At 36.1% G+C, this 198,532-nt stretch carries 160 protein-coding genes, 3 tRNA genes and 1 pseudogene; 95 read left to right on the top strand and 69 right to left on the bottom strand.

What is annotated here, in order from left to right; genetic code table 11:
- The first annotated feature begins 474 nt into the window (after nucleotides 1-474).
- Together GV828_RS07605 and GV828_RS07600 are read left to right on the top strand one after the other, a co-directional pair.
- Nucleotides 475-2,622: a TonB-dependent receptor plug domain-containing protein gene (locus tag GV828_RS07605; RefSeq protein WP_166536885.1), complete on the top strand. Its 2,148-nt coding sequence runs from the start codon at nucleotides 475-477 to the stop codon at nucleotides 2,620-2,622.
- Between the two features lie 11 nt (nucleotides 2,623-2,633).
- On the top strand, nucleotides 2,634-4,043 hold the full coding sequence (locus tag GV828_RS07600; protein ID WP_235935430.1) for an HmuY family protein: 1,410 nt from the start codon (nucleotides 2,634-2,636) through the stop codon (nucleotides 4,041-4,043).
- A gap of 312 nt (nucleotides 4,044-4,355) precedes the next feature.
- Here the strand turns inward: GV828_RS07600 and GV828_RS07595 are convergent, their stop codons facing one another.
- From GV828_RS07595 to GV828_RS07575, 5 genes are all read right to left on the bottom strand, one after another.
- A complete protein-coding gene (locus GV828_RS07595; protein WP_166536884.1) occupies nucleotides 4,356-5,393 on the bottom strand; it encodes a hemin-degrading factor in 1,038 nt (345 codons plus the stop codon).
- A gap of 9 nt (nucleotides 5,394-5,402) precedes the next feature.
- Nucleotides 5,403-6,179 carry a heme ABC transporter ATP-binding protein gene (locus tag GV828_RS07590; protein WP_166536883.1) on the bottom strand — a complete coding sequence of 259 codons (777 nt, stop codon included), beginning with the start codon at nucleotides 6,177-6,179 and terminating at the stop codon, nucleotides 5,403-5,405.
- 1 nt (nucleotide 6,180) lies between these two features.
- Nucleotides 6,181-7,215: a FecCD family ABC transporter permease gene (locus GV828_RS07585; RefSeq protein WP_166536882.1), complete on the bottom strand. Its 1,035-nt coding sequence runs from the start codon at nucleotides 7,213-7,215 to the stop codon at nucleotides 6,181-6,183.
- 121 nt (nucleotides 7,216-7,336) lie between these two features.
- On the bottom strand, nucleotides 7,337-8,215 hold the full coding sequence (locus tag GV828_RS07580) for a heme/hemin ABC transporter substrate-binding protein (RefSeq protein ID WP_166536881.1): 879 nt from the start codon (nucleotides 8,213-8,215) through the stop codon (nucleotides 7,337-7,339).
- 155 nt (nucleotides 8,216-8,370) lie between these two features.
- On the bottom strand, nucleotides 8,371-10,635 hold the full coding sequence (locus tag GV828_RS07575; RefSeq protein WP_166536880.1) for a glycoside hydrolase family 3 C-terminal domain-containing protein: 2,265 nt from the start codon (nucleotides 10,633-10,635) through the stop codon (nucleotides 8,371-8,373).
- A gap of 165 nt (nucleotides 10,636-10,800) precedes the next feature.
- On the opposite strand from GV828_RS07575, the gene GV828_RS07570 reads away from it, so the two are divergent.
- The 6 genes from GV828_RS07570 (at nucleotide 10,801) to GV828_RS07545 (ending at nucleotide 14,884) form a co-directional block, all read left to right on the top strand.
- Nucleotides 10,801-12,021, top strand: a complete 1,221-nt coding sequence (locus GV828_RS07570) for an aminotransferase class V-fold PLP-dependent enzyme (protein WP_166536879.1) — start codon at nucleotides 10,801-10,803, stop codon at nucleotides 12,019-12,021.
- 29 nt (nucleotides 12,022-12,050) lie between these two features.
- Nucleotides 12,051-12,500 (top strand): hypothetical protein, encoded by a 450-nt coding sequence (locus tag GV828_RS07565; protein WP_166536878.1) that lies wholly within the window; start codon nucleotides 12,051-12,053, stop codon nucleotides 12,498-12,500.
- Entirely contained in the window at nucleotides 12,490-12,915 is a 426-nt protein-coding gene (locus GV828_RS07560; protein ID WP_166536877.1) for a SufE family protein, read from the top strand. The genes GV828_RS07565 and GV828_RS07560 overlap by 11 nt, the downstream gene beginning before the upstream one ends.
- Before the next feature lie 86 nt (nucleotides 12,916-13,001).
- Nucleotides 13,002-13,325, top strand: a complete 324-nt coding sequence (locus tag GV828_RS07555) for an iron-sulfur cluster assembly protein (protein ID WP_166536876.1) — start codon at nucleotides 13,002-13,004, stop codon at nucleotides 13,323-13,325.
- Nucleotides 13,326-13,456: 131 nt separating this feature from the next.
- A complete protein-coding gene (locus tag GV828_RS07550) occupies nucleotides 13,457-13,969 on the top strand; it encodes a DUF2480 family protein (RefSeq protein ID WP_166536875.1) in 513 nt (170 codons plus the stop codon).
- Nucleotides 13,970-13,999: 30 nt separating this feature from the next.
- Nucleotides 14,000-14,884, top strand: coding sequence for a DUF3078 domain-containing protein (locus tag GV828_RS07545; RefSeq protein ID WP_166536874.1), 885 nt, complete (start codon nucleotides 14,000-14,002; stop codon nucleotides 14,882-14,884).
- A 206-nt stretch (nucleotides 14,885-15,090) separates the two neighbouring features.
- Here the strand turns inward: GV828_RS07545 and hflX are convergent, their stop codons facing one another.
- The gene (gene hflX / locus GV828_RS07540) at nucleotides 15,091-16,317 is read right to left on the bottom strand and encodes a GTPase HflX (protein ID WP_166536873.1); all 1,227 of its coding nucleotides are present in this window, start codon (nucleotides 16,315-16,317) and stop codon (nucleotides 15,091-15,093) included.
- Between the two features lie 188 nt (nucleotides 16,318-16,505).
- Here hflX and GV828_RS07535 point away from each other — a divergent pair, with 188 nt between their 5' ends.
- Genes GV828_RS07535 through GV828_RS07525 form a run of 3 tightly spaced genes read left to right on the top strand, consistent with a single transcriptional unit; the run spans nucleotide 16,506 to nucleotide 26,646 of the window.
- Nucleotides 16,506-23,765: a fibronectin type III domain-containing protein gene (locus GV828_RS07535; protein ID WP_166536872.1), complete on the top strand. Its 7,260-nt coding sequence runs from the start codon at nucleotides 16,506-16,508 to the stop codon at nucleotides 23,763-23,765.
- Between the two features lie 59 nt (nucleotides 23,766-23,824).
- Nucleotides 23,825-24,757 carry a PorP/SprF family type IX secretion system membrane protein gene (locus GV828_RS07530; protein WP_166536871.1) on the top strand — a complete coding sequence of 311 codons (933 nt, stop codon included), beginning with the start codon at nucleotides 23,825-23,827 and terminating at the stop codon, nucleotides 24,755-24,757.
- Between the two features lie 20 nt (nucleotides 24,758-24,777).
- A complete protein-coding gene (locus GV828_RS07525) occupies nucleotides 24,778-26,646 on the top strand; it encodes an OmpA family protein (RefSeq protein WP_166536870.1) in 1,869 nt (622 codons plus the stop codon).
- 188 nt (nucleotides 26,647-26,834) lie between these two features.
- Here the strand turns inward: GV828_RS07525 and GV828_RS07520 are convergent, their stop codons facing one another.
- Nucleotides 26,835-27,266, bottom strand: coding sequence for a DUF1573 domain-containing protein (locus GV828_RS07520; RefSeq protein ID WP_166536869.1), 432 nt, complete (start codon nucleotides 27,264-27,266; stop codon nucleotides 26,835-26,837).
- A gap of 170 nt (nucleotides 27,267-27,436) precedes the next feature.
- Here GV828_RS07520 and GV828_RS07515 point away from each other — a divergent pair, with 170 nt between their 5' ends.
- The 5 genes from GV828_RS07515 (at nucleotide 27,437) to GV828_RS07495 (ending at nucleotide 31,845) form a co-directional block, all read left to right on the top strand.
- Nucleotides 27,437-28,696 carry a sensor histidine kinase gene (locus GV828_RS07515; protein WP_166536868.1) on the top strand — a complete coding sequence of 420 codons (1,260 nt, stop codon included), beginning with the start codon at nucleotides 27,437-27,439 and terminating at the stop codon, nucleotides 28,694-28,696.
- Nucleotides 28,697-28,701: 5 nt separating this feature from the next.
- On the top strand, nucleotides 28,702-29,385 hold the full coding sequence (locus GV828_RS07510; RefSeq protein ID WP_166536867.1) for a response regulator transcription factor: 684 nt from the start codon (nucleotides 28,702-28,704) through the stop codon (nucleotides 29,383-29,385).
- 69 nt (nucleotides 29,386-29,454) lie between these two features.
- Nucleotides 29,455-29,925 carry a methylated-DNA--[protein]-cysteine S-methyltransferase gene (locus GV828_RS07505; RefSeq protein WP_166536866.1) on the top strand — a complete coding sequence of 157 codons (471 nt, stop codon included), beginning with the start codon at nucleotides 29,455-29,457 and terminating at the stop codon, nucleotides 29,923-29,925.
- Nucleotides 29,926-29,946: 21 nt separating this feature from the next.
- Nucleotides 29,947-31,101 (top strand): serine hydrolase domain-containing protein, encoded by a 1,155-nt coding sequence (locus GV828_RS07500; RefSeq protein ID WP_166536865.1) that lies wholly within the window; start codon nucleotides 29,947-29,949, stop codon nucleotides 31,099-31,101.
- A 30-nt stretch (nucleotides 31,102-31,131) separates the two neighbouring features.
- Nucleotides 31,132-31,845, top strand: a complete 714-nt coding sequence (locus tag GV828_RS07495; protein ID WP_166536864.1) for a 3'-5' exonuclease — start codon at nucleotides 31,132-31,134, stop codon at nucleotides 31,843-31,845.
- 33 nt (nucleotides 31,846-31,878) lie between these two features.
- Here the strand turns inward: GV828_RS07495 and GV828_RS07490 are convergent, their stop codons facing one another.
- Both GV828_RS07490 and GV828_RS07485 read right to left on the bottom strand, forming a co-directional pair.
- Nucleotides 31,879-32,433, bottom strand: a complete 555-nt coding sequence (locus tag GV828_RS07490) for a hypothetical protein (RefSeq protein ID WP_166536863.1) — start codon at nucleotides 32,431-32,433, stop codon at nucleotides 31,879-31,881.
- A gap of 148 nt (nucleotides 32,434-32,581) precedes the next feature.
- Nucleotides 32,582-35,521 carry a S8 family serine peptidase gene (locus GV828_RS07485; RefSeq protein ID WP_166536862.1) on the bottom strand — a complete coding sequence of 980 codons (2,940 nt, stop codon included), beginning with the start codon at nucleotides 35,519-35,521 and terminating at the stop codon, nucleotides 32,582-32,584.
- A gap of 143 nt (nucleotides 35,522-35,664) precedes the next feature.
- Here GV828_RS07485 and GV828_RS07480 point away from each other — a divergent pair, with 143 nt between their 5' ends.
- Entirely contained in the window at nucleotides 35,665-37,350 is a 1,686-nt protein-coding gene (locus GV828_RS07480) for an ABC transporter ATP-binding protein (protein ID WP_166536861.1), read from the top strand.
- Between the two features lies 1 nt (nucleotide 37,351).
- Nucleotides 37,352-37,744, top strand: a complete 393-nt coding sequence (locus GV828_RS07475; RefSeq protein ID WP_166536860.1) for a hypothetical protein — start codon at nucleotides 37,352-37,354, stop codon at nucleotides 37,742-37,744.
- 194 nt (nucleotides 37,745-37,938) lie between these two features.
- On the opposite strand, the gene GV828_RS07470 is transcribed toward GV828_RS07475, so the two are convergent.
- From GV828_RS07470 to GV828_RS07425, 10 genes are all read right to left on the bottom strand, one after another.
- Entirely contained in the window at nucleotides 37,939-38,598 is a 660-nt protein-coding gene (locus tag GV828_RS07470) for a CoA transferase subunit B (RefSeq protein WP_166536859.1), read from the bottom strand.
- 1 nt (nucleotide 38,599) lies between these two features.
- On the bottom strand, nucleotides 38,600-39,301 hold the full coding sequence (locus GV828_RS07465) for a CoA transferase subunit A (protein ID WP_166536858.1): 702 nt from the start codon (nucleotides 39,299-39,301) through the stop codon (nucleotides 38,600-38,602).
- Between the two features lie 62 nt (nucleotides 39,302-39,363).
- On the bottom strand, nucleotides 39,364-41,676 hold the full coding sequence (locus GV828_RS07460; protein ID WP_166536857.1) for a penicillin-binding protein 1A: 2,313 nt from the start codon (nucleotides 41,674-41,676) through the stop codon (nucleotides 39,364-39,366).
- 6 nt (nucleotides 41,677-41,682) lie between these two features.
- Nucleotides 41,683-42,168, bottom strand: coding sequence for a gliding motility lipoprotein GldH (locus GV828_RS07455; RefSeq protein ID WP_166536856.1), 486 nt, complete (start codon nucleotides 42,166-42,168; stop codon nucleotides 41,683-41,685).
- Nucleotides 42,152-43,588, bottom strand: a complete 1,437-nt coding sequence (locus tag GV828_RS07450) for a PSP1 domain-containing protein (protein ID WP_166536855.1) — start codon at nucleotides 43,586-43,588, stop codon at nucleotides 42,152-42,154. The genes GV828_RS07455 and GV828_RS07450 overlap by 17 nt, the downstream gene beginning before the upstream one ends.
- Nucleotides 43,589-43,778: 190 nt before the next feature.
- Nucleotides 43,779-45,146, bottom strand: a complete 1,368-nt coding sequence (gene trhO / locus GV828_RS07445) for an oxygen-dependent tRNA uridine(34) hydroxylase TrhO (RefSeq protein WP_166536854.1) — start codon at nucleotides 45,144-45,146, stop codon at nucleotides 43,779-43,781.
- Between the two features lie 361 nt (nucleotides 45,147-45,507).
- A complete protein-coding gene (locus GV828_RS07440; protein ID WP_166536853.1) occupies nucleotides 45,508-45,918 on the bottom strand; it encodes a BrxA/BrxB family bacilliredoxin in 411 nt (136 codons plus the stop codon).
- 83 nt (nucleotides 45,919-46,001) lie between these two features.
- Nucleotides 46,002-47,147, bottom strand: a complete 1,146-nt coding sequence (locus GV828_RS07435; protein ID WP_166536852.1) for a lycopene cyclase family protein — start codon at nucleotides 47,145-47,147, stop codon at nucleotides 46,002-46,004.
- A 23-nt stretch (nucleotides 47,148-47,170) separates the two neighbouring features.
- Nucleotides 47,171-47,641, bottom strand: a complete 471-nt coding sequence (locus GV828_RS07430) for a thioredoxin family protein (RefSeq protein ID WP_235935429.1) — start codon at nucleotides 47,639-47,641, stop codon at nucleotides 47,171-47,173.
- Between the two features lie 99 nt (nucleotides 47,642-47,740).
- Nucleotides 47,741-49,993: a TonB-dependent receptor gene (locus tag GV828_RS07425; protein WP_166536851.1), complete on the bottom strand. Its 2,253-nt coding sequence runs from the start codon at nucleotides 49,991-49,993 to the stop codon at nucleotides 47,741-47,743.
- 85 nt (nucleotides 49,994-50,078) lie between these two features.
- Between GV828_RS07425 and GV828_RS07420 the strand changes: the two genes are divergently transcribed.
- Together GV828_RS07420 and GV828_RS07415 are read left to right on the top strand one after the other, a co-directional pair.
- Nucleotides 50,079-50,732 carry a metal-dependent transcriptional regulator gene (locus GV828_RS07420; protein WP_166536850.1) on the top strand — a complete coding sequence of 218 codons (654 nt, stop codon included), beginning with the start codon at nucleotides 50,079-50,081 and terminating at the stop codon, nucleotides 50,730-50,732.
- A 2-nt stretch (nucleotides 50,733-50,734) separates the two neighbouring features.
- Entirely contained in the window at nucleotides 50,735-51,553 is an 819-nt protein-coding gene (locus tag GV828_RS07415) for a ZIP family metal transporter (RefSeq protein WP_166536849.1), read from the top strand.
- A gap of 161 nt (nucleotides 51,554-51,714) precedes the next feature.
- Here the strand turns inward: GV828_RS07415 and feoB are convergent, their stop codons facing one another.
- Both feoB and GV828_RS07405 read right to left on the bottom strand, forming a co-directional pair.
- Nucleotides 51,715-53,826: a ferrous iron transport protein B gene (gene feoB, locus GV828_RS07410; RefSeq protein ID WP_166536848.1), complete on the bottom strand. Its 2,112-nt coding sequence runs from the start codon at nucleotides 53,824-53,826 to the stop codon at nucleotides 51,715-51,717.
- Nucleotides 53,827-53,835: 9 nt separating this feature from the next.
- On the bottom strand, nucleotides 53,836-54,060 hold the full coding sequence (locus GV828_RS07405; protein WP_235935428.1) for a FeoA family protein: 225 nt from the start codon (nucleotides 54,058-54,060) through the stop codon (nucleotides 53,836-53,838).
- A 127-nt stretch (nucleotides 54,061-54,187) separates the two neighbouring features.
- Here GV828_RS07405 and GV828_RS07400 point away from each other — a divergent pair, with 127 nt between their 5' ends.
- Nucleotides 54,188-54,628 (top strand): YMGG-like glycine zipper-containing protein, encoded by a 441-nt coding sequence (locus tag GV828_RS07400; protein WP_166536846.1) that lies wholly within the window; start codon nucleotides 54,188-54,190, stop codon nucleotides 54,626-54,628.
- Between the two features lie 97 nt (nucleotides 54,629-54,725).
- Complete coding sequence (locus GV828_RS07395) at nucleotides 54,726-55,325, top strand: sugar O-acetyltransferase (RefSeq protein WP_166536845.1); 600 nt, start codon at nucleotides 54,726-54,728, stop codon at nucleotides 55,323-55,325.
- Nucleotides 55,326-55,341: 16 nt separating this feature from the next.
- Here GV828_RS07395 and GV828_RS07390 read toward each other — a convergent pair whose 3' ends face one another.
- Entirely contained in the window at nucleotides 55,342-55,845 is a 504-nt protein-coding gene (locus GV828_RS07390) for a GNAT family N-acetyltransferase (protein WP_166536844.1), read from the bottom strand.
- Between the two features lie 156 nt (nucleotides 55,846-56,001).
- Nucleotides 56,002-56,670: an SCO family protein gene (locus GV828_RS07385; protein WP_166536843.1), complete on the bottom strand. Its 669-nt coding sequence runs from the start codon at nucleotides 56,668-56,670 to the stop codon at nucleotides 56,002-56,004.
- Nucleotides 56,671-56,847: 177 nt separating this feature from the next.
- On the opposite strand from GV828_RS07385, the gene GV828_RS07380 reads away from it, so the two are divergent.
- Nucleotides 56,848-58,848 carry a M13 family metallopeptidase gene (locus tag GV828_RS07380; RefSeq protein WP_235935431.1) on the top strand — a complete coding sequence of 667 codons (2,001 nt, stop codon included), beginning with the start codon at nucleotides 56,848-56,850 and terminating at the stop codon, nucleotides 58,846-58,848.
- 114 nt (nucleotides 58,849-58,962) lie between these two features.
- Here the strand turns inward: GV828_RS07380 and GV828_RS07375 are convergent, their stop codons facing one another.
- From GV828_RS07375 to GV828_RS07360, 4 genes are all read right to left on the bottom strand, one after another.
- Nucleotides 58,963-59,766 (bottom strand): NAD-dependent epimerase/dehydratase family protein, encoded by an 804-nt coding sequence (locus tag GV828_RS07375; protein ID WP_166536841.1) that lies wholly within the window; start codon nucleotides 59,764-59,766, stop codon nucleotides 58,963-58,965.
- A complete protein-coding gene (locus tag GV828_RS07370; protein WP_166536840.1) occupies nucleotides 59,753-62,137 on the bottom strand; it encodes a M28 family peptidase in 2,385 nt (794 codons plus the stop codon). The genes GV828_RS07375 and GV828_RS07370 overlap by 14 nt, the downstream gene beginning before the upstream one ends.
- Before the next feature lie 22 nt (nucleotides 62,138-62,159).
- Nucleotides 62,160-62,510 carry a hypothetical protein gene (locus tag GV828_RS07365; RefSeq protein ID WP_166536839.1) on the bottom strand — a complete coding sequence of 117 codons (351 nt, stop codon included), beginning with the start codon at nucleotides 62,508-62,510 and terminating at the stop codon, nucleotides 62,160-62,162.
- 205 nt (nucleotides 62,511-62,715) lie between these two features.
- Complete coding sequence (locus GV828_RS07360; protein ID WP_166536838.1) at nucleotides 62,716-64,242, bottom strand: bifunctional GNAT family N-acetyltransferase/carbon-nitrogen hydrolase family protein; 1,527 nt, start codon at nucleotides 64,240-64,242, stop codon at nucleotides 62,716-62,718.
- A gap of 208 nt (nucleotides 64,243-64,450) precedes the next feature.
- Between GV828_RS07360 and GV828_RS07355 the strand changes: the two genes are divergently transcribed.
- Nucleotides 64,451-64,786 carry a single-stranded DNA-binding protein gene (locus tag GV828_RS07355; RefSeq protein WP_166536837.1) on the top strand — a complete coding sequence of 112 codons (336 nt, stop codon included), beginning with the start codon at nucleotides 64,451-64,453 and terminating at the stop codon, nucleotides 64,784-64,786.
- A gap of 81 nt (nucleotides 64,787-64,867) precedes the next feature.
- On the opposite strand, the gene GV828_RS07350 is transcribed toward GV828_RS07355, so the two are convergent.
- From GV828_RS07350 to metG, 7 genes are all read right to left on the bottom strand, one after another.
- Nucleotides 64,868-65,089, bottom strand: a complete 222-nt coding sequence (locus GV828_RS07350; protein WP_166536836.1) for a helix-turn-helix domain-containing protein — start codon at nucleotides 65,087-65,089, stop codon at nucleotides 64,868-64,870.
- A 3-nt stretch (nucleotides 65,090-65,092) separates the two neighbouring features.
- Complete coding sequence (locus tag GV828_RS07345; RefSeq protein WP_208103155.1) at nucleotides 65,093-65,563, bottom strand: DUF2975 domain-containing protein; 471 nt, start codon at nucleotides 65,561-65,563, stop codon at nucleotides 65,093-65,095.
- A 107-nt stretch (nucleotides 65,564-65,670) separates the two neighbouring features.
- Complete coding sequence (locus GV828_RS07340; RefSeq protein WP_166536834.1) at nucleotides 65,671-67,077, bottom strand: hypothetical protein; 1,407 nt, start codon at nucleotides 67,075-67,077, stop codon at nucleotides 65,671-65,673.
- 43 nt (nucleotides 67,078-67,120) lie between these two features.
- Complete coding sequence (locus GV828_RS07335) at nucleotides 67,121-67,750, bottom strand: chloramphenicol acetyltransferase (protein WP_166536891.1); 630 nt, start codon at nucleotides 67,748-67,750, stop codon at nucleotides 67,121-67,123.
- 50 nt (nucleotides 67,751-67,800) lie between these two features.
- A complete protein-coding gene (locus GV828_RS07330) occupies nucleotides 67,801-68,487 on the bottom strand; it encodes an HAD family hydrolase (protein ID WP_166536833.1) in 687 nt (228 codons plus the stop codon).
- A 77-nt stretch (nucleotides 68,488-68,564) separates the two neighbouring features.
- Nucleotides 68,565-70,010, bottom strand: a complete 1,446-nt coding sequence (locus GV828_RS07325) for a hypothetical protein (RefSeq protein ID WP_166536832.1) — start codon at nucleotides 70,008-70,010, stop codon at nucleotides 68,565-68,567.
- Nucleotides 70,011-70,078: 68 nt separating this feature from the next.
- Entirely contained in the window at nucleotides 70,079-72,145 is a 2,067-nt protein-coding gene (metG, locus tag GV828_RS07320; protein WP_166536831.1) for a methionine--tRNA ligase, read from the bottom strand.
- Nucleotides 72,146-72,250: 105 nt separating this feature from the next.
- On the opposite strand from metG, the gene GV828_RS07315 reads away from it, so the two are divergent.
- The 4 genes from GV828_RS07315 (at nucleotide 72,251) to GV828_RS07300 (ending at nucleotide 75,210) form a co-directional block, all read left to right on the top strand.
- The gene (locus GV828_RS07315; RefSeq protein WP_166536830.1) at nucleotides 72,251-72,880 is read left to right on the top strand and encodes a hypothetical protein; all 630 of its coding nucleotides are present in this window, start codon (nucleotides 72,251-72,253) and stop codon (nucleotides 72,878-72,880) included.
- A gap of 206 nt (nucleotides 72,881-73,086) precedes the next feature.
- A complete protein-coding gene (locus GV828_RS07310; RefSeq protein WP_235935427.1) occupies nucleotides 73,087-74,076 on the top strand; it encodes a S66 peptidase family protein in 990 nt (329 codons plus the stop codon).
- A gap of 50 nt (nucleotides 74,077-74,126) precedes the next feature.
- Nucleotides 74,127-74,486: a YraN family protein gene (locus GV828_RS07305; RefSeq protein ID WP_166536829.1), complete on the top strand. Its 360-nt coding sequence runs from the start codon at nucleotides 74,127-74,129 to the stop codon at nucleotides 74,484-74,486.
- Nucleotides 74,487-74,550: 64 nt separating this feature from the next.
- Nucleotides 74,551-75,210, top strand: a complete 660-nt coding sequence (locus tag GV828_RS07300) for an aspartate kinase (RefSeq protein ID WP_166536828.1) — start codon at nucleotides 74,551-74,553, stop codon at nucleotides 75,208-75,210.
- Between the two features lie 47 nt (nucleotides 75,211-75,257).
- On the opposite strand, the gene mfd is transcribed toward GV828_RS07300, so the two are convergent.
- A complete protein-coding gene (gene mfd / locus GV828_RS07295) occupies nucleotides 75,258-78,560 on the bottom strand; it encodes a transcription-repair coupling factor (RefSeq protein ID WP_394350650.1) in 3,303 nt (1,100 codons plus the stop codon).
- Nucleotides 78,561-78,623: 63 nt separating this feature from the next.
- Complete coding sequence (locus GV828_RS07290) at nucleotides 78,624-79,286, bottom strand: hypothetical protein (protein ID WP_166536826.1); 663 nt, start codon at nucleotides 79,284-79,286, stop codon at nucleotides 78,624-78,626.
- Nucleotides 79,287-79,526: 240 nt separating this feature from the next.
- On the opposite strand from GV828_RS07290, the gene GV828_RS07285 reads away from it, so the two are divergent.
- Nucleotides 79,527-80,468 carry an L-threonine 3-dehydrogenase gene (locus tag GV828_RS07285; RefSeq protein WP_166536825.1) on the top strand — a complete coding sequence of 314 codons (942 nt, stop codon included), beginning with the start codon at nucleotides 79,527-79,529 and terminating at the stop codon, nucleotides 80,466-80,468.
- A gap of 128 nt (nucleotides 80,469-80,596) precedes the next feature.
- On the opposite strand, the gene GV828_RS07280 is transcribed toward GV828_RS07285, so the two are convergent.
- Nucleotides 80,597-81,103, bottom strand: a complete 507-nt coding sequence (locus tag GV828_RS07280) for a nuclear transport factor 2 family protein (protein ID WP_166536824.1) — start codon at nucleotides 81,101-81,103, stop codon at nucleotides 80,597-80,599.
- A gap of 218 nt (nucleotides 81,104-81,321) precedes the next feature.
- On the opposite strand from GV828_RS07280, the gene GV828_RS07275 reads away from it, so the two are divergent.
- A complete protein-coding gene (locus GV828_RS07275; protein ID WP_208103154.1) occupies nucleotides 81,322-82,302 on the top strand; it encodes a glycosyltransferase family 9 protein in 981 nt (326 codons plus the stop codon).
- Nucleotides 82,303-82,326: 24 nt separating this feature from the next.
- On the opposite strand, the gene GV828_RS07270 is transcribed toward GV828_RS07275, so the two are convergent.
- From GV828_RS07270 to GV828_RS07255, 4 genes are all read right to left on the bottom strand, one after another.
- Nucleotides 82,327-82,983, bottom strand: a complete 657-nt coding sequence (locus GV828_RS07270; RefSeq protein ID WP_166536822.1) for a response regulator transcription factor — start codon at nucleotides 82,981-82,983, stop codon at nucleotides 82,327-82,329.
- The gene (locus GV828_RS07265; protein ID WP_235935426.1) at nucleotides 82,967-83,632 is read right to left on the bottom strand and encodes a sensor histidine kinase; all 666 of its coding nucleotides are present in this window, start codon (nucleotides 83,630-83,632) and stop codon (nucleotides 82,967-82,969) included. The genes GV828_RS07270 and GV828_RS07265 overlap by 17 nt, the downstream gene beginning before the upstream one ends.
- Nucleotides 83,633-83,730: 98 nt before the next feature.
- Entirely contained in the window at nucleotides 83,731-84,375 is a 645-nt protein-coding gene (locus GV828_RS07260; protein ID WP_166536820.1) for a hypothetical protein, read from the bottom strand.
- Between the two features lie 12 nt (nucleotides 84,376-84,387).
- Nucleotides 84,388-84,738 carry a hypothetical protein gene (locus tag GV828_RS07255; protein WP_166536819.1) on the bottom strand — a complete coding sequence of 117 codons (351 nt, stop codon included), beginning with the start codon at nucleotides 84,736-84,738 and terminating at the stop codon, nucleotides 84,388-84,390.
- A gap of 258 nt (nucleotides 84,739-84,996) precedes the next feature.
- Between GV828_RS07255 and GV828_RS07250 the strand changes: the two genes are divergently transcribed.
- From GV828_RS07250 to GV828_RS07240, 3 genes are all read left to right on the top strand, one after another.
- Entirely contained in the window at nucleotides 84,997-87,018 is a 2,022-nt protein-coding gene (locus GV828_RS07250; RefSeq protein ID WP_166536818.1) for a hypothetical protein, read from the top strand.
- 75 nt (nucleotides 87,019-87,093) lie between these two features.
- A complete protein-coding gene (locus GV828_RS07245) occupies nucleotides 87,094-89,217 on the top strand; it encodes a hypothetical protein (protein ID WP_166536817.1) in 2,124 nt (707 codons plus the stop codon).
- Nucleotides 89,218-89,253: 36 nt separating this feature from the next.
- Complete coding sequence (locus GV828_RS07240; RefSeq protein ID WP_166536816.1) at nucleotides 89,254-89,979, top strand: chitosanase; 726 nt, start codon at nucleotides 89,254-89,256, stop codon at nucleotides 89,977-89,979.
- A gap of 67 nt (nucleotides 89,980-90,046) precedes the next feature.
- Here the strand turns inward: GV828_RS07240 and GV828_RS07235 are convergent.
- A tRNA-Asn gene (locus tag GV828_RS07235) sits at nucleotides 90,047-90,120 on the bottom strand.
- Nucleotides 90,121-90,206: 86 nt separating this feature from the next.
- Complete coding sequence (rseP, locus tag GV828_RS07230) at nucleotides 90,207-91,550, bottom strand: RIP metalloprotease RseP (RefSeq protein WP_166536815.1); 1,344 nt, start codon at nucleotides 91,548-91,550, stop codon at nucleotides 90,207-90,209.
- 228 nt (nucleotides 91,551-91,778) lie between these two features.
- On the opposite strand from rseP, the gene GV828_RS07225 reads away from it, so the two are divergent.
- From GV828_RS07225 to GV828_RS07205, 5 genes are all read left to right on the top strand, one after another.
- The gene (locus GV828_RS07225; RefSeq protein ID WP_166536814.1) at nucleotides 91,779-92,846 is read left to right on the top strand and encodes an NADH:flavin oxidoreductase/NADH oxidase; all 1,068 of its coding nucleotides are present in this window, start codon (nucleotides 91,779-91,781) and stop codon (nucleotides 92,844-92,846) included.
- A gap of 8 nt (nucleotides 92,847-92,854) precedes the next feature.
- Nucleotides 92,855-93,895: a Gfo/Idh/MocA family oxidoreductase gene (locus GV828_RS07220; protein WP_166536813.1), complete on the top strand. Its 1,041-nt coding sequence runs from the start codon at nucleotides 92,855-92,857 to the stop codon at nucleotides 93,893-93,895.
- 59 nt (nucleotides 93,896-93,954) lie between these two features.
- Nucleotides 93,955-94,905, top strand: a complete 951-nt coding sequence (locus tag GV828_RS07215; protein WP_166536812.1) for an aldo/keto reductase — start codon at nucleotides 93,955-93,957, stop codon at nucleotides 94,903-94,905.
- A 63-nt stretch (nucleotides 94,906-94,968) separates the two neighbouring features.
- Nucleotides 94,969-95,481 (top strand): cupin domain-containing protein, encoded by a 513-nt coding sequence (locus tag GV828_RS07210; protein ID WP_166536811.1) that lies wholly within the window; start codon nucleotides 94,969-94,971, stop codon nucleotides 95,479-95,481.
- A 46-nt stretch (nucleotides 95,482-95,527) separates the two neighbouring features.
- Entirely contained in the window at nucleotides 95,528-96,739 is a 1,212-nt protein-coding gene (locus tag GV828_RS07205) for an MFS transporter (protein WP_166536889.1), read from the top strand.
- A 1-nt stretch (nucleotide 96,740) separates the two neighbouring features.
- Here the strand turns inward: GV828_RS07205 and GV828_RS07200 are convergent, their stop codons facing one another.
- The gene (locus tag GV828_RS07200; RefSeq protein ID WP_166536810.1) at nucleotides 96,741-98,660 is read right to left on the bottom strand and encodes a M1 family aminopeptidase; all 1,920 of its coding nucleotides are present in this window, start codon (nucleotides 98,658-98,660) and stop codon (nucleotides 96,741-96,743) included.
- A gap of 42 nt (nucleotides 98,661-98,702) precedes the next feature.
- On the bottom strand, nucleotides 98,703-99,410 hold the full coding sequence (locus GV828_RS07195; RefSeq protein ID WP_166536809.1) for a peptidase associated/transthyretin-like domain-containing protein: 708 nt from the start codon (nucleotides 99,408-99,410) through the stop codon (nucleotides 98,703-98,705).
- A 176-nt stretch (nucleotides 99,411-99,586) separates the two neighbouring features.
- Here GV828_RS07195 and serS point away from each other — a divergent pair, with 176 nt between their 5' ends.
- The 8 genes and pseudogenes from serS to GV828_RS07155 all read left to right on the top strand — a co-directional run bounded on the left by serS (nucleotide 99,587) and on the right by GV828_RS07155 (nucleotide 108,140).
- Entirely contained in the window at nucleotides 99,587-100,858 is a 1,272-nt protein-coding gene (serS, locus tag GV828_RS07190) for a serine--tRNA ligase (protein ID WP_166536808.1), read from the top strand.
- Nucleotides 100,859-100,952: 94 nt separating this feature from the next.
- The gene (locus GV828_RS07185; RefSeq protein WP_166536807.1) at nucleotides 100,953-102,731 is read left to right on the top strand and encodes a tetratricopeptide repeat protein; all 1,779 of its coding nucleotides are present in this window, start codon (nucleotides 100,953-100,955) and stop codon (nucleotides 102,729-102,731) included.
- Between the two features lie 90 nt (nucleotides 102,732-102,821).
- On the top strand, nucleotides 102,822-103,142 hold the full coding sequence (locus GV828_RS07180) for a DUF4286 family protein (RefSeq protein ID WP_166536806.1): 321 nt from the start codon (nucleotides 102,822-102,824) through the stop codon (nucleotides 103,140-103,142).
- An 85-nt stretch (nucleotides 103,143-103,227) separates the two neighbouring features.
- The gene (gene rsmA / locus GV828_RS07175; protein ID WP_166536805.1) at nucleotides 103,228-104,007 is read left to right on the top strand and encodes a 16S rRNA (adenine(1518)-N(6)/adenine(1519)-N(6))-dimethyltransferase RsmA; all 780 of its coding nucleotides are present in this window, start codon (nucleotides 103,228-103,230) and stop codon (nucleotides 104,005-104,007) included.
- Nucleotides 103,997-105,349 (top strand): magnesium transporter, encoded by a 1,353-nt coding sequence (mgtE, locus tag GV828_RS07170; protein ID WP_166536804.1) that lies wholly within the window; start codon nucleotides 103,997-103,999, stop codon nucleotides 105,347-105,349. The genes rsmA and mgtE overlap by 11 nt, the downstream gene beginning before the upstream one ends.
- A 553-nt stretch (nucleotides 105,350-105,902) precedes the next feature.
- Nucleotides 105,903-106,883, top strand: a pseudogene (locus GV828_RS07165) (2-hydroxyacid dehydrogenase); the annotation flags it as partial.
- Nucleotides 106,884-107,329: 446 nt separating this feature from the next.
- Nucleotides 107,330-107,704 carry a DUF4234 domain-containing protein gene (locus GV828_RS07160; RefSeq protein ID WP_166536802.1) on the top strand — a complete coding sequence of 125 codons (375 nt, stop codon included), beginning with the start codon at nucleotides 107,330-107,332 and terminating at the stop codon, nucleotides 107,702-107,704.
- Nucleotides 107,676-108,140, top strand: a complete 465-nt coding sequence (locus tag GV828_RS07155) for a DUF2752 domain-containing protein (RefSeq protein ID WP_317163814.1) — start codon at nucleotides 107,676-107,678, stop codon at nucleotides 108,138-108,140. The genes GV828_RS07160 and GV828_RS07155 overlap by 29 nt, the downstream gene beginning before the upstream one ends.
- A gap of 47 nt (nucleotides 108,141-108,187) precedes the next feature.
- Here GV828_RS07155 and GV828_RS07150 read toward each other — a convergent pair whose 3' ends face one another.
- Entirely contained in the window at nucleotides 108,188-109,993 is a 1,806-nt protein-coding gene (locus tag GV828_RS07150; RefSeq protein WP_166536801.1) for a GNAT family N-acyltransferase, read from the bottom strand.
- A gap of 150 nt (nucleotides 109,994-110,143) precedes the next feature.
- Between GV828_RS07150 and GV828_RS07145 the strand changes: the two genes are divergently transcribed.
- Together GV828_RS07145 and GV828_RS07140 are read left to right on the top strand one after the other, a co-directional pair.
- The gene (locus GV828_RS07145) at nucleotides 110,144-110,905 is read left to right on the top strand and encodes an exodeoxyribonuclease III (RefSeq protein WP_166536800.1); all 762 of its coding nucleotides are present in this window, start codon (nucleotides 110,144-110,146) and stop codon (nucleotides 110,903-110,905) included.
- 186 nt (nucleotides 110,906-111,091) lie between these two features.
- Nucleotides 111,092-112,051 (top strand): OmpA/MotB family protein, encoded by a 960-nt coding sequence (locus GV828_RS07140; protein WP_166536799.1) that lies wholly within the window; start codon nucleotides 111,092-111,094, stop codon nucleotides 112,049-112,051.
- 276 nt (nucleotides 112,052-112,327) lie between these two features.
- Here GV828_RS07140 and GV828_RS07135 read toward each other — a convergent pair whose 3' ends face one another.
- Both GV828_RS07135 and GV828_RS07130 read right to left on the bottom strand, forming a co-directional pair.
- Nucleotides 112,328-113,434, bottom strand: coding sequence for an AI-2E family transporter (locus GV828_RS07135; protein ID WP_166536798.1), 1,107 nt, complete (start codon nucleotides 113,432-113,434; stop codon nucleotides 112,328-112,330).
- A gap of 192 nt (nucleotides 113,435-113,626) precedes the next feature.
- Nucleotides 113,627-116,767: a T9SS sorting signal type C domain-containing protein gene (locus tag GV828_RS07130; RefSeq protein ID WP_166536797.1), complete on the bottom strand. Its 3,141-nt coding sequence runs from the start codon at nucleotides 116,765-116,767 to the stop codon at nucleotides 113,627-113,629.
- Nucleotides 116,768-117,047: 280 nt separating this feature from the next.
- On the opposite strand from GV828_RS07130, the gene GV828_RS07125 reads away from it, so the two are divergent.
- Entirely contained in the window at nucleotides 117,048-117,482 is a 435-nt protein-coding gene (locus tag GV828_RS07125) for a DUF4440 domain-containing protein (RefSeq protein ID WP_166536796.1), read from the top strand.
- On the opposite strand, the gene GV828_RS07120 is transcribed toward GV828_RS07125, so the two are convergent.
- The 3 genes from GV828_RS07120 to panC are packed head-to-tail and all read right to left on the bottom strand — an operon-like array spanning nucleotide 117,483 to nucleotide 119,678.
- Entirely contained in the window at nucleotides 117,483-118,445 is a 963-nt protein-coding gene (locus GV828_RS07120) for a lysylphosphatidylglycerol synthase transmembrane domain-containing protein (RefSeq protein ID WP_166536795.1), read from the bottom strand.
- A gap of 13 nt (nucleotides 118,446-118,458) precedes the next feature.
- Nucleotides 118,459-118,809, bottom strand: a complete 351-nt coding sequence (gene panD / locus GV828_RS07115; protein WP_166536794.1) for an aspartate 1-decarboxylase — start codon at nucleotides 118,807-118,809, stop codon at nucleotides 118,459-118,461.
- A gap of 20 nt (nucleotides 118,810-118,829) precedes the next feature.
- Nucleotides 118,830-119,678, bottom strand: a complete 849-nt coding sequence (gene panC / locus GV828_RS07110) for a pantoate--beta-alanine ligase (protein WP_166536793.1) — start codon at nucleotides 119,676-119,678, stop codon at nucleotides 118,830-118,832.
- A 108-nt stretch (nucleotides 119,679-119,786) separates the two neighbouring features.
- On the opposite strand from panC, the gene GV828_RS07105 reads away from it, so the two are divergent.
- From GV828_RS07105 to GV828_RS07080, 6 genes are all read left to right on the top strand, one after another.
- Entirely contained in the window at nucleotides 119,787-120,593 is an 807-nt protein-coding gene (locus GV828_RS07105; RefSeq protein ID WP_166536792.1) for a glycogen/starch synthase, read from the top strand.
- 45 nt (nucleotides 120,594-120,638) lie between these two features.
- Nucleotides 120,639-122,219 carry a DUF4270 domain-containing protein gene (locus tag GV828_RS07100; protein WP_208103153.1) on the top strand — a complete coding sequence of 527 codons (1,581 nt, stop codon included), beginning with the start codon at nucleotides 120,639-120,641 and terminating at the stop codon, nucleotides 122,217-122,219.
- Between the two features lie 15 nt (nucleotides 122,220-122,234).
- Entirely contained in the window at nucleotides 122,235-124,079 is a 1,845-nt protein-coding gene (gene glmS, locus GV828_RS07095; protein ID WP_166536790.1) for a glutamine--fructose-6-phosphate transaminase (isomerizing), read from the top strand.
- A 200-nt stretch (nucleotides 124,080-124,279) separates the two neighbouring features.
- Nucleotides 124,280-127,096, top strand: a complete 2,817-nt coding sequence (locus GV828_RS07090; RefSeq protein ID WP_166536789.1) for a TonB-dependent receptor — start codon at nucleotides 124,280-124,282, stop codon at nucleotides 127,094-127,096.
- Nucleotides 127,097-127,320: 224 nt separating this feature from the next.
- A complete protein-coding gene (atpD, locus tag GV828_RS07085) occupies nucleotides 127,321-128,832 on the top strand; it encodes a F0F1 ATP synthase subunit beta (RefSeq protein WP_166536788.1) in 1,512 nt (503 codons plus the stop codon).
- A 46-nt stretch (nucleotides 128,833-128,878) separates the two neighbouring features.
- On the top strand, nucleotides 128,879-129,160 hold the full coding sequence (locus tag GV828_RS07080) for a F0F1 ATP synthase subunit epsilon (RefSeq protein WP_166536787.1): 282 nt from the start codon (nucleotides 128,879-128,881) through the stop codon (nucleotides 129,158-129,160).
- A 133-nt stretch (nucleotides 129,161-129,293) separates the two neighbouring features.
- On the opposite strand, the gene GV828_RS07075 is transcribed toward GV828_RS07080, so the two are convergent.
- Nucleotides 129,294-129,902, bottom strand: coding sequence for a superoxide dismutase (locus GV828_RS07075; protein WP_166536786.1), 609 nt, complete (start codon nucleotides 129,900-129,902; stop codon nucleotides 129,294-129,296).
- Between the two features lie 275 nt (nucleotides 129,903-130,177).
- Between GV828_RS07075 and GV828_RS07070 the strand changes: the two genes are divergently transcribed.
- From GV828_RS07070 to GV828_RS07055, 4 genes are all read left to right on the top strand, one after another.
- Nucleotides 130,178-133,330: a UvrD-helicase domain-containing protein gene (locus GV828_RS07070; protein ID WP_166536785.1), complete on the top strand. Its 3,153-nt coding sequence runs from the start codon at nucleotides 130,178-130,180 to the stop codon at nucleotides 133,328-133,330.
- Between the two features lie 133 nt (nucleotides 133,331-133,463).
- Nucleotides 133,464-134,660, top strand: a complete 1,197-nt coding sequence (gene kbl / locus GV828_RS07065; RefSeq protein WP_166536784.1) for a glycine C-acetyltransferase — start codon at nucleotides 133,464-133,466, stop codon at nucleotides 134,658-134,660.
- A gap of 107 nt (nucleotides 134,661-134,767) precedes the next feature.
- Nucleotides 134,768-136,177, top strand: a complete 1,410-nt coding sequence (locus GV828_RS07060; protein ID WP_166536783.1) for an OmpA family protein — start codon at nucleotides 134,768-134,770, stop codon at nucleotides 136,175-136,177.
- Between the two features lie 64 nt (nucleotides 136,178-136,241).
- Nucleotides 136,242-138,995: a PD-(D/E)XK nuclease family protein gene (locus GV828_RS07055; protein ID WP_166536782.1), complete on the top strand. Its 2,754-nt coding sequence runs from the start codon at nucleotides 136,242-136,244 to the stop codon at nucleotides 138,993-138,995.
- 3 nt (nucleotides 138,996-138,998) lie between these two features.
- Here the strand turns inward: GV828_RS07055 and GV828_RS07050 are convergent, their stop codons facing one another.
- Nucleotides 138,999-139,784, bottom strand: a complete 786-nt coding sequence (locus GV828_RS07050) for an alpha/beta fold hydrolase (protein WP_166536781.1) — start codon at nucleotides 139,782-139,784, stop codon at nucleotides 138,999-139,001.
- A gap of 302 nt (nucleotides 139,785-140,086) precedes the next feature.
- Nucleotides 140,087-141,379, bottom strand: a complete 1,293-nt coding sequence (locus GV828_RS07045) for an aminopeptidase P family protein (RefSeq protein ID WP_166536780.1) — start codon at nucleotides 141,377-141,379, stop codon at nucleotides 140,087-140,089.
- Nucleotides 141,380-141,508: 129 nt separating this feature from the next.
- Between GV828_RS07045 and GV828_RS07040 the strand changes: the two genes are divergently transcribed.
- The 9 genes from GV828_RS07040 to GV828_RS07000 all read left to right on the top strand — a co-directional run bounded on the left by GV828_RS07040 (nucleotide 141,509) and on the right by GV828_RS07000 (nucleotide 154,012).
- Nucleotides 141,509-142,360 (top strand): ChaN family lipoprotein, encoded by an 852-nt coding sequence (locus GV828_RS07040; protein WP_166536779.1) that lies wholly within the window; start codon nucleotides 141,509-141,511, stop codon nucleotides 142,358-142,360.
- A 208-nt stretch (nucleotides 142,361-142,568) separates the two neighbouring features.
- A complete protein-coding gene (locus GV828_RS07035) occupies nucleotides 142,569-143,399 on the top strand; it encodes a succinate dehydrogenase cytochrome b subunit (RefSeq protein WP_166536778.1) in 831 nt (276 codons plus the stop codon).
- Between the two features lie 14 nt (nucleotides 143,400-143,413).
- On the top strand, nucleotides 143,414-145,423 hold the full coding sequence (locus tag GV828_RS07030) for a fumarate reductase/succinate dehydrogenase flavoprotein subunit (RefSeq protein ID WP_166536777.1): 2,010 nt from the start codon (nucleotides 143,414-143,416) through the stop codon (nucleotides 145,421-145,423).
- An 8-nt stretch (nucleotides 145,424-145,431) separates the two neighbouring features.
- Nucleotides 145,432-146,193 (top strand): succinate dehydrogenase/fumarate reductase iron-sulfur subunit, encoded by a 762-nt coding sequence (locus GV828_RS07025; RefSeq protein WP_166536776.1) that lies wholly within the window; start codon nucleotides 145,432-145,434, stop codon nucleotides 146,191-146,193.
- Nucleotides 146,193-147,056 (top strand): PKD domain-containing protein, encoded by an 864-nt coding sequence (locus GV828_RS07020; RefSeq protein WP_166536775.1) that lies wholly within the window; start codon nucleotides 146,193-146,195, stop codon nucleotides 147,054-147,056. Before GV828_RS07025 ends, GV828_RS07020 begins: the two co-directional genes overlap by 1 nt.
- A 499-nt stretch (nucleotides 147,057-147,555) precedes the next feature.
- On the top strand, nucleotides 147,556-150,351 hold the full coding sequence (locus tag GV828_RS07015) for a GH92 family glycosyl hydrolase (RefSeq protein WP_166536774.1): 2,796 nt from the start codon (nucleotides 147,556-147,558) through the stop codon (nucleotides 150,349-150,351).
- A gap of 204 nt (nucleotides 150,352-150,555) precedes the next feature.
- Nucleotides 150,556-151,971, top strand: a complete 1,416-nt coding sequence (locus GV828_RS07010) for a glycogen synthase (RefSeq protein ID WP_166536773.1) — start codon at nucleotides 150,556-150,558, stop codon at nucleotides 151,969-151,971.
- Nucleotides 151,972-151,973: 2 nt separating this feature from the next.
- Nucleotides 151,974-153,248, top strand: a complete 1,275-nt coding sequence (locus tag GV828_RS07005) for a glucose-1-phosphate adenylyltransferase (protein WP_166536772.1) — start codon at nucleotides 151,974-151,976, stop codon at nucleotides 153,246-153,248.
- On the top strand, nucleotides 153,248-154,012 hold the full coding sequence (locus tag GV828_RS07000; protein ID WP_166536771.1) for an amidohydrolase: 765 nt from the start codon (nucleotides 153,248-153,250) through the stop codon (nucleotides 154,010-154,012). The genes GV828_RS07005 and GV828_RS07000 overlap by 1 nt, the downstream gene beginning before the upstream one ends.
- Nucleotides 154,013-154,015: 3 nt before the next feature.
- Here the strand turns inward: GV828_RS07000 and GV828_RS06995 are convergent, their stop codons facing one another.
- Entirely contained in the window at nucleotides 154,016-155,617 is a 1,602-nt protein-coding gene (locus GV828_RS06995; protein WP_166536770.1) for an Ig-like domain-containing protein, read from the bottom strand.
- A 195-nt stretch (nucleotides 155,618-155,812) separates the two neighbouring features.
- Nucleotides 155,813-156,493, bottom strand: coding sequence for a ComF family protein (locus tag GV828_RS06990; RefSeq protein ID WP_166536769.1), 681 nt, complete (start codon nucleotides 156,491-156,493; stop codon nucleotides 155,813-155,815).
- Between the two features lie 326 nt (nucleotides 156,494-156,819).
- Between GV828_RS06990 and GV828_RS06985 the strand changes: the two genes are divergently transcribed.
- The 6 genes from GV828_RS06985 to GV828_RS06960 all read left to right on the top strand — a co-directional run bounded on the left by GV828_RS06985 (nucleotide 156,820) and on the right by GV828_RS06960 (nucleotide 163,798).
- The gene (locus tag GV828_RS06985) at nucleotides 156,820-158,361 is read left to right on the top strand and encodes a glycine--tRNA ligase (RefSeq protein WP_166536887.1); all 1,542 of its coding nucleotides are present in this window, start codon (nucleotides 156,820-156,822) and stop codon (nucleotides 158,359-158,361) included.
- Nucleotides 158,362-158,500: 139 nt separating this feature from the next.
- Nucleotides 158,501-159,229: a hypothetical protein gene (locus tag GV828_RS06980; protein ID WP_166536768.1), complete on the top strand. Its 729-nt coding sequence runs from the start codon at nucleotides 158,501-158,503 to the stop codon at nucleotides 159,227-159,229.
- Nucleotides 159,230-159,543: 314 nt separating this feature from the next.
- A complete protein-coding gene (locus GV828_RS06975) occupies nucleotides 159,544-160,335 on the top strand; it encodes a LytR/AlgR family response regulator transcription factor (RefSeq protein WP_166536767.1) in 792 nt (263 codons plus the stop codon).
- A gap of 181 nt (nucleotides 160,336-160,516) precedes the next feature.
- On the top strand, nucleotides 160,517-160,981 hold the full coding sequence (locus GV828_RS06970; protein ID WP_166536766.1) for a hypothetical protein: 465 nt from the start codon (nucleotides 160,517-160,519) through the stop codon (nucleotides 160,979-160,981).
- A gap of 191 nt (nucleotides 160,982-161,172) precedes the next feature.
- Complete coding sequence (locus tag GV828_RS06965; RefSeq protein ID WP_166536765.1) at nucleotides 161,173-163,146, top strand: tetratricopeptide repeat-containing sensor histidine kinase; 1,974 nt, start codon at nucleotides 161,173-161,175, stop codon at nucleotides 163,144-163,146.
- Entirely contained in the window at nucleotides 163,130-163,798 is a 669-nt protein-coding gene (locus GV828_RS06960; RefSeq protein WP_166536764.1) for a response regulator, read from the top strand. Before GV828_RS06965 ends, GV828_RS06960 begins: the two co-directional genes overlap by 17 nt.
- A 419-nt stretch (nucleotides 163,799-164,217) precedes the next feature.
- Here the strand turns inward: GV828_RS06960 and thiL are convergent, their stop codons facing one another.
- On the bottom strand, nucleotides 164,218-165,264 hold the full coding sequence (gene thiL / locus GV828_RS06955; RefSeq protein WP_166536763.1) for a thiamine-phosphate kinase: 1,047 nt from the start codon (nucleotides 165,262-165,264) through the stop codon (nucleotides 164,218-164,220).
- 148 nt (nucleotides 165,265-165,412) lie between these two features.
- Here thiL and GV828_RS06950 point away from each other — a divergent pair, with 148 nt between their 5' ends.
- Together GV828_RS06950 and GV828_RS06945 are read left to right on the top strand one after the other, a co-directional pair.
- Nucleotides 165,413-166,291 (top strand): ABC transporter ATP-binding protein, encoded by an 879-nt coding sequence (locus GV828_RS06950; RefSeq protein WP_166536762.1) that lies wholly within the window; start codon nucleotides 165,413-165,415, stop codon nucleotides 166,289-166,291.
- Nucleotides 166,291-169,929 (top strand): ABC transporter permease/M1 family aminopeptidase, encoded by a 3,639-nt coding sequence (locus tag GV828_RS06945; RefSeq protein ID WP_166536761.1) that lies wholly within the window; start codon nucleotides 166,291-166,293, stop codon nucleotides 169,927-169,929. The genes GV828_RS06950 and GV828_RS06945 overlap by 1 nt, the downstream gene beginning before the upstream one ends.
- Nucleotides 169,930-170,203: 274 nt before the next feature.
- Here the strand turns inward: GV828_RS06945 and lepA are convergent, their stop codons facing one another.
- Nucleotides 170,204-172,000, bottom strand: coding sequence for a translation elongation factor 4 (gene lepA / locus GV828_RS06940; protein WP_166536760.1), 1,797 nt, complete (start codon nucleotides 171,998-172,000; stop codon nucleotides 170,204-170,206).
- A gap of 381 nt (nucleotides 172,001-172,381) precedes the next feature.
- Here lepA and GV828_RS06935 point away from each other — a divergent pair, with 381 nt between their 5' ends.
- The 3 genes from GV828_RS06935 to dusB all read left to right on the top strand — a co-directional run bounded on the left by GV828_RS06935 (nucleotide 172,382) and on the right by dusB (nucleotide 175,541).
- Nucleotides 172,382-173,950: a L,D-transpeptidase family protein gene (locus GV828_RS06935; protein ID WP_166536759.1), complete on the top strand. Its 1,569-nt coding sequence runs from the start codon at nucleotides 172,382-172,384 to the stop codon at nucleotides 173,948-173,950.
- A 103-nt stretch (nucleotides 173,951-174,053) separates the two neighbouring features.
- Nucleotides 174,054-174,503: a response regulator gene (locus GV828_RS06930; RefSeq protein WP_166536758.1), complete on the top strand. Its 450-nt coding sequence runs from the start codon at nucleotides 174,054-174,056 to the stop codon at nucleotides 174,501-174,503.
- Between the two features lie 45 nt (nucleotides 174,504-174,548).
- On the top strand, nucleotides 174,549-175,541 hold the full coding sequence (gene dusB, locus GV828_RS06925) for a tRNA dihydrouridine synthase DusB (protein WP_166536757.1): 993 nt from the start codon (nucleotides 174,549-174,551) through the stop codon (nucleotides 175,539-175,541).
- 276 nt (nucleotides 175,542-175,817) lie between these two features.
- Here dusB and GV828_RS06920 read toward each other — a convergent pair whose 3' ends face one another.
- The 3 genes from GV828_RS06920 to rbfA all read right to left on the bottom strand — a co-directional run bounded on the left by GV828_RS06920 (nucleotide 175,818) and on the right by rbfA (nucleotide 178,916).
- Entirely contained in the window at nucleotides 175,818-177,242 is a 1,425-nt protein-coding gene (locus tag GV828_RS06920) for an MATE family efflux transporter (RefSeq protein ID WP_166536756.1), read from the bottom strand.
- Between the two features lie 77 nt (nucleotides 177,243-177,319).
- Nucleotides 177,320-178,522 carry an ABC transporter permease gene (locus GV828_RS06915; RefSeq protein WP_166536755.1) on the bottom strand — a complete coding sequence of 401 codons (1,203 nt, stop codon included), beginning with the start codon at nucleotides 178,520-178,522 and terminating at the stop codon, nucleotides 177,320-177,322.
- Nucleotide 178,523: 1 nt separating this feature from the next.
- The gene (rbfA, locus tag GV828_RS06910; protein ID WP_166536754.1) at nucleotides 178,524-178,916 is read right to left on the bottom strand and encodes a 30S ribosome-binding factor RbfA; all 393 of its coding nucleotides are present in this window, start codon (nucleotides 178,914-178,916) and stop codon (nucleotides 178,524-178,526) included.
- A gap of 262 nt (nucleotides 178,917-179,178) precedes the next feature.
- Here rbfA and mce point away from each other — a divergent pair, with 262 nt between their 5' ends.
- Together mce and GV828_RS06900 are read left to right on the top strand one after the other, a co-directional pair.
- On the top strand, nucleotides 179,179-179,580 hold the full coding sequence (gene mce / locus GV828_RS06905) for a methylmalonyl-CoA epimerase (RefSeq protein ID WP_166536753.1): 402 nt from the start codon (nucleotides 179,179-179,181) through the stop codon (nucleotides 179,578-179,580).
- An 81-nt stretch (nucleotides 179,581-179,661) separates the two neighbouring features.
- Nucleotides 179,662-179,735, top strand: a tRNA-Ile gene (locus GV828_RS06900).
- 98 nt (nucleotides 179,736-179,833) lie between these two features.
- Here GV828_RS06900 and GV828_RS06895 read toward each other — a convergent pair.
- A complete protein-coding gene (locus tag GV828_RS06895; RefSeq protein ID WP_166536752.1) occupies nucleotides 179,834-180,793 on the bottom strand; it encodes a bestrophin family protein in 960 nt (319 codons plus the stop codon).
- A 290-nt stretch (nucleotides 180,794-181,083) separates the two neighbouring features.
- Between GV828_RS06895 and GV828_RS06890 the strand changes: the two genes are divergently transcribed.
- From GV828_RS06890 to GV828_RS06880, 3 genes are all read left to right on the top strand, one after another.
- The gene (locus GV828_RS06890) at nucleotides 181,084-182,556 is read left to right on the top strand and encodes a tetratricopeptide repeat protein (protein WP_166536751.1); all 1,473 of its coding nucleotides are present in this window, start codon (nucleotides 181,084-181,086) and stop codon (nucleotides 182,554-182,556) included.
- 214 nt (nucleotides 182,557-182,770) lie between these two features.
- Nucleotides 182,771-183,463, top strand: coding sequence for an aquaporin Z (gene aqpZ, locus GV828_RS06885; protein ID WP_166536886.1), 693 nt, complete (start codon nucleotides 182,771-182,773; stop codon nucleotides 183,461-183,463).
- A 92-nt stretch (nucleotides 183,464-183,555) separates the two neighbouring features.
- Nucleotides 183,556-183,759 carry a hypothetical protein gene (locus GV828_RS06880; RefSeq protein WP_166536750.1) on the top strand — a complete coding sequence of 68 codons (204 nt, stop codon included), beginning with the start codon at nucleotides 183,556-183,558 and terminating at the stop codon, nucleotides 183,757-183,759.
- 7 nt (nucleotides 183,760-183,766) lie between these two features.
- Here the strand turns inward: GV828_RS06880 and GV828_RS06875 are convergent, their stop codons facing one another.
- Nucleotides 183,767-184,357, bottom strand: a complete 591-nt coding sequence (locus tag GV828_RS06875) for a riboflavin synthase (RefSeq protein ID WP_166536749.1) — start codon at nucleotides 184,355-184,357, stop codon at nucleotides 183,767-183,769.
- A 60-nt stretch (nucleotides 184,358-184,417) separates the two neighbouring features.
- On the opposite strand from GV828_RS06875, the gene pdxA reads away from it, so the two are divergent.
- The 8 genes from pdxA (at nucleotide 184,418) to GV828_RS06835 (ending at nucleotide 191,881) form a co-directional block, all read left to right on the top strand.
- Complete coding sequence (pdxA, locus tag GV828_RS06870; RefSeq protein ID WP_166536748.1) at nucleotides 184,418-185,464, top strand: 4-hydroxythreonine-4-phosphate dehydrogenase PdxA; 1,047 nt, start codon at nucleotides 184,418-184,420, stop codon at nucleotides 185,462-185,464.
- A gap of 95 nt (nucleotides 185,465-185,559) precedes the next feature.
- Entirely contained in the window at nucleotides 185,560-186,099 is a 540-nt protein-coding gene (locus GV828_RS06865; RefSeq protein WP_166536747.1) for a YceD family protein, read from the top strand.
- 9 nt (nucleotides 186,100-186,108) lie between these two features.
- A complete protein-coding gene (gene rpmF / locus GV828_RS06860) occupies nucleotides 186,109-186,303 on the top strand; it encodes a 50S ribosomal protein L32 (RefSeq protein ID WP_166536746.1) in 195 nt (64 codons plus the stop codon).
- Between the two features lie 167 nt (nucleotides 186,304-186,470).
- Complete coding sequence (locus GV828_RS06855; RefSeq protein WP_166536745.1) at nucleotides 186,471-187,469, top strand: beta-ketoacyl-ACP synthase III; 999 nt, start codon at nucleotides 186,471-186,473, stop codon at nucleotides 187,467-187,469.
- A gap of 22 nt (nucleotides 187,470-187,491) precedes the next feature.
- On the top strand, nucleotides 187,492-187,983 hold the full coding sequence (accB, locus tag GV828_RS06850; protein WP_166536744.1) for an acetyl-CoA carboxylase biotin carboxyl carrier protein: 492 nt from the start codon (nucleotides 187,492-187,494) through the stop codon (nucleotides 187,981-187,983).
- Nucleotides 187,984-188,077: 94 nt separating this feature from the next.
- Nucleotides 188,078-189,427, top strand: a complete 1,350-nt coding sequence (accC, locus tag GV828_RS06845) for an acetyl-CoA carboxylase biotin carboxylase subunit (protein ID WP_166536743.1) — start codon at nucleotides 188,078-188,080, stop codon at nucleotides 189,425-189,427.
- Nucleotides 189,428-189,701: 274 nt separating this feature from the next.
- Nucleotides 189,702-191,165 (top strand): RNA polymerase factor sigma-54, encoded by a 1,464-nt coding sequence (gene rpoN / locus GV828_RS06840; protein ID WP_166536742.1) that lies wholly within the window; start codon nucleotides 189,702-189,704, stop codon nucleotides 191,163-191,165.
- A gap of 110 nt (nucleotides 191,166-191,275) precedes the next feature.
- Complete coding sequence (locus tag GV828_RS06835; protein ID WP_166536741.1) at nucleotides 191,276-191,881, top strand: hypothetical protein; 606 nt, start codon at nucleotides 191,276-191,278, stop codon at nucleotides 191,879-191,881.
- Here GV828_RS06835 and GV828_RS06830 read toward each other — a convergent pair.
- The 5 genes from GV828_RS06830 to GV828_RS06810 form a co-directional block, all read right to left on the bottom strand.
- Nucleotides 191,878-192,699, bottom strand: coding sequence for a porin family protein (locus tag GV828_RS06830; protein ID WP_166536740.1), 822 nt, complete (start codon nucleotides 192,697-192,699; stop codon nucleotides 191,878-191,880). The two genes, GV828_RS06835 and GV828_RS06830, sit on opposite strands and share 4 nt — an antisense overlap.
- A 334-nt stretch (nucleotides 192,700-193,033) precedes the next feature.
- A tRNA-Ser gene (locus GV828_RS06825) sits at nucleotides 193,034-193,120 on the bottom strand.
- 61 nt (nucleotides 193,121-193,181) lie between these two features.
- Nucleotides 193,182-194,213: an asparaginase gene (locus tag GV828_RS06820; protein WP_166536739.1), complete on the bottom strand. Its 1,032-nt coding sequence runs from the start codon at nucleotides 194,211-194,213 to the stop codon at nucleotides 193,182-193,184.
- Nucleotides 194,197-195,333, bottom strand: coding sequence for a 1-acyl-sn-glycerol-3-phosphate acyltransferase (locus tag GV828_RS06815; RefSeq protein ID WP_166536738.1), 1,137 nt, complete (start codon nucleotides 195,331-195,333; stop codon nucleotides 194,197-194,199). Before GV828_RS06815 ends, GV828_RS06820 begins: the two co-directional genes overlap by 17 nt.
- Nucleotides 195,334-195,398: 65 nt before the next feature.
- Complete coding sequence (locus GV828_RS06810; protein WP_166536737.1) at nucleotides 195,399-196,166, bottom strand: TatD family hydrolase; 768 nt, start codon at nucleotides 196,164-196,166, stop codon at nucleotides 195,399-195,401.
- A 124-nt stretch (nucleotides 196,167-196,290) separates the two neighbouring features.
- Between GV828_RS06810 and GV828_RS06805 the strand changes: the two genes are divergently transcribed.
- From GV828_RS06805 to GV828_RS06795, 3 genes are all read left to right on the top strand, one after another.
- Nucleotides 196,291-197,262, top strand: a complete 972-nt coding sequence (locus GV828_RS06805) for a hypothetical protein (protein WP_166536736.1) — start codon at nucleotides 196,291-196,293, stop codon at nucleotides 197,260-197,262.
- A 182-nt stretch (nucleotides 197,263-197,444) separates the two neighbouring features.
- The gene (locus GV828_RS06800; protein WP_235935425.1) at nucleotides 197,445-197,831 is read left to right on the top strand and encodes a retropepsin-like aspartic protease; all 387 of its coding nucleotides are present in this window, start codon (nucleotides 197,445-197,447) and stop codon (nucleotides 197,829-197,831) included.
- A gap of 75 nt (nucleotides 197,832-197,906) precedes the next feature.
- A complete protein-coding gene (locus GV828_RS06795; RefSeq protein WP_166536734.1) occupies nucleotides 197,907-198,368 on the top strand; it encodes a hypothetical protein in 462 nt (153 codons plus the stop codon).
- A gap of 72 nt (nucleotides 198,369-198,440) precedes the next feature.
- Here the strand turns inward: GV828_RS06795 and GV828_RS13305 are convergent, their stop codons facing one another.
- Nucleotides 198,441-198,527, bottom strand: coding sequence for an IS3 family transposase (locus tag GV828_RS13305; RefSeq protein ID WP_394350645.1), 87 nt, complete (start codon nucleotides 198,525-198,527; stop codon nucleotides 198,441-198,443).
- Nucleotides 198,528-198,532 lie beyond the last annotated feature (5 nt).

The raw sequence follows: 198,532 nt of genomic DNA, 5'->3' as shown, positions 1-198,532 counted from the left end.
TACAAAACAGAATAATGTTTCTCTAAAACTAACTTAACACATTCTAATTTAAATGCGTAATCATACTTAACTTTTCTTTCCATAAAAAATGCCCCAAATAGTGTCTAACTTTTTGGGGCATGTTCAACCCGGAAGGCATTTTTATTTTCACGACAATCGGGGCTATTAGAAAAACTTGGAGCATTCTGGAATCGCAGGATAAAAAGAAGAATATTTCCAAATTCAAGCTTCATTTTTCAATTTATTTTTAAAAATCAAAAAAAAATTATCAACCCACATTTTCTTAAAATTTAAGACGAGAGCAATTTTTTCATCCCAAAAATTTTCAGATTGTCAATTTTACCAACAATTTTTTACCTACATCAAAATTTAAAGCCTAATCTTTCGTTTATTTAGAATTAATAAAAATAATTTGCATAAACCAAAAACGCATTCTATTTTTGCAATTTAGAATTAATCTAAAGTCAAATAGTAATGCGAATTTTCCAAAAGGCGGTTTTCCCCCTTTCTTTATTTTTTACTTTAAACCTTCTTGCGCAGGAAACTTTTATAGATTCAACCAAGATTACACAAATCGATGAAGTAGTAGTTACTGGTCAATTTGAACCTCAATCACTTAAAAAATCGGTGCATAATGTTAGGGTAATTTCTAAAGAAGAAATTAAGAGTTTGGCAGCTAATAATTTAGGCGATGTTTTAAATCAATACCTCAATATTTCCATCAGAACAAGTGGAAGTGATGGGAGATCTTCAGTTTCAATGTTCGGTCTTGACTCTCAATATTTTAAAATTTTAGTCGATAATATTCCGCTGGTTTCAGATACCGGTTTGGGAACCAATATTGATTTGACTCAAGTAAATCTCGATGATATTGAACAAATAGAAATCATAGAAGGTTCAATGGGGGTAACGCATGGCGCCAACGCTGTGAGTGGTATATTGAATATCATTACCAAAAAAAATTCACGAAATAAATGGGAAATCGTTGCTACTGTTCAAGAAGAAACGGTATCCGATGAGTTTGCGTTTTTCGACCAAGGAAGACACATCCAAGCCTTCAAAATTTCGCATCAAATTAACGACGATTGGTTTGCTTCTCTTGGTGCAAACCGCAATGATTTTGCAGGATTTTTTGATGATATGGAAGGAAAAGAATATGCGGTTAGCAACGGAAAACGAGGCTACAGACAACTTCCAAAAGAACAAATTAACGGCAATGCCATCATTGGTTACAACAAAAACGATTTTAGAATTTTCTACAAATTTGATTATTTTGATGAAAATGTTGACTATTACAATCCGGTAGTCATCCCAATTGATAATTATCCTTTTCCAAATACTAATTATGCACAAGATAGAAGATACATCACGAATCGGTATTTTCATCATTTGAATTCCTATGGAAAAATTTTCAAGTTAAATTATAACGTCTCACTTTCACATCAAAAACAAGCGCGAGACATTGAGAAATTCAATTATTCCTTTGAAAATGACTCGGAAAGCGCAAATAATCGTGAAACATATCAATCGAAAGAAGTTTTATATTCCATCGGAACTGTAAATAATTTTTTCACTTCTAAATGGTTAGACCTTCAACTGGGTTACGAATTTGTCAATGAAAGCGGATTTTATGACGAAACCGCCGGGACATTTTTAAATGATTCGCAACAAGCACAAGATATCCGCAAACGTTTAGAAAACTACGATGTTTTTGCAGTAGCAGAAATTAATGCAACGAGTCGTTTCTCTATTCGTCCGGGATTTAGGTATTCTTTTCAATCGGTTTTTGAAAACCAATATTCTTCCTCTTTAGGTTTAAAATATTTGTTTGATAACGGATATGAACTTCGTGGTGCTGTTGGAAGATCTTTCAGGACGCCTAATTTTGAAGAATTATATACCTACTTCGTCGATTCTAATCACAATTTACAAGGAAACGAAAATTTAGTTCCCGAAACCAGCATGTCCTACGAAGTAAGTGCGAAAAAGAAATCACGTTTTGATTCTGGTGTAGAACTCGCCAGCAATGCAGCCATAACCTACATGACAGTTGATGACAGAATTAGCATGGTGCTGACGCAAGTAACCCCAATGTTGGCTTATCGATACGAAAATATCGATCAATACAAAATGTGGAATTTTGCTACCAATCACCAATTTGCCTATAAAAATTGGAATGCGAAAGTAGGATTGTCTTATGTGGGAATTTCGCAAAAGATAGATTTAGCAGCGCAAAATGCTTCGTCAGATGATAACTATCTATACTCACTTCAAATGAATTCCAGCGTTTCTTACAACGTTCCAAAATGGAATACTTTATTTTCTATTTTCTATAAATATAATGGCAAACAACAGCAGTATGTAGCCACTACAAATGCTTCCGGAGATGCACAATTTTCGCTTGCAGAATTAGAATCTTACGGCTGGATGGACGCTTCAGTTAGAAAATCTTTTTTTAACAATAAATTTGAAATAACCGCAGGAGCCAGAAACATTTTAGACATCACCACAGTTCAGCAAACCACCGGTGCAAACGGCGTTCATAGTGTCGATGGGACTTTGCTTTTAGGGTATGGACGTTCTTATTTTTTAAAACTTACGTATAACCTCAATTTTAATTAATATACATAATCATGAAAAAAAACTTAGTTTTTATTATGGCTTTTGTTCTGGCTGCATTTACAGCTTGTAACAATGACGACAATAGCGGAAACAATCAATTTAGCACATCAGTTGCTTTTGGCGTTCCTTCTTTAAACCTTACCGAATCTACAACCCCTATTCAAATTGTTTTTTCAGAACCAACAACAGCAGCAGGATTTGTAAATCTTACTTTTACGACTACAGCAGTTTCTTACGGTACAGATTTTACTACAAATCCAGCAGCAGAAGGAGCATCACTTTCTATACCATATGCGGCCAATGTAACCAGCGTTTCTTTTGATTTTAATAAATTAACCAATGCAGCTCCAACCGACGTTAAAAATGTAAAATTTGTAATTACTGATGCTACAAATGCTTCGGTTTCTACTAACAATAACATTCAACTCAATTTTAATGAAGAAGCGTCTTTAGGACAAGCTTTAGCAGCAGCAGTTGGTGGTGCAAATCAACCAAACCAAGTTTACATCGATTTAAGCAACGGAGGCAATGCAACATCGCCAAGAACTTCATGGGATTTAGGATTCTATGGAGGTTCGGCATTTAGAGTGGCCATCAATGGATCACTTAAAATGGCTGCCAAACAACTCGAAACCACAAATATTGATGAGATTCAAGTAGCAGATGAAACCATGATTATTGCACAAGGGCAAGGATCAGCAACACAAATTGATCATCCACAAGGTCTTATCACAGGAACCGCTATTGCCGAAATTTCAGCTAACGATGCTGATAACAAAGTTTACCTAATCAATATGGGTGCCAATCCGTCAGAAACCGCTCCAACAATTGGTGCAGAAGGTTCCGCATCTGGCTCGTTGAGAGGTTGGAAAAAAGTACGAATTTTAAGAAGCGGAAACGACTACAAAATTCAATATGCAGACATTGATGCTACCACCCATCAAGAGAAAATTATTTCTAAAAATTCAGCATATAATTTTACGTTTTTCAGCCTAACATCAAATAACGTCGTAAACGTGGAACCACAAAAAAACCAATGGGATATTAACTTCACCACTTTTACTAATATAGTAGGACCAACCACACCCTATTTTTATCCAGATTTTGTGGTAACCAATCTTAAAGGTGGCGCAAGATCTTATATGGTAATGAACACAGAAACAGTAAACTACGACAACTTCACTTTGGCTCAAGTAACCCAAGCAAATTTTACGGAAGACCAAAGAAATATTGGATCTAACTGGAGAAGCACAAGTATTACCGGACCAGGCGGATTCCCAGTTTCACAATTTGTTTTAAGAACAGATCGTTTCTTCGTAATCAAAGATCCAGCAGGAAACATTTACAAATTAAAATTTACAGGTGGTGCTAACGCCGCTGGCGAAAGAGGATACCCAACTTTCCAGTATGCTAAATTATAATCCCAAATAAATTTTTCATAACCATCACTAAACCGGACATCAATGTTCGGTTTTTTTTATTTTCTACTTTTTTAAGAAGCGAATCGCCCGTTCCTTTTCAGCAATCCTTATTCCTGCTTTTCGCTACAATCTGTTTTTTTGGGCTTTACAAGACCCAAAAAAACAGGATTTTCGCTACAATCAGGGCTATCAAAAAATCATTCGGCATCCTTGGAGACTTTCGGCAAAAAAATTCTTATAAAAAAACCCGCAGCAATACGCCACGGGTTTTTTCTATTCGATTGCTAATCTATCAATCATTCAATCATAAATCTACAATCCCGCAACAAGCTTTCTCCATTCTTCTAGTTCAGGAATTCCAGGTTTTCTCTTACCAAAAAACTGCACGATAATTTCGCCCATTTCGTTGAAAACTTCAATTGCAGTAACCATTCCATCTTCGGTTGGTTTTCTTACGATCCAAGTTTGGGCAATTTTGCTCATGTCTAAATGCAAATTAAAGTCAGGATCCATTACATTAAACCAGTTTCCATGCCACATTGTTTTTCTTACCATTCCGGTATGAATTTGTATATTTCCTCTGTTACCCACAAAAACCATTATTGGTAATTTTTCAGCAGCAGCACCTTCGAGCATTTTTACAATCACTTCTTTGTCCACTTTTTTAGCAAAATTTTCGTTTGGAGCCAAACGTAACGCTTGTGTTCTCGTTACCCCAAATTTGCGTAACATACCAAAAAAAGCGTGGGTATCAGTCAGGTTTTCCCAAGCATTTCGGAATCCCGCCACATCAATTTCAGCATCTGGTTTTTCGTCAATGTTCAATGGAACTTCAGTAGTAGTTTCGTTTGTAGTTTGGTCTTCACTTATAAATTTTGCAATTAATTCCTCAAAAGCTTCGTCATTACTATCTTTTGTCAAATAAATTTTGTGAATCGCCAAACCATCTTTTCCAAAAAATTGCAAACTTTTTCGATCGCCATGTTCCGATTTTTCGGCTACGGCAAAAGCGCTTGCCCAATGGCTTAAGAAAATTCTCAGGTCAATATCTTCGCCTACAAACAATCCTGCGTGAGGAGAAGAAAAATCGGGGTTGAGGTAAATTCCTTTTCGTTCATGAACGCATTCTTCATTTCGCGTAAGCGCCATAACCTTTCCTAGTTTTTCAATTTCGGTAAGGATTTTGGCAAACTCTGGCCGTAATCTCGTTACAGTTTCGCCTATTTGTGTGGCTAACAATTCAGCTTCGCTTACGCCTAATTTTTCGGCTGCGTTTCTAATTCTTAAGTTTGGATTTTCCGCTTTAAGCGCGTTCCATCTTGTTTTTAAATCTTGTGTTATTGTTGTCATAATACGAAATTAGGTTCCAAATATGATTAATGGATTTTGATTTATTGGGTTTAAGCAAATTGTACAGGGAAAATTATACACTTTGCTGATGATTTCTTTGGTAAAAACTATTTCGGGTTTGCCGTGGTTCATGACTTTTCCGTTTTTGAGCAGTAATACTTTGTCTGCAAATTGAGCCGCTAAGTTTAGATCGTGTAATACTAAAATTGCCGTGTTGCCTCGTTCTGTAAAATTTTTTACAGTGTGTAAAATGCGGTGTTGATGTAAAACATCGAGGTTGTTTAGGGGCTCGTCCATAAAAAGTAGTTTTTCGGATAACTCGTTTTCTAATTGTGCTAAAACACGCGCCAAATGAACGCGTTGTCTTTCACCTCCAGAAAGCGTATTGTAATCTCTGTTTTTTAGGTGAAGCACATCCGTTTCTGCCATTGATTTTTCAATCGCTTCGGTATCTTGTGAACGTGGTATGGCGTTAAAATAAGGGTATCGCCCCATCATTACCACATCGTTTACGGTAAGGGGAATATCGCTACTATTTTGTTGAGAAAATTTAGCTTTGTGTAATGGTAATTCTTTTAAATCCCAATGCTCAAAAGTTTTTTTCTTAAAAAAAATTTGATTGTCGTCATCTGCCATTTCATGTGCTAGCAAACTTAATAAGGTTGATTTTCCTGCACCATTTGGCCCTACAATTACAAGCAGTTCCCCTTCTTTAACTTGAAAGTCGATTCGCTCCAAAATCGTAACTTTTTTGTGACGATAAGATATGTTTTCGGCTGCTAACATATTACATTGATTTTTTACTTTTGATCAAAATGATAATAAAAATAGGAGCACCCATAAAAGCGGTCAAGATTCCGATTGGAATTTCTGATGGTTCGGCAATGGTTCGGCTAATCGTGTCAGCGGATAAAAGCAAAATACTGCCAAAAATTGCCGACATTGGCAAAATGAGATGATAATTCGATTTAAAAATTAACCTCAAGATATAGGGTACAATCAAGCCCACAAAGCCGATTGTTCCGGCAAATGCTACAGAAGTTCCTACTAAAAGTGCTGTGAGTACTACAATTTTCTTCTTGATATTTTCTACTGGAATTCCTAAATGTCCCGCATCACGTTCGCCAAGCATCATGGCGTTAAGAGCTTTTCCTTTGGTAATTAAAAACGAATAGGCAATTAGAACAACAACGGCCAGAATTAAATTTTTAGTCCAACTTGCACCACCCAAACTTCCTAAATTCCAAAATGTCAAATCTCGAAGTTGCTCTTCTTTTGAAAGATAAATTAAAAATCCAGTAGTAGCTCCAGCCATTGCCGTAATTGCCACGCCCGAAAGTAGCATCACAATCACGTTGGTTTTTCCGTTAGTGGTAGAAATTTTATAGACAATGGTCATGGTAATTAAAGCGCCTAAAAACGCAGCAATACTTAGTATCGAAAAATGAAAAACTTCGGGAATATAGGGTTTGATGTAGCTTCCTAAAACAATGGTTAAGGCGGCAAAAAGCGAAGCTCCCATGGTTATACCTATTAAATCTGGTGATGCCAATGGATTTTTAAACATCCCTTGAAGGCAAGTTCCGGAAACCGCCAAAGCACTTCCAATTAAAATAGCCATTACAATTCGCGGCAAGCGCAAATCCATTAATACAAATTTATCGGATGCCGATATGCTGTTGTCATTGTTGATTATGGCAGAAAAAATTTCGGAGAACGAATGTTTTTCAAACTCGTAAACACCCATGTATAGCGAAATGACCGAAAGTAAAATCAGTAAAATCAGGCTAAGGAAAATGTATAACGGTAACTTGTTCTGCATTTTTTATAATTCCCAAACAAGGTTCAGGGCTTAGTAAGTTTAAACAAGACTAAGAGGTCTTGTAATCATTAAAAATAAACCTGCAAGATTTGTAAAACCTTGCAGATTAGTATTGGAGAAATTATTTAGTTTCTTTGATTAATGCAGCGTTTAATTCGGCTGCGGCTTCACCCACACGAGGTCCAAAACCAGAAAGTAGAGCACCATCCATGGCAATTATTTTTTTATTTTTTCCGGCGTTAGTTTGCGCAATTCCTTGAATTTTTAGCAAACCATCAACGCCTCCAACGCTTTCCAAGCCAGAAGTGAACATTAAAATGACATCCGGATTTCCTTTAATTAATGATTCAGGTGTTAGCGGTTTAAAATCTTCAAATTCAGTAATTGCATTTTGACCTCCAGCGATAGCTATTGCTTTTTCAACCGGCGTATTTTTGCCGGCAACCATTAGTGTTCCAGCTCCACGAGCGTAAATAAATAATATTTTTGGTGCTTTTTCAATTGGCTGTATTTTCTGTAAATCGGCATCAATTTTTTCAGTGATTGATTTAAAATTTTCGTGTTTCAAAACTCCTGCAACTTCTGCTACCAATTTTTTTGTGCCTTCAACCGAGAAATCTTGTTTAAATATAGATGATTGTATTCCCGCATTTTTGATTTTTTCTGCTAATTCAGGGCTTAAATCTTTTTCTGTAGCCAAAATCATTGTGGGTTGAAGTGCCACAATATTTTCAATCGAAAGACTTCTAACGTGACCTAAATCTTTGGCAGTATTTTTTACTGATTCTGGAAAAGTTGAGGTAACATCAACTCCTACAATTTCTTTTTCGTGACCTAATGCTGCAACAATTTCTGTAACGGCACCGTTTAAAGACACGATTTTTTGAGTTTCAGTGGTTTGCTGGCTTTCAATTTCAATTGTTTCTACTTTTTTTTCTTCTTTGCAAGAAAATAAAACGGCAGAAGATACGACTACCAATACAAGGGCTATTTTTTTCATTTTTGCGGGACAGTTATTTTAATTAAATCTAAATAACGGCAAAAATAAAACTTATTTAGATTAATCAAAAATAAAAAGAGGTTAATATTTTTGACAAATTTGAAAAAGACGGCAAAAAAAAAAACTCCGAAGTATTCTCCAGAGTTTTTCAATTTCTATTTTAAAGTAAATTTTATTTTGGTTTTTATCGCATCAGAACCATTTCCAATTAGGGCTTCAAATTCGCCGGGTTCGGCAATCCAATCGTGTTTTTTCTCGTCAAAATAACTCAATGCGGTTTTATCGATTGTGAGGGAAACATCCTTTTGTTCTCCCGGATTCAGTTCCACTTTTTCAAAACCTTTTAACTCTTTTGCTGGTCTTTCCACCGAAGATTTTAAATCGCTGATATACAATTGAATAACTTCTGAACCTTTTCTTTTTCCGGTATTTTTAACCGAAATTGTGAAGGTAATTTTGTCATTTTCACTAATGGTTTTTTTGTCTGCTTTTACATTTCCAATTTCAAAAGTAGTGTAACTCAATCCGTGCCCAAAACTAAACAACGGTTTTATTTTTTTGGTATCATGCCAACGGTATCCTACAAAAATTCCTTCATTGTATTGAATGTTGATGACATTTTTAGCGTCTTTGCCTTTTCCAGCGGCTAATTCTGCTTTATTTCCGGGATATTCTCCTAATTGATGAGCCGAATTATCTTCTAATTTTACAGGAAAAGTAAATGGCAATTTTCCGGAAGGATTGGCTTCACCCGAAAGCACTGATGCCAAAGAATTTCCTGCTTCAGAACCTAAATACCAAGCCTGAACTATCGATGGTACTTCTTTAATCCACGGCATGGCAACTGCATTTCCGGATACTAAAACTACAGTAAAATTTTTGTTCGCTTTCGCCAAAGCGCTAATTATTTGGTCTTGGTTGTAAGGCAAACCATAACTTTTGCGGTCGTTTCCTTCAGCATCCTGAAAATCGCTTTTGTTCAATCCGCCCACAAAAATCACATGGTCGGAATTTTTTGCCAAAGCAACAGCTTCTTTTAAAAGTTCGTCAGCGCTTCTTTTTTCTTCTAAATTTTGTCCAGATTTTACACCGTTATATTCACCAGTTGGATCACCTACATAACCTCTCGCAAAAACCACTTCGGTATTTGTTCCAAATTTATTTTTGATACCGTCCAAAGGCAAGGTTTCATATTTGGCTTTTAACGAAGAAGAACCGCCACCAACAGTCATCATTTTAATGGCATTTTCGCCAATAACCGCAATTTTTTTCGTTTTAGAAATATCAATCGGAAGGATTTGGCCATCATTTTTAAGCAACACAATTCCTTCTTCGCCAATTTTTTTTGCCATCGCTCGATGTTCTTCAGAACCAACATTTCCGTAAGGTTTATTTTGGTTCATAGAAGTAAGAAATGCCAAACGAAGCAATCTTTTTACTTTGTCGTCTAATTCTTCAGTGGAATATTTTCCTTCCTGAATACCTTTTAGATAAGGTTGTGCCAAAAAATAATTATCGTAAGCATTTTTGCTTCCGCCGGAAAGTCCATCTGTCCAGGTTCCGAATTCTAAATCAAGACCATGTTTTACAGCATGATCAGTATTATTTACAGCACCCCAATCAGAAATTACCACACCTTTATAATTCCATTCACCTTTTAAAATATCGTTTAACAAATATTTATTTTGGCTTGCCCATTGATTTTTATACAAATCGTAAGCTCCCATAATTGTCCAAGAATCACCTTCGGTTACAGCAGCTTTAAATGGAGGCAAATAAATTTCGTACAATGCACGATCGCTCACAATCACGTTACTCGTGTGACGAAACATTTCCTGATTATTTAAAGCAAAATGTTTTACAGAAGTCGCCACGCCATTTGATTGTACACCTTTAATATATGGCACGACCATTTTTGAAGTTAAAAACGGATCTTCACCCATATATTCAAAATTTCTTCCGTTTAAAGGTGTTCGATAAATGTTTACTCCAGGTCCTAATAAAATATCTTTTTCGCGATAACGGGCTTCTTCGCCTAAAGCTTTACCATAATTCCACGACATTTCTTTATTCCAGGTTGATGCTAAAGCCGTCAATGCCGGAAACGCAATAATGGAATCATTTGTCCAGCCGGCTTGATCCCATTCGTCCCATTTTACTTCTGCGCGAACGCCATGAGGTCCATCAGTTGTCCAAAATTCCGGGATTCCCAATCGTGGAACTCCGGGAGAACTAAACTTAGATTGTGCATGAAGCATGGCAATTTTTTCCTGCAAAGTCATTCGCGAAAGCGCATCATCCACCCGTTGCTCGATAGGTTTTGAAGTGTCTAGATAAACAGGGGATTGTTTTTTTTCTTGTGCCAAAACAGCAATTGAGAAGAAAAAAAGACAGCTTCCCGTGGCAATTTTTTTGAACATAGTTTGGTAGTATTGGTAATGAAACAAACTTACGAAAAAATTTCGGAGGCTATTTTTTTTAATTTTCAAAAAAGAATATCAAATACAGCATAACCAAATCTATTCTTAAATCTTATTCGATTAAAAAAATACGGCGTAAATTTGCACTTTGAAAAGAAAATTAAAATGCTGGATATAAATAAAGTTCGATCACAATTTCCCATCTTAACGCAAAAAGTCAATGGCAAACCTTTGGTTTATTTTGATAACGCGGCCACTTCCCAAAAACCCAAAGTGGTGATTGATGCCATTGCTAATTATTATGAGGAAATTAATGCTAACATTCACAGGGGTGTTCATAAATTAAGTCAATTGGCTACAGATGCTTACGAACAATCACGGTTAAAAATCCAGCAACACCTGAATGCAAAGCACAATTTTGAAATTATTTTTACTGCTGGAACAACCGCCGGAATTAATTTGGTGGCAAATGGTTTTGGTTCGCTTTTAAAAAACGATGATGAAGTAATAATTTCTGCCTTGGAACATCACAGTAATATTGTGCCTTGGCAAATGCTTTGCGAAAAAACCGGAGCCAAGTTGAAGGTAATTCCGATGGATGAAAATGCCGAATTACTTTTAGAAGAATATGAAAAATTACTTTCGGAAAAAACCAAGATTGTAGCGGTAAATTACATCTCAAATGCCATTGGAACCATTAATCCTATCGAAAAAATAATTGAAAAAGCGCATCAAGTTGGCGCGGCAGTTTTAATTGATGCGGCACAATCTGCACCACATATTAAAGTTGACGTTCAAAAATTAGATTGCGATTTTTATATTTTTTCAGGACATAAAATATGCGGACCAACGGGGACCGGGATTTTGTATGGCAAAGAAAAATGGCTGAACCAGTTGCCGCCGTATCAAGGTGGTGGCGAAATGATTAAAGAAGTGACTTTTGAAAAAACAACTTATGCCGAAATTCCGCATAAATTTGAAGCGGGAACGCCCAATATTTCTGGAGGAATTGTTTTAGGCAAAGCCATTGATTTTTTAAACGAAATTGGTTTTGAAAACATTCAGCAATATGAACACGAATTGTTACAATATGCTACGGCAAAGTTACTCGAGATTGACGGTTTAAAAATTTATGGTCCGAAAATGTTAGACAAAAAAACTTCTGTAATTTCGTTTAACATCGAAGGTTTGCACCCGTATGATGTGGGTTCCATTGTTGATAATATGGGTATTGCCGTAAGAACCGGACATCATTGTGCTCAACCCGTGATGCAATTTTTTGATATTCCGGGAACCATTCGGGCGTCATTTTCTTTTTACAATACCAAAGAAGAAATTGACGCATTGATTGTGGCTTTGCATAAAGCAAAATCCATGTTGGCTTAAAATTTGTATCTTCGATAATAAAAAAGCACATGAAAATTATTACTGCAATTTTCTTAGTATTGATGATGACAAAAGGCTGTAACTCTTCGGAACTACAAAAGGAAAGTGAAAATATTTCGTTTGAATACGAGGCTTCTACCAGAGGAAATTATTTTAAAACTTTGGTCAAGCAAGACACGGTTTTTAATATTAAAGGAAGAAATCAGGTTGCCGAACTCAAAGATTTGCCTAAAAAAAATTGGAATTCGGTTTTGAAAAAATTGTCAGATGTTAATGTCGCAAAGCTCAACAACCTGAAAGCACCTTCAGAAAAACGTTTTTATGATGGTGCCATGATGGCAACTTTTAAAGTAATCTATAAAAACGAAACGTACCAAGTGCCTGTTTTTGATCATGGAAATCCTCCCAAGGAAATTGAAAAACTGGTAAATGAGGTATTGAAAGTTTCGCAAATTCAAAATAAAAATAATGACGATTAAAGAAATTCAAAACGAAATAGTGGACGAGTTTGGCATGTTTGACCCCGAAAGTTGGGACGAAAGGTATCAATATGTGATTGATTTAGGCAAAACACTTCCGCTTATTGACGAAAAATTTAAAACGGAAGAAAATATTATAAAAGGCTGTCAATCTAAAGTGTGGCTTCATGGAGAAGAACAAAATGATAAAATTATTTTTACCGCCGATAGTGATGCAATTTTGACCAAAGGCATCATTGCCATTTTAATCAGGGCGTTTTCAAACCAAACGGCAGAAGCCATTCTAGAAGCCGATACGGAATTTATTGACGAAATTGGACTGAAAGACCATCTTTCACCTACGCGAGCCAATGGTTTGGTTTCGATGATTAAACAAATTAAGATGTATGCTTTGGCGTATCAGGCGAAGAGGTAATTATTGATTTAGCTTATCCTCAAATAATCTTATATGCCTTATATGGTAAAATTCCCTTGGTATTTAAAATTTTGAAAAAATAAATCATGCAACAAGAAATAGACACTAACCTATTAGGAGAAGAAATCGTAAAAGTACTTAAAACCATTTACGATCCGGAAATTCCGGTTGACATTTACGAACTCGGATTAATTTACGATGTGATGGTGAATACGGATTACGAAGTTAAAATACTGATGACTTTAACCTCGCCAAATTGCCCCGTAGCCGAAAGTTTGCCGCTGGAAGTGGAAGAAAAAATCAATAAAATTGACAACGTAAAAGCCACCGAAGTAGAGATTACTTTCGATCCGCCCTGGACCAAAGACCTCATGAGCGAAGAAGCAAAACTCGAACTTGGAATGCTTTAAGCGTTGGGAGTTTTGGAGGAAGAAGTTTGGAGAGAGAAGTAAAACCCTTGCGAACCTTGCGAAGACTTTGCCTCTTTGCGGTTTAAAAAATTACAAATCATATATCTTAAATCCTAAATCACAAATCCGATATGGAAGACGAAATTATCAACAAAGTGGCCAATAGTTCACTTGAAATTTTTGATTTGGAGGATTATTACCCAAAAGGTTTTCGCATGGAAGTGGATATTGCCCAATGGCTTTTCGAAGGATTTTTACTCCGGGAAAAAGATTTTCGCGAAGCCTTAAAAAACCACGATTGGCAACAATACCAAGACGCTTACGTTTCGGTTTTTTGCAGTACCGATGCAATCATTCCCGCTTGGGCATCGATGTTGGTGACCATCTATTTAACTCCAGTTTCAAAAAAAATTGTAATAGGTAGAAAAGACGACATTAATGTTTCTTTATATGAAGAAATTTTGGCGAACCTTGATTACGAAACCTATCGTGATAAACCAGTGATTATCAAAGGTTGTTCTAAAAAACCTGTTCCCGAAGCCGCTTACGTTTTAGCCGCTCAAAAGTTGCAACCCATTGCTAAAAGTATTATGTTTGGCGAAGCATGTTCCGCAGTTCCATTATTTAAAAAGCCAAAAAAATAAATATAAACCTCCCAAAAGCGTAAATTAAATATGAAAAAAATTATCCTTACAATACTCACTTTTTTCGCCATCATTTCGGCACAAGCACAAGACAACACAACTGCAAACGACACCATCAGTCCTTGGAAGAAAGGCGGCAACATCTCGTTTCTTTTCAACCAATCTACCTTTGACAATTGGCTTCCCGGAGGAGAAAACAATATTTCGGGAACCCTTGGCGTTAACTATGATTTTAACTACAAAAAAAACGATCTCACTTGGGACAATAAAGTCATCGCATCCTACGGACTCGTGAAAACCAGAACGAGTTCTTTTGCCAAAAAAACGGACGACAGACTCGAACTCAACTCTTTGCTTGGGCAAAAATTTAAACCTGAGAGCCGCTGGTATTACTCAGCATTTTTAAATTTTAGGACACAATTTACCAAAGGATACAATTACGCAAAAGATGAAAATGGCGCCGAAATCCGAGACGAATATACCAATTTTCTTTCGCCAGCTTATTTATCATTTGGACCCGGAATTTTGTACAAACGCGATGATAATTTTAAAGTAAATATCGCACCCGCAACCTCTAAAATCACGTTTGTTGACAAAAATTTCACATTGCCAAATGAAGCGTATTTTGGCGTAAAAGAAGGTCAAAGCATTCGATACGAGCTTGGTTTCAACACCTCAGCCTACTATAAATTTGACGCCATGGCCAACGTAACTTTCGAAAATATCCTCAATCTTTACAGCAATTACCTCGAAGATCTACAAAACGTAGATCTAGATTACCAGCTTAACATCGTGCTAAAAATCAACAAATACTTAACTACAAACCTTTCTTTTCAAGCAGTTTACGACGATAACGCTTTCCGAGGATTTCAAATCAGGCAAGTATTTGGAGTTGGCGCCAACTACGGATTCTAAAACAACAAAACCTTTCAAATCAATGAAAGGTTTTTTTATTTTTTTGGCGAACAGCCGGGCTTTCCGCTACAAGTTTTTAATTTTTTTCCAGCAATCGCTACCGCTACGGGAGCTTCCGCTGGTCGCTTCCTCGCTGGTGCGCTTGTAAGGAAAAAAATTAAAAAGCTTTCCGCTGCAATCCCTGTCGCAAGTTCTACTAAAAAGCACTATTCCATTTCCTCCGGAGCATCCTTATAATCCGGATACAAAAATTTGTTATACGGAAAACGCGTCACATGAATCTCCCTAACTGCATCATAAACCTTTTCCCTAAATTCCTCAAAATTTTCCTTATTTGTCGCCGAAATAAATAACGCTTTGTCTTCTCCGTGTTTCGACATCCAAGTGGCTTTCCATTCTTCTAAAGTGTAATGTTTACGGGTTTTTTCGGTAATAAGATCATCTTCATCAATCGTCAAATGTTTGTAAGCATCAATTTTGTTAAAAACCATAATAATAGGTTTGTCCGCACTTTTAATATCAGCTAAAATTTGATTCACAGACTCGATGTGATCTTCAAAATCCGGATGCGAAATATCCACTACGTGTAATAATAAATCTGCTTCTCTAACTTCGTCAAGCGTACTTTTAAAAGATTCCACCAACTGCGTGGGTAATTTTCTAATAAATCCCACTGTATCCGAAAGTAAAAAAGGTAAATTTTTAATCACCACTTTTCTAACGGTAGTGTCAAGTGTTGCAAATAACTTATTTTCTACAAAAACCTCACTTTTAGAAATTACATTCATCAAAGTAGATTTCCCCACATTAGTATATCCCACAAGCGCCACCCGAACCATCGCACCCCGATTGCTTCGTTGTTGCGCCATTTGTTTGTCAATCGTTCTGATTTTTTCTTTGAGCAAAGAAATTCGGTCACGAACAATTCGACGGTCGGTTTCAATTTCTGTTTCACCGGGACCACGTAATCCAATACCTCCTTTTTGTCTTTCAAGGTGTGTCCACATACCGGAAAGTCTCGGTAATAAATATTGGCATTGCGCTAATTCCACCTGTGTTCTGGCGTAAGAAGTTTCGGCTCTTTGTGCAAAAATGTCTAAAATAAGATTGGTCCTGTCGAGGACTTTGCAATCTAACAATTTTGAAATATTTTTTTGTTGAGAAGGAGACAGTTCATCATCAAAAATAACAGTACTGATTCCATTTTCTTTTACAAATGTGTGAATTTCATCCATTTTGCCAGTTCCTAAAAAAGTTTTAGGATTAGGTTTGTCTAATTTTTGTGAAAAACGTTTTATTACCTCACCACCAGCAGTAAAAGTCAAAAATTCAAGCTCATCAAGGTATTCAGTAAGTTTATTTTCATCTTGTTGTTGAGTTATAATTCCCACAACAACAGTCTTTTCAAAGTTTATATTTTCTTTTTCTAGCATAATTCATATTTATTTACAAAGCTAACGAAAACTTGCGAAGAGTGAAATGCTAGAATGAATTCTAACATAAAATCACAAAACAATTTAGTTAAATATTATTTTTTTGTTACGACTTTCTTAAAAATAGTTAAATTTGAAGTTCTTAAATTCTTATCAATTTATTATAAACAACCTAAACTTTTCATTTTATGAAAAAAATTACCTTATTACTTTTAACCTTTTTCATGAGCTTTGTGGGCTTTAGTCAGCTCACAGAGAACTTTGACGGAGGGACAAGTTTGCCAACAGGCTGGGTAGCTTTCAATAATGGTCAGGGGACGGCACCAAGGTTATGGAGGATTTTACCCAATGCGGCTCTTTCATTTTCCACGCCAAATTCTGCGTTTTCTGAACGTTACCAAATTGGGCAGGGAAATACTTCCCAAGACTGGTTGGCTACTTCGGCAGTCACTTTGCCAGCAAATGCTCAACTGCAATTTGTAACCCGCCAAAGAACCGACGGGGATCAAGGAACAATTTATCGCCTTATGGTGGCAAGAGTTTCTGCGGGAGCACAAAATAATCCAGCTATTTATCAACAAGCGGCTCAATGGGATGAACTTTCTTTAAATCCTGAAGGGCCATTTAATGGAGATGGATCTCCAAAGTGGGACGAACATACTGTTGATCTCCGAGCTTTGGGCTATAACCAAAATGAGCAAGTTTATATCGCGTTTGTAAGGGTATATACTCAGCCAGGAATAGGAAGTGATGCTGACGTAGGTTGGCTTATTGATGATGTGAGAGTGTCTCAAAAATGTGAGATGCCAACAGGACTTGCAGCACCTGTAATTAATATGACTTCTGCTCAACTAACATGGGTAACTCCTGCCGGAGGGGCGACTAGTTGGGAAATTGTTATCGTACCTGAAACTTTAACTTTGGAGCAAGGTATTGCAGCTGGAAATTTATATACTTATTCAGGGGCAATGCCATTTGATACATCGCTCTATAGTCCAGCAATTACACTCAATCCTGATACGAACTATAAGTATTATGTACGAGCAGTTTGTTCAGAAACTAATAAAAGTGATTGGACGCTTCCATACTTTTTTACAACTGCATCACTGGGTGAAACGTGTACTGAGCCTATTGTAATTCCACAATTGCCGTATCAAGCTACAGATAATACTTCAAACTCAAATGATAGAACTGATGTGTCTCAAGGAACTTCTTGTGGAGCTACACCTGCAGGCACCAATTATATGGCTGGTAACGAAGTTTTTTACACATTTACCGCTCCTGAGACAGGAGAGGTAAGAATAAGAATGACACCAACCGCTCCAAATTCTTCGTTATTTGTTTATAATAGTTGTGCGAATGTTGGTGTAAGTTGCATTGCTGGAGTTGCAAATACGGGTGCGACTGTAAGAACGATTCCCGCATTGGCAGTGACGGCTGGCGAAACATATATTGTGGTAATTTCTTCTGCGGCAGCTAATCAAACCGTAGGCTACACCTTAAACATACAATATGTAACTTGTGATGAGCCCACTAATTTGGCTGCAACGGCTACCATGACATCTGCAACTTTAAGCTGGAGCAATCCAGCGGGAAGTACCGCTACAAGTTGGGAAATTGCAGTACAACCTGCAGGCGCCATGATTCCTTCAGGAGCTGGAACTCCTGTTACATCTAATAATAATTTGGTGGTAACGAACACCATCGACGGTACACCATTGATGGCTGCTACTGCTTATCAGTATTGGGTAAGAGTACCTTGTACCGATGGAGGAACCACATTTTCACCTTGGGCGGGTCCATTTTTATTTAACACGCCAGTCTGTGATCCAGTCGAGCAATGTAACTATACTTTTAGATTAACTCGTCCTTCTGGTAATGGTGGATATAGTGGTGCAATAATGCATGTTCGCCAGAATGGTGTTACAGTTGCGATATTAGGTCCAGGATTTACAAGTGGAAATGCTTCTGCGGTACAAGTGCCGTTGTGTAATGGAATCCCTTTTGAAGTTTTTTGGATTGAAGGAGGAACCGCTTCTGCGAATATAGGTTTAACAATCCAAAATAGTTTTAATCAACTATTGTTTACCAAGCCTGTAGGAACTGGAAGTCCAAATGTTAATACACCACTATATTCAAGAATGGTGGACTGTCTCGTACCTTTGTGTCCGCCTCCAATAAATTTAGGAGCAACTGCAATTACTGCAAACACTGCTAATTTAACTTGGACTCCAGGATCGCTTCCTCCACCGACAGGAGCCACTACTCAATGGCAAATTTATATTGAAAGAGAAGCTGTGGCGGTTGCACCATTAAATGATGCACCAACTACTGCCTATGATATCACCACTACACGACCTTATCCTGCAACAGGATTATTAAGTGATACTTTTTACGTCTACTACATTCGTACTTATTGTGGGCCCGATTGGGCAAGTGACTGGGTTGGTCCTTTTAGATTTAAAACAGCTGTTTCATGTGGAGCTCCAACAAATTTAGGAGCTTCAGGACAAACGACCACAACCGCTAATTTATTTTGGACACAACCTGCTTTAGGTGGTGCTACGAACTGGGATGTAGTGGTTCAAGCACCAGGAACAGGAGTTCCAGGATTAAACCCTACCAACGCTCAAGATTTAGCTAACGGCGGAACCGTTTCGGGATTGGTAGCTGCAACGCAATACGAATTCTACGTGAGAGCAAATTGTTCAGATACAGACAATAGTAGTTGGTCTGGACCATTTTTGTTTTATACAGCTTGTAACCCTGTAAATGTACCTTACACAGAAGGATTTAATACGACTTCAGTTTTCGAACCTTGTTGGTCAACAGTAAGTGTTTTAGGTAGCAATTCTTGGGATATGAACTACAACTTAACACCTGCAGAAGGTGATCAAGTGGCCTCAATCAATCCTAATTCTGGTGTCAATAACGATGATTGGTTAATTACACCTGCACTTCGCTTGTTGTCAAATTACCGATTGAGATTTAAATATAAAGTTTTAGCAACAGGAAATAATAACAATAATATTGAAATAAAACTTTCCACAGCTGGAAGTGACCCTGTAAGTTTTACTGAAACTTTGATGCCTTTAACTACTTGGTCAAATACAACTTATCAGGAAAAAGTTATTAACCTAAACAACTTTGGAAATGATGACGGTTCAGTACTAGTTCACATTGGTTGGCACTTGCCACAAGGAGTAACTAATTCTACCAGAATTTTTATAGATGAGGTAATTTTCGAACCAATTCCACCTTGTCCTAATCCAGTAGATTTGATTGTTGAGAACGTAACCTCCACTTCAGCTGACTTGTCATGGACACCTGGATATTTAGAAACTCAATGGCAAGTTTATGTACAACCAGCAGGAGGACCTGTTCCACCAGTTGATTATGCGGGAACTCTAATTACTACAAATACAGATCTTACTGTAAATACAGATTTTAATGGTCAACCGCTTCAACCCGGAACTAATTATGTATATTATGTAAGAGCTCATTGTAATGATACCCAGCAAAGTCAATGGGTTGGACCAATTCCTTTCAAAACATTATTATGTGAAGAAGCAGACAAATGTAACTATACTTTCATTCTTCAAGATACTGGAAACAATGCTTGGGGAAGTACAATGAACGTAATCCAAAATGGTGAGATTGTTGCAGTTTTAAATAAAACCGGAAACGGCGCTTCAATAAACCAAACAGTGGCATTGTGTCCAGGAGTACAATTTCAAGTTTTTTGGAATGTTGCTGGAACTGCTGCACAAGCTGCACAAGTAGGTTTGACAATTCAAAATTCGTTTAACGAAACTATTTTTACAAAAGCAGCAGGACAGGGAGTTCAAAATACAACATTGTACAACAGTATGCCTGTATATTGTACGCCGTTAACTTGTCCTTTCCCAACAAACCTAAGTGCACAACAATCTTCTCCGTCCACTGCCGTTTTAGTTTGGACTCCAGGAGGAGCCGAAACTCAATGGCAGTACATTATTCAGCCAGCAGGAGGAACTTACCCTGGTAACATTAACGGAACCGTTGTAAATACAAACCCAACAGCTAACGTTTCTGGATTGGTTTCAGCACAACCTTACGAATTTTATGTGAGAGCAATTTGCGGGCCAGACAACGTAAGTTATTGGTCAGGACCTTATAGTTTTACACTTTACAATTCCCCTGGATGTATTGGCGTTGATATTGAAGGTGTAGATGTAAACGTTGGAGCTGAAGTTACGGTTTGTCCAAATGACAATTGTGTGGATTTATCTGCTTCATACTTACAAATTAATCAAACCAATACCTACGCGGTAGAAAGCATCCCTTACATGCCACCATTTCCATTTACTGGTGGAACGCCAATCCAAATTGGAGCTGATGATGATTGGACGGATACCGTTACACTGCCATTTAATTTCTGTTTCTTTGGTGAAACATATAATAAATTATTAATTACCGATAATGGTGCTGTTTCATTTAGTATCGCAGGTGTTGTTCCTGGAGGACAATATACACCACTTGGACCAGCAGGTTATAGCTATACACAACCAATACCATTCAATCCTAATGCTGTTAGACCTCCATATGTTAATGCCATTATGGGTGTAATGCAAGATTTATATCCTGGAGGAAGTACGGGAGATTGGTCAATTAACTACCAAGTTTTAGGTACAGCTCCGTGTCGCGCATTTGTTGTAAATTTCTACAACGTGGCAAGATTTAGCTGTACTAGTATTAGAGAGAACAGTCAAATTGTTCTATATGAAGGAAGTAACATTATTGATGTTTATATCGGTAATCACGCAACTTGTGCTTGGGGACCAGCTACGGTTGGTATTCAAAATGCAAATGGAACAGTAGGGTTTGCTCCTCCGGGCCGTAACACCGGAAACTGGTCAACAACCAATGAAGCTTGGCGTTTTAACCCAGCTGGAGACCCTCTAGATATTGTTTTCGAATGGAGAAAAAACGGCGAATTTTATAGTAGCGACTTAGATATCAATGTTTGTGCAGAAGACGTTACATTGATGGAAGCCGTAGCAACGTATCCACAATGTGGAGCTCCGGCAATTGTGAGAAAATCAGAAATTACGATTAATATCGAAGAATTCGATACTCAAGAGCCTGAAGATTTAACAGCATGTGTTGGAAATTCAACATTTGATCTTACAGAAAACAATGCTAATATCCTAGATGGTACTGTAACTCCCGCAGATTATGTTATTGAATATTATTTAACGGAAGCAGAAGCTATTGATGGAACAAGTGGCGCAATTACAAGCCATACGACCTCGGTTACCACGCCAATATTCGTTAGAATCGAAAAGGTAGGGACAGATTGTTACATCACTGATACATTTGATTTGCTACTTTCCGCTCAAGCACCTGAATTCACTTTAGACGGGAATACTACTATTTGTGAAGGTGATGCTACTACTATTACGGTAATGCCAACAAACGGATTCGATGTGTCAACCACCACATTCACTTGGACATTACCTGATGGTACTGTGTCAACACAGACAGGAGCAGTATTTAACATCGATGCTGCGGATGCTCAAGCCGGAACTTATACTGTTTTAGCAGACAATGGTTGTCAAGAAACACTAACCTTTACGTTAACAATTAACGAAATTGAATTAGGGTTTACGTATCCAACGCCAAATTGTCCTTCTGGAATAATCGAGCCAATTCCAACTGAAGGTTTCACTACAGGAGGTTCTTATTCAGTATCACCAACATTAACAATCGATGCTACAACAGGTGCGATTGAATTAGATGGAGCAGCTGCTGGACTTTACACCGTAACTTATTTATTACCAAATACAGTTTCAGGTTGTACAGATGATAAAACCAATACTTTTGAATTTGAAGTCTTACCAGCAATTATACCTGTTACAGGATTCGCTTACGAAAATCCTCAATATTGTATAACAGATCCAAGCCCAATTTCAATTATTCCAAATGCTGGTTTCTTATCAGGAGGACAATTTACTGCAACTCCAGAAACCGGACTAGGTTTAGATTCAAATACGGGAAGTATTGATTTTGCAACCAGTATTCCAGGAACTTACACGGTTTATTATACAATTCAGTCTGACGATACAACTTGTACGGCATACTCACAAAGCGCAACACAAATTGTGATTAACGCTTCTGGAGTGCCTACAACAGGATTTAGCTATACGTCACCAGTTTGTATCTCTTCAACCAACCCAATGCCAATTCCGGTAACCGGATTTGTAACTGGCGGAAGTTATACAGTAGTTTCTGGATCGGGAATTGCCCTTGATGGAGCAACTGGAGAAATTGATTTGGCTAACACAGCTCCAGGAACGTACATCATCCGTTACGAAATTCCAGCTTCTGGATGTGGACAATTAGGTCAAACAGATGCACAAATTGTAATCAATGATTTAACGCCAGCAGTTGTAGGATTTACATACAACACAGTTTGTGAAAATGCTACCAATCCGACTCCAATTAAAACTGCCGGATTTACCGAAGGAGGAACTTGGAGTTCAGCTGATTCAGGTATTGTTATAGATGCTGCAACAGGAACAATCAATTTAGCACAATCAACACCTGGAACTTATACAATCGAGTACAATTTGAACCAAAATGATACCGAATGTAGAGCTGGTGGAAATAGTTCTGCAACTGTAACTATTACAGCGGGAATCGATCCGGTAACACAATTTAGTTTTGAGGATGATACCTATTGTTCAGGTGCCAATTCAATTTTCCCACAAGGAACATTTGAACCAGGCGGAAACTTCTCTGCTCCAGCAGGATTGGTAATCAACGGTACAACCGGAGAAATTAATATTGCCGGAAGCACTCCAGGAACTTATCAAATTGTATATGCAATCCAAGAAGATTTAACTCTTTGTCGTAACAGAAGCGAAAGCAACTTCACCATCACCATCCAAGATGGAATAGAAGTTACTGTCGAAGATTTATGTGAAAATAACAACTACATCTTAACTGCATCTCCACAAGGAGGAAACTATAATTATATCTGGAGAAATGCACAAGGTGATCAAGTTGGGACCGACTCTAGATTTAATGTTTCAGAATACGTTGCTAATTTGTCTGGACAACCAGTTTATCCAATGAATTTCACTGTAACAGTTGATGATAATGGTTGTTTAAGCAACCAATCATTCACGGTGACGGGAACATTTTGTACTATTCAAAAAGGAATTTCTCCAAATAATGATGGTAAAAATGATTCATTTGACCTAACTGGTTTCAATGTTAGAAAGTTAACAATATATAACCGTTACGGTACAGAAGTTTACAGTTTCAACAATTATACTAATGAGTGGAAAGGTCAGTCAAATAATGGAAATGAATTGCCAGACGGAACTTACTACTACATAATTGAAAGAGATGGAGTAGAAGGAAGAACTGGATGGATTCAAATCAACAGACAAAGAAACTAAATGATATATTGAACGCTGCTTGTTTCGGCAAGCAGCGATTCATATAAAAAAAGTAAACAATGAAGAAAATATTTTTCACAGCACTGATAACACTTTCGGCTCTTGCAGATGCAACTGCACAACAAGACCCGCATTATACACAATACATGTATAATATGAACGTGATTAACCCTGCTTATGCTGGTTCTAAAGAAAATTTATCTTTCGGGCTATTATACAGACAGCAATGGGATGGTATCGAAGATGCACCAAGAACTTTTACTTTCTCAGGACACTCTCCGGCAGGTAAAAACGTAGGTTTAGGTCTTTCAGTTATCGCCGACGAAATTGGTCCAGTTAAAGAACAAAATGTTTATGGAGATTTCTCTTATACACTTAATTTAGGAGGAGAACACCGTTTAGCATTAGGAATTAAAGCTGGGGCGACTTTCCAAAGAATCGGACTTTTTAGTGATATTAATGGATCATTACCAGATCAAACAGACGAGGCATTCTCGCAAGACTCTAACAATACTTACCTTAATATTGGAGCAGGATTTTTCTATTATACCAATAACTATTACATCGCACTTTCGGTGCCTAATATGCTTAATTCAAAGCACCTTAATGTTAGGCAAAATGGCGAAGAAATTTATTATGGTGAAGAAACCCAGCACTTCTTCTTAACTGGAGGATATGTATTTGACCTAAGCCCTAACATCAAATTTAAGCCATTCGCTATGGTAAAATCAGCTTTTGAAGCGCCTGTATCTTTAGACGTTTCTACCAATTTCCTTTTCAATGAAAAGTTCGAAATTGGAGCAACATACCGCTTAGATGATTCATTTGGTGGAATGGTTAACTACGCCATTTCTCCCAACTTAAGAATTGGTTATGCATACGATCATATCACTTCAGATATTAAAATCGCAGCTCCGGCATCTCACGAGGTAATTTTACTTTTCGATTTGAATTTCCCGAAAAAAGTTTCACGTTCACCTCGTTATTTCTAACATAAAAGCGACCTAAGACAATGAAAAAAATATATGTAACATTAAGTTTTGTGATCGCGAGTATGACTCTTTCGGCCCAAAACACCGATACAGAAAAAGCCGACAAACTCTTTGATCGATTTGAATATGTTGACGCTTCCGCAGAATATTTAAAACTAGTAGAAAAAGGAAAAGCAGACGGCTACGTTTATAAACAATTAGCCGAAAGCTATTACAATGTTTTCAATACAAAAGAAGCTGCAAAATGGTATGCAAAAGCGGTAGAAACTCAGCAAGATGCCGAATCTTATTACCGTTATGCTCAAATGCTAAAAGCCGAAGGTAAATATGAGGAGGCAAACAAACAAATGCAAAAATTTGCCAGTTTAGCACCATCTGACTCTCGTGCTGTAGAATTCAATAAGGATCCTAATTATTTGCCTAAACTTCGCAGTCAGGCAAAATTATTTGATGAAAAAGCCGTTGAAATCAATAGTGATCAGTCAGATTTTGGAGCAGTTTTGGCAAACGATAACACACTTTATTTTGCATCAGCAAGAAACAAAGCCAGAAAAACCTATGGCTGGAATGAAGAACCGTTTTTAGATTTGTACAAATCAACTTATAACGCTAACGGAACTTTGAGCGAAGCCACTCCAGTTGCGGAAATTAATACCAAGCACCATGATGGTCCTGCCACAATTTCTGCCGATGGTAACACCATGTTTTTTGCCAGCGAAAGTTTCAAAGAAGGAGATTTTGAAAAAGACAAATCGAAGAAATTGAAATTCGGTCAAGTTTACCTTTTTAAAGCCACTAAAAACGGTGATAAATGGGCAAATGTTCAAGCTTTACCATTCAATAGCAAAGACTATTCGGTTAGTAACCCAAGTTTAAGCAAAGACGGAAAAACTTTATATTTTTCTTCTAATATGCCAGGAGGTCTTGGTGGAAATGATATTTGGAAAGTTTCGGTAAATGGCGACAGCTTCGGCAAACCTGAAAATTTAGGTTCTAAAGTAAATACAGCAGGAAACGAAAGCTTCCCCTTCATTACTGATGACAACAAATTATATTTCTCATCAGACGGCAGAAAAGGCTTTGGAGCATTAGATGTATTCATGATTGATTTAGCTAAAAATGGAGAAGCTACTAACGTTGGAGCTCCCGTAAATACTTCTAAAGACGATTTTGCCTTTACATTCAACACTACTAAAAACATTGGGTTCTTCTCAAGTAACCGCTCGGGTGTAGATAATATTTACATGGCAACTCCGGTTTGTGGAGTAGAAGTGGTAACGGTTGTTAAAAATGCAAAAACCGGTGCCATCCTTGCAGATGCTCGTGTTGCTATTTTAGATGAAAAGAAAAACGTAATTGAAACCAGAACTTCAGGAGCTGATGGAACCGTAGTTTACAACGTAGATTGTAACAAAGCATATTCCCTTCAAGTGGCAAAAGACGGATTTGAAAGCAATACTTTTCCGGTGGCAAAAACAAACGGTGGTATCGTAAATATTTCTGCAGATCTTCAACCAATTGATGTAATTGTTACTGAAAAAGAAATTATTTTAAAAGAAATTTTCTTCGAATTTAACAAAAGTAATATCACTCAAGAAGGTGCTTTCGAGCTTGACAAGTTAGTTCAAGTGATGAAAAACAACAACAATCTTGAGATTATGGTAAAAGCACATACGGATAATAGAGGAAGCGATTCTTACAACATGAACCTATCAGACAGACGTGCCAAAGCAACAGTGCAATATGTACTTTCAAAAGGAATTGCTTCAAGCAGAATTACTGGTAAAGGTTATGGCGAAAGCGAACCTAAAGTAGATTGTAAAGAAAATTGTACTGAAGAAGAACACGCTCAAAACCGTAGAAGTGGGTTCTTAATTGTGAAAAAATAATTGCAATAATGATTCCTACCAAAAACGCCTCTCAAAAAGAGGCGTTTTTTATTTACAAAGTAATAACTGATTTTCGACTGAATAATTAATTAAGATAACAAACGAATGATTAATAACATTACTTCAAAACCATTAAACGAAAAAAAGCTGCCTTTTCAGACAGCTTCTTCTAAATTCAAAAACTAAAATTACGATTGCGGCTCAACCACTTTCCCTTTGATAGAAAGGATTTTAGGTGTTTCAGAATCGTTAGTAGTTACCGTAACAGTTTTATTAAAATTCCCTGGAGCGGCTGCATTATAAGTAGCAGTAACACTTGCCATTTCTCCTGGTTTAATTGGAGTTTTTGTATAATTTGTAGCAGTACAACCACAAGAAGCTTTTACATTTGTAATTAAAATAGTTTGCTTTGTAGTATTTTTAAAAGTAAAATCGTGAGAAACTGGTTTGCTTTTCGCAATCTCACCAAAGTCATAACTTTCCTCTGTCCAAGTTACTTGCGACGGTTTTGCCGATGCAGTTGTAGCTGTTGCAGCTGGAGTTTTTTGTGCAAAAGTTGGAGCTGCTGTTAAAAATAAAGCTCCTGCCAAAGCCAATAATGTAGTTTTTGCTGTTTTCATAAATTCATATTTTTAATTTTAATTAAATTCAGATGATTCTGCATTACAAAAGTAAAAACAAATCATCACTACAATGTTAACCAAATTGCAACTCTTGTTAATGACATGTTAATAGGTTGTTTTGCCTTAATTTTTAACCTAATATCGTACCGTAAATAATCATTTTAAAGTTGAAATTCAATAAATTAAATCTCATCATTTTTATTGGCGTGGTCGCAATTGCCGGCGTTTTGGTCATGCAATTGCTAACATTATCCCAGGCTTATCAATTTGAAAAAAAAGAATTTGGTGAGAAAATAAATTACGCCTTGCAGGATGTTGTGGTAAAAATTCACCGTGACAACAAGTCCGAAACACCACTGGAAAATCCTATCCGTAAAATTACCGACGATTATTATATTGTCAATGTCAACGATGTCTTCGACGCCACGGTTTTAGAATATTACCTCAAAACCGAATTCAAAAAAGTGCGTCTCAACACTGATTTTGAATTTGCAATTTACGATTGTGGTTCTGACGAAATGTTGTACGGAGATTACGTTTCAAACGACGAAGAACAACCGCGAAAATGTGAAAAATGTTTCACCAAAAAAGACGGTTTGGTCTATTATTTTGCCGTACGATTCCCCGAATTGCAAAACAGTTATATGGGTTCGCTGAAAGAATATTGGGTTTACAGCGGTATTCTGCTGCTCGTTTTAATCATTTATGTATATTCGGTAGTGCTTTTGCTAAAGCAAAAAAAATACTCCGAACTCCAATCGGATTTCATTAATAACATGACACATGAGTTTAAAACGCCCATTTCCTCCATTTTAATTGCTTCGAATTTTACCGCTACACAACCCGAAATTCTCCAGAACCCGAAGTTGTCAAAATACACGCAAATTATTATCGCACAAAGCAATAAACTCAACCAGCACATCGAAAAAATCCTCAATATTGCCAAAAGCGATTCGCAATTAATGACCTTGCAAAAGTCACATATAAACGTGGTTGACGTTTTAAATCTGGCGAAAGAAACGGCTTTGCTCAAATACGAAAACCTTAAAATTGATTTGAAAATTCCTCATTATAATTTCCAAATTTACGCCGATGAATTTCACTTCTCGAACGTAATTTTCAATATTATCGACAATTCTGTAAAATATAACGATGGAAATCCCGAAATTGAAATTAAGGTGTCTGACGATAATACTGCTACAAAAATAGATTTCAAAGACAACGGAATTGGCATTGAACCTTCAGAAATAAATGCTATTTTTGATAAATTCTATCGCGTTTCAAGTGCAAAAAGAAATGAAGTAGGCGGTTTTGGACTGGGTTTATTTTACGTCAAAAAAATTATCGATTTGCATCGCTGGAAAATTAGCATTAAAAACAATCAATCTTCCGGAATCACAGTTTCAATCATCATTCCGAAAAAATAAAATTTATGGACAAATGCAAGATTTTTTATGTGGAAGACGATGCCACACTCGCTTTTTTAACCATGGATTATTTAGAACAATTTTACCAAATTGCGCATTTTTCTGATGGCGAAGAAGCCGTTAAACAATTTCACAAAAATGAATTTGATCTATGCATTTTAGATGTCATGTTGCCCAAAAAAGACGGTTTTGAAATAGCCAAAGAAATTCGTACCGTAAATGCCGAAATTCCCATTTTATTCCTTTCGGCGAAAGCCTTAAAAGAAGATAGAATCAAAGGATTAAAATTAGGTGCCGACGACTATTTAGTAAAACCATTCAGTTTAGAAGAATTAAATTTAAAGATAGAAGTATTTCTCAAAAGAAGCCATAAAATTCCTACTAATAACGCAAAACTGTACCAAATTGGAGGATTTAAATTTTTTCCCGAAAATTATTCGGTTGAAAAAAATGAACAAAAAATCAACCTCACCGAACGCGAATCGGCATTACTAAAATTATTTATCGACCACAAAAACGAAGTCTTAAAACGCGAAACAATTCTCAAGTCACTTTGGGGTGAAGACGACTATTTTATGGGCAGAAGTTTAGACGTTTTTATTTCCCGCTTACGCAAAATTTTTAAAGATGAAACCAATGTTCGCATCGAAAACATTCCGCGAATAGGGTTCAAATTAGTACTCGATTAAATTTTTTTTCTCAGAAAAAACTTTACATTTTTACTTTTTTGCTATTTTTATTGCATAATCCCCCCGAAAATGCAAAATGTTTATTTCGAAACACCATTGGGTACGGCTCTCTTAACTGGAGACGAAACGGGCATTTTTTCTTTTTCGCTTTTAGACGAAAAATTTCCAACTTCAACCGATATTCCTGATTATCTGGAAAAAGCAGTTATTCAAATCGGCGAATATTTTTCGGGAAACCGCAAAAATTTTGACCTAAATTTAAATCCTAACGGCACTGATTTCCAAAAAAAAGTCTGGCAATTGCTTGGCGAAATTCCTTTTGGCGAAACGATTTCTTATCAGCAACTTTCCAAAAATTTTGGTGACCCAAAAGCCATTAGAGCTATCGCTTCCGCCAATGGCAAAAACCCGTTATGGATTTTAGTTCCATGCCATCGTGTGATAGGTTCTAACGGAAGCTTAGTGGGTTATGCCGGCGGAATTTGGCGTAAAAAATATTTGCTCGAACTCGAAAATCCTAACCAACAAAAATTATTTTAAACCCAAAAATCCTCAAATCTTATGCGCTTTTTATTAAAATTTATTCTTTGGCTTCTCACAATTTTCGTTTTGCTTATTGTGGCGTTGTATGTTTTTGACGTGGATTATCTCATTAAAGGTGTGAGAATCACCTATCTAAACGGCGAAAAAACAGCTTATTTAAGTGATTACACCGAATTTGACAACCGAACCATCGAAAAAGGAGTAGGACAACCTTGGAAAATTTCCGAACAATATAATTCCGTTGAAGCCACAGATTCGTTAACAAACTTGCATAAAAAGTTTGGAACGGTTGCTTTTATGATTATCAAAAATGATAGCATTTGGCACGAAAGTTATTTTGACGGTTATGGCAAAAATTCCAAATCCAATTCGTTTTCTATGGCAAAAAGTATGGTGACTTCTGCTGTGGGAAAAGCGATAATGGACGGAAAAATTAAAAGTTTAGATCAAAAAGTAACTGATTTTTTTCCGGAATATAAAGGCGAATTTGGGAGTTTGGTAACCGTTGGTGATTTAGCGTCAATGGCTTCAGGATTAGATTGGGACGAAAGTTATTACAGTCCGTTTTCCATCACGACCAGAGCTTATTTTGACGAAAATTTAAATGATATGATGCTCAATTTAAAATTTGTTTCGCCACCAGGAAAAGAATTTCATTACGTGAGTGGTAATACACAACTTTTGGCAATGATTTTAGAAAAAGCTACTGGACAAAAACTGTCTGATTATGTATCGGAAAATTTTTGGAAACCAATTGGTGCTGAAAATGAAGCTTTGTGGCAGTTAGACCATCAAGATGGTATTGAAAAAGCATATTGTTGTGTAGCGGCAAGTGCTCGAGATTTTGCGCGTTTTGGGAAATTATATTTACAAAATGGCGTTTGGAACGGCGAGCAAATTCTTGATTCGACATTTGTGAAAAAATCGACTACACCTCGATTTGCAGATTCCCCAATGTATGGTTACGGCTGGTGGTTAAGTGATCATTTGGACAAAAAGATTTATTACATGCAAGGACATTTGGGGCAATACGTAATTGTGATTCCAGAAGATGAGTTGATTATTGTTCGGCTAGGGCATAACCGTGATGAGAGAGCTGATGGCAAAATGCACCGTCAGGATTTTTTCACTTACATTGACGAAACTTACAAAATGCTAAATGCCAAGAAATAATTTTTTTAATTTTGATAAAAGCCAAACAACATGATTGAAAAAATTAAACTCGAAAATATTTTGTTTTTGGACATTGAAACAGTTCCTGAAGCGGCAGTTTTCAATGATTTGGATCCAGACAAGCAAGAACTTTTTAGCCTAAAAACCCAATACCAACGCAAGGAATTATTTACCGCTGAAGAATTTTACGAACGTGCGGGAATTTGGGCAGAATTTGGAAAAATCATTTGTATTTCTGTAGGATATTTCACGTTTAAAAGTGATATCCGCCATTTTCGGGTGACGACTTTTTTTGGGGAAGAAGCCAAAATTTTACGTGATTTTTCAAATTTGATTAACAACCATTTTTCGCAGCCACAACACGTCCTTTGTGGTCATAATGCCAAAGAATTTGATTTTCCATTTATCGCCAGAAGGATGGTGGTTCATCAAATTGCCATTCCTTCAAAATTAAATTTATTCGGGAAAAAACCATGGGAAGTGCCGCATCTTGATACGATGGAGATGTGGAAATTTGGCGATTTTAAACATTATACATCGCTTAAATTATTAACCAACGTTTTGGCAATTCCGTCTCCAAAAGATGATATTTCTGGTAGTGAAGTGGCAAAAGTTTTTTATGAAGAAAACAATCTTGACAGGATTATTACTTATTGTGAAAAAGATGTGGTAGCGGTTGCGCAAATTTTACTCCGGATGAGGCGAGAAGACCTCTTGGTTGAAAACGAAATTGTGTACATTTAAAAAGCAAGAAGCCCCGAATTTTCGGGGCTTCTTTTATCTTCTGGTATTGCTTTGGCTTCTGTAATAATAGTTGGTTCCACTAGAAGGACCATAATAATAGTTACTGTTACTATAATTGTTTCCATAACCTTTTACGTTTCCTCGAAAATCAATAATTCGACCAAATCTATCATACACAATTTCTAAATTACCTACTCTTGAAAGTGCAAATCTATTATAAGTCATGTAAACGGTTCCCACTCTTTTTACTCTATTTTGAGTGTCATAATTTACGAAAACGTTACCTACTCTTCTCACACGACCCTCGCGATCGTGTTCAATTTTTATACCTTCAAAATTTATCGTTTCCGGAGCTCCATAAGTTGAATTGATTTTTCTAGATGCATTCTTGTAATAAGTTCCGCCACTTGATGCTACTGTATTAAAATCAAATTCTCCATTTGGGAAAATGTAAAATTCAATTCCTCTTTCATTAAAATAAATCGGCTCGGCACTTTCTACTGTCATCGGAAAATTACCGCTAAAAGCATTTGCAATTGCTACATTTCCAAAAAGAAAAGTTAAAGCAAGAAGTGTAATTTTTTTCATGATTTCTAAAATTTAGATTTTTTACCTACTCTAGTCGATTTTCGGTTACTTCGCAAATCAAAAAACTGATCTTACTTGTCAGAAATTCAATTTGCGTGCCAAAAATTTTAAAAGTTGGTATTAGCTTTAGAAAATCATTAAGAATAAATTACTTTTTTACGATTAATTTTTTCGAAGATTTACTGCTTTTGTTTTGAATTTCAACCAAATACATTCCGTCAGCAAAGCCATTTACACTAATAGTTTGATTAGAAACTACATTAGTTGTAGTGAAAATTTTTCTACCGCTTAAATCATAAACTGTAACTGTAACTGGATCGTTTGATGGTAAAGAAACAGCAAAACTATCGTTGGCAGGATTTGGATACAATTGAAAATTAGCGCTTTCGAACGAATCCGTTTTCAAAGTATTCACTGAAATTCCGCAAATATTTAAACTAAATGTATTAATAGAACCGCCGTCACCATTGTATTGATCATAAACATACAAGGTCCAAATTCCGTCGGCAAGTTGATTGTTTAAAGAATATAAAGGGTCTATTGGTGCAAAATTTCCGGAGATTCCTGGATTTCCCGGATTACAAATCAACGCCGTTCCGGCATCACTAAATGTTGCCGAAATATCATCTTGTGATCCACATGGGTTTTCAACCAATCGAAATAGTGGATAGTCTAACTCTTCTGGTCCTTCGAGATATACTACAATATCTTCGATATAGGTATGAGATACATTGATATTTGCCGCAATTGAACCAATTGTAATTCCGCCAGATACTGTAATTGGCACACTTGCTAAACTTCCGGCTACAGTTTCAATCACGCTATCAGTAAAATCATTGGCGTAAAAGATATTGTCACAATTTAAAACACCTGTGCCAAAACTATGAATAGCAGGGTTTAACGCAGTTCCACATCGGTTGGAGCCAATTATACGCCAAAAATATTTAGTGTTTTGTTCTAAATTGGCTCTAAAGCTCGTATCAGTAGTAGTAACCGAAGTCACAATGTTAGCGAAATTTACATCTGTGGCAATTTCAACCAAATAACTTTCGGCATTGTCATCTGCAACCCAATTTAAAGTTGTGGCAGGTGGCACCATATTATCATTTTGTAGCGGATAAATTGGTGTGGAAGATGTAAAATTTGCATTATAAATGGTTACCGGAATATATTGAATTTCTTCATCTAAACCTCTAACGCCTTTTAAACCCACATTATAAATTCCTGGCGTTGCGTTTTGTAAATTTGCTAATGTAATCGTTACATCTTGAGAACCCGCCGCTTGATTTACATTCAATGTGGCTGAACTACCTTCAGGAGCTCCTACGACTGAAAAAATTGTATTTTGTGAAGCGTTAGTTGCACCATGATTATAACGTAAAATTGAAGTTTGGTTAGAACATAAAACTTGCGCCTCTGACAAACTTGTTAATTTAAAATCCGACTGAACACCTGTGGCTATCAGAGAAAAATCTTGACTTGGGGTTTGTAAATTTCCTTTATGTGTAACGGTAACAGTATAAACACCTGAAGCAGCCGGGATTGTAACCCGTTCAAAATTATCTACATTATTGTCGCTATTATTAGTTGCATATATATAAAAACTGTCTAGAGTCAGTTTCCAAGGATAATAAGTTTGTCCATTTTTGGTCACTCTAATATCCAAGTCGTGAATAAGAGCAGCATCAGTACTATTAAGGTCACTATTAATTATCCCAGGTAAATCTGTCCATGATATTGAAACTTCAAGAGGATTAACACCATCAGAAACAAAGGTTTTTGTGAATGTTTCGCCTTGCGAAAGATTTTCTTCAGATATCCAGCTCGAATAACTATCATTTGTAATGGTTTCCGCAGCTTTTTTAGCATTTAAAAGACCCCAACCAAAAATAGGATCAGGGCCTATTTCGCCAGCATCATCTGAAGTATGACACGCTAAACCTTTTAGCGTGGCGGCTTTCATAAATTGAAAGTTTAAATTATTATAATGTTGCTGAAGCAAGAGCAAAGTTCCCGTAACATTTGGTGCCGCCATAGAAGTTCCTGTCGAGGTTCCGTATGCCGAATTACTTGACTCTCCGGTAGAAAATACTGAAGTTCCATTTCCGGTAATGTCTGGTTTAATTCTAAAATCATCTGCAGGTCCTTGACTACTACCAGAATTAATGTTTACATTAAGTACATTTCCGTTAGAAGCTATACTAGCATCCATAGCATTGGCAACTACTAAATTATTTTTAGAAACTTTATTTCCTGTTAATTTATCGTAACCAAAAGCAATAGGTTGCAGGTTATTATCTTGACCATTATTTCCCGCAGAAGCGACCATCAAATAGTAAGGAGCATTGTAGGCCAGTTCATCCCAGTTTCTCGACTGTTGAACATAAGTACCGATGTAGGAAGGATCAATTGAGTTTCCAGAATTGTTAATAATAGGAGTTCCGTATGAATGGTTAGAAACAAGCATGCCATCCATTGCTTCAGAAGTTGCTTCAGAAAGATCATTTGTCCAGTTAAATGTTCTAACGTTAGCTGATGGTGCCATTCCTTTAGCATTTGCCACAACGCCCGAAGCACCAATGGTCCCGGTAACATGGGTTGCATGGTAACTATTTCCCGATGGTCCTGCGGTAGCATCTTCAACCGTTATTCGGCCTCCAAATTCCTGATGCGAAGCACGTGCCATTCCACCGTCCCAAACGCGAGCAATCATATTTTGCCCGTTTAAATTTAATCCTAAACCACCTCCAGAGTTTAAAAAATTCGTTCTCGTAGATCTTGCAGCACCCGTATTGTCAACCGAGAAATAAATGGGGTCTCCATTTGGTGTTACATCCATTAGCTCGTCAACAGCACCATCAGCTTTTTTTATAAATTCTGGCCAACCCTTTAGCATTGCTAATTGTAAAGCTTTTTGCTTTTGAGCTGCTTGTTGTTTTAAAAATTTTTCCTGAAGTGCGGTTAGTTTGCCTATATCATAGTTGCTAACTATTTCTTGGACTTCTTTTGTAGTTTGTGCTGAAGATTCTACCGAAAAAGATAGTATGGTACACAATATACTACCAATTGCAAAGGTAAATTTTGTCATTTTAGGGGAATTAAAGTTGCCAAATATAATCAATATCTCAAAAAAAAGTCTTGATTGTTTGATATTTACGATAAAATCTAAAAAAAGTTTCATTGTCACACAAAATTATTTCGATTTTCAATGAGTTTCCTTACATTTAGCGTATGCAAAACTCACTTTTACAAGTCAATCAACTCGAAATTTCTTTTAAAAGAGACGAAAAATGGTTCCCCGTAATCCACAGAATAACTTATCAACTTCGAGAAGGAGAAATTTTAGGAATTGTAGGAGAATCAGGTTCTGGAAAATCCGTTTCATCATTAGCATTAATGGGTTTGCTTCCGCAAAATATTTCCAAAATCACCAATGGCGAAATTTTTTTTGATAGCAAAAATATAATTTCGCTTACGCAAAAAAAACTCAGGCACATTCGCGGAAGCGAGATTTCCATGATTTTTCAGGAGCCGATGTCATCGCTCAACCCATCGTTAAAATGTGGTTTTCAAGTAGCGGAAATTTTGCAACAACATACCAATCTTTCTCCAAAAGAAATTAAAACCGAAGTTTTATCGCTTTTTGAAAAAGTAAAATTGCCCAATCCCGAAAAAATTTTCGACCGGTATCCACACGAAATTTCCGGCGGACAAAAACAACGTATAATGATTGCCATGGCAATTGCTTGCAAACCCAAAATTCTCATTGCAGATGAACCCACCACGGCTTTGGATGTAACGGTGCAAAAAGAAATTATTGCGTTGCTCAAAGAAATCCAGCAAGAAACTGGCATGAGCATTATTTTTATTTCACACGATTTGGCATTGGTTTCCGAAATTGCACATCGCGTGTTAGTGATGTACAAAGGCGAAATTGTAGAACAAGGCAAAGTGGAAACTGTTTTTCACAATCCGCAACACAACTATACTAAAGCCTTGATTAACTCGAGACCAAATTTAAACGAGCGTCTCAAGAGGTTGCCAACCATCAAAGATTTTCTTGAAAATACGGTTAGCAACGCCATTATTTCTAAATCAGAAAGACAAAAAAATCAAGAACAATTATACCGTCAAGCGCCAATTTTAGAGGTAAAAAATGTGGAAAAAGAATATTTTTCTAACGCCGGAATTTTTGGCAAAAAAGTAGGATTTAAAGCGGTGAACGACGTCAGTTTTAAAATTTATGAAGGCGAAACCTTAGGTTTAGTTGGCGAATCGGGTTGCGGAAAATCGACTTTGGGAAATGCGATTTTGCAATTAGACAAAGCTACAGCTGGACAAATTTTTTACAAAGGAATTGACATCACCAAACTTTCCGGGAAAGAAATTAGAAACTTAAGAAAGGAAATCCAGATTATTTTTCAAGATCCTTATTCGTCATTAAACCCTAGAATTCCTGTAGGAAAAGCGATTATGGAACCAATGAAAGTTCACGGTTTGTACAAAAATGAAGTAGAAAGGATGGCCAAAACCATCGAAATTTTGGAAAGAGTAGGGCTAGGCGAAACTTTTTTTAACCGTTATCCACACGAATTTTCTGGGGGACAAAGACAAAGAATTGGGATTGCGAGAACTATTGCTTTGCAGCCCAAATTAATTGTTTGCGACGAGTCGGTTTCGGCATTGGATATTTCGGTTCAAGCGCAAGTTTTAAATTTGCTGAATGAGCTAAAGGAAAATTTTGGCTTTACTTATATTTTTATTTCGCACGATTTGGCGGTAGTAAAATACATGTCTGACCAAGTTTTGGTGATGAACAAAGGAAAAATTGAGGAAATGGCTGATGCCGACGATTTGTACGAAAATCCTCAAAAAGAATACACAAAAAAATTAATTGATGCAATCCCAAAAGGATAATATGATACAGTTTACGAGTACTTTTACCGAGTTTTACGAAACGTTTAAAACCAGTCTTGCGGATGGCACTTTTGCCAAAATGACTTTTGCCAAAACAATCGGAAAAGCCGAATTGCAAAACATTTTCATCCGTCCGATTTTAGAAAATAAAACATTGCAACTGGAATTAAAATTTAGATTTCAGAAAGAAGAAATTTTTGAAATTCATACAATTGAAGGCGCTTTTGAAAGGTTGTTGTCGTTTATCAATAATCCGTTTTTGTCAGTTATATTATTCACTACTGAATTTGATTTGACTTATAAATTGAATAAAAAACGTGTGGTTAGTGTAACGGATCAACCGCCAACTTTTGCAAACGCGAGTGAAACGTTGTTGGAATATTTGGGGAGATAATACCAGAAAATTTTCTTTTTGGCAGGGTTTGCACAAGGGATTACTTCGTCAGTTCGCTTCGCTCGTGTGAGGCGGCATCCTTTTTTAGCGGAGCTTGCGGAGCTGAAAAAGATAAAGCCGAAAGCCCGGCCGATAAAAAAAGCATTTCCAAGGGAAAGGAAATGCTTTTTTTGTGGGATGTGCCCCCATTATTTTTAATTAATGACCATTTCTGGAATTTGTCCTTCGATGATTAAATTTCCTTCGGTGGCTTTTTTAATGTCTTCAACGGTGACTCCTGGAGCTCGTTCGAGCAGCTTGAAGCCTTCGGGAACGATTTCTAAAACCGCCAATTCTGTAACGATTTTTTTCACGCAACCCACGCCAGTCAAGGGCAAAGTGCAACGCTTGAGGAGCTTGGATTCTCCGGCTTTGTTAACGTGCATCATGGCTACGATGATATTTTCGGCGGATGCTACAAGGTCCATTGCGCCACCCATTCCTTTGACCATTTTTCCGGGAATTTTCCAGTTGGCGATGTCGCCGTTTTCGGCCACTTCCATAGCACCAAGAATGGTGAGATCCACTTTTTGGCTTCGGATCATGCCGAAACTAAAGGCAGAATCGAAAAAACTGGCTCCGGGAAGCGTGGTGATAGTTTGTTTTCCGGCGTTGATAATGTCGGCATCTTCTTCGCCTTCAAAGGGAAATGGTCCCATTCCGAGAACGCCGTTTTCGCTTTGGAATTCTACCGAAATATCTTCTCGAACATAGTTGGCAACCAAGGTTGGAATGCCGATTCCGAGGTTTACGTAGTAATTGTCTTTTACTTCTTGAGCGATTCTTTTGGCAATTTGGTTTTTATCTAAAGCCATTCTATTCTTTTTTTCTGGTTGTACGTTGTTCAATTCTCTTCTCAAATTTTTCGCCTTGGAAAATTCTTTGAACCATGATTCCCGGAATATGAATTTGGTTAGGATCCAACGTTCCGGCGGGAACTAACTCTTCCACTTCTGCGATGGTAATTTTTGCGGCTCCAGCCATGCAAGCGTTGAAGTTTCGGGCGGTTCCTTTGAAGATGAGGTTTCCGGCTTCGTCACCTTTCCAGGCTTTAACAATCGAGAAATCGGCTTTGAAAGCTTCTTCCAAGATGTGCATTTTTCCGTTATATTCTCGGGCTTCTTTGCCTTCAGCGATTTCAGTTCCGTAACCTGCGGGTGTATAAAAAGCTGGAATTCCGGCTTGTGCGGCTCGGCATTTTTCGGCTAATGTTCCTTGTGGTGTGAGTTCAACTTCTAATTCTCCGGAAAGCATTTGTCGCTCAAATTCGGCATTTTCGCCTACATAGGAAGAAATCATTTTTTTGATTTGACGCTTTTGCAAAAGCAATCCGAGTCCGAAATCGTCAACACCAGCATTGTTGGAGATGCAGGTTAAGTCGGAGATGTTTTTTTTAACTAATTCTGCAATTGAATTTTCGGGAATTCCACACAAGCCAAAACCGCCCAACATGATGGTTTGTCCGTTTTGAACATCGTGCAGTGCTTCTTGAACCGAAGTTACTTTTTTATTAATCATATAATAAATGTTTAATTTGGTGTATAAATATATAAAAAAACGCCTTAAAAAAGGCGTTTTAATTAGAAATCAAATTCATCTGTATTTTGCTCTTCAATTTCTTCAATAGCTGTTGTGTCTTTTACTGGAGGTCTCCAACAATCTACTTTTATGGAAAGATTTGATGGTCTTTCAAAAGGTTCTTTTGATACGGAAAGTTCTTTGTCATTATAACATTTTTTCATAAACATTCCCCAAATTGGCAATGCCATTGTTGCTCCTTGACCGTAAGTTAAACTTTTGAAATGTGCAGAACGGTCTTCGTTCCCAACCCAAACTCCGGTAGCTAAATTGGGTACCATTCCCACAAACCAACCATCTGACTGGTTTTGTGTAGTACCTGTTTTTCCGGCGATAGGATTTTTCAACACATAAGGATAACCAGTTACTCGATTATATCCATGACCGCCACCGTCAGTTCTTAAACGCAATCCCGAACCAGATTCGGTTACACCTTCTAATAATTTGATTACGGCATAGGCAATATCGCGGTTTAGTACATCATGTTGCTCCGGATTTGGTTCGTATAAAACTACGCCATTTTTGTCTTCAATTCTTAAAATAACTTGTGGTTTTACGTAAACACCTTGGTTGGCAAACGTACTGTAAGCTGCTACTAATTGTTCTACGGTGATTTCAACTGCTCCTAAAGCAATTGAAGGTTGCGAAGGAATTTTGGTAGTAACACCTAATTTTTTCATTAAATCGATTACAGCATCCGGACCGGTTTTGTCAATTAATTTTGCCGAAACGGTGTTGATGGAATGTGCCAAAGCCGATTTCAAAGTAGTCATGCCGCGGTAACTTCCGTTAGAATTTCTTGGAGTCCAAGATTCGGTCACGTTATGGCGACCTTTCGGGATTGTATAAGGCGAATCGATAATGGAATCGCATGGCGAATAGCCTAATTGTTCGATTGCGGTTGCGTAAACGAATGGTTTAAATGTTGACCCTACTTGTCTTGCTCCTTGACCAACATGATCGTACTGAAAATGTTTATAGTTGATTCCTCCAACCCACGCTTTTACGTGACCTGATTGCGGTTCCATTGCCATCATTCCGCTTTGTAGAAAATGTTTGTAATAACGGATGGAATCATTTGGTGTCATGGTGGTGTCGCGTTCTCCTTTCCAGGTGAAAACCGTCATCCTGGTTTTTTTCTTAAATGAAGCAATTATTTCGTCTTCGCTTTTGCCTTGAGCATCTAACTGTCGCCAACGTTCAGAATTTCGTCTGGCGCGATCCATTAATTTTTCAGTCTCGGTATCGCTTAATTTGATGAAAGGGGCATTTTTGTTGGTTTTGGCTTCATGCCAAAATTCTTGTTGCAAATTTGCCAAGTGATCTTGAACAGATTCTTCGGCGTAAGTTTGCATGCGTGAATCAATCGTCGTGTAAATTTTTAATCCATCGCGGTAAATGTCGTATTCGGTTCCGTCTTCTTTTGGGTTGTTTTTTGCCCAAGTTTTCATGTAATCCCGAAGGTACTCTCTAAAATAAGTGGCAATTCCTTCTTTATGTGTTTGAAGTTGGAATTTCAATTTAATAGGTCGTAGGCTAAAATTTTTCTTTTGTGCTTCGGTAATGATGTTGGCTTTATGCATTTGTGCCAACACCACATTTCTGCGGTTTTTAACACCTTGTTCGTTTCTAACAGGGTTGTAGAGGGAAGAATTTTTGAACATTCCTACCAACATTGCCGATTCGTCTATGGTTAAATCTTTGGGTTCTTTTGAAAAATAAGTTTTAGAAGCCGAACGAATTCCGATGGCATAATTGTTAAAATCATACACGTTGAAATACATCGCAATAATTTCACTTTTAGTGTATTGGCGTTCCAATCGTGTGGCAATAATCCATTCTTTTGCTTTTTGGACCAATCGAAACAAAATAAATTTTGATCCTTCACCATGAAACAATTGTTTGGCTAACTGTTGGGTAATGGTACTTGCTCCACCACTTGTACCTAAACTAGTTGCGGCTCTAAGTGTTCCTCTGGCATCAATCCCGGAATGTTCGTAAAATCGTTCGTCTTCGGTGGCAACCAAGGCATCAACTAAATGTTTGGGTAAATCCGAATATTTAATTGCGGTTCTATTTTCATTGTAAAACTTTCCAATTGTTTCTCCGTCAGACGATATGATTTCAGTTGCCAAGTTTGATTCCGGATTTTCTAGTTCTTCAAATGAAGGCATTGAGCCGAAAACTCCCCATGATGCCAATAAGAAAAATAAAAAAACGCTTCCTAAACCTATTAAAAATATTTTCCAGAATTTTCTATTATAATAACCCACATCTTTTACTTGGGTTTTGGTATTATTTTTTTTCACAGCCATAAAAAATTAATCTCTTTTTTCAATTCTAAAACCTATTTCGGTGATGCCTTCTAATTCATTTTCACCTTCGAGTTTGCCTGTTTTTCGCATGGCTTGACTTACAGAAATTTGGTGATCGCCAATAGCCGAAAACTTGTAATTTTCTTTAAAAAATAATTTGCTTTCTTTCACATCTGTAAAACCTTCTCCCAAAAGCGTGCCATCTGGGTTGGTCATTTTGTATTGCAAAGTATCCACTTTAGTCAAACCTTTTGGCGCTTCGATTTTTACAATTAAAAAAATATTGTTGAAAGCATAATCGTCATTAGAACGCAAATTCACGAACAAATCGTATGTTTTTAAAGTGTCAGGATTGTTAAAAACAAAATGAGCCACGCTATCTTTTGGCCAAGTGTCACCATACGAAACGTATTGATCAAACACCCGTTTTTTGTCGCATGACACCATCATCAACAAAGCGAAAAGTAGAACAAAACTAATTTTTAGGTTCATTTTTATTTTGATTTGAAGGTTGGTTCGGTTGGTCCCCATTTGGTTTTGGTCGGTTTTTTTGTTTGTTCCGATTGTTATTATTTCTGTTTTTATTTTTGAAATTTTTCTCGCCAGTTGGTTGATTTTCCTTCACCGATGCGTCATCCACTTCTTTATTTCTTGGCGGTCGTGGCTGATTTTGATTCCGGTTTTGATTGTCACGTGGTGCCGATTTTTGTTCCGGATTGGGTTGTCTTCGGGTATTGTCCATCGGTTTTTTTGAGGGATTTGCCACGCGATTTTCTACCGTTTCCGCCGGTTTTTTCTTTTTATTCGGGCGTTTCTTTTTCTTAGGTTGGTCAAATCGAGTTAAACTTTCCTGACCAACCGTGTTGCTGAATTCTTTTTTAGCTTCTACCTCAGGTTCTTCTGCATAATCTTCTAACGACGAAACTTTGTTTTTCTGTTTATTTTCGGCAATAATTTCTTTTACTTGCTCAATTTTCAAAACGTGCCATTGTGCATAATTATCAGTGTAAGCAAACCACATCAGGCCTTTAAAAATGTCTTGTTTTTGGCAAACTGCCTCACCTTTTTCGGTAAATAATTTTGTGTCAAAATCCGGAAAAGATTTCAAAGCATCCATGTATGTGTCCAACTCATAATTAAGGCAACACTTGAGTTTGCCGCATTGTCCGGCTAATTTTTGTGGATTTAAAGAAAGCTGCTGGTATCTTGCCGCAGAAGTATTCACGCTGCGAAAATCCGTTAACCAAGTGGAACAACACAACTCGCGACCGCAAGAACCAATTCCTCCCAAACGCGAAGCTTCTTGGCGAAAGCCAACTTGTTTCATCTCGATTCTGGTAGAAAATTCTCGTGCAAATTCTTTAATTAATTGTCTAAAATCCACGCGATCATTTGCCGTATAGTAAAACGTAGCTTTCGATCCATCTCCCTGAAATTCGATATCCGAAATTTTCATTTCCAAATTTTGTGCAATTGCCAACTCTCGTGCGCGAACTTTCATCGGTTCTTCTTTTGCCCTGGCTTCGCTCCAAATATCAATGTCTTTTTGCGATGCTTTGCGGTAAATTTTTGGCAAATCGCTTTTAAGGTTCACATTCTTTTTTTTCATTTGAACCCGAACCAATTCTCCCGTTAAGGTTACAATTCCAACGTCATGTCCGGGAGAAGCTTCAGTGGCGACAATATCTCCCATAGAAAGTGTGAGTTTTTCGGTGTTTCGGTAAAATTCTTTTCTACCATTTTTAAACCGAATTTCCACACAATCAAAAATTTCTTGTCCCGAAGGCAAACTCATGTTAGAGAGCCAATCGAAAACCGTTAATTTATTGCAACTGTCTGTGCCGCAATTTCCTTTATTTCCACAACCTTTCGGAGCTGATCCGTCGGATGTTGAACAACTTGTGCAAGCCATATTTTATATCGATGCCGCAAAACTGCAGCTTATAGATTCGTAAAAAGTTTTGTGGGTAAAGATAGGAAATTTTAGATTGATGTTGCAAAGACGTAACGTTGTCAATTTACCAAATTTTTGGTAGTTTCAGTTTCAAAAAAAAACCTACTTCTTAATTGAAGTAGGTTTTCGTTTTTTCTGTAAAGATTTTTTAACCTAAAATTTTATAAATTTTATCCGAAAGGCGAACTCTAAACGGTAGTACCATCGTCATTTGATCGTTTGGTTTTGCTATTGCTACTGATTTTCCGGCGACAAACATTTCCGTTAGTGTTAATTCTTGTTCGCCAGTAGTGGGTCCGGAAATTAGGATTTTGTCACCAATTTTTAATTCGGTTTTTTCAATTAAAAACTGACCAATTTGCGATTTTACGTAGTAATGTTCGCATTTTCCAACCAAAGTTTTTTTGACCCGACGCTTCGGGTTTATTTTTTGGCGAATGTCTTTTTTTTCCACTGTTGCCAAAGCAACCGCATCTAAATCGCCAGATTTTTTAAATTTTAGTTTTTCCGATTTGCCTTTGCGGAAAATCATATTGCCGTTTTTCACGCCACGACGCAATTTTACTTGTTCCACCAGCGGCATGTGAATAATTTCCTGACATTCAGTAGAACAACAATTTTCCATCACGGCTTTACATTCGTCACATTGGATAAAAAGCAAATGGCAGCCTTCGTTTTCGCAATTGGTATGGTTGTCGCACGGTTTGCCACATTGGTGGCATTGTGCAATAATATCGTCGGTAATTCTTTCGCCTAAACGATGATCGAACACAAAATTTTTTCCAATGAATTTACTTTCGAGATTTTCTTCCTGAATTTGTTTGGCGTAATTGATGATACCACCTTCAAGTTGGTACACATTTTTAAAACCTTGATGCTTGAAAAACGCCGAAGCTTTTTCGCAGCGAATTCCACCGGTACAATACATCACAAGGTTTTTATCTTCTTTAAAATCTTTGAGTTGCTCGTTGATGATCGGTAAGCTTTCGCGAAAAGTTTCCACGTCTGGTGTAATCGCTCCTTTAAAATGCCCAATTTCACTTTCGTAATGGTTTCTAAAATCGACCACAATGGTGTTCGGATCCTCCAGAATTTCGTGAAATTCTTTGGCTTTAAGGTGAATCCCAATATTGGTTACGTCAAAAGTTTCATCGTTTAAACCATCGGCAACAATCTTGTCCCGAACTTTTACGGTTAGTTTTAAAAACGAATGATCGTCTTGTTCTACCGCTACATTCAGGCGAATATTTTTCATAAAATCGTATGCTTCGAGGGTTTCGCGGAAGGCTTCAAAATTTTCTGCCGGAACGCTCATTTGTGCATTGATGCCTTCTTTGGCAACGTAAGTTCTGCCAAGAGCATCCAGTTTGTTCCAAGCTATAAATAAATTGTCGCGAAATTGTTTTGGGTCTTCAATTTTGGCATACGCATAGAAAGATAACGTGAGCCTTTGTTGTCCGGCTTCGTCGATGAGTTTTGCTCTTTCTTCTGCGCTTAAAGTGTTATACAGTTGCATGCTATAAACGGTTTAAGTGAGAATTTTTTTGAACTCTAAATGGAAGAATTCGGGTGCAAAGATAGTTTTTTTTTGGAGAAATATAATAGGGTTATAATTTGAGTTGAAAACTATAATATGGTAGAAAAACTACCCTTCAAAAAAAGCCTAAAGTGTTCCTTTAGCCCTGATAGAAGCGGAAATCCTTTTTTCAATTGCCCGGATTTTAATCCAGGGTAATTGAAAAAATATTGAAGCGTATAGCAGGAATTTCGATTAAAAAAATGCCTGTCCCGAAGCTTCGGGATGGCTTCTAAAAACACAAAACCCTTTCCGGAAAATTTAAATCGGGAAAGGGAATTGGGGGAAAAAGAGTGCTTTTTTAGCAGAATTCTGCGTATGCGTCTTTTAAGTTTTCGGCAATCATTTCGGCAGGACGACCTTCAATGTGGTGACGCTCTAGCATGTGAACTAGTTCACCATTTTTAAACAACGCCATGCTTGGTGAAGAGGGCGGGAAAGGAAACATGTGTTGGCGTGCGGCATCTACGGCATCCTTATCCACTCCCGCGAAAACCGTTACCAAATGGTCAGGTTTTTTTTGTCCATCGAGGCTCATTTTAGCTCCCGGACGTGCATTTCTGGCAGCACAACCGCAAACCGAATTGACCACAACTAGCGTAGTTCCTTCTTTTGCTAAAGCATTTTCTACCGCATTTGCACTATATAATTCTTCGAAACCAGCCTCCGAAAGTTCGGCACGCATGGGTTTTACCATTTCTTCTGGATACATCACTTTTTGGTTTAAAGTTATGCCACAAATTTACGGCTTTTTCATTGAAGAAAAAAAACTCGCAATAAAGTTTTGTTATAACGTTATTGGCGAAAAATTCGGTTGAATAATGCAATGAGAAAAGGCTTTTTCGGGCATTGCCAAATCACGTACAAATCTTCTATAATATTGGTTTCTTCGTCTAAAAATTTGAAGATTTTTTCGGGTTTGGCGGTTTTAAACATGCTCGAAAAGATAGTGTTTCCGAGGTGGTTTTTGTGGTGCAAAATGTCAAGCAAAAGCAAATCGTAAAACCAGAATTTATTTGTACTATAATATGTTCTAAAATCGTTTTTTTGAAGTAAAAATTGAATTAGTTTTTTTGATTTTTTTGCAGAATTTCGAAAAGTGTAACCAGTACTGGCTTTCGTCCAACCTCCGGCAGAACCTATATTTACAACGTTTTTGGTGTTTTTTTTCCAAAAAGGATAACAAGTCATGGGGATGTTGCCTTGCTCTTTGGAAATAACTTCGTAGCCAGTAATATTTTTAGATTGCAAATAATTCACAATTTCATCTTCGTATTCTTTTTCGGGTAACAAATGAGGCGAAAAAAGCGTATATTCCAGCAATGCTTCGTGGGGCGAAACTGGCAAAACATACATAAATCGGGTGTTTCCTTTCTGCGCTACAGAAAAATCCATAAACGTTGCTATTTCGGGATCAAAAGCGGGTTTGTTGGTTTTTATTTTCCAACCAATAAAATGCTGCTGGAGCAAAGGATATTTGTCTTGAGACAAAATTTCCTTAGGTTTCAAAATGCTGTTGAATAGTTTTTTACAACTGAAATTTCCTTCCTGAGTTTGAACTTCGACATGAGTGTTTTTGTCTTGGAAATCAGCTACTTGAGTTTTTAAGAAAGTAATATTTTTTTGTGTGCGTAAAATTTTGAGCATATCATTATAAAAGTCCAAACTCTCAATTTGTTTGTATTCATAGGGTTTCATATTAAATACTCGCGAAAAATATTTGTTGGCAAAAAGCGCTTTGTCCCATTTTTTAGAAACAACCGAGTCGAAATCACCATTTGGCTTTTCCCAAAAACACCAAGTTTTATCGTTGATTTTCTTTTCGTCTGGATCAATAATGAGAATGGTTTTGTCCAAAAATTGATTAGAAACCACCATTTCACGAAGAGTCAAGAGTGCGGCAAGTCCGTTTCCAGCAAAGATGTAGTCATAATTTCTCATTGCTCAAATATACCAATTTCGCACTATTTTTCCACATTTTCAATTTTGACTTTTGCGAGCACTTTCAATAAATCATTTGCGTTGCTATAAGATTCTATTTGAACCATAATTTCGTTATTTTTTAAAATTGTTATGGTAGGATAGGTTTGATTCGAAAGATTTTCGGCTAACTCATGAATGCCGGTATTTTTTCCTTTTGGTTTATATTTGAACGTTTTTTGTTGGAAAATAACGGGCCGTTTTTCTTCTGCATCGAAATGGATGAAATAAAAATATTGGTTCAATTCATCGATTATTTTTTGATTCTTAAAAGTCGAATTTTCCATCATTTTGCAAATTTTACACCAACTTGTATTGATGAAAATTACTAATGGTTTTTCTTTTTCAACCGAAAGTTTTTCTGCTTGTTCGAAAGTGTACGTGTTGAGCTGTGCAAAATTTTGGCTTGTTAGAAAAAAGATTAAAACCAGATATTTTAAATTTTTTGCCATCATTTTTTTTTAATTTTTTGCTACAGATTTTAAGATTTTTGGTGATTTTGTTTCTGTTAGAATTTGAAATGTCGCATTGGAATTTTCTTTAGTTCATAAAAATTAATTTAAGGTGAATCTCACCCCAGCAAAACTCCTAATTCCTTGGTTTGGACCAAAAACATAACTGGGGTCAAAAGTTAAAGCACACGGATTATTTGGGGTAGCAATGACGTTTCCGCTGTTGTCAAAATCCACTTCATTGTCAAAAGGATCTTGAGCTCGAGCAATGATGAAAGGATTTCCGCGATTTGGTGTCCAATTTAGCAAGTTTTTGATACCCAAATAAATTTCAACATTTTTCAATTTGTTGTATGTAAACTGAATGTTTTGAATACTCCAGATTGGCGAATATTCGCGTCTCGGGTCTAGTTCTCCTAACAATGGCAAACGCATAGGGCCGTAAACATTTCCAGTATAATCGATATCAATGAAAAATTTCGGAATTCGGTATGAAATTGCCCATGTTCCCGAGAATTTTTCTGTAAGAATTTGTCGCGTTTTTTCACCATTTTCATTTTTAGAAACATCCATAAAAGTCGCGCCTAAAATCACCTTTAATCCATTTTGGAAAACCATATCAATATTGGTACTAATTCCCGTAGTTACCGCCGAACCGTTGAGGTTTCTATAAATAATTTGATTTGCATTTGTATCATAATCCGGGATAATCGAATTAGTAAAGTAAGTGTACCAAGCAGAAGTTTCAATCCCAATAAAATTTCCACTTTTGCTATAAATTTTCTTTAAATAATTGACGTTTCCATTGTAAGATTTTTCCGGCTTTAATTCTTCTTGAAGAATCACATCTCGAGATCCAGTCAAGGCTGCGTGATCTTCGGTAAATAAATTAACAACTCGGAAACCCGTTCCGGCATTGAATCGTAAAATATCATTGTCCGTTATTTTCAATTTGTAAGCCAATCTTGGCGTGAAAATCGTTCGATGGTTAGAATTATGGTCTAATCTCGAGCCAAGCAAAAGGCTATTTTTATCGTCAAACGAAATTTCGTCTTGCACAAAAATTCCTGGAATCCAAGTGTCATCAGCCTTTTCGGTTGCAGGAGTGTTGTCATTATAAAGATTGTAGCGCAAAGCTACCCCTGCAAGCAAGTCGTGATTGCCTATTTTTTTATCCCAAACTAATTGCCCAAAACCAATTTCTTGTTGTGCCAAGTAGGGAACATTTCCGTAAACGGAGTTTTGGTCGTGATTAGTGTAAGAAAAAGACAACAAAAAATGTTCTTCAAGTGGCAATTCGTAAGCACCTAAAAGTTCGTATCTTGACGTGTAAATACTTTCACCATAAACTTCGTCGCCACCACGAAAACTCTTGTTCCATTGCAGTTCGCCACCCCATCTGTCTTCGTAAAAATACCTTCCCGCAAGGGAAAAAAGTTTGTCACTTTTTCTGCCGAAATTCCATTTTTGAAACACCGAAATTCTGTGTTGAAGCGTCACATCGGTAAAATTATCATGGTTGTTATCCGTTGGATCACTGTAATGAAAATAATTTGCCCCTAACAAAACCGAAGATTTTTCACCGAAATTTTTTCTAAAACCCAAATCAACATTGGCTTCTCCCCAAGAATTACTAAATACATCAGCCGAAAATTTTGGTGCTTTCGAAGCGTTTTTGGTAATAATATTGATCAATCCGCCAACCGCTTCGCTACCATACAATGACGAAGCCGGACCTTTCACAATTTCCACTCGCTCAACCAATGAATTAGGAATTCCGGACAAGCCATAAACTGTTGAAAGTCCGCTAACAATAGGCATTCCGTCAATCATGACCAAAGTATATGGACCTTCCAAACCGTTGATGTGAATGTCGCCAGTGTTACAAATATTGCAATTTAATTGTGGGCGAACGCCGTTAACATTTTGCAAGGCTTCAAAAATATTTGCGGTTGGATTTTTCTTAAAAAAAGTAGGTTTGTAAACCTCCACCGGAACTGGACTTTCGAGTCTGCTAACGGGTTTTAGCGTTCCGGAAACGACAATTTCATCTAGCGAATTCGAGTCGTTTTCGAGTTCAATTTTAATTGCAGCATTATGCGTTGTGATTGATTTTCTAAAAGCTTTTGCTCCCACATAATTGACTTGAAGAATATAATTTCCGGCAGGAATATTTTTAAAAATAAATTTTCCATCGCCATCAGATGATTCAGTACGATTCAAACTTTTTATAGCAACGTCAGCTCCAGCAACTGGAATTCCGTCTAAATAAATTATGCCCGAAACCGAATGTTGCGCTTGACAAAAGCCAAAAAAGAAATTGAAAACTAATATCGCCGAAAATAATTTTTTCATTATCTAAAATTATAATTTAGACAAAACTAAAAATAATTTTTATAACAAAAAAATATATATCTTTGTGTCTCTAAATTTTTGTTCAATGACTTATTCCGAAGAAAATTATTTAAAAGCTATTTACCATTTGTCGCTGTTTCAAAAGCAAGGAGTCAATACTAATGCCATTGCTAAAATGATTAGCGCCAAAGCCTCATCGGTATCGGATATGGTTAAAAAATTAGCCGAAAAAGATTTGGTACTTTATCAAAAGTATCAAGGCGTTACGCTAACTCCCGAAGGTTTACATGCTGCAAAAATGATTGTGCGAAAACACCGCTTGTGGGAAGTTTTTTTGGTAGAAAAGCTCGATTTTACTTGGGATGAAGTGCATGATGTAGCTGAAGAATTAGAACACATCCAATCACAAAAATTAATTGACAAGTTAGATGCTTTTTTAGAATTCCCCACCGAAGATCCACATGGCGATCCTATTCCAAATGCCAAAGGCGAGGTAAAAAATACCGAGAAAAAATTACTTTCGGATTTAAAAATTAATCAAAATTGTATTTGCGTAGGCGTGAAAGATTCCTCTTCAGAATTTTTAAAATATTTGAGTAAACAAGAAATTTCGCTAGGGTCTAAATTAGTAATCGTGCAAAAAGAAAGTTTTGACAACTCGTTAATCATTGAAATTAATGACCAGCAATTGAGCATTTCCCACAAAATTGCCAGCAATCTTTACGTAAAAAGCGTTTAGTTATGTTTGAAAATTTAATTCAATATTTACAGTCAATCGATCCGGTCTTAGCGGCACTTTATGCCACGCTATTTACTTGGTTTTTAACTGCTTTGGGAGCTTCGGTTGTGTTTTTTTTCCGAACGATGAATCGCGTAATTCTCGATGGAATGCTTGGTTTTACAGGTGGTGTAATGGTTGCCGCAAGTTATTGGAGTTTGTTAGCTCCGGCAATTGAAATGACTGATGGCGAAGGTTTTACTAAAGTAATTCCGGCGGCTGTTGGGTTTATTTTGGGAGCGATTTTTTTATTTAGTTTAGACAAAATGTTGCCGCATTTGCATATTAATTTTAAAGAAACAGAAGGAGTAAAATCGCCGTGGCAACGGACTACTTTGCTGGTTTTAGCCATTACTTTACATAATATTCCAGAAGGTCTGGCAGTTGGTGTTTTATTTGGTGGTGCTGCAGCAGGAATTCCTGAAGCTTCCATTGCTGGAGCCGTTACGCTAGCTATAGGAATTGGAATTCAAAATTTTCCCGAAGGAATTGCCGTTTCTATGCCGTTAAGACGAATGGGAATGAGCCGAAGAAAAAGTTTTTTATACGGACAATCGTCTGCATTGGTGGAACCCATATCGGGAGTTGTGGGGGCTTTGGCGGTTTCTTTTTTTACGCCAATTTTGCCTTACGCTTTGGCATTTGCCGCTGGAGCCATGATTTTTGTGGTAGTGGAAGAAGTGATTCCAGAAACCCAACAAGACAAGAATACAGACATTGCAACCCTTGGATTTATTGGTGGTTTCGTAGTGATGATGACTTTAGACGTGGCTTTGGGTTAATAACAGCCACAATCGTTATTACCACAATTTCCTGATTTTTTTTTCTTTTTCCAGAAGAATTTTTTCATCAAAAACACAAAGGCCAATCCTACTAAAATATAGGTGGTGATTGATTGAAAGTCCATATTTTATTCTCTTTTCAATTTTTGGCGAAAGCCAAATTATTTTAAAAATTGATACGCTACAAATGAAGCCAAATAGGCAAAAGCACTCATGAAAACCAGCTGAATGATAGGCCATTTCCACGAGTTAGTTTCCTTTTTTACAATCGCAAGCGTGCTAATACATTGCATCGCAAAAGCGTAAAATAGTAATAGCGAAATTCCGGTGGCAAAGTTAAAAACAGGTTTTCCGGTTTTCGGATTTACTTCAGCAGCCATACGATTTTTAATGGTTGCGGTTTCTTCACCTTGACTTTGAATGCTGTAAATGGTAGCTAAAGTTCCTACAAAAACTTCTCTTGCCGCAAATGATGTGGTGATGGCAATGCCAATTTTCCAATCGTATCCTAATGGACGAATAATAGGTTCGATGGTTTTTCCAATAATACCAATATAAGAATTTTCCAATTGATACTCAGCAACTTTGTCTGGAATCACTGCCGGGTTGATTGGAATTTCGCTTCCGTAAACTTCCGTTTCTACAATTTTTTGTGCATTTGCAAATTTTTCTCCGGGACCGTGAGAACCTAAAAACCAAAGGATGATGGAAAGTGCCAAAATAATTTTTCCAGCCCCATAAACGAAAGCTTTTGTTTTTTCTAAAACGTTAATTCCTACATTTTTAAAAAGGGGCATTCGGTAATCCGGCATTTCGATTACGAAGTAAGATTTAGATTTTATTCTTAGCAATTTGTTCAAAATGTAAGACGAAAAAATAGCCATCCCGAAACCTAAAAGGTATAAAATCATCAGCGTTAACCCCTGAAGATTTACAAATCCTAAAACGGTTTTTTCCGGAATAATTAAGGCGATTAAAATGGCGTAAACAGGAAGTCTTGCAGAACAAGTGGTAAATGGCGTTACTAAAATGGTAATTAACCGTTCTTTCCAGTTTTCGATGTTTCGAGTTGCCATAATTGCTGGAATGGCACAAGCGGTTCCTGAAATTAATGGTACAATGCTTTTTCCGCTCAAACCAAAACGACGCATAATTTTGTCCATTAAAAAAACCACACGACTCATATAACCGCTTTCTTCTAACAATGAGATAAAGAGGAATAAAAAGGCAATTTGTGGGATGAAAATCACGACACCTCCAATTCCCGGGATGATTCCGTCGGAGATTAAATCGGTTAGTTTGCCTTCCGGCAAATTTTCTTTTGCGATAGCACTTAAATTAGCAAAACTTTCGTCAATAAAGTCCATTGGAATGGATGACCATGCAAAAACCGACTGAAAAATAAGGAACAAAATGGCAAAAAACACCACATAACCCCAAAATTGGTGCATCAGTATTTTATCGAGCGAAGCTCTCAATCCGGTAGCTTTTGTGGCATCAACGAAATATCCTTCCTTAAGGGTATTATTAATGAACTGGTAGCGTTTTACGGTTTCTTTTTGTTGTAATTTTTTGAGTGCAGATTGTGACTTTGCAAATGATTTTTCGCTAATTTCGTTTCGTTCCAACGTCCCAAAATTTACATCTTGCGTAATCACGAGCCAAAGTTTGTACAGCAATTCATTAGGAAACGTTCTGGCAAGATTATCAAAATATTCCGGGTCAATTTCCGAAGCATTTACGCAAGGTTCTGTTGGAAGATATTCGTATTGTGCAATTTGGGATTTAAGTTCGTCGATTCCGGTATTTTTGCGAGAACTTACCAAAACAATTTTGGTTTTAAGTGCCGCTTCTAACTTTTCAATATCAAGAGAAATTCCTCTTTTTTCCATTCTATCGGTCATGTTGACGACTAAAATGGTAGGAATTTCCAAATCTTTTATTTGCGTAAAAAGCAATAAATTTCGTTTGAAATTTTCAACTTCGGTTACTACTACTACAACATCAGGAAACAAATGATCGTTTTTATTGAGCAATAATTCAATCACCACATTTTCGTCCATAGAACTTGCATTCAGACTGTAAGTTCCCGGAAGGTCTAGAATATTGGCTTTTTTGCCATTTGGCAAACGGCAAGTTCCTGTTTTTTTCTCAACCGTAATTCCGGGATAATTTCCCACTTGCTGGTTTAATCCGGTAAGCAGGTTAAAAACTGAGGTTTTTCCGGTATTTGGATTTCCGATTAAAGCGACATTGATATTGGGTAAACTCATGAATATTTTTTAAAGAATTTCAACGGTAATTTCACATGCGGTTTCTTTTCTTATGGCTACAAAACTATCGTTTACATTAAAATACAACGGATCGCCAAAAGGAGCGGCTTGCAAAAATTCGATTTCATTTCCGGGCAAACAACCCATTTCTACGAGTTTGAGCGGAATGGTTTCGATGTTAATTTCCAATACTTTGGCTTTTTGTCCTTTTTTGAGAAGATCTAACGTTGTCAAAACTTTATTTAGATTGAATTTAGATTGCAAAAGTACTGTAAAAAATTGAGAAAATTATGTAACTCAAATCTGAAGCTTCGGTATTAATTTTGACTTAATGCTTTTAGTAACCATAAAATTGAAAGCCATGAAAAAATATCTTTTATTATTTGCGGTAGCGATGGCGATGACCTCGTGCCGTGATACTGCTGCAGAAAATGCAGCGTTAGAACAAAAAATGGAGTTAGATTCTATTAAAGCTGTAATGAAAGCGCAAGAGGAAGAAGCTGCAAAACAACGTACAATAGATTCGATGAACGCTCTTGCGCAACAACGTGAAGCACAAGCTGCCAGAGTTGCTGCTGCAAGTGCCAATACAGCACCCGTAACTGCTGAACAAAAAAGAAAAGGCTGGAGTAATACGGCAAAAGGAGCAGTGATTGGAGCCGGAGCTGGAGCCATTACTGGTGCGGCAGTTTCTAAGAAAAAAGGACAAGGAGCCATTATCGGTGGATTGGCTGGTGCGGCTGTTGGAGCCGGAACTGGAGCGATTATTGACGACGGCAAAAAGAAAAAAAATAAAGAATAAACCTTTCTCAATACAACCAAAAACCAACTATTTTAAAAACAGGTGACGCAATTTGTGTCGCCTGTTTTTTTATTTTATTTTTGAAAAAAACCTCCGGATGAAATCTGAAAAAGAAAAAATGCTTGCTGGCGAACCCTATTTTGCCAACGGAAAAGAGTTGTTTGAAGAGCGGTTAAAAGCCAGAGAAATTGTATTTGAATTTAATCATTTGGCTCCAGCTAAAATCAAAGAGCGGTCACAACTGATTGCTAAATTATTTAAAAACGCTGGAAAAGGAACTTACATCGAACCGCCTTTTCGTTGTGATTACGGCTATAATATTTCGGTGGGAAAAAATTTTTATGCCAATTTTAATCTGGTGATATTAGATTGTGCCGAAGTGACAATTGGCAACAATGTGATGTTTGCGCCAAATGTGAATTTACTTACCGCTGGACATCCCATTCATCACGAACAAAGAAATACCGCCATTGAATATGCCTTCCCGATTACTATTGGCGACAACGTGTGGTTAGGGGCAAATGTAGTGGTGAATCCCGGAATTTCCATCGGGAAAAATTCGGTGATTGGTTCCGGAAGTGTGGTGACCAAAGACATTCCGGAAAATGTTATTGCGGTTGGAAATCCTTGCAAAGTCTTGCGGGAAATCACAGACGAAGACAAAAAATATTATTTCAAAAAAATGGAATGGAAGTAATTTCTCATATTATTTGCTAATTTTCATAATACATCAATTCCTCAGCATCGTTAGGAATTTCAATTAATTTTTGAAAACGCAACCCTAATTTCTCGATTAATTTTTGGGAAAGAAAATTATCTTTTGTGGTCATGGCGGCAATTTTTGTGATGCCAAAATCCTTCGCTACAATTTCTTTCAAATGATGGGCGGCTTCAAAAGCATAACCTTTGCCTTGGTATTTTTCGAAAAAAGAAAAACCGATGTCCATCACGGGCAAAAAGTCTCGTTCGAAAATACCAACAGCACCAATTTTGGTTTGGTTTTCTTTCAAAATCACCACATAATTCCCGAATCCTAATTTTTGAAAATGCGGCAAAAATTTTTCACTAATGTAATCTTCAGCATCTTGTGTGGTGCGGATGTTTTTGTCACCGATGTATTGGAGAAACGATGGCATGTTGTATAATTCGACAAAAAAATCGGCGTCTTCTAAATGAGCAGGTTTTAAAACTAAACGGGAAGTTTCGAAGGTTGTCATCTTAATTAATTATGAAATGGAATTGTTCTGGCTTTCGCCAAAAGTTCTCCAGTGTCGCGTTAGGGATTGAAGCGGCATCCTTTTTGCTTTTTTCAGAAAGCAAAAAGATTGAAACGGAAAGCCCGACCCGCCGCGGCGGGGAACGCCCCAATAAAATTATTCTTTTTCGCTTAAAAATTTAATGTCCTCCAACAATTTTTTGACTTCTACAAGATTGGTGCCGTCATAAAACCCACGGATTCTGCCTTTTTGATCGACCAAAATAAAATTTTCGGTGTGAACCATGTCGTACAATTCGCTGGAATCACTGGTTTTCACAGCTAAATACGATTTTCTGGCGATGTAATAAATGTCTTTTTGGTTTCCGGTTACCAAGTTCCATTTACTGTCAATAACGCCTTTTTTTTCGGCGTATTTTTTTAGAACTTCGGGCGTGTCAATTTCGGGCATTACGGTATGAGAAAGTAACATCACCTTGGGATTGTCTTTAATCTGTTCCTGAAGCCACGCCATATTTTCGCCCATTGGCACACAAATCGACGGACAAGTCGTGAAGAAAAAATCAGCTACGTAAATTTTTCCTTCATAGTCTTTTTGGGTTATTATTTTCCCGTTTTGATTCGTAAAAGAAAAATCAGCAATGTGATGGTCACGCTTGATGTATTGAACGGTTGTGTCCACCAATTCCGGGTTTACGTCTCCGGGATTATAAATGGGCAAAGTTTTTTTTGGTTTTAAAGCGAAATAAAACAAGGAAATAATGATGGCGGAAAGGATGAATAAAACAGCGAAAAATAATTTGTATTTTTTGAAGAAAGTGAGCATGCTGGAATATTTTTTGCGAAATTACAAAACAAAGTTGCAAAACGGCTGATTTTTAACAAAATGAAAAGCTGTTTCAACTATTACTTTTTTTAGATTTGTGAACTACTAAATTTTTTAAATATGATGATATCTTCCCGTAGAAGCCTGGCTTCTTTTGCTGCGATTGTTTTGGCAGCCATGACCGCGAATGCTCAGCAAAACAAGCAATCTCACGGAATTGAATTGCAATACATGGACAATTCGGTAAAACCAGGTGATGATTTTTTCCTGTTTGTAAATGGAAAGTGGGTGGAAAAAACTGAAATTCCAGCCGATAGAACCCGTTGGGGAAGTTTTGATGAGCTTCGCCAAAGAACGGATGAAGACGCGCTTGCCATTTTGAAAGAAGCGGCACAAAATAAAAATCTTGATAAAAATTCGGATCAGGCAAAAGCGGTGTATTTGTATCGCTCAATTTTGGATACCGTAACCCGAAACAAGCAAGGGATTCAACCAATTAAACCAATTTTGGCAAAAATTGATAAAGTGAAAAATGTAAAAGACTTACACGCTTTGTTAATTGAAATGGAATCAACTGGAGGTATTGGATTTTTAGGTGCTGGAGTGGGTACAGATGCTAAAAATTCTAACCGTAATGTGGTGAGTATTGGTTTAGGAAGTTTAGGTTTACCCGATAGAGATTATTACGTTTCGGAAGAAGCAGATTCTAAAGAAAAAAGACAAAAGTACGAGCAACACGTAGCTAAAATGTTAGGCTTTTTAGGCGAAAAACCAGCGGAAGCCAAGAAAAATGCTGCTAAAATCGTGGCTTTGGAAATTGCGATGGCAACCCCAAGATTAGATCGTGTGGAACGCAGAGACAGAAGAAAAACGTACAATCCAATGACGATTGCCGATTTGCAAAAATTAACGCCATCTTTTAATTGGGATTCATACTTAACCGGAATTGGCTTGCCTAAATTAGATAGCGTAATTGTTTCGCAACCAAAATATTTGACGGCTTTAGAAACTATTTTCAAACAAAATAAGGTTGAAGATTGGAAAGCTTATATGAAATGGACCACGTTGAACCGTTCTGCGGGATTGCTTTCTACCGAAATTGAAAATGCTAATTTTGAATTTTACGGAAAAACTTTAACAGGTGCGATTAAGCAACGTCCGCGTGAAGAACGTGCTTTACAAACAGTAAACGGAACCGTTGGCGAAGCTCTAGGTAAATTATATGTGGCGAAAAAATTCCCGCCTGAAGCAAAAGCTAAAGCGGAAGCCATGATTAAAAATGTGTTTCTAGCTTTTGAAAACCGCATCAATAATTTGCCTTGGATGAACAAAGCTACTAAAACCAGTGCGGTTGAAAAATTACACAAGTCACGTGTAAAAATAGGTTATCCTGATAAATGGAAAGATTATTCTGGATTAACGATTCTAAGTCCGGAAGACGGCGGAACGTATTACAGCAACATGAAAAATTTATCAAAATGGCGCTTTGAAGAAAATATTGCCGATTTGAAAAAACCGGTTGATAAAGACGAATGGTTCATGTCGCCACAAACGGTGAATGCTTATTACAATCCTTCATACAACGAAATTGTGTTTCCAGCCGCAATTTTACAACCGCCTTTTTACGATTATCGTGCTGACGAAGCCGTAAATTATGGTGGAATTGGAGCGGTTATTGGTCACGAAATTTCTCACGGATTTGATGATTCGGGTTCGCGTTACAATGCCGATGGAAATTTAATCAATTGGTGGTCTGATGAAGATTTGGCGCAATTTACGCAATTGGGTGGCGCTTTAGCCGATCAATACAGCCAATTACAACCGTTACCGGGAATATATGTTGATGGAAAATTTACTTTAGGTGAAAATATTGGTGATTTAGGTGGCGTGAATGCTGCTTATGACGGTTTACAATTGTACTTAAAACAAAACGGAAATCCGGGATTAATTGACGGATTTACACCAGAACAAAGATTTTTCATCTCGTGGGCAACGATTTGGAGATCAAAAGCCAGAGACGAAGCGATTAAAAATCAAGTAAAAACAGATCCGCATTCACCAGGCCAATATAGAGCTTACGTACCTTTACAAAATGTAGAAGCTTTTTATGATGCCTTCCAGATTAAACCTGGACAAGGAATGTATATTGAACCAGAAAAACGAGTGAAAATCTGGTAATTTTTTATTCAGAAAAAACACAAAATCCCGAGTGAAAGCTTGGGATTTTTTTTGCTAATTAACCCGTTGGTTCACTTGGTGTAATTGGGTTATGATTGTTTATTTTTAATAAATTTACGCCAACGCATGATAAACAATCCCTAAAATTTCTTCAGATTTTTTACTGTTAACGGTTTTTCCTTTAGAAGTTTCGTTTGAAAATTTTGGCGCTATAAATCCGTGTAAAACGGCTTGTTTACTGTAGTATTCTTCTCGTGACGGATGATTGGGGTTGACGCCATTGAATGTTTCGTTCCAACAGTTTTTTTCTATAATTTGATGGATGATTTCAATGCAATCTTTTTGCTCAATTAAATTAATAGGTGCTTTTGCATTAGGCACATTTTCTTTGCCAGATAAAAATTTTATCAAGTTTCTTCCCGGACCAATCAAGCCTCCAAACCGTAGGATTGTAGTTTGAAAATTTTTATTACCTTGTAATAATTTTTCTGACTCTAGGATTTGCTTTCCACTTTCGGTATCTGGATTTTCAGGACTTTTTTCATCTACCACTCTATAATTTTCATCGTCTCCATAAACTGAGGTCGAACTCACAAAGAGCACTTTGTTAACGGTGGACTTTTCGATAGCTGTTATTACATTTTTGATTTTGGCTACAAAATTCTCCCGTTTCGGACTTCTCAATTTTGGAGGAATATTGATGATTAAAATTTCTGACTCACGTAAAAATTTCTCAATATTACCTTCTATTTTATCTTCAAAAACAAAGACTAAAGAGGCATTTAGCCCAAATGCCTCGAGTTCGTCTAATTTTTCCGGCGAAGTGGTGGACGTTTTTATCCGATAGCCTTTTTCTAAGAGAGATTTTGCAAGTGGAAATCCTAACCATCCGGTTCCTAATATACTAATTTTGGGCATCTGGAATGATATTTTCGGAGGGATTTTCTATTGAATCCGTTAATTGTTGTGGGATAATTTCTTGGTTAAAATTTGCCTTAATCTTTTGTTTGAGTACAATAGCATCTGTTAGTACAAATGGTTTTGGCATCATCCAATTTTCTCGTTTTTTTATTGAAAACTCAGGGTTTTCAAGTAAATCAAATGATGCTTCAATCAATTCTAAATCAGGTTCTATTCCTTTTTTAATACTAAAACTCATTTCTAAAGCTTCATTATTTGTTACGTAGTAACTTAACAATTTTCGGCCATTTCTTTTATACGCAGATTTTTTTTGGTTGACATGTAATACACCATTTACTCGCAAGTTGTGAAAAGTAACATTTGTGTTGGCAAAAATATCGTAGCGGTTTACTTTTCGATTGGGTTTGATGATTATTTTTATGTAGCGTTGGTCGCCAATAATTTCGTCGCGGATAAACTGAATGCTTGGTTCAGGGAAATTTTTAGTTTCGGTAGGTTTACTGAAGGTAAACTTTGTATTGTATTTGCTAAATAAATTATAGGCTTCTACAATTTTGGCACTTTGCGGATTTTTGCCTAAATAACTGTTAGTCCACTCGTCCAAATTTTCATCATAAGTAAGCCAAAAAGCTTTACCCGTATCTACATCTTTAAAGTAAACTAAGCTATTTTGCTTGGCTTGTCCTTCTTCATAATTCGAATTAAAATGCGCTTTTGCCAAAAACCCGATGGCTAAAATGAGCATCACCAAGCTCCAATTTTTTTTCTTTGGATAAAATCCAAAAACAGGTATCAATAATGCAAAAACCAGTGCTGTTAGAATTGCACTCCCAAATAACATTTTGAGCCCTAAACCAATTGGGAATGCCACGACAAACGGCACAAAAATCACAATTGCCGGAATTGATAGTATAAGATTAAGAAGCCAGAATGACTTTTGCGTAAGCACAAAAACAGCAAGCATAATAATTCCTGCAAAAACTGGAAGAATAAAAAATCCGGCTCCAGGTAAAAATATCGCAATTAAAATATTAATAATAAACCATATTAATAATGGGGCGATGGCAAAATCAAATGTTTGCGTGACGGAGTAAAAATTTTTATAAAATGCAAAGCAAATGGCTAGAGTGATAAATATAAAAAATCCTATGTAATCATGGCCATTATAAGTAAACCCTTGCAATATTTCGGAATATTGTGGATATGCCACGTTAAGAATTTTCCAACCGAGGAATGCCGCCGCACCACTTACGGTAATTACTACAAAAAAAGGTGTGAATCCTCTTAAAATTTCTCGTGTAGAAAGAATTCTTTTCCCAATTCCTAAAAAAACAAAAAAGAATAGTAAAATTCCGGCAATTCCAGCCAAAATAAAATTCCAAGAAAACGGATAATGGATAAACCCAAAAGGTGTATTTACGTAAACAAAATCTTCCTTAGAATTTAATTGTGACAAATCATAATTGCTGAAATAATGCAGCAATGGCATAAGATAATTGGCTTGATGTGCAAGTGTTTCCTGGCTTAGATGCTCAAAATTATCTTGCTTTGTATGGTAATTAAAATGATTGTCGATAAAGGCAAAATTAAATCCCTGAATTTGTCCTTGTTGGCGGAACACCGTCAAATCTGTATCGTTTGGCAAAAGTTTGTAAATACTGTACATCAACGAATTAGACACTGGAAAATCCAATCCCGAAGCGGCAAAATTTTTCACCATTTCGGCATTTCCCTCATTGGTTTCCATCAACATATAACTCGGTCCCGAAGTGCCTCGGGCTTCAAAGTTTAAAACCACGCCAACATCTTTTGCCCACGGATGTTGAGTTACAAAAAGTGCCGCACCGTTTAAACCTAATTCTTCGCCGTCAGAAAATAGAATTATGATATCGTTTTGGTGGGATTTTTTGCTGTTTTTAAATGCTCTTATTCCTTCTAAAATGGTGGCAATACCTGAAGCATCATCAGCTGCCCCATAAGATGCCGAATGTGGAGCACTATCATAATGTGATAAGAGCATGACCGCTTTTCCATTAGCATTTGTACCTTTTATTTTGGCAATAATATTCCTGGATTTCGAAAAATTTCCCCATTCGGTTAGCGTAAAACCTTCTTGTACTTCGGGGGTTAAACCTAATTTTTTTAATTCGGCAATTAAATAATCACCTACTTTTTGATGATTTTCCGAGCTAACATAATGTGGTAAAGCCGAGATTTGCTTCACTTTTTCAATTGACTTTTCAATTGAAAACCCATATTTCAAATTGCCATTTACCTTTGAATCTTGGGGCATTTCTAAATAAAAAGTCAAAAAAACCAGCCCTACAAAAATCAAGGCAGAAATAAGGGAAGTGTAGTTATTTTTCATCAAGTTTAAAAAATTCAAATAGTTACATTTCTTTTTTTACCAGCATAATAAAATCGTGTTCTAATGGCAAATATCCTTGATCATATAAAAAATAATAAGTATTGCCCGTTTTAGTATTTAAAATTCCGGTAAAATGTTCAAAATCAAAACCTTTACTTATTAATTTTGCTCGCGTAGTTTTGGTTTTTCCGTCAATATTCGTTTCGGTCAAAATCCTATAATTTTTGCGTAATTTGTTATTAATATTGCGCATCAAATTGTTCGAATCTTTGTTGATTTTATTATTAAAAGCGTTTCGACAGCCGTCGCTGCAAAACTTTTTATCTTCGCGGCCTATAATTTTTTCAGCACATTCCAAACATAATTTTGCCATAATTTATTTTTTTGGGAGCGATTCGTCTGGGAATATTTGTAATCCACGTTCCTGCTTTCGCTTCAATCCGCTTCCGCTAACACTTCAGCGGGATTTCCACTCAATCAGGGCTAAAGGAAAAACTTGGTTTTTTGTCAGTTAGCTCTTGGTTTAAAAAAACAAAATTTTGTACTTCTTTTTCCTACACAAACATAGGTAAAATTTTCTATTTCAGCTTTTTAATCTTGTACAAATCATGTCTTCTATCTTTCAAAATCCTTACACTTCCTTGCTCATGTAATTTTTTGAGTAAATCTAAATCTACATCGGCAATCAAAGTCATTTCGGTATTTGGCGTTGCTTCAGCTTTAATTCCATTACTCGGAAACGCAAAATCCGATGGCGTAAAAACCGCCGCTTGAGCATATTGAATATCCATGTTGTTTACACGAGGTAAATTTCCTACACAACCGGCAATTGCCACGTAACATTCGTTTTCAATGGCTCGCGCTTGAGCACAATGTTTCACACGTGTGTAAGCGTTTTGCGTGTCTGTGAGAAAAGGAACAAATAAAATTTGCATACCTTCATCTGCCATCAATCGCGATAATTCCGGAAATTCCACGTCATAACAAATCATGATCCCTATTTTTCCACAATCGGTATCAAAGGTTTTAATTTCGCTTCCACCTGTCATTCCCCAATATTGCACCTCATTTGGTGTAATATGAATTTTTTTATACATCTCCGAAGTTCCGTCACGTTTACACAAAAACCCCACGTTGTACAACTTTCCATCTTCGGTCATTGGCATACTTCCGGTAATGATGTTAATGTTATAAGCAATGGCAAATTCCTGAAATTTCTTCCTTAATGGTTCACAAAAATGAGAAATCTCTCTAATTGCATCAGCTTCAGAAAGATGGTTGTAATCCGCCATTAACGGTGCGATAAATAATTCTGGAAACAATACGAAATCTGCCGCATAACCCGAAACCACATCAATAAAAAATTCTGACTGTTCAAAAAGTGCTTCGAGATTAGCTAACGAACGCATTTGCCACTGCACCAATCCCAACCGAATCACACTTTTTTGGGCATTAATCAATTTCGGACTTTTCTCATAGTAAATATTGTTCCACTCCAGCAAAACCGCATATTCCTGCGAAGAAACATCGCCTTCCAAATAATTTTTCATAATTTTCAAAACGTGAAAATCATTACTCAATTGAAACGATAAAACTGGGTCGTAAATATCTTTTAACCGTACTTTGCTAATATATTCTTTTGGTGTCAACTCCTCAGAGTATTCGCTATATTTCGGGATTCTTCCTGCAAAAATGATAGATTTTAAATTTAATGTTTCACACAATTCTTTTCTCGCATCATACAATCTTCTTCCCAAACGCAAACCGCGGTATTCCGGATCGATAAATACGTCAATTCCATACAACACTTCGCCATCCGGATCGTGAGTGGAAAAGCTTCCGTTTCCGGTAATTTTTTGATACGTATGAGCCGCACTCGCTTTTTTGTAACTCACCAAAATCGATAATGCAGAACCGACGACTTTGCCATCAACCAATACGGCAATTTGTCCTTCTGGGAAAATGTCTAATAATTTTTCAATTTCTTCTTCCTCCCAATAACTTTCTTCTAGTTCGCAATAGGCGTGTAACATTGAGGTTTTCAGTTCCTTATAGTCTTCAATAGCTAAATTCCTGAGTTCTACCTTAGAGATTTCTGTCTGCATAAAATTTTAATTTTCTGTAAGTTACGAAAAAAAATTTCCGTTTGCAAACGTTTACAAATAATTACAACCGAAAGTAAATGTATTTCAACCGAATAATTATGGGACGCTATTGCAACTTTGCCTTGTTCAAACTACTAAATGGTTTTCCAAAATCATTTTTGAAATTGAATCAAAATAACATTTTAATAACTTTTAATTTTTAAACGCCATGAGCAAATTAAGAAACAGAGTGCAATTAATTGGACACGTAGGACAAGAACCAGAAGTAAAAACTTTTGGAGAAGGAAAAAAAGTAGCAAACATCACTTTGGCTACTAATGATTTTTATCGAAATGAAAAAGGTGAAAAGGTAGAGCAAACCGAGTGGCATCGCGTAGTAGCGTGGGGAAAAACTGCCGAAATTATTGAGAAATTTGTTCAAAAAGGAAAAGAAATTGCCATTGAAGGCAAACTTACCTACAGAAATTACGAAGATAAAAACGGTGAAAAACGTTATATTACCGAAGTGGTTGCGGACGAAATTTTGTTGATTGGAAGCAAATAATTTCTAAGTGAAAAGATTGTGAGTAAAAAGCATCGTTTTTAATTCAGAAAAATTTAAACGATGTTTTTTATTTTCAAAACGTTATAATCGTGCGTCTGTTTCTGAAACATATTCTAAAATATCGCCGGGTTGACAATCTAAGGCTTTACAAATGGATTCTAGAGTATTAAACCTGACAGCTTTGGCTTTGCCTGTTTTTAAAATTGAAAGGTTGGATAAAGTAAGTTCCACTTTTTCCGAAAGTTCGTTAAGCGACATTTTTCGCTTGGCCATCATCACATCTAAATTTACAATTATTGGCATCTTTTAAATGGTTAAGTCGTTTTCAGATTTCATTTCAATAACATTTTGCAAAATTTTTTCAAGAACAGCAAGTGCCGTCGCCATTACCACCGAAATAAAAGTAGCAACGATGCACAAGCCCAAAAATCCTGCGGGATCATCATCTTCGTGGTGAAAAATGACAATAAAAATTCCGGCTAAAACAATGGAGAGGCTCAAAATAATGCCGCAAAATTTAATGGTTCGCAACGCTTTCAAAGCATTTTGCGTGTACAATTCATTTTTTCCGATGTAACCCAATAACCTAAAAGCTTTCAATAGCGCCACAAAAAACACAATTGAAACGGCATAACCGTACAAAATAAACGGATCCGAATAAATACTAATCCAGTCCAAGTTTTCAGCACGACCTTCAGTTAACGGAAACCGAATCAAAATGAAAAGTGCCAAAAGCCCGAACAGCACCAAAACAAATTTTAGGAAAATAATGGACATTTTTTTCATTTCGAGAAATATTAAATTATATCGCAAAGAAACAAATATTTATTGAAAAACAATAAAAAATAGTGATAAGTAGTATTTTTACTTCTCACTCAAAAAAATCACTCAATATAATCCTCAAATTTTCTCATCACTAATTGTTGCATTTTTACATCAAAATAAGTCATTACAAAATAATCTTTATACGGAATATAGGTATGAGCGTCAATCCTATTTTGTCCTAAAAATGCCGAATAATCATCAGAAGCCAAACGTTTTTGTTCTACTTTCAAATGGTTGAAATTGTCATCAAATAAAGTTTCAAAATAATTGGTTTGCAAATTAGTGGCGTATAAAAAATCGTCTGCATAAAAATCAGCACTTCCAGAAGCTACTCCAAGAATCCCGATGGTTATTCCGGCAAAAACACCTCCAGGAGAAGCAATATCTCTTGCGCCACCAATTGTTACTAACCGGTGATTGGGGGTTTGATAAACCGAAATTCCCACGTCACAAGATGATAAACGCCTCAAGAATTTTTTGGTTTTGGTAATGGAAACGGGACGTTTTTGTCCGGTTTGGCTAATCAAATCGGAATTTTTAAAAGAAATTTCTTGTGATTCTGTAGCTTCAAAATGATTGAGCTTCGTTCCTGAAGTAAAATCGTAAGCCTGAAATACTAGCTTTTTGCTGTTAGTCTTTACTTGATACAAAGTATTTTGATGCAAGAAGGAATTGGAAAGTGATGTTCTTTCGATAGAATCTTTGGCAAACGTTTTTTCAATAATACTATCATTTTCAAAATTTAATAAAAACACTTGCGTTTGCGAAGGTTGGTCAATTGTTAGCACCAGCTCATTTTTTTTATGGGTATAAATTTTTATGGGTGACAAAACCGCCAGCAAAGGTTGCTGCATTTTTGGCTCAACAATATCAAACGGGTAATCTTGAAAAAGCGTACTGAATTTTGTAATTTTCCCGAAAGGTGTGGCGGTTTGAAAGCCATCAAAATCAAAAAATTTTTCGGTTAATCCTCTTTCAGAAAAGATGTAAAACTTAAGTTTTTGCTGGTTTTTCGGATTAGAAACCAAATAAAAATTGTTTCCAAAATTGAATGAAGTCAGCAGCGTTTCATCCTTAAACTGTAACCGGGTTTCTACTTGTGCTGTTACCTTTTTTTCGAGGTTAAAGGTTTGTTGCAAAATTTTCATATAATCTTCAGATGCCCAATAAATGATGGGGTTATTGGCAAAATCAAATTGATTTCCTACTATGCGGATGTAACTTTTATCAGGTCTTGCAATGGTAGTTTTTTGTTTGAGAAAAATGGCAGAATTGTATTGGAAAACGAACAAACTGTCTTTGTCAGAAACGAAGTTAAAAATTTCTTTATCAGTATTTTGAGTGGTATAAATTTGATGATGAGAGGAGTTTTTTTGCAAATTTAAATTTTGGGAAACCAAAATAGTTTGCGAAAAAGTTGCCGCAGACACGATTGAGAAAAGATAAAGGAACAATTGTTTTTGCATGGGGATTTTTTTTTGCAAACCACATCAAAAACGATACCGTGATTTAGCGGTTTAATAATTCCTGAAATGTAGCGAAAAATTCGCCAACGTGAAAACCGTCCATCAAACCGTGGTGAACATGAACAGAAACTGGTATGGTGCGTTTCCCGTTTGTATGCATTTCCATTTTCCCAATTGAAATCTTGGGACAACTATCTGGAAATGAAAAATTTCTGGCGTGAGAAAGTGAGGTGAATTTAATCCAAGGAACTGCGGAAAAATGAATTAAATTGTCGAGCTCAAATGTGCGAGTCAATAATCCTGGTGTTTCTTGTACCCGGATTGTTTCTGCCTGAGTCGTTTTTACGAAAGTGGAAAAATCGGGGGAAAAAGGCATGAGCGAAAACCCGAAGGTATTGTCTTTTCGCATGACGGTTGTGGAGGCATCAATTTGGTCAAAAATAAAAATTTCGTTCCCGTGAATCCGATACTTAAAATTCTCGATTGCGTTAACGGCAGCAAGGGTTTTGTGAAGATAACTTATATAAAATGAGTGGTTGTTTTCCTTGGCTTTTTGGTAAGCAATCGTACAATCTACCTCGGCAATCATCCCAAAAAAAGGTTCGTCGAATTTGCTGAAAAATTCAAAATGTTCTTTTCGTGGCCAATTATTTAAGTCTAATTTTTTTTTCATCATTTTTAATCGTGGGTTGTGGATGCTACCGCAAATTCACGATTTTTTTTTTAAATTAAAAAAGGCAAAACATCCGTAATTTTTTCGAGCGCTTTGAATTTTTCATGTACTACTTCGTGATCAATTTTTTCATGAGCCCAAGTAGTATGAAACGGAATGTGAAATGCTTGAGAACCAATGTTTAAAACCGGTAAAACATCTGATTTTAGCGAATTTCCAATCATCAAAAATTCTTCTGGTTGAATCTCTAAACGTGCCAACAAGTCTTGATAATCCTTTTCTTTTTTGTCTGACATCACTTCGATATGATGAAAATAATGTCCTAAACCGGAGTTGTGCAATTTTCGTCTTTGGTCTAACAAATCGCCTTTGGTTGCCACAACCAGTTTATACTCTTGGTGTAAAGCATCTAAAGTTTGCTCTACGCCATCAAGCAACTCGATTGGTTTTTGAAGTAATTCTTTGCCGTATTCCAGTATTTTTTCCACCACTTTTACGCTAATGGTTTTGTTAGAAATATTCAAAGCCGCTTCTATCATTGACAAGATATAACCTTTGATTCCGTAACCATACAAAGGTAAATTATCAATTTCTACTTTAAAAAGTTCCTGCGAGATGCCTTGTTTGGAAAGATAATCATTCATCAAGCCACAGAATTTTTCTTCGGTTTCCTGAAAATAAGGCTCGTTTACGAATAAGGTATCGTCGGCATCGAAAGCGATTACTTTTATGTTCATTTTAATATTTTTTTGGCCACGAATTCTCAAATTCCATTTTCAAAATCTGAAAATCTGGGACTATTTTAGTTTTCTTTTTACTCTTCGAATTTATAAAAGGTATATTTCTCCGCTTTTTTATCTAAACCACCAAGGTAAAGCGATGTATTTAATTTAAAAATTGTCACGGCAGATAAATGCTGGTTTTCTTCAATAAAAGTTCGCACTTTATCAAAAGCCAATTTTGGTAATTCGCCTTTTATGTGATTAAAATTTTTGTCGAAAGCCGAATGAATGTACACCACTTTTTTATCAGAATAAGCCATTAAATTTTGGTAAGAATATCCTGAAGAAAGCGAAGTGGCGATGATGGCTCCCAAAGCACCACCCAAAACGCCACCCATAATTGCAGCACCAGAATCGGGTCTTGGAGCCGAAACGCCACCAATCACCAAACGGTATTTTTCATTGTCGTAAAACGCAGATAAGGAGGGGTTTAGGTTGTGAATTTTACGTACCAATTGTTCAGAAGTTTCTAAAACACGGGTACTTTTTGAGTTGGGTTGCTCTTGAATGATATCAGAATTTTTAAATTCAATCGGATGTCCAGCCCATTGCGTCAATGTTTTAATTTCTTTACCATCAAGTTCACTCACGCTAATTTTCATTAATCCAGAATTTACTTTAATCTGGATTAATTTATCGTTCACGAAAAAAGAATTGGATTCATAAGTTTCGCCTTGTGCACTTGGAAAAATTGGCTGATTGAAAGTTCTTTGCGTAACTGAAAAATCTGTAAGATCAAAAGACAAAGTTTGCGTGGCATGATGATTTTCGTCAAAAGTAAAAAAAAGTGAATTTGCCACTGGATAAACTTTCTTTTTATTGGTACTAAAGACTAACGAAGCAGGGATTTCCGGCAAGATCGGTTTAATTTCTGAATGGTATACGAACACGCTTTTTTCTTTGTACAAATCCCAAAAATTGACCAATTTGTTGGTGCGATCGCGCAACTGTAAATGTGAACAATCAACGGTTTTTTTCTCCACTTTTCCATTGGCAAAACGATAAAAGTTCAAGATGCTCGTTCCTTTGGAAGCGGTTACTTGATAATAAATGTTGTTGACCGTTATCGAGGTGATGCCTTGTTCTTTGTCTTTGTTAACGTCAATTTTTACAGCGTTTGTTTTTTTAGCGCCAAAATCAAAATTTTGACAAACCATTTCGTTTTTGTTGCTGCCTTCGCGGTAAATGGAAATCACATTTTGGTTTTGACTGTACCCTAAAATTTCTCCAACTTCTTTTTTGTCAAAACCCATGCTCAAGCTATCTTTTATTGCAAAATTTTGGTCAAAACGAATTCCCTTGATGATCTTTTTATCGAGAAAAAACAAAACCGTTTCTTGTGCTTCTTCGTTTACAATGGCAAAAACATCCTTGTTTTTATCAGTTTGAGGGTTGAATGTAGCAACGGCTTCTTGACCGAAAACTGTTGAGAAACAAACCAACGCAACTAATAGTAATAATAATTTTTGATAGTTCATTTTAGTATTTTTTTACCACGAATTCACAAATTCTATTTTCAAAAATCTGTAAAATCAATGGCGAATTTTTAATTTATCGTCTCCCCATTCCCCGCTTCAGCATCAGGATTCACAAAAACCAATTTCCCTTCGGCATTTGTAGTCATCAAAATCATTCCTTGACTTTCTACACCACGTAAAGCTCTTGGAGCCAAATTCACCAAAACCGTAACTTTTCTTCCCACAATTTCTTCTGGAGAAAAACTTTCGGCGATTCCAGAAACAATGGTCCTCACGTCAATTCCAGTATCTACTTTTAATACTAAAAGCTTATTTGCTTTTGGCATTTTTTCCGCTTCCAAGATCGTTCCAACACGCAAATCCATTTTAGCGAAATCTTCATATTGAATCAAATCTTTTTGTGGTTCTGCTTTTTTATTCTCGGCTTTGTTGGCGGTTTTTGTAGCTTCCAATTTGTCTATTTGTTTTTGAATTTCCTCGTCTTCAATTTTTGCGAATAGCAATTCTCCCGAAACTTCGGGACTGCCAATTTTATGTCCAGCTTTTGTCAAATTCCAATCTTCAAATTCCAAATTCCAATTATTGGGTTCGATGTTTAAAATTTTAGACAATTTTTTAGAAGTAAAGGGCAAAAATGGTTCTGCTAAAGTAGCCAAAGCTGATGCAATCTGCAAAGCAACAAACATCTGCGTTTTCACTCGTTCAGGATTGTCCTTAATCACTTTCCAAGGCTCTTCATCGGCCAAATACTTATTTCCTAAACGTGCTACATTCATCAGTTCGCCCAAGGCTTCTCTGAATCGGTAACGTTCCAAAGAACTTGCAATCACAGCTGGATACGCTTTTAATTCAGCCAAAGTCGCTTCATCCACTTCAGAAAATTCGTTTGGCTCAGGAACAATTCCGTCATAATATTTGTTCGTCAAAACCACCACTCGGTTGATGAAATTACCAAAAATAGCCACCAATTCATTGTTATTTCTCGCTTGGAAATCCTTCCAAGTAAAATCATTGTCCTTCGTTTCAGGAGCGTTTGAAGTTAACGCATAACGCAAAACATCTTGTTTTTCAGGAAAATCCTGCAAATATTCGTGCAACCAAACGGCCCAGTTTTTCGACGTCGAAAGTTTGTTTCCTTCCAAATTCAAGAACTCATTTGCAGGAACATTGTCGGGCAAAATATAACTTCCTTCGGCTTTCAACATCGCTGGGAAAATCACACAGTGAAACACAATATTGTCTTTCCCAATAAAGTGCACCAACTTCGTGTCCTGAGATTTCCAATACGGTTCCCAGTCTTTTCCTTCTCTCGAAGCCCATTCTTTTGTCGAAGAAATGTAGCCAATTGGTGCGTCAAACCACACGTACAATTTTTTTCCTTCGGCACCTTCCACCGGCACATCAATTCCCCAATCTAAATCTCTTGTCACGGCACGAGGCTCTAAACCACCGTCAATCCAAGATTTTACTTGTCCATAAACATTGGGTTTCCAGTCGTTTTTGTGTTCAACTAAAATCCATTTTTTTAAAAAATCTTCGTAACGATTTAAAGGCAAAAACCAGTGTTTTGTAGATTTTAATATTGGAGTTTCCCCCGTGATGGTTGATTTCGGGTTAATCAAATCTGTTGCATTCAACGTCGAACCGCATTTTTCACACTGATCGCCATAAGCATCTTCATTGCCACATTTTGGGCAAGTTCCTGTTACAAATCGGTCGGCCAAAAACTGATCGGCTTTTGCGTCATACAATTGTTCGGTTGTTTCTTCGATAAAATCGCCATTGTCATACAATTTTCTGAAAAACTCAGAAGCCGTATCGTGGTGGATTTTCGCCGAAGTACGCGAATAATTATCAAAAGAAATTCCGAAATCTTCAAACGATTTTCTAATGATTCCGTCATATTTATCAATCACTTCCTGAGGCGTGATGCCTTCTTTTTTGGCCTTCATCGAAATCGCCACGCCGTGTTCATCGCTTCCGCAAATAAACGCCACATCTTTTCCCTGCAACCTCAAATAGCGCGAATAAATATCTGCCGGAACATAAACTCCCGCCAAATGACCAATATGAATCGGACCGTTAGTGTAAGGCAAAGCTGCCGTAATTGTGTATCTTTTTGGATCTTGTATCATCTTTTTTTTCTGAAATTATGCCAGAATGCTTGCAAAAATAATTGAAAACGCACAATTTACCGAAGTTTTACAGCTATTTGTTTATATTTGAAAAAAACTTCCCCCATGAAAAAAAATTTTGCGTTGCTTTTGCTCACGTTTCCCATGTTTGCTCAAGTCAACACAGACACAATTCCCAAAACAAATCCCATTATTTTTACCGAAGGTTTTGCTGGATTTGCTGGAAGCGACAATGGAGGGATGTGGTTTTCCGGGGTCAATTTAAATTACCAATTCAACAAAACTGATTTGCTCACGGCAAAATATTCGTTTAACCAAGCGCTCCAAAGCCGTTACGTTTACCTTTCCCCTTTTGTGACTTTCCCGATATTAGAGGAACAAGAAATCCAAAACGAATGGGCTTTGCTATATGGAAAACGCTGGATTGATAAAGGATTTTCCTACGGTGTTAGTGCCGGAATTTCTTACGTTGATCGCCAATATTTGGATCAAAATAACGAAAATGTTTTCCGCTATTATAAAGAAAATTATTTTGGTGTAGCATACGAATTTAATATCAAATGGTTCAAAAAGGACAAAAAACGCTTCCGCGCTTTATATGGTATTATTCCCGTTACCAAACGCAAAGTCGCTTTCGGAAGAAGCGTTGGCTTTAAACTCGTGGGCAATTTTTCACGAAACAACTACATTGGTTTAGGCATGAGTTATGGATTTGGCTGGCACAAAAAATATTAGTTTTTCTTTTCGGAGCCTCCCGAAGCTTCGGGACATTTTCCCGCTTTCCGCTTTATCTCGTTTTTTTCCGAAATGTCGAGAAAACGAGGATACTACTTCAATCGGGGCTATTGAAAGGCATTCGGCTTCAAACCGGTCTTCAGAATTAGATTTTCGGAAAAAACTTCCGCTTTGAAACCTGCTTACAAATTCGTTTCTTTGTTAAAATGAAACCCGAAAAAATGTACAGGACTCCATTACAACAATTTATTTTAATTATAATTTTAAGTTTTACCACTTCATTTCACGCACAAACAACTGTAAAGATGCCCGAATATTTAAAAAAAGGAGACACTGTAGGAATTTTGGCAACAGCCCGAAAAATTGATTTGGCCACACTGCAACCTGCCATCAAATTATTAGAAGGTTGGGGACTGAAAGTCGTTATCGGAAAAACCATTGGCAAGGAACAAAATCAATTGGCCGGAGCCGATTGGCAACGAGCAACCGATTTCCAAGAAATGCTCGATAATCCAAATATTAAGGCGATTTGGGCTGCAAAAGGCGGTTATGGAACCGTGAGAATGGTGGATAGGGTTAATTTTGAAAATTTTAAAAAAAATCCAAAGTGGATTGTAGGATTTTCAGATGTAACGGTTTTGCATAGTCACATTAATAATTTCAATATTGGAACTTTGCACAGCATAATGGCGATTAGCGCTAAAAGTGCCACTCCCGAAGCAGTTGAAACTTTTCGGAAAGCGTTATTTGGTGAACAATTAGAATATAAGATTCCACATCATAATTTTAATAAAAATGGTATAGCAAAGGGTCAATTAGTGGGTGGTAATCTTTCAGTTTTGTATAGTATTCAAGGTTCGGATTCGGCGGTAGACATGAAAGGAAAAATTCTTTTTCTGGAAGATTTAGACGAATATTTGTATCATATTGACCGTATGATGATGAATTTAAAACGTAATGGTTCGCTGAAAGATTTAAAAGGAATTATCATTGGAGGCATGACTTCTATGAATGACAATGATATTCCGTGGGGTCATGATGCGCTCGAAATTATTCAGGATGTTGTGAAAGACTTAAAAATTCCGGTGGCGTACAATTTTCCTGCAGGACATATAAAGGACAATCGCGCTTTGATTTTGGGAAAATCAGTTATTTTAGAAGTAAATGACACAGAAACGCTTTTAAAATTTGAATAAGTTAATAAAATATTTTGTCAAAATTTTTTAACAAACTAATGATTTAAAATATGGCAGAACACAATGACTTAGGTAAATTAGGCGAAGACCTTGCAGTAGAATTTCTTCAGCAAAACGGTTTTGAAGTTTTGCATCGCAATTGGGTTTTTCAAAAAGCTGAGCTTGATATTGTGGCTGTAAAAAATAATATTTTAGCAATTGTGGAAGTTAAAACCCGCTCTTCAAATGACTTTGGTTTGCCACAAGATTTTGTAAAACCAGCAAAAATTAAACTCCTAGTAAAAGCGGTGGACGAATATGTAAATGTTTTTGATAGGCCAGAGAACATTCGGTTTGATATCATTGCCATTTCGAAATTAAACGAAAATTTCACAATTGAACATTTGGAAGATGCGTTTTTCTATTTTTAGTAAGAATATTTGTAGAAAACCAACAATTTTTTATATTTGCGGTACACCACCTAATAAAATAATTATGAAAACAATTTCCTCTGTTGTTGAACAATACATTAAAAGTAAACCATTTTTGCTAAGTGCATTGTCTCAAGGAATTATCAATCTCACCTCACTTTCCAGAAATATGCTCCCGGATCTTAAACAAGAATTAGGGAAAGAAGTGAAGCAAGGTGCCGTTGTGATGGCACTTAAACGTTTGTCTGAAGACTTAGATTTTAGATTGAACCATAAAATTGTAAAGGTTTTGAAAGGAATTGGCGAGATTACTGTTCGTTCTTCTTTATCGGATTATACTTTTTCTGTTTCCGATAAAATTCTTGACAAACAAGCGGCATTAATTTCGGAAATCAACCAACATTCAGATATTTTTTACACTTCCTCGAGAGGCGTTAGTGAAACAAATATTGTGTTGAGTGACAGTGTTGCTCATTTGGTTGACAAACATTTTACGGGAGAAAAATTGTTACACAAATACGAAAATTTGGCCTCAATTACTGTGAAATTACCAAAAGACAATGTGTCCACTCCTGGGGTGTATTACTTTATCTTCCAGCGTTTGGCTTGGGAAGGAATCATTGTAAACGAAGTGATTTCAACTTCATACGAATTTACGATTTTGGTAAGCGAAGATGAAGTAGATGTTGCTTTCAAGGTAATTAAAGACCTTAGAAATCTGTAATTATAATTACAAGAATAAGCCAAAAGCCCTGAGTTACAGGGCTTTTTTTATATCAATTCTAATAATTCCAAGGCTTTTTTAACTGATTTTACGTTTTCAAAAGTAAGTAACAATCTTAAGCCATTTTTGGTTTCTTTTTCTTTCATCTTGCATAGGTTTCCGTGAGTTTGCACAAATTGTAGAACCTTATGAAACTGGTTAGATGTGTAATAATCTGATTGTTGGTCAGATACGAAATAGGCTACCATTTTGCCTTGTTTTAAAATTAATTTTTCAATTCCAAGTTTGGTTGCAATCCATTTTATTCTGATACTATTGAGCAAAGCCTTGGCAGGTTTTGGCAATTGCCCGAAACGGTCTACTAGTTTCTGCTCATAATCGAGTAATTCTTTTTCTGTTCTTAAATTGCTTAATTCGTTATATAAATTTAATCTTTCAGAAATATTATTGATGTATTCATCCGGAAACAACAATTCAAAGTCCGAATCAATTTGAATTTCTTTTACGTATTCCTTTTCTTTGCCAGCATCTTCATTTTCGTATAGGTCTTTAAATTCGTTTTCTTTGAGTTCTTCAATGGCTTCGTTCATGATTTTTTGGTAAGTTTCGAAACCAATTTCATTGATGAAACCACTTTGTTCGCCACCCAATAAATCACCAGCGCCTCGAATTTCTAAATCTTTCATGGCAATGTTAAAACCGCTTCCCAATTCACTGAATTGTTCCAAAGCTTGAATTCTTTTTCTTGCATCATCTGTCATGGCAGAATACGGTGGTGCAATAAAATAACAAAATGCTTTTTTATTGCTTCGTCCCACACGACCACGCATTTGATGCAAATCTGAAAGCCCGAAATTATTGGCATTATTAATAAAAATAGTATTGGCATTAGGTACATCTAAACCACTTTCAATAATAGTTGTGGCTACCAAAACATCAAAATCACCGTTCATAAAAGCCAGCATCAATTCTTCTAACTTTTTGCCATCCATTTGTCCGTGTCCAACGCCAACTCTAGCTCCGGGAACCAACCGCTGAATCATACCAGCGATTTCCTTTATATTTTCAATCCTATTATTGATGAAAAAAACCTGTCCGTTTCGTTGAATTTCGTAAGAAATTGCGTCCCGAATGGTTTCTTCGTTAAAACCAACCACTTGGGTTTCAATTGGGTAACGGTTTGGTGGTGGCGTTGTGATGACACTTAAATCTCTTGCCGCCATCAACGAAAATTGTAAAGTTCTCGGAATTGGTGTTGCCGTTAAGGTTAATGTATCAATATTGGTAGCGATGGTTTTAAGTTTGTCTTTTACGTTAACACCAAATTTTTGTTCTTCATCAACTATCAAAAGTCCTAAATCTTTAAAAACCACATTTTTATTTACCAATTGATGCGTTCCGATAATGATGTCAAGTTTGCCTTCTGCTAATTGTTTTAGTGTTTCTGACTTTTGCTTTGCAGTGCGAAAACGATTCAAATATCCTACAGAAACTGGCATTTCTTTTAACCTTTCGGAAAAAGTTTTAAAATGCTGAAAAGCCAAAATAGTTGTGGGAACTAAAATTGCCACTTGTTTTCCGTTATCAACCGCTTTAAAAGCCGCTCTAATCGCTACTTCGGTTTTACCAAAGCCAACATCACCACAAACCAATCGATCCATCGGACGCTCGTTTTCCATATCGGCTTTCACGTCTTGAGTGGCTTTTAATTGGTCTGGCGTATCTTCGTAGATAAAAGAAGATTCTAATTCGGCTTGCAAATAACTGTCTGGCGCAAATTGAAATCCTTTCTCCAAACGGCGTTTTGCATACAATTGAATCAAATTAAAGGCAATGTGTTTTACCCGCGCTTTGGTTTTTTGCTTCAATGCTTTCCAGGCGTTTGAACCTAATTTATAAATTTTTGGCGGAGCACCATCTTTACCATTAAATTTTGAAATTTTATGTAGGGAATGAATGCTTACATACACAATATCATTATCTGCATAAACTAATTTGATGGCTTCTTGGGTTTTTCCTTCCACCTGAATTTTTTGTAAACCTCCAAATTTCCCAATTCCGTGATCAATATGCGTGACATAATCACCCACTGAAAGCGTGTTTAATTCTTTGAGCGTGATGGTTTGTTTCTTGGAATAACCATTTTTAATGTTGAATTTATGATAACGCTCAAAAATTTGATGATCTGTATAAGCTAAAATTTTATTTTCTTCGTCAATAAATCCTTGAAAAAGCGGGAAAACGATGGTATGATATTGTTTCCGGATATTTTCGCTGTTTTCTTCATCGATTGATTCAAAAATATCGTGAAAGCGTTTAGCTTGCTGGTCATTTGAACAGAAAATGTAATTTCGGTAACCGTTAAAATGATTCTCGTTGAGGTTGTTTAGCAGCAAATCAAATTGTTTGTTGAACGAAGGTTGTGGCTGAACGTGGTAGTCGAAAATTTTTTCAATTTTAAAAGTTGATTTCGATCCAATTTCTGCAATAGTGAAATTTACTGCTTTCTTGATAAATTCCTCTTGGTTAAGAAATAATTCTTCAGGTTGTACATGCTGAATTGTGGTATCCATCGAAGCAAAAATTTCTTTGGCACGACTGAAAAGATGGTCTAATTTTGAAAAAAGATAATCCGAATTTTGGATAAACAAAACTGTTTTTTCATTGATATAATTCAGGAAACTTTCTCTATTTTCTTTAAAAAATTTATTTTCAACGTTGGGAATTATCGTAATTTTCTTTTGTTTTTCAACCGAAAGTTGGGTTTCTACATCAAAAGTTCTGATACTATCGACTTCGTTCCCAAAAAATTCAATTCGGAAAGGATTTTCATTAGAAAAAGAAAACACATCTAAAATCCCACCACGAACCGAAAATTCTCCTGGTTCCGTGATAAAATCAACCCTTTTAAATTCGTATTCAAATAAAACTTCGTTGATAAAATCAATGGAAACCTGATCGCCAACGGCAACTTTTAGCGTGTTTTTGTCAAGCTCCTTACGGGTTACTACTTTTTCAAAAAGTGCATCCGGATAAGTAACAATTACAGCAGGTTTTTTTCGGGAATTGATGCGGTTTAAAACTTCCGCACGAAGCAAAACGCTGGCGTTGTCAGTATCTTCAATTTGGTACGGACGACGATAAGAACCCGGATAAAAAAGCACATCTTCCTCACCAATTAATTGTTCTAAATCGTTAAGGTAATATGCCGCTTCTTCCTTGTCTTGAAAAATGAGCAAGTAAGGCAAGTCCGTTTTTTCGAACAAAGCCGAAATTACGAAAGAAATCGATGAGCCAATTAATCCTTTTAAGTGAATTTTTGCTTCCCGGTTTTTTAAAATTTCGACAATTTGCTGCGTTTTTGCAGCACCTGAATAAGTATTTAAAATGAGTGGTTTCAAATAAAAAATAAATTACTGTTTGGTGGCTTTAGGGTTTAATGTGGGAATAAAACCTTGTTCTTTTCTTTTTATATTATTTTGATTAGAAACTGAAGGCTTTAATTGTGGTTTTGCCAAGGAATCTCTTTTTCTAGCCAAACTCTGTATCATCTCTGCTTCACCTTCTTCCAATTTTATTTGGCTTTTGGTAATTATTTCCTCCATTTGTAAAGATAAAGAATTCATTTCCTGATTGATTTCCGGAATTAATTTCAGCACTTTATCTTCTGGAATTTGATGTAAATTGATGTACAAATCTAAACTTTTCACCTTCGTTCCTAAAGTCATGATTCGGGAATTGATTGAAGGCGTGTTGAACATTGCCGGAATGTTGTTGGTCAAATTATTGACGCGCGTTGTCATGGTTCTTGCTTTTTGTTGAAATGCTCCAATTGAGCTCTTGGGTTTTTGCTGGATTTCGGTTACAAAAAGACGCCATTCGCTCCAGTTTCTAATTATATTTTCTACCGTGGGTGAATGTTGTGGAGGTGTCAGATTCCAGTGTTTCTCTAAGTTAGCAAAAATTAATTCGTTTTTTTGAGCTTCTTTAGCGGTATCAATTTTTTGTGTTTCATTGTCTTTGCAACTTATCAACATTATTGCCGAGAAAAAAAGTAATATTAATTTGATTTTCATAGTTTTTTTCTAAAGTGGCAAATTTACGAATGTTGCTACAATTTTTAATAACATTTACCACCCTGATACTCATAAAGTTTACCTAAAAATGCGCGTATATTTTTTTATTTTTTTGACAATTTCTCAATATCAATTGGTCAAACTAACAAATTTGTTGAAAATTGCTCATTTTTTTGAATTGAAATTAACAACTTTTCGATTTTTAAAGAATTATATTTGCCGTGCTTAACCTCGCATTTTATGAAAGCCAAAGTTTTAATCATTGGAGCTTGTGGGCAAATTGGTACAGAGTTGACCAAAACGCTTCGCAAAAAATTAGGAACGGATCAAGTGATTGCTTCAGATGTTCGAAAAGGGGATCCTGACTTTGTAAATTCCGGACCATTTGAGGTTGTAAATGCGCTAGATTTTAACCAAGTAGAATCTATAATAGAGCAATACGAAATTGAAGAAGTGTATTTAATGGCTGCATTGCTTTCGGCTACAGCTGAAAAAAATCCGGCATTTGCTTGGGATTTAAATATGAATTCGCTTTTTCACGTGTTAAATTTGGCGAAAGCCGGAAAAATAAAAAAAATCTTTTGGCCTTCTAGCATAGCCGTTTTCGGGCCTACGACTCCGCAAGAAAATACGCCGCAATTTACCATCATGGAGCCGTCAACCGTTTATGGAATTAGCAAGCAAGCAGGTGAACGGTGGTGTGAATATTACCACAATTTATTTGGCGTAGATGTGAGAAGCATTCGTTATCCTGGATTAATTAGTTGGTCAACGCCTCCAGGTGGCGGAACTACGGATTATGCGGTTGATATTTACTACAAAGCTCTGAGTGACAAAAATTACACTTGTTTTTTGAAGGAAAATACGCTTTTACCGATGATGTACATGGACGATGCGATTCGTGCAACCATAGAAATTATGAACGCTCCGAAAGAAGATATCAAAATCAGGTCGTCCTATAACTTAGCAGCGATGAGTTTTGATCCGAAAGAAATTGCGGAAGAGATTAAAAAACATATTCCGGATTTTGAAATTACGTATGAACCGGATTTTCGTCAAAAAATTGCCGACAGTTGGCCAGGAAGCATTGATGATAGTCGTGCAAGGCAAGATTGGGGCTGGAATCACGAATTTGATTTGCCGAAAATGACGGTGGATATGCTGGAGCATTTGGGGAATTAGATAGTTAGATAGTTAGATAATTAGATAGTTAGATAATTAGATAGTTAGAAAATTAGATAGTTAGATAATTAGATAGTTAGATGATTAGATAGTTAGATGATTAGATAGTTAGAAAATTAGATAATTAGCTAATTACCCGAATTACCTAATTCTTCAATTAGTTTATCTTCAATAGTTTGTTTTGTTTTGATGACTTCGTCCACGTTGTCATTAGGAATGGTCATGGAAAGCACGTAGTGTTTAAGTTTCCATTCGCCTTTGACTTTTTCTAGAACGCCTGATCCGCGACAAATTTTCATTTGAGTATTCAGCAATTCGTCAAACCAGACCAATTTTTTATTAGCGGAGAAATAAATGTTGCGTTGCAAAGTTTTAAAATCCCACGCTTTTCCCCTGTTGAAATGAGGTTTCGCCCATATCATAAATTCTTTTTTAGTCCAGTTTTCTGTGGCGTCCGTTCCAATGTAGATGGAATTATCTGCCATTACGGAAAAATATTCGTCATAATGAGCATCGGCGGCTGCTTTGTGCCAATTATTTAAGAGTTGGTCAATGGCGGTTTTTTCGTCATTGTTTTTTTGTGCAGAAGTGGTAATCGCTAAAAAAGAAGCAAATACAAGAATAATTTTTTTCATAGTTTTTATTCGGAAGTTACGAATTTCTCTATAATAAAAGTAACTTGGATATGAATGTTGAGAAAACTACAAAATAAAAGAGTTTCAATAAAGTTTGACCTTTTGCTCGGAAATAATATTCATTCAATTTTTTCGTTATATTCGTTAAATATATCTGTTTATTAGTTATGAAAATCCCCAAAAGTGTCAATGTCTTTCGTAGAAAGATAATGCGCAACTTGACTAAAGACCTCGGGCAATCGAATTTTAAATATTTGACGACAGTAAATCCTACCAGTATCCAAAGAATTTTAATTAATCGACCCAATCAAAGATTAGGAAATTTATTGATGGTAACGCCTTTAATTGATGAGATAGAACGAAATTTCCCAAATGCCAAAGTAGATGTATTTGTAAAAGGTACTTTAGCTCCGACAATTTTTAAAGCTTTTCCTAACGTTGATACGTTTATCCGACTGCCAAAAAAGCCGTTCAAGGAATTTGTGGAATATTCTAAAATGTGGTTTTCAATTCGCAAAAAAAAATACGATTTTGTGATAAATATAGATGCTTGCTCATCTTCCGGGAGGTTGGCTACAAAGGTTTCACGAGCTCGATTTAAGTTTTTTGGCGATTTGCCAAATGGTGTTTCTATTTTAGAACCACACATGGCCAAGTTTCCTGTCGTGTATTTTAGAAAGTGTATGGAATTGATAGGGGTAGAGGTTAAAAAGGAGAAAATTCCAGAGTTAAATTTGCGGTTAAGTACTGACGAGTTGTCTCATGGAAAAATTCTTTTAGAAAAATTAAGGGGTGATAAAAAAAATGTAATTGCCATTTTTACTTTTGCAACGGGTGAAAAGAATCATGGTGTGATATGGTGGCGAAAATTTTATGATTTATTAAAATTAGCGTTTCCTGACAGTTTAATATTGGAAATTTTGCCAGCTCATAATGAATCAGCTATAGCTTTTGAAGCAAAAGAATTTTTGAGTCAAGATATTCGAGAACTAGGTGCAGTTTTACATCATTGTAATGTTTTTATTGGTGCAGATAGTGGTATCATGCATTTGGCGAGTGCTGCAAAAGTACCCATTATTGGATTATTCAATAGCAACAACATAGCGAGATATTTGCCATATGGCAACAGTAATATTGCAGTAGATACTAGAGCTGTTTCTACAAAGGAAATTATTGAATTAATAAAAGAGCGGTTGTAGATAATTTTATCTAAAAAATATATTTTACAAAGTAATTAACTTATTTTTTATGGCGTAAAGTACTAATCCAATTCGGTTTTTGACATCAGTTTTTACAAAGACATTTTCACGATATCCGTCAATTGTTTTTGGGCTGAGGTGCATTTCGTCGGCTATTTCTTTATAAGTTTTATCGGTGCAGGCAAGTTTTACAAATTCTAGTTCTTTTTCTTTTAGTTCTAGTTTTACGTCTTGTTCAGGTTTTGTAATGCCGTTTACCAATAGTTTTGAAACCATCTCTGTAAAAAAATATCCTTCTTCAATAGTCATAAGCATGGCTTTTTCAAATATTTTTGGAGACGTGTCTTTTAAAAGATAACCTCGCGTTCCTAGACGTACCATTTTTAAAATTATTTCTTCATCTTCATTAACGGAAAGCGCTAATACTTTTTGGTCTGGAAAATGTTCTTTTAGCCAAATCATAGTGTCAATACCATTCATAATTGGCATATTGACATCGAGTAACACTAAATCTGCAACTAATTTTTTAGACGCTAAAAAATGTTTGACAAATTCCTTTCCGTTTTCAAAACTGTTGATGACTTCAAAATTTTGGAAGTTATTGATTAATAGTTCTAATGACTGCGAAAACAGAAGATGATCATCAACAATGATTATTTTGTATTTAGTTTGGCTGGTCATCTTGTTTTTTATTTGGATAAAACAATCGGATGGAGGTAACTTGATCCACGGATTTAAATGAAATTTTTGCACCAATCAATGTCGCCCGGTGTTTCATGTTTTTAAGCCCTGAACCCTTTGTTTTGAGATTAATGTCAAAACCTTTACCAGTATCATTGATAATCATTTCAAATCCGCCATCTCTTGTGGTGACTGCTACATTCACAATTTCGCTATGAGAGTGTTTTAAAATATTAAGTAGTGATTCCTGAAAAATTCGGTATATAATCAGTTCATGTTCTGGGTTATAAATGGGTTCGGTCGTGTTGTCAAGAAAATCACATTTAATTTTTTTTAGATTTTGGATACGTTCTAAATCGGCCGATATGGTTTCGGTAAGATTAGAGTTCAAAATGTTTTCTTTATTAATTACTCTAGACAAAAGCCTTATTTCATTAAGTGATTTAGACAAAACTTCTTTAAGCTCTGACAAATTTTCCTTCGTTACAGCACTAGATTGCTCTAATCCTAAATTGACCTGCATTATCGCTACCGAAATAATCTGACCAATATTATCATGAAGTTCGCGACTGATTTCAAGTAAGGTTTGGTCTTTAATTTCAATTTGCGCTTTCACTAATTCCGACTTAAATTGAAGCTCCGATTTCATTTTCTGAGCCAAATATTCGGACTTCTTTTTATAAAAATAATATAGAATGGATAAGGTGAGTACTAACAATGTAATAAATACAATGCTCACCGAAATAATCAATAATTGTAATTCTTTATACTGCATTTAAAACCGTAGATGATACTTCCGTACATTAAAATATTTAAAAACGTCAAAATAAAATTGTAGATAAAATCATTATTTTCAATCAAAGTCATATCGAGTGCCATAATAAAAGGTAAAAAGGGGATATGGAAAAGAACCACACCTAATATAAACCAAAAATAAATAGACTGTCTAAAAACTAGTATCAACTCTTCGCTAAAACATTCAAACATATAGAAACTTGCCATTATCAATACCGAAATCGTCCCAACAACATAACTATAATTAAGCGTCACATTAAATGATTGTTTTATATAAAATGTTTCTAAAAGCACAAATAATATGTAAACAATTAATAAAAATCTGGCCAATGCCGTCGATTTCCAAGATTGTAAAATCGACGACAATAGCCAAATGATGTAACTAAAACTCAATATTATGTAAGAATTATACAAATATAAGTTATTTTCAATAGAATATTTTTGAAAAATTAACGCAACCAATTCATTCACAAAGGTGTAACACAAAAAGCCAACAATGCTTTTAGCTCTCAATGTTGGCAGTTTGTACCAATTAATGCAACCAATAATGGTAGTAGAAAAAATTAGTAAAAGAATAGCGTAAAAGAAATATTCCATATTATGCATCACTTAGAATGAAACTCTAGGTGGCTTTCCAAATCCGCCATAATTCATCACATCTGTATCTTGATCATCTTGGCTGGACCCCGAACCAGAAGGATTAGTAGCACTTATAAATAATGTGGTTTTACCTTGAATTTCTTGATCTACACTATTGTCTTTGGGATAAACACCAAAATAAAATCGCAAGCCATCAATAGTTCGACCATTCATCATGGCTTTGGCTTTGGCATCTGCAATAAATTTTTCTATTGCATCGATTGAGAACCAAACCGCATTAGAATCATCAGGTTGTACATTAAACTTACTGTTAAAGTTGGCTTGTAAATCTCGAGCTAATTTTCGGTCAATTACTTTCATGTTGTATGTTATTTAAAAGTTTATATCCACAAATGTAGCATACTCTAAATACTTGATTAAGGGGAAAAATCCCCTTTTTAATATAGGTGTTTATTTTTATTAAGTAGGGGAAAAAAACATTAAATAATCAGGTATTATACTATAAATCAACATTTTGCGCTGTATTAGTTTTACATCGTTAATTAATGATTAACAATAGATGTATAAGGTGTAATTCTGAAAAACCTAAAAAGAGTAAGAAAATTTAAACTATTAATTATGTCAGATGTAAAACCAATGGGTTGCCCTCATTATGGTGCGGGAACCGTAGAAATTCTTTTAAAAGAAAGCAATGGTGCAGATTTTACTTTATTATTTGCTCCAGATCCTAACAATGACAAGCTTCGGGCTGCGGGATTACCAATGCAATTTTATTATTATCCAAAACACCCACGACTTGCCAAGCATCCCGACGGAAGATACAAATTTTCGTTTCAAGTTTTTTCTGGAGTAGCTTCGGAAGGAAGTGTAATTGGGGTTGAAGGTCTTGAAGAAGAAGCTGGAGGATTTTTATCATTAACCACTACTTTAGACATTCCCGAACCATTGCTCAAAAAAGCGATTGACCAATTAAAAACAACCCTTCAAGGTCAATACGGAAACAGCACAACCGCTTTAGGAAAATTATTTTCTTGGGTAAAAGGACGAGATAAAGATTTTAATCATACTAATGTTCGACCTGTAACACTTACCGAAAATAAAATTGTAATGCATCGTGTGGTCAAAGACAATGATGCCAAAGATGTGGAAGCTGCAGCACCTTGGGCTTTTAAAGTTCAAGGTGAAGGAGATGGTTCAACCATAGGTTTGGGTGAAAATGCTTTTTCGGTTTTGATGGGTCGTTACAACACTTCGATTGTTAAAGACGCCTTACAAAAAGGAGGGAATAATTTAACGGTAGATCATCAAATTAAATACAGAGCTTACATTCCCTCAACTGTTATTGAAACGACCATTCATGCCAAAAAAGTACATAGTTATTTTTCGTCAAAAGTATCAGTAAAGCATCCTTTTATAGACTTAAACTGGGAACATGAATATGAAAAATTAGCTACTTCGGGAAGCATTGTTTCTAAAATTTTTACTGACGGACAATTTACCAGCGAAGAACAAAAAAAGATGAACCAAGCACTCTTGACCAAGCAACGAGAGTTTGCATTTGAGATGCTCAAAAAACAAATTTTTGACCCGGCAGACAAAGTATTTACACCCGCAAAAGATACCCAAACAGGTAATCCAGTAATGTCTATTTTTAGAATATTTTCTGGAGGTGTTTCTGTAGGAGTAAGCCTAAAATCAGGAACACAAATCCGTCAATTGGATATGGCTGATAAAATTGAAATTTCCGGAATTGAAGTTTTGGGAACAAAAATTTCCAATACACTTGAACCTTTGACCACCAAAACCGGAGATGCTGCCAAAAAAGACGTAGAACGTTATGTAACCGAAGTGCCGCTTGACGAAGATTTTACAAAATTACAAGTCATTGCCGCATTAGACGGTTCGTTAATAAAACTCGACAAAGACAACGAAATTTTAAACGACAGTCCGGTTCGTCAAGTTTCCATAGAAGTAGGCTATCCAGACTCAAAAGGAAATATCATTTGGAAAGGTTCTGGCCGAATGATTTCACCGGAAGGCAATCCATACGTTCGTAGAAAATCACGCACTGGAGTTGAAATTGACGCTGTTTTTCCAGCAATTTGGAATGATAACGAAAATGCCAAAAACCTTTTTGTCTTTGATTTTGCTACTAGAATCAAAGGAAGTAAAGCACGGGTGAAAACCATTACCATGTATGAAAAAGACAAACGTATTAAACTCAAAGACAAAACCATGGAATATGAGTTTACAGGAACCAAAGTATTCATTCCTTTACCAGTGCAAAATATGCTTAATTATGAACTTTCAACCGAGGAACTTTATGACTGCGATACCATGGAAGTAACTTTCAAAGCCGACAAAATGAGTACCAAAAAGTTCAAATTTGATGTAGATAATTTTGAAGACATCATTCCTTATAGAGCTTGGTATGAAGCAGATTATGAAATTAAACCAACCCAGTACAAAATTAAATACACCTGCAAAGGAAAAATCGGTTCAAAAACTAAAAAAGTTACCATCTCTACAGATTATATGCCGCTAGATTATCAAGAAGGAAGTGTGTTATTCGACATTCCTTCGGGAACTGATGCGCAAAATAAGGATGTAGAAGCCATCAGAAAAGCGTTTATCGAATAAACGTTTTTCATTGTAAAGGAGGTATGTCCCCCACATTTCCTCCTTTATTTTTCTTAATCAAATAATTTAAAAGTCATGCCAAATACCTTCAAACTTAACGGAAATAAATTAGTGCCGCTCAACCGATTTAATCTCGAGCCGGCAAAACCCAGTGTTATTTTTTCTAACGAAAATAAAAAACCCGGAAACTTTGTTATTGCCGAACATCCCGTGGTGCAATCCATCGATTTAAAACCTACGGTGGTCACAATGGAATTGTTTAGGCCACGTTTTCCGCTGATAGAAGACAAAGCAAGTGTCAACCCGAAAAGTTTTTTTAAAGATTTTGAAGATGCAAAAATTTATCACGTTTTTCCAGGTATCGAAATTTCGCCCAACAATAATTTGCTTTTTTATTACGAAGAAATTTTGGACGCCAACGGAAAAACCAAAGGTTATTTGGGCAAAGTGACGCTAAAATATATTTTGAACAACCAAAAAATAATTCCCACCCAAAAACATATTCCACTAGAATTAGCAGAAGCGATTTTAAATCTAAAAATTAAAGATGGCATTTTGAAAATTAGTGGTATCATCAATGCTTCAACCCAAGAAATTACTTTTGAATTAAAGGACGAAGCGGTTAAAATTACTTTTCAAAATTTAATTACCAATATTAAAGAAAACCAATGTAGCGTTGATCTTTTTTTTAATTTCAAAGCCTATTCCAAGCCCACTAAAATTTTCAACATAGCCGTTTTAAACAAGGATTTTTATAAATTAGACAAAAGATTTATTGCCCCAAAAGAAATTAGCAAAGCCAAATTAATTACACCTTTGGCCGTGACTGATACTAAAAAAACCACAGTTTTGCGGGCCAATAAAAAACGAATTTTGCATTCGCTTGACGTGAAAGATTCGGTCAATACAGAATTGGTAAAAAGCACCTTTATTCTCAAAACCAGTTTTCCGCTCAATTATCCTTTGGACAAAAAAGAATCCGAAGGATTGTATAAAAATTTCAACAAAACCATCACGGACAACCCATTTAATTTAAACGAGAAATTTTCGGAATTTGAACAAGTTTTTTTTCCGGGATTTCAGTTTGACAAATACACCGTTTACAAATCAAAAGTACAACCCAATGTTTTTTTAATTGTTCCCAAAAAATATTATTTGGCACGCGATGCCGAAACCATGTCGAGCTGCATCAACCTTATTTTTCACGCGTTTGAAGAAGGAACGGGAGTATCGCAAGACATTTCGAAAGTAAACATCCAATATGCGGTTTCGCCTAATATTTCGGCTTTGGAATTGAATAAGTTAAAGATTGATTTGTTTCAATTTGGTTTGTTAGATGATCAAATCACAGATTATTTTAGCAAAGTGCAATTTTTGTTTCCAAATGATATTGGAGCCGATTTTGAAATTACCGGAAACCACCTGATTGCTCCTTCGGAAGTAAGTGTTGATGGCAAAAGTTTTTTGTTCAACTTTACCACCGAAAAATTGTCGGAAGCCAGTTTGCTCATCAATTCGTTTAACAATTCCATTTCGCAATTTGCCAATATCACCATTCGCCACAAAGAAATTCGCGATACCGCTAATATGGAACTCAACATCGAAAAAACCATTGGCGATTTTTTACAAGTAGATTATGACGACACAACCGGCAAATTATTGGTAACTAATTTATCTTATTCGCCGTGTAAAATTTCGAATGTTTTATTAATCTCTGCCCAAGATACGCCGTTTTTTAATCCTTCGTATTTTGCCACGCTTCCGCCGCTTAACAGTCAGCAAACATCGCAGCTAGAACTCAGAAATCTTACCAGTAGCGTGGTGCATCTCAATCCCAAAAATATTTGTTTTGAATACGAAAGTATCGAAGACATTTCCAAAGAATTTACTCAAGCCGTTGCCACAAGTACAGATTTTAACAGGTCGATTGTATTAGAATTTATTAAATTAGATACGAAAAAATTTGCCAAGATTCAGGTGGATTTAGTGGTACGGGAAACCGATAGTGCTTTCTCTTTTGAAAAAGACAAAACCGATTTTAAAACGCCGTTGTTGTTTAATTTTATTACCAAAAACCAAGCATTGCTCACGCCATTTGTAGATTACAAAGTGTTGTATTTTGACCAAAATAATAATTTGTCTAAAACCAAAAACTTTAGTTTTAATTATACAACTGGTGCCCGAATTTATATCGAATAAAAAAAACCAGAATTTTTATCTTAAAAAAATATCGCCATGATTTTCAACAATTTACCCCCCACGATTACAGTTGCGCAAGCCACAAAAATTGTTCAGGTTTTAAATGTTTTTGAAACCGGAAAAAGAGACGGAAAGTATGATGCATTAGTAGTTTACAAAGATTTTTTGCACAATACCCAACGATACAGACAAATTACTTACGGCAAATCACAAACCACCGAGTTTGGAAATCTAAAAACGTTGATCAAAATGTATGTGGATGCCCGAGGAATTTATTCGCAACAATTAAACCCGTATCTCAATAGAATTGGTTTGATTGCTAATGGAGTTCCAAAAACTTTAGCCGATGACGAAAACTTTAAATTGTTATTGCGAAAAGCCGCAAGAGAAGACGACAAGATGCGAAGCATTCAAGATGCTTTTTTCGAAAGGTATTATTTCCAACCAGCTTTGGCGTTTTTTAACCACCATCAATTTACCTTGCCGTTATCGCTTTTGGTCATTTACGATAGCTTTATTCATTCCGGAAGCATTTTGATGTTTTTACGCCAACGTTTCCCCGAAATGCCACCGTTGCAAGGCGGAAATGAAAAAAGATGGATCACGCAATACGTAAACTCGCGACACGATTGGTTGAAAAATCATTCGTACCAAACGCTTAGAAACACCATTTACCGAACCGGATTATTCCAACGACTCATCAACGACAACAATTGGGATTTATCGGGAAGTTTTACCACGCAAGGAGTGGGGTTTAGTTAACGCGAATTTCAAAAAGAATTTAAAAACAAAAAATCCTGACCATTTCTGATCAGGATTTCGTTTTTTGCTCCCCCTCTTGGGCTCGAACCAAGGACCCTCTGATTAACAGTCAGATGCTCTAACCAACTGAGCTAAGGAGGAAGGCGTATTGCCTTGTAAAGCGGTGCAAATATAAGGCGAAAATTGATTTCTGCAAATTTATTTACAGAAAATTTTCAATTTTTTTTCTATTTCACAATCGCTTTGTAAATATCGTTTCCGTTGGCAAATAAAACCAATGCGATAAGTATAAAGAAACCAACGATTTGCGCGCGTTCCATGAATTTTTCACTCGGTTTTCTACCGGAAATCATTTCGTACAATAAAAACATGACGTGACCACCATCTAATGCCGGAATTGGCAATAAATTCATCACACCAAGCATGATGGAAAGCAATGCGGTAATTTGCCAAAAAGCAAACCAACTCCATTGTTCCGGGAAAATATTAAAAATAGCGAAGAATCCACCAACTTCTTTGTAAGCTCCGGTTTTTGGATTAAAAATCGTTTTTAACTGTTGTCCGTAACCCACCAATTTATCTTTTCCCATCGTGATTCCAACCGGAATCGATTCAAAAAAACCATATTCATGTTTGCTGATTTTATACAAATCAAGTTGTTGCAAATTGTCAGGAATCAAACGTGTGGCGTAAGCAATTCCTAATTTAGCGCTGTCAGAAATTTTTATAGTAGATTGAATTTCTTGGTTATCACGTTGTAAAGTTATCGGAACGGTTTTGCCTTTGTATGTTTCTAATTTCGCAATCATTTGATCGGCAAAAGCTACTGGTTCGCCATTAATTTCCGTAATGATGTCTTTTGGTTTCAGGGTTGCTTCGTTTGCAGAACCTTCGCTAATTTGGCTTACAATAAACGGAATACGCATTTCAATTAAGCTTCGTGTTCCGGAATTACTAATTTGATTTACTAAATCTACCGGAAGTTTAATGGTTTGGTTTTGGCCATTTCGGTTAACTACAATTTCCTCTGCCATAAAAATATCTCCGGCATAATCGCTGAAACGTTCTCTTTCAACACCGTTAATCGAAACAATTTTATCACCAGTTTGCAAACCTGCTTTTTCCAAAACCGGACTTGTTACCCAAATTCCGTTTTTCAATTCGCTGTTTGCCACATAAGTATCACCATAATAAAACGCAATTCCAATGTAAATAATGAAGGCCAAAATAAAATTGACCGTCACGCCACCTAACATAATAATCAAACGTTGCCAAGCTGGTTTCGAACGGAATTCCCACGGTTGCGGTGGCAAAGCCATTTGTTCTTTGTCCATACTTTCGTCAATCATTCCGGCAATTTTTACGTAACCTCCTAGCGGAAGCCATCCAATTCCATATACTGTTTCACCTATTTTTTTCTTGAAAAGAGAAAATTTTACATCAAAAAAAAGATAAAACTTCTCTACTTTGGTTTTAAATAATTTCGCAGGGATAAAATGCCCCAATTCGTGTAAAACGATTAGCAGCGATAAACTCAGCAAAAACTGCGAGAGCTTGATAAAGATTTCCATTTTTCTATTTTAAATTTCAAATAATTGCGAACAAAAATAGTGTTTTAAGTTTATAAATTGATGGCTACTTCAATTTAAAACTTTGGTAAAAAATTTTTAAGATTGGAATCCAAAACAATTCTTAAAGCATAATAAATCTATGTTAATACCCACTTTAAAACACAGTCTTTCAAAAAATGTATTTTAATTTTGATAATACAGAAAAAAATCCTTCTGCGCATCAAATTTATGGCCACAAAATTATTTTCAATCATTCAAATTAAAGATATTATTTTCAAAAACCGCTTGGTAATTTCGCCCATGTGTCAATATTCGGCAAAAGATGGTTTTGCTAACGACTGGCATTTGGTTCACCTCGGAAGTCGTGCCATTGGAGGAGCTGCTTTAATTTTTCAGGAAGCAACCGCAGTTTCACCCGAAGGAAGAATTTCACCCGAAGATTTAGGAATTTGGAGTGATAATCACATCGAAAAATTCAAGCAAATTACCGCTTTTATCGAAAGTCAAAATGCAGTTCCCGGAATTCAAATTGCACATGCCGGAAGAAAAGCCAGCATGACCTCACCATGGAAAGGTAACAAAAGAATTTTGCCGGAAGATGGCGGTTGGGAAACCTTTTCACCAAGCGACGTTGCCTACAAACCCACCGAATTTACTACTGAATTATCAATCGATGGCATCAAAAAAGTAATTTCGGATTTTCGTGCCGCTGCCAAACGTTCGCTTGAAGCAGGTTACAAAGTCTTGGAAATCCATGCAGCTCACGGTTATTTGTTACACCAATTTTTATCTCCTTTGTCCAATTTTCGAAAAGATGAATACGGCGGTGATTTTTATGGAAGAATCAAGATCGTGTTAGAAATTGTGGAAGAAGTCAAAAAAGAATGGCCGGATAACTTGCCGCTTTTCGTTCGAATTTCTGCTACTGATTGGGCTTCTGGAGGTTGGAATGAAGAAGAATCCATTCATCTTTCGGCCATTTTAAAAGCTAAAGGTGTGGATGTTATCGATGTTTCCAGCGGTGGAAATGTACCACATCAACAAATTCCGGTGCAACCCAATTATCAGGTTTCCTTTGCCGAAAATATTAAAAAACAAGCCAAAATTACTACTGGAGCCGTGGGTTTAATTACCAATGCTATTCAGGCGGAAGCTATTCTACAAGATGAAAAAGCCGATTTTATTTTCATCGCTAGAGAATCACTCCGAAATCCAAACCTCGGACTCACATTTGCCCATGATCTAAACGAAGAACCTTTTTGGCCCAAACAATACGAACGAGCGCAACCCAAATAATTTCTACTATGAAAAAAATTAAAACCGCATTGCTTTCCTACGGAATGTCTGGCAAAGTTTTTCATGCACCATTTCTCGACCTGCATCCCGGATTCCAGTTAATTGGTGCTTGCGAACGCAGCAAAAAAAATATCCAAAACGATTATCCGTACACTAAAACGTATGATTGTATCGATGATTTATTGGCAGATGATATTGATCTTGTGATTGTAAACACTCCAGTAGAAACCCATTATGAATTTGCCAAAAAAGCCCTTCTTTCCGGCAAAAATATCATCGTTGAAAAAGCCTTTACCACCACTGTTGCCGAAGCCGAAGATTTGAAAAAAATAGCAGTGGAACAAAATAAAAAAATCGCTGTTTTCCACAATCGTCGATGGGATAGCGATTTCAAGACGGTCAAACATATTTTGAATCGGGATATGTTAGGCGAAATTGTGGAAGCCGAAATTCATTTTGACCGATACAATCCTAATTTAAGCATCAAAATTCACAAAGAAACCAACAATCCTGGAGCCGGAATTTTAAAAGATTTAGGTTCGCATATCATCGATCAAGCCTTGTGTTTGTTTGGTTTTCCTGAAGCAGTTTTTGCAGATATTCGGGTTACCAGAGAAAATTCGGTGGTAGATGATTGCGTCGATTTGATTTTGTTTTATCCAAAAATTCGTGTGCGTCTCAAAGCCGGATTTTTTGTCCGCGAAGCCTTGCCGTCCTACATTATTCATGGAAAAAAAGGAAGTTTTCTTAAAAGTCGTGGCGATGTTCAGGAAGATGAACTAAAATTAGGCAGGAAACCTAACAATCAGGATTGGGGAACCGAACCGGAATATAAATCCGGAATCATTCATACAGAAATTAACAGCGTGGTGTTGCGCGAAAAAGTTCCCGCATTTCATGGGAATTACATGGATTTTTTTGATGAAATGTATCACGCAATCATCGATGATAAAATAGAGCCTGTTACAGCAGATGATGGTATTGCGGTGATGAAAATTATTGAAGCAGCCATTGAAAGCAATCAACTCAAAAAATTAATTGAATTTTAATTATATCACTAATTTTTCTTCTCAGATAATTTGGGAATTCGTGGCAAAAAATAACACACATGGAAAAAAGACAATTAGGGAATACTGATTTAAATGTGTATCCCATTGCATTTGGCGGAAACGTTTTTGGCTGGACAATTGACCAAAAAAAATCTTTTGAAATATTAAATCATTTTACCGAAGCCGGTTTTAATTTTATTGATACTGCTGATGTTTATTCACGTTGGGCTGATGGAAACGAAGGTGGCGAATCCGAAAAAATTATTGGAAAATGGATCAAAGAAAAGAAAAATCGTGACCAAATTGTATTGACGACCAAAGTCGGCTCGGATATGGGAAATGGCAAAAAAGGACTCAAAAAAAGTTACATTCTCAAAGCAGTTGAAGATTCTTTAAAACGCCTTCAAACCGATTATTTAGATTTGTACCAAACGCATTTTGACGACGAACCGACTCCGGTTTTAGAAACCCTCGAAGCCTATAATCAATTGGTAAAAGACGGAAAAATTCGCTACATCGGAACCTCAAATATGTCGCCCGAACGTATCAAAGAATCGCTCGAAACCAGCCAAGAAAAAAATCTTCCAGAATACCAAACGTTGCAACCGCATTACAATTTATATGCAAGGGAAAAATACGAAAGTTTGTACGAACCGTTGGCTTTGGGACACAATTTCGGTGTGTTTACTTATTATTCGCTCGAAAGTGGTTTTCTCTCCGGAAAATATAGAACTAAAGAAGATTTAAACAAAAGCCCGCGAGGTGGCAACATGGACAAATATTTTAACAATCGTGGCCTTAAAATTTTGGATGCTTTGGACAAAATTGCCAAACAAGAAAATACCACGCCAGCGGCAGTAGCATTGGCTTGGTTAATTCAACGTCCGTCAGTTACCGCGCCAATTGTGAGTGCGACCAATTTAGAACAATTGAAAAGTATCATCGAAGCGCCAAAATTAAACCTAAATTCCGATGCCATACGGTTTTTAACTTCCGAAAGCGCTTGGTAAATTTTATCAGATTTTTAAAACAGTTCGGTTTTTTTATTGCCTAACTTTAAAAATAAAAGCGATATGAAAATGGAAACCCAACAATTAAAATTTAAAGACGATGGAAAATTTCCAAACAGCGTTTTGCCAGTTTTAATTTATCGAAATGTTTTTTCGGAAGAAAAAGGCGAAGCCGAATTTATCGCCAATCATTTTGCCGATCGAGATTGGAACAATTCCTGGGAAGGCGACGTTTATGATTTTCACCATTACCACAGCAATACCCACGAAGTTTTAGGGGTTTTTTGCGGTCACGCCGAAATTCTTTTGGGTGGCGAAAACGGTGAAATTATTAATATTGAAAGAGGTGATGCCGTGGCAATTCCGGCTGGTGTAGCACACAAAAAAATTTCTTCTTCCGAAGATTTTATGGTTGTTGGTGCGTATCCTAATGGTTCCGATTTTGATATGCTCAAAGGGAATGATAACGAAAGACCAAAAGCTGATGAAAATATTAAGCAAGTTCAAGTCCCACAAAACGATCCCGTTTATGGAAAAATGGAAGGACTTGTTTCACTTTGGCGATTTTCGAAGTAAATTTGCCTATTCAAACACGTTTTAAAAATCTGTGTTTATAATTTTTATGGAATTTCGTTTTGTCAATCGGTTTAACACCAAACCTAAATTAAAAGGCTACAAATATGCCAAAGAATCTTATTTAAAAAGAATTCGCTGGGCTGTATCGCTTTTTTATTTCGCCATGGGGTTGTGTTCTGCCACTTGGGCAAGCCGAATTCCCGATCTAAAAACCTCGCTCAATCTTACTGAAAGTGATTTAGGAACAATATTATTTGCCATTCCATTTGGACAATTGTTTGTGATGCCTTTTTCCGGAAAAATTGTCACGCGTTTCGGCAGCCACAAAATCCTGATTTTTGCCTTAATTTTTTATGCAATCGCCATGGCAACCATAGGTTTAGCAATAAAACCGTGGCATTTAATGTTGGTGCTTTTTATTTTTGGAATGTTCGGAAACCTGAGCAATATTGCCGTCAATACCCAAGGCGTTTACGTCGAAAAATTGTATAAAAAAACCATCATGTCATCATTTCATGGCGCTTGGAGTACGGCAGGTTTTACGGGTGCTTTTATTGGTTTGGCAATGTTAGCATTTAAAATAGACCCATTTCCCCATTTTTTAGTGTCAGCAACGGTAGTTTTTTCGGTGATTGCATTTAATGCAAAATATTTGATTAAAGCCAAACAAAAACCAATTAAAACCCCAGAAAAAAAGAAACTTTTCGCCAAACCCGATTCGACTTTGATTTGGCTTGGCGTTATCGGTTTTTGTTGTATGGCAAGCGAAGGGGTAATGTTCGATTGGAGTGGTGTTTATTTCAAAGATATTGTGAAAGCACCAGGAGCTTTGGTCATTTTGGGGTACACTTCTTTCATGGTCATGATGGCAACCGGAAGATTTTTGGGCGATCAATTCATCCTCAAATACGGCGGAAAAAAAATCATGCAAATCTCCGGAATCATGATCTCTGTGGGATTATTTTCAGCGGTATTTTTGCCGTATCTTATTCCGGCAACTTTGAGTTTTATGCTGGTTGGAATTGGCGTTTCTACAATTGTACCAACGGTTTATAGTTTGGCAGGAAAAAACTCAACCGTTCCTCCAGGCGAAGCATTAACGATAGTTTCCAGCGTAAGTTTCCTCGGATTTTTAATTGGTCCACCCATAATCGGTTACATTGCCGAGGCGTTTGGCTTGCAATTTTCTTTTGCGTTTATTGGCGTTTTTGGCGTAGTGATTACTTTTTTGGTTTCAAAAATTAAAGCAGTTTCGTAGTTTATTTCTTTAAAAATTTATGCTGAAAAACTCCTTCTGAAGTGAAAATTTTGAGGAAATAAGTGCCACTTGGCAATGCCGAAACATCCCATTTTTTTTCATTTTTCGATTGAAGCACAACTTGTCCGAGTGTGTTTAGAATCATCGTTTTTTCGAGAGAAATATTTTCTAAACCTTCGCTAAAAATTTCATTTGAAGCAGGATTTGGATACAATTTTAAATGAGTTGCCAAACCAAAATTTTCCGTGCTTAAAGTGGCTGTGTTATTTCTGGAAATGATGTCAAAATTTGGGTTTACGGAAATTCCGGTAACTGTAAACGGCACGTTCGCAAAAATTACCTGATCATTGGTTGTGTTTTGCAGAATTAAATCTAAAATTTGTCCGCTATTTCCGGTAACTCTTACAGGAACAGGCATCTCAAAAAATGAAACGGAATTGTGTGATTGCGTTTGATTAATGGTAAATCGGGCTTGTCCGCCAGTCCAATTTTGCACTACAATATTGTAACTCGGGTATCCTTGCCCATAAACCCAATCGTTAAAAAATTCTGTCAAACTTGTTCCTGAAGCAGTTTCAAGATGTGTTTTAAAATCTTCGGTAACGGCGTAACCATAAGCCAAATTAGGGTCGGCTAAATAATTTTTTATGGCTTGAAAAAATACGGCATCACCTAATTTAAACCGCAACATGTGCAACACCATTGCCGCTTTATTGTAAGAAAGACGATGATTAAAAATTCTCGAGACATTTTGGGCTTCGGCATCAGTAAGGTAAACAGCACCACCATTTTGCGAAGTAATATTGTTGATGACCGATTGTTTCCAACTGTTAAAATTGGTTTGCCCATCAAAATTTTCGACCACCAAACCTGATAAATAAGTAGCAAAACCTTCGTTAAGCCAAATGTCTTTCCATGTTCCGCAAGTGATTTTGTCACCAAACCATTGATGTGCCAATTCGTGGGCAATTAATTCCCGCCCAAAACTTCCCATAAAGGAAACCGTTGTATGTTCCATTCCACCGCCAAGAGCACATTGAGCGTGACCATATTTTTCGTTAGAAAACGGATATTTTTCGAATAAATCTTCAAATAAATCCATAATTGGAGGGGTTACCGCTAAATTATTTTGCACGCTGGTTTGCGTTTCCGGATACAAATAATTCACAATCGGAAATTGGTTTGGAGCCGTTCCAGCCGTTTGCGTAAAAATTGTATAATTTGTGGCTGCAATTGCTACTAAATAAGCCGGAATTAAGTAATTATGTGTGAATCTGGTAGTTTTGGTTCCGTTTCCATTTGTTACCACAGAAGTTTGCAAGCCATTTGCCACGGCAACGTATTGTGTTGGCGTTGTCAATAAAAAATCCACGCGATCTACTTTATCGTCTAATGATTGCTTGCAAGGCCACCAGTCTTTTGCGCCAAATGGTTCTGAAAGCGTGTACAAACCGGCCACTCCAGCATGAGTATAAGTGGTAAAAGCATTTTCGTCAGTAGATGGAATTCCTTCGTAAATAATTGAAAGTGAATCTAATACATTTGTATTTTGTGTATTTTGCAAATTGATAACCAATTCGTTATTAGTGTTTTGTGAAAAGGTAAGCGAATTTCCACGTTGCAAAACTTGTGTTACGGTAAGTTGATTGTTAAGGTCAAAAGTAACGCTGTTGAGGTTTTGTTTGGCAACAAAATGTGTGGTAACCATTCCGGAAATGTAAAATTCTTCCGGATTAATGTTGAGTGCCAACCGATGGTATTTGACATCGTAATTGGCTGTATTGAGATTTTCTCGAAACGCCAATCGCTTTGCTGCCGATTTTCTCTCGGATTCTGCAATGTGCTGAGTTTGCCCGGGTACATTTTGCGCAAGCGAAAAAAAACTTTGAATTAATGCTGTTAAAAAAATAATCTTTTTCATTATAATTTTTTTCCAAAGATAAGGTGGAGAACGTTCAAAATGCTATAATTTTTTAAATTCTTCAGCTTTTTTGAGCAGAAACTCCAACACATTCAGTTTGTTACCGAAGAAAGATGATTCATCAGCTTTTGGATCTTCGTTACAAAAATCCACAAAAGTCGAAATGTCTTTGTAGGCAATTTTTAAATCTTTGGTGAAAAAATCATCGTCAAAATTCTTAAAAACAAAATCTTTGAAAACCGGCGGTTTGTACTCGGGAGCTGGTTTTTCTTTTTTAGGAAAGGCTTTTTTAATCATTCTTGCAACTTCCATAAAATTAATTCCGGCGGTAGTTCCGTTGTACACAAAAGGATTTGATGGCAAGGTTTGGCTTTGTCCCAATGGTCCAGGACCTAATTCGGCATAGCTCATTCCGGGTAATGTAAATTCTTGGTAAACCACCACTTCGTCCATCAATATTGGCTTCGGCTTTAAAGCAATGGTGTAGAAATTATTTATTTCGTCCTTAAAAATTTTTTGAACCAAATAATCATATTCTTTTGAAATAAAACCAATTTCGTCACCGGGACTGGCATCAATCGAAAAATTTCCGGAAGCATCGGTTAATACAATTTGTTTGGAGGAAAGGTTTACCACTTCCACTTTTTCAACTGGAGTGCTGAAATAATGGACTTTACCGCGGATGGTTTTAGTTTGACAAAAAGCCATAAAAGGCAAGAGCAGGAGGGAGGATAGTAAATTTGTTTTCACACGAAAAATATTTTTGCTGCCACAATTTTAGAGTAAACCCGGAAGCTGCAAACCTGCTTTAACGAAAGTTTGTGTTTTTTTGCACAAAATCAAGGTTTCACGAGCGGTTAAATCTATTGGTAAAGTCTTAACATTTTTTGCTTAAATTTGCTTCCTTAAACTAAAAAAAAAGTTCAATGTTACAGATTGCTCACCTTAGAGAAAACCGCGAAAACGTGCTGAAAGCCTTGGCGAAAAGAAATATTGATGCCACGGAAATTGTTGATGCAGCTTTGAAACTCGACGAACAACGTCGTGCTACACAAGTTGAAATGGACAATGTTTTGTCGGAATCCAACAAGCTATCGAAAGACATTGGCGCGTTGATGAAATCGGGAGAAAAAGCAAAAGCAGAAATTTTGAAAACCAAAACGGTTTCACTTCGTGAACAAAGCAAAGAATTGTCAGAAAAACTTGAGGGTTTTACCCAAGAATTAAACGAACAATTATACTTGTTACCCAACACTCCAGCTGATTTGGTTCCGGAAGGAAAAACGCCGGAAGACAACGTGACGACTTTGCAAGAAGGCGACATTCCGCAATTACATGAAGGCGCTTTGCCACATTGGGATTTGGTGAAAAAATATGACATTATCGATTTTGAATTAGGAAATAAAATTACCGGAGCCGGATTTCCGGTTTACAAAGGAAAAGGGGCCAAATTACAACGTGCGTTGATTACTTACTTTTTGGATAAAAATACCGAAGCAGGTTATCAGGAATACCAAGTTCCGCATTTGGTTAATGAAGCGTCAGGCTACGGAACGGGACAATTGCCAGACAAAGAAGGACAAATGTACCATTCAACCGTTGACGATTTATATTTAATTCCAACGGCTGAGGTTCCAGTAACTAATTTATTTCGGGATGTGTTGTTAACCGAAAATCAATTGCCGATTTTAGCAACGGCTTACACGCCATGTTTTCGCAGAGAAGCGGGTTCTTACGGAAGTCACGTTCGTGGATTGAACCGTTTACACCAGTTTGACAAAGTAGAAATTGTGAGAATCGAACATCCTGAAAAATCTTACGAAGCTTTGGAAGGAATGGTAGAACACGTTCGAGGCATTTTAAAAGAACTGAAATTGCCGTATAGAATTTTAAGACTTTGCGGTGGCGACATGGGATTTGCATCCGCAATGACGTATGATTTTGAGGTGTTTTCAACTGCGCAAGACCGTTGGTTAGAAATTTCTTCGGTTTCTAATTTTGAAACTTTTCAAGCAAATCGTTTAAAATTACGTTTCAAAGACAAAGACGGAAAAAATCAATTGGCCCATACATTGAACGGCAGTTCATTAGCATTACCACGCGTTTTAGCCGGAATTATTGAAAATTATCAAACTCCTGAAGGCATCGTAATTCCAGATGTTTTGCGTCCATACACCGGATTTGATATCATCAATTAACGAACAATTAACCTTGGTTTTTTGCCACAGCAATGCACTGATGTAACTTTAAAAACGTTATCTTAGTGCGTTGCTTTTTTTACAAAAATTGAAAATGAAAAAAATTTTCCTATTATCGGCATTGCTGTTTTCATCGCTTGTTTTTGCGCAAAGCGATCAATTGGCGTTACAATATTTCGAAAAAGGCGAATTTGAAAAAGCGGCATTGACTTACCAGGAATTGTTGCAAAGCCAACCCGGAAATAGTTTTTATTTTCAAAAATTAGTCGAATCTAAACAGCAGTTACAGCAATTTGGCGAAGCCGAAAAAATGCTCGAAGAACGTTTTGCCAAATACAAACAACCCGGAATTTTGGTGGAATTGGGCTATAATTTTCAGTTGCAAAAAAATGAAGCCAAAGCCAATAAATATTACCAACAAGCCTTGCAAATTATTGCCGAAAATCCAAATCACGTGTATTCGGTAGCAACCACTTTTGAGAAAAAATCTTTGATTGATCAAGCCCTTGAAGCTTATATTTTGGCAAAAAAAACCAATGACAATTATAATTTTAATTTTCAAATGGCGGTTTTGTACGGTCAACAAGGCAAAACCGAATTGATGATTGAAACTTTTTTAGACGAAGCTTTTATTAATCAAATTAATACAGTCCTGATTCAGAATCAGTTAGGAAGATTTATGAACGATGATGCTTCGGAAAATTTTAATGCGATGTTGCGAAAATCGCTTTTGCTTCGGGCGCAAAAAACACAGGATTTGTATTGGAACGAGTTTTTGAGTTGGTTTTTTGTTCAACAAAAAGAATATGATAAAGCATTTATTCAAGAAAAAGCCATATACCGCCGCAACCCCGACTCTTTTTCACATATAGTCGGGCTTGCGCAAATAGCAGTTGATGAAAATGAAATCGAAACCGCAAATGAAATTTTTTCTTTTATCAAAGAAAATACACAAGACCGCGATTTGCAAATTTATGCCGATTTTAATCTGACGAAAGCGAAAGTCGATTTAGCTCAACCAAAAGATTTACCGACTTTAAAAGACGAAATAGATTTACTATTAAAAAAATATGGAACAAGTCCGTACACCTTGCAATTACAGTTGTTGCAGGCCAATTTTTATACTTTCAAATTAAAACTTCCGGAAGAAGGAAAAAATATTTTGAAGAAAACTTTGGAGCTTCCGCTGAATAAATACCAAGCGGCTGACGCCAAAATGGAATTGGCAGATATTTTATTATTTGAAGAAAAATTCAATCAAGCGTTGATTTATTATTCGCAAATAGAGGAAGATTTAAAAAACGATGAAATGGGTCACGAAGCGAGTTTGAAAGCGGCAAAAGCCTGTTATTTTAAAACAGATTTCGAATGGGCTTTAAAACAATTTAAGGAATTAAAATCGGCTTCAACGCAATTGATTGCCAACGATGCTTTGGAATTATTTTTATTGATAAACGATAATACCGTTGCCGATTCTACGCAAGTGGGTTTGAAAAAATTTGCCCGAGGCGATTATTTGTTGTATCAAAACCGCAACCGAGAAGCTTTGGAACAATTTCAAAACATTTTAAACGAATACAAAGGTCAGGAAATTGAAGATGAAACCTTGTTGAGAATTGGCACTATTCAAGAAAAATTAGGCGATTTTAATTTGGCTTTAAATCATTTTCAATCCATCATTGAGCATCACAAAGACGGCATTTATGTAGATGAAGCGCTTTATTTTTCTGCAAAAATTTACCAGGAAAAATTAAACGACCCCGAGAAAGCCAAGGCTTTGTATGAGCAGATTATTTTTAACCACCAAGACAGTATTTATTTTGTTTCGGCAAGAAAAAAATTCAGGCAGTTAAGAGGAGACGCGAATCTTTAGAGTGGAGAGTTTGGAGTAAAGGGTTTCAAAAATCCTAAATCTAAATTCTAAAATCTTAATTCATATATCAAAAATCCTAAATCAAAAACGATGATTATTTACAACGTAACTACAAATATTGACGAATCTGTTCACGATGAATGGCTTCATTGGATGCAACACGTTCACATTCCGGAAGTGTTGGCGACCGGGAAATTTACTAAAGCACATTTGGTAAAAGTTTTGGTGGAAGAAGAAATGGGAGGTAAAACGTATTCGGTTCAATTTCACACCGAAAGCCACGACATGTTGAAAAAATATTACAGCGAAGATGCACCAAAATTGCGTGAAGATGCCGTGAGAAAATTTGGTGTTAAAATGCTGACTTTCAGAACAGAATTAGAATTTATCAGCGAACACAAATCGATTTAATTAGATATTTAGATATTTAGATAATTAGAAAATGATTTTCGCAAAATCCTAAATCATATCTAAATTCACAAATCCTAAATCATAAATGGAAAAAGTAACGGCAAAAAAACACCTCGGGCAACATTTTTTAACCGATGAAAATATCGCAAAAAAAATTGCCGATACCTTGGGTTTCGAAAATTACAACAAAGTACTCGAGATTGGTCCGGGAATGGGAGTGCTTACCAAATATTTGCTCGAGAAAGATGCAGAAATTTTTGTGATAGAAATCGATACAGAATCCGTTGATTATCTCCACAAACATTACGATAAATTGCACGGTCACATCATTTCGAAAGACTTTTTGAAGTACAATATCAACGAGGTTTTCAACGGCGAAGCCTTTGCTATCATTGGAAATTTCCCGTACAATATTTCGTCGCAAATTGTTTTCAGAACCTTAGAAATGCGTCACCAAGTTCCGGAATTTTCAGGTATGTTTCAAAAAGAAGTGGCCGAAAGAATCTGCGAGAAAAAAGGCAGCAAAACTTACGGAATACTTTCGGTTTTGGTACAAGCTTTTTATGATGCCGAATATCTTTTTACCGTGCATGAAAATGTTTTTAATCCACCACCAAAAGTAAAATCGGGTGTTTTAAGGTTAAAGCGAAAAGAAAACTTCACTTTGCCTTGCAGCGAAAAATTATTTTTTACCGTTGTGAAAACCGCTTTCCAACAACGCCGAAAAACCCTTCGCAACAGCTTAAAATCTATGAACCTTTCGGAAAATTTGCGCGAAGACGCTATCTTTGCACTTCGTCCGGAACAATTGGATTACCAACAATTTATTGAACTTACCCAAAAAATAGAAGCCGATGCAGTTTAAAATCAGCAAGGAATTAATTCTAGAAATAGAAGCATTAATCGAAAGCAACAACCAGCACCAACTGGAATTGTTACTTCAAGACATGCACCATGCTGATATTGCCGAAATTTTGGACGAACTCGATTTCGACCAGGCAACCTATATTTTTAAAGTTCTCGATTCAGAAAAAACCGCCGAAATCCTCCTCGAACTTGAAGATGATTTGCGCGAAAATATTCTTTCGAGGCTTTCGCCAAAAGAAATCGCAGAAGAATTAGACGAGCTCGACACAGATGATGCTGCCGACATTATCGCCGAACTTTCTACCGAAATAAAAAACGAAGTAATTTCCGAGTTAGTCGATGTAGAACACGCCAAAGACATTGTAGATCTTCTGCGTTATGACGAAGATACCGCCGGAGGTCTCATGGGGAAAGAGTTAGTAAAAGTAAATGAAAACTGGAATGTGTTGACTTGCGTCAAAGAAATGCGGGTTCAAGCCGAAAATGTTTCCAGAGTACATTCCATTTACGTGATTGACGACGAAGGCAGACTCAAAGGCCGACTTTCGCTCAAAGATTTATTGACCACTTCCACTAAAACCCCAATTTCCGAAGTCTATATCCGTAAAGTAGATTACGTTTCGGTTGATACAGAAGATGTTGAAGTTGCCCGAATTATGCAAAAATACGACTTGGAAGCCATTCCCGTAGTGGACGAACTCGGTCGTTTGGTAGGAAGAATTACAATTGACGATATCGTAGATGTCATCAAAGAAGAAGCCGACAAAGATTACCAGTTAGCAGCCGGTATCTCGCAAGACGTTGAAGCCGATGACAGCATTATCGAACTTACAAAAGCACGACTTCCGTGGTTAGTTCTCGCACTTTTAGGCGGATTTATTTCCGTGCGATTGCTTGGCGCTTTCAGCGGTGCGATGGAAAACCACGGCGAATTATTTTTCTTTACGCCACTTATTGCCGCTATGGCAGGAAATGTTGGCGTACAATCATCCGCCATCGTCGTGCAAGGTTTGGCCAACCAAAGTATCAGCGGATCCCTCTGGAACCGACTCGTAAAAGAAGTTTTACTCAGTTTACTCAACGGCACTATGCTTGCCATAATCCTCATCGCCGGAAGCCATTTTCTACTTGGCGTAGGTTACAGTTTAGGCTTAACCGTCAGCATTTCCCTCATTTCCGTAATCATCATCGCGTCGCTAATTGGCACGTTCGTCCCGTTATTGCTCAACCGTTTTGGAATCGATCCCGCATTAGCAACCGGACCATTCATCACTACCAGCAACGACATTTGCGGAATTTTAATCTACTTTACCATCGCCAAACTCATCTTAGGTTTTTAAAATATTTTTTGGGCGTTCCTAAAAGTTGCATCAGCCGAAAGAGCAAAATTCTATTATAGAAATCCAACTTCAAACAATACATTTGGACCTGACATAATCGAAAATGAGATTACTCTTTAAACGGAAATTCATTTACAATTACTTGGGACGATTCTGACCCAGGAAACGAAACTGACACTTTTCAAATTTTAGTATTAACTTCAACTAAACTGAAAGTGAAAAGCACTAACAGTGAAGGAACATTTATCGAAAGTTATACTAAATAGAAACCCCTATACCGCGGATTTGCAATCCGTGCTAGCAAAATATCATCAATAAATTCTTTTTTGATTTACGAAATAAAAAACTTCAAAAGCCCAGATTTAGAAACAAAAAACTAATAACTTTCACCAGCTTTTAACAATTTTAACACAGTGGACTAAAACATAAAATATCCATAAGGAACAGTGGGAGAAGCTATAAGGGAAGTTAGGCGATAAGCCAAAAATAGGAACCCAAAAATTCCCTTTTTTATCGTTTCAGCAATTTGTTATCTTTACCAAAACAACTTGCCATGAACCCATCCGAAATAAAAATTCTCCATATCGATAGCAACCATCCCATTCTTTGGAGTCAGTTGCAGGAAGCCGGTTTTACCAATCACGAAGATTATCTTTCGTCTAAGGAAGAAATTGAGGAAAAAATCCAGGATTACCACGGAATTGTGATCAGAAGTCGGTTTAAAATTGATGAAAATTTTATTGACAAAGCCAGCAATTTAAAATTTATCGCACGGGTTGGTGCCGGACTCGAAAGCATTGATTGCGATTATGCTTCGACCAAAAATATTGCCTTGATTGCGGCTCCCGAAGGCAACAAAAATGCGGTTGGAGAACATACTTTAGGCATGATTTTGTCGCTTTTCAACAAGCTCAATCAAGCCGATCGTGAAATTCGTTCCGGACATTGGAACCGTGAAAAAAATCGCGGTCATGAGTTGGATGGCAAAACCGTGGGCATCATTGGTTACGGCAATATGGGTAAGGCTTTCGCCAAAAAATTGCGCGGTTTTGACTGCGAAGTGATTTGCTTCGACATTTTATCCAACATGACCAATAATGATGCAAAACAAGTTTCTGCCGAAGAATTTTTCGAAAAAGCCGATGTTGTGAGCCTTCATTTACCTTGGACACCTGAAACGGATAAGATGGTTAATGCGCAATTTATCCAAAAATTTAAAAAACCATTTTGGCTTATTAATACTTCGCGAGGTAAAAACGTGGTCACTTCAGATTTGGCGCAAGCCTTACAATCCGGGAAAATTTTGGGTGCGGCTTTGGATGTTTTGGAATACGAAAAATTATCGTTTGAATCATTGTTTGAATCCGAAACCATTCCCGAAGCTTTTCAATATTTGTTAAAAGCCGAAAACGTCATCCTTACACCACACATTGCAGGCTGGACGTTTGAAAGCCATGAAAAACTCGCGCAAACCATAGTGGATAAAGTCAAAGCGCTTTTCTTCGGCGAAAGCCAAAAACAAAAAGTTGAAAAACGCGTGACAGGAATTGGCGGTTTTTTCTTTAAAGCCGAAAATCCTTCGGAACTAAAAAATTGGTACCAAAAACATTTGGGTTTAAACACTGACGATTACGGATGTACTTTTTGGTGGAAAAATGACCAAGGCGAAAAATGTGCCACTCAATGGTCGCCTTTTAACAATGATACGACCTATTTTCAACCTTCGGAAAAGGCATTTATGCAAAATTTTAGAGTAGAAAATCTCGAAAAATTATTACTTCACTTGCAAGAAGAAGGCGTCACCATCATAGGCGAAATGCAGGTTTTTGATTATGGGAAATTCGCCGCCATCCTTGACTTAGAAGGAAATAAAATTGAACTTTGGGAACCAGTGGATAGAATTTTTTTGTAACAATGTAAAATAAAGTAGATAATCATAATTATTTTGTTAATTTTAGCGCAACCAAAAACATTTTATATATGGAAATTATTAACCAAGAAAACCCGAATGGAGTTCCAGAATTTAAAGTTGATCCCATTATCGTTTTACTTTTAGGAATAATTACGTGCGGTCTTTATTTAATTTATTGGAATATTAAAGTAGCACAAGTTGTTAATGCTGTGGCTAACAGAGAGGTGATTTCTCAACCAATAGCAATTTTCGCAGGATGTTGTTATCCTGTAAATCTTTATTTTTATTATTTAGTTGGAAAAGAAGGACTTCCTCACGTGTACAACCGTACAGGAGAAAGTCAAAAAGACCAGTCGGTACTCTTGTTAGTTCTAGGATTTTTTGTGCCAATGGTAGCTGCAATGATTGTTCAGGGTGATATTAATAAATTATACAACGATTAAAAATTATAGGTTAAAATTATACGGAATTGCAGGCGCGTTATTGACGCTTGTAATTCCGTTTTTTTTGATGTTAGGAAATCATGACCACCATTTAGAAACAGATCAATCCCTTTGTCCTTTCAAAATGCTCACGGGTTTTCCTTGCCCAGGTTGTGGTATTACCAAATCACTAGTGTATTTGTATCAAGGAGATTTGCAGAAAAGTTTCGACTACCATATTTTGGGGCCATTTGCTTTTTTGTTTTGCATTGTGGCGATTGTTGTGTTAACTGCTGAAATAATCAACAAAAAAGAATATTTTAACCGTCTTTTTTACAGCAAAAAGTTAGCGATCGTCTTGGGAACAGGTTTAATGATTTACCACAGTTTTAGATTGTTTTATTTTATCAAAAATCATTCCTTAGAAGAAATTTTGAAAGAATCCATTTGGAAATAAAAACCCAACAAAAAACCCAAGATTTCACATTCTTGGGTTTTATTTTTTTATATCTCGCCTTTTTTGGAAAGTTTCTTTTCGAGTTCGGCTTGAAGTTCTTCCATTACAGGTTTTACGGTACTTTCGGGCAAATCTGCAATCCTGATGTACATTAATCCGTCAACGGCATTGTTAAAAAGCGGATCTACGTTAAAGGCAATTACCTTGGCATTTTGCTTGATGTATTTTTTAATTAATACTGGTAAACGCAAACTTCCCGGTTCGATTTCATCGATGATTTTGTCAAATTTATTCAAATCCGCTTCGGCTTCATCAAAAATAAAATCTTTGTCGGCGTCTTTAAGTTTTACCTTAAATTCTTTTTTCGGATGTACGTATTGCGCCACATAAGGATCGTAATAATGCGACTTCATAAATTCGATCATCAGCGACTTAGAAAAATCCGAAAATTGGTTGCTGATACTCACGCCACCAATTAAATAGTGATGTTCCGGATATCGCAACGTAGTATGCACGATTCCTTTCCAAAGCAAGAAAAGTGGCATGGGTTTTTGCTGGTATTCTTTGGTGATAAACGCACGACCCATTTCGATGGATTTGCTCATCATGTCGTACAATTCTGGTTCAAAGCGAAATAACTCTTGCAAATAAAACCCGTCAATTCCGTATTTCGGATAAATTTCAGAACCTAACCCCATGCGATAAGCTCCTGCAATTTGCTTGTTTTCGTCGTCCCACAAAAACATGTGGTGGTAATATTTGTCAAATTTATCAAGGTCCAAAGACTCATTCGTCCCTTCGCCAACTTCACGAAACGTAATTTCGCGCAAGCGTCCCAATTCATGTAAAATATTCGGAATTTTCTCTGCTTCTGTAAAAAAGACTTCGTAGTTTTTACTTTGTAACATTCTGGCGGTTGTGTTGCGTAAAGCTTCAACTTCCTGAATAATTTGCTCGTGATTGGCTGGTGTAGCAATTCGTTTCGGGCTTTTTGGGATTTTTAAACTTGAAGTATCAATCAATCGGCTTTCTTTTTCAAATGGATTGGCCAACATGTAAGTTTTTCTTCGCAAAAAATCAGAATATTCGTCAATTTTCGAGTATTCATCTTGTTCTACAACCGAAATAGGTTTCCCAATACGAACTTTAATCACGCGATCCTTTTGTGTCAACAATTCCGAAGGTAATTTGGCCGTTCTCAAAGTGTCGTTTAATTTTGATAGAAAATAAAAAAGACGACTATTTTTGGCATGAAAATAAATAGGAACTACGGGAACATTTGCTTTTTTAATAATTTTTATTGCGCCTTCTTCCCAAGGTCTGTCCACCATTAATTTTCCATCTTTGTAAGTCGAAACTTCTCCGGCAGGAAACATTCCCAAAGGTTTCCCGTCGCTCAAATGGCGCAAAGTTTCCTTGATTCCCAACACGCTTGATTTGGCATCTTTGTGATTTTCAAACGGATTTACCGGCATAATGTACGGTTTCATCGGGTCAATTCTGTGCAACAAAAAATTGGCAATGATTTTAAAATTCGGTTCACGTTCGAGCATCAATTTTAAAAGTAGAATCCCATCAATTCCACCAAGAGGATGATTAGAAACCGTGATGTAAGCTCCGGTTTTTGGCAAACGTTTTAAATCTTCTTCAGGAATTTCAAACTTAATCTGAAATTCATCTAAAATAGCATTGAGAAATTCCACTTCGCTCAAGTGTTTATTTCTGTCGTAAATTTTATTTAAAGTGGAAATTTTAAGTATTTTCATCAGCAACCAGCCCGAAAAAGTACCTAAAAACCCGTATTTGTCAGTATTTATTGCCTTTGCAACTTCTTTGGCGGTAACTAAACCCATCAGCATTTTGTATTTGTGCAAGGAACAAAGATAGCAAAATTGCTTTATCAGTCTTGAAAATATTACAGACATCAACCTATTTTAATCAATAACTTTTTCGCAAAAAAATAATTACTTTTGAAAAAAATCAAAAAAGATAAACTACATTTCATGAAAATCATCTCCTATAATGTAAACGGAATCAGGGCTGCCATCACTAAAGGATTTCTCGATTGGCTCCAGCAAGCCAACCCCGATATTATTTGTTTGCAAGAAATAAAGGCCACTCCAGAGCAAATTCCGCTTGACTTGATTAAAGAAGCTGGATACCCTTACAATTATTGGTATCCCGCACAAAAAAAAGGCTACAGCGGTGTTGCCATTTTGTGTAAAACCGAACCCAAACAAATTGTTTTTGGCACCGGAATCGAGCACATGGATTTCGAAGGCAGAAACCTTCGCGTGGATTTTGAAGATTTTTCAGTGATGAGTTTGTACCTTCCTTCCGGCACAAATATTGCGCGATTAGACCACAAATTTAAGTTCATGGACGATTTTCATAATTATATTTCCGAACTCAAAAAAGAAATTCCAAACCTTCTAATTTGCGGCGATTACAATATTTGTCATCAAGCCATCGACATTCACGACCCAATTCGCAACGCAAAAGTTTCCGGTTTTTTGCCCGAAGAAAGAAGTTGGCTCGACATGTTCATCAACTCCGGATTTGTCGATACTTTCCGTCATTTCAACAAAGATCCGCACCATTACACGTGGTGGAGTTATCGTGCCAACGCTCGAAATAACAACAAAGGCTGGCGAATCGATTATATTTTGGCCACAAAAAATATGGAAAATCGCCTCACACGTTCTGTCATTTTATCCGATGCCAAACACTCGGATCATTGTCCGGTAATGGTCGAAATTCAATAAAATAAATTATTTTTGAAGCCAATCCCGCTTTTCGCTACAATCTTTTGGTCAAAAACGGGTTTTTGCAATTGCCGTAAAGGAGCTTCCTGCCGGTCGCTCTTTCCAGCAAGCAAAAACACCATTTTTTTACCAAAAGGATTACCGCTTCAATCGGGGCTAAACCATAAGAACAAAAATCAAAATAAAATGATCAAAAAAGTAACCCTTGCAGTTGTCGCATTAGCATTCATGACCTCTTGCGTATCTTCAAAAGTGTACAAAGACCTCGAAGGAAAATACACCAATCTTAAAAAAGAAAACCGAGCACTTGCCGATGAAAATCAGCAATTAGCAACGACCAAAAACCAGCTTGAAAATGAATCAGCCGATTTAAAATCGCAGTTGGCAAAACTAAAATCAGAACGAGATAATTTAGCAGCAGATTTAGCAGCTTCCAAATCAGGATTGGATAATTTGAAAGCTTCCTATGCCACTTTAGAAAAAAATAGTGGCGACGCTTTAAGTACCAACATGGGAAAAAACCGCGAATTGATTGCCCAGCTTGATGCCAAAGAAAAAGCACTTGCCGCTGAACAAGAGCGTTTAAACCGTTTGCAATCTGAATTAAGAGATCGTTCTGCAAGAGTGGACGAATTGGAAAGTATGATTGCCGCACAAGAAGCCAGCATGAAACGTTTGAAAGAAACCCTTTCGAATGCCTTGAACAGCTTTGAAGGCAAAGGTTTGACCGTAGAACAAAAAAACGGAAAAGTGTATGTTTCTATGGAAAATAAATTGCTGTTTGGTTCCGGAAGTTGGTCAGTGGGAACCGAAGGACGTCGTGCCGTTAACGAGGTAGGAAAAGTTTTGGCGCAAAATCCGGACATTTCAGTTTTAATTGAAGGTCATACAGATAATGTTCCGTATAATGGTTCCGGGCAAATTGTGGACAACTGGGATCTTTCCACTAAAAGAGCAACTGCAATCGTTAATATTTTGGCGGAAAATAAAGGCATCGACAAGAAAAACCTTACCGCGGCAGGACGTGGCGAATTTGCACCGTTACAACCCAATTCTTCCGCTGAAGCTAAAGCTAAAAATCGTAGAATCGAGATAATTTTGACACCAAAGTTGGAAGAAATTTCGAGAATGTTGAATGAGATTTAGAAAAAAAATAAGAATTTAAATGTTCCAACCTAACAAGTTTCCAAAACCTGTTAGGTTTTTTTGTGTTTCTCTCTTTTAACACGATTTCACAAATTTTTTGGGACTAATTATTCAGGGAAAATTCAAATTTTCATCTGAGATGAAACAACCGTTTTTTAATAAAAAAATTTGGAGAATTCCTGAAGAGAATACTTTTCAAATCATGGAATTTTCAAATCATGGAATTTTCAAATCATGGAATTTTCAAATCATGGAATTTTCAAATTTTCTCATTACCTAGTTATCTTCCGCTTGGTTGGATTTCAGGGGCTTTTTATTTTGAAACCATTGTGTCCGCTCTTCGCCAAACAAGTAGGCATAAGGTTCGGTGTCAGGACTTAGCTCAAATAATTTTTTCAAAATAGCAATCGTTGGAATAATCAAAATCATACCAACAATTCCCCAAATGGCACCACCAATAAGCAATCCTACGAATGTTATAAATGCGTTGAGGTTTACATTGGCTCCGGTTATTTTTGGGGTAAGATAACTTCCTTCAATCAATTGTACAATTGTAAATGATACTGCAACAGCTACCGGATAAAAAAGGCTGTCTTTTGTAAGTAGTGCATAAGCTACCGGAAAAATGGCTCCCAAAAGTGGACCTAAATATGGTATAATATTAAGAAATCCAGCAATCAATCCAAAAAAAATAGCGTGTTTAATCCCAAGGGTAAATAATACTAAAGTAAGCACAATCCCTAGAATAATCATTACTTTCCCAGCACCAACGATGTAGTTATGAACAATCTTTCGGATGGAAACAATATGTGCCAAAAGTACCCTATTTCGCTCGTTGGCAAATACCTTAGTTACAAAAACTGCAAAATGATCACGGTATAAAAGCATAAAAAAGATAAAAACGGGTAGTAATATAACATCAGATAATGTTCCAACAGTTCTAAATAATAAATCAGAAATAGACATATCGCCGGATTCTATCATTTCAATAATTTTTTCCATTTTAAATCCATTGCCCATGCCAAGGTCTTTGCCTAAAGTGTTTTTTACCCAATTATTTATATTAATGGCAAATTGATTAACATTATCCACCATGTTCGCTTCAATATCATCAGAAAAGCTGCGCAATTGCGAAAAAACAAAATAAAGAAACCCTAAAAAGAAAGAAGATATTAATAATAGCGCAATAAATGCACTTAATGACCTTGGAATTTTCCAACGTTCGAGGCGGTTACAAAAACCAGTCATCAACATAGCAATATAACCCGAAACCATTAATGGAACGAGAATCGTTTTGCCCATAATCATAAAAAAAATAATGATGATAATGAGCAATGAGATGAATACGGCTTTGATATAACCCGGGATTTTTAGTGTAGTCATTTTGGCAAATTGTGAATGTTACGTGTAGGTCTATTTAAAATTAGTAATAAAATTTGCCAAATTATCTAAAGGAAATATTAAATTCAATCGAAACTTTATCTATGCAATAATTATTGTAAAAAAAAAATCCCGAAGCGAACTTCAGGATTAATTAACAACTTAACTATTTATTTCAAAACAATTTTCAAATAATTATTGTAACAATACTTTTTTAGATATTTTTTGTCCTTCTTCTAAAATTATGGTTACCAGAACTACTTGGTTTTTAGCATTTAAACCAGTTGTAATGTAGCTTGTTTGGTTCACGTTAGTAGCATTTGCCAAAGATTTTCCTAACAAATCAAAGACCTGAACAGACTTGATGTTCAACTGATTTGTTTTTACACCAATTTGCGATCCTGAGTTATAAACCACTACATCGTTCGGCTGGATTGACGGAAGGTCAACTCCTAAAGATGCGTTTCTGTATCGGATTTCAAAACGGTTGTTGTGTGTTCCTGAAGTAGTTGTAAAAGTATATCTTCCTTCTTTTAAATTATGGTAAGTTTGGCTGTTTTTGTCAAATAAAAACACATCTTGACCAGCAAACAATCCATCGAAACTTTCCAATCCAATGCTAAATTCTCCCGCAGCAGAAGTATAACCAATTGGTACAATATCTTCATTAGAAAAAGGTAAAGCACGACCTTGTATTACCAAATTTTGGTTGTTTAACAAACTGTAAATTGCAGTTCCGGAAGCGTAAGTTTCGCCATCAAAAGCTTCATCAGTATCGTTTGTAGCACCTTCAACATAACCTACCAACATTTCGTTATAAGCTCCAGCGGCATTTTTTAGGTTTACCCAAATTCTGTGTTTTTCAACTGCAGTAGAATCGTTTTGCGTGGTATTTCCGGTTCTATAGAAGTTTCCGTTGGAATTTGCCGTTTTCACGCGCATTGAATTATTAAATGTCAAGGTTCCGTTTATTTTGGTATCTACGAAAAAGCTTTGTCCTGCTGCAATATTTCCGGTTGGCTTAGTACCGCTGCAAGTGCTACAGTTGGTTACATCACCGTTAGAAGTAGAACCTGTTGCGTTATATGAAATATAGTTAGAAGCGCTATATTGGTATGTTCCGTTAGCATCTGCTGTACTACTTACCGGAGTGGCATGCGTCCAAAAATAAAATGTTCCTTTGATTACATTTTTATTGGCTTCGTAAAACAAATCAGCACTTAGAGCAGAAGGATAAGGGTTTCCAACCAAATTTGACTTGTCGCTTGGAGAAACTGTAACCGCTAAGGTTTTTACTCCATTGTTTGGTGCACCGATAAATTTTGTTTCAAAAACCGCCGAAACCGTTGTTGAAAAGGATTGAGGAGCTCTCACAATATAACCTTTTCCTGTAATCATTTCCTGATTTCCGTCTAAATGCGTCACCCATCCATTTGCTGTAGGGTTGTAGCTATAAAACTTATCGCGCAAAGTATTTGGCGAAAGTTGGTTTAATTTCCAATCTGCTGCAGCAACTGGCGAAGACCAATATGTAAAATCGAAACGGGTAATTGGAGTCGTATTTCGTTTAAAGATTATTTTCCCAGAATTTGTTGCATTGTCATTAATTTGTACCAAACTTGCATTGTTTTCAACCACAAATGTTGATGATGGATTTACGTTTAATCCTTCTCTAATAGTTACGGTTTTTCCAGCAGCAATTTTTACCTCACCCGAATTAATTTTGCAAGAACAAATCTCAATATTATCTGCAAAAGTGTAAGGTCCATTAATTACTACAGCGGCGTTTTCCGGACTAATATTCCAAGCAGAATTACTGTAAACTGCTTCAACCGGTACAAAGCGAATCCCTGTGTGGGCCACACCACCTTGTTCGGCAGTGATAATTTCAACTGTGGCATTTTCATTGAGCGCAAATGTACCAATAACAATATTTGCATTAGGTCCAGGATTATAAGTCAAGGCTTCATAAACCTGATTGTTATTTACTTTAATTCGCAATTGGTCGTCCCATTTATCAGCAATAATTTGATATTTTCCGCACGGGAAACCTTTACGTTTGTGAATAGTTACAAAATTGTCTCTTGCAACATCACAACCTTGCCACGTATATGCACTTGATGGAGATAAATCTCTATTCCAAGCAGTTTCGGTATCTACATTTAAAGCGGTTTGCGTATAATAACCTCTGTAGTTTTGGATAGCATCTAAGGTTGAATTATTAAAAGCATAAACGTTCCAAGTATTATTTCCAAAAACAGTTGAATTTCCTGGTGCGTTACAATAATTGTGAGAAAAACTTACTCTCGAAGATCCAGCTTTTTCATAATATTCTAATACAAAATCGTGGTTTCCTGCTGTCAAAGTTCTGTCAACAGAAGTTTCTACATAGCCTTGATCTTGCCATCTGTCAATAACAGTTACACCATCAATTTTTAAGCGGTAACCATCATCACCACCCACGTTAAATTTGTAAGTTCCGGCCAATTCGAAATTTTTTCTCATTTTATATACCGTCATAAAACGATCTACTGGAGCCGAACACAATTGCGTTGTTGCACCTGAAACGGCACCTTCTCCAACATTTCTGTCGAAAATTTCTGGCTCAGTTACATAACCTAAATAATTTGTAATTGCTGGGGTGTTACCTGTATAAGAATATACTTTCCCAACCCAAGTATTGTTTCCAAAATCAGGTGAAGGATTGATTGGGGTACATGCTGTAGCCGTGGTTCCAGTAATTACTGGGCCAACCGAATAATTTGTTGCAGGGCTGCTATCATTGTAACCATGTTCTAAACGAAAAGTTCCTCCATTCCAATGAATATTGGAATTATTGAAAGCGTAAATTCTTATATATAAATTTTCATTTGATCCCAACGCAATTCCAGTAAGCGACTGATTGAAAGTGGTCAATATTTCATTTCCAGGAATACTGTTAGTAGATAACAAAGTTCCATTCGATGGGAAACTGCTATTTTTTGAATATCGAATTTCAAAATTTCTAGGACCTCCATCTCCCACAATGTAACGGAATTGTAAATTTGTCAAATTTGCCGAAAAATTTGCCTTAGTTTTAATGTGTAATTGGATATACTTAGTGTAATCTGGAGTTGTACTTGGAGTCCAATTAGAGGTTAGAAAACAGTTTGGATTTCCCCAGTTAGTTGTACTAAAGCTAATATTGTTTCCTCCAATGTTAGAAGCTTCAATTGCATTTGAAGAAATGAAAGGTGCCGGTTGAAGATTGGCTCCATTCCATCTTACCAACTCAGTTTGAGCAAAAGTTGAAACAGCAGTAAAAATTAAAAATAGTAGTGGTAGTACTTTTTTCATAAGGTTAAGTATTTTAGTTCTTGGGTGGTGCAAATGTAAAGGGGTGATTTTGTTATGAATGCATAATAAAAAGGGTTTTTTTCAGGTTTTCGATAAGGTGTAAAATAAGCTCGGTAAACTGCACTTTTTAACGAAAACGTTTTCGTTGTAAATATGTTTTCATAATTAAAATATATGTTTTTTAGCGTTTGTTTGTGATAATTACGCTTAAAATTCAATAAATCACCTCAAAATTTGATAAATTTATCTTTGGTTAGCGGGCAAATAGTATTTTTGCAAAATGAAATTGAAAATTTTACTTACCATTTTATATTTGCTGCCAGGCAAAATTTTGGCTCAAAATGTGTCAATTCCCGAAAAGTTAAAAGAAAACATAGCTTTTCTCGACAGCACGATGCAAGTCAACAGTTGGGAAATTGTGGAGGTGCTAACCAAAGACGTTTCGTTCAGCCATTCGAATGGTTGGGTTCAAAATTTAGAGGATTTTGAAAAAGATTTTAAAAGCAAAAAAGTGTCTTATGACAAAATTGAACAACTTAATATTACGGAAGTAAAGGAATACCGAAACTTTTTTGTCATTAGAAGGCAGATAGAAGTTTCGGGAAAATACAAAGTTTATGATTTTTCGATGACACTTGCGTTGCTCGAACTTTGGAAAAAACAAAAAGGCACTTGGAAATTATGGGTTCGTCAAGCTACGGAACTTAAAAAATAGTTATCGTTTGCGATTTAAAATTGGCAAAAGTAAAAATGAAATGCCACCTAAGACAATGATCTGCAAGGTTTGAGAAGCCCAAACGATCCAGCCAAAAGCAGTTCCAGCTTCTTTAGAAATCCCGAAAAGCATTAAAATTCCGGCAATAGCCAAAGGAAAAGCACCGAAGCCTCCATTTGTAAATGAAATGGCCAAACTTCCAATAACAAATGCAGTAACCACCACATTAAAACTAATGCCCGATGTTTCATCTAAGGCAAAAACCGCCACATAAAAGGTGAGGAGGTAAGCCACCCAAATTACTGCTGTATAGAAAATAAAAGGCCACTTTTTTTCCATGCGCCAAATGCTCAAGACGCCTTCTACCAATCCGGAAATTTTAATTTTTATTTGCTGGATCCATCTTGATTTCGAATAAATAAATAACCATATCGCAAATGCAAATAGCGCAAATGCAACTGCTCCGTATATCATTAATTTTCCAAATGGAATTGTGTCAAATAGAAATTGTTTTAGCACATTAAATTGAAGCAAAACTGCTGTGGCAATGAAAGCCAATAGAATTAAAAAATCCAAAACTCTTTCGGCAATTATACTTCCCAAAGCCTTGTCGAATGGGATGTTGTTGTATTTTTTAATCACTAAAGCGCGAGACACTTCGCCAGAACGTGGAATTGTCATATTCATAAAGTAGGCAATCCAAACGGCCATAAAATTATTTTTAAATGGCGAAAAATATCCTAAATGTTCTAAAGTATATTTCCATCGGTAAGCTCGTGCGGTGTGGCTTATAAACCCAAATACTAATGCTAACCCAATGTATGAATAATGAGCGTTTTGAAAATATCCTTTCATTTCCTCTATTTGCTCAGGACTGAAAGAGTTGTAGGCATAATATGTTAAAAAAACTCCCAATAAAATTGGGAGTAAAATGGATAGACTTTTGGTGATTTTTTTCTTCAATGTTCTTGAAATTTTAGGTCAGGCTATTGTCTTTTTCGTTCGGAAAAATTAACGTTGGTTTAAAGGTTTTTGCGGCTTCGAAATCTAAAATTCCGTAAGAAATAATAATAATAATGTCGCCCTTTTGAACCAACCTTGCCGCAGGACCGTTTAATGTAATTTCGCCACTATTGCGGTTTCCTTTAATGGCATAGGTTTCTAAACGAGCACCATTATTGATGTTCACAATCGAAACTTTTTCGCCTTCCACAATATTAGCAGCTTCCATCAAAGCCTCGTCAATAGTGATGCTGCCAATGTAATTTAAATCTGCTCCAGTTACCGAAACACGGTGAATCTTGGATTTTACAACTTGAATTTGCATGGGGCAAAGGTACACATTTTTTAATTTAATGAAACAGTATCAATCAGTCTTACATTTCCCGCAAAAACAGCAATAAAAGCGCGGTATTTTTTGTGAGGTTCAAAAGTATTTGCCGGAACTAAAGTTGCTTCGTCTGCAATTTCAAAATATTCAAGCTTAAAAAAATCATTGCCTTCGAAAACACTTTTTACGTAAGCAGAAATTTCTAACGCATTATTTGTGCCAAATTTTTCTTGAACTGTTTGAAGTGTTTTGTAAATTATTTTGGCTTCGGCACGTTCAGTTTTACTCAGGCGTTCATTTCGGGAACTCATGGCCAAACCATTTTTTTCTCTAAAAATAGGTCTTCCGATAATTGTTACATCAAGATTTTCCTTTTCGACCATTTTTTTTACGATTTGCAATTGCTGAAAATCTTTTTCTCCAAAATAAGCGTTTTTAGGTTGCACGATTTCAAATAATTTTTTGACAATTGTTCCCACGCCATCAAAATGTCCGGGACGGTGTTTACCCTCCATTTGGTTTTCCAGTCCATCATAATCAAATTTTAATGATACGGCTTTGTTACCATAAATATCATCGACAGACGGTGCAAAAATAATTATGTCTTTACTTAAAGATTCAATTTTTTCGGTATCTCTTTCGATGGTTCGTGGATATTTCGCTAAATCTTCAGCATTATTAAATTGTGTAGGGTTTACAAAAATACTCACAACCGTAATTGCGTTTTCGCTAATTGATTTTTCAACAAGTGAAAGATGTCCATCGTGAAGCGCTCCCATCGTTGGCACAAAACCAATCGATTTTTTTGCTTTTAAAAAAGGCTTTAAATGTTGCTTAAGCGCTTTCTGATTTCTGAAAATATACATTACAGAGGGATTTAATTATGCACAAACTTACTGCTTTTGTTAATAACTCCATAAAATTTTGTAATTTTGCATGTTTTTATAAGCTAATAAACAAAAGTTCAAAACAATATGGAGGATAAGAGGATATTATACGTATCATCTGAGGTAGTGCCTTATTTGGCTGAAAATGAAGTATCTGTGATGTCTTATGATGTGCCGAAAATGATAAATGATCAAGGCGGGCAAATTAGAATATTTATGCCGAGATACGGAAATATTAACGAAAGGCGTCATCAGCTACACGAAGTAATCCGATTGTCTGGAATGAATTTGGTAGTAAACGATATAGACGTGCCGCTAATCATAAAAGTTGCTTCGATTCCTAAAGAGCGAATTCAAGTTTATTTTATTGATAATGACGAATATTTTAAACGAAAAGCTACATTTACTGATGAAGAGGGGCAAATGTATCCAGATAATGACGAACGTGCCATTTTCTTTGCTAAAGGAGTAGTAGAAACTGTAAAAAAACTCAATTGGGTTCCTGATATTATTCATGTTCACGGCTGGATGGCTTCGCTTTTGCCGGTTTACATGAAACATTATTATAAAGACGAAGCTTTGTTTTCTGAAACAAAAATTGTGACCTCAATTTATACTCAAAGTTTCGAAGGAAATTTAAGTTCTCAAATGATTAATAAGGTAGCGTTTGATGAGATTCCTAATCAGGACATTCAATTTCTTTCAGAACCTAACTATGAGAATATCATGAAAACAGCTATTACACATTCTGATGGTGTGATTATCGCCTCTGAAGGCGTCTCTTTAGATTTAACAAAATATATAGAATCATCAGGAAAACCTTTTTTACCTTTCGTCGCCAAAAATGAGTTTGCCGAAGCGTACACTAATTTTTACAAAAACGAAATTTTATAAAAAGGAAATTTAATAACGAATATGATTAAAAATGCAATAGGGAAGTTGTTTACAATTCTAGGTATTACTACCTTAATTGTTTCCTGCGATAAAGATTTTAATGCCATCGGAACTGATATTGTGGGTGATGAGCATTTTGGAACTGAACGCGATATTTCTTCCACCATCACTATTTTTAACCAAAAAACCGGAGGGGTTGAAACTACTAATTTACCAATTAATCCATTAGGAATTTACGACAGTCCCGTTTTTGGAAAAACAACAGCTAACTTTGTAACACAATTAGAGTTACAAACGTTTAATCCTACATTTAGAGAAGTTACGCTTGCAAGAATCAAATCTGTTATTCTTTATGTACCTTATTTTAGTACTGTAAAAAGTTCTTCGGAAGGAACGACTATTTATGAACTAGACTCAATTTTTGGAAATCAAACAACCAAAATGCGTTTGAACGTTTATGAAAATGGTTACTATATGCGTGATTTTGATCCAAATACTAATTTCGCTGCGCAAAAATTTTACAGTAACCAAGACGCACTTTTTAATAATGCAAAAATCGGATCGCGCCTGAACGATGCTTCCGATGCAAAAGAAAACGAAGAATTTATTTTTGATAAAACCGAAATCACAATTCCTGGCGAAACGGAAGAAGATGACGATGCCAAGTTGGCTCCGGGAATGAGATTAAACTTGAATAAGCAGTTTTTTTTCAACAAAATTTTTGCCAATAGCGGCTCAAATTTAGCGAACAATAACGTTTTTAAAAATTATTTCAGAGGATTATATTTCCGAATGGAAGAAACGTCAGGAGCTGGAGCCCTTAAAATGCTCGACTTCACCAAAGGAACGATTACAATTACTTATGAAGATAAAAAAGTAACAGTAGTAGATGGCGTAGAAACTGACGCAGGTACTGAAGAAAAAACTCTAATTTTAAAATTTGGTGGAAAATCAGCAAGTTTGCTAAACCAAACTTCAAACGGAACCAGTAGTGCATATGAAACAATAGTTGGAAATATAGGAACTGGCGACCAAAAAGTATATATCAAAGGAGGCGACGGTTCGATAGGATTAATTGATTTATTCGGAGGAGGAAACTCTGGAGAATTAGAAGCAATTAGACAAGTGGCTAATCAAGAAAACTGGTTGATTAATGAAGCGAATTTAGTATTTTATGTGGACCAAACTGCAACCGCTAATTTGGCAGAACCCAACAGGCTTTACCTATATGACGCTAGAAATAATCGACCGCTTATTGATTATACCTTTGATACATCAACATTAGCAGGAAATTCTAAATTTAATAAATTCGTTTATGGCGGAATTGGTGAAAAATCAACGAATGCCGAAAATTCTAAAATTGCCCGATATAAATTTAGAATTACAGAACATATAAAGAATGTACTATTCAAAGACTCCACTAACGTTCGACTAGGGCTTTCGGTTACCGAAAATGTTAATAACATTGCTGGTGCCGCATTGGCATCCCCGTCACCTAATTTTAAAGGAGTCCCTACATTTTCTGTAATTAACCCACTCGGAACCGTTGTTTTTGGAAATGTTCCAGTTTCTTCTCAAGAAGACAAAAAATTACAACTCGAAATTTATTATACAAAGCCTAATTAATTCATTTTTTAAACTATGTGTGGAATTGTTGGATACATTGGTCATAGAGAAGCTTTCCCTATAATCATTAAAGGACTAAAAAGATTGGAATACCGTGGATACGATAGTGCCGGTATTATGTTGTTTGATGGCGAAAAAATGAAAATTGCCAAAACGAAAGGAAAAGTTTCTGACCTTGAACAAAAAGCTAGCGAAATTTCTACCGACGGACACATTGGAATCGGACATACAAGATGGGCAACTCACGGAGTTCCTAATGATGTAAACTCGCATCCTCACCTTTCAAATTCAGGAGAATTGGCTATCATCCATAACGGAATCATAGAAAATTATGAACCGTTAAAACAAGAATTGATGAAGCGAGGATATAAATTTACTTCGGATACTGATACAGAAGTACTCGTAAATTTAATTGAAGATGTACAGAAAAAAGACAAACTAAAACTCGGTAAAGCTGTTCAAATTGCTTTAAACCAAGTAGTTGGAGCTTATGCGATTGCTGTTTTTGATACTAAAAAACCAGACGAAATTGTCGCGGCAAGATTGGGAAGTCCTTTGGCAATAGGTATTGGAGAAGATGAATATTTTGTAGCCTCTGATGCATCACCATTTATTGAATACACTTCTAATGCAATATATTTAGAAGATGAAGAAATGGCTATCATCAGAAAAAATAAATCAATCAAGGTTCGTAAAATTAAAGACGATTCACTTGTAGATCACTATGTTCAGGAGTTGCAAATGAATTTGGAACAAATTGAAAAAGGTGGCTATGATCACTTTATGTTGAAAGAAATTTACGAGCAACCTAGTGTTATTAAAGATACTTATCGCGGAAGACTTTTGGCAAACAAAGGTATTATTCAAATGGCGGGAATTGAGGATAACCTCGAAAAATTCTTGAATGCCGAAAGAATTATCATCGTGGCTTGCGGAACTTCGTGGCATGCCGGATTAGTTGCCGAATATATTTTTGAAGAATTCGCCAGAATTCCTGTAGAAGTAGAATATGCTTCAGAGTTTAGATACAGAAACCCAATCATTGGTCCGAAAGATGTGGTAATTGCTATTTCTCAATCTGGTGAAACGGCTGATACATTAGCAGCAATTAAATTAGCCAAAGAAAGAGGTGCATTTGTTTTTGGCGTTTGTAACGTAGTAGGTTCATCAATTTCTCGTGAAACGCATGCTGGAGCATACACCCATGCAGGACCAGAAATTGGAGTGGCTTCGACAAAAGCATTTACCACTCAAATCACAATTTTGACATTGATTTCATTGCGTTTGGCGAAAGCAAAAGGAACCTTGTCTAACTCAGATTTCCACAGATACTTACAAGAATTAGAGGTAATTCCCGAAAAAGTTGCAGAAGCTTTAGAAACTAATGAGATTGCCAAAGAAGTTGCGGCAATTTATAAAGACGCTCCAAACTGCCTTTATTTAGGAAGAGGATATAATTTTCCAGTAGCTTTAGAAGGAGCTTTAAAATTAAAAGAAATTTCTTATATCCACGCTGAAGGTTATCCCGCTGCGGAAATGAAACACGGTCCAATTGCGTTGATTGATGAAAAAATGCCTGTAATTGTAATTGCTCCAAAACAAGGACATTATGATAAAGTAGTAAGTAACATTCAAGAAATTAAATCAAGAAGCGGAAAAATTATCGCCATTGTTACTAAAGGTGATATTCAAGTAAAGGAATTAGCAGATCACGTAATTGAGATTCCTGATACAATCGAAGCTTTAACCCCGCTATTAACTACAATTCCGTTACAATTGCTGTCTTACCACATTGCTGTAATGAGGGATTGTAACGTAGATCAACCTCGAAACTTGGCAAAATCAGTTACGGTTGAGTAAAGTTTAGAAATAACAATTATTTAAAGCAGGCTAAACCCCTGCTTTTTTTATGTCTAAATTTTTGTAGTAATAATTTCAAAATATGAGAATTAGGTAAATATTAACTTTATTTAATAAAAATTGAGAAAAAAATTCCCACGTTTTTTATTAATCTCAAAATAATTTGTATTTTGGCTTTACAAACTAACAAAATCAGACCCATGAAATCTTCTTTGATTATTTGGATGTTATTTCTGTGCTCATTCTCAGCATTGGCACAAAATAAAATTTCCGGTACCGTTACAGATGATAACGGATTACCCTTGCCGGCAGCCAACGTGACAATCGTAGGTGAAACCGTTGCAACTTCTACCGATATGGATGGAAAGTTTTCAATCGAAACATCTCAAAACCCACCAGTCACACTAAAAATATCTAGTGTTGGGTTTGCAGACCAAACCCTGGAAGTAACTGACTTGTCACAAGTTGTCACAGTCGCAATGTTTTCCCAAGATGTAAAACTTGACGAAATCGTTGTTTCGGCATCAAGAACCGCCGAGAGAGTGATGGAATCTCCTGTAACCATCGAAAGAATGGGGATTCAGGATGTGAAAAATACTACAGCTCCAACCTTTTATGACAACCTCGAAAATTTAAAAGAAGTCCATTTTAATACCAGTAGTTTATCATTTAAAACGGTAAATACTCGTGGATTTGCAGCAGTTGGAAACACTCGTTTTATGCAGCTTGTGGACGGAATGGATAATTCATCGCCAGCACTTAATTTCGTATTGGGTAACTTGATCGGGCTTTCTGAGTTAGATGTTCAAAGCGTGGAATTGCTTCCAGGAGCTTCTTCGGCTTTATATGGAGCCAATGCATTTAACGGAATTTTATTTATGAATTCTAAAAGTCCGTTTACACATCAAGGTTTGAGCGTATATGCGAAATATGGAAAAACAAATCAAAAATTAGCAGGAACTAACGATTATTGGGATATTGGGCTTCGTGGAGCTCACGCTTTTTCAGAAAAAGTAGCTGCAAAAGTAAATTTAAATATTTTAGGAGCTACAGAATGGTATGCAGGTGATACTCGTGATATGACAGGAACTGCGGCCGTGGACCACTCTGGAAATCCTAATTATGACGGATTAAATTATTATGGAGATGAGGTTACAACGAACATTCGTGGTGTTGGGACATCTTTGGCAAACTTAGGATTAATTCCTGCAGCTGCTGTAAATTTTCTTCCTAATATGAATGTAAGTCGTACTGGTTATCGTGAACAAGACATTACGGATAATAAAGTAGAAAGCGTAAAAGCTGACATGGCTTTACATATTCGTCCTATGGAAGATGATTTCGAAATTATTTTGCAAAGCAAATTAGGTTTCGGGAGTACCATTTACCAAGGTGCAAACCGTTACATGCTGAAAAATTTCTTGATGCAACAACATAAATTTGAAGTTAAAAACAGAAATTTCTTCGCCAGAATTTACGCCACAACTGAGGACGCTGGAGATTCGTACGACATGCGTTTTACCGGATGGAACATTAATCGTGCTTGGAAATCAGATTCGCAATGGTTTGGTGAATATGCAGGAGCATTTGTTCAAGCCACACTTGCCGGAGTTACTGATGAAGCACAAAAACATGCTATCGCAAGAGCTGCTGCTGATACAGGAAGATTCTTACCAGGAAGCGCTGATTATAAAAATGCTTTTAATAATGTAACAGCTAATCCGGATTTAACGCAAGGTTCAAAATTTACAGATAACTCTAAATTGTATCATGCCGATGCGAACTACAATTTTAAAGAATTAACTGATTGGGCTGAAATTCAAGTGGGAGGTTCATGGAGACAATATGTAATGAACTCTGATGGAAGTATTTTTACGGATTATGATGGTCCTATCAGATATAATGAATATGGAGCTTATACACAATTAACCAAACGTTTTCTTGCTGAAGAAAGATTGAAATTCACTGGATCCATTCGTTATGACAAAAGCCAAAATTTCGATGGAAACTTTTCTCCAAGAATATCATTTGTATATTCTGCAGGAGCAAGAAAAGAGCACAATTTCCGCGTGTCATACCAAACAGGTTTCAGAAACCCCACTACTCAAGATCAATACATTGGTTTAGATTTAGGGCCGTTTGCATTAATTGGTTCTGCACCAGATAACTTGACAAGATTTGTGGAAGACAGACCAGTTTCTATTGCAGGACAAGCTTTTACAGGTGGTGCTGAAACGGTAACTTTAGATGGTAGAAATGCTTACGGAAATGCTTATACCGTTCCTTCGGTTCAAGCGTTTGCAGCAACAGGAGATGTAACTCGACTTCAAGTAGCACAATCAGGACTGGTAGAGCCAGAAAAAGTACAAGCATTTGAATTAGGGTATCGTTCAGTAATCAATAACGATTTGACAATTGATATCAACGGTTATTATAATATTTACAATGATTTCTTGAGTACAGCAAGGGTAATTGCACCATATTACGGAACCGTTGGAACCGATTTTACAAATCCTCAAACTCAGGCTACTTTAGCGGCAATTCAAAACGGAGACACGCGTGTTTACCAAGTGTACACCAACTCAAATGTGGAAATTACCTCATTAGGTTTTGGAGTGGGATTGTCTAAAAAAATCTACAAAGAATTCGAACTAAGTGCAAGTTATAATTTTGCCGAATTTGATTTTGATCAAGAAAAAGATCCGGCATTTATTGCAGGGTTCAATACACCTAAACATCGTATTAAAGCTGGTTTAGGAAATCCTGAAATTTTCAAAAATTTCGGAGCGAACTTCAACGTTCGTTACAACAGCGAATATTTATGGCAATCATCCTTTGGAGACGGAATGATTCCTGAAAATGTAGTGTTCGATGCGCAAATTAGTTATTCAGTTCCTTCAATCAAATCGACCTTTAAATTCAGTGCTTCAAACCTTTTTGGAGACGATTATTTACAAGTAATTGGTTCTGGAATGATTGGTCAGCAATACCTTTTATCATGGACAATTAATCCATAAAAAATATCTTGTTTAACTCTAAAATGCCGCTTTTCAATTTCAGAATTGTGGCATTTTTTATTGGATAAAAATCAATTCCAAGGCATTAAAAACCTGCAGATTAGTTTTTTTATATTTTTTTCAATCAAATAGTATTAAATTTTCAATTTTAAAACTATCTTTGCGCTCTGAAAAAAGATGTGTTTTTCGGAAACCTAAATAGCTATTTAATAAATACATAAGTAATGTCAAAAGTAATAGGAAAAGTTGCTCAGATCATTGGTCCGGTTGTTGACGTAGAGTTTAACGGCAAGGATGTTGAACTTCCAAAAATTTATGATTCACTAGAAATCACTAAAAAAGACGGCACTAAATTGGTGCTTGAAGTACAATCACACGTAGGAGAAAACACCGTTAGAACCATTTCGATGGATTCAACTGACGGTTTAAGCAGAGGATATGAGGTTGTTGCTACAGGAAGCCCAATCCAAATGCCAGTTGGTCCAGACGTTTACGGACGTTTGTTCAACGTAATCGGAGATGCCATTGATGGTTTAGGAGATTTGCCAAAAACTGGCGAAAACGGATTGTCAATCCACCGTCAAGCTCCTAAATTTGAGGATCTTTCCACTTCTTCTGAAGTTTTATTCACCGGAATTAAAGTAATCGATTTGATTGAGCCTTACGCAAAAGGAGGAAAAATTGGTTTGTTTGGTGGAGCAGGAGTTGGTAAAACTGTACTAATTCAGGAGTTGATTAACAACATCGCAAAAGGTCACGGAGGTCTTTCGGTATTTGCAGGTGTTGGAGAAAGAACTCGTGAAGGAAACGACTTACTTCGTGAGATGCTAGAATCTGGAATTATCAAATACGGAGAAGAGTTCATGCACTCTATGGAAAATGGAGGTTGGGATCTTTCTAAAGTAGATAAAGCTGGAATGAGAGAATCAAAAGCTACTTTCGTTTTCGGACAAATGAATGAGCCACCTGGAGCTCGTGCTCGTGTAGCACTTTCAGGACTTTCTATTGCAGAATATTTCCGTGATGGAGCTGGTTCAGACCAAGGAAAAGACGTACTTTTCTTCGTGGATAACATCTTCCGTTTTACACAAGCAGGTTCTGAGGTATCAGCACTTCTTGGACGTATGCCTTCTGCGGTAGGTTACCAACCAACATTGGCTACAGAAATGGGTGCAATGCAAGAAAGAATTACATCAACAAACAAAGGATCAATTACTTCAGTTCAGGCGGTTTACGTTCCTGCGGATGACTTAACCGATCCAGCACCAGCAACAACATTTGCTCACTTAGATGCTACAACCGTATTATCTCGTAAAATTGCGGAGCTTGGTATTTATCCTGCAGTAGATCCATTAGATTCTACTTCGAGAATTTTAACGCCACACATTTTAGGTGACGAACATTACAACTGTGCTCAAAGAGTAAAAGAAATTCTTCAAAAATACAAACAATTGCAAGATATTATCGCAATCCTTGGTATGGAAGAACTTTCTGAAGAAGATAAATTAGCCGTTTCAAGAGCGCGTCGTGTACAACGTTTCTTGTCACAACCTTTCCACGTTGCAGAGCAATTTACAGGTATTCCGGGAGTTTTAGTAGATATTAAAGATACCATCAAAGGATTCAACATGATTATCGATGGAGAATTAGATCACCTTCCTGAAGCCGCTTTCAACCTAAAAGGAACTATTGAAGACGCTATCGAGGCTGGACAAAAAATGTTAGCTGAAGCTTAATATCTAATAGCTCGAAGCCACAAGCTGAAAGCCAAAAGCAAAAGAAATGTATTTAGAAATTATATCGCCCGAAGCAAAACTTTTTTCTGGAAATGTAACCTCAGTTACCGTTCCTGGAATCAATGGAGAATTTCAAATGCTAGACAATCACGCGCCAATTATTTCAATCCTTGCCAAAGGAGACATCAAAATTGACGCCAATAGCTTCGAATTTCCTAAAGAAGCCGAAGGACGTTTCTTTATTGGTGACGACAAAAAACAACATTTGTCTATCCAATCCGGAACATTAGAAATGAACAATAACAAAATCAACATTCTGGTAGAATAATAAATTTTGTAATAATAAATGAAAGCCTGATACTTTGTATTGGGCTTTTTTTTTGGCTTGAAATCGTAGAACATCAACCCACAAAAAAAGCGCCCATTCAGGCGCTTTTTTCATTTCTCAAAAAAAGAAAAATTTATTTTTCCGTAGCATACCGTCTTGCTACTTCTTCCCAATTAATCACATTGAAAAAAGCCTCAATATAATCCGGTCGTCTGTTCTGATAATTCAAGTAATACGCATGTTCCCAAACATCCATTCCTAAAATTGGAGTTCCGCCACAACCCACATCCGGCATCAAAGGATTGTCCTGATTTGGCGTTCCGCAAACCTCAAGTTTTCCGCCTTTGTGAACACAAAGCCAAGCCCAACCCGATCCAAATTGCGTAGCACCAGCCTTAGAAAATTTTGCCTTAAACTCCTCAAACGTGCCAAAATCACGCTCAATCGCATCCAGCAAATCTCCCTTCGGAAGTCCGCCACCATTCGGCGACATTACTTTCCAAAACAAATTATGGTTATAAAATCCGCCACCATTATTTCTAACAGCCGCATTTTTTTTGTCCAAATTAATCAAGATATTCTCAATCGTCAGCCCCGCAAGTTCAGTTCCTTCAACGGCTGCATTCAGGTTCGTAGTATAAGCATTATGATGTTTCGTATGATGGATTTCCATTGTTTTTGCATCAATGTGAGGCTCCAAAGCATCATAAGCATAAGGTAATTTAGGTAATTCAAATGCCATACGCTATCGTTTTAATGTTAAAAAATTTATCCAAATTTAATCAATTAACTTTGGAATCAAAAATACATTTTGTTATAATTGTATTAACGTAGCGACTATTTTTTTTAAGAAGCCAATCCCGCTTTCCGCTAAAATCCTTCGCACAAAAAATAAGTTTTCCAACTCGCGGCAGGAGCTTCTTTGGTCGCTCTGCCACATCGGGAAAACTATATTTTTTGTTGCTCAGGGATTTCCGCTACAATCGGGGCTAAACCCCGCTAACCAAGAAACCAACCATGCAAAAACAAGCTTTTTCAATATACGACGCATCCGCAGGAGCCGGAAAAACTTTTACCCTCGTAAAAGAATACCTCAAAATTTTGCTCACTTCACCCAAGCAAGATGCCTACCGAAACATTCTCGCCATCACCTTTACCAACAAAGCCGTTGGCGAAATGAAATCCCGTATTGTCAGTAATCTTTCCGAATTTTGTAAAGATTCCCCAAATATTAAAGCCCAACAACTCATCGATAAAATCGTAGAAGAAACTAACCTTAATCCGATAGAAATCAAGCAAAAAGCAAGGCAAATTATCAAAAATTTAATTCATAATTATGCTGCTTTCGACATTTCTACCATCGATAAATTCACCCACAAAGTAATTCGCGCATTCGCCCACGACCTTGGATTGCCACCACTTTTCGAAATTTCCCTCGAAACCGAAAATCTTTTAGCGGAAGCAGTAGATTCGCTCATTGCAAAGGCCGGAGAAGACCAATTGTTAACCAAACTCCTGGTAGATTTTACAATGGAAAAAACCGACAATGACAAAAGTTGGGATATTAGCTATGACATTTTTCAAACCGGAAAATTACTCCTCAACGAAGACGATCGTACCGAAATACAACAGTTTGAGAATTTTTCCCTTGAAAATTTTGGCGATATCAAAAATAAAATCAAACAAAATGTAGAACAACTTGAAGAAAAATGTGTTTTACAAGCCCAAAAGATATTACAAACCATTGCCGATAATAACATTAACGAAACTTCTTTTTTTGGAGAATTTTTTCCAAAACACTTACGTGCTATTGCCGAAAATAAATTTAATCCCAGAAACAAAACGTATCACGAACCGGAAGATATTAAAATCAAAAAAGCCGCACCAGACAAACCAATCATCGAAGCCCTCATTCCTGAAATGCTTCAGGAGGTTTCAGAAATTTATCAAACCAAAGCAAAAATTAACTTTTTCCAGGCATTTCTAAAAAATATCACGCCACTTTCGTTGCTCAATAAAGTCAGTCAAGAGCTAAATAGAATTCAAGATGAACAAAATATTCTATCCATTGCGGAGTTTAATTCCATCATTCACAGAGAAATTCAAAACCAGCCCGCTCCTTTTATTTACGAGCGTTTAGGTGAAAAATACCGACATTTTTTTATTGATGAATTTCAGGATACGTCAGAAATGCAATGGCAAAACTTGATTCCTTTAATCGGGAATGCTTTGGCAGGTCAAGATGAATACGGTAATCAAGGTTCGCTGATGATTGTGGGAGATCCCAAACAATCTATTTACCGCTGGCGTGGCGGAAAAGCCGAACAATTTATTGAATTGGCAAAAAACAACAGTCCGTTTCCACATCAGGAAACAAAACTAGAGCATTTGGCCATCAATTATCGCAGTTATTCGGAAGTAATTGAATTTAACAATCGTTTTTTTAAATTAATTTCAGAAAAATTTGAAAACGAAGATTACCGTAAACTTTATTTTGAAAACAGTCATCAGGAAACTAACAGTAAAAAAGGCGGTTACGTGAATATTTCTTTCATTAAAAATGTCGAAGAATCGGAAAGCGAAGAACAACCCGAAAAAAGCCAACTCTATTGCGAAGCCGTTTTAAAAACCATTAGAGAAGTGGAATCCAAAGGATTTACTTGGGCAGAAATTGCGATTTTAACTCGTAAAAAAAATGAAGGAATTGAACTCGCTAATTATCTCACGCAACACAATATTGACATCCTTTCGAGTGAAACTTTAATGATTGCCAATGCGACCGAGGTAATATTTGTAATTAATACTTTGCGATACCTTAACAACGTAAATAATCGCGAAGCAAAAGCCGGAATGTTGTTTTTTATCGGACAGTTTTTTACGGAAAATTTACCGCTTCACGATTTTATTGCCGCAGGAATGCAAACCAAATCCGAAACTGAATTTGAGCATTTTTTGCAACTATACGATTTTAAAATTTCGTTATCGGATGTAAAGAAAAAATCACTTTACGAAAGCGTGGAAACCATTATTTCGACTTTTGTAAAACAAAAAGCGGATAATGCTTATCTTCAATATTTCTTGGATATTGTTTTAGAACGCGATATGAAAAATAGTGCTGGAGCAATTGATTTTTTGAGTTATTGGGACAAAAACGGACAAAAATTCAGCATTCCATCGCCGGAAGGTAAAAATGCTGTTAAAATCATGACTATCCACAAATCAAAAGGCCTTGAATTTCCGGTAGTAATTTTTCCTTTTGCCGAGGATAATTATTCAAGAACCCATCGCGAAAAAATGTGGCTTGACAATCCCGAAGAATCTATTGAAATTCCTCGTGTTTTGCTCAACAAAAATCAAGAAGTTAAAAGTTTTGGCGATGCCGCTGCCGCGCTGTTTCATCAAAAAAACCAAGAAACTTTGCTAGACAATATTAATGTATTGTATGTGGCAATGACTCGTGCGGAAGAACAACTTTATATTATTTCTTCGAAAAATATTTCGAAAAAAGGCGAATTTCCGAGTAATAATATGTGTCGTTTTTTTATCGATTACATTCAATATTTTGAAGATGACCAAAATGTTGAAAAATTTGAATACCACATTGGAAATTCTGAGAAAATTTCGGAGCGAAAGAATGCTGTCGAAGCTTCAAAAAAAGTGCCTTACATCACACAATTATTACAACCCAAAGCTATAAAAATTGCCCAACGAGAAGCTTTAATGTGGGGTGGAAAACAACTTGAATCCATTGAATACGGGAATATTGTACATGAGATTTTGTCGTGGATTAAAACCGAAAACGACCTAGAAAAGGCGTTAGAAAAAGCAATCGAGAATGCCTTAATCACAGTCCATCAAGTGGAGCAAGTAAAAATAACTTTGCTAGCTGTAATACACCATCCAGAACTTCAGGAAGCATTTCTTGGCAACACAAAAATTTTGAATGAACAACTTATTATTGCACAAAATGCAAGTCCGATAAAGCCCGACAAAATGGTGATTCGCGATGATAAATCTGTTTTTTTAATTGATTACAAAACCGGAACGCATTTGCCAAAATATAAACAACAACTTGATAGCTATCAATATTTTATTGAAGAAATGGGTTTTGTGGTAGCGAAAAAATCACTCGTGTACATAGGAGAAGAAGTTAAAGTAGTAAATTTGTAGTTCGAGTGGAAAGTTCGGAGTGGAAAGTTCTGAATAAAAAGTCTTAAAATCAATTTTCTAAAAATCATAAATCATTTCTCCAAAATCATACTTCATAAATCATATATCATAAATTTAAAATCATAAATCAAAAATGTACGGAAAAATAAAAGAACATCTTCAGGCCGAATTACAGTCGATTGAAGATAACGGAATTTTTAAGAAAGAGCGCATTATTACTTCGCCACAAGGTGCTGAAATCACTATTTCTACTGGTGAAAAAGTACTAAATTTTTGTGCCAATAATTATTTAGGCTTGTCCTCTCATCCGGAGGTGGTTCAGGCGGCTAAAGATGCGTTAGATTCACATGGTTTCGGGATGTCATCGGTTCGTTTCATCTGTGGAACTCAAGATATTCACAAAGAATTGGAACAAAAAATTGCTAATTTTTACGGTACAGAAGATACTATTTTATATGCGGCAGCATTTGATGCAAATGGAGGCGTTTTTGAACCGCTTTTAGGCGAAAATGACGCTATTATTTCTGACTCTTTAAACCATGCATCTATTATTGATGGTGTTCGTTTATGCAAAGCAGCGAGGTACAGGTATGAAAACAGCAATATGGAAGATTTGGAAGCCCAACTAATTAAAGCCAATGAAGCTGGACATCGTTTTAAAATTATAGTTACTGACGGTGTTTTTTCTATGGATGGATTGGTCGCACCACTAGATAAAATTTGTGATTTAGCCGAAAAATATGATGCTTTAGTGATGGTAGACGAATGTCATGCAGCTGGATTTATAGGAGCAACAGGAAAAGGAACCCTCGAAGCTAAAAAAGTTATGGGTCGTGTAGATATTATTACTGGAACCCTAGGGAAGGCTTTGGGAGGAGCCATGGGAGGTTACACAACCGCTAAAAAAGAAATTATCGAAATTTTACGCCAAAAATCACGCCCATATTTATTTTCTAACTCATTAGCACCAGCTATTGTAGGAGCTTCAATAAAGGTTTTCGAACTTTTGGAAAAAGATACTTCGCTGCGTGACAAGTTAGAATGGAATACAGAGTATTTCAAAAAAGGAATGAAAGCTGCTGGATTTGAAATCATTGATGGTGACTCTGCAATTGTTCCAGTAATGTTATACGATGCAAAATTATCACAAATTATGGCAGATAAATTGTTAAAAAAAGGAATTTATGTTATAGGATTCTTTTATCCAGTTGTTCCAAAAGATAAAGCGAGAATAAGAGTACAGCTATCTGCAGCCCATGAAAAAGAACATTTAGATGCTGCTATTCAGGCATTTACAGAGATTGGTAAAGAATTAAACATAATTTTATAAGAATTATCACTAAAATTGAGTTAATTTTTTAACATAAATCTTTGTAATTATAGTTTAACATATTACTTTTGTCTTAATTAACGTATTGTAATCTAATAAAATTAAGTATGAAACATCTAAACAAAATTCTTACTGCTATGCTGTTAGCGGCTGGTTTGAACGCCACTGCACAGGATAGTGACAACCCATGGGCAATTTCCTTTGGTGCGAATGCAGTAGATACTAGATTTAGTGCTCCAAGTAAATTCGAAAATCAATTCGATGAATTTTTCAATGTGAAAGACAACTGGAACATTTTACCTTCTGTATCTTATTTAAACGTATCTAGACATTTAGGTTCTGGATTTTCAGTTGGATTAACAGGGTCGGTTAATAAAATCGATAAATTTGTTAACGACAGAACACCAGGAACTTTAAACACTTACGAAGTAACAAATCCTGGAGATTTGACTTATTATGGAATCGATGGTATGATTAAATACGGATTCGGTGAAATGATCGGTTCTAAATGGTTCGACCCATCTATTCACGTAGGTGGAGGTTATACCTTTATGGGAGATGCAAGTGCTGGAACTGTTAATGGAGGTCTTGGATTGACTTTTTGGTTTACAGAAACTGTAGGTCTTTCATTACAATCTACTTACAAACATTCTTTCGACGAAACAAGAACTCCAGATGTTGATGTGGCTTCACACTTGCAACACTTTGCTGGTCTTACTTTCAAATTTGGAGGAAAAGATACTGATGGTGACGGAATCTACGACAAAGATGACGCTTGTCCAGATGTTGCTGGTTTAAAACAATTCCAAGGTTGTCCTGATACTGACGGAGATGGAATTCCAGACAAAGACGACGCTTGTCCTGAAGTGGCTGGTTTAGCTGCTTTCCAAGGTTGCCCTGATACTGATGGAGACGGAATCCCTGATAAAGACGACGCTTGTCCAAACGAAGCAGGAACTGCTGCAATGAACGGATGTCCTGACAGAGATGGTGACGGTGTTGCTGACAATGTTGACAAATGTCCTGATACAAAAGGTCCTAAAGAAAACGGTGGTTGTCCTTGGCCAGACAGAGATGGTGACGGAGTTTACGACAAAGACGATAAATGTCCAGACGTAAAAGGAACTGTTGCTAACAACGGATGTCCAGAAATCACTGAAGAAAGAATTAGCCAATTGAACGCTTACGCTAAAACAATCTTGTTCAATAGTGGTAAATCTACTTTCAAACCAGAAACTTTACCAGTTTTAGAAGCAATGAAAGCAATTCTTCTTGAGTACCCAACTTCAAGATTCTCAATTGAAGGACACACTGATAGCGATGGTTCTAACGCATTGAACCAAACTCTTTCTGAAAACAGAGCTGCTGCAGTGAAAAACTTCTTAATTGAAAACGGAGTAGATTCTTCAAGATTAAGATCAACAGGTTTCGGTGAAACTAAACCAATTGATACTAACAAAACTGCTAAAGGAAAAGCTAACAACCGTCGTGTTGAAGTAAAATTGATCAAAGATTAATTACCTTTAAAATATTTTTTAAGAACGCCTCGATTTTATCGGGGCGTTTTTTTATTTTTATCCCATGGCAAATAATACTTTTCTTCAAAAAACTGCAGCTTTTATCCTCGATAATTATAGTGAGAAAATCACCGAAACACTTATCATTCTTCCCAATAAAAGAGCAAAAGTTTTTCTAATTGATGCTTTAAGGCAAAATGCATCCAAAACCATCTTCGCCCCGCAAATTATCAGTATTGAAGAATTTGTCCAAGATATCGCACAAATTCGAGCCATAGATCCGGTAGAATTAATGTTTGAATTTTATGAAACTTACCTAGAAATTACCCCAAAAGGTAAGCAACAACCTTTTGAACTTTTTTCCAATTGGGGCAAAACTTTAGTCCAAGATTTCAATGAAATTGACCGGTATCTACTCGATCCAAACAAAGTTTTACGTTATCTAAAAGACATCGAAGACATTAAACATTGGTCTTTAGATCCCGAACAAAGAACCCCTATGGTTGAAAATTACTTGCGATTCTGGGATGTATTACCGCAATATTATCAAAATCTCTACCAACGTTTACTCAAGAAAAAAACGGCTTATCAAGGAATCATTTACCGCGAAGCCGTTGCCGGAATTTCACAATTTGTCGCTTCGCAAAAAAATACTCATTACCTTTTTGCAGGTTTTAATGCATTAAACGCTGCCGAAGAAAAAATTGTTCAATTTTTATTAGAAAACGCAAATGCAAAAGTAATTTGGGATGCCGATAAAACTTTTTTAGAAGATCCGTTTCACGACGCTGGATTATTCCTGAGAAGATTTAAACGCGACTGGAAATTTTACCGTTCACAGGCATTCACTTGGATTTCGGACGATTTCAGTCAACCAAAAAAAATCTCTGTAATAGGAACACCTAAAACCATTGGACAAGCCAAAATTGCCGGTGAAATTGTCCAACAAATTATCGAAAACAATCCGGAACAACTCAATAAAACCGCCATTGTTTTAGGTGACGAAAATTTATTAGTTCCATTACTTTATTCGCTTCCGGAAAATGTTGAATTCCTCAATATCACAATGGGTTATTCCGGTAAAAATAATCCAGCTCAATTGCTTATTTCGAAGTTGTTTAAAATGCACACTAACGCCATCAATCGCGGTGGGAATTATGTGTTTTATTACAAAGAGATTCTTGATGTTTTGACAAATCCATTGGTAGAACCCTTTGCAAAAGCTGGCGAAGTGGTCAATATTATCAAAGAAAATAATTTTACTTTCATTACCCAAGAAAAAGTAAAAAGTTTACAATTGATAAACAATCCTATTTTCGAGCTAATTGTCACAAAATGGGATCAACCACAAGAAACGCTTCGACTTTTATCCGAACTTTTAATTGCCATAAAGGAAAACCTTGGAATTAATTCTGATCAAGACAAACTTTCGCGAACCTTTGTTTATGCCATTTTTAAAGTAATTATTCGTTTGCAAAATTACCTCAAAGACAACCAACACATTGACTCGATTGAAGGATTGCACGGAATTTACAAGCAAATTGTGGATTTAGCCGAAGTATCTTTTGAAGGAGAACCACTTAACGGATTGCAAATTATGGGCGTTTTGGAAAGTCGCGTGCTCGATTTTGAAAACGTAATTATTACCTCCACTAACGAAGGAAAATTTCCAGCCGGGAAATCGCAAAATTCATTTATCCCTTTTGATGTAAAAGCGGAATTAGGTTTGCCAACTTTTAAACAAAAAGACGCGATTTACACGTACCATTTTTACCATTTGTTGCAAAGAGCGAAAAATGTATATTTGCTTTACAATACCGAAAATGAAGGTCTTGATGGTGGCGAAAAATCTCGTTTCATTACCCAATTAGAAGTGGAAAAAATGCCAAATCACGAACTTTCTCACGAAATTTACGCTGCAAAGGTTCCCGATAAAGCTTATGAACCTTGGCTTGTTCCTAAATCTGAAAATGTAATGAAAAGATTAGCCGAACTCGCCAATTCCGGATTTTCTCCTTCATCCATAACATCTTACATTCGAAATCCGATTCAGTTTTACACACAGCAAATTTTGCGCATTCGCGAAGCAGAAGAAGTAGAGGAAAATATTGCTGTCAACACACTTGGAACTATTATTCACGGAACTTTGGAAGAACTGTACAAACCATTTCTTGACCAATTTATTTCGGTAGAAAATATTAAAAATTGTCTTGCAAAAATTGATGAAGAAGTTTTACGCCAATTCAAAAAAGTCTATAAAGAAGGCGAAATTAAAAAAGGCAAAAACCTGCTTGCTTATGAAGTGGCGAAACGCAATGTTTTCAATTTTTTAAAACTTGAAATTGAATTGTTAGAACAAGGCGATGCTGTAAAGATTTTGGCTTTGGAACAAAATTTTGAACGAATTTTAACCCATCCAAAATTACCATTTCCCGTAAAAATCAAAGGAAACGTGGACAGAATTGAACAACGAAACGGTAAAATCCGAATTATAGACTACAAAACCGGTAAAGTTGAACAAAAAAATGTGGTTTTGGATACTTGGGAAAATCTTACTGACGATATCAAAACGGAAAAAATCATTCAGGTTTTGGCGTACGCATTTTTGTACGAACCATTTTTGAACGGCCAAGATTTAGAAGTAGGAATTATTTCTTTTAAAAACCTGAAAGCCGGATTTTTGCCATTCATTTTTAAAGAAGAAAAATTAGAAACCGAATTGATTAATTCCGAAATTTCCAACAATTATATCGAAGAGTTGGTGAAGTTGCTGCAAGAAATTTTTAATCCCGAAATTCCTTTCGAAGAAAAATTGTAAATTTTATTTTATCGATTTTAAAAACAAAGTCATTTCTTTGAGTAATTCTTCTCGGTTTTCAATGTGGCTCATGTGTCCGTCGGGAAACGAAACTAATTTTACGGCAGTATTTTCAATTTGGTCAAGATTATCTTCATAATTCAAAACCGGATCATTTTTACCTAAAACTAACAACATCGGGTAAGGTGCAAAATGTAAAATCACCTCTCGATCATTCCTGATTTTCATTCCTTCAAGCGAGGCAACAATTCCTTGAACGGGTGTTTTTAAAGCTTCAACTTTTACATCTTCAATCTCCTCTGCTAATTTTTCACGGTTATTTTCGCTAAAAAGATTGGCGATGGAAAGTCTTACGAAATTCGTGTAATTCTGTTTTACAGCTTTAATCGCACGGTCACGATTTTCCTTTTTTTCGTCAGAATCTGCTCGAGAAGTCGAGTTAATTAATGCCAAGCCTTTTACGTTTTCAGGATACAATTCGGCGAAAGCCAAAGCCACATAACCTCCCATGGAATGTCCCGCAAAAATTGCTTTCCTTATTTTCAATTCACTCAAAATCGCCTGAACCATATCAGCATTATCTTCCATCGTATGTACGTATCCAAGCGAATCCGTTTCGCCATGACCCAAAAGATCAACAGCAATTACCCGAAATTTTTTCGAAAACGCTGCCACCATAAAATCCCACATTTTTTTATTTTCTAAAAAACCGTGAAGCAGCACCAAAGCCGTTCCTTTTCCGGAATCTGTAAACGAAATTTTAGTGTTTTTAAAAACGAAATTTTTCAAGACAGTCAATTTTAGTTACAACAAAAATATAATTTTTCACATGAAATCCATTCGGAATTTTTATCCAGCTTTCGAATTTGGACACGAGCCATTTGCGATCAGGCAAAGCAATTTTTGTATTGGAATTATAAAAAAAAACGGCTCACTTTCGTAAACCGTTAAAGTATTTTTATTTTGGGCGTGCCACCACAAAAAGCCTGCCGGCGTTTTTGTGCTGTCGGGCTTTCCGCTACAATCTTTTGTTTTTTAGAAGAAAAAAAACAAAAGGATTTCCGCTGCAATCCCTCACGCAAATCCTGCTGTTAAGAATTCATCAAATCCTCAATTTCTTCCGCTTCGAGAGGAATGTTTTTCATCAGGTTCAATGGATTGCCGCTTTTTTGAATTACATAATCATCTTCTAAACGAATCCCAAAACCTTCTGCGGGAATGTAAAATCCAGGTTCGTTAGTAAAAACCATCCCTTCTACAAATTTATCCGTTAAAATTCCGTAATCGTGCGTGTCAAGTCCCATGTGATGAGAGGTTCCATGCATCATAAATTTTTTGTAAGCAGGCCATTCCGGATTTTGATTTTGCACATCTGCTTTGTCAATCAGTTTCAAATCGAGCAATTCTTTGGTATAAATTTCACCCATTTGCTTGTGATAGGTATGCCAATCGTTTCCGGCAACTAACAAGTTTTCTGCTTCTTTTTTGCATCGCAAAACCGAATTATAAACCTCTTTTTGCCTTGCCGTATATTTTCCATTTACCGGAATGCTTCGCGATAAATCTGATGAATAATTAGCATATTCTGCCGCAACGTCAAACAAAATTAATTCACCATCCTTACATTGTTGATTATTTTCGATGTAATGTAAAACATTGGCGTTTTTTCCGCTTGCGATAATTGGCGTATAAGCAAATCCTTTAGAACGGTTGCGCAAAAATTCATGTGCAAATTCGGCTTCAATTTCATATTCCCAAACGCCAGGTTTTACAAAATTTAAAATTCTGCGGAAACCTTTTTCAGTAATATCACAAGCCTGCTGAATCAAAGCAATTTCTTCGGGTTCTTTAATGGAACGAAGTCTTTGCAATATGGTGTTGGACTTTTCCACTTTGTGAGCTGGATAATTTTCTTTCCACCATTTTACAAAACGAGCTTCGCGGGTTTCTGTATCAACCGAAGCACGATAATGTTCGTTAGTATTAATGTACATCGTATCTGAATACGACATTAATTCTTTCAAAATTTTATGGAAATCTTGTAGCCAAAAAACAGTTTTCACTCCAGAAACTTCAAAAGCTCTTTCTTTGGTTAATTTTTCGCCTTCCCAAATGGCAATATGTTCGTTCGTTTCACGCAAAAACAAAATTTCTTTGTATTTTTCTAAATGCGCATCCGGAAAAAGTACTAAAATACTTTCTTCTTGATCCACTCCAGAAAGGTAGAAAATGTCGCGATGTTGTGCGAACGGCAAAGTAGAATCGGCAGAAACCGGATAAATATCGTTACTATTAAACACGGCAACGCTGTTAGGCTTCATCTCGGCAGTAAATTTTTTTCTGTTTTTGATAAAAAGGTTGCGGTCTATTTGATGGTATTTCATAAAAGTTAGCTTGTATTATTTTTTCAAAGTTAATGATTTGATGGTAAAATATCTCAAAAATGTACAGGTTTATAATTTTTTGTTGGCTGATAAATGATTAATTTTAGCCACTCAATTAATACTGTTCAGATGAAAATTTCCATACTATTTTTTACGCTTTTTTTCGGGTTGACCACATTAGGTCAAGACAAACTTCCGTACCAAATTTTTGATAAAAAAGGCAAAAAAACTTCGTATAAAAAAATGTTGAACGCTGCTGAAAATGCTGAAGTGGTTTTATTTGGAGAACATCACGATAATTCTATAATTCATTGGCTTCAATTAGAATTTACAAAAGATTTGTTTGCTAAAAAACAATTGGTTTTAGGAGCTGAAATGATTGAAGCCGATAATCAAAAACAATTGAATCAATATTTGGCAGGAGAAATCAACCAAAAAGCCTTTGATACTTTGGCAAGACTTTGGAACAATCACAAAACAGATTATAAGCCCTTGGTTGATTTTGCAAAAGAAAAAAAATTAAAATTTGTGGCTTCGAATATTCCACGAAGGTATGCAAGTTTAGTGTATAAAAAAGATTTTCCAGTGTTAGAAACTTTATCGGCAGAAGAAAAATCATGGATGGCTCCTTTACCCATTAAGTACGACAAAAAACTCCCCGGTTATGTAAACATGATGAAAATGATGGGTGATCATGCCAGCGAAACCATGCCAAAAGCACAAGCTATCAAAGATGCTACAATGGGGTTTTTTATTTTGCAAAATTTACAACCTAACAGCGTTTTTGTACATTATAACGGGACGTATCACAGTGATAATTTTGAAGGAATTAATTGGTACTTGAAACAAGATAAGCCAAATCTAAAAATCATGACCATTGCCACGGTTTCGCAAAAAGACATTGCTACAATTGAAAAAGACAACGTAAATTTGGCGGATTTTATCATTGTAGTTGATGAAGACGTAACCAAAACATACTAATGAAAACTACTTTTTTATTTTTTTGCTAAAATTTTCGATTAAAAAAGGTACAAAAGAATAGTAATTAATTAAGGAATAATGAAGATTCATTTTCTTTAGTAATCTTTAACACTTTATACTCATTATAAATAAACCGAAAAGGTTGTAGTTAATCTCAATATGCCTTATTTTTGTTTGATTTTTTAAAAAAAACACACAAACGAAACTTATGGCAAAGTCTGCACTCTTAAAGTCATCAATTGCAAAAAAATATTGGATGGCTCTAACAGGTTTATTTTTATGCTTATTTTTAGTAGGGCATTTAGTTGGAAACCTGCAGCTCATTTATGGAACTCCGCTACAATTTAATTCGTATGCGCTTTTCATGACTACCAATCCTATGGTTAAGGTGTTATCTTATGTAACTTACCTTTCAATTATTTTCCATGCTATCGATGGAATTATGTTAACTGTTCAAAACAGAAAAGCAAGACCCATTAGGTATGCGAAAGAAAATTCGTCAGCTAATTCTGGGTTTGCATCTAGAAACATGGCGGTTTTAGGAACTTTAATTTTGATTTTCATAGTAACTCACATGGTAAACTTTTGGGCAAAAATGCATTTTGACGAAAATATGCCTTTGCAAACGGTTGAGGTGCCAACCCAAATGGGAAATCAAGTATTGTACGTGAAGACGGATGGAAGTTACATTCCCACTCAAGACCTTGAAAGTGGAAATATTATCATTAAGAATAGAACAGAATTTTTTGCCAAAGAAGCAGATTTGAAAATTGGTGAAGGTTATAAAGATTTACACAAAATTACTTTTGCATTTTTTAAAGACGCAAAATTTGGCTTAATTGCTACCATTCTCTATGTGATTTCAATGGTAGTGTTAGCTTTTCACTTGTGGCACGGATTTGCGAGTGCATTTCAATCTTTAGGATTGAATAACCCTAAATACAACCAATTTATCAAAGGATTTGGAAAAGTATTTTCTATAATCGTTCCGTTTTTGTTTGCGATTATTCCTGTTTATATTCACTTTTTAGCTAAATAACACACAAACAAGATATGAGTTTAGATTCGAAAATTCCAGAAGGACCTCTGGCCGAAAAATGGACCAATCATAAAAATCACCTTAAGCTTGTGGCACCTAACAACCGCCCAAAAATTGATGTGATTGTAGTAGGAACTGGTTTGGCTGGAGCATCAGCAGCAGCCTCTCTAGGAGAAATGGGATATAATGTAAAAGCATTTTGTTTTCAAGATTCGCCAAGAAGAGCTCACTCTATTGCAGCACAAGGAGGTATCAACGCGGCAAAAAATTATCAAAATGACGGCGATAGTATATACCGATTGTTTTACGATACAATTAAAGGAGGAGATTACCGTGCCAGGGAAGCAAATGTTTACCGTTTAGCCGAAGTTTCTGGAAATATTATTGACCAATGTGTGGCGCAAGGCGTTCCTTTTGCAAGAGATTATGGTGGATTATTGGACAACCGTTCATTTGGAGGAACCCAAGTACAGCGAACTTTTTATGCAGCCGGTCAAACAGGGCAACAATTATTACTTGGAGCTTATTCAGCACTTTCAAGACAAATCGGTCTTGGAAGAGTGAAGCAGTACAACCGCCACGAAATGTTAGATTTAGTAAAAGTTGATGGCAAAGCACGAGGAATTATCGCTAGAAACCTATTAACAGGAGAAATCGAAAGACATTCGGCTCATGCTGTAATCATCGCTTCGGGAGGTTACGGAAACGTTTATTTCCTATCCACAAACGCAATGGGAAGTAATGTTACTGCTGCCTGGAAAATCCACAAACAAGGCGCTTATTTTGCTAACCCTTGTTATGTGCAAATTCATCCAACTTGTATTCCCGTTCATGGAACCAATCAGTCAAAATTGACTTTAATGTCGGAATCGTTAAGAAATTCTGGTAGAATTTGGGTTCCAAAGAAAAAAGAAGATGCAGAGGCAATTCGTGCAGGAAAACTGAAACCAACGCAAATCGCCGAAGAAGATAGAGATTATTATTTAGAAAGAAGATATCCAGCGTTTGGAAATTTAGTGCCACGTGACGTAGCTTCAAGAGCAGCCAAAGAACGTTGCGATGCCGGTTTTGGTATTGAAGCCAATGATACAAATGAAGGAGTTTACTTAGATTTTGCTTCAGAGATTGAAAGCAAAGGAAAACAAGCCGCTTATGCCGCCGGAAACCATAATCCTTCACCTGAAGAAGTGACACGTTTGGGTAAAAAATGGTTGGAAGAAAAATACGGTAACTTGTTTACCATGTACCAAAAAATAACCGACGAAAATCCATACGAAACCCCAATGAAAATTTATCCTGCGGTACATTATACCATGGGTGGCGTATGGGTAGATTATAACTTACAATCTACCATTCCAGGATGTTTCGTGGCGGGAGAAGCTAATTTCTCGGATCACGGAGCAAACAGGTTAGGAGCTTCGGCATTAATGCAAGGACTAGCTGATGGATACTTCGTATTACCTTACACGGTTTCCAATTATTTAGCCGAAGAAATTCGTACGGGAAACATTTCAACAGATTCACCAGAATTTACCGAGGCAGAAAATAGAGTGAAAGAACAAATCAACTTCTTCCTAAACAACAAAGGTTCGAAATCAGTTGACTATTTTCATAAAGCATTAGGTAAAATAATGTGGAACAAAGTAGGAATGGGAAGAAACGAACAAGGATTGAAAGATGCTATTAGCGAAATAGATGCTCTTAGAAAAGAATTTTACAAAGAAGTTTACGTTCCTGGAAGCGCTAACGAACTAAATCCCGAACTAGAAAAAGCACTTCGCGTTGCCGACTTTTTAGAATTAGGACAATTAATGGCGATGGATGGTTTACAACGTAAAGAATCTGCAGGGGGACATTTCAGAGAAGAATACCAAGATGCAGAAGGAGAAACACTTCGTGATGATGAAAATTTCAAATTTGTGGGAGCTTGGGAATATAAAGGAGCAGACATTAATCAGGAAATCCTTCACAAAGAAGAACTGAATTATGAATTTATTAAAATTGCAGCTCGTAACTATAAATAATAAACAGTATGGCTACCTCTAAAAATATAAATATCAACCTCAAAATTTGGCGTCAAAAAAATGCCAAAGAAAAAGGAAAAATCGAGTCATATAAGCTCGATAACGTTTCCACAGACAGCTCGTTTTTGGAAATGTTAGACCAGTTAAATGAACAGCTAGTTTCACAAAAACAAGAACCAGTTGCTTTCGACCACGATTGCCGCGAAGGAATCTGCGGAATGTGTTCTTTGTTCATTAATGGACGAGCTCACGGACCAGATACAGGAATCACAACCTGCCAATTACACATGCGTATGTTTAAAAACAACGATACCATTTATGTGGAACCGTGGAGAAGTAAAGCATTTCCAGTAATCAAAGATTTAGTTGTCGATCGTTCATCCTTTGACAGAATCCAGCAAGCAGGAGGTTTCGTTTCTGTAAATACCTCAGGAAATACGATTGACGCGAACGCTACCCCAATCCCAAAATATGACGCTGATCGTGCTTTTGAAGCAGCAGCTTGCATCGGTTGTGGTGCTTGCGTGGCAACTTGTAAAAATGGTTCAGCCATGTTATTTGTAGGAGCCAAAGTTTCTCAATACGCATTATTGCCACAAGGAAAAGTAGAAGCTACCCAACGTGTATTGAATATGGTTCGCCAAATGGATGAAGAAGGATTCGGAAACTGTACCAATACTGGAGCTTGTGAAGTGGAATGTCCAAAAGGAATTTCTCTCGAAAATATCGCACGAATGAATAGAGAATACTTAGCAGCAAGTTTAAAATAATGAAAGCTATCAATAAGTTATTTTTGTCATTAATAGCAATTTGCTTAATGGCATGCTCTGGTGGAGATGAACCAGGGAATACTAATCCCGAGCCAGAAAATCAAGTAGTAATCAACGTTGATCAACTACAGTTTCCCATACAAAAAAACGTGAGTTTCAGCGTTTCTACCAATAACGTGAATGTAGCGAATATCAATTGGTTTTTTGGAGACGGAACAAGCTATTATGGAAATTCTGGAGCACAATTTGTTTATCATTCCTATGAAAATCCAGGTCCTTATACTGTCAAAGTAGAGGTAGTCGATCAACAAGGAAACACCTATACCAAAACCCGTACAGTTACCGCAGTTAACACTAACCTTGTTAAAATAAACAAGATTAACGTACAAAGTTTACCTAGAAAATACAACTGCCGTCGCTTTGTAGTAACAGGAATATCTGGCTACTGGACAAATTTTGTAGGCGATTGGGACGAAAGCGAAAGCTTCGGGACTAATGCTATTGATAAAAAAGCAGATTTATACCTTAACCTAAGCCGAAATCAAGAAATTTCACTTCCCGAATCTGCAACCGAAATACAAAGTTCTTACAATAAATTTTTGAAAAGAACCGGATTTGAGCTTAACGAACAAGTCCGTATTTTTGACGTAGCAGCTGATAATATTATACTCAGTTTATCGGCAATTAACCACTTTGAAATTGAAGTAATGGATTACGACACCACTTATTCTCTCGTAGAAAATGGTACTCCGGACGAATTAATTTCCAGCATTTCCCTTTACCCAGAAATGTTTCAAGGTAATTCCATTCAATATACCGAAGGAGATTTACAAGTTACCATAGAATTCGAACGAATCAATTAAAAATAAAGCCTGCTCTTCAAAAAGCAGGTTTTTTTTTGGGAGCCAATCCCGCTTTTCGCTGCAATCCTTCGCATAAAAAATAAGTTTTCCTACTTGCAGGAGGAGCTTCTCCCCAGGATTCGGGAGTCGCTCTCCCGCTTCGGGAAAACTAAATTTTTTGTTGCTAAGGGATTTTCGCTTCAATCGGGGCTAGGAAAATAGGCAAAGTTGAGTGTTCGATGCTCAATGTTCATCGTTCAGTTTTAAAAAATTCTTGTTTAAAAATAGGTTTCTTAACCCTAAATTTTTTTACAAACTACCTTCCCCAACTTTCCAAACACAAAACCCACTTTATCCCATAGCCCTGATGCTGGTCCCGACGCTTCGTGAGGAGCTCGTGTGGCTTTAATTAAAAAAGGCACGCAGCGACTTCCGGCAGCAGGAAATGCGATCGCCGAAAATGCCGGAACTTTCGCTCTAAAACCAAACAAAAAAAATTATATTTGAAAAAACATCCACAATGAAATATTTCCCCCTTTTCTTTTTCATTTTCACAGCTGCAATTGCGCAAAAAAAATTTCAGCAGCATGTCAATCCATTCATTGGAACCGATGGTCACGGACATACTTATCCTGGCGCAACTGTCCCGTTTGGAATGGTGCAACTTTCACCTGATACTCGAATTGACGGAAGTTGGGATGGATGTTCGGGTTATCATTATTCGGATAAAACGATTTACGGATTTTCACATACGCATTTGAACGGAACAGGGGTTTCTGATTTTGGCGATATTTTGTTAATGCCCACGATGGGCGAACCGTCGTTTGATAATAAAATGTATTCTTCTACATTTTCGCATAAAAATGAAAAAGCTTCCGCAGGATTTTACAGCGTAAAATTAGACAAATACAATATTGACGTTCGTTTGACTACATCAACTCGTGTTGGATTTCATGAATATACATTTAATAATTCGGGTCAAGCCAATGTTATTTTGGACTTAAACCATAGAGACAAGTTATTATATGGCGATGTAAAAATTATTGACAATAAAACAATTGAAATTCTGAGAAGAAGTGAAGCTTGGGCAAAAGATCAATATGTTTATGCAAGAATTGAATTTAACGTTCCAATGAAAATTAGTAAATCGAAAGGAGATTCAAAACTTGAATTATTTTATAGAGGTTCAGAAGTTGCCATTAGTTTTTCAAAACAAGTCAAAAAAGGAGAAAAAATACTCGTAAAAGTGTCGCTTTCGCCAACCAGTTATGAAGGAGCAAAATTAAACAGTTCCGAAATCAAACATTGGGATTTTGAAAAAGTTAAGGCAGCAGCCGAGCAACTTTGGAACAAAGAGTTATCAAAAATTCAAATTACAGAAACCAATAAAGACAAGTTGGCTGTTTTCTACACGGCTTTATATCATACGATGGTTCAACCGAATATTGCGCAAGACATCGACGGAAAATATCGTGGTCGTGACAATAAAATTCACGTTGCCGAAAGATTTGATTACTATTCGGTTTTCTCGCTTTGGGATACATTTCGAGCAGCACATCCGTTATATACTTTGATTGATAAAAAACGAACTGCCGATTTCATCAATACGTTTCTGAAACAATACGAACAAGGCGGAAGATTGCCCGTTTGGGAATTGGCTTCCAATGAAACCGATTGCATGATTGGTTATCATTCGGTGTCAGTAATGGCAGATGCAATGGCAAAAGGAATCAAAGGTTTTGACTATGAAAAAGCATTCGAAGCTGCAAAACATTCAGCAATGTTAGATCATTTAGGTTTGGATGCTTATAAAAGACAAGGGTTTATTTCGATGGATGACGAACATGAAAGTGTTTCTAAAACCCTAGAATATGCTTATGACGATTGGTGTATTGCACAAATGGCGTTGCTTTTAAACAAAAAAGACGATTATGATTATTTCATGAAACGTTCTCAAAACTGGAAAAACATTTTCGATTGGAATACTGGTTTTATGCGACCAAAGAAAAACGGCGGTTGGGATAAACCATTTGATCCAAGAGAAATCAATAACAATTTTACCGAAGGAAATTCGTGGCAATATTCTTTTTTTGTCCCACAAGATATTCCCGGAATGATTGAAGCGTATGGCGGATACGAAAAATTTGAAGCCAAACTAGACGAAATGTTCAATTCCGAAAGCAAAACTACAGGACGAGAACAAGTTGATGTAACCGGATTAATTGGTCAATATGCGCATGGAAACGAACCAAGTCACCACATGGCATATTTGTACAATTACGTTGGAAAACCAGAAAAAACAACCGAAAAAGTTCATTACATTTTAAATAATTTCTACAAAAACACGCCAGACGGATTAATTGGAAACGAAGACTGTGGACAAATGAGCGCTTGGTATGTGTTAAGTTCGATGGGAATTTATTCGGTTACGCCTGGAAGTGGTGAATGGACAAAAACGACACCATATTTTGAAAAAGCAACAATCAATTTTGAAAATAAAGAACAGCTTACCATTTCCAAAAAAGGATTTAGAGGTTATTTAAAGGAAGTTTTAGCAAAAGCTGAAAATAATAACTCAGGTGAAATTATAATTCCTGTTCCAGGAATTCAAGCGCAAAGTAAATCGTTTAAGGATAAAATGCAAATTGAAATAAAATCTCAAAATCCAAAAGATTCTATCTATTTTTTTATAAGTGATTCTGACGATGAAACTGCTAAGAAAACATGGGTTTTATATGCTAAACCTTTTGAAATTCTACAAACTTCAACTATTTCTGCTTATGTAAAATGCAATGAAAATCAAAGTAACACAATATCCGCAACCTTCTTCAAAAAACCAAACAATTACACCATCGATACTAAATCAAAATACAATCCACAATATCATGCTGGCGGAAACGACGGTTTACTAGACGGAATTAACGGAACAACCAACTGGAGAAAAGGCGATTGGCAAGGTTATCAAAGTCAGGATTTTGAAGCAATTGTTGATTTACAGTCAGAGAAAAAAGTATCCAATTTCAGCGCAACTTTTCTTCAAGATCAACGTTCTTGGATAATGATGCCAACAAAAGTGGAATATTATAGTTCATCAGATAATGTCAATTTTACATTAATCACAACTGTTGCCAATGATGTTGATCCGAAAAAAGATGAAAACACCATTAAAGATTTCAATTTCACTTCATCTAAACCTATAAACGCAAGATACATAAAAGTGAAAGCCTACAATCTTGGAAAACTTCCTGAATGGCATTTAGGTTTTCCTTTTGATGGCGATGCTTTTATTTTCATTGACGAAATTACGATTAAGTAACATTTATTTAGTCTCAGATTACAACTACAAAATCACATATTTTAATTTTTAAAAATAATCCGTGCATTAGTGGTAAACTGATGAAGTGATGCTGAAGCAAAAATAAACATACTAAATAATAATCTTAAACAATTTTTAAATCTTCATTCAACATTATTTTCGGATTGTGAAATTTCCTATCTTTATGAAAACGTTTTAGTAACAATGGAAATTTTTCACCTCAGTGCCGAATGCTTCCCAGTTGCCAAAGTTGGCGGCTTGGCAGATGTAGTTGGTGCTTTGCCCAAATATCAAAAAAATTTAGGTCACGAAGCCTGCGTGATCATGCCTGGATACAATACTAAATTCGTTCGCGACAACAAATTTTCTGAAGTCTATTCTGGTGAAATTAAACTAGATGTTTTTACTTTTAATTACAAAATTTTACGCGAGGAAACAGATGTATTGGGTTTCAATCTTTATATTGTCGATATTCCCGAACTTTTTGCGCGTCCGGAAATTTATTCATACGATGATGATACCGAGAGATTTTTGGCGTTTCAAATTGCTTTTTTAAATTGGATAACTGAAACTAACCGGAAACCAGATATCGTACATTGCCACGATCATCATACTGGATTAATCCCATTTATGATGCGGTTTTGTTACGTTTACGATAATCTGAGCAATACCCCAACAATTTTAACCATTCACAACGGTCAATACCAAGGTTGGTTTGGTTTTGAAAAAATAAATTATATTCCTGAATTCAACAAACTAAAAATTGGATTTCTTGAGTGGAACCAAACTATCAATCCTTTGGCGACAGCCATAAAATGTGCCTGGAAAGTCACTACCGTTTCACCAAGTTATTTGGAAGAAATTACTTATAATGCTAACGGCCTCGAAGACCTTTTAAAGCATGAACGCAACAAATCTGTTGGGATTTTAAACGGAATTGACACCGAAGTTTGGAACCCAAAAACTGATGTAATGTTGCATAAAAATTATACTTTCAATGATTTTTCCGAAGGAAAATTATCGAACAAAAAACAATTATGTAAAGATTTTAATTTAAGCGAATCATTACCGCTTTTTACGTTTATCGGAAGATTGGTTGGTGAAAAAGGAGCTGATTTGCTGCCCGAAGTGGTGGAAATTGCCCTGCAAAAATTTTCCGGAAAATTAAACATCTTGCTTCTGGGTTCGGGCGAAAAATTAATAGAAAATCAATTGCAAAACTTACAAGAAAAATTTAAAAATAATTACAATTTATACATTGGTTACAACGAAAAATTAGCGCATCAGGTTTATGCCGCTGCTGATTTTTTACTAATGCCTTCTCGCGTAGAACCTTGCGGTTTAAACCAAATGTATTCCCTTCGTTACGGAACAATTCCAATTGTTCGCAGAACCGGAGGACTTAAAGATACCGTGATTGATATTGGAGACAACGGCTTCGGAATTTGCCATGATCAAACTTCTGTTGAAGACATTATTTATTCCATTTCTCGCGCCATTGAATTGTACCAAAACCAAGAAAAATTTTCCGAAATTCAAAAAACAGCCATGCAACTCGACCATTCCTGGAACAGTGCCGCAAAAAAATATACCGACGTTTACCAAACTTTAATCCATTAGCCATGAACAAAAACGCACTTGCCATTATCTTAGGTGGCGGACAAGGATCACGATTAGCACCACTTACCGAAAGCCGTTCAAAACCAGCGGTTCCAATTGCCGGAAAATACCGTTTGGTGGACATCCCGATTTCTAATTGCATCAATTCAAATATTAAAAGAATGTTTGTGTTGACTCAATTTAATTCGGCTTCGCTAAATCAACACATCAAAAACACCTACCAATTTAGCCATTTTAGCAACGCTTTTGTCGATATTTTGGCAGCAGAACAAACGCCTCACAATCCCACGTGGTTTCAAGGAACAGCCGATGCGGTTCGCCAATGTATGCAATATTTCATGAACCACGATTTTGATTATGCCTTGATACTTTCGGGAGATCAATTGTACCAAATGGATTTTAACGAAATGATTGAAGCCCATGAAAAAAATGGCGCTTCGATCACCATCGCCACTTTGCCAGTAAATGCTAAAGATGCTCCGGAATTTGGGATTTTAAAAACGGACGAAAATAGCTTCATAACATCTTTTATCGAAAAACCCCATGCAGATTTGCTACCCCAATGGACCTCAGACGTAAGCGATGAAATGAAATCCGAAGGCAGAAATTATTTGGCTTCAATGGGAATTTACATCTTTAATCGCGACTTGCTTGTGCAATTGATGGCAAATCCGGAAACGACTGATTTTGGTAAAGAAATTATTCCGCAATCCATCGGAAAAGAAAAAGTGTTGAGTTATCAATACGAGGGTTATTGGACCGACATTGGAAATATCGATTCGTTTTTCGACGCTAATTTAGGTTTAACCGATGACATTCCTAAATTCAATTTATTTCATAATTCGAGCAAAATTTACACCAGAGCCCGGACGCTTCCGCCCTCAAAAATCACAGGCGGAACTTTCATTGACAAATCCATTATTGCCGAAGGCTGTATCATCAATAATGCAAAAATCGAGCATTCCGTAATTGGTATTCGAAGCCGGATTGGTAAAGGATCAACCATTTCTAATACCTATATTATGGGAAATGATTTTTACCAAAATTTAGACGAAATCAATCATAATCTCGAACATAGTATTCCCAATTTAGGCATTGGAACCAATTGCGTAATCGACAACACGATTATCGATAAAAATTGCAAAATAGGGAATAACGTGGTTTTAAAAGGTGGCAAACATCTCGAAAATAAAAATTCGGCATTGTACACTATTAAAGACGGAATAATTATCATCAAGAAAAAATCAACCTTGCCTGACGGTTTTACAATAGAATAATGAACATTACTCTGATACAAACACATTTGGTTTGGGAAAACCCCAGTGCCAACCGAAAAAATTTTGAAGATAAAATTGAGTCTGTTTCTCCTGAAACAGACTTGATTGTTTTGCCTGAAACCTTTGCCACTGGTTTTACAATGCAACCTCAAAATGTAGCTGAAAATCCTGATGGCGAAACCGTAATTTGGTTACAAAAAATGGCAGCGAAAAAGAATGCGGCAATTGTAGGAAGTTTGGCAATCCAGGAAAATAATCGTTTCTACAATCGGCTTTATTTTGTTTTGCCTTCTGGCGAAATAACTATTTATAACAAGCGACATTTGTTTTCGTTAGCAGGCGAAGATGATATTTATACCGCCGGAAAAGAGAAGGTTATTGTTGATTATAAAGGTTGGAAAATTTGTTTGCAGGTTTGTTATGATTTACGTTTCCCGGTTTTTGCACGAAATACAGAAAACTACGATTTACTGTTGTACGTGGCCAATTGGCCGGACAAACGCATACAAGCTTGGAATATTTTGCTAAAAGCCAGAGCCGTAGAAAATTTGTGTTATGTAGTTGGTGTGAATCGTTTTGGTAAAGACGACCAAGGTTTTGAACATTCCGGACATTCTCAAGTGCTTGATTTTGCAGGCGAAGAAATTTTACCGCCGCAAACCACTGATGGTGTTTTTCAAATAAAAATCCCTAAAAAACCATTGCTGGATTTTAGGGAAAAATTTAATTTTTTAAACGATCGAGATCAGTTTCAAATTTTGTAATAATCAATGAGGTGGCAAAGTGACGCGTTCGTCAACGTCCCAATTCGCCCGGACAATAATATCCGAAGGATAAAAAATAATTTCTTCAGGTTGTCGCTTTTCGATAAAATTTCCGGTGTCCCAAACTTTATTTTTATTGTCATCATAAATAATTCTAATGGTGAAAGTATTGGGTTGCAATCCGTTAAAATCCAAAACTTTTTCCCCATCCGAATAACCCGAAGTCACTAATTCACCTTTGGGATCCGTAATTTCTACAATTACCGGAAACCGTTTTACATTTTCTAAAGTCAACCGAAGATTTCCATATTCGTTAAGATCTTGCGTTCCCAAGGAAAAAGAAAGTGTGTCATTTGGTCGTTCTAACAAATCGGTAAAAGCGCCTGGAAGTGCCGTAATCCGGAATCTTTCGAGCGGTTCGTGGGCAAAATCAAGCGTAATTTTTTGGTCAAAATCATTGTAAGAAGTTGTAAAATCCACTTGCGTAGAATCTTTTCTTAAAATAGTGATCTTCGATTTATCAATGTTTTCTACCGGGATTGACGAAGTAATGCTAAATTTTTCTCGAGGATGTAAAGTTCCGGAAATGTTTGGCGAAAAACTCAACGTATCGTTTTTCATGTTTTTCATTTTCACGGTAAACTCTTTTTCGAAATTATTTTTTTTGGCAAAAAGTTGAACTGAATCTGTTTTAATTGGTTTAAACCAAACTTGTAACGAATCCTGTTTTGGCATTTTGGTAATTTTTACCGGAATGTCTTGCGAACCGTTTTTTATCGAAATCAAAGCGTCTTTTCCGTTGCCTTCAATAGGTAAAACAATCCTGTTTCCCGAAGCCTGATAAGGTCTTGTGGCTTTAAATACCGGAATCTCGTTAAACAAACTCACGCTAAACAAAGTATCATTTGGAATTTGGATTAGTTTCGGGTGAAAACCAATTTTTTCTTTTTTCGATTCTAAACGATAATTATTGTTGAGGTCTTTCATGGCGACCAACAAATATTTTCCTTCCTTTAGATTTTCTAAAATAAACGTTCGGTTACTATCTAAAGTATTGGTAACATATCGCGGATTTTGCTTGTAAATCACGGAGTCATTATAAGTTTCGTTCACCTCATACAACATCACCGAAACATAATTCTCTACTTTTTTACTGTAAGCATCCTGAATGATTCCGCCTAATTTCAACGAATCTATATAACTTCCCGTTGAAAAAACATACTTAAACTGTTGGTACGGATTTCCCTCGTTATTATCCTGAATACTATTGCCAAAATTAAAACTATACGTAGTATTAGGTTGCAAAGTATCTTTAATCTTAATCTTGATAAATTTACTTGCGTTTGATGGCGAAACCATAGGAGCATATTTCATCGGAGGCGAAACAATCAGCTGTTTATTGATGTCTTTCAATTTCACATACTCGTTAAAGTTGATTCTAATTTCCTGAACATTAAAATCTGTACTAAAATTTTTCGGTACGCTTGACTGTAATACCGGAGCAATCGTATCTTTTAAACCACCCGTAATGTTTCCTCTTTTGGCACAACTTGCAAAAATCATTGCCAAGACAACCCACAAAAAAAAGATGTGTTTTTTCATCATCAAAAATAAAATGTGCCACAAAATAACAATTATATTCAGAGGAAACGAAATCTTTTAAGAATATATTTTTATGAAGCCATTTCCCGTCCCCGAAGCTTCGGGACTGCAATCTTTTTTTCCAAACGCCTTTTTCGGGCTGCAAAAATGCTTGTTGTTCAAAGATGGATTTCGCTTCTATCAACATTCGGGACGGGGCTAAAATTGTGCGAATGCCATTGTAATCACGCTCAATTTCGTGTCTGAAATTTTCTGAAGTTCTTTTGCGCAAGCTTCAATAGTAGCACCAGTAGTAATTACATCGTCCACTAACAAAATATGTTTTCCCGAAAAATTTTCGAAATCATCTACCCCAAACAAATCTCTACGAATTTCCGTTCGGGCAAATAAATTTTTAAAAGTTTGTGTTTTAGTATTAAAGTTCCGGTGTAAAACCGTGTCGTTGTATTCGCAATTTAAATTTTGAGCAATCGTCCGACCAAAAGTCTCCACCTGATTATAACCACGTGATTTTAATTTTTTGGGATGTAACGGCACCGGAACTACTACATCTACTTTTGGCAAATGATATTGAAACATTTCATTAATAATCCATTCGCCTAAAAAATAGCCAACTTCCTGATGTTGTCTATATTTTAAATTGTGAATAAGCTGTTGTACAATACCTTGTTTGTGAAAATATAATAAAGATCCGCCAAATTCAAGTTCGATTCTACCGTAAAATTTTTTAGTAAATTCATTTTCAGTTGAGAAAAAATGCGAAGTCAAAGGAATTTCGTGTCGGCAGGCTGTGCAAAGCACAATTTCACTTGCAAGCATCAATCCGCTGCAGCCCAAACACGACTTTGGGAAAAATAAATCGAAAAAATAATTCTTCATGGCGTGTAAATCTTTGTAAATCAGCAATAAATTTAATGAAAAATAATGTAATCTATGCAGAAAAAATGTAAGCCACGAATTGCAGAAGAAACAAATTCCAATAATAAAATGGCTTCGCCAGTTCGCTAACCGCTCGAGTCCAAATTCCAACGGAGAATCAAAAAAATCTTTTAATCTGTGGTAAAAAATAAAAGGCAAAAGAAAATTTCGTGCATTAGTGGATAGAAACCGCTACAAATTCACGAATTAAACAAGCAATTTCTAGAAAATACAACCCCAAATTTGGACGATTGAAAATTACGTTAAATTTTTTCTATTTTTGCAGTATGGCAAAACAAGACGATCAATTTAAGAACATCATTTCGCATGCAAAAGAGTACGGATTTATATTTCCGTCGAGCGAAATTTATGACGGTTTAAGCGCCGTTTACGATTATGCACAAAACGGTGTAGAACTCAAAAAAAATATCCGTGAATATTGGTGGAAATCAATGGTTCAGATGAACGAAAATATTGTAGGAATTGATGCCGCAATATTGATGCATCCTACAACTTGGAAAGCTTCAGGACATGTGGATGCCTTCAACGATCCTTTAATTGACAACAAAGACTCTAAAAAAAGATATCGTGCGGATGTTTTAATTGAAGATTATGCCGAAAAATTAAATCAAAAAGCACAAAAAGAAATCGAAAAAGCACGAGCCAGATACGGTGAAGCTTTTAACGAACAAGAATTTATCGGGACTAATGCAAGAGTGGTAGAATACAAAGCCAAACAAAGAGAAATTTTGGAGAGAATGGCACGTTCATTAGAAACTGAAAATCTCGCCGATGTAAAAGCTTTAATCGAAGAATTAGAAATTGCCGATCCGGAAACAGGCTCTAAAAATTGGACAGATGTAAAACAATTTAACCTAATGTTTGGGACTAAGTTAGGAGCTTCTGCCGAGAATGCTATGGATTTATACCTTCGACCTGAAACCGCTCAGGGAATTTTTGTCAACTTCTTAAACGTTCAAAAATCTGGTAGGATGAAAATTCCTTTTGGGATTGCACAAACTGGAAAAGCCTTTAGAAACGAGATTGTGGCAAGACAGTTTATCTTCCGCATGCGCGAATTTGAACAAATGGAAATGCAATTTTTTGTAAAACCAGGCGACGAGATGAAATGGTACGAGTACTGGAAAACTACACGCTTGAATTGGCATTTGTCATTAGGTTTGGGTCAAGCCAATTACCGTTTTCACGACCATGAAAAATTAGCACATTATGCAAATGCTGCAGCGGATATTGAATTTAATTTTCCTTTTGGGTTTAAAGAATTAGAAGGAATTCACTCGCGTACAGATTTTGATTTAAAAGCACACGAAGAATTTTCCGGTAAGAAAATGCAATATTTTGACACCGAAGAAAATAAAAATTACACGCCTTATGTGGTGGAAACTTCGGTAGGTTTAGACAGGATGTTTTTAGCGGTATTTGCAACTTCGTTAAAAGAGGAAACTTTAGAAGATGGTTCAACCAGAACAGTATTACAATTGCCAAGTGTTTTAGCTCCAACAAAAGCAGCCGTTTTGCCATTGGTTAAAAAAGATGGATTACCTGAAGTTGCCAAAAAAATAATTGAAGATTTACGATGGGAGTTTAATGTGGCTTACGACGAAAAAGATGCAGTAGGAAGACGTTATAGAAGACAAGACGCCTTAGGAACTCCGTTTTGCATTACCGTGGACCATCAAACCATAGAAGATGAAACTGTCACTATTCGATACCGTGATACGATGCAACAGGACCGCGTAAAAATTTCTGAATTAAAAGATATTATCAACCGAGAAGTTTCAATGAAACATTGGTTAATGAAAATGTAATTCAGGAAATTTTCAGAAAATATAGAACCGTCAGGAAGATTTTTCAGGACGGTTTTTTTACGTTTTAATTTTATCTATAAAGATTGTTTCTTTTTTGTGAAAAAAATATATATTTGGCATCAATTAATATTATTTTAACATGAAAAAAACCTTATTATCAATTTCAATTTTGGCTACGGTATTGGTAGCCGGATGTAGTGGATCTAACTCCGACGAATTTGAGGATGCCAATGGAAATGCTGTGGCGAGATACATTCGAACATTAAATGCTTCAAGCACTGATGGTCCTGAAACCATTGTATTTAATTATGACGCCTCTGGTAAAGTGATTAGCGTGGAAAACGGATCTGAAAGTAGCGCTTTAGTTTATGAAAATAATAATCTTACAAATATTACCGGCGACGGCGATGTATTTGCTATTGCAGAATTGTACCAGGCACCATATCAAGCATACGATGTGGGCGAAGTTTTAAATTATGATTCAAAAGGTAACCCAGTAATGTTGAGACTATTTGAGGAAGATTACAATGGAAATATCGAAGAATACAGAGCGGAGGTAACTTACGATAACAAACCATTTTTTGGCTATCACACTTTAAAAGCGGCTGGGGTCATTGATGTTTTAGATAGAGTAGAACTTAATTTGAATATGCAAAGCTTGCCTGAAGAAATTGTTAGGGCCAAAACAATGTTGCCCGTAAATAACACAACAAAAGTAGTTGTTAAAAATTTGCAAGGACAAATTGTATCAACGGTGTTAACTAGTTATGCCTATAATGCTGATAATTATCCAATTTCTGCTACAATGGTTGTAACTGATGATAGTGGAGAAACTTCAACTGAAACATTTAACTTTACCTATAGATAAAATTTAGTAAATTAATAAGTAAAAGGCTTCATCACTAGATGAAGCCTTTTTTTATACCGTTTATCGAATATAATTGCTTTTTAACGTATTGTTACCTTAAAACTTTTTTGATTTTAACAAGAAAATTATATTTGTTTTTGGAGAATATTTAACAATAGTTAGCAATTATAAAAAATTAATTATTGTAATTTACCAGAACAGTTATTTTTGTGCAAGTTCCCCAACTCCCACAAAAATAGCTTAACCCCATTGCTCTGACAAAATTCCCCTTGCATCAGCAAGAAGTCCAAAAACAAATTTTGTAAAGCAATTTAATGAAGTATCACTACGTTATCATCAACGATGACCAAGATCGGGTTATGGAAATTCGTCGGATTGCCGATGCATTTCCACAGCTTCAATTTAAGGGTGATGCACATAACTTCAATGACGGAATTGACTTAGTATTAGAGCAAAAACCTCAAATTGTTTTTCTCGAAATTACTCCAAATACATCCCAGAGCCAACTCTCACTCCATTTTATAAGCGAACTCCATCGCTTCCTGTTGAAGGTACCTGAGATTTTTGTTACCTCTAAGAATGTTAATCAAGCATTTGAGGCCATCAAATATGGTGTTCATGATTACATCTTATTTCCTTACCAAAAAACAGACATCAGAAAGGCAATTTTAAGATTGGAGAAAAAGAACCAAATTGTTCAGCCGATTGAACCTACAGAACCTATTGTGGTAATTGAAGATGAAATTATGGCTAACAAAGAAAAACCGCTTACATTTTGCCTAAAATCATATGGAGATTACCGGTATTTTCAATCGGACGAGGTATTGTACTTAAAAGCAGACAATAATTCTACTGATATTTTCCTAGAAAACGGTGAAACGCTCACAGCTTTTAAAACCTTAAAGCACTTTGAGCAGATACTTCCAAAAAATTTTCATCGAATTCACAACAGCTATATTGTTAATATGGAGAAGATTTCGCGTATTCAAATGGGAAATGCATTCATTTATGTAAAAAATGAAAAAATCCCTTTTTCAAAATCTTATAAAGAAGCAATTGAAAATATCATTGATTTAATTGCAAAGCATAATTACCGCGAATTATAAAATTCCAAATTCTCTCAAATTCGGTTCATCTACTCATACAATTGTGTCATCTACTAAACGGCTGAAAAATGCAAGATAATTCTTATACAAAGTATTTAGTTTTACACCGAGAAAGTTAAAGAACTTTCGTTTTCAAAAAACATTTAGTACCACAATTGTAACCCAAAAAAACAACATAATCATGAGAAAAGCTATTGTAACTTTAGGATTATTTTCATTAGTAGTATTAACATCTTTCACCAACAATGACAACATTGAAAAGGGTGATGGCAAAACGAGTGGCGGTAATGGAGGCGGAACTCAGGTGATAGGTGGAAACAAGAAATTAGATGATTATGCTAATTACCGTGAAAGTGGCGGTAATGGAGGTGGAACTCAAGTAATTGGAGGAAATAAAAAATTAGACGATTACGCTTACAGTAATGAAAGTGGCGGTAATGGAGGTGGAACTCAAGTAATTGGAGGGAATAAAAAATTAGACGATTACGCTTACAGTAATGAAAGTGGCGGTAATGGAGGCGGAACTCAAGTAATTGGAGGGAATAAAAAATTAGACGATTACGCTTACAGCAATGAAAGTGGCGGTAACGGTTGCGGAACTCAAGTAGTAGGAGGAAACAAAAAATTAGATACTTACTTAGCTTAGTAATGTAGAAAAATATTGAATTCTAAAGGTAGACAATTTGTCTACCTTTTTTCTTTATAATAGATTTTATTTTTTCATTCATTTTTTTCTTACATTTGACGGCAAACGCCCTCAAGTTGAAAAGAATTTCCCTACTTTTTATACTTTTTTATACTTTTAGTTGCTCTAATAGTACTAAAAATGGTAGCGATTTGGCTGTCCAAGATAGTATTTCTATTCAATTAGAAAAGGCAACTGACCTTTCTTATTCTCGTGAAGATCGGCTCGAAAGCAATAATAAAGCTTTTGAATTATTACTCAAAAATCAAAATGATTCACTAAATAGGGTTAACCTTTTTAGAGTAGCTAATCGTTTTTTTAATCTAAACGATTACAAAGGTTACAAAGAAAGTACTAAGCAAGTTTTAGTACGTTCAATAGACGACAATGATAGCATTTCTACCGCTAAAGCCTATAATTATTTAGGGGATTTTTACTCATCTTCTGCAAGTAAAGATAGCGCTTATACTTTTTACAGGAAAGCTGAAAAACTTTATAAAAAATTTGGTGACCAAATTAATTTAGGACAGGTTTATATCAATATTGCTGTAGTCAAAAGTTACGAGAAAGATTATTACGGTGCAGAAGTATCTGCGATTCAGGCGTTAAATACGTTACGAGACACTAAGCAAATAGACAAGATTTACGAGGCAAATAATGTATTGGGATTTATTTCGTTCGAGCTACAAGACTATCAAAAATCGATAGAATATCATACCAAGGCTTTGGAACTTGCACGCCAAAACGACTCAAAAAATGAGTATCATTTGGTATCAACATCACTTAATAATTTGGGAAGTGTTTATCAAGCACAAGAACAATTCGGTTTAGCAAAAAAAATGTTTCAAAACGGATTAAACGATAGAGGTCTGCTGATTGACAAGCCAATTCTATATGCAGCCTTATTGGATAACTTGGCATATTCAAAGTTCAAATTAAACGATACTAAAGATCTCCCAGAACTGTTTTACCAATCCCTAAAAGTTCGGGATAGTTTGAATTTTACAGATGCAATCTACAGCAACATTCACCTCTCAGAATATTATTTGGCAGAAGGAGATACCGCAAAATCAATTGATTACGCAAAAGAAGCTTTACGTGCCTCGCGTGAAACTAAAGTGCACCAAGATATTTTAAGTGCTTTAAAAAACTTGGGTAAGGTCGATAAAAATAATGCAGTTGCTTATAATGAAGAGTACATTAAACTCAACGACAGCTTACAACAAGCTGAACGCAAAGCCAAGGAAAAATTTGCCCGAATTGAATTTGAAACTGATGAAATTATCCTGAAAAATGACAGGTTAACTGAACAAAACCGTACAATTTTATACATCTTTATAGTTGTAATGCTCATAGGATTGCTGCTATTTATCATCAAAAACCAACGAACAAAAACCCGCGAGCTTATCCTAAAACAAGCCCAGCAAAAAGCAAATGAGGAAATTTATAGTCTCATGCTATCTCAACAGTCGAAGATTGAGGAAGGAAGGATTTTTGAGAAAAAAAGAATTGCACAAGAGCTTCACGACGGAATTTTAGGACGATTATTCGGTGCCAGATTAAACCTAGATAGTCTTAATAAACGCATTGACCAAGAAGCGGCTCAAAACAGAAAACAATTTTTAGAAGAACTTAAAATTATAGAGCAAGACATTCGCGAAATTTCTCATGATTTGAACCGTGAAAAATTTGCACTCAATAATAACTTTGTGGGCATTGTAAATAACTTGATTGATCAACAAGAAAATATTTCTGAGGCCCACCTCGATTTTACTTTTGATCCCGAAATACCATGGGATAAAGTACACAACAATATTAAAATTAACCTTTATAGAATTCTTCAAGAATCATTACAAAACATTAATAAATATGCCAACGCAAACAATATTATTGTCGACTTAAAAAACCACGATAATATGATTTTACTAACTGTTTCAGATGACGGAAAAGGATTTTCACCAGAGAAAAAAAGCAAAGGAATAGGGTTGCAAAATATGATTTCTCGTGCCGAATCTTGCGGCGGTAACATCCACATTGAGTCATCCCCTAAAAAAGGAACCACAATCTTATTGACAATACCCAAAGTACCTAATCCCCAAACTCAACAAGATGACAAAAAAAATTAACATTTTAATCGTTGATGACCACCCATTCATCATCGAAGCTTACAAGAATACTATTGCAGGCTACCACCCCACAGAATACGAATTTTCGACAACACAAGCAAACAACTGCAAATCTGGTTACGATATTTTAGTAAATCCCCAAGTAACAAACTTTGATGTAGCATTTTTTGACATTAGCATGCCACCCTATCCTGAAAAAAATATCCTCTCAGGAGAAGATTTGGCTAAGCTAATCAAGAATTTACAGCCAAATTGCAAAGTAATATTATTAACGATGCATACTGAATCGCTTAAAATAAATAATATTATTAAAAATATTAATCCTAACGGGCTGATTATCAAAAACGATCTCACATTTGATGAATTGTTATTAGCTTTTGATAAAATTATTAAAGGAGAAACGTATTATAGTCAAACCGTAATGAAATTTGTTACGCAACCTAAAACTATAGGCATTAATGTTGACGAACTCGATTTGCAAATTTTGTATCACTTATCTCGAGGCGTCAAAACCAAAAATTTACCCTTGCACACGCCACTTTCTTTAAGTGCTATTGAAAAAAGAAAACTCAACTTAAAAGATCAATTTAATATAAAAGGTAACGATGATGAAGCTTTAATTGCCGAAGCTAGAACACGCGGATTAATATAAAATATTAATGTTACAAAATACCCTATAAAATTGAAAACAAAAAACTGTTTATTTAGGCGAATCAATTTTTTTTATTTTTTATAAACCAAAATTTAACTTTTTACGTATTTTTATCAAACCGCCATTCAGACCTTATACCACAAAACACAATTTCCCCTTTTTGATTCCCCAGAATTAAAATTATTAACTTACATCAATTAAAAAAGCAGCGCCAAAAACGCTGCTTTTTTAATTGTGGTTTTACCGTAAAAAATTTGCGGTTTTACCGTAACCTGCTTTTAATCAAAGTGTTTTATCTTTACAAAAGTTAAATGTTAATCCAAAAACATAACACAAATCCCTTTTTCCCCAAATCAGGATATTTGTATTTTTAACCCCAAAAGATAAAAAAAGTGGTGACCCCCATTCATCACTTTTTTTTATTCCGAAAGCGCATTCCAGCCTCTTGCTTTCAATTCAATTTTTGTGTTTGCTCGCGTAATTAAATGTATTCCTTCAGAATTTTCTGTCATGTGACCAATCACTGTGAAGTTAGGATTACCTTTTATTTTATCAAAATCATTCATTGAAATCGTAAACAACAATTCGTAATCTTCGCCACCATTAATAGCCACCGTTGTACTATCAATATTAAATTCTTCACAAACATTAATAAACGAGGGGTCAAGTGGTAATTTTTCTTCAAATAAATTACAACCTACATTACTTTGCTTGCACAAATGCATAATTTCTGACGAAAGTCCATCAGAAATATCAATCATAGAAGTTGGTTTTATTTCCAAAGCAAATAACAAGGTGCGAATGTCTTTTCGAGCCTCTGGCTTCAATTGACGTTCAATGATATAAGTGTAAGGGTCTAAATCCGGCTGGTTATTTGGGTTCACTTGAAACACCTGTTTTTCTCTTTCTAAAACTTGTAATCCCATGTAAGCTGCTCCTAAATCGCCTGTAACTACAAGCAAATCATTTGGTTTTGCTCCATTTCTGTAAACAATTTCGTGGTCTTCAGCCTCGCCAATTGCAGTAATGCTAATGATTAATCCTTTTTGTGAGGAAGTTGTATCACCACCAATTACATCTACATTATATTCTTTGGCCGCCAAATTAATTCCAGAGAAAAGTTCGTCTAAAGCTTCAAGCGGAAATCGATTAGAAACCGCTACAGATACCGTGATTTGCGTAGGGTTAGCATTCATCGCAAAAATATCCGAAACGTTAACCACCACAGCTTTATAACCCAAATGTTTCAACGGCATGTAGGAAAGGTCAAAATGAACGCCTTCAATCAGCAAATCAGTCGAAACAATGGTTTTTTTATTTTTAAAATCTAAAACAGCAGCATCATCGCCAATTCCTTTTATGGTTGAGGTATGGCTTACGCCAAAGTTTTTCGTAAGGTGTTCAATTAGTCCAAATTCGCCTAATTGAGAAATGCTGGTTCTGGGTTGATTTTTATCTTCAATCATTATTTTAAATTTTAAGAATGGCAAAGATACAATTTGAAAACGGGTTTAGAAATAATGAAAATTCTTACTTATAATTCTTAAAAACCTGTAACAAAAATCGGTAACTTGCCACTTATCATTTAAATCTTCAACCAAAACTCTTTATTTTATGAGACTGAAAATAAATAATTTAAGCAAAACGTATTCTAACGGTGTCAAAGCACTCGACAATTTAAACCTCGAAATCGGTTCGGGAATGTTTGGACTTTTAGGGCCAAATGGTGCCGGAAAATCTTCGCTCATGCGTACAATCGCGACCTTGCAGAAACCTGATTCGGGCAGTATTTTTTTTGATGACATCAATGTTTTAGAAGATAATAATTCATTGCGAAAAATATTAGGCTACCTTCCGCAGGAATTTGGAGTTTACCCTAATCTTTCGGCTCAAAAATTATTGGATTATTTTGCCCAATTGAAAGGAATTGCAAAAGCTTCGGACAGAAAAAAAATTATCAGAGAAGTTTTGGAAGTGACCAATTTATGGGAAGTAAGAAATAAAAGTGTAAGTGGTTATTCTGGTGGAATGAAACAGCGTTTTGGGATTGCGCAATTGCTTTTGAACAACCCAAAATTAATTATTGTGGACGAACCAACTGCCGGTTTGGATCCTGCCGAAAGACATCGTTTTTTAAATGTTTTGAGAGAAATTGGAACAAATCACACGGTTATTTTTTCCACTCACATTGTGGATGATGTGAGAGAATTATGCCACGAATTGGCAATATTAAATGGTGGACAAATTCTTTTTAGAGGAACTCCAGACCAGGCCGAAGCAGAGCTGGAAGGAAAAATCTGGATGAGAATCATCGAGCGTGAAGAATATGACGATTTTTCAAAGCAATTCAATATTATTTCTTCAAATTATAATCAAAATAACACGCTAAATATTCGTGTTTTGAGCGAATTTCAACCAAACGAAACTTTTGTTCAGGCAAAACCTCAGTTAGAAGATGTATATTTTGTAGCACTTAAAAAAGAAACTGTATAATGCTGGGCACTATTTTTTCATTCGAATTTAAAAGATGGTTTAGAGGATTTCCTTTTTACATCTATTTTGCGGTTTTTTTCCTGCTCTCGTTTTTCTTGATGGCAGATGCAGTTGGGTATTTTGATAGTTTTTCTACAACTACTGCCTCTAATACCATTGTAAACTCGCCATTGGCAATTAACGGAATCATTGGTTCGTTAAGTCAACTGATTTATTTTATTGTGCCAACAGTGATTGGTGCAACGGTTTACCGAGATTTTAAATACAATACCCATACGGTTTTATATTCTTATCCGTTTAATAAATTTGATTATTTGGTAGGAAAATTTCTCAGCGGATTTTTTATCACAGTTTTAATCACTTTTTCAATTGGATTAGCATTTTTGTTGGCAACAGCTTTACCTTTTGCAAATCCCGATTTATTAGGCCCCATCAATATTGGCGCATATTTTCAGGCTTATGCCATTTTTGTAATTCCCAATATTTTCTTCATTGGGATGATTATTTTTACGTTGGTTACGCTTACGCGAAATGTGTACATCGGATTTATTTTTGTCATTGTATTATTTGTGTTCCAAGGACTTTTAGGCAATTTAACCAATGACATGGAAAATAAATTTACGGCTGCATTAGTTGAGCCTTATGGAATGGAAGCGTTAAGTTATGTAGTAAAATACTGGACGGTTGATGAACAAAACGTGAGAGATATTCCATTTGAAAATGTGATTTTATACAACCGTTTGATTTGGATTGGGGTTGGACTCTTATTTTTTATCATCTTGTATTTTACTTTTTCGTTTAGCTTTTCGGCGATTACTTTTAGACGGGCGAAAAAAGCGGAACGAGTTGTTAAAAATAACTTCGGAAGCATTATCAGAATCAATTTGCCAAAAGTAGATTTCGATTTTTCTTTTGGTCAAAACTTAAAAACCGCCTGGAACTTATCCAATATTGAGTTGAGGTTTATTACCAAAAGCTGGATTTTTATTACGATTGTAGCCATTTTGATGATTTTTATTCTCATTTCAGGTTACACATTAGGACAAGAACTTTACGGGACATCGACCTATCCGGTAACTTGGAAAGTATTAGATATGATGGGGTTTTTTATAAGTTTGTTTACCAGAATCCTCATCATGTTGTTCGCCGGATTTTTGTTACAACATTCCGCCAACAGCCGCATAAATTATTTGGTCGATTCTACGCCAATTCCAAACTGGACGTTGTTTCTTTCTAAGTTTTTGGCGTTGCTCAAAATGACTTGCATTTTACTTCTTGTAGGAATTTTTTCTGGAATGTTGGTGCAAACTTATTTAGGTTATTACAATTTCGAAATTTTACATTACATCAAAGAATTATTCGGATTTAAATTAATTGATTTGGTAATCTTGATGCTGTTTTCGCTTTTTGTGCAATCACTTTTCAAAAATTATTTGGTAGGATTTTTTGCGATTTTAGTTTTGCTGCTTATCCTTCCCGGAATCAGTGCACTTGGAGTGGAACATCCGGTTTATTTATTCAATTCGGGACCAGGTTACAGCTATAGCGACATGAATGGTTACGGTACTGTTCGTAGCTTTTTTATCTTCAAAATTTATTGGTTACTATTAGTTTTGGCGCTTTACGGCATTGGACTTTTATTTTTCAGACGAGGCATTCTTTCCGGAATCAAAGAACGTTTTAAAGTGGCAGGAAAAAGAATGCGTTCTGCCGTTTTATTGCCAACAATCTTAGCATTAGTACTTTTTGTTTCGCTCGGATTTGCGATTTATCGCTTAGATACTAAAAGCCGTCCGTTTTACACTTCGCAGGAAATTGAATTGCAACGAGTAGATTTTGAAAAAAAATATAAAAAATACGAAAAAAGTCCGCAACCGAGAATTGTAGATGTAAAAGTGGATATGGAAATTTTCCCAGAAGAACGAAATTACAAAGCTTCGGTAAACTATGTGATGGTAAACAAAACCGGAAAAAATATCGATTCGTTATTTTTAAATTATGGCAATAATCTAAAGACAATTACTTTTTCATTGCCAAATAAGATGGTTTTAAATGATACTGTAATGGATTTCAATATTTACAAATTGGAAAAAACCATGCTTCCTGGCGATTCGATGCGAGTAAATATTATGGTTCAAAACGAAAAAAATACTTTGCTCGAAGACCGTTCTCCAGTAATTGAAAACGGAACTTTTATTAATAATTTTATTTTCCCGGCATTTGGATATTCTGAAGAATCCGAAATCATTGATAATGACATCAGAAAGAAATATAATTTGGCACCAAAAGAAAGAATGGCAGCCACCAATGATTCCATCGCAAGGCAAAATACTTACATTTCTAACGATGCCGATTGGATTACATTTGAAACAACCGTAAGTACTTCGGGAGACCAAACGGCTATTGCTCCAGGATATCTTCAGAAAAAATGGGAAAAAGACGGCCGCAATTATTTCCATTATAAAATGGATCAAAAAATGCTGAATTTTTATGCGTTTAATTCCGGTAGATACGAGGTAGCTCGCGACAAATGGAATGATGTAAATCTCGAAATCTATTACCACGAAGGTCACGATTATAACCTGAATAGAATGATGGATGCCATTAAAAAATCACTTACCTATTATTCTGAAAATTTTAGTCCGTATCAACACAAACAGGTGCGAATCATAGAGTTTCCTAAAACCATGGGAACGTTTGCACAATCATTTGCTAACACAATTCCTTTTTCTGAAGCCATTGGATTTATTGCCAACGTAGATGAAGAAGATCCAAATGCTGTTGATTATCCATTTTCAGTAATTTCTCACGAAGTGGCGCATCAATGGTGGGCTCATCAGGTCATTGGCGCTAATGTAAAAGGAGCAACCTTGTTGTCAGAATCTTTGTCAGAATATAGTTCGCTTAAAGTTTTGGAACACAAATATGGTAAAGCCCAAATGCGAAAATTTTTGAAAGACGCGCTTGATAGTTATTTGATGGGACGAACTTGGGAGTGGAAAGAGGAAAATCCGTTGATGTTTAATGAAAACCAGCAGTACATTCACTATAATAAAGGTTCGCTGGTTTTATATGCCATGAGTGATTTTTTAGGCGAAAAATATTTCAATAATATTTTGAAAGATTTTATTAAAGAAGTGGCTTTCCAAGAAGCACCTTACACGAATTCAATTGAATTTGTGAATCATATTAAAGCCAAAACTCCAGCTGATTTACAATATTTGGTAGAAGATATGTTTGAAACTATTACACTTTACGACAATAAAGTGGACAAAGCGAGTTTTAAAAAATTGCCAAACGGAAAATATGAAGTGGATGTTACCTTTTTTGTATCAAAATACCGTTCAACTCCCAAGGGAAAACAAGTTTATACTGATGCCAAAGGGAATACTTTGAAAGGCAATAAAAAAGCACAATCTTACCCTTTGAACGACTACGTTGAAATAGGAGTTTTTGGCGAAAAAATCAAAAAAGGCGATTATGAATTAGAAAATGAATTGTATTTAAAAAAATACAAGATTAACAAAATTAATAATCGAACAACCATTGTGGTAGATCAAAAACCGGTGGAAGTTGGCGTAGATCCTTACAACAAACTCATCGATACAAAATCAGACGATAACAGACAAAAACTGTAGTACGTGTCAATTTTTTAAACCAAAAAACCGGATGAATTTAATTGTCCGGTTTTTTTTGTTTTTAAATTTTCAGCTACAGATTTCAAATTTTTATTACAAAAATAAATTTCAATTTAAATCTCAGAAAAATCTTTTAATCTTTGGCAAAAAACAACCACAAATTCAAGAATAAAAAATTCGAGAATTCGTGGCGAAACAACAAAAAAAAACCTCAATAACTTCCGCTATCAAGGTTTTCAGTATTTTTTTAATTCTCCCTTTGGGGATTAGGGGGCTAATCATTCAACTTCAAAACAGCCATAAACGCTTCTTGAGGAATTTCTACGTTTCCAACTTGGCGCATACGTTTTTTACCTTTTTTCTGTTTTTCAAGAAGTTTACGTTTACGAGAAATATCACCACCATAACATTTTGCAGTAACATCTTTACGCAATGCTTTGATGGTTTCACGTGCAATAATTTTAGCACCAATTGCCGCCTGAATAGGAATATCAAATTGCTGTCTTGGGATTAATTCACGTAGTTTTTCACACATTTTTTTACCTATGTTATACGCGTTGTCTTCGTGTATCAAAGCCGAAAGCGCATCAACCGATTGTGCATTCAATAAAACGTCTAATTTCACCAATTTGGAAGTTCTCATTCCAATTGGCGAGTAATCAAACGAGGCATAACCTTTGGAAACCGTTTTTAATCTATCATAAAAATCGAATACAATTTCCGCCAAAGGCATGTCAAAATTCAACTCAACTCTTTCGGTAGTCAAATAGGTTTGGTTAGTTATAATTCCACGTTTTTCAATACACAAACTCATTACGTTACCCACGAAATCCGATTTGGTAATAATCGTTGCTTTGATATAAGGTTCTTCTACTCGATCTAATTTTGAAGGTTCAGGCAAATCCGATGGATTGTTTACCACAATAGCCGTTTCGGGTTCTTTTTTGGTATATGCCAAATAAGAAACGTTAGGAACAGTTGTGATAACGGTCATGTCAAATTCACGCTCCAATCGTTCTTGAATAATTTCCAAATGCAACATTCCTAAGAAACCACAACGGAAACCAAATCCAAGTGCGGCAGAACTTTCAGCAGCAAAAACTAACGAAGCATCGTTCAATTGCAATTTTTCCATCGACGCACGCAAATCCTCAAAATCTTCGGTGTCAACTGGATAAATTCCGGCAAAAACCATTGGTTTTACGTTCTCAAAACCAGTAATCATATTGGTTGTTGGTGTTTTGGCATCGGTAATCGTGTCACCCACTTTTACTTCTTTTGCTTCTTTAATTCCTGAGATTAAATAACCAACATCACCAGTAGAAATTACATTTTTTGGAACTTGATTTAATTTCAAAGTTCCCACTTCATCGGCAAAATATTCATTGCCAGTTGCCATGAATTTAATCTTTTGCCCTTTTTTAATTTCTCCATTTTTCACACGGAAAATAACTTCAATGCCACGAAACGGATTGTAATGCGAGTCAAAAATCAAAGCTTGTAAAGGTTCTTCCACATTTCCTTTTGGTGCCGGAACTTTTTCGATAATGGCTTCCAAAATTTTATCCACACCAAAACCGGTTTTCCCAGAAGCGTGAATAATATCTTCCAATTTACATCCTAATAAATCAATAATATCATCACTAACTTCTTCTGGATTTGCACTTGGTAAGTCTACTTTATTCAAAACCGGAATAATTTCCAAGTCATTTTCTAAAGCCAAATACAAATTGGAAATCGTTTGTGCCTGAATACTTTGCGCCGCATCAACAATCAATAATGCACCTTCACAAGCCGCAATAGAACGTGAAACTTCATACGAAAAATCCACATGTCCAGGCGTATCAATCAAATTCAGAATATATTTTTCGCCTTTATAGGTATATTCCATTTGAATCGCATGACTTTTTATGGTAATTCCACGTTCACGTTCCAAATCCATGTTGTCAAGCAATTGCGCTTTTTCTTCACGAGCGGTAACAGTTTGCGTAGCACCAAGCAATCTGTCGGCAAGTGTACTTTTTCCGTGGTCAATATGTGCAATTATGCAAAAATTTCTAATATTTTTCATCTCTATCCAATTATTTTTTCCGCATTTTTCCCTGCTACAATTTTTTTTTGGCGTGTCCTTTCAGGTCGGGCTTTCCCTACAATCTTTTGTTTAGGTCTTTCCGCTACCGCTACAATCCCAGAAACAAAAGGATTTTCGTACAATCCCTCACGCAATCCCGAAGTTCAAAACTGCTTCCTCGACAAAAAATTTTCGCTCAGCACCATTTGTTTAAATGGTACGGAATTAATCGGCAAATATAGTTTTTTACACAATAACTTGAAACACAATTTTTCAAACTCTAAAACCCTTCAAATACCAAAAGTAAATTGTTAAAACCGCATTAAAAAAATAGGCTTTTTCGCAACAAATTCAGTAAATTTAATACAAACTAATAATGCTATGAAAAACACAATTCTAACCCTAATCTTCATTGTCTCTTTAAATACAATAGTAACCTCGTGTAAGAAAAAAGAAAATGATTTATCTGATATAGAAATGCGAGATGAAAATAAAACCATCGCTTTCGACAGTACAAAAATGGCTGATTTTTTCAACAAATTTCCCAAATTTAAAGAGTTTCAGCCAGACATTAATGAACTCTACAAGAAATACAATCATCATTTTATTTGGTACGATAAAGACGGAATGGTTGAATTTGCCGAAGCACTTTTTAACCGAACCAATCAAATTGGGGCTGATGGGGTTGTGGCAAAACTTCCATACAAGTCGGAAATTAATAATTTATTCTTTGACAATCGAGGTGAAAAACCAGAATTAACATCAGAGTTACTCATTTCATCAATGTATTTTTTTTATGCTAAAAATGTATTGCAAGGAGTTGAAACCAGTCAAAGTAAACAAACCGGATGGTATTTGCCACGCGAAAAATTAAATTACGTAGCATACTTAGATACCTTGATGAAAGACCCAAATCGGTTAAACCAAGATAAGACCGAATTACTTCCTATGTATTACAACCTAAAAAAAGGACTCAACAAATACCAAAAAATTAAAAAACAAGGCGGTTGGGGCACCATTATTTTACCCGAAGGAATCAAAACGTTGAAAATAGGCGATAGCTCGAGCGTCATTGCGCAAGTTCGTAAACGATTGTTCCTTTCTGGTGATTTAAAAAATAATTCTAACAAGAATGTATTTGACAAAGAATTACAATCGGCAATCGTTAATTACGAAATTCGCAATAACCAAAATGCGGATAGTATTATCACCAAGTCGCTTATAGAGGACTTAAATGTATCTGTTGACGATCGGATTAAAACCATAGTTGTAAATATGGAGCGTTGCCGCTGGATACCCGTGGAAAATTTTAAAAAGAACGAGTTCATTGCTGTAAATATTCCCTCGTATCGGGTACGATATATTAAAGATAGCAAAGTGCGACTTGAAAGTAATGTAGTAGTAGGTAAGGAGATGAATAAAACCGTAGTCTTTAGCGGTGAAATGAGCTATTTGGTTTTTAGTCCTTATTGGAATATTCCCAGAAGCATTGTAGAAAAAGAAATCAAACCTGGAATTGCCAAAAACAGTAATTACCTGGCAGAACACAATATGGAATACAATGGTAACAACATCCGCCAAAAACCAGGACCCCGAAATTCTTTAGGTTTGGTAAAATTTATGTTCCCAAATTCTAACAACATTTATCTTCATGATACACCAGCCAAAAGTTTATTCAATAAAGAAGAAAGAGCTTTAAGTCACGGATGCGTTCGGGTAGAAAAAGCGAAAGAATTGGCAATTGCTATTTTGGAAGATGATAAAAATTGGAACGAAAATAAAATTGACCAAGCCATGAAATCAGGAACTGAAAAGCATTACACACTAAAAAGGAAAATCCCGGTTTACATTGCTTATTTTACTGCTGCTGCAGACGAAAACGGCAACGTAAGTTTCTTTAAAGATGTTTACAAGCGAGACGATAGATTGTATGGTTTAATTTACAAATAAAATTTAACAATGACTGATGTTTCCAATCAGTCTTTTTTTTTGCTTTTTAGCGCCATCATTGAATCAGATTACATACTTTTACAATCCCAAATATACCACCACCATGTCGCAATCGCAATTGCAAGTTATTCTTATTGATGATGATCGAGAAGAGCATTTTTTATTTCGCGAAGCTTTAGCAGAAATCGCAAACGATGTTCACTTTGTTTCCTATGCAGATCCTTCCCAACTTTTTCATCACTTACAAAATGATGAACTGGACAAACCTGATATTATATTTCTCGATTTAAACATGCCACAAATTAATGGAATAGAATGTTTGGAACGTATTAGGCAAAATCAGCAACTAAATAATGTCAAAGTGGTTATTTACTCAACGTCAAAAACAAAAAATGATATCCACAATTGTTTTTTAAAAGGAGCTGATTTATACGTATCAAAACCCAATAGTTTTTCGGACTTAGGGCAAATGTTCCAGCGTGTTTTTGCTACAAACTGGACCTGGTTACGCCAAAACCGTTCGCCTCAAAATTTTCACACCACCCTTAAATAAAAATATAAGTCAAAAAAATTGTAATTTTGCACCAAAATCAAGAAGATGGTCAAGATTGGCAAGATAGAATTACCCGAACATCCACTTTTATTGGCTCCAATGGAAGATGTTTCTGATCCGCCGTTTCGCAGATTATGCAAACTTCACGGTGCTGATATGATGTACAGCGAATTTATTTCGTCGGAAGGATTAATTCGTGATGCCATGAAAAGCCGTCAAAAATTGGATATTTTTGATTATGAACGTCCTGTAGGAATCCAAATTTTTGGAGGAGACGAAGAAGCCATGGCACTTTCCGCAAAAATTGTAGAAACCGTTCAACCTGATTTGGTAGATATTAATTTTGGTTGTCCCGTAAAAAAAGTAGTTTGCAAAGGAGCTGGAGCAGGCGTTTTAAAAGATGTTGATTTGATGATTCGTCTTACAAAAGCCGTTATCCGAAGCACAAATTTGCCGGTTACGGTCAAAACTCGTTTAGGTTGGGACGAAAATTCTATTAATATTGATGAAGTTGCTGAACGCTTACAAGATATTGGTGTTCAGGCATTAACGGTTCATGCCAGAACGCGAGCTCAGATGTACAAAGGCCATTCGGATTGGACACATATCGAACGCATCAAAAATAATCCACGAATCTCAATGCCTATTTTTGGAAACGGAGATATTGATTCTCCGGAAAAAGCGTTGGAATACAAAAACCGATTTGGTTTAGACGGCATGATGATTGGTCGTGCGGCAATTGGTTATCCGTGGATTTTTGACGAAATCAAACATTATTTTAAAACCGGTCAAAAACTACCACCTCCAACCATGCAAGCACGGGTTGAAGCCGCCAGAAATCACCTCACCTGGTCGATGGAATGGAAAGGCGAACGTCTCGGAATTGTAGAAATGCGTCGTCATTACACCAATTATTTTAAAGGAATTCCAGGTTTTAAAGAATACAAACAAAAATTAGTTACCACTGACGATGTTGAAGGTTTGTACCAAACTTTTGAAGAAATTACTGAGGTTTACAGTAACTTTCAGTTTGTGTAGGGTTTAGTTTTAAAGTTTCAAAGTTTCAAAGTTTCAGAGTTTCAAAACTTTCAATGTCCTTATATGCCTTTTATGGTATATTGCTAAATGTTTCTTTACTTGTTAATGTTGGAAAAAGTTTTAAAACTTAGTTTAAAAAATGCCTGAAGTTTTTTTTTTAGCCCTGATGGAAGCGGAAATCCTGCAATTTGGCATTTTTTGAAAATGGCAAATGCAGATTGAAGCGAACAGCAGGAATTTCGATTAAAAAATGCCAGATGTTTGGCTCCAAAAAAACTAAACCTGAACCGTTTTCCATTTTCCTTTTTTAAACAAAATATATCCGGTTATCGTAATCGCGGTTTCTGCTACCGGAATGGCAATGAAAACGCCAGTTGGACCAAGCTGCACCACTTTTGCCAAAAAATAAGCCAGCGGAATTTGGAACAACCAAAACCCGAAAAAATTGATCCAAGTTGGCGTCCAAGTATCGCCAGCTCCGTTAAACGTGGCAATCATCACCATCCCAATTCCGTAAAAAATGTAGCCCAAACTCATGATTCGAATCGCTTCAACGGCAATGGTTCGAACTTCGGCATCATTGGTAAAAAAACCAGAAATATAAGGTGCAAAAAGCAATGTAATGATCATGATGGAAGCCATAAAAATCACATTGTATTTGGTGGTTTGCATCACTGATTTTACCGCTCGATCTACTTGTTTAGCGCCTAAATTTTGTCCTACTAAAGTACTGGCGGCATTGCTCAATCCCCAAGCCGGAAGAATAAAAAACATCATGATTCTCAATGCGGTTTGATACCCAGCACTTCCTTCGTCACCTCCGGTTGTGGCTACTAAGTTGGCGAGAAAAATCCAGCTACAAGACGCAATCACAAATTGCATAATCGCTGGAGCGGCAATTTTTATGATTGCTTTAATTTGTTTAAAATGTGGCGAAAAGTGGGAAAAATTTATTTTTAAAATGCCTTGTCCATTGAACAAATGCCAAGCCTGATATAAAACGCCAATGCTTCTTCCAGTAGTAGTAGCAATCGCAGCTCCTGTTAAACCGAAGCCTTCAAACGAGCCAATTCCAGAAATTAAAACAGGACATAAAATGATATTAAAGCCATTGGCAATCATTAAACTTTTCATGGCTATTGCAGCGTTTCCGGCTCCACGAAAAATTCCGTTGATTAAAAAAAGCAAAACTACTGACGAACTTCCCGCCATCATGATTTGTATAAATTTGGTACCATGAAGAGCAGCTTCAGGCGAAGCTCCCATTAATTGTAAAATGTCGGTTGCATAAATTACCCCAAAAAAACTGATGGGCAAATTAATAACAAGTGCAATCATCACGGCTTGCATTCCGGATCTTGCGGCACGGGTAGAATCTTTTTCGCCAATTCGTCGGGCAACAACGGCAGTTGCCGCCATGCTTAAACCTATGGCAATGGAATAAATTATGGTTAAAACCGACTCTGTTAAACCTACGGTTTGAATCGCGAAACTGCTATTTTCAAGATGACCTACAAAGTACAAATCGACTAAGGCAAAAACGGATTCCATCATCATTTCCAAAACCATTGGAATGGCTAATAAAATGACGGCTTTGCGAATGTTTCCAGAAGTATAATCAAAGTGGGCTTCGCCAAAAAGTGACTGTTTGGTAACCGAAATAATTCGGGATAAAAAGTTGGGTTTTGGCGTGGTTTCCATACTGTAAAAAGCTTTCTAATTTAACCGAAGAAAGTTTTCAAAATTAGACTTTTTGCCAATATGTTTTTTGGAAAAATTTACTCGAGCAATTTTTTGGTCACCCTGCTCGAAGCAATCCAAGATGAAATAAATCCGAGCGTGAAAATGGTGGCAATTACAATCAATAAATTTTCGAGGTTGAAAACAATAGGGTAGGCCAAAGTTTCAGTAATCATTACCAACAAAAATTCCTGCTGAAGTAATACGATAATAATACCTAAAATTAAACCGATAATACCGCCAACTACTGTTAGAATTACCCCTTGGAGCATAAAAATTCGGCGAAGTGATTTTACTTCAACCCCTAAACTGTACAAGGTTTTAAGATTGTTTTTTTTATCAATAATGAGCATGATGATTGCGCCAGCAAGCGTGAAAAGGGTGAGGATAATTACTAATGTAAAGATGAGGTATAAAACAGTTTGTTCTGTATTGAGCATTTTGTACAACGAATCGTTCAGTTGTGCACGATTTTTTAACGTAATTTTTCCAGAGAAAATTTTATCGAGTGCTGTTCGGATTTTCGCCTCATCGGCATCAGCACTAATGCTTAATTCTAACGCCGAAACTTGATTTTTGTCAAATTGGAGTAAATTTTGCGTAAGCGCTAAATCACAAAAAACATATTTGTCATCAAGTTCTTCATTAACAGCAAAAATTCCCACCGGAATAATTTGGGAGGTTGTAAATGCTTGCTCGGGATTACTGCTAATCGGACCTTTTCCGGGTTTTGGTACATAAACTTCCAGCGGACTCGTGAAACCCATTAAGCCCAAAGAAAGTTTGTGGGCAATGCCGTAACCTACTACCACTTGAGGCGTTCCATGCTCGAGCCAATCGCCACGATGCATACTTTTTTGCACGTTATTTACTTTTTCAAAAACGCTGTCAACGCCTTTGAGATACGTGACCACTTCTTTTTCTTCGTATAAAAAAAGCACGCGTTCTTCGATCACTTTCGTGAAGTTTTCTACACCATCAATGGCTTTGATTTGTTTTTGTTGCGCTTCCGAAACCATGAAAGATTTGCCTTTGGTCGGAAAAATTTTTAAATCCGGATCAAAATCATTCGAAAACGACAAACTAAAATCGCGCAAACCCGAAAAAACCGAAAGCACTACGAAAAGCGCACAAGCTCCCACAATAATTCCTGCCGAAGCAATGCCCGTTATGATATTGATGGCGCTACTTTTGCTAAAACTAATCGTGTACCGTTTGGCGATGTAGAACGGGAAATTCAAATTAAGATTTTTTTCTTTTTTCTAACAAATCCGGGTTCTCAATTGGGTTTTCTTCACCTGTCAAAGCCTTGTCAATCTTCGCAATATAATCGAGCGAATCGTCAATGTAAAAATTTAAATTTGGCACTTTTCGCAATTGCAATTTCACACGTTGAGACAAATCGTGCTTAATCAAAGGCGTGTTGGTGCGGATTGCAGCCAAAAGCTCAGGACCTTTTTCCGGCGGGAAAATACTCAAATACACCTGCGCAATCGACAAATCGGTCGTTACACTCACTTTCGAAACCGAAATCACCAAGTTCGAAATATTATTTTTTCGCACCTCACCCTGCAAAATATCTACCAAATCTTTTTGGAGAACGCTCCCTATTTTTTTCTGTCTATTAGTTTCCATACTGCAAAAATACGCTTTTTACCCCGAAACTCTAAAAACCAAAAGTTTGAAAACGTTATAAAAAATTAATTTTATATTTGTTTTTGAATTTGAAGCCTCCCGAAGCATCGGGATTAGGTATTTTTTTTATAAGTATTTCCCTCTTTCTGCACCATTTTTATTTCGTTATTGCTACATATAAAGATAGTTGCTACTCCCGAAACTTCGGGACGGGGCTAAGAGAAAAACTTCAGGCTTCTATTAAACGCTTCAATCCCAACAAATGAACAAAATAGAACACATTGGCATTGCCGTAAAAAATCTCCAAGATTCCGAAATAATTTTTGAAAAACTACTTGGCGTTCCCGCTTACAAAACCGAAGAAGTCGTAAGCGAAGGCGTGAAAACTTTATTTTTTCAAAACGGCCCCAATAAAATTGAACTGCTTGAAGCGACCAATCCCGACAGCCCGATTGCCAAATTTCTCGACAAAAAGGGAGAAGGCATTCATCACATTGCCTTTGATGTTACCGATATTGTTACCGAAATTAACCGATTAAAAAATGAAGGATTTACCGTTTTAAACGAAACCCCCAAAAAAGGTGCCGATAATAAATTAGTCGCTTTCCTGCATCCAAAGGGTACCAATGGCGTTTTGGTAGAACTTTGCCAGGAAATAAAATAGGCGAAAATAATTTTGCAACGCAAATAAAATTATAGTAATATTGCAACCTTAAATAAATTGCTTTCAAAGAGGCATTTTATTGGTCCTATAGCTCAGTTGGTTAGAGCACCTGACTCATAATCAGGTGGTCCTTGGTTCGAGCCCAAGTGGGACCACTTTTTTAGAATTATAAAGCCTTGCAGAAATGTGAGGCTTTTTTATAAAACACACACAGTTAAATATAGCCATTTATTATTTTAGTGTTAGAGGATTATTACATAATCACACCTAAATTTGCTTTCGGCTTAATTGGTAAGTCTTCGTCTCCATACATTTCTTTGATATTTTCTTCAATTGTTAAGCTAATTGATGTAAGTGATACATCGTCCATGCGGTTTTCAAACGGATCTTCGGTTCTTTCGCCCACATAATCTAGCGCTAAGAATACAAAATTGATTAAAACTGAAAGTGGAATGTTTATCCATCCTAACTCTTCAATAAATGCAAACGGTATTAGTGTACCATGAATGGTAACGAAAACACGGGAGAAAAAACTGTAAGGTCTTGGTAGAGGCGTATTTTTAATACGTTCACTCATGCCTTGATGATTTTGGAATTCTCCTAAAGTTTCACTTAATTTTACAAAACGGTAATCCGTAATCCAACCCTTTTCAACTGCTTCTTTAATATCATCACCTTGTAATTTCATTAAAAAATTCGGTGGGTTTTGTTTAGTTAAAAATTCTGCGTATTCTTCTTCGCTAATGAATTTTTTAATATCGGCATAGCCGTTACTTACTTCAATGATTTCCCGAACATTGTTGTCGTTATATTCTTTTCGCTGGCGTAAAAACACCCGCAAAGCATGGACGAACGCTATATGACGGTATAATAATCTGTTTTGTAATTCAATGGTTTTTAGATAATCTTCAGGATTTTTTGGAGTAATCATAGTGATTACCTCTCTAGCCCAAACGCGACTGAAATTTACTAATAATCCCCATATTTTTCTGGCTTCCCACCATCTATCGTAAGCATTATTATTTTTAAAACCTAAATAAATTGCTAGTGCTGTGCTCAACGTTGCTACACCGTTAAAAGGAATACTTAGAAAGGATAGGTTAAATTTTGCGTGTAGAACATATACCGCAACTGATAATAATATAAAATATAACAGTTTAAATCGGGTGTAATAAATAATATGTTTCCAGTTTAATTTTCGTGATACTATCATAGCTGAAATTTCTTATACCAATTTAAAAAAAAATGAAGAAATTTCTGCTCGTAAATTTAAATTTGTCTAAAAGTTTTGTTTTAAAAATTCGATGATAGAACAATATGTAAGATTATATATCAAAATATATAAAGATAATTGATAATACTGGTTTGTTATAAATTATGTTCTGGCTTTTTAAGAAAAATATGTTAATTGTTCAAAACGTGACGTTTTAGTGAATTGAATTGATAATTTTTTTAATTTTGCGCACCCCAATGTTATAAATATGTTTACATCGAATCATTAAGATGCAAAATTCTTTCATAACATTTCTCATTACTTTCCTATCAGCCTTTGTTGGGGCTTTTGGGCAGGTTTCGCAAGAAAAATATGTAGATAGTCTCTTGACTACTGCTGAAAAGCTACCTCCTTCAAATACATTTGAAATACTAGAATTAGGTTTAAAGGCTTACGGCGAAGCCAAAAAAGCAAACCTTAAGAAACAAATGGCCGCCGGACTCATCATAGCTGGTAAGCAAGAAGTTCACACCAAGAATCTTTTTTTAGCCGAAAAACACGCAGACGAAGCAATTATTATAGGTGTCTCAATTGAAAACTATCAAATCATATCAGATGCCTATCGTTTAAAAGGCTTGGTTTTAGGTGAAACAGGAAAATTTGTAGATAGTAGAATATTTTTTCATGAAAGTTTAAAATTTGCAAAAAAAATTGCCGACGAAGAATTGAGGCGTTCAAGACTAGGAATTATTTATAATGACTTGGCGTATAATTTCGACCAGTACAATCATCAGCACGATTCGGTTGTAAAATATTACAAAATGGGTTTTGAGCAACTAAGTCAAATGAATTTGCACTACAATTTAAAGGCTAAAACCAAGTCGTTAGCATATTTAAATATTGGCAATGCATATTTAAAATTTCATAAACTTGATTCCGCTGTAATTTATCTCAATCAATCTCGTCAAATTGCTAGTGATGTTAGGCACAAAACGGTGGAAGCAGGTGCGATGGAAGCGTTAGGTAACGTCTATAGAATGGAGCGAGATTATGACAAAGCAATATTGATGTATCTTCAAGCAATACCAATTGCCCAAGAAATAAAAGACTGGAGATTATTAAAAAAATTATATTTCAACGTGTCCATGGCATACGATGAAAGTAGTGATCATGAAAATTCAAAGAAATATTTGAATGAATACATTGCCCTTGCCGATAGCATAGAAAATGGGGGTTATGAAACAGATAGTTTTATTTCGGAGAAATTGCAAGTGTTTAAATCGCGTGAAGGTTTTTTTAGAAAAGCTTTGGTTTTTGTATTGTTTTGTGTTGTATTTTTAGCTATAGTCTTCTATATTTTCCGCAAAAAAAATGCCACGAAAAATAGCGCTAAACATATAGTTAAACCCGTTTTCTCAGAGCGAAATGTTCTTACTCCAGATGATCATCAGCGTATTTTAAAAAACATTGTAAGCCTTGCAGAAAGAGACGACCCATCGTTTTTGCTTGTATTTCGAAAATCGTTTCCTAAATTTTTTGAGACTCTATTAAAACTTAATCCTGCACTTATAGCCTCAGAACAAAAATTATGTGCATTTGCTGTACTCAATTTCACCACTAAAGAGATTGCTGTTTACACAAATTCATCAGTTCGCGCAATTGAGGCAAAACGTTACCGACTTCGCAAAAAATTAAGTATACCTACTGAAGCTGATTTAAATCTTTGGCTGATAGATTTATTTGAAGCCGCAACAGTTGAATAAAATTGTAAGAAAATACTTAAATCTTTTTCTAAATTATTAAGTTATATAGAATTTTTGGTAGTGATTTTATGTATTTCGCTACGTAAAAAGCAACGTAATTATTATGTAATATGCCGTATTTACAAGATGTGTGTATTTGAGTAGCAAAAATTTTCCATATTTTTTAATTAGATAATTTCTTTGTTTAGATAAATTTTAAATCGATACAGAAATGATTAAAAAAGTAATTGCAGAATTTATTGGAACACTTTGGTTAGTGTTAGGTGGTTGTGGAAGTGCAGTTTTAGCTGCTGCATACCCAAATTTAGGAATTGGATTTGTAGGTGTTGCTTTAGCCTTTGGACTTACCGTTATTACAATGGCATATACCATCGGACGTATTTCAGGATGTCACCTAAATCCGGCAGTATCTGTTGGTTTATGGATTGCGGGTCGGTTTTCTAAGAAAGATTTACCTTTTTATATTTTAGCTCAAGTGTCAGGCGGTATTTTTGGTGCAGGAATTTTATACCTGATTGCCAGTGGTCATCCTGATTTTGCACTTGGAAATTTTGCCGCTAATGGCTTCAACGAGCATTCGCCAAATGGCTATGATGTTTATTCCGTTATGACGACTGAAGTAGTCATGACGTTTATATTCTTGCTTATTATTTTAGGAGCAACTCATGAATCAGCTCCTAAAGGTTTTGCAGGATTAGTAATAGGATTAGGATTAACTTTGATCCATTTAATTAGTATTCCAGTATCTAATACATCAGTAAATCCAGCACGTTCAACGAGTCAAGCCGTTTTTGTTGGCGGTTGGGCTTTAGAACAACTATGGTTGTTTTGGGTAGCGCCAATAGTTGGAGCAATATTAGCAGGATTATTTTATGAATACCTAAGCCGAAACCAACAAAATGCTTAAAGTAGTCTTTAGGTTAAATTTGATAGTAAATATTTTGTTAAATCAAAATTTTAATTACTTTTACGCCATCCAAAAAATAAATGTATAACTCAATGCCTGAAGGATTGTTTAGTTTTTTTATTAAAACCTATTTTGCTGCAGCGCCACCGGCAGACTTGCCTGCGCCAGAGCCGTTTGCGCCAAATCCTCCAGCATTATCTGTTGATAATTTGATGCCGATGCTTATATTAGGTGCTTTTACAATCACCTTTTTGGTAGTCAAGATATATAGAAAAAAAACATCAGCTTCAAGCTGATGTTTTTTTATTGACTTAAATGATGTAATCGACTGACATATTTACCAATCACATCAAATTCTAAATTCACTTCAGTACCTATTTTGAAATTTTTAAAATTTGTGTGTTCAAAAGTGTAAGGAATAATCGCTACCGAAAATTCATTTCTTTTAGAATTAACAACTGTTAAACTCACGCCGTTTACCGTAATTGATCCTTTTTCAATCGTAATGTTGCTAAATTTGGCATCATAAGTAAAGGTAAAAAGCCAACTACCATTTTGGCTTTCAATCGAAGCGCAAGTCGCTTTTTGATCCACATGACCTTGAACAAGATGGCCGTCAAGTCGGTCACCTAATTTCATAGCCCGTTCTAAATTGACAATGTCACCTACTACCCATGAACCAATGTTTGTCTTACTAATGGTTTCCTTAATAGCTGTAACAGAAAAATTTTCGTCACTAATATTAGTAACAGTTAGGCAAATTCCGTTATGAGCCACACTTTGATCTACTTTTAGCTCGCTAGAAAAATTAGACTTTATAGTCAAATGTAAGTTATCTTGCTCGCGAATAATTTCGGTCACGGTTCCGAGTGTTTCGATGATTCCGGTAAACATTTTGTTTTATTTTCTTAGATTTGCAGTTCAAAATTAAGCAATAAAGAGCAATTTGACGCGATGAAAAAAACAGAAAACATAATTGTAGGTATTTCAGTTGGGGATTTGAACGGAATTGGAAGCGAAATTATCCTTAAAACTTTTGAAGATCCGCAAATGCTGGAATTATGTACTCCGGTAATTTTTGCCAATGTAAAACTTTTTTCTTTTGCTAAAAAAGCCTTTGAAACTAGTGCACAACTTCATGGTATTGATGATTTAGACCAAATATTACCTGGGAGAATTAATGTACTCAATTTGTGGAAAGAAAATACAATTGTAGAATATGGAGTGGTAAATGAAATCTCTGGAAAATATGCCGTGAAATCTTTTGTTGCTGCAGTAGATGCTTTGAAAAATAATCTAATCGACGTTTTGGTAACCGCTCCAATCAATAAGAATAATGTACAATCCGAAGAATTCAAATTTCCAGGACACACAGATTATCTTAATCAAGAGATTGAAGGAGATGCTTTGATGTTAATGGTTCAGGATAACTTAAGAGTGGGATTATTAACAGATCATCTTCCGGTAAGTAACGTGGCAAAAGCTTTGACCGAAGCCTTAATTATCCAAAAAGTCACCACCGTTAAAAATACCTTAATAAAGGATTTTGGAGTTCGAAGACCTAAGATTGCCGTTCTAGGTCTGAATCCTCATTGCGGAGATGGTGGAGTCATCGGGAAAGAAGATGACGAAATTATCAAGCCAACCATTAAAAAAATGTTTGAAAAAGGCACATTAGTTTTTGGTCCTTATGCTGCCGATGGATTTTTTGGTAGTAACCAATACGAAAATTTTGATGCAGTAATTGCTACATATCATGATCAAGGGCTGATACCTTTCAAAACGCTTTCTTTTGGGAATGGTGTGAATTATACTGCTGGTTTAGCTAAAATTCGTACTTCGCCGGATCATGGAACCGCTCATGACATTGCAGGTAAAGGAATTGCAAATTTTAATTCATTTAGAGAAGCAGTTTATTTGGCAATTGATGTTTTTCGCTCAAGACTTGAGTATGAACAGATAAGCGAAAATCCCTTGAAAACAAAAGAAAAGCACTTATAAACAAAAAAATGTTGACAACCCTTTTGAAATTCTAATTATTTTATATCTTTGCACTCCCGTTCCAAGAATTGGAAAAAGGGCAAATTGTTGTTCAGATGAAAGTAAATAATGAATTTTTAATTCCATTTGCGGGATTAAAGTTGGGAAAACATCAGTTTGAATACCAAATAGATAAGAAGTTCTTTGAAGACTTTGGTTACGATGAATTTGAAGATTGTAATATAAAAGTCAATGTTGTTCTCGATAAAAAAAGCACTATGCTCGAAATTGGCTTTAAACATAAAGGGACAATTTATGTACCTTGTGATTTAACCAATGAAATGTTTGATTTACCAGTAAAGGGAAAAATCAACCTTATTGTTCAATTTGGAGAAGCTTTTAACGATGACAATGAAGAACTCCTGATTTTGCCACATGGCGAACATCAATTAGATATTTCACAATATATCTATGAAATGATTGCGCTTTCAGTTCCGGTAAAAAGAATACATCCCGGAGTGAAAGACGGCACGCTAAAAACCGATGCTTTGAACAAGTTAAACGAACTTCAAGTAAAAGGGGAAAAGCAAACTGATGAAACAAAAGAAACAGATCCACGATGGGATCAATTAAAAAAACTATTAACGGATAAATAATATAGTAAAATGGCACATCCTAAGAGAAAGACCTCGAAAACGAGAAGAGATAAAAGAAGAACACACTACAAAGCTGTTGTTCCTCAAATCGCTACATGCCCGGTGACTGGAGAGGCACATCTTTACCACAGAGCTTACTGGCATGAAGGTAAAATGTACTACAGAGGACAAGTAGTAATCGACAAGCAAGAAGCTGTTGCTTAATACAATTTTTGCACAAAAAAATTGAACTCTCACGATGTGAGAGTTTTTTTGTTATTTATAATTTATTGATAAATAACGCATTGCAAAAACTATTGGTTTAGATTTTTTTTGTAATTTCCACCTCTGTTTAAACCTAAAAAAATTTAGGCAGAAAATTTTAAAATCTTATGAATACAATCACAGCCGCAATTACAGCAGTTGGAGCCTATGTGCCTGATTATGTGTTATCTAACAAGGTTCTTGAAACTATGGTTGACACAAATGACGAGTGGATTACCTCTCGAACAGGAATCAGTGAAAGACGAATTTTAAAAGATGATACTAAAGGAACATCTTTCTTAGCGATTAAAGCCGCAGAGAATTTAATCGAAAAAGTCAATCTCGACCCCGCTGAAATTGACTTGGTTTTAGTAGGAACAGCAACTCCCGATATGCCTGTAGCTGCAACCGCAGTTTATGTTGCTTCACAAATTGGCGCTGTAAATGCATTTGCTTACGATTTACAAGCGGCATGTTCAAGTTTTTTATTCGGAATGTCAACTGCAGCAGCTTACATACAATCAGGGAGGTATAAAAAAGTATTGTTAATTGGTGCCGATAAAATGTCATCCATCATCAATTACGAAGACCGTGCTACATGTATTATTTTCGGAGATGGAGCTGGCGCAGTTTTATTTGAACCAAATCATGAAGGTTTAGGTCTTCAAGATGAATTTTTAAGAAGCGATGGAATAGGTCGAGAATTTCTTAAAATTGAAGCCGGAGGATCTTTAAAACCAGCATCTCAAGAAACAATTGATAACAAAGAACATTTTGTGTTTCAAGACGGGAAAACCGTTTTTAAATACGCTGTTTCGGGAATGGCGGATGTCAGTGAAAAAATTATGCAACGCAATCAATTAACTAAAGAAAACGTAAATTGGCTTATTGCACATCAGGCTAACAAACGCATTATCGATGCTACTGCAAACCGCATGGGAGTTGATGAAGAGAAAGTATTGGTCAACATCCAGAAATATGGGAATACCACTTCGGCAACATTGCCATTGCTTCTCAGTGACTTTGAGAGCAAATTTAAAAAACGAGACAACTTAATTTTTGCTGCTTTCGGGGGTGGATTCACTTGGGGATCTATCTACATGAAATGGGCTTATAACAAACAATAAATAAAAACCTAAAATCGAAATCATGGATATTAGAGAAATTCAAAACCTAATTAAATTTGTAGCAAAATCTGGCGCTACTGAAGTGAAATTGGAGATGGATGATTTTAAAATTACCATCAAAACTACAGACGGTGCAACGGCTGAGACTACGACTTACATCCAGCAACCTGCATTGACACAAGCATTTCCACAAGTCGCAACGCCTCAAGCTCCAGCAGCACCTGTAGCTCCACAAGCTCCGGCAACTCAGGACGCAAGCGACGACAATTCTAAATACATCACAATCAAGTCGCCAATTATTGGAACTTTGTATAGAAAACCATCGCCAGATAAAGCGCCATTTGCAGAGGTTGGAAGCTCAATCTCTAAAGGAGATGTTGTTTGTGTTATCGAAGCAATGAAACTTTTCAACGAAATTGAGTCAGAAGTTTCAGGAAAAATCGTGAAAGTATTGGTAGATGATGCTTCACCGGTAGAATTTGATCAACCACTTTTCCTTGTAGATCCATCTTAATTTAGATTATTAGATTATGATAGTTTTTAGAAATATTATCACTCTAAAAATTAAATAATCCAATTATCAAATTGTCTAATCTAATTTAAAAAAGATGTTTAAAAAAATATTAATCGCAAATAGAGGCGAAATCGCTTTACGTGTAATCAGAACATGTAAAGAAATGGGTATCAAAACTGTTGCAGTATATTCTACTGCAGATGCCGATAGCCTTCACGTAAAATTTGCTGACGAAGCAGTATGTATCGGTCCACCTCCAAGTAACCTTTCTTACTTAAAAATGTCTAACATCATTGCAGCTGCCGAAATTACCAACGCAGATGCTATTCATCCGGGTTACGGATTTCTTTCAGAAAATGCAAAATTTTCTAAAATTTGTCAGGAACATGGCATCAAATTTATCGGTGCTTCTCCGGAAATGATCGATAGGATGGGAGATAAAGCTTCGGCAAAAGCCACTATGAAAGCTGCCGGAGTACCTACAATTCCAGGTTCGGATGGACTTTTAGAATCATACGAACAAACTAAAAAATTAGCAAAAGAATTTGGTTATCCGGTAATGTTAAAAGCTACCGCTGGTGGTGGTGGAAAAGGAATGCGTGCCGTTTGGAAAGAAGAAGACCTGCAAAAAGCATGGGAAAGTGCTCGTCAAGAAGCGGGTGCGGCTTTTGGAAATGACGGAATGTACATGGAAAAATTAATCGAAGAACCACGTCACATCGAGATTCAAGTAGTAGGAGATTCTTACGGAAAAGCTTGTCACTTATCTGAAAGAGATTGTTCGGTTCAACGTCGTCACCAAAAACTTACTGAAGAAACACCTTCGCCTTTCATGACTGATGAATTGCGTGACAAAATGGGTGAAGCTGCTGTTAAGGCTGCAGAATATATTAAATATGAAGGTGCCGGAACTGTAGAATTTTTGGTGGATAAACACCGAAATTTCTACTTCATGGAAATGAACACCCGTATTCAAGTAGAACACCCAATTACCGAACAAGTTATTGATTATGACTTGATTCGTGAGCAAATTTTGGTTGCAGCAGGAGTGCCCATTTCTGGAAAAAATTATACACCACAATTACATTCAATCGAATGTCGTATTAATGCCGAAGATCCTTACAACGATTTTCGTCCGTCTCCAGGAAAAATCACAACACTTCATGCTCCAGGAGGTCACGGAGTTCGTTTAGATACTCACGTTTATTCAGGTTACAGCATTCCACCCAACTATGATTCGATGATTGCTAAATTAATCACAACGGCTCAAACCCGTGAAGAGGCAATCAATAAAATGAAACGTGCTTTGGACGAGTTTGTAATTGAAGGAATCAAAACAACCATTCCGTTTCACAGACAATTAATGGATGATCCAGCTTATGTATCTGGAGATTATACCACAAAATTCATGGAATCTTTTGTGATGAATGAGCCAAAAAATTAAAGTTCATTCTCTTAATTTAATAAACCTGTTCATTAGTTTGAGCAGGTTTTTTTCGTTTTTTTAAAAGAAAATGAAGCCAGAAAGTTGTTTCAATCCTCTAAAATCTTCCGGCAAAAGCTGCAGTATTCTTCGAATGAAATTGGAAATAATTCAAAATCAGCCTGCTTGACTTTGGCGAAAGCCCAATTATCAAAAAGCCATAACTTTATCTTAAACTACAATATTTTTACTGTAAAATACTTAAATTTGGAGTATCAAAACCAAATAATCACGCATGCTCAAACAGTCTCTACAACTCAAGCTTTCGCAAAAACTTTCTCCTCAGCAAATCCAGTTGATGAAACTAATTCAATTGCCCACTCAGGCATTTGAACAAAGGTTGAAAGAAGAAATGGTGGAAAATCCTGCACTAGAATCAGGCAAGGAGGAGGACAACTTTGAAAATGACGAATATGAAAACGATGATTATGATGAATTCGACGATTATGATAACGAAAGAATTGATGCCGATGACATTAATATCGACGAATATTTAAGCAACGACGAAACGCCTGATTATAAACTTCAAGCCAACAATTACGGCGATGATGAAGATAGAACCATGCCATTTGCGGCTCCGGTGAGTTTTCATCAGGATTTAATTAATCAGTTGAATACTTTTATTTTAACCGAAGACGAGCGGGAAATTGCAGAATTTTTGGTAGGTAGCATTGATGATATGGGTTACATTCGCCGAAGTATTCCGGACATTGTTGATGATATGGCGTTTACGCAAGGCATTTATACGGATGAGAAAAATGTGGAAAGAATTTTACACATTATTCACGAGTTAGAACCTGCAGGTGTTGGAGCACGAGACCTTCAGGAATGTTTGCTACTTCAGTTGAAGCATAAAACGCCAACAGAATCTGTGGATTTGGCAATTGATATTCTCGAAAATCAATTTGATGCTTTTACCAAAAAACATTACGATAAATTGTTGCAGAAATACGGAATTTCGCAAGATCAATTGAAAAAAACCATCGACGAAATTGAAAAACTTAATCCAAAACCAGGAGGCGCTTTTACCGGAAACCAAAAAATGGTGGAACATGTGGTGCCAGATTTTTCGATAAAAATTGTAGATGGTGAACTGGAATTAACATTAAACGGCAGGAATGCTCCGGAACTGCATGTTTCCAAAGATTATCAGGAAATGATGCAAACCTATAAATCTTCTAAGGAAAAATCGAACGCGCAAAAAGAAGCGGTGCAATTTATCAAGCAAAAATTAGATTCTGCCAAGTGGTTTATTGATGCCATTCGACAACGTCAGGAAACGTTGTTTGTGACCATGAATGCGATTATGCATTACCAACAAGAGTATTTTTTAGAAGGTGACGAAACCAAGCTAAAACCCATGATTTTAAAAGATATTGCCGATATGGTTGGGCTTGATATTTCTACTGTTTCTAGAGTAGCGAATAGCAAATATGTGGAAACGCCTTACGGAACTAAACTAATCAAAGAATTTTTCTCCGAAGCAATGAAAAATGACCAAGGCGAAGATGTTTCGACTCTGGAAATAAAAAAAATTCTGCAAAATGTAATTGAAGACGAAGACAAATCTAAGCCCTTGCCTGATGATCAATTAGCTGATATTTTAAAAGAAAAAGGGTATCCTATTGCCAGAAGAACCATTGCAAAATATCGTGAACAATTAGATATTCCGGTGGCGAGAATGCGCAAGAAAATTTGATGATTATTTAATTTGAAAATCATATAATTGGAAGACTTGAAAAATGAAAAAAACAGTAAATTTTATTTTGTCTAATATTACCGCTTGTTTCCAAAAGCTTATAGCCTAAAATGAACAAATTACTATCTGTATTTTCTTACATTTTTCATCCGTTGTTTATTTCGGTTTACGCGGTTTTGCTGTACTTTTTTTTGACTGATAGATTTCATCTTTACCAAGAATTTTTTCTCATCATAATTCAGGTTTTAATCCTTACCATTTTAATTCCTATTTCGGTTTTTTATTTTTTAATAAGTATCGGAAAGGCAAATAATATTATGCTTTCTAAAGTGGAACAACGAAAAATTCCGCTTTCTATTAACTGTGTTTTATTGCTTTTGTTAATTGAAAAAAGTCTTAAAAGCGAGTTTATTCCGGAGCTTTATTTTTTCTTTTTTGGGGCGTTGGTGAGTTCTGTTTTATTGCTTTTGATGACTTTTGTGAAGTTAAAAGCAAGTATTCACATGGTGGGGATGAGTGCTTTGGCGGTTTTTACAATTGGCATGAGCCTAAAAACCCAAACGAATCATTTGTATTTGATCGCCACTTTTTTATTTTTGACAGGTTTGGTGGCAAGTTCGCGATTGGTAATGAAAGCACACTCGGGTTTAGAACTTACAGCAGGTTTTTTTACCGGATTATTGCCGCAATTTTTGCTTCTTTATTTTTGGATTTAAAGAATGTAAAACATCAAACCGATATTGATGGTTTGCATTTCAATAGGATTTCCGTTTACCCTTGCCGAATTTTTAAAAATTTCGTTTAAACCATAATAAGCGTGAAAATTCCAGGTGTTGTAACCAAAAGAAATATAAGTCCCGTATCGAAATTCGTTAAAATCATCATTGTTGTAAAGCCGAATTTTTTCACCATCGGCAACAAACTTAGACTTGTTTAAAAACAAATAACTCATTTTAAATCCTGCATAAATTCTCCAAAAACGATGACTTTGCACGGTAGAACTTCGCCAACGAAATTCTATCGGGAGTTCTACAAAATGTAAGGCAAATTTATTTTTATCAAAATCTACTTCGCTTTCGTCAATAACTTCATAAGTTCTCGCTCCATCAATATCGTTAATTTTTAAATTTTGGCGATAGTCATTGAGTGAATATCCTAATCCCAAAGCAAATGCAACATTCCGGCGTTTGTTGATGGGAATGTCCCGCATAAAACCCAAATGAAGTCCAGTAGAAAATGAATTTTGTTTTACACCTGAAGGATTATTTTGTAACCAATTATAAGTTAGTCCAATATAAAACTGGTCTTCCCGATAAAGCGAATCGACAACGGTAACGGTGGTTCGCAAGGAATCTCGACGTCGGGTTTCGGAAATTTCTGTGGTGTCGATACTTTGTTCGCGGTTGATAATTTCTTTTAATCGTTCTTGCTGCTCTCGTTCTTGTTGCTCTTTAATTTTCCGGTTTGTTACGGGATCTTGAGCCCAAATTGTTGCGGAACAAAAAAGAAAAAGAAAAAAACAAACTGGTTTCATAGCTGAGAATTATGCAATAAAAATAGTTAAAAATTTTGAGTTATAGGAAGGTGAATTTTATGGATTTGCCAATGATTTATTTTGCAAATATATTTTCCGCCTCGATTTTCCTAAGATTAAAAAAATGCCTAAAAATTTTCATCTAACCCCGTCCCGAAATTTCGGGAGTAGCGGAGATCCTTTTATCAATTGCTCGGGTTAAAATCCGGAGTAATTGATAAAAGATTGATGTGGAAAGCGGGAAAATGTCCCGAACCTTCGGGATAAAAAATGCTCGAAAGATTGCTTCTAAAAATAAAAAAAACCTTGCGAAAGTTCACAAGGTTTTGGATTGCAGAGAGGATGGGATTCGAACCCACGATGCAGTTGCCCACATACAAACTTTCCAGGCTTGCTCCTTCAACCACTCGGACACCTCTCTAAAAGTTGGCTGCAAAGAACCGTAAAATTTATGTTTTTAAAAAATTAATTGGGAAAAAAATTTAGGAAATTTCACCGCGAAGTGAGGTTTCGAATATGGTTTTGAAAACCTTTGGCGAAACGTTTTGGCCTAACAAATACATGAGTTTTGTAATTGCGGATTCGGTGGTGATGTCTTTGCCGGAAATCACGCCGATTTTTTTGAGCATGGAACTGGTTTCGTATTTTCCCATATCGACACTTCCAGCAGAACATTGGGTTACGTTTACTACTTGAAGTCCATTTTTTATGGCTTTTTTCAAAACATTTATCAGCCAATCTTCGGTTGGGGCGTTTCCGGCTCCATAAGTTTCGAGGACAATTCCTTTTAAGCCAGCGATGTTGATAATGGCTGAAAGTACGTTTTCGTTGATTCCTGGGAAAATTTTTAGAATTGCTACATTATCGTCAATTTTTTTGTGGACGATTAGTTTTTTGGCATTTTTTGGGAACAAATACTCGTAGTTAACTTTTAAATGAACACCAGATTCGGCAAGTGGAATATAATTTGGCGATAAAAATGCGTTAAAATGTTCGGCATTAATTTTTGTAGTTCGGTTTCCGCGGTATAATTTGTATTCAAAATAAAGACAAACTTCTGTAATCACGGGTTTGTTTTTATGTTGTAAAGAGGCAATTTGTATCGCGGTAATCAGGTTTTCTTTGGCATCCGTTCTCAAATCTCCAATAGGTAATTGCGATCCGGTGAAAACCACGGGTTTGGCTAAATTCTCGAGCATAAAACTCAAAGCGGAAGCCGAATATGACATGGTATCTGACCCGTGAAGCACCACAAATCCATCAAAATTGGCGTAATTTTCTTCGATTATGCTGGCAATTTTAACCCATTCTGATGGATTCATATTTGAAGAATCGATAGGATTTTCGAAAGAAATGGTTTCAATTTCGCATTCTAATTGCTTGAGTTCTGGTACGCTTTTTATTAATTTGGCGAAATTGAACGCTTTTAAAGAGCCGGTTTCGAAATCTTTAATCATCCCGATGGTTCCACCGGTGTAAATCAATAAAATTTTTGGCTTAAACTGCGTTTTCATATTTCGATTTATTTACCACAGGATTAGCATACATGGCTAAAAATCCTTCAAATTCAACTGGGTTATTTTCGTCTATGCGAATTTCTAATCGTCTTTCGAAAATGGATTTTTCTTTATCGGTATATAAATGCGAATATTGGTTGGTTTTGTGTAACAAATCGTAAGCTATATAGTTCGTTGGCCATAATTTATAGGTAGATAAAATAGAGTCATCAATTGCTTGTGCCAATGCTTGAATCTGCTTGTTTTGATTTTCAAATTGCTCCGAAATTTGGGTTAATTCTTCATCTAAAACTTTTCCAACATGAATGTGGATTCTTTTTTTCTGACCCATAATACCACTCAAAAGTGTCATGAAATCTTCATTTTTATCTTTAATATATACTTCGTCATTTGCTAACGCCATTAGTTGTGGCATTTTTAAAGCATCAGTCGGGTCGTATTCGTAAGAAATGGAAACCGGAACGATTTTTAATTTTTTGAAATAATCCATCAAATTCTTTTCGTCGCTTGCCATGCCCAACATTTTTAATACCCCGGTATGAGTGGCATCGTTGCCGTCTTTGGTTCGACCTTCGCGTTGCGCAATCCATACAGAACGATTTTCGCGCAAAATTAATTGACCCACATATTCTGCCATTAATTTTGAACTTTGTAATAGTTCTCTTGGAGATAATTCTCTTTGAACCAAAAAGTTACGATTTAATTTGGATAAAATGTGTAAAAAAGATTTTTTTACCAAATTGTCACCAATTGCCGAAGCAGTCATTACCAAACCATTGTCCATTAAACATGTGTTGAGCAATGAAGTATCCAGAATAATGTCTCGATGGTTAGAAATAAAAAGGTAAGGCGTGTGCTTGTCTAAGTTTTCAAAACCAGAAGTGGTCAATCCTTCCGAACTATTTTCGAGCACTTTCATAATCGCATGATAAATAAAATTGCACTGAAAATCACGAATAGAGTGGGTTCTTTTTAATTGTTCAATCCAAACATTTTCGGGCGTTTCCGGAAAAGTAAAACTCATCATGGCTTTCATCATCGGGTGATCAGCAATTTTGCACAAAGCTTCATTGACTTCACTATCGTAAAATGGCCTGATTTTATCGAATTTAGACATTAATTTCTGATTTATAACAATTCACAAAAGAACGAAATTTTATTCAATTAGCTGTTACATCTATATTAAACCCCAAATATTTCTTTAGAATTTTCGGTTGTGATGGCTGCAATTTTCTCAATTGGCAGATTATAAATTAAAGCTAATTTTTCGGCAACTAATTTTACATAACTGCTTTCATTTCGCTTACCGCGATGGGGAATAGGTGCTAAATACGGCGAATCAGTTTCTAAGACAATATTTTTGATTGGAATTTCACTCAAAAATTGATCAATTTTACCATTTTTGAAAGTTGCTACGCCACCAATTCCCAACTTCATTCCGTAGGAAATAGCTTGTTGTGCTTGCTGAAAATTGCCCGTAAAACAATGAAAAATTCCAAATAAATCATGAGCCTTTTCGCTTTCTAGAACCTCAAAAACTTCGTCAAATGCATCTCGACAATGAATGTTGATGGGCAACTTGTGTTTTTTGGCCAATTGAATCTGCCGTTGAAAAGCTTCTTGTTGTTGCTTTAAAAAAGTTTTGTCCCAAAATAAATCGATGCCAATTTCGCCTACGGCAAAATATTTCCGGCGGTTCAATTCGCTTTCTACAAAGGCCAGTTCTTCTTCAAAATTTTCTTTCACGTAAGTGGGATGCAAACCCATCATTAAAAAAACATTTTCAGGATATTTTTTTTCAATAGCAAACATCGCTTCAGCATAATTCGAGTCAATTGCCGGAACAAAAATTCTTTGCACACCAGCGTCAAAAGCACGTTGCATCATTTGGTCCTGATCTTGCGAAAATTCTTCAGAATAAATATGTGAATGGGTATCAGTTAAAATCATTTTGCAAAAATAATCATTTCTATAAAAATAATTTTTTGCAAAAAATTAAATAATATCTTTAAAACAACGCAACCATTTAACATTTAAGTTATCTAAAGTTATATAATCGCTTAAACATATTATTATGAAGTCAAAAATTAACACAGTTATTACCATTTTTACGATTAGCTTATTTTTAAGTTGTAAGACTGATGATAATAATAATGGTGGTGTCAATCCGCCAACTGCTGCTGAATTTAACGCTTTGCGTATCGATGCTTTAGACGGGATTACACAAAATTTCGTGGTGAATGCCGATGCGGGCTTTCAACAGTTTACTTCAGCAAAAGGAGTTGTTTTATCGATTAATGGAACTTGTTTAACGCAAAATGGAAACGACATTACTGGAAACGTGATAATCGAATATGTAGAAATATTTGACAAAGGTACAATGTTAGCCACTAATAAACCCACGATGGGATTGATGCCTGATGGCAACAAATCAATGCTTATTTCCGGCGGTGCTTTTTATGTCAATGCTACTAAAAATGGACAACCTGTAGATATCGATTGTACCATGCAACTTCTAGTTCCGGCTAGTTTAACTACCGGAACACCAGACGATGAAATGCAACTTTTTAATGGGGCGATTGACGAAAATGGTAACCTAGTTTGGGAAGAAGACAATGGCGAGGGTCAAGGCGGCGTTTTTGGTGAAGGTGTTTCTTATTACGTTAATTTTGGAAATTTTGGTTGGACAAATGTTGATAAATTTTATTTAGATCCACGTCCGAAAACAACCCTTTTAGTTACTGTTCCCACAGGTTTTGATGCGGATAATAGTGCGGTTTACCTTTCTTACGATGGCGAAGGCACAAATGCTTTAGCACAATTAGATGTTTACAACGAAGATACCCAACAATTTAGCGAGCATTACGGACAAATTCCTATTGGTTTAGCCTGTCATGTTATTTTCGTTTCCGAGCAAAATGGCATGTTTAGGTATGCGGTTCAAGGCGTTAACATTGCCGAAGATCACGTGATTTCAATTACTTCGGTTCAAACCGTCTTAGGTAGCGAAGCACAATTAGTTGCCGCTATTAATGCCATTCAATAAAAAAAGTTCAGTTTAGTTAGTGTTATCTAAAGGCGGTATTTCCGCCTTTTTCTTTGGCAAAATATTAATAAGAACAATTATTCTCTTTTGTGTAGATTTCTTTATTTTTACTTTCTGAATAAAATGAAACTATGCTACTCAACCCCGAATTTCTTAAGAAAGAAGGTTACAAAAAGATAAAAATGAAAATTTCTAAAACCAATCACTTGCTTATTAAAGGCAAGATAAACGGTGTTTCCGGAAATTTTATTTTAGACACCGGTGCTTCTAGTAGTTGCGTAGATTTCGAAGGAATAGCAATTTTTAAACTTTCAGCTCAAGACTCTGCTACCAAAGCTGCAGGAGCCGGAGCCGTGGGCATGACAACGCAAATTGCCGAAAAAAATATATTGCAATTAGGCCGTTGGCAAACACCCAATTTCCACTTGGTCATTTTCAATATGTCGCATGTGAATCTCGCCCTCAAAGAGTACAAAGCCAAACCCGTTCACGGCATCATTGGAGCTGATATTTTAATCAACGGCAAAGCCATCATCGATTATGCTAATGAAGTTTTTTATTTGAAGTAATCTTAAATTATTTTGGGCAATAATTTTGCGAAAACGTTTGATTTTTTATATTTGCTGAAATTTAACAAAACTAACATGAAAAAATTATTTTTATTCGTTTCCGCCATTGGTATTATGACAACTTTGAATTCTTGCTCTGGCGATGACGATTCCAACTCAAACCCTGGACAAAATACGGGCGGAAGTATTTCTGTAAAAATCAACGGAGTAAGCAAAACGTTTAACAACGTTGTTGTAGACAAAGATACTTTTGTTGAAGATGGTGAAACAATTACTGAACTTGGCATAACTGGAACCATTGGAAACAGCGCGACCGAAGTGATAATGTTTGGAGTGGAAATGGGCGATGTTGGTGCGGATGCAACTTTTTCTTTTCGCTACCTCAACGGAACAAATCAGTATTTTGACAATGGAGAATTAAGCTCAGTTGTTCAAACAAATTCGAACAATAAGTTGAAAGGAAATTTTTCTGGAAGATTAAGTGGTTCTGGAAACACTGTAGATTTAACTGAGGGAAGCTACGACATCAGCCATTAATAGAAACAATGTGATTTAAAAAAAAAATCCCGTTCAACTAGACTGCACCCAAAAGTTTAGACAAATTTACAATTAAATTTGATAATGGTGAGCTCGATATTTTATCGGGCTCATTTTGTTTAAATTCGACTTTATTCTATCGTTGTTATAATAGGTTATGTAGT

Source organism: Flavobacterium ichthyis (assembly GCF_009915155.1).
Taxonomy (GTDB): domain Bacteria; phylum Bacteroidota; class Bacteroidia; order Flavobacteriales; family Flavobacteriaceae; genus Flavobacterium; species Flavobacterium ichthyis.
The sequence above is the reverse complement of the archived record's forward strand: the minus strand, read 5'-3'. Positions and strand labels throughout refer to the sequence as shown.

Excerpts from the sequence above, each read along its gene's own strand:
- GV828_RS07605 (WP_166536885.1), top strand. The coding sequence starts at position 475 with ATGCGAATTTTCCAAAAGGCGGTTTTCCCCCTTTCTTTATTTTTTACT.
- GV828_RS07600 (WP_235935430.1), top strand. The coding sequence starts at position 2,634 with ATGAAAAAAAACTTAGTTTTTATTATGGCTTTTGTTCTGGCTGCATTT.
- GV828_RS07595 (WP_166536884.1), bottom strand. The coding sequence starts at position 5,393 with ATGACAACAATAACACAAGATTTAAAAACAAGATGGAACGCGCTTAAA.
- GV828_RS07590 (WP_166536883.1), bottom strand. The coding sequence starts at position 6,179 with ATGTTAGCAGCCGAAAACATATCTTATCGTCACAAAAAAGTTACGATT.
- GV828_RS07585 (WP_166536882.1), bottom strand. The coding sequence starts at position 7,215 with ATGCAGAACAAGTTACCGTTATACATTTTCCTTAGCCTGATTTTACTG.
- GV828_RS07580 (WP_166536881.1), bottom strand. The coding sequence starts at position 8,215 with ATGAAAAAAATAGCCCTTGTATTGGTAGTCGTATCTTCTGCCGTTTTA.
- GV828_RS07575 (WP_166536880.1), bottom strand. The coding sequence starts at position 10,635 with ATGTTCAAAAAAATTGCCACGGGAAGCTGTCTTTTTTTCTTCTCAATT.
- GV828_RS07570 (WP_166536879.1), top strand. The coding sequence starts at position 10,801 with ATGCTGGATATAAATAAAGTTCGATCACAATTTCCCATCTTAACGCAA.
- GV828_RS07565 (WP_166536878.1), top strand. The coding sequence starts at position 12,051 with ATGAAAATTATTACTGCAATTTTCTTAGTATTGATGATGACAAAAGGC.
- GV828_RS07560 (WP_166536877.1), top strand. The coding sequence starts at position 12,490 with ATGACGATTAAAGAAATTCAAAACGAAATAGTGGACGAGTTTGGCATG.
- GV828_RS07555 (WP_166536876.1), top strand. The coding sequence starts at position 13,002 with ATGCAACAAGAAATAGACACTAACCTATTAGGAGAAGAAATCGTAAAA.
- GV828_RS07550 (WP_166536875.1), top strand. The coding sequence starts at position 13,457 with ATGGAAGACGAAATTATCAACAAAGTGGCCAATAGTTCACTTGAAATT.
- GV828_RS07545 (WP_166536874.1), top strand. The coding sequence starts at position 14,000 with ATGAAAAAAATTATCCTTACAATACTCACTTTTTTCGCCATCATTTCG.
- hflX (WP_166536873.1), bottom strand. The coding sequence starts at position 16,317 with ATGCTAGAAAAAGAAAATATAAACTTTGAAAAGACTGTTGTTGTGGGA.
- GV828_RS07535 (WP_166536872.1), top strand. The coding sequence starts at position 16,506 with ATGAAAAAAATTACCTTATTACTTTTAACCTTTTTCATGAGCTTTGTG.
- GV828_RS07530 (WP_166536871.1), top strand. The coding sequence starts at position 23,825 with ATGAAGAAAATATTTTTCACAGCACTGATAACACTTTCGGCTCTTGCA.
- GV828_RS07525 (WP_166536870.1), top strand. The coding sequence starts at position 24,778 with ATGAAAAAAATATATGTAACATTAAGTTTTGTGATCGCGAGTATGACT.
- GV828_RS07520 (WP_166536869.1), bottom strand. The coding sequence starts at position 27,266 with ATGAAAACAGCAAAAACTACATTATTGGCTTTGGCAGGAGCTTTATTT.
- GV828_RS07510 (WP_166536867.1), top strand. The coding sequence starts at position 28,702 with ATGGACAAATGCAAGATTTTTTATGTGGAAGACGATGCCACACTCGCT.
- GV828_RS07505 (WP_166536866.1), top strand. The coding sequence starts at position 29,455 with ATGCAAAATGTTTATTTCGAAACACCATTGGGTACGGCTCTCTTAACT.
- GV828_RS07500 (WP_166536865.1), top strand. The coding sequence starts at position 29,947 with ATGCGCTTTTTATTAAAATTTATTCTTTGGCTTCTCACAATTTTCGTT.
- GV828_RS07495 (WP_166536864.1), top strand. The coding sequence starts at position 31,132 with ATGATTGAAAAAATTAAACTCGAAAATATTTTGTTTTTGGACATTGAA.
- GV828_RS07490 (WP_166536863.1), bottom strand. The coding sequence starts at position 32,433 with ATGAAAAAAATTACACTTCTTGCTTTAACTTTTCTTTTTGGAAATGTA.
- GV828_RS07485 (WP_166536862.1), bottom strand. The coding sequence starts at position 35,521 with ATGACAAAATTTACCTTTGCAATTGGTAGTATATTGTGTACCATACTA.
- GV828_RS07480 (WP_166536861.1), top strand. The coding sequence starts at position 35,665 with ATGCAAAACTCACTTTTACAAGTCAATCAACTCGAAATTTCTTTTAAA.
- GV828_RS07475 (WP_166536860.1), top strand. The coding sequence starts at position 37,352 with ATGATACAGTTTACGAGTACTTTTACCGAGTTTTACGAAACGTTTAAA.
- GV828_RS07470 (WP_166536859.1), bottom strand. The coding sequence starts at position 38,598 with ATGGCTTTAGATAAAAACCAAATTGCCAAAAGAATCGCTCAAGAAGTA.
- GV828_RS07465 (WP_166536858.1), bottom strand. The coding sequence starts at position 39,301 with ATGATTAATAAAAAAGTAACTTCGGTTCAAGAAGCACTGCACGATGTT.
- GV828_RS07460 (WP_166536857.1), bottom strand. The coding sequence starts at position 41,676 with ATGGCTGTGAAAAAAAATAATACCAAAACCCAAGTAAAAGATGTGGGT.
- GV828_RS07455 (WP_166536856.1), bottom strand. The coding sequence starts at position 42,168 with ATGAACCTAAAAATTAGTTTTGTTCTACTTTTCGCTTTGTTGATGATG.
- GV828_RS07450 (WP_166536855.1), bottom strand. The coding sequence starts at position 43,588 with ATGGCTTGCACAAGTTGTTCAACATCCGACGGATCAGCTCCGAAAGGT.
- trhO (WP_166536854.1), bottom strand. The coding sequence starts at position 45,146 with ATGCAACTGTATAACACTTTAAGCGCAGAAGAAAGAGCAAAACTCATC.
- GV828_RS07440 (WP_166536853.1), bottom strand. The coding sequence starts at position 45,918 with ATGTATCCAGAAGAAATGGTAAAACCCATGCGTGCCGAACTTTCGGAG.
- GV828_RS07435 (WP_166536852.1), bottom strand. The coding sequence starts at position 47,147 with ATGAGAAATTATGACTACATCTTTGCTGGAAACGGACTTGCCGCACTC.
- GV828_RS07430 (WP_235935429.1), bottom strand. The coding sequence starts at position 47,641 with ATGATGGCAAAAAATTTAAAATATCTGGTTTTAATCTTTTTTCTAACA.
- GV828_RS07425 (WP_166536851.1), bottom strand. The coding sequence starts at position 49,993 with ATGAAAAAATTATTTTCGGCGATATTAGTTTTCAATTTCTTTTTTGGC.
- GV828_RS07420 (WP_166536850.1), top strand. The coding sequence starts at position 50,079 with ATGACTTATTCCGAAGAAAATTATTTAAAAGCTATTTACCATTTGTCG.
- GV828_RS07415 (WP_166536849.1), top strand. The coding sequence starts at position 50,735 with ATGTTTGAAAATTTAATTCAATATTTACAGTCAATCGATCCGGTCTTA.
- feoB (WP_166536848.1), bottom strand. The coding sequence starts at position 53,826 with ATGAGTTTACCCAATATCAATGTCGCTTTAATCGGAAATCCAAATACC.
- GV828_RS07400 (WP_166536846.1), top strand. The coding sequence starts at position 54,188 with ATGAAAAAATATCTTTTATTATTTGCGGTAGCGATGGCGATGACCTCG.
- GV828_RS07395 (WP_166536845.1), top strand. The coding sequence starts at position 54,726 with ATGAAATCTGAAAAAGAAAAAATGCTTGCTGGCGAACCCTATTTTGCC.
- GV828_RS07390 (WP_166536844.1), bottom strand. The coding sequence starts at position 55,845 with ATGACAACCTTCGAAACTTCCCGTTTAGTTTTAAAACCTGCTCATTTA.
- GV828_RS07385 (WP_166536843.1), bottom strand. The coding sequence starts at position 56,670 with ATGCTCACTTTCTTCAAAAAATACAAATTATTTTTCGCTGTTTTATTC.
- GV828_RS07380 (WP_235935431.1), top strand. The coding sequence starts at position 56,848 with ATGACCGCGAATGCTCAGCAAAACAAGCAATCTCACGGAATTGAATTG.
- GV828_RS07375 (WP_166536841.1), bottom strand. The coding sequence starts at position 59,766 with ATGCCCAAAATTAGTATATTAGGAACCGGATGGTTAGGATTTCCACTT.
- GV828_RS07370 (WP_166536840.1), bottom strand. The coding sequence starts at position 62,137 with ATGAAAAATAACTACACTTCCCTTATTTCTGCCTTGATTTTTGTAGGG.
- GV828_RS07365 (WP_166536839.1), bottom strand. The coding sequence starts at position 62,510 with ATGGCAAAATTATGTTTGGAATGTGCTGAAAAAATTATAGGCCGCGAA.
- GV828_RS07360 (WP_166536838.1), bottom strand. The coding sequence starts at position 64,242 with ATGCAGACAGAAATCTCTAAGGTAGAACTCAGGAATTTAGCTATTGAA.
- GV828_RS07355 (WP_166536837.1), top strand. The coding sequence starts at position 64,451 with ATGAGCAAATTAAGAAACAGAGTGCAATTAATTGGACACGTAGGACAA.
- GV828_RS07350 (WP_166536836.1), bottom strand. The coding sequence starts at position 65,089 with ATGCCAATAATTGTAAATTTAGATGTGATGATGGCCAAGCGAAAAATG.
- GV828_RS07345 (WP_208103155.1), bottom strand. The coding sequence starts at position 65,563 with ATGTCCATTATTTTCCTAAAATTTGTTTTGGTGCTGTTCGGGCTTTTG.
- GV828_RS07340 (WP_166536834.1), bottom strand. The coding sequence starts at position 67,077 with ATGCAAAAACAATTGTTCCTTTATCTTTTCTCAATCGTGTCTGCGGCA.
- GV828_RS07335 (WP_166536891.1), bottom strand. The coding sequence starts at position 67,750 with ATGAAAAAAAAATTAGACTTAAATAATTGGCCACGAAAAGAACATTTT.
- GV828_RS07330 (WP_166536833.1), bottom strand. The coding sequence starts at position 68,487 with ATGAACATAAAAGTAATCGCTTTCGATGCCGACGATACCTTATTCGTA.
- GV828_RS07325 (WP_166536832.1), bottom strand. The coding sequence starts at position 70,010 with ATGAACTATCAAAAATTATTATTACTATTAGTTGCGTTGGTTTGTTTC.
- metG (WP_166536831.1), bottom strand. The coding sequence starts at position 72,145 with ATGATACAAGATCCAAAAAGATACACAATTACGGCAGCTTTGCCTTAC.
- GV828_RS07315 (WP_166536830.1), top strand. The coding sequence starts at position 72,251 with ATGAAAAAAAATTTTGCGTTGCTTTTGCTCACGTTTCCCATGTTTGCT.
- GV828_RS07310 (WP_235935427.1), top strand. The coding sequence starts at position 73,087 with ATGAAACCCGAAAAAATGTACAGGACTCCATTACAACAATTTATTTTA.
- GV828_RS07305 (WP_166536829.1), top strand. The coding sequence starts at position 74,127 with ATGGCAGAACACAATGACTTAGGTAAATTAGGCGAAGACCTTGCAGTA.
- GV828_RS07300 (WP_166536828.1), top strand. The coding sequence starts at position 74,551 with ATGAAAACAATTTCCTCTGTTGTTGAACAATACATTAAAAGTAAACCA.
- GV828_RS07290 (WP_166536826.1), bottom strand. The coding sequence starts at position 79,286 with ATGAAAATCAAATTAATATTACTTTTTTTCTCGGCAATAATGTTGATA.
- GV828_RS07285 (WP_166536825.1), top strand. The coding sequence starts at position 79,527 with ATGAAAGCCAAAGTTTTAATCATTGGAGCTTGTGGGCAAATTGGTACA.
- GV828_RS07280 (WP_166536824.1), bottom strand. The coding sequence starts at position 81,103 with ATGAAAAAAATTATTCTTGTATTTGCTTCTTTTTTAGCGATTACCACT.
- GV828_RS07270 (WP_166536822.1), bottom strand. The coding sequence starts at position 82,983 with ATGACCAGCCAAACTAAATACAAAATAATCATTGTTGATGATCATCTT.
- GV828_RS07265 (WP_235935426.1), bottom strand. The coding sequence starts at position 83,632 with ATGAAATCGGAGCTTCAATTTAAGTCGGAATTAGTGAAAGCGCAAATT.
- GV828_RS07260 (WP_166536820.1), bottom strand. The coding sequence starts at position 84,375 with ATGGAATATTTCTTTTACGCTATTCTTTTACTAATTTTTTCTACTACC.
- GV828_RS07255 (WP_166536819.1), bottom strand. The coding sequence starts at position 84,738 with ATGAAAGTAATTGACCGAAAATTAGCTCGAGATTTACAAGCCAACTTT.
- GV828_RS07250 (WP_166536818.1), top strand. The coding sequence starts at position 84,997 with ATGTCAGATGTAAAACCAATGGGTTGCCCTCATTATGGTGCGGGAACC.
- GV828_RS07245 (WP_166536817.1), top strand. The coding sequence starts at position 87,094 with ATGCCAAATACCTTCAAACTTAACGGAAATAAATTAGTGCCGCTCAAC.
- GV828_RS07240 (WP_166536816.1), top strand. The coding sequence starts at position 89,254 with ATGATTTTCAACAATTTACCCCCCACGATTACAGTTGCGCAAGCCACA.
- rseP (WP_166536815.1), bottom strand. The coding sequence starts at position 91,550 with ATGGAAATCTTTATCAAGCTCTCGCAGTTTTTGCTGAGTTTATCGCTG.
- GV828_RS07225 (WP_166536814.1), top strand. The coding sequence starts at position 91,779 with ATGGCCACAAAATTATTTTCAATCATTCAAATTAAAGATATTATTTTC.
- GV828_RS07220 (WP_166536813.1), top strand. The coding sequence starts at position 92,855 with ATGAAAAAAATTAAAACCGCATTGCTTTCCTACGGAATGTCTGGCAAA.
- GV828_RS07215 (WP_166536812.1), top strand. The coding sequence starts at position 93,955 with ATGGAAAAAAGACAATTAGGGAATACTGATTTAAATGTGTATCCCATT.
- GV828_RS07210 (WP_166536811.1), top strand. The coding sequence starts at position 94,969 with ATGAAAATGGAAACCCAACAATTAAAATTTAAAGACGATGGAAAATTT.
- GV828_RS07205 (WP_166536889.1), top strand. The coding sequence starts at position 95,528 with ATGGAATTTCGTTTTGTCAATCGGTTTAACACCAAACCTAAATTAAAA.
- GV828_RS07200 (WP_166536810.1), bottom strand. The coding sequence starts at position 98,660 with ATGAAAAAGATTATTTTTTTAACAGCATTAATTCAAAGTTTTTTTTCG.
- serS (WP_166536808.1), top strand. The coding sequence starts at position 99,587 with ATGTTACAGATTGCTCACCTTAGAGAAAACCGCGAAAACGTGCTGAAA.
- GV828_RS07185 (WP_166536807.1), top strand. The coding sequence starts at position 100,953 with ATGAAAAAAATTTTCCTATTATCGGCATTGCTGTTTTCATCGCTTGTT.
- GV828_RS07180 (WP_166536806.1), top strand. The coding sequence starts at position 102,822 with ATGATTATTTACAACGTAACTACAAATATTGACGAATCTGTTCACGAT.
- rsmA (WP_166536805.1), top strand. The coding sequence starts at position 103,228 with ATGGAAAAAGTAACGGCAAAAAAACACCTCGGGCAACATTTTTTAACC.
- mgtE (WP_166536804.1), top strand. The coding sequence starts at position 103,997 with ATGCAGTTTAAAATCAGCAAGGAATTAATTCTAGAAATAGAAGCATTA.
- GV828_RS07160 (WP_166536802.1), top strand. The coding sequence starts at position 107,330 with ATGGAAATTATTAACCAAGAAAACCCGAATGGAGTTCCAGAATTTAAA.
- GV828_RS07150 (WP_166536801.1), bottom strand. The coding sequence starts at position 109,993 with ATGGGTTTAGTTACCGCCAAAGAAGTTGCAAAGGCAATAAATACTGAC.
- GV828_RS07145 (WP_166536800.1), top strand. The coding sequence starts at position 110,144 with ATGAAAATCATCTCCTATAATGTAAACGGAATCAGGGCTGCCATCACT.
- GV828_RS07140 (WP_166536799.1), top strand. The coding sequence starts at position 111,092 with ATGATCAAAAAAGTAACCCTTGCAGTTGTCGCATTAGCATTCATGACC.
- GV828_RS07135 (WP_166536798.1), bottom strand. The coding sequence starts at position 113,434 with ATGACTACACTAAAAATCCCGGGTTATATCAAAGCCGTATTCATCTCA.
- GV828_RS07130 (WP_166536797.1), bottom strand. The coding sequence starts at position 116,767 with ATGAAAAAAGTACTACCACTACTATTTTTAATTTTTACTGCTGTTTCA.
- GV828_RS07125 (WP_166536796.1), top strand. The coding sequence starts at position 117,048 with ATGAAATTGAAAATTTTACTTACCATTTTATATTTGCTGCCAGGCAAA.
- panD (WP_166536794.1), bottom strand. The coding sequence starts at position 118,809 with ATGCAAATTCAAGTTGTAAAATCCAAGATTCACCGTGTTTCGGTAACT.
- panC (WP_166536793.1), bottom strand. The coding sequence starts at position 119,678 with ATGTATATTTTCAGAAATCAGAAAGCGCTTAAGCAACATTTAAAGCCT.
- GV828_RS07105 (WP_166536792.1), top strand. The coding sequence starts at position 119,787 with ATGGAGGATAAGAGGATATTATACGTATCATCTGAGGTAGTGCCTTAT.
- glmS (WP_166536790.1), top strand. The coding sequence starts at position 122,235 with ATGTGTGGAATTGTTGGATACATTGGTCATAGAGAAGCTTTCCCTATA.
- GV828_RS07090 (WP_166536789.1), top strand. The coding sequence starts at position 124,280 with ATGAAATCTTCTTTGATTATTTGGATGTTATTTCTGTGCTCATTCTCA.
- atpD (WP_166536788.1), top strand. The coding sequence starts at position 127,321 with ATGTCAAAAGTAATAGGAAAAGTTGCTCAGATCATTGGTCCGGTTGTT.
- GV828_RS07080 (WP_166536787.1), top strand. The coding sequence starts at position 128,879 with ATGTATTTAGAAATTATATCGCCCGAAGCAAAACTTTTTTCTGGAAAT.
- GV828_RS07075 (WP_166536786.1), bottom strand. The coding sequence starts at position 129,902 with ATGGCATTTGAATTACCTAAATTACCTTATGCTTATGATGCTTTGGAG.
- GV828_RS07070 (WP_166536785.1), top strand. The coding sequence starts at position 130,178 with ATGCAAAAACAAGCTTTTTCAATATACGACGCATCCGCAGGAGCCGGA.
- kbl (WP_166536784.1), top strand. The coding sequence starts at position 133,464 with ATGTACGGAAAAATAAAAGAACATCTTCAGGCCGAATTACAGTCGATT.
- GV828_RS07060 (WP_166536783.1), top strand. The coding sequence starts at position 134,768 with ATGAAACATCTAAACAAAATTCTTACTGCTATGCTGTTAGCGGCTGGT.
- GV828_RS07055 (WP_166536782.1), top strand. The coding sequence starts at position 136,242 with ATGGCAAATAATACTTTTCTTCAAAAAACTGCAGCTTTTATCCTCGAT.
- GV828_RS07045 (WP_166536780.1), bottom strand. The coding sequence starts at position 141,379 with ATGAAATACCATCAAATAGACCGCAACCTTTTTATCAAAAACAGAAAA.
- GV828_RS07040 (WP_166536779.1), top strand. The coding sequence starts at position 141,509 with ATGAAAATTTCCATACTATTTTTTACGCTTTTTTTCGGGTTGACCACA.
- GV828_RS07035 (WP_166536778.1), top strand. The coding sequence starts at position 142,569 with ATGGCAAAGTCTGCACTCTTAAAGTCATCAATTGCAAAAAAATATTGG.
- GV828_RS07030 (WP_166536777.1), top strand. The coding sequence starts at position 143,414 with ATGAGTTTAGATTCGAAAATTCCAGAAGGACCTCTGGCCGAAAAATGG.
- GV828_RS07025 (WP_166536776.1), top strand. The coding sequence starts at position 145,432 with ATGGCTACCTCTAAAAATATAAATATCAACCTCAAAATTTGGCGTCAA.
- GV828_RS07020 (WP_166536775.1), top strand. The coding sequence starts at position 146,193 with ATGAAAGCTATCAATAAGTTATTTTTGTCATTAATAGCAATTTGCTTA.
- GV828_RS07015 (WP_166536774.1), top strand. The coding sequence starts at position 147,556 with ATGAAATATTTCCCCCTTTTCTTTTTCATTTTCACAGCTGCAATTGCG.
- GV828_RS07010 (WP_166536773.1), top strand. The coding sequence starts at position 150,556 with ATGGAAATTTTTCACCTCAGTGCCGAATGCTTCCCAGTTGCCAAAGTT.
- GV828_RS07005 (WP_166536772.1), top strand. The coding sequence starts at position 151,974 with ATGAACAAAAACGCACTTGCCATTATCTTAGGTGGCGGACAAGGATCA.
- GV828_RS07000 (WP_166536771.1), top strand. The coding sequence starts at position 153,248 with ATGAACATTACTCTGATACAAACACATTTGGTTTGGGAAAACCCCAGT.
- GV828_RS06995 (WP_166536770.1), bottom strand. The coding sequence starts at position 155,617 with ATGATGAAAAAACACATCTTTTTTTTGTGGGTTGTCTTGGCAATGATT.
- GV828_RS06990 (WP_166536769.1), bottom strand. The coding sequence starts at position 156,493 with ATGAAGAATTATTTTTTCGATTTATTTTTCCCAAAGTCGTGTTTGGGC.
- GV828_RS06985 (WP_166536887.1), top strand. The coding sequence starts at position 156,820 with ATGGCAAAACAAGACGATCAATTTAAGAACATCATTTCGCATGCAAAA.
- GV828_RS06980 (WP_166536768.1), top strand. The coding sequence starts at position 158,501 with ATGAAAAAAACCTTATTATCAATTTCAATTTTGGCTACGGTATTGGTA.
- GV828_RS06975 (WP_166536767.1), top strand. The coding sequence starts at position 159,544 with ATGAAGTATCACTACGTTATCATCAACGATGACCAAGATCGGGTTATG.
- GV828_RS06970 (WP_166536766.1), top strand. The coding sequence starts at position 160,517 with ATGAGAAAAGCTATTGTAACTTTAGGATTATTTTCATTAGTAGTATTA.
- GV828_RS06960 (WP_166536764.1), top strand. The coding sequence starts at position 163,130 with ATGACAAAAAAAATTAACATTTTAATCGTTGATGACCACCCATTCATC.
- thiL (WP_166536763.1), bottom strand. The coding sequence starts at position 165,264 with ATGATTGAAGATAAAAATCAACCCAGAACCAGCATTTCTCAATTAGGC.
- GV828_RS06950 (WP_166536762.1), top strand. The coding sequence starts at position 165,413 with ATGAGACTGAAAATAAATAATTTAAGCAAAACGTATTCTAACGGTGTC.
- GV828_RS06945 (WP_166536761.1), top strand. The coding sequence starts at position 166,291 with ATGCTGGGCACTATTTTTTCATTCGAATTTAAAAGATGGTTTAGAGGA.
- lepA (WP_166536760.1), bottom strand. The coding sequence starts at position 172,000 with ATGAAAAATATTAGAAATTTTTGCATAATTGCACATATTGACCACGGA.
- GV828_RS06935 (WP_166536759.1), top strand. The coding sequence starts at position 172,382 with ATGAAAAACACAATTCTAACCCTAATCTTCATTGTCTCTTTAAATACA.
- GV828_RS06930 (WP_166536758.1), top strand. The coding sequence starts at position 174,054 with ATGTCGCAATCGCAATTGCAAGTTATTCTTATTGATGATGATCGAGAA.
- dusB (WP_166536757.1), top strand. The coding sequence starts at position 174,549 with ATGGTCAAGATTGGCAAGATAGAATTACCCGAACATCCACTTTTATTG.
- GV828_RS06920 (WP_166536756.1), bottom strand. The coding sequence starts at position 177,242 with ATGGAAACCACGCCAAAACCCAACTTTTTATCCCGAATTATTTCGGTT.
- rbfA (WP_166536754.1), bottom strand. The coding sequence starts at position 178,916 with ATGGAAACTAATAGACAGAAAAAAATAGGGAGCGTTCTCCAAAAAGAT.
- mce (WP_166536753.1), top strand. The coding sequence starts at position 179,179 with ATGAACAAAATAGAACACATTGGCATTGCCGTAAAAAATCTCCAAGAT.
- GV828_RS06895 (WP_166536752.1), bottom strand. The coding sequence starts at position 180,793 with ATGATAGTATCACGAAAATTAAACTGGAAACATATTATTTATTACACC.
- GV828_RS06890 (WP_166536751.1), top strand. The coding sequence starts at position 181,084 with ATGCAAAATTCTTTCATAACATTTCTCATTACTTTCCTATCAGCCTTT.
- GV828_RS06880 (WP_166536750.1), top strand. The coding sequence starts at position 183,556 with ATGCCTGAAGGATTGTTTAGTTTTTTTATTAAAACCTATTTTGCTGCA.
- GV828_RS06875 (WP_166536749.1), bottom strand. The coding sequence starts at position 184,357 with ATGTTTACCGGAATCATCGAAACACTCGGAACCGTGACCGAAATTATT.
- pdxA (WP_166536748.1), top strand. The coding sequence starts at position 184,418 with ATGAAAAAAACAGAAAACATAATTGTAGGTATTTCAGTTGGGGATTTG.
- GV828_RS06865 (WP_166536747.1), top strand. The coding sequence starts at position 185,560 with ATGAAAGTAAATAATGAATTTTTAATTCCATTTGCGGGATTAAAGTTG.
- rpmF (WP_166536746.1), top strand. The coding sequence starts at position 186,109 with ATGGCACATCCTAAGAGAAAGACCTCGAAAACGAGAAGAGATAAAAGA.
- GV828_RS06855 (WP_166536745.1), top strand. The coding sequence starts at position 186,471 with ATGAATACAATCACAGCCGCAATTACAGCAGTTGGAGCCTATGTGCCT.
- accB (WP_166536744.1), top strand. The coding sequence starts at position 187,492 with ATGGATATTAGAGAAATTCAAAACCTAATTAAATTTGTAGCAAAATCT.
- accC (WP_166536743.1), top strand. The coding sequence starts at position 188,078 with ATGTTTAAAAAAATATTAATCGCAAATAGAGGCGAAATCGCTTTACGT.
- rpoN (WP_166536742.1), top strand. The coding sequence starts at position 189,702 with ATGCTCAAACAGTCTCTACAACTCAAGCTTTCGCAAAAACTTTCTCCT.
- GV828_RS06835 (WP_166536741.1), top strand. The coding sequence starts at position 191,276 with ATGAACAAATTACTATCTGTATTTTCTTACATTTTTCATCCGTTGTTT.
- GV828_RS06830 (WP_166536740.1), bottom strand. The coding sequence starts at position 192,699 with ATGAAACCAGTTTGTTTTTTTCTTTTTCTTTTTTGTTCCGCAACAATT.
- GV828_RS06820 (WP_166536739.1), bottom strand. The coding sequence starts at position 194,213 with ATGAAAACGCAGTTTAAGCCAAAAATTTTATTGATTTACACCGGTGGA.
- GV828_RS06815 (WP_166536738.1), bottom strand. The coding sequence starts at position 195,333 with ATGTCTAAATTCGATAAAATCAGGCCATTTTACGATAGTGAAGTCAAT.
- GV828_RS06810 (WP_166536737.1), bottom strand. The coding sequence starts at position 196,166 with ATGATTTTAACTGATACCCATTCACATATTTATTCTGAAGAATTTTCG.
- GV828_RS06805 (WP_166536736.1), top strand. The coding sequence starts at position 196,291 with ATGAAGTCAAAAATTAACACAGTTATTACCATTTTTACGATTAGCTTA.
- GV828_RS06800 (WP_235935425.1), top strand. The coding sequence starts at position 197,445 with ATGAAAATTTCTAAAACCAATCACTTGCTTATTAAAGGCAAGATAAAC.
- GV828_RS06795 (WP_166536734.1), top strand. The coding sequence starts at position 197,907 with ATGAAAAAATTATTTTTATTCGTTTCCGCCATTGGTATTATGACAACT.